This is a genomic window from Alphaproteobacteria bacterium (genome assembly GCA_040216735.1).
Classification (GTDB): domain Bacteria; phylum Pseudomonadota; class Alphaproteobacteria; order SHVP01; family SHVP01; genus CALJDF01.
In genome coordinates, this window is sequence record JAVJOO010000002.1 from 1028672 (window position 1) to 1256582 (window position 227911).

General features: G+C 62.3%; 231 protein-coding genes, 1 tRNA gene, 2 pseudogenes and 2 riboswitches (1 of these 236 only partly in view). Of the genes and pseudogenes, 143 read left to right on the forward strand and 91 right to left on the reverse strand.

Annotated features, from left to right (window positions below):
* The 7 genes from RID42_06240 to arsB all read left to right on the forward strand — a co-directional run.
* Positions 1-331, forward strand: the 3' portion of a protein-coding gene (locus tag RID42_06240; protein ID MEQ8247264.1) for a M67 family metallopeptidase. 98 nt of this gene lie to the left of the window's left edge; the window shows 331 of its 429 coding nt (coding positions 99-429); its start codon lies beyond the left edge, outside the window; its stop codon occupies positions 329-331.
* A complete protein-coding gene (locus RID42_06245; GenBank protein MEQ8247265.1) occupies positions 331-1365 on the forward strand; it encodes a low specificity L-threonine aldolase in 1035 nt (344 codons plus the stop codon). The genes RID42_06240 and RID42_06245 overlap by 1 nt, the downstream gene beginning before the upstream one ends.
* A 56-nt stretch (positions 1366-1421) precedes the next feature.
* Positions 1422-1727: a monooxygenase gene (locus RID42_06250; GenBank protein ID MEQ8247266.1), complete on the forward strand. Its 306-nt coding sequence runs from the start codon at positions 1422-1424 to the stop codon at positions 1725-1727.
* A gap of 36 nt (positions 1728-1763) precedes the next feature.
* Positions 1764-2570, forward strand: coding sequence for an alpha/beta fold hydrolase (locus RID42_06255; GenBank protein MEQ8247267.1), 807 nt, complete (start codon positions 1764-1766; stop codon positions 2568-2570).
* A gap of 66 nt (positions 2571-2636) precedes the next feature.
* A tRNA-Glu gene (locus RID42_06260) sits at positions 2637-2711 on the forward strand.
* 238 nt (positions 2712-2949) lie between these two features.
* The gene (locus tag RID42_06265; protein MEQ8247268.1) at positions 2950-3342 is read left to right on the forward strand and encodes a metalloregulator ArsR/SmtB family transcription factor; all 393 of its coding nucleotides are present in this window, start codon (positions 2950-2952) and stop codon (positions 3340-3342) included.
* A gap of 48 nt (positions 3343-3390) precedes the next feature.
* The gene (gene arsB, locus RID42_06270) at positions 3391-4527 is read left to right on the forward strand and encodes an ACR3 family arsenite efflux transporter (GenBank protein MEQ8247269.1); all 1137 of its coding nucleotides are present in this window, start codon (positions 3391-3393) and stop codon (positions 4525-4527) included.
* On the opposite strand, the gene RID42_06275 is transcribed toward arsB, so the two are convergent.
* From RID42_06275 to RID42_06290, 4 genes are all read right to left on the reverse strand, one after another.
* Complete coding sequence (locus tag RID42_06275; protein MEQ8247270.1) at positions 4524-5186, reverse strand: ChrR family anti-sigma-E factor; 663 nt, start codon at positions 5184-5186, stop codon at positions 4524-4526. The two genes, arsB and RID42_06275, sit on opposite strands and share 4 nt — an antisense overlap.
* 3 nt (positions 5187-5189) lie before the next feature.
* On the reverse strand, positions 5190-5735 hold the full coding sequence (locus RID42_06280; protein MEQ8247271.1) for a sigma-70 family RNA polymerase sigma factor: 546 nt from the start codon (positions 5733-5735) through the stop codon (positions 5190-5192).
* 81 nt (positions 5736-5816) lie between these two features.
* Positions 5817-6293 carry a DUF3833 family protein gene (locus RID42_06285; protein ID MEQ8247272.1) on the reverse strand — a complete coding sequence of 159 codons (477 nt, stop codon included), beginning with the start codon at positions 6291-6293 and terminating at the stop codon, positions 5817-5819.
* A gap of 123 nt (positions 6294-6416) precedes the next feature.
* Entirely contained in the window at positions 6417-6875 is a 459-nt protein-coding gene (locus tag RID42_06290; GenBank protein ID MEQ8247273.1) for a fasciclin domain-containing protein, read from the reverse strand.
* Positions 6876-7067: 192 nt separating this feature from the next.
* On the opposite strand from RID42_06290, the gene folE reads away from it, so the two are divergent.
* Complete coding sequence (gene folE, locus RID42_06295; protein ID MEQ8247274.1) at positions 7068-7697, forward strand: GTP cyclohydrolase I FolE; 630 nt, start codon at positions 7068-7070, stop codon at positions 7695-7697.
* A gap of 238 nt (positions 7698-7935) precedes the next feature.
* On the opposite strand, the gene RID42_06300 is transcribed toward folE, so the two are convergent.
* The gene (locus RID42_06300; protein ID MEQ8247275.1) at positions 7936-8688 is read right to left on the reverse strand and encodes a DUF2161 family putative PD-(D/E)XK-type phosphodiesterase; all 753 of its coding nucleotides are present in this window, start codon (positions 8686-8688) and stop codon (positions 7936-7938) included.
* 109 nt (positions 8689-8797) lie between these two features.
* Between RID42_06300 and RID42_06305 the strand changes: the two genes are divergently transcribed.
* Positions 8798-9553, forward strand: coding sequence for an SDR family NAD(P)-dependent oxidoreductase (locus tag RID42_06305; GenBank protein MEQ8247276.1), 756 nt, complete (start codon positions 8798-8800; stop codon positions 9551-9553).
* 33 nt (positions 9554-9586) lie between these two features.
* On the opposite strand, the gene fliG is transcribed toward RID42_06305, so the two are convergent.
* Positions 9587-10576 (reverse strand): flagellar motor switch protein FliG, encoded by a 990-nt coding sequence (gene fliG, locus RID42_06310; protein ID MEQ8247277.1) that lies wholly within the window; start codon positions 10574-10576, stop codon positions 9587-9589.
* 428 nt (positions 10577-11004) lie between these two features.
* Here fliG and RID42_06315 point away from each other — a divergent pair, with 428 nt between their 5' ends.
* From RID42_06315 to RID42_06375, 13 genes are all read left to right on the forward strand, one after another.
* The gene (locus tag RID42_06315; GenBank protein ID MEQ8247278.1) at positions 11005-11565 is read left to right on the forward strand and encodes a response regulator; all 561 of its coding nucleotides are present in this window, start codon (positions 11005-11007) and stop codon (positions 11563-11565) included.
* A 25-nt stretch (positions 11566-11590) separates the two neighbouring features.
* A complete protein-coding gene (locus tag RID42_06320; GenBank protein MEQ8247279.1) occupies positions 11591-12106 on the forward strand; it encodes a hypothetical protein in 516 nt (171 codons plus the stop codon).
* Between the two features lie 156 nt (positions 12107-12262).
* On the forward strand, positions 12263-13819 hold the full coding sequence (locus tag RID42_06325) for a methyl-accepting chemotaxis protein (protein MEQ8247280.1): 1557 nt from the start codon (positions 12263-12265) through the stop codon (positions 13817-13819).
* 11 nt (positions 13820-13830) lie between these two features.
* The gene (locus tag RID42_06330; GenBank protein MEQ8247281.1) at positions 13831-14121 is read left to right on the forward strand and encodes an STAS domain-containing protein; all 291 of its coding nucleotides are present in this window, start codon (positions 13831-13833) and stop codon (positions 14119-14121) included.
* A gap of 2 nt (positions 14122-14123) precedes the next feature.
* Positions 14124-14492, forward strand: coding sequence for a response regulator (locus RID42_06335; GenBank protein MEQ8247282.1), 369 nt, complete (start codon positions 14124-14126; stop codon positions 14490-14492).
* A 23-nt stretch (positions 14493-14515) separates the two neighbouring features.
* Positions 14516-16708: a chemotaxis protein CheA gene (locus tag RID42_06340; GenBank protein ID MEQ8247283.1), complete on the forward strand. Its 2193-nt coding sequence runs from the start codon at positions 14516-14518 to the stop codon at positions 16706-16708.
* Positions 16709-16721: 13 nt separating this feature from the next.
* Positions 16722-17237 carry a chemotaxis protein CheW gene (locus RID42_06345; protein ID MEQ8247284.1) on the forward strand — a complete coding sequence of 172 codons (516 nt, stop codon included), beginning with the start codon at positions 16722-16724 and terminating at the stop codon, positions 17235-17237.
* Between the two features lie 7 nt (positions 17238-17244).
* Positions 17245-18108 carry a protein-glutamate O-methyltransferase gene (locus tag RID42_06350; GenBank protein ID MEQ8247285.1) on the forward strand — a complete coding sequence of 288 codons (864 nt, stop codon included), beginning with the start codon at positions 17245-17247 and terminating at the stop codon, positions 18106-18108.
* A gap of 10 nt (positions 18109-18118) precedes the next feature.
* Entirely contained in the window at positions 18119-19180 is a 1062-nt protein-coding gene (locus RID42_06355; protein ID MEQ8247286.1) for a chemotaxis response regulator protein-glutamate methylesterase, read from the forward strand.
* A gap of 14 nt (positions 19181-19194) precedes the next feature.
* Positions 19195-19584: a response regulator gene (locus RID42_06360; GenBank protein MEQ8247287.1), complete on the forward strand. Its 390-nt coding sequence runs from the start codon at positions 19195-19197 to the stop codon at positions 19582-19584.
* 4 nt (positions 19585-19588) lie between these two features.
* On the forward strand, positions 19589-20785 hold the full coding sequence (locus RID42_06365; GenBank protein ID MEQ8247288.1) for a pentapeptide repeat-containing protein: 1197 nt from the start codon (positions 19589-19591) through the stop codon (positions 20783-20785).
* 187 nt (positions 20786-20972) lie between these two features.
* Positions 20973-21401 (forward strand): chemotaxis protein CheD, encoded by a 429-nt coding sequence (locus RID42_06370; protein ID MEQ8247289.1) that lies wholly within the window; start codon positions 20973-20975, stop codon positions 21399-21401.
* 1 nt (position 21402) lies between these two features.
* Positions 21403-21819: a hypothetical protein gene (locus RID42_06375; GenBank protein MEQ8247290.1), complete on the forward strand. Its 417-nt coding sequence runs from the start codon at positions 21403-21405 to the stop codon at positions 21817-21819.
* A gap of 4 nt (positions 21820-21823) precedes the next feature.
* Here the strand turns inward: RID42_06375 and RID42_06380 are convergent, their stop codons facing one another.
* The gene (locus tag RID42_06380) at positions 21824-22276 is read right to left on the reverse strand and encodes a hypothetical protein (protein MEQ8247291.1); all 453 of its coding nucleotides are present in this window, start codon (positions 22274-22276) and stop codon (positions 21824-21826) included.
* 113 nt (positions 22277-22389) lie between these two features.
* On the opposite strand from RID42_06380, the gene RID42_06385 reads away from it, so the two are divergent.
* Positions 22390-23118, forward strand: a complete 729-nt coding sequence (locus RID42_06385) for a glycerophosphoryl diester phosphodiesterase (protein ID MEQ8247292.1) — start codon at positions 22390-22392, stop codon at positions 23116-23118.
* On the opposite strand, the gene RID42_06390 is transcribed toward RID42_06385, so the two are convergent.
* The 11 genes from RID42_06390 to RID42_06440 form a co-directional block, all read right to left on the reverse strand.
* Positions 23096-24487, reverse strand: coding sequence for an ATP-binding protein (locus RID42_06390; GenBank protein ID MEQ8247293.1), 1392 nt, complete (start codon positions 24485-24487; stop codon positions 23096-23098). The two genes, RID42_06385 and RID42_06390, sit on opposite strands and share 23 nt — an antisense overlap.
* Positions 24480-25151 (reverse strand): response regulator transcription factor, encoded by a 672-nt coding sequence (locus RID42_06395; GenBank protein MEQ8247294.1) that lies wholly within the window; start codon positions 25149-25151, stop codon positions 24480-24482. The genes RID42_06390 and RID42_06395 overlap by 8 nt, the downstream gene beginning before the upstream one ends.
* Before the next feature lie 92 nt (positions 25152-25243).
* Positions 25244-26746: a DegQ family serine endoprotease gene (locus tag RID42_06400; protein ID MEQ8247295.1), complete on the reverse strand. Its 1503-nt coding sequence runs from the start codon at positions 26744-26746 to the stop codon at positions 25244-25246.
* Between the two features lie 122 nt (positions 26747-26868).
* The gene (locus RID42_06405) at positions 26869-27783 is read right to left on the reverse strand and encodes a glutaminase (protein ID MEQ8247296.1); all 915 of its coding nucleotides are present in this window, start codon (positions 27781-27783) and stop codon (positions 26869-26871) included.
* 104 nt (positions 27784-27887) lie between these two features.
* The gene (locus RID42_06410; GenBank protein MEQ8247297.1) at positions 27888-28712 is read right to left on the reverse strand and encodes a flagellin; all 825 of its coding nucleotides are present in this window, start codon (positions 28710-28712) and stop codon (positions 27888-27890) included.
* 147 nt (positions 28713-28859) lie between these two features.
* On the reverse strand, positions 28860-30197 hold the full coding sequence (locus RID42_06415) for an isochorismatase family cysteine hydrolase (protein ID MEQ8247298.1): 1338 nt from the start codon (positions 30195-30197) through the stop codon (positions 28860-28862).
* On the reverse strand, positions 30194-31441 hold the full coding sequence (locus RID42_06420) for a pentapeptide repeat-containing protein (protein MEQ8247299.1): 1248 nt from the start codon (positions 31439-31441) through the stop codon (positions 30194-30196). The genes RID42_06415 and RID42_06420 overlap by 4 nt, the downstream gene beginning before the upstream one ends.
* A 153-nt stretch (positions 31442-31594) precedes the next feature.
* Positions 31595-32389 carry an alpha/beta hydrolase gene (locus RID42_06425; protein MEQ8247300.1) on the reverse strand — a complete coding sequence of 265 codons (795 nt, stop codon included), beginning with the start codon at positions 32387-32389 and terminating at the stop codon, positions 31595-31597.
* Positions 32390-32410: 21 nt separating this feature from the next.
* Positions 32411-33568 (reverse strand): LLM class flavin-dependent oxidoreductase, encoded by a 1158-nt coding sequence (locus tag RID42_06430; protein MEQ8247301.1) that lies wholly within the window; start codon positions 33566-33568, stop codon positions 32411-32413.
* A 31-nt stretch (positions 33569-33599) separates the two neighbouring features.
* Complete coding sequence (locus tag RID42_06435; GenBank protein ID MEQ8247302.1) at positions 33600-34769, reverse strand: LLM class flavin-dependent oxidoreductase; 1170 nt, start codon at positions 34767-34769, stop codon at positions 33600-33602.
* Positions 34770-34871: 102 nt separating this feature from the next.
* Positions 34872-35384: a hypothetical protein gene (locus RID42_06440; protein ID MEQ8247303.1), complete on the reverse strand. Its 513-nt coding sequence runs from the start codon at positions 35382-35384 to the stop codon at positions 34872-34874.
* 228 nt (positions 35385-35612) lie between these two features.
* On the opposite strand from RID42_06440, the gene motA reads away from it, so the two are divergent.
* Positions 35613-36479, forward strand: a complete 867-nt coding sequence (gene motA, locus RID42_06445) for a flagellar motor stator protein MotA (protein MEQ8247304.1) — start codon at positions 35613-35615, stop codon at positions 36477-36479.
* Positions 36480-36501: 22 nt separating this feature from the next.
* Here the strand turns inward: motA and RID42_06450 are convergent, their stop codons facing one another.
* The 6 genes from RID42_06450 to RID42_06475 all read right to left on the reverse strand — a co-directional run bounded on the left by RID42_06450 (position 36502) and on the right by RID42_06475 (position 41323).
* Positions 36502-36834: a cytochrome c gene (locus tag RID42_06450; GenBank protein MEQ8247305.1), complete on the reverse strand. Its 333-nt coding sequence runs from the start codon at positions 36832-36834 to the stop codon at positions 36502-36504.
* 44 nt (positions 36835-36878) lie between these two features.
* A complete protein-coding gene (ftsH, locus tag RID42_06455; protein ID MEQ8247306.1) occupies positions 36879-38729 on the reverse strand; it encodes an ATP-dependent zinc metalloprotease FtsH in 1851 nt (616 codons plus the stop codon).
* A 2-nt stretch (positions 38730-38731) separates the two neighbouring features.
* The gene (locus tag RID42_06460; protein MEQ8247307.1) at positions 38732-39058 is read right to left on the reverse strand and encodes a chaperone modulator CbpM; all 327 of its coding nucleotides are present in this window, start codon (positions 39056-39058) and stop codon (positions 38732-38734) included.
* On the reverse strand, positions 39055-39987 hold the full coding sequence (locus RID42_06465; GenBank protein MEQ8247308.1) for a DnaJ C-terminal domain-containing protein: 933 nt from the start codon (positions 39985-39987) through the stop codon (positions 39055-39057). Before RID42_06465 ends, RID42_06460 begins: the two co-directional genes overlap by 4 nt.
* Positions 39988-40128: 141 nt before the next feature.
* Positions 40129-40977 carry a protein-methionine-sulfoxide reductase heme-binding subunit MsrQ gene (locus RID42_06470; GenBank protein MEQ8247309.1) on the reverse strand — a complete coding sequence of 283 codons (849 nt, stop codon included), beginning with the start codon at positions 40975-40977 and terminating at the stop codon, positions 40129-40131.
* A gap of 121 nt (positions 40978-41098) precedes the next feature.
* Complete coding sequence (locus RID42_06475) at positions 41099-41323, reverse strand: hypothetical protein (GenBank protein ID MEQ8247310.1); 225 nt, start codon at positions 41321-41323, stop codon at positions 41099-41101.
* Between the two features lie 116 nt (positions 41324-41439).
* Between RID42_06475 and RID42_06480 the strand changes: the two genes are divergently transcribed.
* The 4 genes from RID42_06480 (at position 41440) to RID42_06495 (ending at position 45340) form a co-directional block, all read left to right on the forward strand.
* Positions 41440-42819, forward strand: coding sequence for an MmgE/PrpD family protein (locus tag RID42_06480; protein ID MEQ8247311.1), 1380 nt, complete (start codon positions 41440-41442; stop codon positions 42817-42819).
* A complete protein-coding gene (locus RID42_06485) occupies positions 42816-44204 on the forward strand; it encodes an amidase (GenBank protein MEQ8247312.1) in 1389 nt (462 codons plus the stop codon). Before RID42_06480 ends, RID42_06485 begins: the two co-directional genes overlap by 4 nt.
* A 27-nt stretch (positions 44205-44231) precedes the next feature.
* Complete coding sequence (locus RID42_06490; GenBank protein ID MEQ8247313.1) at positions 44232-44546, forward strand: hypothetical protein; 315 nt, start codon at positions 44232-44234, stop codon at positions 44544-44546.
* A 95-nt stretch (positions 44547-44641) separates the two neighbouring features.
* On the forward strand, positions 44642-45340 hold the full coding sequence (locus RID42_06495) for a glutathione S-transferase N-terminal domain-containing protein (protein MEQ8247314.1): 699 nt from the start codon (positions 44642-44644) through the stop codon (positions 45338-45340).
* A gap of 68 nt (positions 45341-45408) precedes the next feature.
* Here RID42_06495 and RID42_06500 read toward each other — a convergent pair whose 3' ends face one another.
* Together RID42_06500 and RID42_06505 are read right to left on the reverse strand one after the other, a co-directional pair.
* A complete protein-coding gene (locus tag RID42_06500; GenBank protein MEQ8247315.1) occupies positions 45409-46179 on the reverse strand; it encodes an ABC transporter permease in 771 nt (256 codons plus the stop codon).
* On the reverse strand, positions 46176-47144 hold the full coding sequence (locus RID42_06505) for an ATP-binding cassette domain-containing protein (protein MEQ8247316.1): 969 nt from the start codon (positions 47142-47144) through the stop codon (positions 46176-46178). Before RID42_06505 ends, RID42_06500 begins: the two co-directional genes overlap by 4 nt.
* Positions 47145-47292: 148 nt before the next feature.
* On the opposite strand from RID42_06505, the gene RID42_06510 reads away from it, so the two are divergent.
* A complete protein-coding gene (locus RID42_06510) occupies positions 47293-47982 on the forward strand; it encodes a hypothetical protein (protein MEQ8247317.1) in 690 nt (229 codons plus the stop codon).
* Here RID42_06510 and RID42_06515 read toward each other — a convergent pair whose 3' ends face one another.
* Positions 47983-48987 (reverse strand): hypothetical protein, encoded by a 1005-nt coding sequence (locus RID42_06515; protein MEQ8247318.1) that lies wholly within the window; start codon positions 48985-48987, stop codon positions 47983-47985. It lies immediately after the preceding gene.
* A gap of 105 nt (positions 48988-49092) precedes the next feature.
* On the opposite strand from RID42_06515, the gene RID42_06520 reads away from it, so the two are divergent.
* Positions 49093-49863 carry a class I SAM-dependent methyltransferase gene (locus RID42_06520; protein ID MEQ8247319.1) on the forward strand — a complete coding sequence of 257 codons (771 nt, stop codon included), beginning with the start codon at positions 49093-49095 and terminating at the stop codon, positions 49861-49863.
* A gap of 16 nt (positions 49864-49879) precedes the next feature.
* On the opposite strand, the gene RID42_06525 is transcribed toward RID42_06520, so the two are convergent.
* Positions 49880-50920: an aspartate-semialdehyde dehydrogenase gene (locus RID42_06525; protein MEQ8247320.1), complete on the reverse strand. Its 1041-nt coding sequence runs from the start codon at positions 50918-50920 to the stop codon at positions 49880-49882.
* A 10-nt stretch (positions 50921-50930) separates the two neighbouring features.
* A complete protein-coding gene (locus RID42_06530; GenBank protein ID MEQ8247321.1) occupies positions 50931-51791 on the reverse strand; it encodes a MaoC family dehydratase N-terminal domain-containing protein in 861 nt (286 codons plus the stop codon).
* Positions 51792-52045: 254 nt separating this feature from the next.
* Here RID42_06530 and RID42_06535 point away from each other — a divergent pair, with 254 nt between their 5' ends.
* The 5 genes from RID42_06535 to RID42_06555 all read left to right on the forward strand — a co-directional run bounded on the left by RID42_06535 (position 52046) and on the right by RID42_06555 (position 56428).
* Complete coding sequence (locus RID42_06535; GenBank protein ID MEQ8247322.1) at positions 52046-52774, forward strand: response regulator transcription factor; 729 nt, start codon at positions 52046-52048, stop codon at positions 52772-52774.
* Between the two features lie 2 nt (positions 52775-52776).
* Entirely contained in the window at positions 52777-54258 is a 1482-nt protein-coding gene (locus tag RID42_06540) for an ATP-binding protein (protein ID MEQ8247323.1), read from the forward strand.
* A 125-nt stretch (positions 54259-54383) separates the two neighbouring features.
* On the forward strand, positions 54384-54665 hold the full coding sequence (locus tag RID42_06545; protein MEQ8247324.1) for a pentapeptide MXKDX repeat protein: 282 nt from the start codon (positions 54384-54386) through the stop codon (positions 54663-54665).
* 123 nt (positions 54666-54788) lie between these two features.
* Positions 54789-55880 carry an NAD(P)-dependent alcohol dehydrogenase gene (locus RID42_06550; GenBank protein MEQ8247325.1) on the forward strand — a complete coding sequence of 364 codons (1092 nt, stop codon included), beginning with the start codon at positions 54789-54791 and terminating at the stop codon, positions 55878-55880.
* A gap of 62 nt (positions 55881-55942) precedes the next feature.
* On the forward strand, positions 55943-56428 hold the full coding sequence (locus tag RID42_06555) for a hypothetical protein (GenBank protein ID MEQ8247326.1): 486 nt from the start codon (positions 55943-55945) through the stop codon (positions 56426-56428).
* Between the two features lie 13 nt (positions 56429-56441).
* On the opposite strand, the gene RID42_06560 is transcribed toward RID42_06555, so the two are convergent.
* Positions 56442-57047 (reverse strand): LysE family translocator, encoded by a 606-nt coding sequence (locus RID42_06560; GenBank protein MEQ8247327.1) that lies wholly within the window; start codon positions 57045-57047, stop codon positions 56442-56444.
* A 9-nt stretch (positions 57048-57056) separates the two neighbouring features.
* Entirely contained in the window at positions 57057-57923 is an 867-nt protein-coding gene (locus RID42_06565) for an MBL fold metallo-hydrolase (protein MEQ8247328.1), read from the reverse strand.
* 184 nt (positions 57924-58107) lie between these two features.
* Here RID42_06565 and RID42_06570 point away from each other — a divergent pair, with 184 nt between their 5' ends.
* Together RID42_06570 and RID42_06575 are read left to right on the forward strand one after the other, a co-directional pair.
* Entirely contained in the window at positions 58108-59676 is a 1569-nt protein-coding gene (locus tag RID42_06570; protein MEQ8247329.1) for an ABC transporter substrate-binding protein, read from the forward strand.
* A gap of 143 nt (positions 59677-59819) precedes the next feature.
* Positions 59820-60602, forward strand: a complete 783-nt coding sequence (locus RID42_06575) for an ankyrin repeat domain-containing protein (GenBank protein MEQ8247330.1) — start codon at positions 59820-59822, stop codon at positions 60600-60602.
* Between the two features lie 15 nt (positions 60603-60617).
* Here the strand turns inward: RID42_06575 and RID42_06580 are convergent, their stop codons facing one another.
* Complete coding sequence (locus RID42_06580; GenBank protein ID MEQ8247331.1) at positions 60618-61295, reverse strand: hypothetical protein; 678 nt, start codon at positions 61293-61295, stop codon at positions 60618-60620.
* A 7-nt stretch (positions 61296-61302) separates the two neighbouring features.
* Complete coding sequence (locus RID42_06585; GenBank protein ID MEQ8247332.1) at positions 61303-62538, reverse strand: Xaa-Pro peptidase family protein; 1236 nt, start codon at positions 62536-62538, stop codon at positions 61303-61305.
* A gap of 222 nt (positions 62539-62760) precedes the next feature.
* Between RID42_06585 and RID42_06590 the strand changes: the two genes are divergently transcribed.
* Together RID42_06590 and RID42_06595 are read left to right on the forward strand one after the other, a co-directional pair.
* Positions 62761-63234: a hypothetical protein gene (locus RID42_06590; GenBank protein ID MEQ8247333.1), complete on the forward strand. Its 474-nt coding sequence runs from the start codon at positions 62761-62763 to the stop codon at positions 63232-63234.
* Between the two features lie 54 nt (positions 63235-63288).
* Positions 63289-64299, forward strand: a complete 1011-nt coding sequence (locus tag RID42_06595) for an aldo/keto reductase (protein MEQ8247334.1) — start codon at positions 63289-63291, stop codon at positions 64297-64299.
* Here RID42_06595 and RID42_06600 read toward each other — a convergent pair.
* Genes RID42_06600 through RID42_06620 form a run of 5 tightly spaced genes read right to left on the reverse strand, consistent with a single transcriptional unit; the run spans position 64296 to position 68222 of the window.
* Positions 64296-65888, reverse strand: coding sequence for an FMN-binding glutamate synthase family protein (locus RID42_06600; GenBank protein ID MEQ8247335.1), 1593 nt, complete (start codon positions 65886-65888; stop codon positions 64296-64298). The two genes, RID42_06595 and RID42_06600, sit on opposite strands and share 4 nt — an antisense overlap.
* A 19-nt stretch (positions 65889-65907) precedes the next feature.
* Positions 65908-66699: a PhzF family phenazine biosynthesis protein gene (locus RID42_06605; protein MEQ8247336.1), complete on the reverse strand. Its 792-nt coding sequence runs from the start codon at positions 66697-66699 to the stop codon at positions 65908-65910.
* Positions 66696-67307, reverse strand: a complete 612-nt coding sequence (locus tag RID42_06610) for a DsbA family protein (protein ID MEQ8247337.1) — start codon at positions 67305-67307, stop codon at positions 66696-66698. Before RID42_06610 ends, RID42_06605 begins: the two co-directional genes overlap by 4 nt.
* Positions 67308-67349: 42 nt before the next feature.
* Positions 67350-67928 (reverse strand): RecX family transcriptional regulator, encoded by a 579-nt coding sequence (locus RID42_06615; GenBank protein ID MEQ8247338.1) that lies wholly within the window; start codon positions 67926-67928, stop codon positions 67350-67352.
* Positions 67929-67985: 57 nt separating this feature from the next.
* Complete coding sequence (locus RID42_06620; protein MEQ8247339.1) at positions 67986-68222, reverse strand: hypothetical protein; 237 nt, start codon at positions 68220-68222, stop codon at positions 67986-67988.
* Between the two features lie 271 nt (positions 68223-68493).
* Here RID42_06620 and RID42_06625 point away from each other — a divergent pair, with 271 nt between their 5' ends.
* Positions 68494-68898 (forward strand): nuclear transport factor 2 family protein, encoded by a 405-nt coding sequence (locus RID42_06625; protein MEQ8247340.1) that lies wholly within the window; start codon positions 68494-68496, stop codon positions 68896-68898.
* 3 nt (positions 68899-68901) lie between these two features.
* On the opposite strand, the gene RID42_06630 is transcribed toward RID42_06625, so the two are convergent.
* Both RID42_06630 and RID42_06635 read right to left on the reverse strand, forming a co-directional pair.
* Positions 68902-69765 (reverse strand): oxaloacetate decarboxylase, encoded by an 864-nt coding sequence (locus tag RID42_06630; GenBank protein MEQ8247341.1) that lies wholly within the window; start codon positions 69763-69765, stop codon positions 68902-68904.
* 17 nt (positions 69766-69782) lie between these two features.
* Positions 69783-70610 carry a DUF427 domain-containing protein gene (locus RID42_06635; GenBank protein MEQ8247342.1) on the reverse strand — a complete coding sequence of 276 codons (828 nt, stop codon included), beginning with the start codon at positions 70608-70610 and terminating at the stop codon, positions 69783-69785.
* 142 nt (positions 70611-70752) lie between these two features.
* Between RID42_06635 and RID42_06640 the strand changes: the two genes are divergently transcribed.
* Positions 70753-71589, forward strand: coding sequence for an SDR family oxidoreductase (locus tag RID42_06640; protein ID MEQ8247343.1), 837 nt, complete (start codon positions 70753-70755; stop codon positions 71587-71589).
* Positions 71590-71598: 9 nt separating this feature from the next.
* Positions 71599-72405, forward strand: coding sequence for a methyltransferase domain-containing protein (locus tag RID42_06645; GenBank protein MEQ8247344.1), 807 nt, complete (start codon positions 71599-71601; stop codon positions 72403-72405).
* On the opposite strand, the gene RID42_06650 is transcribed toward RID42_06645, so the two are convergent.
* Complete coding sequence (locus RID42_06650) at positions 72402-72812, reverse strand: VOC family protein (protein ID MEQ8247345.1); 411 nt, start codon at positions 72810-72812, stop codon at positions 72402-72404. The genes RID42_06645 and RID42_06650 overlap by 4 nt on opposite strands.
* 139 nt (positions 72813-72951) lie before the next feature.
* On the opposite strand from RID42_06650, the pseudogene RID42_06655 reads away from it, so the two are divergent.
* The 11 genes and pseudogenes from RID42_06655 to RID42_06705 all read left to right on the forward strand — a co-directional run bounded on the left by RID42_06655 (position 72952) and on the right by RID42_06705 (position 81519).
* Positions 72952-73538 (forward strand): annotated as a pseudogene (locus tag RID42_06655) (nitrile hydratase subunit beta).
* 6 nt (positions 73539-73544) lie between these two features.
* The gene (locus RID42_06660) at positions 73545-74189 is read left to right on the forward strand and encodes a nitrile hydratase subunit alpha (protein ID MEQ8247346.1); all 645 of its coding nucleotides are present in this window, start codon (positions 73545-73547) and stop codon (positions 74187-74189) included.
* Between the two features lie 9 nt (positions 74190-74198).
* Entirely contained in the window at positions 74199-74909 is a 711-nt protein-coding gene (locus tag RID42_06665; GenBank protein MEQ8247347.1) for a dienelactone hydrolase family protein, read from the forward strand.
* Positions 74906-75691 (forward strand): SDR family oxidoreductase, encoded by a 786-nt coding sequence (locus tag RID42_06670; protein ID MEQ8247348.1) that lies wholly within the window; start codon positions 74906-74908, stop codon positions 75689-75691. Before RID42_06665 ends, RID42_06670 begins: the two co-directional genes overlap by 4 nt.
* A 396-nt stretch (positions 75692-76087) precedes the next feature.
* Complete coding sequence (locus RID42_06675; protein MEQ8247349.1) at positions 76088-76429, forward strand: hypothetical protein; 342 nt, start codon at positions 76088-76090, stop codon at positions 76427-76429.
* 281 nt (positions 76430-76710) lie between these two features.
* Positions 76711-77355, forward strand: a complete 645-nt coding sequence (locus RID42_06680; GenBank protein MEQ8247350.1) for a DsbA family protein — start codon at positions 76711-76713, stop codon at positions 77353-77355.
* 72 nt (positions 77356-77427) lie between these two features.
* Positions 77428-78627, forward strand: coding sequence for an aromatic ring-hydroxylating dioxygenase subunit alpha (locus RID42_06685; GenBank protein ID MEQ8247351.1), 1200 nt, complete (start codon positions 77428-77430; stop codon positions 78625-78627).
* Positions 78628-78668: 41 nt separating this feature from the next.
* Complete coding sequence (locus RID42_06690) at positions 78669-79658, forward strand: SRPBCC family protein (GenBank protein MEQ8247352.1); 990 nt, start codon at positions 78669-78671, stop codon at positions 79656-79658.
* A gap of 8 nt (positions 79659-79666) precedes the next feature.
* Positions 79667-80125 carry a nuclear transport factor 2 family protein gene (locus RID42_06695; protein MEQ8247353.1) on the forward strand — a complete coding sequence of 153 codons (459 nt, stop codon included), beginning with the start codon at positions 79667-79669 and terminating at the stop codon, positions 80123-80125.
* Positions 80126-80137: 12 nt separating this feature from the next.
* Positions 80138-81178, forward strand: a complete 1041-nt coding sequence (locus tag RID42_06700) for a 2Fe-2S iron-sulfur cluster binding domain-containing protein (protein MEQ8247354.1) — start codon at positions 80138-80140, stop codon at positions 81176-81178.
* 14 nt (positions 81179-81192) lie between these two features.
* Complete coding sequence (locus tag RID42_06705; protein ID MEQ8247355.1) at positions 81193-81519, forward strand: Rieske 2Fe-2S domain-containing protein; 327 nt, start codon at positions 81193-81195, stop codon at positions 81517-81519.
* Here the strand turns inward: RID42_06705 and RID42_06710 are convergent.
* Positions 81510-82097: an ureidoglycolate lyase gene (locus RID42_06710; protein ID MEQ8247356.1), complete on the reverse strand. Its 588-nt coding sequence runs from the start codon at positions 82095-82097 to the stop codon at positions 81510-81512. The genes RID42_06705 and RID42_06710 overlap by 10 nt on opposite strands.
* Before the next feature lie 192 nt (positions 82098-82289).
* Between RID42_06710 and RID42_06715 the strand changes: the two genes are divergently transcribed.
* From RID42_06715 to RID42_06765, 11 genes are all read left to right on the forward strand, one after another.
* The gene (locus RID42_06715) at positions 82290-83336 is read left to right on the forward strand and encodes an ABC transporter permease (GenBank protein MEQ8247357.1); all 1047 of its coding nucleotides are present in this window, start codon (positions 82290-82292) and stop codon (positions 83334-83336) included.
* A 10-nt stretch (positions 83337-83346) separates the two neighbouring features.
* Positions 83347-84321 carry an ABC transporter permease gene (locus tag RID42_06720; GenBank protein ID MEQ8247358.1) on the forward strand — a complete coding sequence of 325 codons (975 nt, stop codon included), beginning with the start codon at positions 83347-83349 and terminating at the stop codon, positions 84319-84321.
* Between the two features lie 7 nt (positions 84322-84328).
* On the forward strand, positions 84329-86200 hold the full coding sequence (locus tag RID42_06725; protein MEQ8247359.1) for an ABC transporter ATP-binding protein: 1872 nt from the start codon (positions 84329-84331) through the stop codon (positions 86198-86200).
* Between the two features lie 23 nt (positions 86201-86223).
* Positions 86224-87810 (forward strand): choline dehydrogenase, encoded by a 1587-nt coding sequence (locus tag RID42_06730; protein ID MEQ8247360.1) that lies wholly within the window; start codon positions 86224-86226, stop codon positions 87808-87810.
* Positions 87811-87909: 99 nt separating this feature from the next.
* Positions 87910-88389: a hypothetical protein gene (locus RID42_06735; GenBank protein ID MEQ8247361.1), complete on the forward strand. Its 480-nt coding sequence runs from the start codon at positions 87910-87912 to the stop codon at positions 88387-88389.
* Between the two features lie 6 nt (positions 88390-88395).
* Positions 88396-89172, forward strand: a complete 777-nt coding sequence (locus tag RID42_06740) for a glucose 1-dehydrogenase (GenBank protein MEQ8247362.1) — start codon at positions 88396-88398, stop codon at positions 89170-89172.
* A 20-nt stretch (positions 89173-89192) separates the two neighbouring features.
* Positions 89193-90026 (forward strand): SDR family NAD(P)-dependent oxidoreductase, encoded by an 834-nt coding sequence (locus RID42_06745; protein MEQ8247363.1) that lies wholly within the window; start codon positions 89193-89195, stop codon positions 90024-90026.
* 2 nt (positions 90027-90028) lie between these two features.
* A complete protein-coding gene (locus RID42_06750) occupies positions 90029-90862 on the forward strand; it encodes an SDR family NAD(P)-dependent oxidoreductase (protein MEQ8247364.1) in 834 nt (277 codons plus the stop codon).
* Between the two features lie 8 nt (positions 90863-90870).
* The gene (locus RID42_06755; protein MEQ8247365.1) at positions 90871-91782 is read left to right on the forward strand and encodes an alpha/beta hydrolase; all 912 of its coding nucleotides are present in this window, start codon (positions 90871-90873) and stop codon (positions 91780-91782) included.
* Between the two features lie 27 nt (positions 91783-91809).
* The gene (locus tag RID42_06760; protein MEQ8247366.1) at positions 91810-92661 is read left to right on the forward strand and encodes a polysaccharide deacetylase family protein; all 852 of its coding nucleotides are present in this window, start codon (positions 91810-91812) and stop codon (positions 92659-92661) included.
* Entirely contained in the window at positions 92658-93242 is a 585-nt protein-coding gene (locus RID42_06765; GenBank protein MEQ8247367.1) for a GAF domain-containing protein, read from the forward strand. Before RID42_06760 ends, RID42_06765 begins: the two co-directional genes overlap by 4 nt.
* An 18-nt stretch (positions 93243-93260) precedes the next feature.
* Here the strand turns inward: RID42_06765 and RID42_06770 are convergent, their stop codons facing one another.
* Complete coding sequence (locus tag RID42_06770; protein ID MEQ8247368.1) at positions 93261-94031, reverse strand: GntR family transcriptional regulator; 771 nt, start codon at positions 94029-94031, stop codon at positions 93261-93263.
* A gap of 100 nt (positions 94032-94131) precedes the next feature.
* Here RID42_06770 and RID42_06775 point away from each other — a divergent pair, with 100 nt between their 5' ends.
* From RID42_06775 to RID42_06795, 5 genes are read left to right on the forward strand one after another with little or no spacing between them, the layout of a single operon-like run.
* Positions 94132-94653, forward strand: coding sequence for a MaoC family dehydratase (locus tag RID42_06775; GenBank protein ID MEQ8247369.1), 522 nt, complete (start codon positions 94132-94134; stop codon positions 94651-94653).
* Positions 94654-94708: 55 nt separating this feature from the next.
* Positions 94709-95887 carry an acyl-CoA dehydrogenase family protein gene (locus tag RID42_06780; GenBank protein ID MEQ8247370.1) on the forward strand — a complete coding sequence of 393 codons (1179 nt, stop codon included), beginning with the start codon at positions 94709-94711 and terminating at the stop codon, positions 95885-95887.
* Between the two features lie 59 nt (positions 95888-95946).
* Positions 95947-97137, forward strand: coding sequence for a CoA transferase (locus RID42_06785; GenBank protein MEQ8247371.1), 1191 nt, complete (start codon positions 95947-95949; stop codon positions 97135-97137).
* A 37-nt stretch (positions 97138-97174) separates the two neighbouring features.
* Entirely contained in the window at positions 97175-98350 is a 1176-nt protein-coding gene (locus RID42_06790; protein ID MEQ8247372.1) for a CaiB/BaiF CoA-transferase family protein, read from the forward strand.
* Between the two features lie 22 nt (positions 98351-98372).
* Positions 98373-99554, forward strand: coding sequence for an MFS transporter (locus tag RID42_06795; GenBank protein ID MEQ8247373.1), 1182 nt, complete (start codon positions 98373-98375; stop codon positions 99552-99554).
* Here RID42_06795 and RID42_06800 read toward each other — a convergent pair.
* Together RID42_06800 and RID42_06805 are read right to left on the reverse strand one after the other, a co-directional pair.
* Positions 99551-100057 (reverse strand): VOC family protein, encoded by a 507-nt coding sequence (locus RID42_06800; GenBank protein ID MEQ8247374.1) that lies wholly within the window; start codon positions 100055-100057, stop codon positions 99551-99553. The two genes, RID42_06795 and RID42_06800, sit on opposite strands and share 4 nt — an antisense overlap.
* Positions 100057-101328: an acetyl-CoA hydrolase/transferase C-terminal domain-containing protein gene (locus RID42_06805; protein ID MEQ8247375.1), complete on the reverse strand. Its 1272-nt coding sequence runs from the start codon at positions 101326-101328 to the stop codon at positions 100057-100059. The genes RID42_06800 and RID42_06805 overlap by 1 nt, the downstream gene beginning before the upstream one ends.
* Before the next feature lie 83 nt (positions 101329-101411).
* On the opposite strand from RID42_06805, the gene RID42_06810 reads away from it, so the two are divergent.
* The 4 genes from RID42_06810 to RID42_06825 are packed head-to-tail and all read left to right on the forward strand — an operon-like array spanning position 101412 to position 106985.
* Positions 101412-102752: an MmgE/PrpD family protein gene (locus RID42_06810; protein ID MEQ8247376.1), complete on the forward strand. Its 1341-nt coding sequence runs from the start codon at positions 101412-101414 to the stop codon at positions 102750-102752.
* A 26-nt stretch (positions 102753-102778) separates the two neighbouring features.
* Entirely contained in the window at positions 102779-104176 is a 1398-nt protein-coding gene (locus RID42_06815) for an MmgE/PrpD family protein (protein MEQ8247377.1), read from the forward strand.
* A gap of 2 nt (positions 104177-104178) precedes the next feature.
* Complete coding sequence (locus RID42_06820) at positions 104179-105573, forward strand: AMP-binding protein (protein ID MEQ8247378.1); 1395 nt, start codon at positions 104179-104181, stop codon at positions 105571-105573.
* 14 nt (positions 105574-105587) lie between these two features.
* Positions 105588-106985, forward strand: a complete 1398-nt coding sequence (locus RID42_06825; GenBank protein MEQ8247379.1) for an amidase — start codon at positions 105588-105590, stop codon at positions 106983-106985.
* A gap of 4 nt (positions 106986-106989) precedes the next feature.
* Here RID42_06825 and RID42_06830 read toward each other — a convergent pair whose 3' ends face one another.
* The gene (locus RID42_06830) at positions 106990-107778 is read right to left on the reverse strand and encodes an enoyl-CoA hydratase-related protein (GenBank protein ID MEQ8247380.1); all 789 of its coding nucleotides are present in this window, start codon (positions 107776-107778) and stop codon (positions 106990-106992) included.
* Between the two features lie 98 nt (positions 107779-107876).
* Here RID42_06830 and RID42_06835 point away from each other — a divergent pair, with 98 nt between their 5' ends.
* From RID42_06835 to mutL, 10 genes are all read left to right on the forward strand, one after another.
* Positions 107877-108449 carry a phosphohydrolase gene (locus tag RID42_06835; GenBank protein ID MEQ8247381.1) on the forward strand — a complete coding sequence of 191 codons (573 nt, stop codon included), beginning with the start codon at positions 107877-107879 and terminating at the stop codon, positions 108447-108449.
* Positions 108450-108734: 285 nt separating this feature from the next.
* Positions 108735-109163 carry a MaoC family dehydratase gene (locus RID42_06840; GenBank protein MEQ8247382.1) on the forward strand — a complete coding sequence of 143 codons (429 nt, stop codon included), beginning with the start codon at positions 108735-108737 and terminating at the stop codon, positions 109161-109163.
* A 13-nt stretch (positions 109164-109176) separates the two neighbouring features.
* Positions 109177-110181 carry a bifunctional riboflavin kinase/FAD synthetase gene (locus tag RID42_06845; protein ID MEQ8247383.1) on the forward strand — a complete coding sequence of 335 codons (1005 nt, stop codon included), beginning with the start codon at positions 109177-109179 and terminating at the stop codon, positions 110179-110181.
* 158 nt (positions 110182-110339) lie between these two features.
* A complete protein-coding gene (gene ileS, locus RID42_06850) occupies positions 110340-113189 on the forward strand; it encodes an isoleucine--tRNA ligase (protein MEQ8247384.1) in 2850 nt (949 codons plus the stop codon).
* Positions 113189-113668, forward strand: coding sequence for a signal peptidase II (gene lspA, locus RID42_06855; protein MEQ8247385.1), 480 nt, complete (start codon positions 113189-113191; stop codon positions 113666-113668). The genes ileS and lspA overlap by 1 nt, the downstream gene beginning before the upstream one ends.
* Positions 113661-114224 carry a DUF3035 domain-containing protein gene (locus RID42_06860; GenBank protein MEQ8247386.1) on the forward strand — a complete coding sequence of 188 codons (564 nt, stop codon included), beginning with the start codon at positions 113661-113663 and terminating at the stop codon, positions 114222-114224. Before lspA ends, RID42_06860 begins: the two co-directional genes overlap by 8 nt.
* 80 nt (positions 114225-114304) lie before the next feature.
* On the forward strand, positions 114305-115684 hold the full coding sequence (locus RID42_06865; GenBank protein MEQ8247387.1) for a pitrilysin family protein: 1380 nt from the start codon (positions 114305-114307) through the stop codon (positions 115682-115684).
* Entirely contained in the window at positions 115681-117033 is a 1353-nt protein-coding gene (locus RID42_06870) for a pitrilysin family protein (protein MEQ8247388.1), read from the forward strand. The genes RID42_06865 and RID42_06870 overlap by 4 nt, the downstream gene beginning before the upstream one ends.
* 45 nt (positions 117034-117078) lie before the next feature.
* Complete coding sequence (locus RID42_06875; protein MEQ8247389.1) at positions 117079-118365, forward strand: glucose-6-phosphate isomerase; 1287 nt, start codon at positions 117079-117081, stop codon at positions 118363-118365.
* On the forward strand, positions 118362-120158 hold the full coding sequence (gene mutL, locus RID42_06880) for a DNA mismatch repair endonuclease MutL (GenBank protein MEQ8247390.1): 1797 nt from the start codon (positions 118362-118364) through the stop codon (positions 120156-120158). Before RID42_06875 ends, mutL begins: the two co-directional genes overlap by 4 nt.
* On the opposite strand, the gene rsmD is transcribed toward mutL, so the two are convergent.
* From rsmD to RID42_06895, 3 genes are read right to left on the reverse strand one after another with little or no spacing between them, the layout of a single operon-like run.
* Positions 120141-120743, reverse strand: coding sequence for a 16S rRNA (guanine(966)-N(2))-methyltransferase RsmD (gene rsmD, locus RID42_06885; protein ID MEQ8247391.1), 603 nt, complete (start codon positions 120741-120743; stop codon positions 120141-120143). The genes mutL and rsmD overlap by 18 nt on opposite strands.
* Complete coding sequence (locus RID42_06890) at positions 120743-121483, reverse strand: pseudouridine synthase (GenBank protein MEQ8247392.1); 741 nt, start codon at positions 121481-121483, stop codon at positions 120743-120745. The genes rsmD and RID42_06890 overlap by 1 nt, the downstream gene beginning before the upstream one ends.
* Positions 121480-122199, reverse strand: coding sequence for a gamma-glutamyl-gamma-aminobutyrate hydrolase family protein (locus tag RID42_06895; GenBank protein ID MEQ8247393.1), 720 nt, complete (start codon positions 122197-122199; stop codon positions 121480-121482). The genes RID42_06890 and RID42_06895 overlap by 4 nt, the downstream gene beginning before the upstream one ends.
* An 86-nt stretch (positions 122200-122285) precedes the next feature.
* Here RID42_06895 and RID42_06900 point away from each other — a divergent pair, with 86 nt between their 5' ends.
* Both RID42_06900 and RID42_06905 read left to right on the forward strand, forming a co-directional pair.
* Positions 122286-122741 carry a nucleoside deaminase gene (locus RID42_06900; GenBank protein MEQ8247394.1) on the forward strand — a complete coding sequence of 152 codons (456 nt, stop codon included), beginning with the start codon at positions 122286-122288 and terminating at the stop codon, positions 122739-122741.
* An 84-nt stretch (positions 122742-122825) separates the two neighbouring features.
* Positions 122826-124031 (forward strand): acyl-CoA dehydrogenase family protein, encoded by a 1206-nt coding sequence (locus tag RID42_06905; GenBank protein ID MEQ8247395.1) that lies wholly within the window; start codon positions 122826-122828, stop codon positions 124029-124031.
* On the opposite strand, the gene RID42_06910 is transcribed toward RID42_06905, so the two are convergent.
* Complete coding sequence (locus tag RID42_06910) at positions 124028-125074, reverse strand: phosphotransferase (protein MEQ8247396.1); 1047 nt, start codon at positions 125072-125074, stop codon at positions 124028-124030. The two genes, RID42_06905 and RID42_06910, sit on opposite strands and share 4 nt — an antisense overlap.
* Positions 125075-125519: 445 nt before the next feature.
* Between RID42_06910 and RID42_06915 the strand changes: the two genes are divergently transcribed.
* Complete coding sequence (locus RID42_06915) at positions 125520-126575, forward strand: hypothetical protein (protein MEQ8247397.1); 1056 nt, start codon at positions 125520-125522, stop codon at positions 126573-126575.
* Positions 126576-126582: 7 nt separating this feature from the next.
* Here RID42_06915 and purD read toward each other — a convergent pair whose 3' ends face one another.
* Positions 126583-127857 (reverse strand): phosphoribosylamine--glycine ligase, encoded by a 1275-nt coding sequence (gene purD / locus RID42_06920; protein ID MEQ8247398.1) that lies wholly within the window; start codon positions 127855-127857, stop codon positions 126583-126585.
* A 72-nt stretch (positions 127858-127929) separates the two neighbouring features.
* On the opposite strand from purD, the gene xseA reads away from it, so the two are divergent.
* From xseA to RID42_06940, 4 genes are read left to right on the forward strand one after another with little or no spacing between them, the layout of a single operon-like run.
* Positions 127930-129528 carry an exodeoxyribonuclease VII large subunit gene (gene xseA / locus RID42_06925; GenBank protein ID MEQ8247399.1) on the forward strand — a complete coding sequence of 533 codons (1599 nt, stop codon included), beginning with the start codon at positions 127930-127932 and terminating at the stop codon, positions 129526-129528.
* The gene (locus RID42_06930) at positions 129528-129743 is read left to right on the forward strand and encodes a DUF2093 domain-containing protein (protein ID MEQ8247400.1); all 216 of its coding nucleotides are present in this window, start codon (positions 129528-129530) and stop codon (positions 129741-129743) included. Before xseA ends, RID42_06930 begins: the two co-directional genes overlap by 1 nt.
* Positions 129743-130594, forward strand: coding sequence for a M23 family metallopeptidase (locus RID42_06935; protein ID MEQ8247401.1), 852 nt, complete (start codon positions 129743-129745; stop codon positions 130592-130594). The genes RID42_06930 and RID42_06935 overlap by 1 nt, the downstream gene beginning before the upstream one ends.
* A 26-nt stretch (positions 130595-130620) precedes the next feature.
* The gene (locus RID42_06940; protein MEQ8247402.1) at positions 130621-131343 is read left to right on the forward strand and encodes a hypothetical protein; all 723 of its coding nucleotides are present in this window, start codon (positions 130621-130623) and stop codon (positions 131341-131343) included.
* A gap of 3 nt (positions 131344-131346) precedes the next feature.
* On the opposite strand, the gene RID42_06945 is transcribed toward RID42_06940, so the two are convergent.
* From RID42_06945 to RID42_06960, 4 genes are read right to left on the reverse strand one after another with little or no spacing between them, the layout of a single operon-like run.
* Complete coding sequence (locus RID42_06945; GenBank protein MEQ8247403.1) at positions 131347-132243, reverse strand: lauroyl acyltransferase; 897 nt, start codon at positions 132241-132243, stop codon at positions 131347-131349.
* The gene (gene lpxK, locus RID42_06950) at positions 132236-133216 is read right to left on the reverse strand and encodes a tetraacyldisaccharide 4'-kinase (protein ID MEQ8247404.1); all 981 of its coding nucleotides are present in this window, start codon (positions 133214-133216) and stop codon (positions 132236-132238) included. The genes RID42_06945 and lpxK overlap by 8 nt, the downstream gene beginning before the upstream one ends.
* Positions 133217-133945 carry a lysophospholipid acyltransferase family protein gene (locus tag RID42_06955; protein ID MEQ8247405.1) on the reverse strand — a complete coding sequence of 243 codons (729 nt, stop codon included), beginning with the start codon at positions 133943-133945 and terminating at the stop codon, positions 133217-133219. It lies immediately after the preceding gene.
* Positions 133946-133959: 14 nt separating this feature from the next.
* Entirely contained in the window at positions 133960-135762 is a 1803-nt protein-coding gene (locus RID42_06960) for an ABC transporter ATP-binding protein (GenBank protein ID MEQ8247406.1), read from the reverse strand.
* A gap of 182 nt (positions 135763-135944) precedes the next feature.
* On the opposite strand from RID42_06960, the gene RID42_06965 reads away from it, so the two are divergent.
* Positions 135945-137984 (forward strand): molybdopterin oxidoreductase family protein, encoded by a 2040-nt coding sequence (locus RID42_06965; protein ID MEQ8247407.1) that lies wholly within the window; start codon positions 135945-135947, stop codon positions 137982-137984.
* A 14-nt stretch (positions 137985-137998) separates the two neighbouring features.
* Positions 137999-138901, forward strand: coding sequence for a diacylglycerol kinase family protein (locus RID42_06970; protein ID MEQ8247408.1), 903 nt, complete (start codon positions 137999-138001; stop codon positions 138899-138901).
* Positions 138902-138907: 6 nt separating this feature from the next.
* On the opposite strand, the gene RID42_06975 is transcribed toward RID42_06970, so the two are convergent.
* Positions 138908-139708 (reverse strand): 3'(2'),5'-bisphosphate nucleotidase CysQ, encoded by an 801-nt coding sequence (locus tag RID42_06975; protein MEQ8247409.1) that lies wholly within the window; start codon positions 139706-139708, stop codon positions 138908-138910.
* Positions 139705-141060 (reverse strand): TldD/PmbA family protein, encoded by a 1356-nt coding sequence (locus RID42_06980; protein MEQ8247410.1) that lies wholly within the window; start codon positions 141058-141060, stop codon positions 139705-139707. Before RID42_06980 ends, RID42_06975 begins: the two co-directional genes overlap by 4 nt.
* 84 nt (positions 141061-141144) lie before the next feature.
* Between RID42_06980 and RID42_06985 the strand changes: the two genes are divergently transcribed.
* Both RID42_06985 and RID42_06990 read left to right on the forward strand, forming a co-directional pair.
* Positions 141145-141891, forward strand: coding sequence for a sulfite exporter TauE/SafE family protein (locus tag RID42_06985; GenBank protein ID MEQ8247411.1), 747 nt, complete (start codon positions 141145-141147; stop codon positions 141889-141891).
* A gap of 92 nt (positions 141892-141983) precedes the next feature.
* Positions 141984-142520, forward strand: coding sequence for a polymer-forming cytoskeletal protein (locus tag RID42_06990; GenBank protein MEQ8247412.1), 537 nt, complete (start codon positions 141984-141986; stop codon positions 142518-142520).
* 13 nt (positions 142521-142533) lie between these two features.
* Here RID42_06990 and RID42_06995 read toward each other — a convergent pair whose 3' ends face one another.
* The 4 genes from RID42_06995 to cysG are packed head-to-tail and all read right to left on the reverse strand — an operon-like array spanning position 142534 to position 146330.
* Complete coding sequence (locus RID42_06995) at positions 142534-142980, reverse strand: DUF934 domain-containing protein (protein MEQ8247413.1); 447 nt, start codon at positions 142978-142980, stop codon at positions 142534-142536.
* Positions 142967-144628, reverse strand: coding sequence for a nitrite/sulfite reductase (locus RID42_07000; protein ID MEQ8247414.1), 1662 nt, complete (start codon positions 144626-144628; stop codon positions 142967-142969). The genes RID42_06995 and RID42_07000 overlap by 14 nt, the downstream gene beginning before the upstream one ends.
* Positions 144628-144921: a DUF2849 domain-containing protein gene (locus RID42_07005; GenBank protein MEQ8247415.1), complete on the reverse strand. Its 294-nt coding sequence runs from the start codon at positions 144919-144921 to the stop codon at positions 144628-144630. The genes RID42_07000 and RID42_07005 overlap by 1 nt, the downstream gene beginning before the upstream one ends.
* Before the next feature lie 11 nt (positions 144922-144932).
* Positions 144933-146330 carry a siroheme synthase CysG gene (cysG, locus tag RID42_07010; GenBank protein MEQ8247416.1) on the reverse strand — a complete coding sequence of 466 codons (1398 nt, stop codon included), beginning with the start codon at positions 146328-146330 and terminating at the stop codon, positions 144933-144935.
* Between the two features lie 165 nt (positions 146331-146495).
* Here cysG and RID42_07015 point away from each other — a divergent pair, with 165 nt between their 5' ends.
* Positions 146496-147689 carry a multidrug effflux MFS transporter gene (locus RID42_07015; protein MEQ8247417.1) on the forward strand — a complete coding sequence of 398 codons (1194 nt, stop codon included), beginning with the start codon at positions 146496-146498 and terminating at the stop codon, positions 147687-147689.
* On the opposite strand, the gene RID42_07020 is transcribed toward RID42_07015, so the two are convergent.
* Complete coding sequence (locus RID42_07020; GenBank protein MEQ8247418.1) at positions 147686-149011, reverse strand: adenylate/guanylate cyclase domain-containing protein; 1326 nt, start codon at positions 149009-149011, stop codon at positions 147686-147688. The two genes, RID42_07015 and RID42_07020, sit on opposite strands and share 4 nt — an antisense overlap.
* Before the next feature lie 16 nt (positions 149012-149027).
* Entirely contained in the window at positions 149028-150524 is a 1497-nt protein-coding gene (locus RID42_07025) for a UbiD family decarboxylase (GenBank protein MEQ8247419.1), read from the reverse strand.
* A 75-nt stretch (positions 150525-150599) separates the two neighbouring features.
* Between RID42_07025 and RID42_07030 the strand changes: the two genes are divergently transcribed.
* Entirely contained in the window at positions 150600-151148 is a 549-nt protein-coding gene (locus tag RID42_07030; protein MEQ8247420.1) for a carboxymuconolactone decarboxylase family protein, read from the forward strand.
* Between the two features lie 67 nt (positions 151149-151215).
* Positions 151216-151977, forward strand: coding sequence for a hypothetical protein (locus RID42_07035; protein MEQ8247421.1), 762 nt, complete (start codon positions 151216-151218; stop codon positions 151975-151977).
* 58 nt (positions 151978-152035) lie between these two features.
* Here the strand turns inward: RID42_07035 and ubiA are convergent, their stop codons facing one another.
* Positions 152036-152989, reverse strand: coding sequence for a 4-hydroxybenzoate octaprenyltransferase (ubiA, locus tag RID42_07040; protein ID MEQ8247422.1), 954 nt, complete (start codon positions 152987-152989; stop codon positions 152036-152038).
* A gap of 15 nt (positions 152990-153004) precedes the next feature.
* On the opposite strand from ubiA, the gene RID42_07045 reads away from it, so the two are divergent.
* Together RID42_07045 and RID42_07050 are read left to right on the forward strand one after the other, a co-directional pair.
* The gene (locus tag RID42_07045) at positions 153005-153748 is read left to right on the forward strand and encodes a 16S rRNA (uracil(1498)-N(3))-methyltransferase (protein ID MEQ8247423.1); all 744 of its coding nucleotides are present in this window, start codon (positions 153005-153007) and stop codon (positions 153746-153748) included.
* A gap of 150 nt (positions 153749-153898) precedes the next feature.
* Positions 153899-155266: a glutamate--cysteine ligase gene (locus RID42_07050; GenBank protein ID MEQ8247424.1), complete on the forward strand. Its 1368-nt coding sequence runs from the start codon at positions 153899-153901 to the stop codon at positions 155264-155266.
* Here RID42_07050 and RID42_07055 read toward each other — a convergent pair.
* Positions 155247-156188, reverse strand: coding sequence for a LysR substrate-binding domain-containing protein (locus RID42_07055; GenBank protein MEQ8247425.1), 942 nt, complete (start codon positions 156186-156188; stop codon positions 155247-155249). The genes RID42_07050 and RID42_07055 overlap by 20 nt on opposite strands.
* Positions 156189-156341: 153 nt before the next feature.
* On the opposite strand from RID42_07055, the gene RID42_07060 reads away from it, so the two are divergent.
* The 7 genes from RID42_07060 to RID42_07090 all read left to right on the forward strand — a co-directional run bounded on the left by RID42_07060 (position 156342) and on the right by RID42_07090 (position 160882).
* Complete coding sequence (locus RID42_07060) at positions 156342-156572, forward strand: DUF1127 domain-containing protein (GenBank protein MEQ8247426.1); 231 nt, start codon at positions 156342-156344, stop codon at positions 156570-156572.
* 51 nt (positions 156573-156623) lie between these two features.
* Positions 156624-157310 (forward strand): hypothetical protein, encoded by a 687-nt coding sequence (locus tag RID42_07065; protein ID MEQ8247427.1) that lies wholly within the window; start codon positions 156624-156626, stop codon positions 157308-157310.
* 10 nt (positions 157311-157320) lie between these two features.
* Positions 157321-157935 (forward strand): hypothetical protein, encoded by a 615-nt coding sequence (locus RID42_07070; GenBank protein MEQ8247428.1) that lies wholly within the window; start codon positions 157321-157323, stop codon positions 157933-157935.
* 36 nt (positions 157936-157971) lie between these two features.
* Positions 157972-158784, forward strand: coding sequence for a TylF/MycF/NovP-related O-methyltransferase (locus RID42_07075; protein ID MEQ8247429.1), 813 nt, complete (start codon positions 157972-157974; stop codon positions 158782-158784).
* Between the two features lie 141 nt (positions 158785-158925).
* Positions 158926-159621 carry an SIMPL domain-containing protein gene (locus RID42_07080; GenBank protein MEQ8247430.1) on the forward strand — a complete coding sequence of 232 codons (696 nt, stop codon included), beginning with the start codon at positions 158926-158928 and terminating at the stop codon, positions 159619-159621.
* A gap of 239 nt (positions 159622-159860) precedes the next feature.
* Positions 159861-160076, forward strand: a complete 216-nt coding sequence (locus tag RID42_07085; GenBank protein ID MEQ8247431.1) for a DUF1127 domain-containing protein — start codon at positions 159861-159863, stop codon at positions 160074-160076.
* A gap of 32 nt (positions 160077-160108) precedes the next feature.
* Complete coding sequence (locus RID42_07090) at positions 160109-160882, forward strand: AAC(3) family N-acetyltransferase (protein ID MEQ8247432.1); 774 nt, start codon at positions 160109-160111, stop codon at positions 160880-160882.
* Here the strand turns inward: RID42_07090 and tldD are convergent.
* Complete coding sequence (tldD, locus tag RID42_07095) at positions 160879-162312, reverse strand: metalloprotease TldD (protein ID MEQ8247433.1); 1434 nt, start codon at positions 162310-162312, stop codon at positions 160879-160881. The genes RID42_07090 and tldD overlap by 4 nt on opposite strands.
* A 352-nt stretch (positions 162313-162664) precedes the next feature.
* Between tldD and coxB the strand changes: the two genes are divergently transcribed.
* The 9 genes from coxB to RID42_07140 all read left to right on the forward strand — a co-directional run bounded on the left by coxB (position 162665) and on the right by RID42_07140 (position 172324).
* Positions 162665-163582, forward strand: coding sequence for a cytochrome c oxidase subunit II (coxB, locus tag RID42_07100; GenBank protein MEQ8247434.1), 918 nt, complete (start codon positions 162665-162667; stop codon positions 163580-163582).
* Positions 163583-163627: 45 nt separating this feature from the next.
* Complete coding sequence (ctaD, locus tag RID42_07105; protein MEQ8247435.1) at positions 163628-165214, forward strand: cytochrome c oxidase subunit I; 1587 nt, start codon at positions 163628-163630, stop codon at positions 165212-165214.
* 15 nt (positions 165215-165229) lie between these two features.
* Complete coding sequence (locus tag RID42_07110; protein ID MEQ8247436.1) at positions 165230-166198, forward strand: heme o synthase; 969 nt, start codon at positions 165230-165232, stop codon at positions 166196-166198.
* Between the two features lie 135 nt (positions 166199-166333).
* Positions 166334-166936: a cytochrome c oxidase assembly protein gene (locus RID42_07115; protein ID MEQ8247437.1), complete on the forward strand. Its 603-nt coding sequence runs from the start codon at positions 166334-166336 to the stop codon at positions 166934-166936.
* A gap of 33 nt (positions 166937-166969) precedes the next feature.
* The gene (locus RID42_07120; GenBank protein ID MEQ8247438.1) at positions 166970-167779 is read left to right on the forward strand and encodes a cytochrome c oxidase subunit 3; all 810 of its coding nucleotides are present in this window, start codon (positions 166970-166972) and stop codon (positions 167777-167779) included.
* Positions 167780-167795: 16 nt separating this feature from the next.
* Entirely contained in the window at positions 167796-168164 is a 369-nt protein-coding gene (locus RID42_07125) for a DUF983 domain-containing protein (GenBank protein MEQ8247439.1), read from the forward strand.
* A gap of 96 nt (positions 168165-168260) precedes the next feature.
* Positions 168261-169010 carry an SURF1 family protein gene (locus RID42_07130; GenBank protein MEQ8247440.1) on the forward strand — a complete coding sequence of 250 codons (750 nt, stop codon included), beginning with the start codon at positions 168261-168263 and terminating at the stop codon, positions 169008-169010.
* Positions 169011-169056: 46 nt separating this feature from the next.
* Positions 169057-170547, forward strand: coding sequence for a carboxypeptidase M32 (locus RID42_07135; protein ID MEQ8247441.1), 1491 nt, complete (start codon positions 169057-169059; stop codon positions 170545-170547).
* Between the two features lie 43 nt (positions 170548-170590).
* Positions 170591-172324: a histone deacetylase family protein gene (locus tag RID42_07140; protein MEQ8247442.1), complete on the forward strand. Its 1734-nt coding sequence runs from the start codon at positions 170591-170593 to the stop codon at positions 172322-172324.
* Positions 172325-172334: 10 nt separating this feature from the next.
* Here the strand turns inward: RID42_07140 and RID42_07145 are convergent, their stop codons facing one another.
* A complete protein-coding gene (locus RID42_07145; protein MEQ8247443.1) occupies positions 172335-173501 on the reverse strand; it encodes a 2'-deoxycytidine 5'-triphosphate deaminase in 1167 nt (388 codons plus the stop codon).
* 233 nt (positions 173502-173734) lie between these two features.
* Between RID42_07145 and thrC the strand changes: the two genes are divergently transcribed.
* The 3 genes from thrC to RID42_07160 are packed head-to-tail and all read left to right on the forward strand — an operon-like array spanning position 173735 to position 177038.
* The gene (thrC, locus tag RID42_07150) at positions 173735-175129 is read left to right on the forward strand and encodes a threonine synthase (protein MEQ8247444.1); all 1395 of its coding nucleotides are present in this window, start codon (positions 173735-173737) and stop codon (positions 175127-175129) included.
* Between the two features lie 2 nt (positions 175130-175131).
* The gene (locus tag RID42_07155) at positions 175132-176397 is read left to right on the forward strand and encodes a pitrilysin family protein (protein MEQ8247445.1); all 1266 of its coding nucleotides are present in this window, start codon (positions 175132-175134) and stop codon (positions 176395-176397) included.
* Between the two features lie 14 nt (positions 176398-176411).
* Positions 176412-177038 carry a GNAT family protein gene (locus RID42_07160; GenBank protein ID MEQ8247446.1) on the forward strand — a complete coding sequence of 209 codons (627 nt, stop codon included), beginning with the start codon at positions 176412-176414 and terminating at the stop codon, positions 177036-177038.
* 4 nt (positions 177039-177042) lie between these two features.
* Here RID42_07160 and RID42_07165 read toward each other — a convergent pair whose 3' ends face one another.
* Positions 177043-177612: a YqgE/AlgH family protein gene (locus RID42_07165; GenBank protein MEQ8247447.1), complete on the reverse strand. Its 570-nt coding sequence runs from the start codon at positions 177610-177612 to the stop codon at positions 177043-177045.
* A 182-nt stretch (positions 177613-177794) separates the two neighbouring features.
* Here RID42_07165 and RID42_07170 point away from each other — a divergent pair, with 182 nt between their 5' ends.
* Entirely contained in the window at positions 177795-178613 is an 819-nt protein-coding gene (locus tag RID42_07170; protein MEQ8247448.1) for a protein-disulfide reductase DsbD family protein, read from the forward strand.
* Positions 178614-178760: 147 nt separating this feature from the next.
* Positions 178761-179246, forward strand: coding sequence for a peroxiredoxin (locus tag RID42_07175; protein MEQ8247449.1), 486 nt, complete (start codon positions 178761-178763; stop codon positions 179244-179246).
* A 49-nt stretch (positions 179247-179295) separates the two neighbouring features.
* Here RID42_07175 and rnhA read toward each other — a convergent pair whose 3' ends face one another.
* From rnhA to ispH, 3 genes are read right to left on the reverse strand one after another with little or no spacing between them, the layout of a single operon-like run.
* Entirely contained in the window at positions 179296-179727 is a 432-nt protein-coding gene (gene rnhA / locus RID42_07180; protein ID MEQ8247450.1) for a ribonuclease HI, read from the reverse strand.
* 7 nt (positions 179728-179734) lie between these two features.
* Positions 179735-180697: a homoserine kinase gene (gene thrB / locus RID42_07185; protein ID MEQ8247451.1), complete on the reverse strand. Its 963-nt coding sequence runs from the start codon at positions 180695-180697 to the stop codon at positions 179735-179737.
* Positions 180698-180715: 18 nt separating this feature from the next.
* Complete coding sequence (gene ispH, locus RID42_07190) at positions 180716-181660, reverse strand: 4-hydroxy-3-methylbut-2-enyl diphosphate reductase (GenBank protein ID MEQ8247452.1); 945 nt, start codon at positions 181658-181660, stop codon at positions 180716-180718.
* Between the two features lie 165 nt (positions 181661-181825).
* Here ispH and RID42_07195 point away from each other — a divergent pair, with 165 nt between their 5' ends.
* The 6 genes from RID42_07195 (at position 181826) to gcvPB (ending at position 187423) form a co-directional block, all read left to right on the forward strand.
* Complete coding sequence (locus RID42_07195) at positions 181826-182065, forward strand: CDGSH iron-sulfur domain-containing protein (GenBank protein MEQ8247453.1); 240 nt, start codon at positions 181826-181828, stop codon at positions 182063-182065.
* 7 nt (positions 182066-182072) lie between these two features.
* On the forward strand, positions 182073-182630 hold the full coding sequence (locus RID42_07200; protein MEQ8247454.1) for a hypothetical protein: 558 nt from the start codon (positions 182073-182075) through the stop codon (positions 182628-182630).
* A 139-nt stretch (positions 182631-182769) separates the two neighbouring features.
* A riboswitch (glycine riboswitch) is annotated at positions 182770-182866 on the forward strand.
* A 3-nt stretch (positions 182867-182869) separates the two neighbouring features.
* Positions 182870-182969, forward strand: a riboswitch (glycine riboswitch).
* 50 nt (positions 182970-183019) lie between these two features.
* The gene (gene gcvT / locus RID42_07205) at positions 183020-184132 is read left to right on the forward strand and encodes a glycine cleavage system aminomethyltransferase GcvT (GenBank protein MEQ8247455.1); all 1113 of its coding nucleotides are present in this window, start codon (positions 183020-183022) and stop codon (positions 184130-184132) included.
* The gene (gene gcvH / locus RID42_07210) at positions 184129-184506 is read left to right on the forward strand and encodes a glycine cleavage system protein GcvH (protein MEQ8247456.1); all 378 of its coding nucleotides are present in this window, start codon (positions 184129-184131) and stop codon (positions 184504-184506) included. Before gcvT ends, gcvH begins: the two co-directional genes overlap by 4 nt.
* Entirely contained in the window at positions 184506-185849 is a 1344-nt protein-coding gene (gene gcvPA / locus RID42_07215) for an aminomethyl-transferring glycine dehydrogenase subunit GcvPA (protein MEQ8247457.1), read from the forward strand. The genes gcvH and gcvPA overlap by 1 nt, the downstream gene beginning before the upstream one ends.
* An 89-nt stretch (positions 185850-185938) precedes the next feature.
* Positions 185939-187423, forward strand: coding sequence for an aminomethyl-transferring glycine dehydrogenase subunit GcvPB (gene gcvPB / locus RID42_07220; protein MEQ8247458.1), 1485 nt, complete (start codon positions 185939-185941; stop codon positions 187421-187423).
* A gap of 3 nt (positions 187424-187426) precedes the next feature.
* Here gcvPB and RID42_07225 read toward each other — a convergent pair whose 3' ends face one another.
* The 10 genes from RID42_07225 to RID42_07270 all read right to left on the reverse strand — a co-directional run bounded on the left by RID42_07225 (position 187427) and on the right by RID42_07270 (position 196276).
* Positions 187427-187990 (reverse strand): peroxiredoxin-like family protein, encoded by a 564-nt coding sequence (locus tag RID42_07225; protein ID MEQ8247459.1) that lies wholly within the window; start codon positions 187988-187990, stop codon positions 187427-187429.
* A 41-nt stretch (positions 187991-188031) separates the two neighbouring features.
* Positions 188032-188871, reverse strand: coding sequence for an alpha/beta hydrolase (locus RID42_07230; GenBank protein MEQ8247460.1), 840 nt, complete (start codon positions 188869-188871; stop codon positions 188032-188034).
* 85 nt (positions 188872-188956) lie between these two features.
* Positions 188957-189445, reverse strand: a complete 489-nt coding sequence (gene atpF / locus RID42_07235; GenBank protein ID MEQ8247461.1) for a F0F1 ATP synthase subunit B — start codon at positions 189443-189445, stop codon at positions 188957-188959.
* Positions 189446-189940, reverse strand: coding sequence for a F0F1 ATP synthase subunit B' (locus tag RID42_07240; protein ID MEQ8247462.1), 495 nt, complete (start codon positions 189938-189940; stop codon positions 189446-189448).
* A 21-nt stretch (positions 189941-189961) separates the two neighbouring features.
* Positions 189962-190186, reverse strand: a complete 225-nt coding sequence (locus tag RID42_07245; GenBank protein ID MEQ8247463.1) for a F0F1 ATP synthase subunit C — start codon at positions 190184-190186, stop codon at positions 189962-189964.
* A gap of 50 nt (positions 190187-190236) precedes the next feature.
* Positions 190237-191007 (reverse strand): F0F1 ATP synthase subunit A, encoded by a 771-nt coding sequence (locus RID42_07250; protein ID MEQ8247464.1) that lies wholly within the window; start codon positions 191005-191007, stop codon positions 190237-190239.
* 18 nt (positions 191008-191025) lie between these two features.
* On the reverse strand, positions 191026-191379 hold the full coding sequence (locus RID42_07255; GenBank protein ID MEQ8247465.1) for an AtpZ/AtpI family protein: 354 nt from the start codon (positions 191377-191379) through the stop codon (positions 191026-191028).
* A gap of 167 nt (positions 191380-191546) precedes the next feature.
* Positions 191547-195005 (reverse strand): chromosome segregation protein SMC, encoded by a 3459-nt coding sequence (gene smc / locus RID42_07260; protein MEQ8247466.1) that lies wholly within the window; start codon positions 195003-195005, stop codon positions 191547-191549.
* Positions 195006-195023: 18 nt separating this feature from the next.
* Positions 195024-195641 (reverse strand): DsbA family protein, encoded by a 618-nt coding sequence (locus RID42_07265; protein ID MEQ8247467.1) that lies wholly within the window; start codon positions 195639-195641, stop codon positions 195024-195026.
* Between the two features lie 122 nt (positions 195642-195763).
* Positions 195764-196276: a DciA family protein gene (locus RID42_07270; protein ID MEQ8247468.1), complete on the reverse strand. Its 513-nt coding sequence runs from the start codon at positions 196274-196276 to the stop codon at positions 195764-195766.
* A 64-nt stretch (positions 196277-196340) separates the two neighbouring features.
* Here RID42_07270 and mutY point away from each other — a divergent pair, with 64 nt between their 5' ends.
* Positions 196341-197411 (forward strand): A/G-specific adenine glycosylase, encoded by a 1071-nt coding sequence (gene mutY / locus RID42_07275; protein MEQ8247469.1) that lies wholly within the window; start codon positions 196341-196343, stop codon positions 197409-197411.
* Positions 197412-197448: 37 nt separating this feature from the next.
* Here mutY and RID42_07280 read toward each other — a convergent pair whose 3' ends face one another.
* Positions 197449-198579, reverse strand: coding sequence for a site-specific DNA-methyltransferase (locus RID42_07280; GenBank protein MEQ8247470.1), 1131 nt, complete (start codon positions 198577-198579; stop codon positions 197449-197451).
* A 56-nt stretch (positions 198580-198635) separates the two neighbouring features.
* Positions 198636-199298 (reverse strand): ribonuclease HII, encoded by a 663-nt coding sequence (locus tag RID42_07285; GenBank protein MEQ8247471.1) that lies wholly within the window; start codon positions 199296-199298, stop codon positions 198636-198638.
* 211 nt (positions 199299-199509) lie between these two features.
* On the opposite strand from RID42_07285, the gene RID42_07290 reads away from it, so the two are divergent.
* Entirely contained in the window at positions 199510-200061 is a 552-nt protein-coding gene (locus RID42_07290; protein ID MEQ8247472.1) for a TetR/AcrR family transcriptional regulator, read from the forward strand.
* Here RID42_07290 and RID42_07295 read toward each other — a convergent pair.
* Entirely contained in the window at positions 200058-201191 is a 1134-nt protein-coding gene (locus tag RID42_07295; GenBank protein ID MEQ8247473.1) for a PA0069 family radical SAM protein, read from the reverse strand. The two genes, RID42_07290 and RID42_07295, sit on opposite strands and share 4 nt — an antisense overlap.
* Positions 201192-201381: 190 nt before the next feature.
* On the opposite strand from RID42_07295, the gene RID42_07300 reads away from it, so the two are divergent.
* Positions 201382-202029: a TIGR04283 family arsenosugar biosynthesis glycosyltransferase gene (locus tag RID42_07300; protein MEQ8247474.1), complete on the forward strand. Its 648-nt coding sequence runs from the start codon at positions 201382-201384 to the stop codon at positions 202027-202029.
* A complete protein-coding gene (locus RID42_07305; protein MEQ8247475.1) occupies positions 202026-202634 on the forward strand; it encodes a TIGR04282 family arsenosugar biosynthesis glycosyltransferase in 609 nt (202 codons plus the stop codon). Before RID42_07300 ends, RID42_07305 begins: the two co-directional genes overlap by 4 nt.
* Here RID42_07305 and RID42_07310 read toward each other — a convergent pair.
* The 4 genes from RID42_07310 to RID42_07325 all read right to left on the reverse strand — a co-directional run bounded on the left by RID42_07310 (position 202631) and on the right by RID42_07325 (position 206169).
* Positions 202631-202900 carry a hypothetical protein gene (locus tag RID42_07310; GenBank protein MEQ8247476.1) on the reverse strand — a complete coding sequence of 90 codons (270 nt, stop codon included), beginning with the start codon at positions 202898-202900 and terminating at the stop codon, positions 202631-202633. The two genes, RID42_07305 and RID42_07310, sit on opposite strands and share 4 nt — an antisense overlap.
* 77 nt (positions 202901-202977) lie before the next feature.
* On the reverse strand, positions 202978-203523 hold the full coding sequence (gene moaB, locus RID42_07315; GenBank protein MEQ8247477.1) for a molybdenum cofactor biosynthesis protein B: 546 nt from the start codon (positions 203521-203523) through the stop codon (positions 202978-202980).
* Positions 203513-205390 (reverse strand): lytic transglycosylase domain-containing protein, encoded by a 1878-nt coding sequence (locus RID42_07320; protein MEQ8247478.1) that lies wholly within the window; start codon positions 205388-205390, stop codon positions 203513-203515. Before RID42_07320 ends, moaB begins: the two co-directional genes overlap by 11 nt.
* An 11-nt stretch (positions 205391-205401) precedes the next feature.
* Entirely contained in the window at positions 205402-206169 is a 768-nt protein-coding gene (locus RID42_07325) for a uracil-DNA glycosylase (GenBank protein ID MEQ8247479.1), read from the reverse strand.
* Positions 206170-206295: 126 nt separating this feature from the next.
* Between RID42_07325 and RID42_07330 the strand changes: the two genes are divergently transcribed.
* The 5 genes from RID42_07330 to RID42_07350 all read left to right on the forward strand — a co-directional run bounded on the left by RID42_07330 (position 206296) and on the right by RID42_07350 (position 212290).
* Positions 206296-207960: an electron transfer flavoprotein-ubiquinone oxidoreductase gene (locus tag RID42_07330; protein ID MEQ8247480.1), complete on the forward strand. Its 1665-nt coding sequence runs from the start codon at positions 206296-206298 to the stop codon at positions 207958-207960.
* A 116-nt stretch (positions 207961-208076) separates the two neighbouring features.
* Positions 208077-209795, forward strand: coding sequence for a tetratricopeptide repeat protein (locus RID42_07335; GenBank protein MEQ8247481.1), 1719 nt, complete (start codon positions 208077-208079; stop codon positions 209793-209795).
* A gap of 32 nt (positions 209796-209827) precedes the next feature.
* Positions 209828-210664 carry a 4-(cytidine 5'-diphospho)-2-C-methyl-D-erythritol kinase gene (locus tag RID42_07340; GenBank protein ID MEQ8247482.1) on the forward strand — a complete coding sequence of 279 codons (837 nt, stop codon included), beginning with the start codon at positions 209828-209830 and terminating at the stop codon, positions 210662-210664.
* Complete coding sequence (locus tag RID42_07345; GenBank protein MEQ8247483.1) at positions 210562-211524, forward strand: hypothetical protein; 963 nt, start codon at positions 210562-210564, stop codon at positions 211522-211524. Before RID42_07340 ends, RID42_07345 begins: the two co-directional genes overlap by 103 nt.
* Before the next feature lie 427 nt (positions 211525-211951).
* Complete coding sequence (locus tag RID42_07350) at positions 211952-212290, forward strand: hypothetical protein (protein ID MEQ8247484.1); 339 nt, start codon at positions 211952-211954, stop codon at positions 212288-212290.
* Between the two features lie 49 nt (positions 212291-212339).
* Here RID42_07350 and RID42_07355 read toward each other — a convergent pair whose 3' ends face one another.
* Positions 212340-212915, reverse strand: coding sequence for a YjbF family lipoprotein (locus tag RID42_07355; GenBank protein MEQ8247485.1), 576 nt, complete (start codon positions 212913-212915; stop codon positions 212340-212342).
* 193 nt (positions 212916-213108) lie between these two features.
* Here RID42_07355 and RID42_07360 point away from each other — a divergent pair, with 193 nt between their 5' ends.
* From RID42_07360 to RID42_07375, 4 genes are all read left to right on the forward strand, one after another.
* Positions 213109-215937, forward strand: coding sequence for an SLBB domain-containing protein (locus RID42_07360; GenBank protein MEQ8247486.1), 2829 nt, complete (start codon positions 213109-213111; stop codon positions 215935-215937).
* 103 nt (positions 215938-216040) lie between these two features.
* Positions 216041-218488 (forward strand): YjbH domain-containing protein, encoded by a 2448-nt coding sequence (locus tag RID42_07365; protein ID MEQ8247487.1) that lies wholly within the window; start codon positions 216041-216043, stop codon positions 218486-218488.
* Positions 218481-219677, forward strand: coding sequence for a glycosyltransferase family 4 protein (locus RID42_07370; GenBank protein ID MEQ8247488.1), 1197 nt, complete (start codon positions 218481-218483; stop codon positions 219675-219677). The genes RID42_07365 and RID42_07370 overlap by 8 nt, the downstream gene beginning before the upstream one ends.
* A 28-nt stretch (positions 219678-219705) precedes the next feature.
* Positions 219706-220641 (forward strand): hypothetical protein, encoded by a 936-nt coding sequence (locus RID42_07375; GenBank protein ID MEQ8247489.1) that lies wholly within the window; start codon positions 219706-219708, stop codon positions 220639-220641.
* 4 nt (positions 220642-220645) lie between these two features.
* Here RID42_07375 and RID42_07380 read toward each other — a convergent pair whose 3' ends face one another.
* A complete protein-coding gene (locus tag RID42_07380; protein MEQ8247490.1) occupies positions 220646-221590 on the reverse strand; it encodes an SDR family oxidoreductase in 945 nt (314 codons plus the stop codon).
* A gap of 438 nt (positions 221591-222028) precedes the next feature.
* Here RID42_07380 and RID42_07385 point away from each other — a divergent pair, with 438 nt between their 5' ends.
* The 4 genes and pseudogenes from RID42_07385 (at position 222029) to RID42_07400 (ending at position 226347) form a co-directional block, all read left to right on the forward strand.
* A complete protein-coding gene (locus RID42_07385) occupies positions 222029-222718 on the forward strand; it encodes a hypothetical protein (protein MEQ8247491.1) in 690 nt (229 codons plus the stop codon).
* A 755-nt stretch (positions 222719-223473) separates the two neighbouring features.
* Positions 223474-224589: an MBOAT family O-acyltransferase gene (locus RID42_07390; GenBank protein MEQ8247492.1), complete on the forward strand. Its 1116-nt coding sequence runs from the start codon at positions 223474-223476 to the stop codon at positions 224587-224589.
* 14 nt (positions 224590-224603) lie between these two features.
* A complete protein-coding gene (locus tag RID42_07395) occupies positions 224604-225689 on the forward strand; it encodes a hypothetical protein (protein ID MEQ8247493.1) in 1086 nt (361 codons plus the stop codon).
* Positions 225690-226071: 382 nt separating this feature from the next.
* Positions 226072-226347, forward strand: a pseudogene (locus RID42_07400) (transposase).
* Between the two features lie 241 nt (positions 226348-226588).
* Here the strand turns inward: RID42_07400 and RID42_07405 are convergent.
* Positions 226589-227602 (reverse strand): FkbM family methyltransferase, encoded by a 1014-nt coding sequence (locus RID42_07405; GenBank protein ID MEQ8247494.1) that lies wholly within the window; start codon positions 227600-227602, stop codon positions 226589-226591.
* Positions 227603-227911 lie beyond the last annotated feature (309 nt).

Sequence of the window (227911 nt, forward strand, 5' to 3'; positions counted from 1 at the left end):
CGAGGCCGATCGGACCGTCGTCACGGCGGCGCACGAAAGCGAAAACGTGGCGCCTGACCGGCGTACCGGTTTCGAGGTGGATCCAGGCTTTCGCCTTCGGCTCCAGCGCGACGTACGGGCTGAGGGCGCGGCCATTGTCGGCGTGTTTCACTCCCATCCATCGGGCGACGCGACCCCGTCGGCGACAGACCGCGAGTCGATTTGGGAACCCGATTTGATCTGGATAATAACGGCGGTTGACGGCGGTGCGCTCGGCGAAACCCGCGCGTTCGCGGTGGATGTGAAGGACCGCGGCCACACCTTTCGCGAAATCGCGTTGGCGGGCGTCTAGTGGATTTCCGCAGCGACAACGTCACCGGCGTCTGCCCCGAAGTTCTCGCCGCCATCGTCGCGGCAAACGACGGCTCGGCGGCGGCCTACGGCGAGGATGCATGGACCGAGCGGGCCGAGCGGGCGCTGGCGGACTTGTTCGAAACGCCGGTGGCGGTCTTTCCGGTTGCCACCGGCACCGCGGCCAATGCGCTGTCCCTTGCCGCACTGACACCCGTCTACGGCGCCGTGTACGCCCACGAAGCCGCCCACATTACGGTCGACGAATGCAATGCCCCGGAGTTCTATACTGGTGGGGCGAAAATCGTGCCGTTGCCCGGTGACCACGGCAAGATCGCCGCCGCGCACCTCGCACGGGTTCTCGCCGGCGCCGCGCCCCACGGCCATCACAATGCCCAGCCCGCGGCGGTGTCCCTGAGCCAGGCCAGCGAAGTCGGCACGGTCTATGGCGTGGACGAGGTCGCCGCCATCGCCGGGGTGTGCCGCGACCACGGCGTTGCCTTGCATATGGATGGTGCGCGGATCGCGAATGCTGTCGTCCATCTGGGATGTTCGTTTGCCGACCTGACGTGGCGGGCGGGGGTCGATGTGCTGTCCTTTGGGGCGACCAAGAACGGCGCGATGGCCGCCGAGGCCGTGGTCTTCTTCGACCTTGCGCGCGCCGAGCGGATGCCGTTCCTGCGCAAGCGCGCGGGGCACCTCTTGTCGAAAATGCGCTTTGTTTCGGCCCAACTCGAAGCCTACGCGCGCGACGATGTGTGGCGCCGCAATGCCGTCCATGCCAATGCCGCCGCCGCCCGCTTGGTCGAGGGGGTTAGGTCGCTGCCGGGGGTAGAATTGGTCCACCCGCTGCATGCCAATGAGATCTTTATCCGATTGCCGGCCAAGGCCATCGAGGGACTAGCCGCGGACGGCTTTCGCTTCCACCCGTGGGGCGATCCCGCTACCCATGCCGTGCGTCTCGTGACCGGGTTCTCGACGACGACGGCGGACGTCGACCGGTTCGTCAGGCGCGCACAGGCGTTGTGCGGCTAGACCGAACGCACAGAAGACGCATACTCGGCTGAAGATACCCAGGGGGGCGTAAGCGCATGATCATTACCGTCGTTGCGTTGCCTGCCGCTGCCTACGGCGAGGCTGCGGAGGGCAAGGCGCTGTTCGAACGGGTTGCGCCGCGGTTCCGGGATATCCCTGGACTTCAGCGTAAGTATTTCGTCCGCGGCGACCACAGCGGCGGCGTCTACGTGTGGGATGATCGCGCCTCCGCGGAACGCTACCTCGACGAGGCGTGGTCGGCACGAATGGAAGCGTCCTACGGGGCCCTTCCGCAGGTGACCTATCTTGACGTGCCGTGCGTCGTCGACAACACGGCCGGCGCCATTTCTTTTCCCGACTAAGCACCATTTCAGCCAATTGAACGAGGAGGCACCGCGATGACCGTCAAACGGGGTTTTGTGGATATCGACGAAGGGCAGGTTCACTACCGCTACAAGGGCGCGGCGGAGGACGTGCCGCTCGTCATGCTGCATCCCGGCCCAACATCGGCCCATGCGATCGTTCCCCTGATCGAGCGCGTCGGCGAGAAACGCCAGGTCATCGCGCCCGATCTTCTCGGCATGGGCGATTCGGCCGCGCCGGCGCACGACGAAACCGACATGGCCTATTTCGCCGATGCCGCGCTGCGCACGCTCGATTCGATGGGTGTTCAGTCGTTCGATCTGTGGGGGTCGATGACCGGGGCGCATTGCGCCATCGAGGTCGCGATCATGCAACCGAAGCGGGTCCGGCGCCTCTACGTCGAAATGCTGCTCGACTACGACGAGGCAACCGAAAAGGCGCTGCAACAGGGCCACGCACCGAAAATCGCGGTCGACCAGATCGGTAGCCAACTCAATCTGCTCTGGCACTTGGCCCGCGACCAGCACCTGTTCTTCCCGTGGTTCACGCGCGACGCCGCCCACGCGCGCAACAATGGTCTGCCCACCGCAAAACAGCTCCACGAGAAGACGGTGGAATTGCTCAAGGCGTGCGGCACGTATCATGTCCCGCTGAACGCCGCGCTGCGCCACAAGAGCGGCGAGCGGCTGGCCAAAGTGACGGTCCCGGTCATCGGCCCGGAGTGGTTTCAAAAGTACTTGCCCAGCGCCACCGTGCGCGGCGATTTCTGCGTGGGTCCGTCCACGGCGCCGACCGAACAAGTGGAGAAGTCGGCGGCTGAGATTCTGCGCCAGCTCGGGTAAGGGGCGCGGGGCCGGTCTTGACAGGGCCGGTCGCCCGTCGCAATTTGGCCCCGAACTGCTGGCTTTGTCCCCATCGTCTAGCGGTCAGGACGCTGGCCTCTCACGCCGGAAACAGGGGTTCGATTCCCCTTGGGGACGCCAAGCCGGGTAACGCCTCGGGGTTGTGGCACGAAGCGCAACGAGCGAGGTTGGGCTCGCATCCGAACCCGCTCCGCCACGAACAGTCATGATCTCGCCTCGCCCTTCAAGGTGAACAACGCTGCCTCACCTCTGGACGCCGCCGCCGTTCCCCCGACGATCCGGTTGTATTTCCCCTAAGTGGTGCCTATAAGCCGCCTATATATCGTCCATCGACGATTATCGATATAGGGGCAATATCATGCCAGTGATCGCAAGAACACGCCCTACATCCATCGGCTCGCCCAACGGTGAGCCAACGCCTGGCGACGACATCGCGGCGCTTGCCAAGGCGCTCGGGCATCCGGCGCGGATCCACATCGTGCGCCTCTTACTGGCAAAGCAATCCTGTATCGGATGCGACATCGTAGACGAGGTGGGGCTGGCCCAGTCCACGGTCTCGGAGCATCTGCGTATCCTCAAGGCGGCTAACATCATCACCGGCGAAATCGAACGCCCGCGGGTTTGCTATTCACTCAATCCGGACAGTCTGATTCCGCTGCTCGAGCTTTTGAACGCGGTGTTCGAGGAAAGCGGCCACGCCAAGATTGGCGGTTCCACCGTGTCCAGACGCCCGAAAGCGGCGCTCGCCTGATCGCATCTGTGCCCGGGCCCATGCTCTCAGAAACCAAAGGACGTCAACGTGTCGGTATTTGATCGCTATCTCTCGCTGTGGGTCGCCCTGTGCATCGTTGCCGGGGTGGTCCTCGGCAATCTCCTGCCCGGCTTTTTTGAAACCGTCGCGGGTTGGGAATACGCCTCGGTCAATTTGGTTGTCGCCGTTCTGATTTGGGCAATGGTCTACCCCATGATGGTCGCGGTGGATTTCGCCAGTCTGCGGCACATTCACAAGCGCCCAAAAGGCTTGGTCATCACGGTGGTGGTGAACTGGTTGATCAAGCCCTTCACCATGGCCGCGCTCGGCGTGCTGTTCTTCGAGTTCCTTTTTGCCGATCTGATCGATCCGGCCGATGCGAGTCAGTACATTGCCGGGCTCATCTTGCTTGGCGCCGCACCGTGCACCGCCATGGTGTTTGTATGGTCGCAGCTCACCCGGGGCGACCCGAACTACACCCTTGTCCAGGTTTCCCTCAACGACGTCATCATGATCTTCGCATTTGCGCCGATCGTCGCGCTGCTTCTCGGCGTGACCGACATCGACGTGCCATGGCAAACCTTGCTCCTATCGGTCGCCCTCTATGTGGTCATTCCGCTCGGCGCCGGCGCCGCGACGCGGGCAGCGCTTGTCAGGAGGTCTGGTAACGGCATCCAAAGCAACGCCCACAGCAACGCGTCAAGCAACGGCCAAGTCGAGCGGTTCGTCGCCCGGATCAAACCGTTCTCTATCCTTGGCCTGCTCGCAACCGTGGTGCTGCTGTTCGGTTTCCAGGGACACGTCATCGTCGACGACCCGCTGCTGATCGGCTTGATTGCCGTCCCGCTGCTGATCCAATCCTACGGAATCTTCGTCATCGCCTACGTCGCCGCTTGGGCATGGCGTGTGCCGCACAATGTGGCGGCGCCCTGCGCATTGATCGGCACGTCGAACTTCTTCGAACTCGCCGTCGCCGTCGCGATCGGCCTGTTCGGGCTGAACTCCGGGGCAGCTTTGGTGACCGTTGTAGGCGTTCTAGTCGAAGTACCGGTGATGCTCTCGCTCGTCGCCTTTGCAAACCGAACTAGAAGCTATTTTCCACGCGCGGAGGACAAGACCGTGGATGAGGCGATGACATTTCCGCACCCCTCCCAAGCCGCGGGTGAACCAGATTCCCAGGGTTAAATTCGATCCCGTAACTGCAAAAATGGACCGAGTAGGCGACCGAACGGCGTCAAGAGGCGGAGCGGGGCGTTCGTGACAGCCAAGCAAATACAGGCCTCGCTTGCCGTCGCCACCGGGCTGTGGCGCACACTCGGGTCCGCGGTAGCAAAATCGCCCATGCGGTAGCCTTGATCGCCGTCGTCAAAACCCCCCTTCAGGACGACGGTGAATTCGTCGCCGCGATGGGTGTGACGGGGAACTGCGGCGCCTGGATTTATCTTCAAGAGTTTTGCCGTGTACCCGGCTTCGCTGGTCGTGAGTTGGAATTCCGATACACCGCGCGCAACGCGTTTCCAGGGCAGATCGTCGAGGACGCTCGGTAGGCGTTCGGCCAAGGCGCACGGGACATCGCCTTTCAGGGGGGGCGGCACCTCCGTGTCGCGCTCAAGCTCGTTCTCCACGATCGCCAATACACCGACAAGTGCCGCTTCGGTATCGATTGGCGCTCCGTCGGATTCTGCCAACAGCGCGCCGCCGACATCTTCGTAACGTCTGACCGCGGCGAGACACGATGGGCAATGCGACAGATGCACCGCCAAGGCGAGGGCGACGGGTTCGGCTGCGCTGCCCGACGCATAGGCCGAGAGGGCATCGATATCGGGATGGTGATGAGCTGACATATCCTATTGCTCCATACTCTGTCTTAGCGATGTGAGCGCCAAGCGGATTCGCGACTTGACGGTGCCCAGTGGAAGCCCGGTCTCTGTCGCGATCTCGCCGTGGGACTTCTCTTCAAGAAAGGACATGGCCAGCACCCGCGCCTGTTCCTCCGGAAGTTCCTTAATCAGTCGTCGGGTTCTCCGGAAATCTGCACCTGCCTCGGTGTGCAAATATTGGGTGGGCTCGACAACCCATTCTTCGGGAGGCAAATCCGGTTCCGGTCTGTTTCTGCGGCGAAATAGATCGATGCGTTTGTTTCGACAAATAGTGAAGATCCAGGTTGCTGCGGACGCCCTTGCCGGGTCATACGTTCTTGCGGATCGCCAGACAGCGAGCATGGTTTCTTGAACGAGTTCGTCGGCGAGAGCCGGGTCCCTAGACTGCCTTAGGGCGAACCCTTTGATCCGGGGTGCGAAATGTCGGAAGAGCTCGGCAAAGGCGTTACGGTCGCGCTCTCGGCCAATTCGTAGGATCAGATTGGACCAAGGATCCGTGCTGTCATCCACCATGTTAGGGCCCTTGCCGGGATTATGGAGGGGCGGCGCGATAGGCCCCGCCCGTTCGACCTCGAGTCGTGCAGCGAACATCGTTTATCGGCCTGCAGGGTTTATCGGGTCGTACTGGAACGCTCTCTTTTTCACAAAGAACATCGAGAGTCGACCCAGTTCCACACCGAATTTTGATACACGAGCCCGATAGATCAAGACGCCGCTACCTTGGAGGAGGAGGCGGTCGCTCAAACGAACCCGGACCGATCGACGGGCGAGGGGAAGGTCCATGACGTAGCGCCACACGAACGCGTTCCCATCGGATTCTCCCATCGCCGCTCCGATGACGTCATCCGCCTCGCCTCTGTAGCAACCGCCGCCGAGGCGTCTGATCGTCCAAGTTCGATTGTCGGTCCGACCGGTTGAGTAAACAAAATGCTCTTTCAAGGTGAGCGTCTCGCCATCCCAAACGCCTTCAGTGTCCACTTCGAATTGGGCGCGCGGCGTCCCGAAGCGATCCTCGAACACACCCCAAGCTCTAGTTTCGTCGGCGAAATACTCCTCCAAAATCAACGGCATTGGTTGAAGTCGCGAGGGCTCGACGGGCATGGGTTCAAGTGACATTCACAAAGACCGATTGCTGGCGCGTACCAAAAAAAAGGTAAGGGCCCGGAATATCCCACCGGGCCCCATCGACCGTGCCTATTGCGGTGGGAGAATGACTTTGTCGATCACGTGAATGACGCCGTTTGACGCTTGGATGTCGGCGGCGGTCACCGTTGCGTCGTTGATCATCACGCCACCGGACATCGCATCGACATTGATGTCGCTGCCCTGGAGCGTCGCAACGCTGAGCTTCTTGCCGGCGATGTCGCCCGACATCACCTTGCCCGACAGAACATGATAGGTGAGCACGGCGATGAGTCGATCCCGGTTCTCGGGTTTAAGTAAGGTTTCGACGGTTCCCTCCGGAAGTTTGGCGAAGGCAGCATCGCTCGGCGCGAAGACCGTGAACGGACCGGGGCCCGAAAGCGCGCCACCGAGATCGGCTGCCTGAACCGCGGCAACCAAGGTCTTGAATTGGCCCGCTTCGATGGCGGTTTCCACGATGTTCGCGGCATTTGCAGCGAACGTGGAGGCAAACGTACCGGCTGCAACAATTCCGGCGGCGAGGAATTTAGTGAACTTCACAACGATCTCCCTTGGTTGAAACTCTGCTGCGTTGGCGATTTCGCGCAACGTCGAAAGGGATACAGGTGACCACCGGCATTGGATCATTCCGGGCACAAATTTTTTGACTGATCCAAAGGCGACGGCCGTGCGTATCTCTTCGAAAGCAACACGGAGATACCTATGGCCCCCGCAAATCTGGCTCTACTCGAAACCTTTCAAAGCGAGCGCCGCGCCGCAGAAGCGCGCAGGCCCACGCGGGAAGAAGCGGAAGCCGCGGTTCGCACTCTTATTAGTTACGCAGGAGACGATGCCAGCCGGGAGGGGCTGTTAGGCACCCCGGACAGGGTCGTACGTTCCTATGACGAGTTTTTCGCCGGCTACTTCGACGATCCGGTCCAGATCCTAGAGCGGACATTCGAAGAAACCGACGGGTATGACGAAATGGTCATTCTGCGGGATATCGAACTCGCCAGTCACTGCGAACATCATATGGTCCCGATTCTGGGGCGGGCCCATATTGCCTATCTTCCCAACAAGCGCGTCGTGGGGATCAGCAAGCTCGCGCGAGTCCTGGATGTCTTTGCCCATCGCTTGCAGATCCAAGAAAAGTTGACGAGTCAGGTCGCCAACACGATCAACGAGGTTCTCCAACCCCGTGGCGTCGGCGTCATCATCGAGGCCGCGCACCAATGCATGACGACTCGCGGCGTCAATAAACCCGGAGTCACTATGGTAACCAGTACATTGCTGGGTTGCTTTCGCGACGACCCGACGACGCGCCAAGAGTTCCTGTCGATGGTTCGCGCCTAAACGGGCGCGCCTCAGCGACGCGTCGTCGCAGCCGAAGGGCCCGTCGATCGGCGCACGATCCAGCGTTCGTGGCCAGGAGGGCGCTTCGAAGGGAGCCTGCTTCGCCCCGGTAGGCTCCATTCTCGGCCAATGGTGGGATTGGGTCACGTCCTCCCCCGGTAGACCCGATCCCACCGGCCGAGAAAATTGTCCGATAGAGCCATTAGCAACCGGGCGCTCCTTCCGCCGCTTTCGGAAATCAACCCCGGTGGGCGGCAGGTTCCCGGTACAGTTCGGACACGGTCGCGGCAAATGTCTTCAAGGCACGTTCGCCGAGCGGCGAGAGGCCGTAGATGCCGCGCTCGGTTCGCTCGAACCACCCGTACACGTCGCGCTGGAGTATCCGCGGCGCCGACTCGACGCCCGTCGATTGCCTGAGTGCGCTGGCTTTGATCGGTCCGTATTCTAGGAGGAAGCTCGCGCATCGGAGTGCGTCCTGCCGGTAGGCCGTCATCACGGGCTGTCCACTGGAGCCGCCGCAATTGGGATCGCCGACCCGCCGTTCGAATTCACCGAGGAGTCGCCCGCGCTTTCGCTTGTTCTGGCGCGGCGTGTAGGGGCCGGGGTCGAGAAGGACGTCGACCGCGCCGGTGCGCCCGCCGGTTGGGACGACGATCAACCCAAGCCCGAGCCGGCGGCACAATGCGACAACGTCGCGCCGGTGACGCTTCCACACGGAAGTCTTTTCCCCGCCGTGTCCGAAGGCGATGTACACGCTGTCGGTGAGCGCTTGGCGCCGAACGGCCTGGAAGACGAGATGCACGGTGAAGGTCGCTTTGAGTTCGACCACAACGGGATCTTCATCGCCGCGGACCGCGACGACGTCGCAGTCCACGACTTCGCCCTTCACGCGATACCCTTGGCGCTCAAGGAAAGCCTTGATCGGCGGATAGAGGTCTGTTTCGCGCAGCGCCATCGGTGCCAGAATACCGCGCCAAGACAGACGCCGCATCGTTCAGGTGCGGAACGGCTTGCCGGTTCCGTGCCGCATTTCTTTGGATGGGATTGCGTTCTACGATGCCGTCGAGGCCATAAACGATCGTAGAAAGACGGTGAGCGATATGAAGGTTAGGAATGCAACGGCGTTCGTTACGGGCGCCGCGGGCGGGATCGGGCAGCAAATCTGCCGTGCCCTGGAGGCGCGCGGCGCCAAGAAGATCTATGGCGCGGATATCCCTGGTGCGAACCTTCAAAGCCTCGGCCCCAATGTCGAACATGTCTCGCTGGATGTGACCGATGAAGCGGCCGTCGCGCGTGCCGCGAAGCAGGCTGCGGACGTCGACCTTTTGATCAACTCCGCCGGCGTCTTCGGCCTGTCTGGTCTCATCGCTGCGCCGAATCTAGCGGCGGCGCGCCGTGAGATGGACGTGAACTATTGGGGCGGCCTCATCCTGTGCCGCGCGTTCGCGCCGGTCCTTGGTGCCAACGGCGGCGGCGCGATCGTCAATGTTCTATCGGAGGCGGCGCGGGTTTGCGTACCGTTTGCCGGCTCGTACTGCGCGTCCAAGTCCGCCGCCTGGATCATGACCCAGGGCGTGCGTGCCGAGCTGGCCGCCCAGGGCACGCAAGTAATGGCGGCATTTCCGGCGACCACCGACACCCAGATGGTGGCGACACTCGACATGGACGACAAGCTCGATCCGGCCTTTGTTGCCGGGGCCTTGCTGGATGCGCTGGAGCAGGAGGTCGAGGATATCTCGATCGGCGAGCATGCGCTCTACATGGAGCGCTTGATGTTCAGCGACTACAAAGCGCTCGAAAAGGAGTCGGCGGCGATCATGCCCGGCGCGACGGCGGTTGCCGATATGGCGACCTAGCACGGCCCAAATCGGAGAACCGAGAAGGGCGGCCTAGTAAACGAGCTCGTCGCTGCCGCCCTCGTCGGCGATGATGACTTCGCCCTTGTCGGCAAGCTCCTTGGTCAAGGTCACGATCTTGCCCTGCGATTCGTCGACATCGCGCAGACGGACCGGACCCATCGCTTCCATGTCCTCGCGCAGGATCTTTCCCGCGCGTTCGGACATGTTGCTCAAAAACAGATCCTTGAGCGAATCCGAGGCGCCCTTGAGTGCCGTCGCGAGATCGCCCTTATCGACGGTGCGCAACAGAACCTGCACGCCGTTCGGGTCGAGGCGCACTAGATCCTCGAACGTGAACATCAGCGACTTGATCTTTTCCGCACTGTCCCGGTTACGCTCCTCGAGGGCCGACATGAAGCGTCCTTCGGTCGACCGGTCGAAATTGTTGAAGATCTCCGCCATCATTTCGTGACTGTCGCGCTTGGATGTGCGCGCGAGGTTTGCCATGAACTCCGTCCGGAGTGTGTCTTCGATTTGGGCGAGGACTTCTTTCTTGACCGGCTCGGCGGTGAGGATCCGCATCACTACTTCGGTCGAGAGTTCCTCGGGCAACTCACTCAATACCCGCGCCGCATGGTCCGGTTTGATCTTGCTCATGACCACCGCGATCGTCTGCGGGTACTCGTTCTTCAGGTAGGTCGCCAGGGTTTGTTCGTTGACGTTGGCCAACTTCTCCCACATCGTCCGACCCGCCGGCCCACGGATGTCTTCCATGATGTCGCCCAGGCGGTCGCCATCGAGGAACTTCGACAAAAGCCGTTCGGTACCCTCGAAACTTCCGACCAGCGAGCCGCCGCCAGAAAACGCGTTGACGAAGTCGCGGAACAACTCTTCCACGATGGGCGCGCCGATGCTGCCCAATGTGGCCATCGCCGAGGAAATTTCCTTAATTTCCTCGTCGTCCATTTTCTGAAACATTTTGCCGGCGCGGTCTTCGCCGATCGCCATCAAAATGACGGCGGCCTTCTGCGGTCCCCCCATGCTGCGGAGCGCAAGCCGGGCTTGGGTCCGGTTCTTGGCATCCTTATGGGCACGCGCCTGCTCCTCGGTCGTGCCGTGCGCAACATCCAGGTCGTCGTCCTGCATCGCCATGGGTCAATCCTTGCCCCTCAATTGGGGGCCTTCCGCAATCCTGACCGACACAATGCAATATTTTGTCCAGGTGTGCGCGGGGAAAAACGACCGAAAACAAGGGGTTTGAAGCGGGGACCGCGCGCACCGCCTTGTTTGCGGCGCCGCTACTGCCGAGCATTAGGCAAATCCCGCCTATTTTCGAGGCCCTGCGGTTTTTTCTTGAGGATTAGGATGAAATGCGGCGTATTTGATCTTCGATCCGGCGCATCTGGGCCCGTGACCCGGCGGTGGACCCCAGAATATCCCCAACGGTCGATGGAACGCGCGCGCAGTTCATGTTGAGAAACCTAAATTTTAGCGGCCTGACTTTTCTCATTGCCGACGGTGCGGACAATTTTCGCAAGATCGCGGCGGGAATCCTGCGGGATTTCGGAGCGACAGAAATCCTCGAATCGCGCGATGGAGACGATGTCTTGGCGCGTCTGGGCCGCTCCCAAGTGGACATGCTGATGTGCGATGTCTCCCTGCCGGGGATCAACGGTCTGAAGCTGACTAAGAAGATAAGATCGGATGAGAACCCGCACCGCTATATCCCAATCGTTATCCTTGGCAGCCATACCCAGTTGGGGATGGTCGAAAAGGCCCGTGACAACGGGGCCAACATGGTCGTGGCTAAGCCGATTTCGCCGCGATCTTTGTATTCGCGGCTGCTTTGGGCCGCTGAAAATGAGCGGGCCTTCATCGAAAGCGCCAATTACTGCGGGCCAGACCGGCGCTTCAAGATAGAAGGGTTTCCGACCGGGGTCGGACGCCGGGCCGAAGACAATATCGAAGACGTGGGATCGGGCGATGGGGCCGATCTTTCCCAGGATGAAATCGATGCGCTTTTCAAGTAACGGGCGGATTAGGTAGGTCATTCGTATGGACTCCGGTGAAGCACGGAAAATCAAGAAAGTCAGCCGTTTTGCGGTTATGGCGCGGCGACCGGGTGGGGTTACCCGGGAAAAAGCGGTGGCCCAAGCCGATCGGCGTATTGAGAAGTTGAAGGCTAGGTATCTGGACTGGGTGGCCCGCGATCTCATGGCGCTAGAACGGTGCATCGACGCGGTGCATCAACTTGAAGGTGCGCGGCCCGACGACCTAGACGCTGCCTACGCGAAATCCGCCGAGATCCGCGACCTCGGCGCGACGTTCGACTTTCCGTTGACGACCGAGGTGGCCGACCGTTTGTGCGAGCTAATCCACCGACTGCGCCACGCGGGGGCCTATAGCTACGACGCGCTGCAAACCCATTTGGCGGCACTTCAATTGGTCTGTACCGAGGCTTTTAAGGGGCGTCAGGCGGCGGCGGAAAAGCCGTTGCTGGACGGCTTGAGCCGCGTCATCGCGAAATATCCGGCCGTTCCGGCCGATTCCGGGTCGGATGGGGCTGCGTAAACATCCCCATAGAATGCGCAGCCGTACGCATTGGCCCCTAGCGCCAAAAGACGCATGAATCGGGGGTTGCGGGTTTCCGTTCAGTGGATTTGATGTCCGATGCGCGGAAGGCAATGGGGTGCCTGACCCGACGGACGAACGAAGAGAGAACGCAAGATGGACCTATCTGAACGCCTCCGTTTCTATACCATCGACGAGCGGACGAAAAAGGACCTGGCGGATTTCGCGCCCCGCTTAAGCAAGGCGTTGCCGCCGATTGTCGCGGCGTTCTACGAGCATTTGTCGGCCTACAGCGACCTTATGGCGCTGTTTGACAACGAGGCGGCGATCGAGCGGGCGAAAAGCGCTCAAATCGCGCACTGGACTCGCGTTTTCTCCGGTAATTTCGATCAGACTTATGCCGAATCCGTCCTCCGGATCGGAAAGACTCACGCGCGGATCGGGCTCGAGCCAAGGTGGTATGTCGGTGGTTATGCCGTCTCCCTGGGCCGTTTGGTCGCAGGGGTCGCAAAACAAACCAAGGGCATCTTCTCGGGCGACAAGATCGAACGACTTTCTTCGGCCTTGGTCCGGGCCGCGATGCTCGATCTCGAAGTCGTTATCACGATCTACTCCGAAGAGGCCCAAGCGGCCGCGGAAAAAGCGCAGCAGGCCGCCATCGAACGCGAACAGACCCAAGTCATTGCGGTTTTCGGCGCCGGGCTTGAAGCCCTCTCGCGCGGCGATTTGACCTTCAAGCTAGACGCGAACATCGCGCCGGCCTACGCTGCGCTGCGGTCCAGCTATCTGGAAACGCAAGATCGCTTGGGCGAAATCGTCGGGCAGATCACCTCGTCGTCCAACAACGTCGCCAATGCCGCGGGCGAGATCTCACAAGGCACCGACGACCTGTCGGGACGTACCGAACAGCAGGCCGCAAACCTCGAAGAGACGGCGGCGGCGATGGAAGAAATGACCGCCACCGTCCACAAGAACGCGGAAAACGTGCAAGAGACCAACGCGCTGGTCGATGAAACACGCACCCAGGCCCAGACCGGCGGCTCCGTCGTGAACGATGCGGTGGTGGCGATGGGGCAAATCGAATCGTCGTCCAAGGAGATCGGTGAAATCGTCAACGTCATCGACGACATCGCGTTCCAGACCAACTTACTCGCACTCAATGCCGCGGTTGAAGCGGCACGGGCAGGCGATGCCGGCAAGGGATTTGCCGTCGTTGCGTCGGAGGTGCGCTCGCTGGCACAGCGCTCGAGCGAAGCGGCAAAGGAGATCAAGGATCTCATTTCAAAGAGCAACGAACACGTCGGATCCGGTGTGCGATTGGTTAACGAAACAGGCGAATCGCTCGGTGGGATCATCGAGGGCGTTCAAAAAGTCTCCGAGATCATGGGCAACATTGCCTCGGCGAGTCAGGAGCAAGCCTCCGGTCTGACCGAGGTCAATGCGGCGATTTCCCAGATGGACGAAATGACTCAACAGAACGCGGCAATGGTCGAGCAGAGCACGGCGGCGGCGCGTTCCTTGGCCAGCGAAGCCTCGCAACTCCTGCAACTCGTGTCGTTCTTCAAGACCGCAGGCGGACAGTTGGGCGGTGTTCCGCGGCCGACAACGTCGGTTCCAAGCCTGTCAAAACCGAAGTCGTCGACCGTGTCCGCTTCGCCCAAGGGGCGTCCGTCGTCGCGTAAACCCGACGACGATTCTTGGGCTGAGTTTTAGGCGGGGGCGGTATGGGAGACTTCGTACTGAACGAATCGCCAGAGGGCGTGAACCTGAAGCTTCCCGCGGTTCTAGACTTTGCGGCGGCTGAGGCTTTCTTGCAGGTTGCTCGGGAAATCGGCGATCGTCCGTGCGCAATCGACGCGTCCGAAGTTGCCCGGTTTTCGACGCCTTGCGCCCAAATCTTGGTTGCCCTGCTACGGGCGGGTGCGGGTCGGAAGATCGTGAATGCTTCGAAAGCCATGAGCGATGCTGTCGGAGACCTTGGGTTGACGGATGAACTAGCGTTGGGAGCCAATTAGCGATGGCAAAATGCGTACTCACGGTAGACGACTCGAAGACAATTCGAGATATGCTTAAGTTCACGTTGGCGGGGGCAGGTTTTCAGGTCCACCAGGCCGAAGACGGGGTCGACGGCCTACGAGCCCTTAAGGCGGCCGGAACTGTCGACGTCATCATCACCGATATCAACATGCCGAATATGGACGGGTTCGAGTTCATCGAAAACGTCCGACGCGACGCGGCATACAAATCGACGCCGATCCTCGTTCTCACCACGGAAAGCGGTGCCGACAAAAAGACCCGCGCGCGCGCGGCGGGCGCGACGGGGTGGATTGTCAAGCCGTTCGATCCGCAAAAATTGCTCGACGTTATCCGTAAAGTTTCCCCTTAGTCTGGCGAGCAACGACACAGACCATGGCCGATTTAAGCGAATTCAAAGCGACTTTCTTCCTCGAGTGTAAAGAGCTCTTGGAGGATATGGAGTCGGGCCTCATGGCGATGGACGCCGGCGAGCCCGCGACCGATCATATCGACGCCATTTTTCGCGCGGTCCATTCGGTCAAGGGCGGTGCCGGGGCATTCGGGTTTGAGGAACTCGTTGAGTTCGCCCACATTTTTGAGACTGTCCTCGACAGAATTCGGCAGGGCGTCGTTCCGGCCGACGAACCTGTCGTCGAACTTCTGCTGCGTTCGGGCGACATTCTGGCCGATTTCATGGGAAAGGCCGAAGCGGAGGAACCCGTCCCCGATGGATTTGGGGCCGAAGCGCGGGCCGAACTGCATGCTTTGGAATCCGGTGCCAGTGGGCAGGGCGGCGATGAGGGCGATGCCGCACCCGAGGAATTTGACGATTTGGAATTCACGCCCATCGCAACGTCCGACGAAGACGACGAGGGGATGGAAGATTTCGACGGCATCGCCTTTAACCCGATCACGGCGCAGGAAATGGGGCACGAGATCCCCAACGGGACCGAGTTCAAGATCGAGTTTGCGCCCCGACCGGAGCTATACCGCAGGTCGAACGAACCGCTTCTATTGTTCCGGGATCTGAAGCGGCTCGGCAACCTAACGATTCGAGCCGATTTGTCGAAGATCCCAAACCTTGATCAGATGTTCGCCGATGGCGGATATCTGTCTTGGACGATACGGCTCGAGACCGACGCGCCGATCGATGCGATCCATGAGGTTTTCGAGTTTGTCGAGGACGACTGCGACCTAAAGATCGTCAAGCTTGGCGCGGGTGACGATGCGGTTCCGCCCGAAGCGGCACGAGATTTGGTGCCGCCAACGGGTGCCGCGCCGGCGAAGCCGGAAGTGCAGAAGCCAGCACCCGCTGCGACCGCTGCCAAGACTCCAAAGCCCACGGAGCCGGCCGCCAAGAAAGAAGCGAAAAAAGACGAAGGGCCGGCAGCGCCGACGACCATCCGCGTCGATTTGGATCGTGTCGATCGGGTCGTCGATATGGTTGGCGAACTGGTGATCACGCAGGCGATGCTGCGACAAACCGTCGGAGAACTGCCTCCGGACGGCACCTACACAGAGCTGTGGCGCGGCCTGGAAGAGTTGTTCCATATCAGCCGCGAGTTGCAAGAGAGCGTGATGGCGATCCGTGCGCAACCCGTTGGTTCGGTCTTCCAGCGGATGCCGCGTTTGGTCCGCGAACTATCGGCGCAAACCGGTAAGAAAGTGCGCCTGGTGATGCAGGGCGAAGGCACCGAAGTCGATAAGACCGTGACTGAACGTTTGTCCGACCCTCTAACCCACATGATCCGAAACGCCCTCGACCATGGCATCGAAACGCCCGACGAACGGACTGCGGCGGGCAAACCCGCGGAGGGTGTCGTGCGCCTTTCCGCGGAACACAAAGGCGGTCGAATCGTGATTGAGCTATCCGACGATGGGCGCGGAATAAATCGCGAGCGGGTTAAGGAAAAGGCGTTGGAGAAAGGCTTGATTCAGCCCGATGCAATCCTGAGCGACGAAGAAATTGACACCCTCATTTTTGCGCCAGGGTTTTCCACGGCCTCGACTGTATCGAACCTATCTGGGCGTGGTGTAGGCATGGACGTGGTCAAGCGTAACGTTCAAGACCTAGGTGGCAGAATCGGAATCAAATCCGCCCCCGGAAAAGGGTCCTCGATCACACTGACGCTCCCTCTGACGCTCGCGGTGATGGACGGCATGGTGGTGTCGCTTGGTTCGGAAACCTACATCATGCCGATCGCAAATATCGTCGAGTGTCTTCGACCGCAGAAGGGAGATATTCAGAGGGCCGGCGATGGTGGCGATGTCCTCCTATTGCGTGGCGAAATCGTGCCGGTTCTCCGTTTGGGCACATACTTTAAGGTGTCCGACGCACGTTCCGACCTGCGCGATGGCGTCGTGGTTGTGGTCGAAGTAGAGGGCGGCGCGAAGCTTGGGTTGGCTGTGGACGAACTGCTCGGTCAGCAACAGGTGGTCATCAAAAGCATTGAAGAAAACTACGGACAAATCGATGGCGTCGGCGCTGCGACGATCCTTGGAAACGGACAGGTTGCGCTCATTCTCGATGTTGATGCCTTTGGCCGGCTCGACCGGCCGGGCGGTCAATCGAGCCAGTTGAATTAGGTTGGAAAAGCCAATGGCTGACACTTCGCAGGTTCAAGGAAACGATGCGGCGCAACCCGATGCCGAGGACGCGCCTGGCCATCAATACATCGCGTTCGAGATCGGCGACCGGGAATTCGGCGTCGATATTATGGCCGTTCGAGAGATCAGGGGATGGTCGAGGGCGACAAAAATACCAAACTCACCCAGGGAAATACTCGGGGTCGTCAATCTTCGCGGCGCGATCATCCCGATCCTCGACTTAAGGGCGTGTTTCGGCGAAGAGCTTACCAAAGTGGAAAAGTCGCACGTTGTTATCATCGTGCTAATCGGCAAGCGCGTCGCCGGAATTCTCGTCGATGCGGTTTCCGACATCTTGAGCGTGCGCCACGCAGACGTTCAGCCGATCCCCGAGGTCGACCGGCGCGGGAGTGACGCGATGGTCAGCGAGGTTATCGTGATCGACAAGAGGTTGGTCGGCGTTCTGTCGCTCGAACGACTGATGTCGCAGTCCAAGTTGGCGGCCGCCGGCGCGGCTTTCGGAGGCTAGTAGAGTCATGGCGACGTTGCATTCGTCCGAGGCCAATAACTCTTGGAACCAAGAATTTTCTTTGGGAGACGATGAATTTCGCTTCCTTGCTTCGCTGATCTACGATCGTACCGGTATCGTCGTTGGGGACAATAAGCGAAACCTCGTCTACTCGCGCCTTGCGCGGCGAATCCGACTGCTGAAACTCTCGTCGTTTCGAGATTATTGCGACCTGCTGGAATCGTCAGCAGGCGAGGACGAGCTCCCTGAAACGATCAACGCGGTGACGACGAACCTCACCAAGTTCTTTCGCGAAGATCACCACTTCGACCATCTGCGCAAGGACGTCGTACCGAAGCTGTTCTCGGCTGGCCGGCGGAAGTCGAAGATACGTCTTTGGTCGGCGGGTTGTTCCTCCGGTCAGGAACCGTTTTCGATCGCGATGACCCTGGCCGATTCGGTACCCGATCTGGCGAGCTGGGATGCCAAGATCCTCGCGACGGATCTCGATTCCAACATGATCGCCCGGTCGGCCACAGGCGAATATGCCGCACGGGAGATCGAGACGATTCCGCCGGCGACGCGGAAGAAATACCTGACGGGCAAGAAGGGCGACGCGAGCCAGACATTTAGCAACGAGTTACGGCGACTCATTACCTTCAAGCAACTAAACCTCCTGCATCAATGGCCGATGAAGGGTCCGTTCGACATTATCTTTTTCCGCAACGTCGTGATCTACTTCGACGTAGAAACCCAACGCGACATCCTTGGCCGGATGTGGTCGATGCTCGCGGACGATGGCTACTTGTATGTAGGGCACTCCGAGAACCTAAGTCGGGTCACCGACCGGTTCGCTTTGGTGGGCCGTACCATCTACCGCAAGGTATTGTGAGGCGCATGCCATGGGGTCAGTAACACGTGTCGTTATCGTCGACGACTCATCCTTGTTTCGAAAAGTTCTAGAGCAAATCCTCAGCCGAGATCCAGAAATAGAGGTCGTCGGCACTGCAGAAGACGCGTTCGTCGCGCGCGAGATGATCAAGGATCTCAACCCCGACGTCATCACGCTCGACATCGAAATGCCCAACATGGACGGGCTGTCCTTCCTTGAGAAAATCATGCGGCTGCGCCCGATGCCCGTCGTCATGGTCTCCACGCTGACGCAACACGGCGCGGAGGCGGCCCTAAAGGCGCTCGAAATGGGGGCGGTCGATTACCACCCAAAACCGACCGCGGGGGTCTTGGATCAGTTGGAAGCCGACGCGGAAGCGCTGTGCGCCAAGGTCAAAGGTGCCGCGAAGGCCAAGGCTGGCTACGGTCTAAGATTGGCTTCGGCTGTTGTTAAGAAGCCTGCGAGCAACAAATTGGTGCGGCCTAACTACCGGCCCGGGAGCAAGTTGATCGCGATAGGGTCATCCACGGGTGGCGTCGAGGCGCTGCACCAAGTGATCCCCTATCTGCCTGAAAATTGCCCACCCACAGTGATTACCCAACATATGCCTGCGTCCTTTACGCAGGCCTTCGCCAACCGCCTCAACAACGTTTCCGCGGCGACTGTTTCCGAGGCGCAGGACGGCGACCCCATCGTGCCGGGGCGGGTCTATGTTGCGCCTGGCGGCGATGCCCACCTTGAAGTTCGACGCGACGGGGCGCGGCTGGTTTGCAAGCTTGTCGAAGGCCCGCTGACCTCCGGCCATCGGCCATCGGTCGACGTCCTGTTTACCTCGGTGGCGAAGGTCGCGAGCGCGAGCGCAATCGGCGTAATTTTGACGGGAATGGGCCGAGACGGCGCCTCCGGGCTCAAGCTCATCCGCGATGGCGGCGGTCATACGATCGGCCAAAATGAGGAATCGTGCGTCGTTTATGGGATGCCGCGGGTAGCCCATGAAATCGGTGGCGTCGAAGTACAAGTCTCGCTCGACAAAGTGGCTGAAAAAATTCTCGAGTTCTGTAACGCAGCGTAATCAGGAATATAGGAATGCCAAATCCAAAGAATATCCGTGTCTTGGTCGTTGACGATCAGATGAGTATGCGTGGCCTGACGCGATACAGTCTTGAGCAACTTGGCTTCAAGACGATCTCCGAAGCTCCGGACGGTAAGGCCGGTTTTGAGTCGGCGACCAAAAACCCTGTCGACCTCATCATTTCGGACTACAACATGCCCGAAATGGACGGCCTTCAGTTCTTGCGGGCGGTTCGCGCAGATCCAAATATGCGCAAAACGCCTTTCATCATGGTCACTGGGCGTGGAGATAAGGAGTTGGTGACGAAAGCCGCACAGGCAGGGGTCAACAACTACGTCATCAAACCCTTTACGGTCGAGATTCTGAAAAAGAAGATCGAAGCCGTCGTCGGTCGTCTCGAATAGTCGTTTGGACGACGCGGTTAAAAATAGCCTACGGCTCCATGCCCTATGGCGTCAGGGCCGCGAAGGCGGCGTTCGCGCCGACTTCAGCGGCGCCGACCTATCCGGCGTCCAGTTTGGGGCTGCCGACCTCCATGGGGCAAAGTTCCGTGGAGCGACGTTGGTCGGTTGTTCGTTTGTCGGTGCGTCGCTCCGAAATGCCGACCTATTCAAAGCGGACTTAAGAGACGCAGACCTCAGTTATGTCGATCTCGAGGGCGCGGACGTACGTGCGGCGAGCTTTGCCAACGCCAAGCTGAAGGGTGCCCGCTTGCTGGGGGTGAGCTTTCGTCGGGGCCTCCGGATGAAAGCCGACGGTAGCGGCGAGCCCGAGGTCATTCGACAAGACCTGTCTGGTGCGGACCTCGACAATGCGGACCTACGCGGGGTTGACGCGAGTGCCGCCAACCTCACGGCCGCGTCGCTCAAAGGCGCTATCCTTACCGAAACAGAGTTCGCCGACGCGGATCTAACCAACGCGGATCTATCGGGCGCAGATTTGCGGGATTCGAACCTGACCGGCGTGAGCCTCAGCGGTGCCAATCTGGCCCAGGCGATGTTGAGCGACGCACGTTTGGACAAGGCGAAACTTGACGGCGCCAATTTGTCCGGGGCCGATCTCAAAGGGGCCCGGGTCGAACGGGATCAGGTCGCTGGTGCCATTCGCGACGAGAGTATCGCGACCCCGGCCCAGGCGCGCGAACTGGCAATGGCCGAGCTCAGCCGCCACCAGGTGTGGTTGCGCACCGGCGAGGGCGAGCGGGCATCTCTTCAGGGCGCCAACCTCGATGGCGTCGATTTGCGTAAACGCGACCTTAGTGGCGTCGTGTTCATCGGGGCGCACCTGCGGTCGGCCAAGCTTACAGGCGCTTTGCTGCGTCTCGCCGATCTTTCCGAGGCCGATCTCTCCCACGCCGATCTTTCGGGATGCGATCTTCGCGGCGCCAATCTGCGCAGCGCGAACCTAAGTGGCGCGAACCTCGACGGGGCGAACCTGGGCGTGGCGCGGATCAGAGCCGAGGACGGCGCCACCGTTCAGGACGAGACGCCGACCGATCTCACCGACGCGATTCTACACCGGGTGCACCTCGCCGGTGCGAAACTCAAAGGCGCGGTGTCCAACTGGCCGGGCGGGCTCGATGCTCTCTCCGCGCCTACCGGTTGACACCATGAATGCGGGTACCGACAGCGACAGCCGTAGGCGCTTCTTCGATGCGAACAAGCAGCAATGGTTTGTGCGCGTTTCGCAGGGAGACTATTACATCACCTCGGACGCAGACGTTGTCCTGCATACGGTGCTCGGTTCTTGCATATCGGCATGTATCCGAGATCCGGTCCTAGGTGTGGGCGGGATGAACCATTTCCTACTCCCCAATGCAGAGAACATCGACCTAAAAGCGGGTGGCGCCGAGGCGCTTGCCTTGCGGTACGGAAACTATGCGATGGAGTTGCTGATCAACGGCTTGTTGAAGCGTGGTGCGGTGCGGAATCGGCTTGAAATAAAATTGTTCGGCGGGGGCAATGTCGTGAAGGGTATTACCGGCATCGGCCACAAGAACGCGGACTTCATCGAAGCCTATCTTGCGGCCGAAAGCTTGGCGGTTTCATCCCATCACCTGCGCGGGTTCGCCGCACGCAAGGTTCACTATTCGCCCAATAGCGGACGCGCCCGAATGCTGTTGATCGCCGACGACACTCAGAGGGATATTTTCAAGAAAGAGATGGCGCGTTCCGTTCGTGTCGAGCCGACACCCAGCGGCGACGTCGAGCTGTTCGACTGATATGTCTGACGAGGAAACACACGAGACGATCGACGGGCACGAGAAAGACCGGTGGGTTAGGCTCGACCGGCTTCTACGGGCGCTCGCGGAAGAGATCTCGATCGTCCGCCAACGGAAGATCAGGATTGCCGACAGTATCAGTGAAAAGATTGCCGAGTCGGGTTCGGAGTGGCTCCGCGACAGCGCTTTCGTCGCCGCGCTTCAAGATTTCGACCTGATGAGTCAGGAACTCGACCACGTCTCGTCGCTGCTCGCCGCCATCGGTGAATCGTTGAAGCACCGCGATGCCGTCGAAGTCGCTGTCGACCATGGGATCGAAGCGGTGAAACTTTCGTCGATGCGGACGCGCTTAAAGGCAGCCGTCTATGACGAAGTGCCGAGCGCTGCGGCGCTCGATGACCAGGACGAAATTTGGTAGGTCGCTAGTTCTGCATTTGATAGCGCCGCGCGAGCCAGAGGATGTAGTACTCCTCCTTGCTCTTGGGCTGTATCGATTCGATCCGGTCGAGGGTCGAACGTTCCCAGTTGTTGAGCGGGGCCGAAGAGAGCAAGCGCTGGCGTAACCCTTCCGAATTGCCGGTTCCGCTCCGCGTCGACGAGTTGGTTTGCCGCCGCAACTCGGCGATTTCATTCTGTAGCTTGCGGATCAACGCCCGGGCGAGCCAACTCTGCTTGTGGTCCTCGACCCAGGCGGTATTGGCAACGCCCTCATAATGCTTGGGCAGATGTTCGGTGAATAAGGTGTCGTAGGTCAGGCCGGCCCCGGTGACGATCGCCGCGGCTTTTCTCGCCGCCGAAAGGGCCTCTCCGTCGGAGTCCGACGTGGTCATCGCCAACACCTTGGAAAGCTTCCTGACATCGACATGTTGACCCATCAAGCCGCCCCACTCTGTGCCGGTTTCGTGTTAATGTTGAGCAACGCCACCCAACACCTTGTTCTACATATACTAAAAGTTACCCACAGGTCACGCAATATGTTGTGCTTTCGGTGATCGACGGCATCCTTCCTTTTGTGATCGGCCACCGGGGGGCGAGCGGGTCGGCGCCTGAAAACACCCTCGCTGCGGCCTGCCGTGCCCATGACCTCGGCGCCCGGTGGATCGAGATCGACGTTCAACTGGCAAAGGACGGTGTTCCGGTCGTTTTCCACGACCACACGCTCGAGCGCACGACGAATGGCGAGGGCGCCGTTGCTGCCCAAACCGCGGACCAACTCGCGAGGCTGGATGCAGGGGCGTGGTTCTCCCCGGACTTCGCCGGTGAGCGTGTCCCAACGCTAGAAGAAATGCTCTCGGTCTGCCGTGAGATCGGTCTCGGGCTCAATGTCGAACTCAAGCCTGCCGTAGGTACCGATTTGGCGACGGCGCGCGCCGTCGCCGATGTCCTGCGCGGTGCCGACCAACCGCTTCTGATCAGCAGTTTCTCAATCCTGGCGCTCGCGGCGTTTCACGATGCCGCGCCGCATCTGTCGCTCGGCGCGCTCTTCAAGAGACCGCCGCAAACCCGGGCGCCCTTGTCGGGCCTGCCGTTCTATTCGGTCCATGTGGCGGCAAACGCTACCGAAAAGGCCGATGTCACCCGCTTAACTCTCGGCGGATACCGCGTCCTGGTTTACACCGTGAACGATGTCGCGCTCGGGTCGCGGCTACGCGATTGGGGGGTGACGGCGATCTTCACCGACCACCCAAATCGATTCACGGCGCAGAATTCGGCTTAGCCTCGCCCCGACTCAGCGCAAATATCAGCGTCGCGATGACGCCGGGGCGATTGTCGTCGATCGTCAACTGGGCGTCGTGTAGGCGCGCGACGGCGCGCACAAGGCTGAGGCCCAGGCCGCTCCCGGGGTTCGACCGGCTGGTATCCGCGCGGTAGAAGCGTTCCAGCACTTTCTCGCGGTCCGCCGCGGGAATACCTGGGCCGGCATCGGCCACGCTGAGTACAGCGGTTCCGTCGCGGGCGACGACCCGCACGGAGATACGCTGGCGTCCATATTTGATCGCATTGTCGAGCAGGTTTGAGATCGCCTGGGACAGGAGCGCTCGGTGCGCGCGAATACGCAAGCCAGGCTCTAGCTCGCCTGAAAGATCGATACCGGAATCCTCCGCCGCCGGCGCAAAGAGTTCGATAACCTCACCCACCAATTCGGCCGGGTCGAGATACTCCATCTCCTGGTGGAGCGCCCCTGACTCCGCGCGCGCAATGGCCAAGAGGGCATTGAACGTCGCGATTAACGAATCGATCTCCTCGACCGTTTGCGCAAGGAGGTCGCGGTAGTCCGGTTCGGTTCTGCGTGCCATCAACGCGACGTCGATCCGCGTGCGCATTCTGTTGAGGGGCGTCCGAAGGTCGTGGGCAATGTTGTCCGATACGTTGCGCATTCCCAACATCAAACGCTCGATGCGGTCGAGCATCGAATTGAGGTTGAGCGCAAGTTGCGCGAGTTCGTCGTTGCCGCCCGCAACGGGAACGCGTTGGGTAAGATCGCCGGCCATGATTTCCCGGCTGGTCCGGTTGATCGCTTCGACGCGCCGCAAGGTCCCGCGGCTAACCGCGAGCGCGCCGCCCAGGCCGAGGATCAAAATCGCCGCGAAAGCCCATACCAACGAGCGGCGGATGCGCGTCGTGACTTGGTTGCGTTCTTCGACGTCGCGCCCAACGAGCATCTGAAACCCGCCGACGAGGCGCAGATGTCGCGCGCGCGCTGCGCGTTCTTGCAGCGTGCCGGCGATCGGGCGTTCGAAGCGGAAGTTTAACCATCCCTGGGCATCGGCGTCGCCCGGCGGCCACCCGTCCAGGTTTCCCGCCAAAAGGCGGCCCGCCGGATCGATCAGGAGGTAGAGGCTCTGCCGTTGGTTGCGGCTGCGTTCTTCGACAATGGCGCTCAACCCCCGCAGCCCACGACTCCGGTAGGTCTCTGACAGTCCAGTAATTTCGGCGTTGATCGTGGCGTCCGTCTGCCGTTCGATGAACGCTGCGGTCGACCAGAAAACGAACAGGATTAGGGCGGCGCCGGACAGTCCGAAGAGCCCCAGGTATCCCAGTGCGATTCGAAAGGTATAGGTACGGAAAAGCGTGAACTTAGGCACGCAGCACGTATCCGGATCCCCGCACGGTGTGGAGCAGGGGGACTTCGAAGCCTTTGTCGATCTTAGCGCGCAAACGGCTGATATGGACGTCGATCACGTTGGTCTGCGGATCGAAATGATAGCCCCATACCTGTTCCAAGAGCATCGTGCGGGTGACCACGCGCCCGGCATTTCGCATGAGGTGCTCCAGGAGCGCGAACTCCCGCGGTTGGAGGGCGATCTGCTGCCCGTGGCGGGTCACCTGTCGCGAAAGCAGATCCATTTCAAGATCGGCGACTTTGAGCGCTGTTTCCTGGCCGCTTCCGGTCCCGCGCCGGGCCAGTCCCTCGATCCGAGCCAGCAGTTCGGCGAACGCGTAGGGTTTGGCGAGGTAGTCGTCTCCACCCGCACGCAGGCCTTTCACGCGATCGTCGACCTCCCCAAGCGCGCTTAGGAACAACACCGGCGTGGTATTGCCGTCGCGGCGCAATTGTTGGACCAAGGCGATGCCGTCCATACCCGGAAGCATCCGGTCGACGACCATCACGTCGTAGGTGCCAGAGTTGGCCTGCGCATAACCGGTGAGACCATCGGCCGCGTGGTCCGCTACATGCCCGCTCTCACGCAGGCCCTTGACCACATAGCCCGCGGTCTCGCGGTCGTCCTCAACAATCAATATGTGCATGTCGCCGGTTCCACGACGCGAAGACTACTCAATTCGCGCAAGGCATGCAGTAGGACGATGCCGGACCGGTAGGCCGACATCGTCCTGTCCTGTCACGCGACGCCGAGCGGTAGCGCGATAAACTGTTCGTGACCGGCGCGGCTTATGAGAACGAGCACCGCTTTGCGCTTTTGTTCCTTGGCCACTGCGATGCCCTTCACCACATCGGCTGGCCTTGTCACGTTGTCGTCACCGACGGCGACAATGACGTCGCCGGGCCGGACCCCTTTTTCGAAGGCAGGCCCATCGGGGTCGATGTCGGTAACGATCACGCCGGAAACCGAGTCGTCGATATCGAACGCCCGGCGTTTGGCCGGATCCAAGCTGGCAAGAGCCATCCCCAATTGTCCCGCGTTCTCTTCGGGGTGCGCGACTTGGGCTAACCCAAGTGTATCGGGCGACGCACCGACGGTGACGTTCATTCCAAGCTCACGGCCGCCGCGGATGATTTTCAGTTTGGCAACGGTGTCAGGTGCCATGGTTCCGATCGCTTTCGGCAGGTCGCGCACCGATTCGATGACGGATCGATCCACCCCGACGATAAGGTCGCCGACCTTTAGACCGGCCTGCGCGGCGGGGCTATCGGATACCACGTTCGAGACCAACGCCCCCCTGGGCGTCTCCAATCCGAGGCTCTCGGCAATGTCCGGCGATACCGCTTGGATGCTGACCCCCAACCAGCCCCGCTCAACAACCCCGGATTTCTGAAGTTGGGCGATCACCGCCTTTGCGGTCTCGGCCGGTACGGCGAAACCAATGCCGACATTGCCCCCGGTCGGCGAGAAGATCGCGGTGTTGACGCCGACAACCTCTCCCTTGAGGTTGAACGCGGGGCCACCGGAGTTCCCCCGGTTGATCGCCGCGTCGATTTGCATGAACCCGTCGTAGGGGCCGTTAGGGCCGAGGCTACGACCATGCGCCGAGACGATCCCAGCCGTGACGGTGTTGCCCAATCCGAAGGGGCTGCCGACGGCAATCACCCACTCGCCGACGCGCGGCGTCGCGTCCGCGAACGTCACGAACGGTAAGTCTCGACCGTCGATCTTCAGCAGGGCAAGGTCGGTCTTCGGATCGCGCCCGAGCCGGGTGGCGGTGAACTCCCGGCCGTCCTGGAGCGTCACGACGATCTTATCGGCCTCGCCGGCAACGTGGTCGTTGGTGACGATGTAGCCGTCTGGCGAAATAATGAACCCCGATCCCAGCCCTTGGGTCTGTTGCGGGCCACGCGACTCCGGCGCGCGCTGGCCAAACCGTTCGCTGAATTCTTCACCGAAGAACCGTTTGAGACCGTCCGGCAGTTCGGGCGGCGCGCCCGCCGACTGGGCCGCCTGTGGAGACATCTTTTGGGTGACCTGGATATTGACGACCGCCGGGGCCACGGCCTCGGTCACGTCGGCGAAGTTGGGCATCGCCTGGACGGCCACCTCGGCGGGTGGGCTGAGGGGGGACGCGGCGCGCAACGACTCAGGGGCGCCGAAGACGAGGAGGGCGCCGGTCGCGAGCGCTGCCGCGGTCAAGGCGCTGGTACGCAGAAGACGGTTCTTTCGGGTGATCATAACTTCCTCTCAACATGCTGTTCGGGCGGTAGCAGGGAGCAGGGCCCGGTGACATCCATGTAGAGATCGAACATGAAGCCGATCTATCGCGTGGATTAAGCTTTGTTCATGTTGAAGCGTCGCTAGAATACCGAGCGCCCCAGGATGGAAGTCAACGCCTCAAGGGCGGCAACACCGGCGCTTGAGTTGCCCGATTCCTCGAGTGCGGGGCTCCACACACACACAGCGAATTCCCGTGGCAGGACGGCCGCGATTCCGCCGCCGACGCCGCTCTTGGCGGGCAGTCCGACGCGGTAGGCAAAATCGCCGGCGGCGTCGTATAGGCCGCACGTCATCATGAGGGCGTTAATGCGTTTGGCCTGCTGCTTAGTGAGGACGGCTTCCCCTAACAATGGCGAAAAGCCGCCATTGGCAAGCGGTAGGAAGGCGCGCGCAAGGTCGGTGCACCGCAACGATAGCGCGCATTGATGAAAGTAAAGATCCAGAACGTCGTCGACGGGGTGGACCAAATTGCCTTGGGACTTAAGAAAATTCGCTAAAGCCGCGTTGCGATAACCGGTCTCTCGCTCCGATGCCGCAACCTCGGAATCGTAGCGGGCTTCGGGGTTGCCGCTGAGCGCGCGGACGAAGTCGAGCAGCATCTTTTTAGCGTCGCGGGTATGACTGAGGAGGATATCGGCGATAACAATGGCGCCCGCGTTGATCAGAGGGTTTCGCGGGATCCCGTGTTCGGTCTCCAATTGGACGAGCGAATTGAATGCCGAGCCAGACGGTTCACGCCCGACTCGCGCCCATAGATCGTCGCCCACATGCCGAATTGCCAGCATCAGGGTGAAGACCTTTGAAATACTCTGAACGGAGAACGCGACGTTGGCGTCGCCCCGGGTCGCGGAGTCGCCGTCTACCGCCGCAAGGGCAATGCCGAATTGTTCGGGCCTGACCTCAGCGAGCGCTGGGATATAGGACGCGACTTTGCCCCGCGCCAATGCCGGTGCGGCCTTTGTCGCCACCCGTTCAAGGAGTTCTTGGAAGTCCATGCGGCGGAGTGTGCATCACGGCGTGACGGTGCGATAGCGGGGCCAAAAAAATAGGTCCGATGCCGCTGGCGTATCGGCTGGAGGGCGCGGTAGCGTCTGGCGTGCTAACCCTGGAAGAGCGATAGGATGGTGCTTGGCGCGGCGTTTGCGATCGACAGGGACTGAACGCCCAACTGCTGCTGGACCTGCAGAGCGGTCAAGCTCGCCGCCTCTTCGGCTAAGTCGGCATCGACTAGGTTGCCAAGCCCTGCCGTAAGAATGTCGATGAGCGAGGTGGTGAACTCGGTCTGGACCTCGATTCGGTTGGCTGCCGAGCCCAACGAGGCGAGTTTATCGGCAACCGTCGTGATGGCGGAATCGATCGCCGTCAAAGCCGTTGACGCGCCGGCGCTCGTCGTCAAATCGATGCTGGCGATACCTAGCGTCGAGGTGTCCATGCTCTGGGCGCTGACGGCAATGACGCTGCCCTCCGCCGTGCTGAGAACGCTTGTCGTCGTGGCGCCGGACGAAATGAGGTTGAGGTTGTTGAATTCCGCCGTTGCGACGATGGTCGAGATTTGCTCCCGCAGGGCGGTGAAATCGCTGTTTAGAGCCGTGCGTGACGCGGAGTCGAGGCCCGCCTGATTCGCCTGTACGATCTTGGCCTTCATCTCGATCAACAGGTCGGCGATCGCCTTGCCTGCTGAGATCGCGACATTGGTCGTGGCCTCGCCATTGGCGAGCGCCGTTTTTACAGCCTTGGTGCCGGCAATGTCGCCGCGCAGGCGCAGCGCAATCTGGAAGGTTGCCGCGTCGTCCTTGGGGCCGTTGACCTTCAGGCCCGTCGTGATGCGGAGTTGGGTATTCTGCAGTTTCTTGTTGGTGGCATTGAGTTGCTGTAGCGCCGTCATCGCGCCGACGTTCGTCAGTATCGATAGCCCTTGAACCATGGCGCGCGCCCAATCCTTGCTGCACTACGATGGCGAGCCGCGCGGCGTTCTGCTCAGATCGCGACTCAACCAGCGTCAGTTTGGGCGTGCGAAGGTTAATTATCGGTAAAGGCGAAGGGCGCCGAGAGTTCGAGAGAGTGGGGGAGGCTAGCGATTAATTCGTCGTGCCGACCAGGCGGCGGAAATCTCGCCGGCCGCGACGACATCGGCAAAGTAAAGCCCCATGGTCTCGAGCGACGCTTCTTTGAGATGGGCATGTCGTCCGCGAGACGCCACGCCGTCGCGCGGCAGGACAATCCGGTAGTCGCGCATTTGACCGTCGCGGACCGTTGACTCGACGCAGGTTTGCGTCGCGGTGCCGGTGACGACGAGGGTGCGAATACCGTTCGTTCGCAAAAGCGTCTCCATCCGGGTGTCGGTAAATCCGCTATAGCGATGTTTAGGAACGATTTCTTCGCCGTCGATGGGGGCCAACGCATCGACCTGCGCCGCGCCCCAGGTTTCGGGCAGGGTCAACTGCATGACCTTCTCGTCTTCGCTCACGAGGCCCCGGTGGCCGCCGGCACGGGCGCTGGCCATGTTCAACCCCTGGACATGAATCACCAGGGCGCCGCATGCGCGGGCGGAATCGAGCAGTCCTTTGATGGCATCGATCGTGTCCGGAAAGTCGGAGAGGTCTTCGCCGTGCCGTCCCATCACGCCGTCGGCATGGCAGAAATCGTTCTGCATATCGACGATGACCAGGGCGGTGTGCCTTGGATCGACCACCGATTCGAAGCCATCCGGCGCGCGCGCCTTTTTGGCCTCGGGCGTCCACGAGCGCCGGCCCTTGGGGTCCGATTCGGTCCATACCGCGAGGACATCGTCCGATGTCGGGGTCTCGCCGAACAGCCGGGCGATATTGCCGAGCGCCTCCGCATGCCGGTCGGGTGAGGAGTAGGTCGCGTCGCTGGGCACGACAATGAAATAGTTTCGAAAGAACGCGTCACGGACCGTCGATTCGACGCAAACGTCGGTGCTTGTCCCGGTGACGACGAGATTCTCGATCGCGTTGCTGCGCAGGTATAGGTCGATCGGGGAATCCCAAAAGGCGCTATAGCGATGCTTAGTCACAACGATTTCGTTCTCGGCATCGTTGGGGCGCAGAGTCCCGTACCAGTCGGCGCCGAACGTCCCGGCAATACAGCTACCCGACGTTCGTCCCGGGCGATTGAGAACCTCGCCCATCGGATTGCCCATGACGATATCGTCGTAATGCGCACGGACCCACAGGATCAACATGCGCTGCCGCCGCGCCTCGGCAACGAGATCGTCGATGCGGGCGGCCACAACCGGCATTCGCGACAAATCGGCCCCGCGCTGCCCGAAAAACCCGTCCTTGGCGCAAAAGTCGTTTTGCATATCGATCACGACAAGCGCGGTATTGCGAGGGTCGACTTTTTCGGCCAAACGTCGTTGGCGCGCCTTGGGCGACGGTGCGGTCACTCGTCTGCCTCGTCCGTAGCGGCCTCTTCTCCGGTCCCAAACGCTTTGTCGTATTCGGTGATTTCGTCCTTCTTTTTCGGCTCCAAGATTGTACCGACCAGATTGGCCCCTTTGAGGTCGGCGTCCTGCAACAAGGTCCGAAACAGGTCGGCGCTTTGCAGGTCTGCACCGCTCAGGTCGGTCTTGCGAATCTGCCCCGTCCGTTTGCCTTCCGGCCCGGTTAGTTCGATCGGGCTCAAGTCAGCGTAGGTCAAGATGCATTCTTTCATCTTCGCGCCCTTCAAGCTGGCGCCGCGCAGGACCGACCGGCGCAAACTCGTTCCCTCCAAATTGGCGTTAGCGAAATCGACGAGTTCCAGCGTGCTATCGGAAAGGTCGGAGCCTGCCAGGTTGCATTCGCGCATGTTGGCGCCGCTCAAATAGACGTTGCGCAGGTCTTCGTGGCTCAGGTCTTGACCTGCTAAATCGGCCCGCGCACCTTCGCCGCCGTTCGAATCGATCCACAGGGCGTGGTCGCGCAGCATCCGTTGAATGTCGACCGCGAGCCGCGCGGTGCCGAGCGAAACCTTGGCATCGGTCAAGTTTGCGAGGGTTAGATCGACGCCGGCGAGCAAGGCCCCTTGCATATTCGCGCCCTGAACCCGCGCTTGATCGAGGTTGGCGTTCGTCAGGTTGGCACCCGTCATGTTTGCGTTCTTCAACTGAGCCGCCGACAGGTTGGCGCCGGTCAGATCCGCGCCGGTCAAATCGACCTCGTCCATCCCGACCCGGGTGAGGTTGGCGTTCTTAATACTGCTCCGCGTCATCCGGGCTTTTTTCAACTTAGTGTCTTCGAGGTTGGCGTCGTCCAAGTTCGCGTCGGTGAGGTCGACGACATCGCCGCGCGTTTCGTTGGCATCGATCATCGTCCCGGCGCGGAGGTCGGCTTCCGATAAATTGGCGCCCTGGAGCTTCACGCCGTGCAGGACCGCGCCGCGCAGGTCGGCTCTAGTCAGGTTCGCACCCCGCAGATCGGCGAACGAAAGATCGGCGCAAAACAGATCGGCAAAGCTCAGGTCGGCCTGGGTGAGCACGCAGTGACTTAAGTCGGCACCCGCCAAAATTGCCCCTTGGAGCACGATTTTTGGCAATTTCAGCCCGCGGAGTCGGGCGTTCTTGAGGGTTGCGCGTTGGCCGAGGTTGAAGCGGCCCGCCACGAAGTGGTGGTGCTTCTTGAGAATGTCGACCAATTCTTCAGGGGTCATCGGCTCTCCGCGTACGCGCGCCGCGGCCTGGCCCCGATCCCCAATCGGTGTGACGCCAGACGCAATTGCATCGTTCGGCGCAAGCCTAAGGGGCGAACGGCCCGTCGGTCAATCGGCGTCGCCGTAAAGCGACGGCGTGCGCGGCGTCTGCAGCTAGAGAACCTGCTGCGGCCTGCCGTCCGGGGTACCTTGATTAACCAAGAACGCTTCGGCCCGTTCCATGAAGTCGGCGAGGAGGTGGGCAAAGCGGGCGGGCTGGTCTGTCTCGATGCTGTGGGCTGCATCGTACACGTAAATGAGGTGCGAACGTGGAATGTCGCGCTTTAGCAACTGAACCGCTTCTTCGGGTACACGCCCATCCCGTGTCCCATGCATGATCATCGTCAGGCATTCGATCTTGCCGAGTTGGCCCGCAAGCTTTTCATCGAAGCTGGTTGCGCCGTGATAATGGCTCAACATCGACCTGTTCTTCGCGAGAACCGCGTCGGATTTCGTTTCCGGCGGCAGCCGGTCTGGATAGGCATACATTTGATGTTTGCGGATCTCGGGATCGTCGCTGGGCTTCGGTGCGGATTTCGGCCGGAAGCCTGCAGGATTTTCGAGGCAAAGCTGGCCGACCTTGGTCGGGTGGCGCACGGCCAACCATGCCGCGAGCCATCCGCCGAACGAGACCCCGACAACGTCGGCGGCCTCGCCGATTTCTTGGTCGATGAAATCGGCGACGAGATCGGCGAGCGACTCCATCGAATCGATGCCCGGTAGTTCCGAGGATCCGTCGAATCCCGGCAGAACGGGCATATAGACGGTCAGGTTCTTCGCCAGCGCTTCCAGGCCGGCGTTGGGTCGTACCCCGCCGGCGCCGTGGAGGTGGACCAATGGCCGCCCAGAACCGCCCGTGTGATATTTGATACTGCCTTTGGCAAGCTTGCTGGTTTTCTCTTTAAACAAAGCCGTTCTCCCGGTTGATTCTTATTCGGCTGCCTGCGCCGGATCGCGGTCTTCGCCCAGGCCGCGGACGGCTGGGAAGACGATATCGCGCAGGTAGTCCAAGGTTCGCGTGACGTGATGGTCGGCAATGTTGCCGATCTTCACGCTGAGATTCATGCGACCGTTGCCAAGCTCGCTGTGGATGCGCTTGATCTGTGCAATGGCCATTTCGGGCGTGCCGCAAACGATCAAGCCCTGCTCGACCCGCTCGTCGAATGATACTTCCTTCTGAACCGCCGCTTTCTTGATGAACTTTTCGGCAGCGTTCTCGTCCTTGAAATATCGCGTCTTCTGAATGACGAGCTGCTGTGCGGTGCGAATACCGCCGCCGAGGACGCCGAAGAAGTATTTCTGTCCGGCCTGAAGGATTTCCTTCGCCTCTTCATAGGTGGGTGCGATGCAGCAGTTCATCCCGATCATGATGTCGTCCGGTGCGGGGACCCAGCCGCAGAGACGGGCGTGATCCTTATAAACCTGGATCTGACGACGGGTTGTTTCAAAGTCGACGATCCGCAAGAAGCCCGCTGACGATCCTGCCTCCGCGGCAAGTTTGGCCGAAGCGTCGCTTGAGGCAGACATCATCATGCGCGGATACGGCTGTTGAACCGGCCGCGGCCAAATCGATACCGCGCGGAACTGGTAGAATTCGCCCTCCCAGCCGAAGGGTTCGGGCGACGACCAGGCCTTCTTGATGAGTGCAATGGCTTCGGCCATTCGGCCGTAACTCTCGTCGGGTGAAACGTTATACGCGACGTATTCGTGTGGAATGCCGCGCATGAATCCGGCGATCAAACGGCCCCCGCTCATCACGTCGAGCATGGCATATTCTTCGGCCACGCGGATCGGGTTGGTGATGGGGACGATGTTTCCCGACTGCAGGATGCCCGCCCGCGTCGTGCGATTTGCCAACACCGCGCCCACGAGATTGGGGTTGGGCATCATGCCGTAGGGGCTGAAGTGGTGTTCGTTCGAGCCAATCCAATCGAAACCTGCCTGTTCGGCATAGATCTTGTCGTCGATATAGCGGCGGAACATTTCGACCCCGAGCTTCGGGTCGAACTGCTTGTTGGCAACGGGCCAATCCTGTCCGGATTCGTCCACCCCGGTGTAGGGCATGTGATGGGTATAGGAGAACCGCATGGTCCCTCGCTTCGACGGGAAGGGTGCTGGCCTACTCGGCCGCTTGGGCCGGGTCCACCGACTCGCCGAGGTGGCGGGTCGCCGGGAAAACGATGTCACGCAAGTAGTCTTGGGTCCGCGTGACGTGATCGTCGTCGATATTGCCGACCTTGATGGTGAGGCCAAGTCGACCCATCCCCAACTCGCTGTGCAGGCGTGTGATCTGTTCCACTGCCATCTCGGGCGTGCCGCAGATCATCAGGCCCATTTCGACGCGTTCGTCGAAGGTGCGGGTCTTCATGCCGGAGCGCATATTGACGAACTTGCCGCGCAGCTTGGCGCTTTCTTCGGCAGACCCATAGTAGCGGGTTTTCTGCACGACCAACTGTTGGGCGGTACGAATGCCGCCGCCCAGCACGCCGAAGAAATATTCTTGACCAGTCTCCAGAATCTTTTTCGCTTCCTCGTAGGTCGGGGCGATGCAACATGTGACGCCCACCATGATGTGGTCGTTGGTCGGTTCCCAACCTTCTTCGCGCGAGAACTGTTTGAATCGGTTGATGTTGGCGCGCCCGTCGTCCATGTCGGTGAGCGCCAAGATGCCGGCGATAGCGCGGTGTTTTGCCGCGAGTCGGGTCGAGCGTTCGCTTGTCGCCGACATTACCATCGTCGGGAAGGGTTGCTGCACCGGCTTGGGCCAGATCGACACGGCGCGGTATTGGTAGAACTCGCCCTCCCATCCGAAGGGTTCGGGCTCGGACCAAGCCTTCTTGATCAACGCAACGGCTTCTTCCATGCGGGCATAGGATTCATCGGGCGAAACGTTGTAGGCGACGTATTCGTGCGGGATACCCCGCATGAAGCCAGCGACCAGTCGCCCGCCGCTCATGACGTCGAGCATCGCGTATTCCTCGGCGACACGGATCGGGTTGACGATCGGAATGATATTGCCCGACTGCAGAATGCCGGCTTTCTTGGTGCGATTGGCGATCACCGCGCCGACCAAATTAGGGTTGGGCATCAGGCCGTACGGGCTCATGTGATGCTCGTTGCAGCCGATCCAGTCGAAACCGGTCTGTTCGGCGTAGATCTTGTCCTCGACGTATCGGTTGAACATCCCGACCCCGTCTTTGGCGTTGAATTGCTTGTTGGGGACCGGCCAGTCCTGCCCGGAGCGGTCAATACCGGTGTAGGGCATATGGTGGGTATAGGAATATTTCACGTCGATCTCCTCCGAGCCGGTCGCGGCGCTCAATTTCCGCGGATGCTAGCACTTGCCCGCGACCCGGCCACAATGGCCTCGGGTGTGTTCGCCCAGTGGTCGCTAAAGGGTGCCGAGTCGCTGGATCGCGAGGTGGAGGACCTCCGGGTAATAGGATTTCGCCGGCTGTAGGCGCACGAGTGCCTCGTCGGTCGCCGGTCCATGTTCGGTCAGATATCGATCGATCGCGTCGATTAAGGTTGCAGCGGCCTCGTCGGCGGCGGCCGCGCGGGTATTGCAATCCTCGCTCACGGCAACCGTTAGGGGAAAGGCAGTGACGGGCCGCACGTCCGGGCGCACCTCTAGGGTCACTGCGGACCCGTTGTCGCCGAGGCTCACTTCGTAAGCTTGATCGCTCGCGCTGACGGCGGTTTCTCGGGCAAGGAGGAGAAAAAAAGACGCAATAACTCGTGCCGCCGCCCGCGCTTGGGCGAGCTGCTGGACAGCAAATCCGATATGGACAGGGGCGCTTTGCGCTACCCCGCCGAACTCGATCTCGATCGTCGCCGAGCCTTTGGTCTGTTCCGCCAGCCACGTAACGTCGACCGTCGAACTCACCGTGATGTCTGTCGTCATGATTTCCCCTTCGGCCAACCTTAGTGCGATCACCGCCGCTGCCGCCATAGGTAAGGACAAACGGGGAGCAGGTTGTCTTGGCGTCGCGCGACGTTAACCATAAAACGCGACGATTTTCCGTTCATGGGCGTCAACTCGGCGGTCACGCTTTAGCGATTCGGTTTGTTGCGGGTTGCGCGGGTTCCTATGCTGGCGAATAATAACCGTGCAGTTGTACGGGATTCCCGCATGCTTACCCTCGTCGGACTCATAGTCGTTTTTGTCGGTGTTTTTGGTGGCTATGTCCTGTCAGGCGGCAAGATGGGCATCATTCTCCATGCGCTGCCCTTCGAAGGGATGATGATCGGGGGCGCCGCGGTTGGATCGTTCCTTGCGTCGAATGGCGGCACCGTAGCCGGGAAAGGCCTCAAGGGCATCGGACGCACAATCAAAGGGTCCAAGTGGAAGAAGCAGGACTACCAGGACAGCCTTAGCCTGCTCTTCGCGATCTCGAAAATGGTGCGGACAAAAGGCCCCATCGCGCTCGAAGCCCACATCGAAAATCCTGAAGAAAGCGCGATCTTCACCGAATATCCGAGGATCCTCGGCGATCATTTCGCGATCGAGTTGATCACCGATTATCTGCGCATGACGACCATGAATTTCGACGATGTCCACCAGATCGAAGAGATCATGGATAAGGAAATCGAAAAACACCACCACGAGGAGATCAAGGCATCGGATGCGTTGCAGGGCATGGCCGACGCGCTCCCCGCGCTTGGCATCGTGGCGGCGGTGCTCGGCGTGATCAAAACGATGGCGAGCATTTCGGAGCCGCCCGAGATTCTGGGATTTCTGATTGGTGGCGCGCTGGTCGGCACGTTTCTAGGTGTGCTGCTGGCTTACGGCGTGGTTGGCCCGCTTGCGTCGCGGTTGAAGGGCGTGATCGACGAGGACGGGATGCTCTACAACGTTATTAAGGACGTCATGGTCGCTCACTTACACGGCAACTCGCCGCAAATCTCGGTTGAGATCGGGCGCCAGGCGGTCCCGTCTAAACTCAAGCCAAGCTTCTACGAACTCGAAGAGGCGTTGGCCGAAATACCGGTCGCCTGACCGCTGCGGTCCGTCGAAACGCTCACGACTGGCGTAAGCTGAGGATGTAGGCGATCAGGTCGTCCACTTCTTTGTCCGTGAAGATGTAGTTAGGCATGACCGGATGCGGCGTATCGTGCAAGAACACCCGCAACCGAAACGCCGTTGTGTCGGGATCGTTGGCAATCGTCGCGAAAGCGGGGACGACATCGATTGCCGGGCGCTGTTGGTCCAGTGCGACGACATGGCATCCCGAGCACAACTCCAGTGCCAAACGTTTGCCCGAATCTGAGTTGCCCTGCTGAACGTCCTGTGCGTGCGCCGCCGATGCCAGCGCAGTCGCAACGACGCCAACCGCTATGAACCTGCCGATCATTCTTTCATGCTCCATCAACGGGGGATCGTTTGCGTTGATCCGGGTCAACCGTTGGCAAGGCGCCGCTCGGTTTCCCGGGCCACGAGCCCTTGCGTCAACGCTGCAAGGTCGGTTTCGCTCAAGGTTTCTTTCTCCATTAGGCGGGCAGCACAGGATTCCAGTAATGCTCGGTTGCGCTCCAAGATGTCGCGTGCGCCAGCATAAGCGCCGTCGAGAATGGCCTTTACCGCCTCGTCGATTTCGCGCGCCGTTTCCTCGCTGAATTGGCGTTCAAAATAAGTCTGCCGTTCGCTCGTCCCAAGAAAAGTTGTTCGATCGGTTTCGTACGCTACGTTCCCCAACGTTTCGTCCATGCCGTATCGGGTCGCCATGCTCCGCGCGATATCGGTGGCCTTCGCCAGGTCGTCGGAGGCGCCCGTGGACAGCTTGCCGAAAACGATCTGCTCAGCGGCGCGCCCGCCGAGCAGAACGGAAACCTTGTCGGCGAGCTCATCGCGAGTCATCAAATATCGGTCTTCGGTGGGCCTTTGGATGGTGTAGCCCAGCGCGCCGATGCCGCGCGGAATGATTGAAACCTTGTGGATCTTGTCGGTTGTCGGGAGGGATAGCGCCACGAGGGCGTGTCCCATTTCGTGGTGGGCCACGATCTCCTTTTCCTTTGGGTTGAGCAGGCGGTTCTTTTTCTCCAAGCCGGCGACGATGCGCTCGATGGCTGCTGTGAAATCTTCAAGAGACACAACCTCAGCGCGCCGCCGCGTCGCTAATAGCGCAGCCTCATTGACGAGGTTTGCCAGGTCGGCGCCGGTAAACCCGGTCGTCAGTTCGGCTACCTCTTCGAGCGCGATATCGGCGTCGAGGCGGATCTTCTTGATGTGGACGCGCAAGATTTGCTCGCGCCCGATCTTATCCGGTCGGTCGACCAAGATTTGGCGGTCAAAACGGCCCGCTCGTAGGAGCGCGGGGTCGAGAATTTCCGGGCGATTGGTGGCGGCAAGTAAGACGACGCCCTGGCTTGGGTCGAACCCGTCGAGTTCGGACAGGAGTTGGTTCAGCGTCTGTTCGCGCTCGTCGTGTCCGCCGCCGATATTGACGGCGCCGCGGGCGCGGCCCAGGGCGTCGAGCTCGTCGATGAAGATGATCGCCGGCGCCGATTGGCGGGCTTGCTCGAATAGGTCGCGGACGCGCGCGGCCCCGACGCCGACGAACATCTCGATGAACTCCGACCCACTGATCGAAAAGAACGGTACCCCGGCCTCGCCTGCCACGGCACGGGCGAGCAATGTTTTGCCGGTACCGGGCGGGCCGACCAAGAGGATGCCTTTTGGAATGCGTGCACCCAATCGGCCGTAGTCGTCCGGGGTGCGCAGGAACGACACGATTTCTTCAAGCTCGCCCTTCGCTTCGTCGACACCGGCGACGTCTTTGAAGCTAACGCTGGTTTCCTTCTCGACGTAGACCTTCGCTTTGCTTTTGCCGATCGTGGTCAAACCGCCAAGGCCCTGGCGGTCGGCGATCCGCCGGAACATGAACATCCAGATTCCGAAGAAGACGGCGATCGGCAATATCCACGACAGAATGTCGCGCACGAGGTTGCTGTCGCTGGTGCCGGTAAAGACCACGCCGCTGTCGCGCAACGTCGCCAAAAGATTGGGGTCCGGCTCGACCCGGGTCGTGACGAACCGGGTCTTGCCGTCTTCGGGGCTGCTGAAGGTGCCGGTGATCCGCGAGGGGCTGACCTTGACCTCGCCCACGTTGCCACCGCTGACCAACACTTGGAATTGGCTGTAGGGGATCGTTTCGACGGTCTGGCTCTGTTGCCACCAAGCCTGAAACAAGAGTATCGCCGCGAACGCAACGACGAAGTACCAGAGGTGAAACTCTGTCTTCTTTTCCACGGCTATCCCCCCAAGGTTTTTCGCACCGACGCTTCGATTTGAGTTCGCACGTCGTCGGGCTGGCGCATAACAGCCTCGCCCAACGCATGAAGGCGGGCACGCGCCTCATAGAGCTGGTCCATGAGGCCGAGCGCGACGGCAATGCCATCGTCATTGACGGCCAAGTCGCGGCGCATTTCACAAATCAACTGAACGCGCGCAACATCGACGGCTCGATACTCCGTTGCTCCACCGCTTGCCGCCGGTTTAACCCAGCCACGCGCGCACCACACCTCAAGGTCGTGCCGCCGCAAGTCAAAAATCGCGGCCAGAAGGTCATTCTCGTTCATCGCGCCCGCTCCATCGATTGCCGGACTTCGTAGGGATGTTCGCGCGTCCACGTCTCTATGAATGCCTTCAGGTCCGGGTCTGCCTTTTCGGGCAGGATGACCCGTAGCGCGACGTAAAGGTCGCCATGCCCGTCGCCGCGGCGGTTGGGCACGCCCTTGCCGCGAAGCCGTAGAACCTTGCCCGTATTGCTGTTGGCTGGGATTGTCAGAACGACCGAACCGGTAGGTGTCGGAACGTCGACCTTCGCGCCCAGCACGGCCTCTCCGAGGGTAATCGGAAGATCGACGTGGATGTCGTTGCCGTCGCGTCGAAACAACCGGTGGGGTGCGACTCGCAACGCCACCAATGCATCGCCGGGATGCCCGCCGCCAATGCCGGGGAGGCCTTTGCCGCGTAATCGCAGAACCTGCCCGTCGGTCGCACCTAGCGGAATCGAGATATCGAGGGCCTTGCCGTCGGGCATGGTTACACGTTTTTTCGTGCCGTTGATCGCGTCGAGGAAATCGACGGTCAGTTCATAGCGAACGTCACGTCCGGGTGTGGCACCGCCGCGTGAGGCGCGATCGCCGAAGGCATGGGCGAAGAAATCGTTCAGATCCTCGAAGTCCTCCGGGTTTTGTCCGTCGCGGAACGTGTAGTGGCGAGCGCCCGGACCGCCACCATCGGCAAAGTCGCGGTAGTACTGCCGCTGCGGGCGTTCCTGCCCGCTGGCGTCGATTTCGCCTTTGTCGAACTTGGCGCGGGTTTTCGGGTCGCCCACAATGTCGTAGGCCCCTTGCACGTCCTTGAATCGGCTCTCCGCACCGGCATCCCCCGGATTGAGGTCGGGGTGATAGCTTTTCGCAAGGGCGCGATAGGCATTGCGAATGTCCTCTTCGCTCGCGTCCTTCTTTACGCCCAATACTTCATAGGGGTCCCGGATTGCCATCGTCTTCCCTTGCAGCACGGTGGCCGCAGGTGCGGCCTTCCCGGCACAGAATGTCAGGCAATAGGTGGCGTCACGCTGATCGGAATCAAGTTCCTGCTACGGTCGCTAGGTCGCACGTCATGGTTGGACGGCGTGACCCACTCAACGCGCAGCCTCTGTCGAAGTCCGGCGCAATCGCGGCCATTCGATACCGGTGCTGAGCGACGCCAGCACAAAGATTAGGCCGACCGCCAACACCCACCAAGTCGGGCGGATCATAAAGGAGAAGTCGAGGTTGGCTTGCAGGATTCGGATGGGATCGACGCCGGTCGCGGCGGCATACCAGGCGACCTCGAGGCCGGCTGTCAGGCAAGCGACGCTAACAGCGATGAGCGACAGCGACAGCGGCGTGAGCTTTATCCCGAGGCGTTTTGCCAACCGATAGACCATCAGAAGGCCGAAGATACCAGCCATCACCGTGGCTTCGCTCACGTCGATCTTCGACTGGATGAAAAAATGGGCCAGTCCGATCGCCGCGATGACGTAGACGGCGCGATGAAGGTGGGTCCATTTTTTGCCGAGCGCGCGAATGGCGCCATCCGTCGAGGTCGCAGCAAGAACGGCTAGCCCCGAGACGCCGACAAATCCGATCGTCAGGTAAAAACGGGCGGCGATTTCGCTGGCGACGCGGCCAAGATTGAACTTTTGGTCGGCGACATACAGCAGGAGATGGGCGAACGCGTAGCAGAATGTCGCGACACCCAGCATGCGGCGGACATGAATCAGGCGCCGCCACTCGGCTACGCGGCGAAGTGGCGTGATCGCCAGCGTGATCGCCAAGAACCGGATGGTCCAAAGGCCGGTCTCATGGGTCGCCGCTTCGATCGGTTTTGCCCCCAGCATTCCGGTTGCAAGAGCGCCGCCGACATAGAGGCCCGGTGCAACGGCGGCAACCAGCACCGCCAGTTTGAAGGCCGAAAACTGTCCGCTTCTGTCGTTCCAAGGAATCATGGATGCGTCCTGACTGAGTTCCCCTGCAACTTAGAAGAGGACGCGGTCCAACCGGAATCAAAGTGTGAGGATTGCAGGGGAGACTTACGTGAGAACTCAGAGGCAGGGTATCTCCCGGTGTCTAGAAGCCGCCGCCGCTAAAGCGGCCGATTAGGGGTGTGCCGGACCATAGCGAAAGCAAATGCGCCACCATCAAAACGGCGACGACGAGAGCGGCGAACTGGATGCCGCCGTAGGGCAGCATTGTAACCTCGCCGAGCTCGCGGGGGCGCCGATGCTGAAACAGCGCAATCGCAAAGGCGGCGGCCGAAGCCGCAAGGACGATCAAGGTGGTGGTCAGGCCCATGGTGCCATTCTAAATGGGATGCGCCGGGGCTTCGTCCAAGGATTCGTTTTCTTGCCAGGCCGCGTTGCCCGCTCCCGACCTTCGCCCTAGCATACCCGCCAAGGGAGGACGCCTAAATGGACGCAGCCAACGTCGAGGATCGGACCCGTGCGCTTGCGGACTGGGTCGCCGGGCTGACCATGGCCGACCTGAGTGACGCGGACCGCGCGCAGCTCAACAAACTCATTCTCGACCACCTCGGGGTGTGTTACCGCGGGGCGTTCCTGCCCTGGGGCGCGGCCTTGCAGCGCTATGCCCAGACCTACAGTGGGACCGGGCGTGCCGTCGTTTTCGCCAGCGACCTCACCGTGACGCCCTCGGTCGCGGCGATGGTCAACGCGACCTGCGCGCACGGGCTGGAGCACGACGACACCCATGACGAAGGGATGAGCCATCCGGGCGCCATCGTCATCGCCGTTGCGCTGGCCATCGCCAGCGAAAAGGGGCTGCCCGGCAATGCCGTCCTGCCCGCGATCGTTGCCGGGTACGAGGTAATGGCGCGGGTCGGCATGGCGTGCGGTCCCGATATCATGCACCACGGCTTTCACCCGACCGCGCTGTTCGGCGGCTTCGGTGCCGCGACCGCCGCAGCCAAGCTGCTCGGCCTGTCGCCGCAAGGCATCGTCGAAACCTGGGGTCTGATGCTGTCGATGGCAGGCGGCTCCATGCAGTTCTCGCAAGACCCCCACGGCACCGTCGTCAAGCGGTTGCACGGTGGTTACGGTGCACACAACGGCACCATGGCGGCCCAGTTGGCGGCGCTCGGGATCGCTGGGCCGTCCCAGGCGTTCGACGGTCTGTATGGCCTGTGCAAGCTGTTTTCGGGGTCGCCCGACCTTGACCGATTGCTCCGCCCCGCCGCGGCGCCTTACGAAATCCACCGAATCAGCTTCAAGCCCTATCCCTCGTGCCGTCTGTTCCATTCGACCATCGATGCGTTGCGCGAGGTGACCGACGGGTTCGCCGCCGCCAACGACGACATCGAGAAGATCGTTGTCGGCGGGCCCGCCGTCTTCGAAACCCAACACATGATGTATCGACCGACGTCGATGATGGCGGCGCAGTACAGTCTTCCGTTCGTGCTAGGCGCGGCGTTGGTCGCGGGACCTTATTCGGAACAGGTCTTTGCCGACGACAACCTCGGCGACGACCGCGTGCTGGCAATGGGCGACCGAGTCAGCGCGGTGATCGACGACAAGCTCGAAAAGGCGTTCCCGGCGCATTTCGGCAGTTGGGTAGAGGTCACGTTCAAGGGCGGCAAGAGCCGGCACAAGGAGGTCATGGATTCCTACGGGACGCCGGCCAATCCGATGGACGAAGCGGCGCTGCTAGAGAAATTCACCGGTCTAGTGACCGGGGCGACCCCGGACTTCCCCGTAGCCCGGGTCGGTTCGTTGATCCGCGGTCTTGCCGAGGACACCGATGTTTCACAGCTAACGAGTCTATTTGCCAAATGACCCCGCTCCACTACCTCACCATCACCGAACTCCAAGAAGCCTATCGCAAGGGTACGTACTCACCGGTAGAGGTCACCCAAGCGGCTTTGGATCGGATCAAGGCGCTCGACCCCAAGCTGAACGCCTACATCACGGTCACCGAGGATCTGGCACTGCGCCAGGCGCGGCGCGCCGAAGCCGAAATCGAAAGCGGCAAACCGCGCGGACCGCTTCACGGTGTGCCGATCGCGCTTAAGGACCTGTGCGATACCAAGGGCATTGCCACGACCGGCGGGTCGATGGCGTTGCGCGACCGCATTCCCAAGCAGGACGCCACCGTTGTGACGCGTCTCGCCGAGGCCGGCGCGATATTGCTCGGCAAGCTGGCCATGACCGAGGGGGCCTTCATCGAACATGCGCCGGGCATGCCGACGCCCGTCAATCCTTGGAACCCCGCCTATCTGACCGGTCTGTCGTCGTCCGGCCCCGGGGTCGCGATGGCCGCGGGTCTGGCCTACGGCTCGCTCGGTTCGGACACCGGCGGCTCGATTCGCTTCCCCTCGGCGTGGTGCGGGGTGACCGGCCTCAAACCGACCTGGGGCCGGGTGAGTCGCAACGGTATCGTCGCCCTGGCCGATAGCCTCGATCACGTCGGGCCGATGACCCGCTCGGTTGCCGATGCCGCCGCCATGCTGACCGTCATCGCCGGTCACGATCCGGCGGACCCGACGTCCCTGACCGATCGCGTGCCCGACTACTTCGTGCGGATCGACCGGCACGTCAAAGGCGTGCGCATCGGTATTGATGAAGCCTACTGCGCGGACGGCGTCGATCCGGAATTACGCGATTCCATTATCGCGTCGGTAGCGGTCTTTCAAAAACTTGGGGCGGAAATCAAACGCATTACCGTGCCGCCCATGGACGATTTCATCGGCAACTTTTCGGACATAGTCGCGGTCGAAGCGGCGGTCGCCCATGCCGATGCGCTGTTACCACATAAGGAGAAGCTCGGGCCGGTCTACCGCGACGTGTTGGAACGCGGCAGCACCATCGCCGCGCGGCACTACGTGGCGCTTCGGCTCGGCGGCCTCGCGTTTGGCGGACGCCTGCGTGCCCTGTTCGACGATATCGATTTGCTGCTGTGCCCCTCGTGGCCGTCGCCGGCCCAGGAGATCAGCGTCGATGCGATTGGCGACATCGAAGATCAGGGCGGGTTGTTGCGGTTTACCGGGCCCTTCAACCTGACCGGCAGTCCGACCCTATCGATTCCCTCAGGCTTCAACCAAGCTGGGATGCCGCTCGGGCTCCAACTTGTCGCCCGGCATCTTGACGAAGAGCTGCTGTGCCGGGTCGGACACGCCTATCAACATGAAACCGACTGGCACAAACGTTTTCCGCCGGTCTAGGCCGCGCCCCACAGTCGGTCGTGGCCGGTGAGCATCCTGCACCGCTTGCGCACCCGCGCGGCAATGATCGTCCTGGTCGGTCTGTGGGTTGTGCTTCTGCTGGCGGCGCGGTTCGGTGCCTGGGAGCGGGCCCAGACCGCCGTGACCGTTGCCATCCTGGTGCTGGGCGTCGTGTCGGCGATCGCTTTCCTGCAACGCTGGGGCGATACCCAGGACGCCGTGGTTGAGCGCGACGCCGAACGTGCGCGCATGGCCGCAGCGGTCGAAAAAATTCTCGAAGAGGAGGAGGACGCCGCCAGGGTGGACGACCCACCGCCCGGCGATGGACCGAACCGGCAATAGACCTACGCGCCGGAGGGCCTTAAAGCGCTCCCCCTTACGCCGCCGCGGGAGTAGGGTGGGGCAACCCCGAAAACCAGTGCGAAGGACGCCCGCGCATGATCGACCTCTACTATTGGCCGACGCCCAACGGTCGCAAGATTTCCATCATGATGGAAGAAACCGGCTTGGCGCATAAGGTCATTCCCCTCGACATCACCAAGGGCGAGCAGTTCACGCCCGCGTTTCTCAAGATCAATCCGAACAATAAGATCCCGGCGATCGTCGACGACGAAGGGCCCAACAACCAACCCCTCGCGCTGTTCGAATCCGGCACGATTTTGGAATACCTCGCCGGCAAGTCGGGCAAGCTGATGCCGAAGAGCGCGCGGGAAATGTGGATCACCCGCGAGTGGGTCATGTTTCAAATGGCGAGCTTCGGCCCGATGTGGGGCCAGCACGGCCATTTCACCCACTACGCGCCCGAAAAAGTGCCCTACGCCATCGATCGCTACACCAGGGAAGTTCTTCGCCTGTTGGACGTCATCAACTTCCGTCTCAAGGAGGTCGAATATCTCGCCGGCGACGAATACACGATTGCCGACGTGGCGACCTATCCCTGGGCGATTACCTATTCGCGTCGCGAGATCGACATCGCCGCCTATCCCCATGTCGAACGGTGGCTTGCGGCCGTCGGTGGCCGCGAAGCCGTGCAACGCGGCATGGCGTGGATGTCCGACGCCGACCAGCGCGACAATCCAACCAAAGAACATCTGGAAAACTACTTCGGCAACAAACAGTACGAGCGCCGCAGCTAGGGGTCTAGCTCCCTAGGTCGGATGACCTTGGGGAGCGCCTAAGACGTCTGGGCGCGGCCCCGGCGCGCCTAGGCCGAGCGCCGATAGATTTGGAACGCGCCCGTCGCCAGCACCACCATCACCAGTGTGAAAAGCAGCAACAGGCCGCTGTTCACCCAGACCGCGCCGGGGTCGGTGCCGAGCACCGCGTGGCGAGCGGCGCTGACCGCCCAGTTCACCGGGTTGGCTTTGGACACCGTTTGCATCCAACCTGGCATCAACTGCGCCGACATGAAGGTGGCGGAGAGAAAGGCCAGGGGCAGGCCGAAGAAGTTGATCACCGCGATCATGGTTTCCTCGCGCCGGGCCAGTAGCGCGACGCCGGTCGACATCGCGGTGAAGCCGGCCGTGACCAGCGCCGCCGCGACCAACACGCCGATGGTCCCGCCGACGCTCGGCCAGCCCGCGCCCAACAGAAGGGCGAGGAACAGAATAATCAACGACTGGATCACGACCGTGAACGAGGCGTGCAGGATGCGCGCGGCAATGATGGCGCCGCGATGGAGCGGCGTTGCCAACATCCGGTCGATGACGTTGTGGTGCAGGTCGTCGATCAGCCCCATGCCCGACCAAGCGCCTGAGAACATCGCCGTCATGATGATTACACCGGGCGATAGGAACTCGATATAGCTGCCGGTCTCGAAGCCTGGGAGTTCGACGACGCGGCGGAACAGTTGACCGAAGAGCGTCAACCAGATCACCGGCTGGATCAGCGTCACCGCGATCCAGATCGGCAGGCGGATGGTGGCGCGCATGTAGCGCAGCCACAGGTGCCAGGTATCGGCTACGAAGAGAATCATGGCTTTGCTCCAACGGGCGCCTTCGCGCCCGCGTCGTAATGATGCCCGGTATGTTTGAGATAGACATCGTCCAGCGATGCGCTGCCGAGGCGCAACGTCCGTACCGCGATGTTGGCCCGGTCCAATGCGGCCGCGACGCCGGGTACGGCCGCGGCGCCGTTGCGCACCCGAACGGTGACCAGCGTGCCGTCGGGGATCACTTCGAGGACGCCCTCGACGGTGCCAAGAACCTCCGCCGCCTGCGCCACAGCCTCGCCGACATCCAACGTCACGGTATCGCCTGCGATTTCCGCCTTGAGGGCTTCGGGCGTACCCTCGGCAACGACGCGGCCGTGGTCGACGATCGACAACCGGTCGCACAGCGCGTCGGCTTCTTCGAGATAATGCGTGGTTAGCAGGACCGCGATGTTGCGTTCAGCGCGCAGTCGTTCTAAATCGCGCCACAGTGCCCGTCGCGTCTCGGGGTCGAGGCCGGTGGTCGGCTCGTCCAGAAACAATACCGCCGGCCGGTGCACCAACCCCATCGCGATCTCAAGGCGCCGTTTCATCCCGCCCGAGTAGGTGTTCACCGTCTTGGCGGCGGCGTCGGTCAGGTTGACCCATTCCAGCATTTCGCTGACCCGCGCACGGACTTGGCGCGTCGGCACTCGCAGCATTTGCGCTTGTAGCGTCAGGTTTTCTCGCCCGGTCGCCCAGCGATCGACGCCGGTTGCCTGGGCGACGTAGCCAATCGAACGTCGCACGCCGGCAGCGTCCTTGAAAACATCATGGCCGGCGACGACGGCGCTGCCGCCATCGGGCTGGGTCAAGGTGGCGAGGATGCGCACGGTCGTACTTTTGCCCGCCCCGTTGGGGCCGAGCAGGCCGAAGATCTCGCCGGGCTGCACCGCGAACGAGACGCCCTGGAGGGCCTTAACGCCGCCCTTATAGGTTTTGGTCAGGTTGTCGACGAGGATGGCGTCCATACTAACCTCTTGCGAATGGCCCTCCGGTCTTATCCGGGCGGCGCAAGCTTGTCACGTACCGCCGCCCCTTCTGGGTGCCTTGCCGTTTCCTCGGCTACACCGACCCGCTAGGATTGCCCCGAAACCCCGGATCCATCGGAGAACCCCTATGACGCTCGTCATCCATGCCGGCCTGATGGACATCGTCGAACCCGACGGGACCCGCAGCGACTACGAACGTTTTACCGTCACCCGCAACGTCGACGGCAGCGCCACCATGCGCACGCTGACGCGCGCGCCCAAGGGCGATTTGCTGCGCGACGTGAACCATCTTGACGGGCCCGACTGGCGCCCCATCGAGGCCTTTGGCCGGCTCTTCTTCAAAGAGGAATGCGCTGGCTCCATCATCCGGCGGGTGATCGGCGACAAAATGCATTCCTGGGTGTGGCAGGGCGACAGCGACATGGACTACGCGGTCTTCGACGCGCCGCCCAAGATGACTGTGGGCCTCCACCCGATTCAACACGAAGCCTGGAAGATGAACTTCATCGAGCGCAACGATTCGAAAGAGTTTCAACCGCTCCTGACCCACACCGTGTCCAACACCTGGAACGGCCGCTCGCTCGGCCACGGCATGAAGCTCGAGAGCAAGGTGCGCTACGACGGCATCGAACGCGTCGACGTGCCGGCGGGGACCTTCGAGTGCGAGCGCTTCACCTGGGACACCCCCTTCGGCAAGGAACTCCACATCTGGTGCCACGGCCCCGAACGCTTCCTAGTCCGCGAGATGGTCGCTAAGGGCGACAAGGAGGGGACGGTGTACGAGCTGGTGGAATACGAGAAGAAAGTGGTGGGGTAACTACCACTGCACGCCCGACTGGCCGCCGCTGTCGTCGACCAGGGTGTTGTGCAATACCCATTCGTCGACTTCCATGAACCGCGGGGCGAGGAAGCGGTAGGTCTTGTCGGTCAGTTTGAGGGATTCGGCGGAGCGTTTGATCACCGCGTAGTCCCATTCCCGCAGCAAGTCGTCCCACACCAGCATCCGTTGCCATAGGTCGTCGCGGGTGTCGCGCAGCATGCCGATCTTGGCCTCGACGTCGCGCAGCGCCCCCATCATGTCGGCGTGGTCGGCATCGACGCTTTGGAAGCGGGCGTGCCAGTCCTCGACGCCGGCGTCCAACAGCGCGCGGCAGCGGCCGATACGTTCGGCCTCCATTTGGTCGTTGCGGTATTTACCCTCGAGTTCCGCCAGCTTGGTCTTCAGTTTGACGATCTTGGCGAAGCGTTCGCGCACCGCTTCGACGTAGGCCCATTCGGCCGCGAGCCGTTCGATGTGGCGCACTACCTGCTCACGGCCCTCGGTGCCCATGAGACCCAATTCCTGGGCCGCTTGGTCGAAGGCGTCGGTGACCTCTTCCTTGAAGGCCGGATCGTTCGCCATGTCTTCCAGCATCTTGGCGTCGGTGACGTCGAACCCGGCACCGGAGATCCAGCCCATCAGTTGGCCGGCCAGTTTCGAATAGGCGATCTGTACGTGGCGCGGCTCCACTTGCCACGACGCTTCGCCGGTCCGCAGTTCGGCCGGGATCGCATCGCCCACCATCACCGCTTTGACAAAACGCAGGCTGGCCGCGACCCAATCCAACATGGTCCCGTCGGGGTGGTCGTCCAGCTTGAACTCGCGTTTGATGCCGGGAAGATTCAGCACCACCGCGTTGTCGGCAAGGCGGAAGTACATCCCCGGTTTCCCGGTCTCCGGCGAAATACGAAAATACGGGTTCTCCATCGACGCGAAGAACTTGTGCTGGAACTGAACCTTGGCCGGGGGGTCGCCCGCAGGCCGCCATGCCTGATCGCTCATGTCGTTCGCTCGGCCTCCTCCGCCGGCGCGCATCTAAACACAATCGTCCGGCAGGGGCGATCCGGGCGGAATGGTGCGCCGCAAGCGGTCAGACTACGATGGGCCATGGGGACCATCGATTTCGGCAAGACCGCTTTGGACTACGCGACCCACCGCGCAGGCTTTCCGCCCGCGTTGCTCGACCGGTTGGAGGTTTTCGGAATCGGCGGCGATGGCGCCCGGGTGCTGGATCTGGGCACAGGGACTGGCACGCTGGCGCGCCAGTTCGCCCGGCGCGGCGCGGCTGTCACGGCGATCGACCCCGCGTCCGCAATGTTGGATCAGGCGCGCGCGCTCGACGCCGCGGCCGGCGTTACCGTCGACTACCGCGTGGCCCGCGCCGAGGACACCGGTCTTCCGGGGGCCGCCTTCGATGCTGTCAGCGCCGGTCAGTGCTGGCATTGGTTCGACCGCGCGGCGGCGGCGCGCGAGGTCTACCGCGTGCTGATCCCGGAGGGCGCTATCACAATCGCGCATTTCGATTGGCTGCCCCTGCCGGGCAGCGTGGTGGCCGCGACCGAAGGGCTCATCCTCAAGCACAACCCGGCCTGGGCACTGGCCGGCGGCAAGGGTATCTACCCCGACTGGTTCGCCGATCTTACCGGCGCCGGTTTCGCCGACCTCGAATCGTTTTCGTTCGATGTTGCCGTACCCTACAGCCACGACGCATGGCGCGGGCGTATCCGCGCCAGCGCGGGTATCGCGGCCAGCCTGTCGCCCAACGGCGTCAACGCATTCGATGCCGAACACGGCGACATGCTGAAGGCGTTGTTTCCGGTCGACCCCGTCGAGGTCCCCCACCGGGTCTGGGCGCTGGTCGCGCGCAAACCGGTCTGATGCGTCTGCGGTAGGGTTAGGCGGAGCCGGCCGCCAGGACCTCGGCGATCTGAATCGCGTTCAGCGCCGCGCCTTTGCGGATGTTGTCGCCCGAGACGAACAGCGTCAGGCCGTGCGGCACCGTAGGATCGGCCCGAACCCGGCCGACGAAAACCGGGTCGCGGCCCGTCGCCATCAGGGGATTGGGCACGTCGCTCACCACGACGCCATCGGCAGTTGAGAGCAAGCCGAGGGCGGTCTCGACCGATAGAGGCCGTTCGAACGCCGCATTGATCGCGACCGAATGCCCGGTATAGACGGGCACGCGCACACACGTCGCCGACACCGGCAGACCGGGGATGCCCAGGATCTTCCGGCTTTCGTCGCGAAACTTGATTTCCTCTTCGGTGTAGCCGTCCTCGACGAGGCGGTAATTGAGCGGCACCACGTTGAAGGCAATCGGCGCCGCCCACTTTTGCGGTGCTGGAAACCCGTACTCCCCGCCGCCATGCACGAACACTTCGGGCTCGGTGGCTTGCGCGCCGCGGACCTGGGCGTTCAGTTCGTCGATCCCGGCCAAGCCTGCGCCCGACACCGCCTGATAGGTGCTGGCGATCAACCGGCTGAGCCCCGCTGCCCGGTGCAACGGCTTCAGCACCGGCATCGCGACCATCGTCGTACAGTTGGGGTTGGCAACGATCCCCTTGGGAATGTGTCGCAGCGCCTCCGGGTTGACCTCGGCCACGACCAACGGCACGTCCGGGTCCATCCGCCAGGCCGACGAGTTGTCGATCACGGTTGCGCCCGCCGCGGCGACCACGGGTGCCAGGGCCAACGACGTCGATCCGCCGGCGGAGAAAAAGACGATATCGAGCCCGGCATAGTCGGCGGTGGCCGCGTCTTCAACGACGATGTCGCTGTCGTTCCACCGGATTTTCTTGCCAGCCGAGCGCGCGGACGCAAAGAGCCGAAGCTCGCCTACGGGAAAATCGCGCTCGGCCAAAAGGGTGCGCATGACCTGCCCGACGAGGCCCGTTGCCCCGACGATCCCGACCCGCATTTTTGCTTTTGCCGTCATCGGTCAAACCTCATTCGAAGGTTGCTTCGCCTTGCATGCACAGGTGCCCCTGGTCGTTCGCCGCCCACAACGTCCAAGCGTCGCCGCCGCCGTTCTTCGCCGCGGCATTGACGGTGAACGGGGCCGTATCGAAGATCGGCGCGACCGCGCGAAAGGAAAACGATGCGAGCTTCTCCTTGGGCCGTTCCCGCCGGCACAGGTCCATCAAGAGCGTGCCGATCAACGGTCCATGCACGACCAGGCCCGGATAGCCCTCTTCCGCCATCGCATAGGGCTTGTCGTAGTGGATACGGTGTCCGTTCAACGTCACGGCGGAGTACTTGAACAGCATGACCGGGTCGGGCGTGACCGTCCGGCTCCATTGCGCGGTCGTGGGTGCCATTTTGGGCGGCGGCGGCGTATTCGTCCCGCCCGCGGCCGCCTCGCGGTAGACGATGTCGTTCTTTTGCACCATCTCGACGCCTTTGGGCCCGGCATAGGTTTCCCGCACGCTCACGAACAAAAGGCGTCCGGTCTTGCCGTCCTTTGGCACGACCGAGACGATTTCCTGGGTCCGAGTCACGGTGTCGCCGATTCGAATGGTCCCGACAAAATCCATCTGGGCGCCCGCGAACATTCGCCGGGGCAGGCCCGCGGGGTCGGGCATGAAGCCGCCCCGCTTGGGGTGACCGTCGGTGCCAACCTCGCTCATCGGCACATGGGGGTGGAAATAGCACCAGTGCGCCCCGGGTGGGATTGGCTCGCCGGGCTTGGGCTCATGGGTGTAATCCAACGCATCGTAAAACCCCCAGACCGGCGCGACGGTCATCACGTCCGTCCGTTGGTCGCTGCGACCCACCCAATCATCGAAGTCCGTGTCCGTTTGGCTCATGCTCATTCCCTTCGCATGTCGTGAGGGCGAGCCCCAGGGGCCGCCCGGCCTCGCCGCGCACCTAACGCGCAGCGGTGGTAGAATAGCAAGATCGTCGGGCGGCGAATGCCCGAATAGGTTGCTGCGGTCGATTACGGCGTGTACCGCGATGTGTCGAATGCGGCTTGTACCGCAATGAAATGTACGACCGTGAATCTTTTGTGAAGTCGGTTCGCTATGTGCAAGCTTGGCGTAGTGCCTAGGATATTTGTGAAATGACCCGCCGCGTCCTTGTAATCGAAGACAGTCAGGATATTGCCGACCTGATCGCGCTGCATCTCAAGGACGAGGATTGCGATGTGACCGTCGTCGGCGACGGCGTCGCCGGTCTGCACAAAGCCAGGGCCGGCGGTTACGACTTGATTATCCTCGATCTGATGTTGCCCGGGATGGAAGGCCTTGAATTGTGCCGCCGCTTGCGCGCCGAGGCGAATTTCACCCCGATCCTGATGGTCACCGCGAAGTCAGCGGAGGTCGACCGGGTCTTGGGCCTGGAGACCGGCGCCGACGACTATCTCACCAAGCCGTTTTCGATTCGCGAACTGCTGGCGCGAGTCAAGGCGATCTTTCGCCGCCGCGAATCGTGGTCCAAGACCGACGAGGCCAACGAGACCATCGCCGCCGGCGATATCGTCATCGAACGGGCCACTCGTAAGGTCACCGTCGGCGGGCGCGACATCGACCTCACCGCCCGCGAGTTCGACCTGTTGGTCCAATTCGCCAAGAACCCCGGTCGTGTCTACACGCGCGCGCAGCTTCTGGATCTCGTGTGGGGTTACGGTCACGACGGGTACGAGCACACCGTCAACAGTCACATCAATCGCCTGCGCGGCAAAGTCGAGGCGGACCCGCACAAGCCCGATCACATCCTGACGGTCTGGGGAGTCGGCTATAAATTCAACGACCGCGCCGAACATGTAGCGCAGGCGGCGGCGCGGAGCTAGCCATGTTGCGCACCCTCAACGCGAAACTCATCGCGGCCCTCTTGGTAGTGATTGCGCTGCTGGCGGGGACCTACGTCGTACTCACGATCAGCTTCACCCGCCTGCACTTCGAAGAAGTGAACCAAAAGCTGCACTTCGCCCTCGCCCAAAGTCTGGTCGATCACAACACGCTGCTGCCGGGCGGCGATGTCGATTTGGCCGCCTTCAGGGCGGTGTTCGAGAACCTCATGGTGGTTAATCCGGCGATCGAACTTTATCTCACCGACACCCAGGGCCGGCTCATGGCCTTTTCGGCGCCCGAAGGCGCGGTCAAGCGCGACCGCATCGACATGGCGCCGATTCGCGCTTTCCTCGAGGGCAGCCGAAGCCTGCCGATTCGGGGCACCGATCCGCGCGACCCGACCGGTACCAAGGTCTTCTCGGTGGCGCCGATCAGCGGCGAGGGCAATGCGATGGCGGGCTATCTTTACGTGGTCCTGGGCGGACAACTCTATGATTCGGTTGAAGCCATGTTCGAGGGCAGCCTGATCCTCCGCATTATCACGGGGATCGCCGCAGTGGGGCTGGTGCTGGCGGCAGCGGCGGGGGTCCTCTCGTTTCGCGCGATCACCGCTCGGTTGCGCAGGCTCACGAGTGAGGTCGATCGCTTTCGGCGGACATCGTTTGCCGAACCCCTGCCGGCCCGCGTTTGGCGCCGGGGTGCGGGCGCCGACGAGATCGACCAGCTCGGGCTCACGTTCGAGGAAATGTCCCAGCGTATCACCGATCAAATTCAACAACTCCACGATAGCGACCGAAGCCGCCGCGAGTTGATCGCCAACGTGTCGCACGATTTGCGCACGCCACTCGCGTCGCTGCAGGGCTACTTGGAGACCTTGCTGATGAAGCAAGATGTACTGGGCCGCGACGAAACCGAACGCTACCTGCGGCTGGCCTTGAACCACGGCACCCGCCTCGGGCGGTTGATCAAAGAGCTCTTCGAGCTCGCGACCTTGGACAACACCGACGCGCTACCGGCGTTCGAGCCGTTCTCGATGTCTGAACTTGCCCAGGACGTGACTCAGAAATTCGCCCTCCAGGCCGAACAAAAATCGCTGACGCTGGAGACCGACATTCCGCGCGATGCACCGTTCGTCTCGGGCGATATCGCTTTGATCGAACGCGTCCTCGAAAATCTGATCGAAAACGCGATCAAATATACGCCCTCCGGTGGCACCGTCCGTATCGCCGTAACCCCGCGCGGTCAGGCGCTCAGCGCGGAGGTCGCCGATACCGGCGTCGGCATTCCCGAGGCCGATCTGCCGAAGATCTTCGAACGCTTCTACCGGGTCGAAAGTCACCGGCCCGACGATGTCGAGGGGACCGGTCTCGGTCTCGCCATCACCCGCCGTATTCTGCAGCTCCACGGCGTCGCGATCGACGTCAAGAGCCGCCTCGGCGAGGGCACCCGCTTTACCTTCGACCTGCCCCTCGCCACAGCCTAGACCCTCGCCTAGGCGTCACGCGCCGGGACGCTTTTGTGATAAACGCGTGAGGCTTGCGTGACCCGGTCAGGCCATAGTGGCGACTGAGCAATATCGCTCCTCTATTCAGTTTCCGGGAGACTCCCATGAACAAGATCGTTTCCGCCGCGCTCGCCGCGGCTGTTATAGCGGGTTCGCTGGCAGGCACGGCGTCGATCGCCGTCGCCGACGGCATGAAAAAAGACGGCACCTTCCAGGTCGCGGCCGAGATGAAGAAAGACGACAAAATGGGCAAGGACGCGGCCATGAAGAAGGACGAAATGATGAAAGACGACATGGCCAAGGACGGCATGCACAAGGGCGATAAGATGAAGGACGACGCGATGGCCAAGGGCGACAAGATGAAAAAGGAGATGAAGACCAACTAATCTCCTTCGTCCGTTAGAAATCGAAAGCCCCGCGCAACCCGCGGGGTTTTTGTTTGCCGGAGGCCAGGCTGGATGACGCCGCCCAATACTGCGACAATCCCTGCTTTTCCGAGGAGGCAGGGCGTGGAGGCGACAGCCGCGATACTTCGCACGGCAGCAGGACCGTTCGCGCTTGATTCGATCGAGATCGGCGAACCGCGGTCGGACGAAGTCATCGTGCGCATCGTTGCCAGCGGGATTTGCCACACCGACATCAAGTTCCGCGACACGGTGCCCAAACCGATTGTGCTGGGTCACGAAGGGTCGGGGATCGTCGAGCGGATCGGCGCTGACGTCACGCGCCTTGCGGTCGGCGACGCCGTTGTCTTGACGTTCGGGTTTTGCGGTAAGTGCCTAGCCTGCGAATCGGGCGCGCCGGCCCACTGCGACGACCACCACGCACTGCAGTTCAAAGGCACTCGGCTCGACGGAACGACAGCTTTGAGCCTGAACGGTGCGCCGCTGCACGGCGCGTTCTTCCAACAATCTTCCTTCGCGACCTACGCCGTGGCGACGGAGCGGAACGCAATCCGCGTTACCGGCGATGCTCCGCTCGCGTTGCTCGGCCCCTTGGGGTGCGGTATCCAAACCGGGGCCGGGGCGATCCTCAATTCACTCAAGGTCGAACACGGTGCCAAGGTTGCCGTATTTGGCGCAGGTGCTGTTGGGTTGAGTGCGGTCATGGCCGCCTCGCTAGCCGGCGCGGACCGCATCGTTGCCGTGGATGTTGTGCCGTCGCGCCTCGAACTCGCCCGGGAACTCGGTGCCCACCACACCGTCGACGCGCGCGACGGCGACGTTGCCGAACGGGTCCGCGATCTGATGGGCGGCGGCGCGAACTATGCCTTGGAAACCGCCGCGGTCGAATCGTCGTTTGCCGCGGCGATTGCGAGCCTTGCCTCGCGGGGCGTGTGCGGGTTCGTGGCCTCGCCGGTAGGACGCGGCACCACACCGATCGTCCCCTTCGACATGTTGATCCACGGCAAATCCTTGCGCGGGATCGTCCAGGGCTCGAGCGTCCCGCACGTCTTTATCCCCCGCCTCGCCGATCTGATTGCGTCCGAGCGCTTTCCCCTCGAGCGGCTGGTATCGTGGTACGATTTCGCCGATATCAACCAAGCGGTGGCCGATGCTGAATCGGGTGTCGCAATCAAACCGATCCTGCGGATGAATTGACGGACATGCCTCGCCGAACGGAAAGTCGATCCGGAATCCGGGCCCTGGTTTTCTTAGGGCTGGTGTCGTTGCTTGTTGCGGCCTGTTCAGCCGTTCCGCCGGAACAATCGCGCCACCGCGCGGCGCTGGCGGAGTCGCCAGAACTGACGTTGCGTGTCGTCAATACCTACGACCGCGCGGTGCGTCTGACCGGGCCGGGAGGCAATACCTTCGACGTGCTTTCCGGTGAATCGGTCGACCTGCGTTTTGTCGTTGTCGCGCTCGCCGACTTCGAATCGACCGCTTTTCGGACCTGGTTGGTGCCGGTAGGGCCGGTCGAGCAACGGATCGTCGAGCTCGACGAACCCGGCCTCTTACAGATTGTCGGCCTGGATATAGAACTTCATTATCTCGCGCCCGATGGCACGCGTCGGATCATCCGTGGCACAGCGCGCGGGTGTCAGGGGGCCGGCTGGCGCGCGCCGGGTGTGACGGCAACTGATTTCGTTGTTCGGACGGCGTCGGCATCGGGCGCGCCGATACCCCTTTGCCCCGGAACGGGCGTGTAACCCGACGCCGAGACTACGACGCGAAGAGCAAGCCAACCGCGGCCACGAGCAAGAGAGCCATTGCGCCGTTAAAGACGCGGTGAGCGCGCCCCGATGTCAAGAGGTGCCCAATGCCGACACCGAAGGCGGTCCACAATACAATCCCGGGGATGGCGACGATGGCAAATGTCAGCGCAAGTACGAGCGCGCCTCGGACCGCGCCCCCATCGGGTGGCATGAACGTCGATGCCGCACCGGCTGTGATCGTCCACGCCTTCGGGTTGGCAAACTGGAACCCAAATGCTTCGATGAACTTGAGCGGCTTTCCTTGGCCTCGGTCGTGCACCGCGGGCGTCGCTGTGGCAATCCGCCATGCGAGGTAAAGAAGAAAAACCGCGCCGGCAATCTTGATGGCCAACTGCAACGACGGGACCGCCGCGAACACCGCGCCCATGCCCAAAGCGACGGCAAACAATAGAGACGTCGCGCCAAGGCCAACGCCGATCATGTGCGGCCCGGTTCGCTGAAATCCGAAATTCGCTCCCGACGCGGCCAGCATGATGTTGTTGGGCCCGGGTGTCATCGTTCCGACGAAAGTAAAGACCGCCATGGGGACGACGACGGTCGCATACAGTTCCATCGTGTCGCTCTACTCGGCCAACAAAAACCGAGTACTATCGCCGTCGCCGACAATGTGGCCGCAGGTCGGACCGGGGAAGTGCGCCGGCATGATCAGGACGCCAGACTCCGCGTAGGTGTCGACGAACCGCATTCGCGTCCTGGCCGAGGCGACACGATCCACGCAGAATGCGGCGCTCCAATCGGGCCGAGCGACTTGAATGCCAAAATGCATGAGGTCGCCGGTGAGAATAGCCTCGTGCCCGCGCGAGGCTAAGCGTACGCAATAGTGTCCCGGTGTGTGGCCGGGCGTCGGTAGGATCGTGACCGATTCGTCGATGGCAAAGTCATTGCCGATCAAGACAGCCTGGCCGGACTCGACGATCGGCAGAACCGAATCGCGAAACGCGTTGTGGCTATGATCGTCGGGATCGCTTCCCGCGTAGTGGTCGTAATCCAGCTTGGAAAATATGTATTTGGCGTTGGGAAACGTCGGAACCCATCGGCCGTCCAGCAGGCGTGTATTCCAGCCGACGTGATCGGCGTGCAGATGCGTGCACATCACGTAGTCGACCTCCTCCGGCGCTACCCCCATCGCAATCATTTGGTCGAGGTAAGGCCCGCGCCGATGGTGCCAGATCTCCGACCAAGGCCTCTCTTTGTCGTTCCCCATGCAGGTATCGACAAGAATCGTATGCCTGGGCGTGCGAACGATAAACGTATGAAACGACAAAAGCAGGGTATCGGCAGCGAAGTCGTATAGGTGAGGGGCGAGCCATTCACGGTTGGCGACTAAAACCGCCGCCTCCGCGTCGGGCAAGCCGGTCGCTGTGTCGAAGGGGTGGATGTCTTCGATTAGCTTGGAGACGACAATATCGCCGATGGCTTGGGGTTTCATGGTCGGGCCGTTGTGCAAACGCGGGGTCTGCAACTATAGCCGAATCTGCTTCCTAGGAACCGCGTGCAGAGGCCTCCTTGGCCTGGCCTGTCTTCTCTTTGCGTGATGTCACCCTCAGGCCTAGAATGCGACCATTGGGCCGCCGAACGGGGATGGCCCTTGGGAGGACAAAGGGAGACTTTCTATGCGTTCTAAGCGTCTGCGCGCCTTGCTTGGCGCCGCCGCGATCGCGGCACTGGGTGTTTCGGCCAGCGTGGCCAACGCCCAGATTCAAGATAAGACGATTCGATTTGCCACCCAGACGATTTCACCCGGCCTGGGCCTGCCCGAGTTTGGTGGCGCGAGCCCGGCGGTCTACTCGCTCTATCCGATCTACGATTCGATGACCCAGATCAGCGAGAAGGGTGACATCGTCGGTATGTTGGCCCAGTCGTGGCAGAACCTCGATGAAACGACTTGGCATGTGACGTTGAAAAAGGGAATCAAGTTCCACAACGGCGAAGAAGTCACCGCCGATGCGGTGGTCACTCTCTTCAATTGGATGCTGACTCCGGAAGCTAAGGCTCTGGGACTCGTCGCCGAACGGACCAACACCAACCAGCTCAAGGCGGTTTCCGTCGCCCAAGTCGATCCCTACACCGTCGAGTTCAAGACGGCGACGCCTAACCCTGAGTTTCCGCGTTTTGCCGCGAGTTTTTGGATTCCGGCGCCGAAGGCGTGGCGCGACCAGGGTCGGGAGTCCTTCTCTCGCAACCCGATCGGTACGGGCCCCTACAAGGTCGTTTCTTATGACGGCGGCGTCGACGGGACGATCAAACTCGACGCTTTTGCAGACGCCGGTGTGCGTCCGCCGAAGTATGCGCATCTGACCATTGTTGCGCTGGCCGATGCCGCCGCCCGCGTGTCGGGTATCGAGTCCGACCAGTTGGACATCGCTCAAGGTGTGTCTTTCGACGCCAAGACTCAGCTCGAGGACAGCGGGAACAAGGTAGATATCGCCGAGCGCCCGTCGGCGATGGGTTGGCGTTTCATGTCGGTACGTAAGAACAGCCCCTTCCATGACGTCCGCGTGCGTCAGGCGGCCAATCTAGCGATCGACCGGGCCGCGATGGCGAACGACTTGCTGGGCGGTATCACGGTGCCTGCCGGACAGTGCGCGACGCGAGGCACGTTCGGCTACAACCCCGACGTGAAGGCCTATCCTTACGATCCGGTGAAGGCCAAACAGTTGCTCGCTGACGCGGGCTACCCCAACGGATTCGACACCGAAGCGATGGTCATTCCGGGCGCTTTTCCAGCTGATAGCGAAATCTATCAATTTGCCGCCCAGCAGCTTTCGGCGATCGGCATTCGGACCAAACTGACACCGATTACGTTCCCACAATGGCTCGATAATTGGTTTGGCAAAAAACAGGGTCCCGAAGGCGGGATGGGCTTCTCGGATATTTTCCAGAACTCATGCCATAACGATCCGGCCATTGCGACCTTTGCCTATCCGAACCTAACCTGCCGCAAGGCACCGTTCGCGTCGCATTGCGATGCCGCGGAAGAAGCCAAGCTGACCGAAGCCGAGCAAGAGTTCGACGTCGAGAAACGGCGCAAGTTGATTCAAGAACTGATGGTCTTGAATCACGACAACGCGCCGAACCTGTTCTTCGTAGAACTGGTCGACATGACGGGCCTCAACAAGCGCGTCAGCGGGTTCACCAATGTTCTCCAGCGCTACAACTTTCATAGCCTGACGCTCAACTAACGTCGGGTTCGCCTATCGAAGGGCCGCCGGGGCAACCCTGCGGCCCTTTTTTTTGCGGCCCCTCCCAAACCGCTGTTTTCTGCGCCCGTTGGCTTTGTTTCGGCGCGAACTTGGGAGCAACAGTGAACAAACGGGGAGCCCCGATGAGCAAGCTTCTAACGCGCCGCCCCAACGGTTACCGACGCCTAGGCATCGGAATGGCCGTCGCGTTCCTAATGGTTGTTGCCACCGGGTCAGGGCGGGCAGGCATTCTCGCAGATGGCGCTCTTGGCGATGACCACGGTCTTCTCGGGTTCATCCAGATTGCGCCGAGCGCCGACGAATCTGCCAGTTACGAGGGCCTGCTCGCGGCCTCGGCGCGCGGCGACGTTGCGGCAATCCGGGCACTCGCCGCGGCGGGTGCGGACCTCAACCAACGCGATTCGCACGGGCGAACGCCTCTAATGGTCGCGGCCTATGGCCGGCACTACGATGCGATCGCCGTCTTGATTGCCTTGGGTGCCGACTCGGACGCACTCGACAATCAGCGCTACGATGTCATCACGATTGCGGGCGTCATCGACGATGTCGAGACCGTTCGTCTCATGATTTCCGCCGGCGCGAATCCGGGACTAATCACCAGCCCTTATCAGGGCACTGCGCTCATCGCCTCCGCGCACCTCGGGCGCGTCGCGGTTGTCCGGGAGTTGATCGCCGCAGGCGCGCCCCTGGACCACGTCAACAACCTCGGGTGGACCGCCCTGATCGAAGCGATCGTCCTTGGCGACGGCGGCCCCGCCCATACCGCGATCGTGCGCGACCTCGTTGCGGCGGGGGCCGACGTCAATCTGGCCGACCGCAGCGGCGTCAGCCCATTGGCATTGGCGCTTGGGCGCGGCTACATGGCGATGGTCGAGGCGCTCAGGGCAGCGGGCGCGCAACCCTAGTCGCGCGTGCTGTCGCTACTCCTCGAACCATTCGGCCAGTTCGTAGGTTGAACCATAGATCGGGTAGGCGATCTTGATGGGTAGGATGTCGGGCCCGACGCACCACAGTTCCTCGTTTGCGGGATGCGGAGCGCCCAGAACGAATGCGAAGTGGTCGGCGTCGAACGTGCCGGCGGGTACCGTGACGCTCTCAACGCCGTAGTATTCGATTGTGAGGTCGTGACAGGCCAACATCGGGCCTGAACCGCCGTCGGGCTTTGGCGAGGACAGCATGATGTTCTTCAGCGTCTGGCGTTTGGGGCCCGCGCGGTCGAACTGCGACAAATGCCACATGTCGCAAATGATCGGATGGGCGCCGAAAGACGGCGGTCGGTGACCTACGTCGATACGCTGACGGAACCGTCCTTCATTGACCGTGAAACCTTCGCATTCGCCGCCCCGTTCGTCGAAGCGGAACCAGGACGATCCGACAAAGGAATCGTGTTCCGTTAGGCGCACGAAGCAATCCAACGGTTCCCACGCCGGTCCGACGTTGTAGGTCACATCGCGAAGGAGGTCGTGGTCGTCCATCTCGCACATGGCGCGGAAACCGCGCCGGCCGTCTTGGTGTTTGGTGACCGTAAACCACTCGCGGCCGGTCTCTTCGCCGTCCCGCAAATAGACGATTTTACCGCGCGTCGTTTGGTGCTGCATGGCGTCCTCACAAAATTCGCATGTCGGTTTTCAGGCTGGTCAACGGTTCGAAGCCGTCGTTGGTAACCCGCAAGGTGTCTTCGATGTGCATCGAGCCCCAGCCGTATTCCTGATAGGGCATATCCACATTCAGCACCATGTCTGCTTCGATGGTGAAGTCGGGTGTCGCACCGAGCCCGTCCGGTCCGATCGGGATCGGGTGATCGGTATGCTCCAACCCGACGGTATGCGCAACGCAGTGGTTAAACGATGGGAAACCCTCCTTGCGCATGACGTCCATGACTTTCTTGACGATGTCGGATCCTTTCAAGCCCGGTTTCATCATGTCGCAGGCGGTTTGCCAGCCGATTTGCATGGCGCGATTTCGTTTCTTGGTCTCTGCGTCGGGCTCGCCGACGACGACCGTGCGGCCAAGGTCGCCGTGGTAGTGCCGATAGGTCCCCAGAGCATCGACCAGGAAGGGCTCTCCCTTGACGACCTTGCCATGCCGCATGCCGGGCACCATCCCGAACAAGATGTACAGCCCGACCCCGTCCTGTGCCGCGAGCGCAACCTTGTAAGCACGCTCAAGGTCTTCAGCCGAGGCGCCGTCTTTAATGGCTGCGATAGCGGTCTCCACGGCGTGTTCGTTGCGGTGGGCCGCTTCGCGGAGCAGGGCGATCTCGTCGGCGCTTTTCACCATGCGGATCTCACGGAACACGTTGGTCGCATCGACCCCGGTCAATCCGTCCAATCCCATCGCGTTGACCCAATCGATCAACCGTGGATCGTCCGTCCCGACGTGCGACTTCTCAAGGCCGGCGTCCATCAAGGCCCGCTTTAAACCGAGCGCCGGTGTGCGCTCCAGATGGTCGCTCCGCGAACGGGCCGCGGCAATCCACCCGCGTTCACGGTCGGTCAGGCGGTCTTCCTGGCCGATCAGGTAGACGCTCAACGGGTCGAGCTTCTCGTCGCCGCCGACATTCGCGGCCGTCGGCGACGCCCGCCCGGTAACGCCAACGATGTTGTCGATCCACGTCCCTTCCTCCGCCAGTCGGCCGTTTTCGGTCATCCCCATGACCAGTGCCGCGGGTGCGTCCTCGCGGCGAGGCAAAACGGCAAACGTCGTGAAGGAACGTTCGACCATCAAGGTATGCGACCAGAAGTCCGACAGGTAATAGACATTCTGTCGCGTCGCGGCGATCAGACCGTCCAAACCATGACGGTCCATGACCGCATAGGCCCGTGGTTTGTTCAACAACATGGCATTTCTCCCCTACGCGGGCATGTCGCCCGTCGACCGTCCGCGAGGAAGTGTCCTCCGATGCGGCATGTCGCGCAATCGTCGCTGGTCCCGAAGATAGCGACGTCGTTCACCCCGAAGGTGACGGCGCGCACAGTGAATGCGAGGTATTTAAGATAGAAACAGCGATCTTTGTACCGCCAATGATCTGTTCTTTGGGCCGCCAATGCCTATATTCTCGCTGTGAAATACCTTTTGTTGTGGCTGGCCCTGTCGCTGGTTTTCCTCCATTCCCCCGCGGGCGCGCAGACCGTCGGACCCGCCGTCGTTCAGCCTGACGCCTCGCTGATGATTGACGGGCGCCGTTTCGTCCTTGCGGATATCGAGATCATACCGACCGGGCGGCGCTGCGACGCACGCCGGTCGCAGGGGTGCGACACCTTGGCGGCGGTTGCGCTGCGCGGCAAAATCGAGCATGTCGTTTCTTGCCAACGGCGGATCGACCTGCCGAACCCCGAGGCGGCGACCTGCCTACATATTACTCCTGAACCAGGCATTGCCGAAGACCTCGCGGCTTACCTGATCGAAAACGGATGGGCGACGGCAGTAACGACGGCGCGACCGCTGTATCATACGCTGGAGCTCATCGCCCATTCGCAGGGCCGCGGTGCCTGGGGAACGACGATCGACCAACTGATCAACCCCCAGCCCCGTTAGCCCCGTTCCCGTTCCGGGCGCGCGGCGGGATAACGCGAGAGGAATACCATGGACATGTCTTACAGAAGGCTCGGCGCAAGCGGTCTGAGCGTTTCGCCGTTGTGCCTCGGCACGATGATGTTTGGCGCCCAAACAGACGTGGGCGAGGCGGGCCGGATCATGGCGGCCGCAAAAGATGCCGGCATCAATTTCATCGACACCGCGAACGTCTACAACAAGGGCGAGTCGGAACGTGTCACCGGTCAACTTATTGCCAACGATCGCGACGCCTGGGTCGTTGCCACGAAACTCGCCAATCCATTCGGTCGCGGACCGAATCAGCGTGGATCCGGACGGAAAGCAATCGTGCAATCGGTCGACGATAGCTTGTCGCGCTTGGCGACGCCTTACGTCGACATCATGTACCTACATGTCGACGACTACGATACACCGCTCGATGAAACCGTAGCCGCTCTCGCCCATGTGGTGTCGCAGGGCAAAGTGCATTACCTCGGGGTATCCAACTTCCCATCGTGGCGGATTGCCGAGATCGTGCTTCTGTGCAGCGATGCCGGGCTCCAACCGCCGATCGTGTGCCAGCCCAACTACAACGCGGTCAGCCGGTCGGCGGAGATCGAGGTCATGCCGGCTTGCGCACATTTCGGTCTTGGCGTCGCCAACTATTCGCCGTTGGCGCGGGGCATTTTGACCGGAAAGTACAAAGCGGGCGACGCCCCGGACCCGGCTACCCGGGCCGGGCGAAGCGATCCGCGCATGATGGAATCCGAGTGGCGACCCGAGTCGCTAGAGATCGCCGCCAAGATCGCAGAGCGCGCAAGGAGCCGTGGGATGTCCCCGGTTCAGTTTGCCGTCCTGTGGTGTTTGAACAACGAGCTCGTCACCTCCGTGATTGCCGGGCCGCGGACGCTCGATCAGTGGCAGGACTACCTCGGCATCGCCGCCTTGGAGTGGCACGAAGACGACGAAGCGTTTGTCGATTCGCTGGTGCCACGCGGTGCGATGTCGACGCATGGCTTTGTCGATCCGAAATACCCGGTTTCGGGACGCATCCCGGCGGTCGACTAACGCGCTGGGTCGAAACTCGCCGCGCGCGCCATTGCCCAATACTTGCGAAACGCAGGGTCTTCGCTGCCGGCTAAGAGTTCGCCCAGCGCGAGCACCGGAAACGCTTCGTTCGCCGGGATTACATCGCCGGTCTTCTGGCGTACTTGGAGCATCCCTGGCTGCACATCGGCGGGACTAGATAGCCCTGCCGCGGCAACGACTTCAGCCAAAGCCTTCATGGTATTGCGATGAAATGCCGCGACGCGGCGCGCCTTGTCCTCGACCACCAGCGCTCGCTGGCGAAGAGGGTCTTGAGTTGCAATGCCCACGGGACACCGATTTGTGTGGCACGCCTGGGCCTGGATGCACCCAAGGGCGAACATGAAGCCGCGTGCCGAATTGCACCAGTCCGCCCCAAGACCCATCGCCCACACGATGTCGAAGGCGGTGATGACTTTACCCGCGGCCCCGATGCGAATGCGGTCGCGCAGGCCTGCGCCGATGAGCGCGTTGCGCACAAATGTTAACCCTTCGACCAGGGGAGTACCGACGCGGTTAAGGAATTCCAACGGTGCGGCGCCGGTGCCGCCCTCCTTGCCGTCGACAACGATGTAATCCGGGGTGATACCGGTTTCGACCATCGCCTTGACGATGGCGAGGAACTCCCAAGGGTGCCCGATACACAGTTTAAAGCCGACCGGTTTACCGCCCGACAGGTCGCGCAATGTCTGAATGAACGCGACAAATTCGAGGGGCGTGGAGAAGGCGCTATGCCCGCCGGGCGAAACGCACGTCAAACCTATAGGAATGCCGCGCGCTTCGGCGATTTCGGCGGTGACCTTGGCGCCAGGCAGGACGCCGCCGTGGCCGGGTTTGGCGCCTTGCGACAGCTTTACCTCGATCATTTTCACTTGGTCGCTCGCGGCCTGGTCGGCGAATCGGGCCGGGTCGAACCGACCGTCGCTCGTGCGGCAACCGAAATAACCGGAGGCGATTTGCCAGATCAGATCGCCGCCCCCGGCGCGGTGATAGCGGCTGATCGATCCTTCGCCGGTGTCTTGTGCGAAGTTCCCCATCTTCGCGCCCGTATTGAGGGCCCGAATGGCGTTGGCGCCGAGCGATCCGAAACTCATCGCCGAAATATTGTAGATCGACGCGTTGTAAGGTTTTGCGCATGCGGGGCCGCCGATCCTCAGCCGAAAGTCCGGATTAGGAACCGGCTTTGGGCGGATCGAGTGCGTGACCCATGAGAAACCCGCCTCATAGACATCGAGTTCGGTACCGAACGGGACTGAATCGACCTCGTCCTTTGCGCGCTGGTAGACCAGCGATCGTTTCTCACGACTGAACGGCACGGCATCGAGATCGCTTTCGACCAGGTATTGGCGGATCTCCGGCCGGATGCCTTCGAACAACCAGCGCAGATGACCGAGGATAGGGTAGTTGCGCAAAAGACTGTGGCGCCGCTGGGTTATGTCCCAGACTCCGACCACGAATAGCGTGCCAAACGCGGTCGCCGGAATCCACGTCCAGGGGATAGTGAACACCGCAGCGAGAAGCGAACCAACCGCAAGAAGCGCCGCCAACGCCAATGTCAAATATCGGCTCATGGTTGGTCGTTGCCGGATGTCAGCATGACAGCGTTCCCCTCATGACCGTCACTGCCTTGCCGCCAAGGTCGATGCGGTCGCCCTTTGTTTCGACGCGTAGGACCCCGCCGCGCGCCGATGCCTGGAATGCCAGCATTCGGGTTTTGCCGAGGCGCTTACCCCAGAAGGGCGCCAGAATGCAGTGTGCCGAGCCGGTCACGGGGTCTTCGTCGATCCGGTGCACCGGTGCAAAGAACCGCGAGACGAAATCGTAATCACCGTCGCCGGGGGCAGTGGCAAGCACGCCCCGCTCGGCGAAGGGCCGGAGCGCGGGGAAATCGGGAGCGAGGTCGCAGACATCGCTGGCGGTCGCGAACTCGGCGACAAGGTCCCAGGTGCTGCGCCAAACTGCGATGGGGTGTGCGCCGAGCGCGGCTGCCAAACCGACCGGCTCTACCGCCGTCTCGGTCGGCAACGCCGGGAAGTCCATTACGATCCAGGACTCTGCCTGCACACACGTCAATACGCCGGACCGCGTATGGAACCGCGCCGCCGCGGTGGGATCGAGAAGTCCCATGTCCCAAAGAAAATGGGCGCTCGCGAGGGTCGCGTGACCGCAGAGATCGACTTCCGCGCCGGGTGTGAACCAGCGCAACGACCAATCGCCGTCGTCGCGGCGAAAAACGAATGCCGTTTCCGATAGGTTCATCTCCTGCGCGACCTTCTGCATCCAGTTCTTTTCTGCTTCGACGTCGAGAAGGCATACCGCGGCCGGATTACCGCCGAACGCCGCCTCGGTGAACGCGTCGATTTGATGCAGCACGTGGGTCACGGCGTGGGGTCCAACGCCGCAGCCCGAAGTTGCTCGATCAGTCCGTCGATCGGTACGAGACCGCGCAATAGGCGGTTGCCGATCAAGAACGTTGGTACCGCGGTCACCGGGATTTGCTCGTAGGCCACCCGTAGGAGCATTTGATGCATCTCTGCATAGGTGCCGTCTTCGAGAGCGGTGCGAAACGCCGCGCCGTCCAAGGCGATCTCTTGGGCCAGGGCGGTCAAGATGTCGATATCGCCGATGTCCAGGCTCTCTTGGAAGAACGCCGAAAACATTCGATGCGTGTAGGCCGCGCTCTGTCCGTGCTCTTCCGCGAACAAATGCCCCTCAAAGGCCAAGCGCGAATAGGGTTGCGGCGATACGTCGGGCAAGCGGATTTCGACGCCCATTTCGGCGGCCATCGGATAGACGGAGCGCGCCCAGCCGGTTTGTAGATAGTCGTCCTCGGGCCGAAGAGTCGGTGTCGGTTCGGGGCGCAACTCAAAGGGCATCCAGGACACCGCCGCGTCGACACCGCTCTGGGCGATGGCGTCGGCAAGTGGCTGTTCGGCGAGAAAACAGTAAGGACAAACGTAGTCGGACCAGACGCGGACGGTAACGGTCATGGGGCCTCCTCAGGGGCTGGGACCACAGGGTAGGCACCCGGCTCACGCTTGCAAGGGGTCTTCCTCCAGTCCCTCCGGATCGTCCGCGTCGATCACGTAGCGGGCGGTCTCGTAGTCGAAACCGGCTCGGGCGATCGCAGCGAGGTCGCGCTCTCGGTGTTCCGCCCGATCCGCCGCTCTGAATGGGCCTAGGCGTCGCCGCCGGGCATAGCGGATTGCCGCGACCCGGTCCGGCGCCGGGGTTTCCTGCGACAACGAACCCACCGCTGAGTCGACGACCTCGGCGGCAACGCCTTTCTTTCGCAGATCCAGCATCATGGTGCGGCGTGAACGTCCCTGCCGGAACATCGTTTGAATGCGGGCATCGGCGTAGGTTTTGTCGTCCAGTAATCCGCTGGATTCGAAATCGGCGACGATCTTCTCGATCCACCCCGCCGCGGCATCGTGGTCGATCTCCTGGTCGCGCTCGGCGCGCCGGATCCGCCGGGTCAGTACGGCGCGCAAATTGGCCGACGATGAGGCGTAGCGCTGTAGATAGTACAACGCCGCATTGCGCAGCGACTGCGGCGTTACCTTGCGCGGTCGCCGAGGTTTGGACGATGCCGCTTTGCGATCGTTCATCGGCAAAAAAATGCCCGGCGCGGCACGCCGGGCATCCAGTCCCTGAGAATATCCGCCCTAGGTGCCGCGCTTGGTAAAGAGATAAAGGATAATGGCCAGAGCGATCAGGCCAACCAAACCGTTCGACCCAAGATCGGCGATCAGGCCGGTGAGGTTGGCGACGATGTCACCGGGCAGGAACGGTGCCGGCCTGTCGAAAAGAATCTGGATGACGATGCCGAGCGCGATCAATCCGATCCCGATCTCGGTAAGCCGGTAAATCCAGGTCTTGGTAATTTCTATGATGTTAGACATTGTGCCCCCCTCCGGGCTGTCCTCGGTAAGTAGAAAGGCTTCGCATACTTACCAATTACTAACGCTATGTTTGCCCTGCGAAGAAAAGGGCGCATAGCATCGAGAATGGTAGTCAGCGCTGGCGCACGGAGTCAATCAATGCGGCACCACATATTGTGAGGGGGAGTGGTGTGAGCCGCAAAATGATGTGGATAACTTGCGCGGGTGGCGCCCTTGCGGTGCGCGCCGAAGCGGTCATGATCGGCGACCTGAGTGCAAGGGTTAGGACAAAATGACAACCGACACCGAGGCGGTCTTGGCCGCAAACGACGCATTCTATCAGGCGTTTGGCGCCGGCGACCGTGCCGCGATGGCGGCACTCTGGTCTGAGGCTGCGCCGGTTGCGTGCACCCATCCAGGATGGACGGCGATTGCCGGCCGTGCCCGGGTTCTCGATAGCTGGGTCGGCATTCTTGAGAACGCGCCCGGCAAGGTAGCCTGCCTGGAGCCTGTGCCGCACATCATCGGAGACGTCGCGTTCGTCACCTGCAACGAGGCGGTCGGCAACAACTTGCTTGCCGCGACCAACGTCTTTGTCCGCGAGCCCGCGGGCTGGCGCATGGTTCACCACCATGCGTCGCCGGTTGCCCGCGCCTATATTAAAGAAGGACCGCGCGCCGGCGACGCGGTCCACTAACCCTCAGGCGGCGCGGACCTTAGCGGAGACGTTGTCCAGCTCCGGCAATCCAAGGACGGCGTTGGTTTCGTCGAGGGAAGCCATTTTGTCTAGCCAGGACCGCGAGTCGCCGGTCTCTTTGAGCATTGCCATGAACTGAGAAAGCTGGCGCACCATGACGCGGATCATGCTCGACGGAAAGATCACGATCTTGAAGCCGAGCGCTTCGAGTTCGTTCGCCGACATCAGGGGCGTTTTGCCAGTCTCCGACATGTTTACCATGTGCGGCCCCGGCAGTTCGCTCACTTGGCGCTTCATTTCATCGGGGGATTCGATGGCGTCCATGAACAAGATATCCGCCCCGGCGTCCTTATAGATCTTAAGGCGCCGCATGGCCTCGTCGAGGCCGAGCGGTGCGCGTGCGTCGGTCCGCGCGATGATCTTGAAGTCCGGAGACCGACGTGCCGCGACGGCGGCCCGGATGCGTTCTGCGGCACGCTCGACGGGTTCGATCACCTTGCCTTCCATATGGCCGCATTTCTTGGGCCAGGTTTGATCTTCGAACTGAGCCGCCGCCGCGCCTAGGCCTTCAAGGCCGCGCACCGTGCGCATGACGTTCGCGACATCGCCGTATCCCGTGTCGCAGTCGACAATCAACGGGATCGAGGTCACCGCCCGGATTGCACGCACATTGGCCTCGACCTCATTGAAAGCGATCAGCCCGACGTCGGGGACGCCGTAGACCGCTGCCGCGGTCGCATAACCGGAGACGTATCCCGCCCCAAAACCGGCGATCTCCGCCATCCGGAGTTCAAGGGCGGTGCCGCCCCCCGGAACGACAACGATGCCGTCGCCTGCCAGCAACTGTGAGAGTGTCTTGCCGCTCATAATTCTTGCGCCTTCCTCTAGCCGTCCGACCATGGGGTCGGTTGTTTCGGTATGTCTTGTCCATCGACGGAGATTGCGTCCACCTTCTCGTTATAGAAGCACAGAAGGTCCTTGATCTTGGGGATCTCGGGAATGGGATCGGGGTAATACCACACGATGTCCTCGTAGGTCTTCCCCCCGGCCTTTACGCCATGGTAGCGCGCGGTTCCTTTGTAAGGGCAAGCGGTTTCCGTATCCGAGGGCGTCAGCGTCGCCGCAATATCCTCGCGCGGGATGTAGTAGCGCGTCGGCAGGCCGGTTTCGAACAGGAAAACCGCGCGCGTCGTGTCGGCAACGACGTCGCCGCCCAGGGTAACGACGACCCGCCGCGACGATCGAACTGTATCGATCCGCTTATAGGGATCGCGGGGGTGGACGACGATCTCCTCGTCTTCCTCATACCAATGATCCATCCGTCCCCAATAAAAAGCCACGAGGCCTTTTAGCGCGGGCTGCGCCGGCAAAGGATCCTCGTAACCCCAAACCGCATTTTCCGCCTCGCGCCCGCCGACCCGGACCGTCCAATAGGACGCGTCGCCCTTGTAGGGGCAATGGGTGGTGTGGTCCGTCTTCACCAACAGATCCATCCGCACATCGTCCATCGGAAAGTAGTAGATCGGCAGATGGCCGTCTTCGTGCAGGAGACACATGTTGTGAGAATCGGCGATCGTTTCGCCGTTGAACGCCACGCGGACTCGCCGAGGACTGGGCTCGATAATCACCGCATGGCCGTCCCCCGCGCGCTCGGGATGCGCGACCTTGAGACCTTTGAACCGTTTGTTAGCCGGCGATTCAGCGCGTGCCATTCGGGTCCTCCTGTTGGGGCCACCAAGGTTCGTAGCATAGGGGACGCAGAAGGGGGCCGCCAAATGGTGTGCCGCAACAAGCATTGCCGCGCGGGTTTTGGCTCCATATAAGTCCAAGCGGCGCCAAACACGGGGAAACAAAATGCACGAATCGATCGACGGCAAAGTCGTGGTCATCACCGGCGGCGGACGTGGCCTGGGCCGCGCGATGGCCCTTGGCCTTGCCCAGGCCGGCGCGAAGGTCGCGATTACCGCCGCGCGCGAAGGGGCGGAGTTGAAACAGACCGCCGCCGATTGCGTCGCCGTCGGCGGCGAGGATTGTGTGATGGCGCTGCAAGCCGACGTCACCAGCGTCGAGGACTGCGAACGGGTGATGCGCGAGGCTAGAAACAAATGGGGCCATCTGCACGTCGTCGTGAATAACGCCGGCCGGGGCATGACCTATGTCGATAAGAACTTCGTCAAGGAACGCCCCCCGTTTTGGGCGATCCCGACCGATACCTGGGGGATGATGATCGACACCAACATCAATGGCGTCTTCAACATGGCCAAGGCCGCCGTTCCCCATCTCTTGGAAGAGGGTTGGGGCCGGATTGTCAATGTGTCGACGAGCCTGATCACGATGCAACGGCGCGGCTACGCACCCTACGGCGCCTCCAAATGGGCGGTCGAGGGCCTCACCATGATCATGGCGCAGGATCTCGAAGATACCGATGTAACGGTTAACGCGTTGCTCCCCGGCGGCGCGACCGATACCGCGATGATCCCTGGGAAGGTCGGCGATAAATCCCGTGCCGGCGCGGACGGCAACCTGTTCGAGCCGATCATTATGGTGCCGCCCATTCAATACCTGGCCTCGAACCTCTCGAACGGGAAGCGGGGCGACCGGTATGTCGCCAAACTTTGGGATCAATCGTTACCGCCGGAAGAGGCCGCCTCCAAGGTGCGGTTTCCGATCAAGCGCGACCGGCAATACTAGGCGGCTGTCATGGCGTCCGATCCCTACGCGAAGATCGCCGAAACCGACCCCGAAGTTGTTAAGACGATCGGCGATCGCCTTGAGGTGCGCGCGGCCCACCCGGACCAACGCGCCATGCTCGATAGCTATCTGGCAGATATCGCGTGGCCCAAGGACGCCCGTGTCATCGAAATCGGTTGCGGCACCGGGCCGGTCGCGCGGGTGGTGGCGGCCCGCGCCGAGCCCGGTAGTGTACTGGGCCTCGATCCCTCGCCGATCCTGATCGAAAAAGCGCGCGCGCTCGCGGGCGATCTCAAGAAATTGTCGTTCGAGGTCGGCGATGCCCGCAACATTGCCTATCCCGACGCCGCGTTCGATGTGGCAATCTTCCATACCGCGCTATGTCATATCCCCAACCCCGAGGCGGTATTGCTTGAGGCAATGCGGATTCTGCGACCGGGGGGCTGGCTGGCCGTATTTGACGGAGACTATGCATCGGCGACGGTTGCGTTAGCCGAGCACGACCCGCTGCAGGCCTGCTCGCGCGCGGTTACTGAGCATAACGTCATGGATCGTTGGATCGCGCGCCGTCTCCCGGCGATGGCCAAGGCCGCGGGGTTCTCTGTCGGGCGATTCCGCAGCCACGGGTATGCCGAAGTCGTCGATCCGGTTTACATGTTGGGGCACGCCGAACGGGGCGCCGAAGTACTGGCGGCACAAGGCGTCATCGGCCAAGACCTGGCCGACGCCCTCAAGAGGGAGGCCCGCCGCCGCGCCGCCACGGGCGCGTTCTTCGGCCACATCGCCTATGTCAGTGTGGTTGCCCGCAAACCTTAGAGAACTTTGGATTTGTCCTTATAGGACTTGAACTCCAGGAAGTTGCCCGCGGGATCGGCAACGAACATGTTGCCCACGGTCCCGATGTAGTCGTGATCTTTGATATTTGGGGCGATCCGGAACGCGACGCCCTTGCCGCGCAGATCCTCGACCAGCGTGTTCCAGTCGTCCCAATCCATGATGATGCCGAAATGCTTGTAGGGCTCGACGGTTGGGTCGGCCTTGCTTGGCTCGACTTCGTCAGGCGCGTCGATCAAGACCATCTGCGCGCCAAAAAAATTGATGACCGCGTAGTCTTTGCCACCAGTGTCCGCGCGTTCGCGACACCCCAGCGTGTTGGTGTAGAAATCGCGCGCCTTCGCAAGGTCGTCCACGGCAAAAGCGACATGGAAGATAGGATCGTGCATTTCTATGGTCCTCCCGGTCAGTGCTGAGCCTAATGCCGCTTCAAGCTGGCTTCAACGATTCGCCGCGCGCCGCGCGCCAGCGCAGTAATTCTGCCCAAACAAATTGACGGCTCCCGCGGAAACGCTTGTAATGGCGTCTATGCCGGGACCCCATGATTTAGGCGGCCGAGACTTCGGCCCGATCGATCGTAGCGAACATGTCCGCAGCGCGTGGGACAACCGTGTCGATGGCATCCTGAAGCTGATGCTCGACAGGCGGCGTTTTCGGGTCGACGAATTGCGGCGGGCAATCGAATCTTTGCCCGAGTCGGATTACATGGCGTTTAGTTATTACGAGAAATGGATCGCCGCCATGCGTCTGCTCGTGGTCGAAAAAGGGCTTGTGTCGAATGAGGAGATCGAAACGCGTCTGGCGAAACTGCGCCAAGGACGGGTCGCGTGACATTTGCCTTCGAAGTAGGCCAGCGCGTACGCGTCAAAGAGGGCGACCCGCCGGGCCATATTCGAACGCCCTTCTATTTGCGCGGTAAAGAGGGGTTGATTGAATCCAGGCACGGCGAATTCCGCAATCCGGAAGAACTTGCCTACGGCAAGAAGGGGTTGCCGCTAAAGCCGCTCTACCTTGTGCGGTTTCTGCAGTCCGAGGTATGGCCCGGCTACAACGGCGGTGCCCACGATACGCTCAGCGCAGATATCTACGAACATTGGCTTGACCCGGACGCTTGAGGATCCATGGCAGAACACCATCACGATCATGACCACGATCACGACGACCATGCCGCTATCGAAGAAGGTGGCGCCCCCAGCGAGTTCGACCTGCTCGAACAGGCCGTACGCGAGTTGCTGATCGAAAAGGGAGTGTTCTCCGCCGACGACCTGCGGCGCCAAGTCGACAAGACGGATAGCGTGAGCCCCGCCGACGGCGCCAAGGTCGTCGCCAAGGCGTGGAGCGATCCAGCGTTTAAGACCCAACTCTTGGCCGACCCGAAAACGGCCATCGAAAGCCTGGGCTATGACGTTGGGCCCGCGCCCAATCTCGTTGTCTTGGAGAACACCGACGCCCTACATCACGTCGTGGTCTGCACGTTGTGCTCGTGCTATCCGCGCGTTCTGCTGGGCCCGCCGCCCGATTGGTATAAGAGCAAGCAATACCGTGGGCGCGTGGTGATCGATCCGCGCGGCGTGTTGCAGGAATTCGGTACCGAGCTTGCCGGCGATGTCGAGATCAAGGTTGTCGATTCGACGGCGGACATGCGCTATCTCGTCCTGCCGCCGCGACCGGCGGGAACTGACGGGATGAACGAACGAGAACTCGCCGCTCTGGTGACGCGCGATTGCATGGTTGGGGTCACCTTCCCCGACAAACCTGCCCACTAGGGCCGCGGAATGGTCGGCGATGTCCGCGTCAGGACATCCGACGGCGCCGACATGCCTGCCATGTTTGCGCCCGGATCGGGTGGGCCGGCACCGGGTATCATCGTGCTTCAGGAGATATTCGGCGCGACCGAGTTCCTCCGATCGCGCCTGCCTTTGTTCAATGCGCAAGGTTATGCGGCAATGGCGCCGGACCTCTACCACCGTGTTTGTCCCGGTGCGTCGTTCGACTATGCCGGTGAGGACTGGAAGCGCGCCTTTGCGGCACGAAACGCCCTTGACGACGATCTTGCCGTTGCCGACGTGGGGGCCGCCATTGCAGCTATGCGGGCGCAGCCCGACTGCGATGGTCGCGTCGCCATCGTCGGTTATTGTCTCGGTGGGCTGTTGGCCTTTCTTTCCGCAGCGCGACGCGACGCACCGACCGCCGTCTGCTTTCACGGCGTTCGCATGGAACAACGCCTCGATGTCGCTGCGGCGATCCGGGGGCCCCTTCAGATCCATTTCGCTGGCCGCGACAAATGGGCACCGCCCGAGGTCGTCGGAGAAATCAAAGCGGCGCTTTCGGATGCGCCAGCGGTCGAATTCCTCGACTATCCCGATGCCGATCATGGTTTCTCGCGAGAAGGCCAGCCTGTCTTCGACCCCGAGGCAACCGAGCGCGCCCATGCCGCGATGTTCGAGTTCATCGGACGAACGCTCCAACAGGAGGAAGTGCTTTGAGTTTTGATCCAGCCTCGCTCGATTTCAAACGTTTGGGACCTCCACCGGGAGCCAAGGTCGTCGTCGCGGGCGGTTGCGGCGGAATCGGCAGATCGGTCGTAAAGGCCTGTATCGAAACCGGACTGCGAACGACGGTCCTGGACCTTGCCGAATCCCACCGGCGTCATCCCAGTCCAAACGAAGCCGACTTCGTTGCAATCGACGCACACGAGGAGACATCCATCGTCGCTGCATTTGAAGAGATACGCGTGGACGGAGAGATCGATGCATTGATCAATCTCGTGGGCTACCGCGACGATCTTATCAATGTTGGCGAACGCGACACGGAAAGCTGGGACGACATTATTTCGGGCAACTTGCGTTCGGCCTTCCTTATCTGCCGTCACGGGTTGGCGCACATGGCTGCCAACAGCGCGATCGTAAATGTTTCGTCCGGTCTCGCGGTCCGCGTCCTGCCGGGCTACGCCCCCTATTCGGCGGCGAAAGCCGGTGTCATCGCGCTGACCAAGGGTATTGCGATAGAAAATGCGCCGCGTGTCAGAGCCAACGCTGTTGCGCCAGCGGCGGTCAAGACAGCGTTTCTCGCCGGCGGCACCGGGCGTGTCGATGACGAGGACGGCGACTGGGATGGACAATTCAGCGGCTACATCAAATCCATTCCGATGGATCGATTGGCCGTGGCAGAAGACATCGTCGGTCCAATTCTTTTTCTTGCAGGCCCCGCATCCTGCTTCATGACTGGCCAGGTTCTGTACGTAAACGGCGGCGGCCTCACGCCGTAAATCTGTGTAACGCACTGAAGAGAAACAGAATTTACGGCATCAAGAATTTCAAAGAAGAACCCGCCGCCGCCGGTAAATAGCGCGCTTTGTGTCTTTGCCGATTGGAAGACCAACGCCTTTTCGCGTCGACGATTCGTCGAATGCCGCAGTCGAATCACTTTGTGACGGAACACAGATCGTCGGTGACAAGTCATTCTCATCTTCGTTGGTGACGAGTCGATTGGGCGACGAAGGACTCATGTCGAGTCGTTGCTTGAGGAGTCCTTGCGCCCGATGTTTTTTTGCAGTGACTATTGAAACGAAATTCTGTAGTCTCGCCGGGACTTGCACGTTTTTTTGTTAGTCTCGTGTGAAGAAAACTTGTCTTTGATTCAGGACCATATTGGAGGGTTCTAAATGGCGAAAGTCGCAGCCCTGGCAGCAAAACGGAAAACCGCTAAGCGGAAACCCGCTGCCAAGAAAAAGCCCGCAGCCCGGAAAAAACCGGCGGCTACAAAGCCAGCGGCACGGAGGAAGACTCGGAAAGCGGCAGCCAAAAAGACAGCGAAGAAGAAAGTAGCGAAGAAGAAAGTAGCGAAGAAGAAGGTTGCCAAAAAGAAAGTCGCTAAGAAGAAAGCGGCCAAGAAGTCGGCAGCAAAGAGAAAACCCGCTAAGCGGAAGGCAGCCAAGAAGGCGGCCCCCGCAAAAAAGGCGGCGAAAAAGGCCCCCAAGCGGAAGGCCGCAAAAAGAAAAAAGTAGCGAAATCTACGACGCTGAACGCGTCGCCAACTGGACTGGTCATGTACGACAGGTTCGGCAAGCGGCGCGGCGGTCGTTAGATCACTGCAGCAATGCTGCGGCAAAGGGCGGTCCATTTGGACCGCCCTTTGTTCGTTTTGGGGTGGTGTTCGTGGCACCGAGACACCTGGGTGGCGAAGCGCTTCGCTCCTTTTGGAGCGGCCGCCGCCGCAATTCCGATCGGTGGACGATTCAGGTGCTATGGCCGACAATCGCTCTACACGAATGCACGAGGCCAACCAATGGTTACCGTTGATCTGTTTTGGTCGTTCCGCAGCCCCTATTGCTATCTCGGGTTGCCGCGAATTCAGGACCTCGAACGGCGCTATGCGATTGAGTTGGCGGTACGCGTTGTCATGCCGCTTGCGGTGCGCGATCCGGACTATTTCGAATCGCTGCCCCCAGCCCGCGGTGCCTATAACGCCATGGATGCGCAGCGCACCGCGGCTTATCTCGGTATCCCCTTCGCCCGGCCACAACCGGATCCGGTGGTGTTCGAAACCGAGCGCCGCCGTCCTGCTGCCCATCAGCCCTATATCCACCGGCTCTCGCGCTTGGGGGCGTTGGCCTGTGTCAAAGACAAAGGCATGGCTTTCATCGGTGCGGTCGCGTCGATGATGTGGGGCGGCGCAGTTGTCGGTTGGGACCAAGGCGACCATCTGGCCTCGGCGGTCCGTACCGCCGGGCTGGATCTCGCAGAAATGGATGCCGAGATCGCCGCCTACCCGGAGCGGTACGACGCTCAAATATCAGACAACGAACGCCGCCTTAGTGCAGTGGGCCACTGGGGCGTACCCACGTTGGCGGTCGAGGGTGAAGCGTTCTTCGGTCAGGACCGCTTGGATGTCCTTGCTTGGCGCCTCGACGCGCTTGGCGCGCGCCGCTGAGGCATGTGGACTGGACCGTCCCGCGTAGGATGATCTAGGCTTCGAAGGATCAGGTGGCGAGGGAGTAGGTGTATGGCGCGTAACGCCGACGCATGGCGGGTACAACCCGAGATATCCGACACCCACGTGGTAAGCGGTGCGGTCTACACCGACAAAACAATCTTCGAGGATGAAAAGAGCCGCATCTTCGGTGAGTGCTGGCACCTTGCCTTCCATGAGAGCGAACTTGCCGAGTTGCACGACTACCGCACTTTCGACTACATCGGGACACCGCTGATCTCGATCAGGGGCGGCGACGGTGTCATCCGAACCTTCATGAATGTCTGCTCCCACCGCGGCGCCAAGATCATTCACGAGCCGAGCGGCAACGCCAAACGTCTCACTTGCTTCTACCACCTGTGGAGCTACGACGACCGGGGCAGTTGTGTCGATATTCCGCGGCCCGAGGCCTACGAATCGGCCGGCCTAAAGAAGGAGGATTGCGGCCTCTTCGAGGTACGCACCGAAACTTTCCTGGGGCTCGTCTTTGTGACGCTGGACGAAAGGGCGCCTTCGGTAGCCGACTATATTGGCGGTGCCCTGGAGCCCTTTGCACCGGTCCTAGGTTCGGGCCAGCTAGAGGTCTTTCACTACAATCGCTCGATCCTCCATGCGAACTGGAAGGCATGGCAGGAAACCAATCTCGACCTCTACCACGAATGGATGCACGTGCTACTGCGGCGGACCCAGATCACCGCAGCGAGCATGGATGCGCGGGTCGTCAAAGTTTTCCCGAACGGTCATACGATGGGTGGTGGGCTCAAAGCGAGCTACGACAAATACAAAGGCATGGCGTCGCGCGATACCAGCATGGCGCTCCCGGGATTGACGCCGGACGACTTCTTCTTTGTCGATCTTTGGCCCAATGCCGCGCTGCTGGCGCGTGGCACCGCCATCCGCATCGATGTCGTGACACCGATCGACGAAAAAACCATGCTGGTCGAATGGCGCGGACTTGGGCTGAAGGGCGATTCGCCCGAGATGCGTCGCACCCGCATGCAGCACCACAATCAATACTGGGGCCCGTTCGGTCGCAATGTTCCCGAAGACGCCTATGCCGCTGAGGCATGCGAGGCCGGTTTTCGCCACGGTGCCGCGAGCCACCAGGTCATCGCCCGCGAAGAAGGCGGCAAAGGCCAGGACGACGGCATGCTGAGGGCATGGTACGCCGAATGGGCTCGGCGCATGGATCGCTCGCCAGCCCATCCGATCGGTGTGGCCGCGGCCGAGTAATGCCCTCCCGCCCATTCCGGGACCGTGATCGCCCGCCAAACTTGAGCGCCGAGAATTATGTCAGCGGACAGGTCTACCGCGACGCGGCCGTGTTCCAGGACGAACTCGACCGGGTGCTAGGTAAGGTGTGGCATTTCGCCTGCCACGAGAGCGAAGTTCCCGAACCCGGTGACCGTCGATCGGTGCATCATGCCTTGCGGTCCTTGACGGTGATGCGCGGCGCCGACCGGGGCATCACGTGCATGGCGGATGGGCGGCCGATCCGCACGGCGACCAGGCACGGTCTGGTGTTCGTCACGCTGGATGACCATGCGGTTTCGCTCGATGCATTCCTCGGCGATTCGCTCCAGATTTTCGACCAAGTGTTTGGCGATCCGGCGATCGAGTACGAGGTCTTTCATTTCCATCGCGGCACGGTGAACGCGAACTGGAAGGCCTGGCAGGAAACCATCGTTGACCTCTATCACGAGTTCATGCACGTCGTGCTACGTACCACCCAGATGACCGCGGCGCCGATGGCGGCGCGCGATCTGCGGGTCTATCCCAACGGGCACCTTGCGATCGGCGGGCTCAAGGCCGACTACAATAACTATAAGGCCTATGGCGCGCGGGACGCCTCGGCGGCGTTTCCTGGGCTCACTGTGAACGATGCGCGTTTCACGCCCTTGTTCCCGGACACCACAATCATTACCCGCGGCACGGTGATGCGGATCGATACGGTCACGCCGTTGGATCCCCATCGAACGATTGTCGAGTCGCGAGGCCTTGGTATTCGGGGCGAATCGGCGGCCGATCGACGTATGCGCATCCGCCATCACAACGACTATTGGGGGCCGTTCGGGCGTAATGTGCCGGAAGACGCGTTTGCCGCGGAGGCTTGCGAGAAAGCCTTCGGCAACGGTGCCGCGCGCTACCAGATTATCGCTCGAGACGAAGGCGGTCAGGGCCAGGATGACCTGATGCTCAGAGCTTACTATAAAGCGTGGAGCGATATGACTGGGCGCCCCGCGCATAGCCCCTGTAATAGTTGAGAACGTTCATGCCATCGGATCAAGAAATACGAGAAGTCGTCTATCGTGCCTGCATGGCGCTGGATGCCGAGGAATTTGCAGCCTTCATGGAATTGTGCTCACCGGAACTGGATTACCGAATCACGGTCTACAGTCCTGAAATCCGCAAGGAGATGATTTGGCTCGACCAGGGCTATGAGGGGATGCGCGCGCTCCTTGAGATGGTCCCGCAGCATCTAAAGCGCCTCGGGACGCTCAAGCGGCACGTCTCGGTCTATCTGATCGACCGTGACGAAAACACCGGGGTTGCCGCGGTGACGAGTTCGTTCATTGTCACCAATACCGACCCCGAAGGCCGGTCGAATCTTTTCGTCGCGGGCACTTATTTCGACGAGGTGGACTGCCGTGGCGCGCGTTGCCTGTTGAAGGCGCGACGGGCGCATCTGGAAACGCGCGACCTGGGGATAGGATCCCACATCCCGATTTGAGCGGCTTGTACCATGCGCATTGAAGTTACCGGACGTGACCGTTCGATCGTTTTCGACTGCCCGGGCGACCGGGAAATTCTGTTGGCCGGTTTGGGGGCGGGATTCGGATTGCCCTACGAATGCGGCAACGGTTCCTGCGCCAACTGCAAGGCCACTTTGATCGAGGGCGACGTCGATCCGGGGTGGGTTGACGCGCCAGCCTCGCGCTTACTCAAGACCGACGGCAACGAAATCCTAATGTGCCAAGCTCGGCCGCTCACCGCGTGCAGCCTGAGTGTCCGCGCCAAGCTGCCCGATCTGGATGGATTTCTCCCGACGACGGTCGACGGCGTCGTGGAATCGATTACGCCGCTCAATCACAATGTACGGCGTCTGGAGATCAGGCCGGAGCGGTCGATCCCCTACGACGCTGGCCAGTTCGTGCTGGTGGGCGCCCCGGCGTTCCCTGGGTACCGGGGCTGGTCGATGGCGTCCTACGATCCGACGGGCAAAGTGCTGGTCTTTACCGTGAAATTGATGCCCGGTGGGTCCGCGTCGGCGTGGCTCGCGGGTAGCGCGAAGGCCGGGGATACCGTCACGGTCGTGGGACCGCTCGGTAAGGCGTCGTTCCGTCCCGAGCGTGATACGGCGAACCTCCTTTGCGTCGCCGGCGGTTCCGGGCTCGCGCCGATCCTCTCGATCCTCGAACGGGCGCAGGGCGCCAGTCACTTCGAGTGTCACCGGGCCGACATTTTCTTCGGGGTTCGGTCCTTCGCCGACCTTTATGAGACTGAGCGGTTGCTTGCTGTCGCAGGTCGGTATCCCGAAAAAGTTGCGCTTACGATTGCGTTTTCTGAAACGATGCCGAACCCGGACGAGATGACGCAACTCGGGCATGCGTCCGTTGCTGCCGGTTTTGTCCACGAAGCGATGGACCAAATAATGACTGGACGGTATGCCGACGTGCAGGCCTACCTTGCCGGTCCGCCGCCCATGGTTGAAGCGGCGATGCGGACGCTGATCGTGCAGGGTAAGGTCCCGCCAGCACGTATTCGCTATGACAAGTTCAGTTAGGGAGTTGCCGAACGATGAGTGATTGGAAGCGAGTCTGCGGACTCAGTGATCTAGCCGACAATGAATTGAAGGAATTCGATCTCGAGGGCACGAAGATTGTTGTGACCCGTGCAGGCGACGAGGTCTTCGCCTACCCACTGCGCTGCCCGCACATGGATGAGCCGTTGTCGACCGGAATGTGCGACGGCGCGACTCTCACCTGTTCGTTTCATCTATGGCAATGGGATTTGCGTACTGGAGAATCCACTGGCGAAGCGGAGGTCGACCTCTTGATATATCCGATAAAACAAGAAGGTGGCGCGCTATTCGTCGATGTGTCGACCGAGCTGAACTACGACTGATTGCCCAGCAGAATCTTGATCCTTGTGCCGAGGCGCTTCTCCAGATCGATGAAGTTCAAGTCGTCTTCCGCAACGCTTGCGCGCACCAGTATTATAAAGTCGCTTCGATCGTCGAGGGGGAACGGCGTCCAGTGCCATGTGCCTGGATGGAGGTTAACGCCAGCACTCCCGTCGAGGACAAATGCGCGCACCTCGTCGAGTTTCGGCAGCGCCGCAGGATTGTCGCTTTCATAGGGTGGCGCGACGGCGATGATGCTGCGGGCGCCGTTTAGCGGCACAAATGTCTGGGTACCCTTGAGGTGACGTTCGAACCAGGAAAAGGCGAGATCTCTTTTCTTGGGCCGAAGGTAGCCCAACCGCATCGCTTCGGGGGATATCGTGGCGATCCCACCCCAGTAGTCTAGCACGTCGAAGTCGTCGAGACGCGAGTCGGGCACGCTATCGGACATGCGCGCGTAGCCCATCGAGAGAAGGTCGCGGTTGTCCAGGCGCGCCGCTTGCGGGGCGAGGACATCTCCAAATGGCGCGAATTGCTCCGCGCTCAATGGTTCGCACGTCACCTCTTTGCCTGTAATCATCTAAAACTTCCCTGCTAGTGGTGCTGCCTCGGCAAAATGCCCTCGCGCAATGTACGGTCATTCCTCTTGACTTGACGGGGTGTTGTGGGAGAGTCGGCCCCCCGCTTAGGCAAGAAAGGCGACAGGATAGTCGCGTGAGCTTGTAAGTGGAAAGCCGGACCTTCGGGCCGGATGGGGAAATGGGGAGGCGAGATGGTCTGGCGCTTTATTGCCAAACGAGTGGCGATTGCTCTTTTGCAGTTGATCGGCATTTCACTCGTTGTGTTTTTTCTTATCCGTGGATTAGACGCCGATCCGGTTGCCCGGATTGTCGGCTTGAACGCAACGCCTGAGGCTGTGACGCAAGCGAAAGAGTCGCTCGGTCTCCATGAAAGTCAGATACAGCAACTCGCTAACTATCTCGGCATTTTCTCGACGTCCGATAAGGATGGCATCTTACAGGGGACACTCGGCGATTCGTGGGTGACCGGCTCGCCGATCCTTGAAGAGGTCACGCGGTTCCTGCCGATTACACTCGAACTTATCACCTACAGTCTTATCCTTGCCTTCTTGATGGCGCTGCCGCTCGGAATGTCCAGCGGCACTCGCCCGGGTGGCTTCGCCGACCGGTTTACCTTTGTGTGGGGACTGTTTGCTGGGTCCCAGCCGGAGTTCTGGTGGGGGCTGATGTTCGTTTTTGTCTTCTTCTTCCTGTTCCAGCAAGCGGGTTGGCCTTCAGCACCGGCGCCCCTTGGACGCCTTAATCCGTTCCTGACAGCGCCGGACCCGGTTACCGGGTTTATCTTGATCGATTCCATCCTGCGCGGCCGGTTCGACGTTTTGTACGATGCCGCTAGGCACCTGATGCTGCCGGTATTCACGCTGGTCTTCGTAGTCTCCGGTCCGATCGTGAAGATGGTGCGGCAAAATATGCTGCGCGTGTTGCGTTCGGACTACATTCTCTACGCGCGCAGTGCCGGACTATCGCGCAAGAAAGTGGCGCGGTATGCACTGCGTGCGGCTTTAGCTCCGGCCATGACACTGACGGCGATCATTTACGGCTTTCTCCTCGGAGGCGCCGTACCGGTAGAGCTCATCTACTCGTTGGGCGGGATCGGCGAATACTCGATTCGATCGATCCTCAATCTCGATTTTCCGGCAATTCAGGGGACGGTGCTTATCATCGCGATGGTGTCACTCGTGATCTACCTAGCGATCGATATTCTCCACGCCTTCCTCGATCCGCGCATCGCGTTCTAGGGCATAGCAGATGAACGAACCAACAAACCCGCCGGGGCACACGCCCACGCCGGAAGATATCGACCAGCATGTCGAACCGCACATGGTGACCGAAGGCATCCCCACGAAACGGCGACAGATCGATCTAGTTCGCAAGTTCAAGGAAGAACGACTATTTGCGTTCGGTGTGATCATTGTCGCTCTCGCGATTTTTCTCGCCTTTTTCGGGCCTTTGATTTCGCCCTACGATCCGAATTTCGCGACCGGAAATGTCTCGGTCGGTCCGCCGCCCATCCTCAAGTGGCCGGGTCTCTTCATCGATACCGTGTTCCTCGGCGCCGATCCGCCGCATTGGTTCGGCACCGACAACTCGGGCCTGGATATTTTCTCGCGGACGATTTCTGCCCCGCGAACCGATTTGCAGATCGCCCTGATTGCGGCGCTTCTGTCGATGATCATCGGTACGACGCTCGGTCTTCTAGCCGGCTTTTTCAGGAATTTCTTGACCGAGATATTGATGCGGATCTCGGACCTGCTTCAGGCATTTCCGGTCTTCATCACGGCGATGATCCTGGTTGCCCTTTCGGGCCGCAGCACAGGAAACATCGTCATCGCGCTAACCATCGTTTACATGCCGATCTTCATCCGGCTGACGCGGGCGGAGGTTCTCGGGCAAATGCCACGAGGTTATGTCGAGGCCGCGCGCGCCGTCGGCAATTCCGAGTGGACCGTCGCGTTCCGGCACGTACTACCGAACTCCCTCGTCCCGTCGTTGATCCAATTGTCGACGACGGTTGGGTTCGCGATCCTATTGACCTCTGGGTTGAGCTTTGTCGGTGCCGGCGTTCGGCCGCCCACCGCCGAGTGGGGTCTGATGATCGCGTTGGGTGCGCCGCAAATCATTCTTGGCGAGTGGTGGCAGTCGATTTTCCCCGGCGTCGCCATTTCCTTGACCATTTTCGGGTTTGCCGCGGTTGGGCACGGCCTCGAAGAAGATTACCGGTAGGATAACCATGGTCGCAGAAACCAGAGAATCGACGCAGGTCCGGTCGTCGACCGGAAACATTCTCGAAGTTCGGGATTTGTCCGTTCGATTTCCCATCGTCGAGGGGCCGGACGTTTTCGCTGTCCGTGACTTCAATCTATCGGTCAAACCGGGTGAGTTCGTCGGTCTGATGGGTGAACCGGGGTGCGGCAAATCCACGGCGGCGATGGCCTTTCTGGGCCTGGTCCGGCCGCCCGGTGTGATCGATAGCGGCGTCGTTAACTTCCTCGACGACAACATCCTCACGATGGATGAAGAGACCGTGCGGCAGATGCGCGGCCGCGATATCGGGATGATCGTCCAAAACCCACGCTATTCGTTGCACCCGATGATGCGTGTCGGCGATCAGATCGCAAATGTCTACCGGGCCCACAACGACGTCACCAAGCGTGAAGCCTGGAACCATGCAGTCGACATGCTGCGTATGGTGGGGATCAACGACCCGGAGCGCCGGGTCAAAGCCTATGCGCACGAACTATCGAGCGGTATGGCACAGCGCGTCCTTATCGCTATCGCGCTCAGTTCGCGGCCCAAGTTGCTGATTGCCGATGAGCCCACCTCGGGCCTCGACGTCACCATTCAGGCGCAGTTCCTCGATCAAATGTGGGATAGCTGCCGGCAGACGAACTCTGCTGTCGTGCTGGTTACCCAGGATCTCGGCATCGTCGCCAACTACTGCGACCGTGTCGTGATCATGCACGAAGGGACCATCGTCGAAGACGCCGATGTCTACACCTTCTTTAAGTCGCCGCAGCACGAATACAGCCGCCGCATTCTGGAGTTACAACGCGAGGCGCAAGCGGCGGGCGAATCGGTCCTTGGCAAGATCGATCGTAGTGCTCCACCGATTCTAGAAGTCAAAGACATGAGCAAATTGTTTCCGATCCGCGCATCGGAATCCAAGGTGCATGCGGTCGAGCACGCTGATTTCGAATTGCGACCGGGCGAGTGTCTCGGTCTGGTGGGCGAATCGGGGTCTGGCAAGACAACGATTGGTAGGTGCGTCCTGCGCCTCGTAGAGCCGACCCAAGGCGAGATCATCTTTCAAGACCGCAATATCGCCGAATTGCGTAGCAATGAATTCCGCAAGTTCCGCGGCGATCTTCAAATCGTGTTCCAGGATCCGCTCGATTCGCTCAATCCGCGCTGGACCGTCCACCAAGTCTTGAGCGAGCCGCTCAATCTTCACACCAAGCTTACTGCCCAGGAAAAAGAAGACCGCATCACCGAGCTGTTGGCGTTGGTGGGGCTGGAGCCGTCGATGCGTTTTGCCTTGCCGCGCGAGATGAGCGCGGGCCGGCAACAGCGCGCGTCGATCGCCCGGGCCATCGCGTCGAACCCGGACTTCATCGTCCTTGACGAGCCGACCTCCGCGCTAACGCCGGAGACCACGGCTGAAATCATCCAGCTGTTGATGAATCTATCGGCGAAATTGGGCATCGCCTACCTGTTCATTTCGCACGATCTGACCACGGTTAAGTACATCTGCCACAGGGTGGTCGTGCTCTATCTGGGGCAGATCGTCGAAGTCGGCACCAAGGACCAGGTGTTCAATCGCCCGCGCCACCCGTATTCGCGCGCGCTCTTGGCCTCGCATCTCTTTCCCGATACCGCGAACCGCCGGGTCGACCGTGAGGTTCGCGAAACGCTCGAAGGCGAAATTCCGAGCCCGATCACCGAAAACCTGCCAAAGGGGTGTTATCTCTACGGTCGGTGCCCGGCGCAGGTCGACAAGTGCCGGGATATGCCGCAGGAACTGACCAAACTTGACGACGGGCGCAGCGTTCGGTGCTGGCGCGTCGCTGACGGCGACCTGCCCGAAGAACCGCTCGCGCACTAGCCGGTCGTATAGGCGCGGGGGCTATGACGGTCTACGACTACATCATTGTCGGCGCCGGTTCCGCCGGTTGCGTGCTCGCCAATCGCCTCTCGGAAGATCCGCGCCACCGGGTTCTCCTGCTCGAAGCGGGCGGTCGCGATATCAACCCGATGATCCATATCCCGTTGCTCTGCGGGGTCCTCTACCCGTCAAAAATGAGCAACTGGTTCTACAATTCCGAACCGGATCCCAATCTCAACAACCGCGAAATCTTTATCCCCCGCGGTAAGACGTTGGGTGGATCTTCGTCGATCAACGGCATGGTCTACATCCGCGGGCATGCCCGCGACTACGATATCTGGCGGCAGACCGGTTGCGAGGGCTGGTCGTACGACGACGTGCTGCCCTACTTCCGCCGGTCGGAGCAGCATCTTGATCGTTCCGACAACTTCCACGGTGCGGACGGCGAGGTGAGGGTCGGTCGGGGCACCATGGAGAACCCGCTCTTCGACGCGTTCGTTGCAGCGGGTCAGGCGGCTGGCTACCCCTTTACCGACGACTTCAACGGCGCCCAGCAGGAAGGTTTTGGCCGTTACGACTTCACGATTGCCAAGGGTCGGAGGCAGAGTACCGCCGTGTCCTTTCTGCGCGCGGCCGGCAAGCGACCGAATCTCGACATCCTGACCCATGCGCATACCACGCGGATCCTCTTCGAGGGCACCCGCGCCGTTGGCGTCGAGTACGACCGGGTGGGCGAGCGTCATCAGGCCCGCGCGGGACGCGAGGTCGTCCTCAGTGCCGGTGCGATCAATTCTCCAGCCATCCTACAACTCTCCGGGATCGGTCGGCACGGGGATCTCTCCGCGCTGGGCGTTCCTGTTGTCGCCGAAAGCAAGGGTGTTGGGCAAAACCTGCAAGACCATGTCGCGGTCTACGTCCAGCATCTGTGCACCCAACCGATCACGTTCCTCAGCATGTTCCGTCCCCACGTTGCACCCTTCGCGCTGCTCCAGGCGGCGTTGTTCGGCACCGGTGTTGCGGCAGCCTTCCCTTTGGAAGCGGGTGGCTTCGTCAAGACGCGGCCGGAACTCGAGATGCCGGATGTTCAATTTCATTTCCTGCCGGGCCTCGGGCCCGATATGGGCGGTCTCCACACCCACGGGTTCTTTTCAAACATTTGCTGTCTGCGCCCAGAAAGCCGCGGGTGGGTGCGCGCGACGTCGACCGACCCAAGGGTTGCGCCGGCGATTCACACCAACTTTCTGTCGGCGCCCAACGACATGCGGACGATTCGCGATGGCGTGAAAATACTGCGAAAGGTCTTCGCCCAACCGGCGTTCGACGCGCTACGCGGCGACGAGAAGATGCCGGGGCCGGGGGTGACGACAGACGCAGAAATGGATGCCTGGATACGCGAGACCGCGCAAACGATCTATCACCCCGTCGGAACCTGCAAAATGGGCGTCGACGACCTTGCCGTGGTCGATCCCCAACTTCGCGTACGCGGTGTCGAGGGATTGCGCGTGGCCGATGCTTCGATCATGCCGACCCTGGTGGGGGGCAACACCAACGCGCCGTCGATCATGATCGGCGAAAAGGCAAGCGACCTGATTCTGGGGCGCGCGGCCTAACCGTCCCCACTGGCATCGCCGGCGGGCGCTCCTATAATCGGCGGGTTGCAGGGCGTGATAGCATCATTGCGCGCGTCGCGCGCGGGGGAGGAAATAAGTATGGCTACCAAGAGAAAAAAGACCGCCGCCAAATCCAAGGCCAAGAAAGCTGCCAAGGCGGTGCGTAAGGCATCGCCCAAGAAGAAGGCCGTAGCGAAGAAGAAAGCGGCGCCAAAAAAGAAGGCGTCCATCCAAAGGAGCAAGCGCTCGGTAGCGGGGACCGAACGGACCCTCATCGTTCTGTTTAATTTGCGCCGGGGCGTGAGCGCGGCGGCCTACGAGAAATGGGCGCGCGACACCGACGTTCCGATTGCCGGCGGACTGAAGTCCGTCAAAGAGTTCAAGGTCTACCGCGCCGAGGGGATCCTCGGATCGAAGGCCAAGCCGCCCTATCGCTATTTCGAAATTCTCCATATTTCGGGTCTGGACGCCCTTGTCGGCGATATCGGCAAGGAACCTCGGATGCAGGCGGTCGCCGCGGCATTCCAGAAGTTCGCCGACAATCCAACTTTCGTCGTCACTGAAAACTTCGCCGGCTAACCCAGCATGGCGGATCGCCACGTCGGCAAGACCGCCCTGATCACGGGTGGAGCCAACGGTATCGGCCGCGGTATCGCCGAACGGCTCTACCGCGACGGTGCCAACGTGGTCATCGCGGATATCGCAATGGATGCGGCGCGCGCCCTTGAGAAATCTCTGGGCCCGCGCGCCGCCGCCGTCGAAACCGATGTTCGCGACGAAGCCGCCGTCGATGCGGCCGTCGATGCCGCGGTGTCGCGATTTGGCCAGCTCGACATGATGGTCAACAACGCTGGCTACATCATGTTCTCGTCGGTCGTCGATACCGGCGCCGATGATTGGCGGCGGATGATGGACGTCAATGTCAACGGCGTCTTTCTGGGTATGCGGGCTGGCGCAAGACAGATGATCGCCCAGGGATCCGCCGGATCGATCGTCAATGCATCGTCGGGTGGCGGTCGCAAGGGCGTACCTAATTTCGCCCATTACTGCGCGACCAAGGCGGCGATCATCATGATGAGCCAAGCCGCGGCTGGCGAGCTCGCCACGCACCGTATCCGGGTCAATTGCTACACGCCCGGTCATGTCGAGACGCCGATGATGAACGGTCTCCTCGATAAGATCGCCGGTGCGCAAGGTATCTCCCGCGACCAAGTCTACAAGGCGCTCGAGGACGAAGTACCGTGGGGGCGTTGGGGCAGGGTCGAGGACGTCGCGGCGACGGTCTCTTGGCTGTGCAGCGACGATGCCGAATACATAACGGGTCAATGTATCGCGATGAATGGTGGCCAGCTGCCGTGGTAACGAGGGGGCGAGGAGAAACGATGTACGACTTATCGGGAAAAGTTGCGGTGGTGACCGGCGCAGGCCGGCACCGCGGGCTAGGCGAGGCCATGGCGAAGCGATTGGCCGCCGAGGGCGCGCATGTCGTCATTACCGACATCGGCGCGGCGAAAGGCCCCCAGTTCGCGTCCCAGCACGTTGGATTGACGGCGGAAATGGAAGAGATCGTCGCGGAAATCGTCAAGGCCGGCGGCCGCGCCAGCGCCCACGTCTGCGACGTCTTGGATGAAGCGCAGGTCGCCGGTGCAATAAAGAAGGCAGTCGACACCTACGGTCGCCTCGACATCATGATCAATAACGCCGGGATCGGCTATTTGATGAGCGACATCCTCAACCTGGACCAAAAGGACTGGGATGCCGTCTTGAATGTGAATCTCCGGGGCGTCTTTTTCGGAGTCAAACATGCCGCCCAACAAATGATCGCCCAAGGCGACGGCGGCTCGATCATTAATATCGCTTCACAGGCGGCAAAACGCGGCTTTGCCGGTGCGGCGGCCTATGTGTCGTCGAAGCACGGGGTTGTCGGCCTCACCCGCACCGCTGCACTTGAGTTCGGGCCGCACAACATTCGCGTCAATGCGATTTGCCCGAACCATGTCACCACAGGCCTCGGGGCCTGGCAGAACGAACACTTCAGCGCCGCCGGCGGGCAAGGAGAGGACGACTACATGGCGGCGATGCGCGCGCGTATCCCGTTGGGCCGCGTCGGGTTGACCAGCGATATTGCTGCGATGGCGGCGTTTCTGTGCTCCGACCAGGCACCCTATGTCACCGGCCAGAACCTCGACGTTTCCGGCGGCGAGGAGATGCACTGATCATGTACGACCTGAAGGGCAAAGTTGCCGTCGTTACCGGCGCCGGTCGCCAAGGCGGGATCGGCGAAGCGGTCGCCAAACGGTTGGTCCAAGAGGGTGCCAAAGTTGTTCTCACCGACATCGGCGCCCCAAAGGGCGAGCGTTTCGGTGCTGAACACATCGGCACGGCAGCGGAGCTTCAGTCCATCGTCGACAAAATCGTAGCAGCCGGTGGCGAAGCCGCAGCGGCCGTCTGTGATGTGCGCGACGAAGATCAGGTGCGGGGTGCCATTCAAACCGCGGTCGACCGATTCGGCCGGATCGACGTGATGGTCAACAATGCAGGTGTCGGCTACATCATGAACTCGACCCTCAAGCTGTCCCAGGAAGACTGGGATGCCGTGCTCGAAGTGAACCTGCGCGGTGCGTTCTTCGGCATCAAACACGCCGCAAAGCAAATGATTGCCCAGGGCGGCGGTGGCCGGATTATTTCTATTGCCTCCCAGGCGGCCAAGCGTGGGTTTCCCGATCTCGCCGCCTATGTTTCCTCGAAACACGCGTTGGTTGGGCTGACCCGCACCGCTGCGCTCGAGTTCGCGCCGCAAAACATTACCGTCAATACGGTTTGCCCGAACCACATCACGACAGGTCTCGGGGCGCGCCAGAACGAGTTTCGTGCGAAATCCTTGGGCATCACGGTCGAGGAATTGTTGGCCACCCGCGCGAAACAGATCCCATTGGGCCGGGTCGGGCGCACCAGCGACATTGCCTCGATGTGCGCGTTCTTGTGTTCCAGCGAAGCGGATTACGTGACCGGCCAAAATCTCGACGTGTCGGGCGGCCAGGAAATGCATTAGGGGGAGCGATGAGCGAAATCCTCGAAGTTCGGGAGTACATCAAGCAGACAGCGCCGCCGGCCGATGCGTCGCGCAACGAGATTCGTCGGCTGCGCAATGAAGCGGCGGCGGACCGGCCCATCGCCGAGGGGGTGAATACCGCTCGGATCGACATGGGGGGCATTGCCGCCGAGCTGCTCACGTCGAACGGCGCGGATACCTCTCGTGCGATCATCCATTTGCACGGTGGCGGGTTCGTATTCGGGTCCCCGGCGACCCATCGCACCATCGGTGCCTACCTTGCCAAAGATTCCGGCGTGCCCGTTTACATGGTCGACTATCGCCTGGCGCCCGAGCATCTCTATCCGGCAGCGCTGGAGGATTCGAGTGCGGCCTTTTCTTGGCTTATTGGCGCAGGACTGAAGGCGTCCGACATTGTCGTGTCGGGCGATTCGGCGGGCGGTGGTCTTGCCCTGTCTCTCTGCATGGAGCTAGCCGCGCGCGGGCAACCTCAACCGGCAGCGCTTATCCTGCAATCCCCTTGGACGGATTTGAGTTGCTCCTTCGATACCTACGATATGCTTGAGGGCGTGGATCCCACGGCGACGCGTGAGCGTTTGTTGGCGATGGCAAAGCTTTATGTCGGTGAGGACGACGACCTGCGCGCGCCAAAGGTGTCGCCGTGTTTCGGCGATCTTACCGGCCTTCCGCCGATGCTGATTCAAGTGGGCGGTAGCGAGGCGATGATGGGCGACTCGATTGCCCTTTACGGTCAGGCAACACGGCACGGCGTGAAGGCCGACCTTGAGGTCTGGCCGGAGATGATCCATGTCTGGCATCAATACACCTTCATGCTGGAAGACGCCCGGCGCGCCTTGTCGCGTTCGGTCCAGTATGCCCAACAACATTGGACGCTAGCCGCGCGGGCGGCGGCCGAATAGGAGCGCAGCGTGAGCGACAAAAAAATCATGAAGTGGCCAGGGAATGCGAAGATCGCGCTGTCGATCGTGGTCAACGTCGAAGAGGGCGCGGAAGGTAACATCCTCGATGGCGACAAAGGAATGGAACCCGTCGACGAACTCGGTGTGTTTGTCAAAGGACCGCTGAGGAACTTCGGCAACGAATCGAACTATCAGTTCGGGATCAAGGCGGGTTTTCCGCGGGTCGCTAAGTTGCTCGACAAATACGACATCAAGGCGACTTGGACCGCCTGCGCGCTCGCACTGGAACGCGCCCCCCAGATCGCCAACTATATCCGCGACCGGGGCCACGAGCCGTGTTCTCATGGCTGGCGTTGGCAGGCCCAGCACCGCATGGACGAAGATCAAGAACGTGAGTACATCCGCAAGGCAGTGACGTCGATCGAAAAAACAACCGGCACCCGTCCCTACGGCTGGCTGTCACGCTATCTCCATACCGAGAATACGCGCAGGCTTCTCGCCGAAGAGGGCTTCACCTATCACATGGATGACTTTTCCGATGACGTCCCGTTCTGGGGCGACGCGGGCGGCAAGCCCTTTGTCATCATGCCCTACGCGGTCGATTCCAATGACATGAAGTTCTGGACCGACCCGGCGCTTACCCCGGACCAGTGGCTTAAATACGCCACCGATAGTTTCGATTGGCTCTACAGCGAGGGCGTTGCGGGCGAGCCAAAGATTATGTCGCTGGGCTTGCACCTGCGCATCATCGGCCGGCCGGGTCGGATCGGCGCGTTTGAAGGATTTCTCAAGCACGTGCGCGCCCGCGAAGGCGTGTGGGTCGCCACCCGGTTGGAAATGGCTCAATCGTTTGCTCAGCAATATCCGGCGACGGCATGACCCGCGATACCATCACGTCGGCGCCCCAGGCGTGGGATGAATTTGTCGCTGTAATGGCGAACGGCATGGCAGCACCGGGTCCCGAAGCCGCATTGCGTGTGGTGACCGATTGTGTCGCGGCGCTTCTAGGGGACAAAACGGCGCACCTGAAACCCGGCGGCCTCAAGGGCGACGAAGCTCAGTATACCGTTGCGGCCACGGTGATGATTGCCCCAGGCGGCACCCACAACGTGTTCGTTGCGCAAAGCGGTTTTCCGCCCGAACAGATTCACATGAAAATCGATATCGATCGTGGCCACCCCGGACGCGTGGTCCGCGAACAAAAACCGTTGCTCCTGGCGAACACCGACGACTACGCCGACTTCCAACAAATCCTCAAGACCTCGCGGATGGGATCGTCGATGTATGTCCCGATGTTTTGGCAAGGCAAGATGTTTGGCCAGCTCATCGCTGGATCGCAGGCGCGCTATAGTTATCGCCCCGTGGACCTCGAACTTATGGGCCGGTTGGCGGATCTCGCCAGCCTCCTGTGGCACGCCCACGAGGGCCCGAAAAATCTCGCCCAGATTATTGAATCCTAACGCAGCGCCGATCGCCGTTTAGCGCCCGATACTTCGTGTCAGGACCATCGAGTAGTGAAACCGGTCGGCCGGGTGCAGGTTGATAGCGACGGCCAGAACGGCGCGATCTTCCGCCAAATAGCGGCGGACTACTCTCAACCCGGCTTGGCGTAGCGGCATTTGAAGTTTCGTGGCGATGCGGCTCGGCACCAATGCCGCGGTGATGGTCTGTTCGACCTGATGAACGGTTTCGCCGAACATTTCCTCGATCAGCCGATAGATCGGGACGTTCTTGTTGTCGAGACGTTCGGTCACCGCGCGAAAACGTGGATTGATATAGACATCCGTCCACGCAATGGGATCGGCACTTCCACCCGTGCTATGGCGCAGGCCGCTGACGTGGAGCCAACGTTTATGTGTGGCGCTGCCGATGGTTTGGGCGGTCCGGGCGCCGATCGACTCCAGCCGCACACGCTCGACGGTTAACGCGGTGTCCTTGGCATATTGCAGCAGTTCGTCGAGCGAGCCCATCGACTGTGCGTAGGACACCTGGGGTTCGGTCGCTCTGACGATCGAACCCGACCCCTGGCGGCGTTCAATCAGCCCAAGTTTCGTCAGACGGCCCAGGGCCTGACGGACCGCGTAGCGGCTCGCGTTGTGCGCTGCGCATAGGGCGGCCTCAGTCGGCAAACCGGCCCCTAGGGGATAGACGCCATCTTGGATCGCGACTTGAATGTGCGCGGCGATTCCCTCGGCTCGCAGCGCCTCGTGGGCGTCGGTTACGCCGAAGGATTGGGGTTTTTCACTCATTCGTCCGATTTCTGGATAATTTGTTCGAACAAATTCTTGCATTCCCGCGCCTGATCGGTCAAGAGTCGTTCCTCAACGCGTTTATCAATGGGAGGGGACCATGGTCGTTGTGGCCAAAGAAGTCGGCGAAAAGCGGTACCGCGAGTCTGCCGGGCGTTATCTGGAAGAGTTCGAAGTTGGCGCGGTCTACGAGCACCGTCCTGGTCGCACCATTACCGAATCCGACAACACGTGGTTCACGCTGCTCACCATGAACCAGCACCCCCTTCACTTCGACAAGGAGTTCGCTAAGGACAGCGAGTTCGGTAAGTGCCTTGTCGCCAGCCCGCTCACCGTCGCGATCGCGGTCGGCCAAAGCGTTTCCGACACCTCGTCGAAGGCGATCGCCAATTTGGGGTGGTCCGACATCAAGCTGACAACGCCGCTTTTCGTCGGCGACACGATGTACTCGGAATCCGAGGTTCTCGCAGTTCGCGAGTCGAAGTCGCGGCCTAATCAGGGTATCGTGACAATCAAAACTATCGGCCGAAACCAGGACGGCGCCGTGGTGATCTCCTTCGAGCGGTCGATGTTGATCCCCAAGCGCGGCCACGCGGTGGACGACCGATCAAAGAATTATTGATTCGCCATCAACTTGAACTTGAATGCCGCATTTGCGGACCGACGGAGGAAATAACATGAGCGTCGCCGAGCAACTCGACCAAGACGGCCTGACTAAGGAAGAAGAGAGCCAGATCTTCGACACGATCGACAAATGGCTCGAGCGCGATGTCCGGCCGGTCGTGAAGAAATTCGACCATGCCGACGAGTATCCCTACGAGATCGTCGAGCAGATGAAGGAAATGGGTCTCTTCGGAGCGATTATCGAGCAGAGATACGGCGGCCTCGGCATGTCTGCATCGACCTACGCCAAGGTCGTGATTCGGATTACCGAAGTGTGGATGGCGCTTACCGGCATCTTCAACTCGCATCTCATCATGGCGACACTGGTCCAACGCTTCGGTACCGAAGAGCAAAAGCAAAAGTTCTTACCGCGGTTTGCCACAGGCGAGTTGCGCGGCGGTCTCGGTTTGACCGAGCCCAATGCCGGCACCGACCTGCAAAGCATCCGCACCCGCGCCGACAAGGACGGCGATTGGTACACCATCAATGGGTCCAAAACCTGGATCACCAATGGGATCGAGGGTACGTGCTACGCGTTGCTCACGAAGACCGACACCCAGGCCAAGCCGGCGCACAAGGGCATGAGCTTCTTCATCGTTGAAAAGGGCGATGGGTTTACGGTCTCTAGGCGCTTGGAAAAACTCGGCTACAAGTCGATCGATTCGGCCGAACTCGTATTCGACAACTTCAAGGTGCCTGCAGCGAACCTGGTGGGCGGTGTCGAAGGGCAGGGTTTCTACCAGGCCGCCGGCGGTCTTGAAATCGGTCGCATTAACGTTGCGGCACGCGGCGTCGGACTTGCGAGCGCGGCCCTCAAGGACGCTACCCGCTATTCGCAAGAACGTCAGACCTTCGGCAAGCCGATCTGCCAGCACCAGGCGATCCAGCTCAAACTGGGCGACATGGCGACCAAGGTCGAGGCTGCGCGCTTATTGGTCGAGAACGCCGCGCAGGCCTACGACCGAGGCGAGCGGTGCGACATGGAAGCCGGGATGGCAAAGTACTTTGCTTCGGAAACGGCCGTCGAGGTGTCGCTCGAAGCCATGCGCATTCACGGTGGCTATGGGTATTCCAAGGAGTTCGACATCGAGCGCTACTATCGTGACGCCCCGCTGATGACCATCGGCGAAGGCACCAACGAAATGCAGCGCATCATTATCGCGAAACAACTGATCGCGCGGAACCCGGCCTAGTTCGGGGCGGGCCGCGTCTGTCGGCCCGCCTCTTCTCGTTAGTCACTGCGGAGAAGTTCATGAGTCGTCCTCTTGAAGGGGTGCGGATTGTCACGGTCGAGCACTACGGTGCCGGGCCGTTCGGCACCGGCCATCTTGCCGCGCTCGGCGCCGACATTATTAAGATCGAGAACCCCCACGTTGGCGGCGATTCTTCGCGCTCGGTGACGCCCCACCTCCTAGGAGAACATGACAGCCAGTTTTTCCAAACGCTGAATCAGAGCAAGCGGAGCCTTACGCTCGATCTCAAGCAACCCGAGGGTCAGGAAGTTCTGCGGCGGCTCGCCAAGAAAGCCGACGGCGTTATGAACAACCTGCGCGGCGATCAGCCGGCCAAACTCAAAATCACTCACCAAGACCTGAAAGCGGTGAACCCGGCGATCGTTTGCGCCCATTTGTCGGCCTATGGCCGCGAGGGTTCGCGGGCGACCTGGCCCGGCTACGACTATTTGATGCAGGCAGAGACCGGGTTCATGACGATCACCGGCGAGCCCGATGGACCGCCAACCCGCATGGGGCTCTCGATCGTCGACTGGATGACCGGTACGACCACCGTCCTGGCGTTGATCTCGGCGATTCTCAAGGCGCGCGCGACAGGCGAAGGGTGCGACATCGATTGCACCTTGTTCGACACCGCGCTCTATCAGACCACGTATCCTGCGACCTGGTATCTCAACGAAAAGGAAATCACGCCGCGCTTGCCGCGATCGGCGCATCCCTCCCTGGTCCCAAGCCAACTCTATACGGCGAAGGACGGTTGGATCTTCCTTATGGGCCTGACCCCGAAATTCTGGAAGATCATCTGTGAGAAGACCGGTCGGATGGACCTGTTCGATCACCCCGACTTCATCGATTTTCCGGCTCGCAAGAAGAACGCCACAAAACTCAATCCGATCCTTGATTCGGTTTTTGCGGAAAAGAGTGTCGAAGCATGGGTCGATATCTTTGCCGGATTCGTGCCGATTGGCCCGGTTTACGATTTGGCCGACGCACTTGAGACCGACTTCGTCAAGGAACGCGAGATGATCCACACCTACGATCATCCCCAAAAGGGCAAGTTCCGGGTTGTCGCCAACCCCATCAAGATCGACGGCCAACGACTGCCGACGACCTATGCGCCGGACTTGGGGGAGAACACCGATGAGATCCTGCGCGATATCGGCTATGCCGACGGCGATATTGCCGCACTACGCAACAAAGGCATTGTTTGATCGTCCGTTTCGCGGGCGCAGCTAAAGAGGGCAGACCATGAAACTTGACGGGCTCAAAGTTCTCGACCTTTCGCTCTTTCTGCCGGGGCCGGCGGTGTCGCTGATGATGGCAGATCACGGCGCCGAGGTGATCAAGATCGAGAATCCCAAGGCGCCGGAGCCAACGCGTTTCAAACAGTTCTTCCCGTGGGTGCAGGGCGACTGGACAGTCATGTTTCGCACCACTCAGCGCGGCAAGAAAGCTCTCACACTGAACCTGAAAGACGCCGCTGCCAAAGAGGTTCTGTTCAAACTGGTGAAAGAAGCCGACGTTTTTATCGAGTCTTTCCGCCCCGGAGTCATGAAACGCCTGGGGATCGACTACGACACGCTGCGGGCGATCAATCCAGGCCTCGTCTATTGCTCGATGTCGGCATTCGGCCAAGATGGCCCCTGGCGCGATCGCCCAGCACACGACACCGCTGCGGTAGCCGCGGCAGGTGTGCTTGGTCTTTCGAAATCGCCCGAAGGCGAATCGGGCCCGGCAATCTTGGGCGTTGCTATTTCCGACATGCTCTCATCGCACCTCGCGTTCGGCGGCATCATGATGGCGCTCTATCGCCGCCAACAGACCGGTGACGGCGACTACGTCGACATCAGCATGTTCGAATCCGTACTCAATGCCTCGCCCAATATCGTCGGCCCCGTCTTCGCGGGGAAACAAGCACCCGAACCGCTGCGGGAGCGAACCCACGGCGGTAACGCGATGCTGAACATCTATGCCTTGAAAGACGGCAGCCATATGGCGTTGGGCGGTGGCGAGCACAAGTTCGTCGAGGAATTGTTCAACGGTTTGGGCCGTCCCGAATTCATCGAGCCAGTGACGGGCCCCGCAGGCGAGGGCCATTGGCCGGCGATCGCATTCCTGCGCGAGGAATTTCGCAAGAAAAATCGGGCTGAATGGGAAGCGTGGTTCGAGGGGCGCGATATCTGCTGGATGCCGGTAATGGATCTGGAAGAAGCATGGGATACGCCCCAGGTGTGGGAGCGTGAAATGCGGATCAAAGATCCCGATGGGAACGATCACATGGGCATTCCGATCAAATTCAAGAATGAACCCGGTCGCGTCAATTTTCATTTACCGAAACATGGCGAGAACAATGCCGAAATCCTCAAGGGGTTGGGCTACTCGGCGGACGAGATTGCCGCGTTGAAGGCCGCGGGCGCGATCTGACACAGGGTCCGAGGTTTCCACCGTGACCGGCCAAGCGGTCGTCGGCACCCTCGGCAAGACGACACTTCTCTTTGCGGCAGTGCTGGCACCGTTCCAGGCGGCGTCGATCTCGCCGGCGATTCCGGAACTCCTTGCCCATTTCGCGGACCACCCCAATGCCGCGTATCTCGCGCGGCTGGTGCTGGTGATGCCGTCGATTGGGATTGCCATCTCGGCGCCCCTTGCCGGTGCCGTCATCGACCGATTTGGGCGCCGTAGGTTTCTGATCGTTGCAATCTTCGCCTACGCCCTTCTGGGTGCTTCAGGCGGCCTCGTCGACAACCTCGAAGTCGTGCTGGCGACGCGCCTCTTGCTCGGCTTTGCCGCGGGCGGTGTGATGACCGCGACCGTTACCTTGATGGGCGACTATTTCGACGGGCCGGAGCGCCAGAAGTTCCTCGGGCAACGCACGGCGTTCGTCAACTTCAGCGCCATTGCCATCAACATCAGCGGCGGCGTGTTGGCGGCGATCGACTGGCGCGTGCCGTTCCTAGTTTTTCTGGTCGCGCTGGTGCTGGTCCCACTAGGTCTGCGTTCGCTACCCGAACCGGTCGTCAGTGCTGAGGCCAAGGCAGCCCCACGGATGCGGTTTCGCGAATGGCCGCTGGCGTTCATCGCTCTAGTTTATGTGATGGTTTTTTTCGTCAACGTCGCGTTCTTCTTCGTGCCGACACAAATACCGTTCTTCGTTCGTACCCTTGGCTACGTTGACGCGTCGACAGCCGGCCTGTCGCTTGCGGCTTCTTCGCTGGGGATCGCACTCGGCTCGCTGCTCTATCATCCGATCCGCTCACGGGTGCGCCAGGCGGCAAGTACCTTTGTCCCAGCCGCTGCACTCGTCGTGCTCGGTTTTTCTCTTGTCTCGGTCGCCGATTCGTTGGCAACGGTGATGCCTGGGTTGTTGCTTGCCGGACTTGGCTTCGGCGTGATCAACGTCAACGCGATCGTCTGGTCGATGGAGGGGACACCCGCAGTGCTCCGCGGTCGAATCGTCGGCGGCCTAACCGCAGCGATGATGCTGGGGCACTTCTTCTCGCCGCTTATCAGCCAGCCGCTCGCTCAAGCCTGGGGCCTGCCGGCCGTTTACCTGTTCGGAGTCGGCTTGCTCGGCCTGATCGGTACGATCTTTCTGATCAACGCCCTGCGACCACGTCGCGCGATTTAGCCAGCCAACGCTTTGCGCTTTGCCGCGCTGCGCATTTTTGCGGCGTCGCGCTTGTCTTTGGCGATGGTGATCGGCCCTTTCAATTCCACGATATTGCCGTCGGGGTCCAGGACATCCATTGCTTTGCCGCTGCCATCCGCGCCATAGAGGCGCCGGGTCTCGCCGGCTTTGATCTTGTGTTTGCGCAAGTGCGCCCGAATTCGCTTTTCGTTGAACGTTTCTAGGTTCAAGGCGAAGTGATGCATGTTGCGACCCTTCAAGGCGACTTCGCGAGCCTTCTTCATGGTACTGGCCGTCTTCACGGCGCGCCGTCCTGGGGCAAGCTGGAGGTCAACCATACTGCGCCCGGCGCGCATTTGCAGAAGACTGATGCTCTCGACGAAACGCTCCTCCCACATCCCAAGAACGTCCGTATAGAAGCGTCGTGCGCGCTCAATATCCGAGACGAGCAGGACGACATGGTCGATTCGGTTGGTCGCAATCGGGTGTTTTGATTTGGCCATCAACGCCTCCTTAGGGCAGGGACTTCATCGCGGGCGGCGCGCAATTCGTCACGAAATTGCGGTGCCGCCGCGACCTCGATAAGCAATTCCGCCCGTTCGGGCAGGGTCTTGTTGCGCAGGTCGGCGATTCCGTTTTCGGTGATTACGTATTCGATGTCGGTGCGGGCGACCGAGACCGAGGTTCCCGGTGCCAGTGCTGGGACGATACGCGAGGTTTTTCCGTCCGACGTGGTCGATACCAAGGCGACAATGGCGCGGCCGCCCTTCGAACGCCGAGCGCCGCGCAAGAAGTCGACAAGGCCGCCGGCCGCGCTGATCTGATTGCCTTTGATCATTTCCGCATTGGCCTGCCCCAGGATGTCGAGTTCGATCGACGAGTTGATCGCGACCAGGTTGTCGATGGCACCAAGAACGCCGATGTCGTGGGTGAACGTCGCCGGATGGAACGCGATATCGGGATCGTTGCCGACAAAGTCGTAAAGCGCCCTACTGCCCACCGCGACGCCGGTTTGAACCATGGGCCGCGGCCCGCCGCGTGCCATCGCGCCCGACGCCGCCAGCGCCATGAGCGGATCGCACACCATGCCGCCATGCATTCTCAGGTTCTTGCGGTCGGTGAGCGGTTCCAAGACGGTCGCTTGAATCTTGCCGACCCCGATTTGAATCGTATCGTCGTCGCGGATCAGGCTTGCGACGTTGGCACCTACCGCGCGGAGCGCATCGTTCTCGGCGCCGAGGTCGTATTCCAGAAGGTCGAAGGGCTCCTCAACGACGTAATCCAAGGCGTCGTAGGCGATCTTAGGGGCATGGGGTGGCGCCGGCATGTTCGGATTGACGTGCGCCACCAGGGTCTTTGCGTAGCCAACGATCGAAGGCGGAAAGTCGGCGGCGATTCCGAAACTGCACTGCCCGTTCTTGTCCGGCGGCGATACCTGGATCAGGGCGAGGTCCAGCGGCGTACTCTGCAAATAGGGCGTGATCTCTGAATAGTGCATCGGCAGGAAGTCGACTTTGCCCGCAGCGAACGATTTGCGCAGCGCGGGTGTAACGAAGAAAGATGTCACCCGGCAATCCTCGTGCAGAGCGGCGTAGTCGATCTGGTTAACCCCCGGAATCCAGACACCAACGAAGCGGATACCGGCGCATGCCGCGCTATTCTCCTGCAGGATTTTGGCGAAGAGCAGGGATTCCCCGGCGCAGTCGGGCATATAGACCGATTGACCGGGCTTGAGCAGCGAGGTCAGGTCGTTGGGGGCAAGTGATTTAGGCATACGGTCCTTCGGCCAGATTGTCTTTGCGGACCCCTATGTTACCATTCCCTCGACCCGCGTCGATCCGACATCCCGGCCTTTTCATGACCAATCAAAGCCTGACCGAGCAACTGATCGCGTTGCTTCACCGACCCATCACGCAGGACGACCGCGCCCGCGCGGCGCTGCATGTCCTCGATTGGATCGGCTGCGCGGTGATCGGGGCGACGACCGCGCCGGGCGAGGTTATGAAGGCGTATGGCCGCTACGAACCGGGCGGGTCGTGCAAGGCGATCGGTGTGGGCGACGTGCGTGCCGAGACGGCGGCGTTCGTCAACGGCGCCTTCGGCAACGTCTTGGAGATGGACGATATCCATCGCACCTCGGTCCTCCACCCCGGACCTGTCGTGATCCCCGCAGCGCTCGCCATGGCCCAGGCGCAAGGGACCGAAACCTCGGCCTTCTTGGACGCCTTGATTCGCGGCTACGAAGTCGTCATTCGTATCGGGGCGTCGGTGGGTCTTGGGCACTACAAGTATTTTCACAGCACGGCCACCTGCGGTCCTTTTGGCGCGGCGGCGGCGGCAGGGAGCGTCTTGGGTTTGAGCGACGACCAACTCGCCGATGCCCTGGGTAATGCCGGCACCCTTGCCGGCGGGCTGTGGCAGCTTCGCAACGAAGACGTCATGTCCAAACAACTTCACAACGCTCACGCCGCGCGGTCGGGCGTTGTCGCGGCAACCTTGGCCCAACGCGGATTGACTGGTCCCCGCAACATTCTCGAAGGGCCCCAGGGGTTCTACGCGGCGATGTGCCCTGATGCAGACTCTGCCGTCGTTATGGCGGATCCAACCGCACCGTGGATGGTCTACGATACGAGTTTCAAGCCATGGCCGGCCTGTCGCCACGCGCATCCGACGATCGACGCTATGTTGCTGCTGCGCGATCGCATCGCAGCACCTGAGGATGTCGAACGGATCGTCGTACGGACCTACGCCGATTCGGTCGCGTTTTGCGACCGGCCCGACCCCCAGAACGTAGTCGACGCAAAGTTCAGCCTTCAGCACGTCGTTGCAGTGGTCCTTGGCGAGGGCAAGCCGACCCTCGCTTCGTTCGAACCCACTGTGTTCCGCCGCGCCGACATAGCCGCGGTCCGGAGCAAAGTGACGGTAGAGGCCGCACAGGTCTACAGCGCGGCTTTTCCCCACCACTACGGCGCCGAGGTCGAGATTTGGGGCAAAGGCGGTTTGCACGAGAAAGCAGTTGTGAGGGATGCGCTTGGCGACCCCGGTAACCCGGTAGGCGACGAGACGGTCGTCGCAAAAGCGCGCGAACTGTTGTCGGCGGGCGGATTGCCCACGCCCAAGGTAGAGGCCATAGTGCAAAAAACGCTGGCTTTGGGCCGCGGCGGTACCATCGACGACGTCACCGAACTGCTGCCCTAGCGAAATACGAGAAGGGGAGGACGAACATGTCTGCCGCACAGGACATTGGCGACGAGGTCAATCCAGTCGAGACACTGGCGGCGCATGTCGTCGGTACCCGGTTTGAGGACCTCCCGCCGGCGGCTGTCCAGGCCGCAAAAACTTTTATCCTCGATTCGATTGGAGTCGGCGTGGCCGGCTCCGACGGACCCTGGATCCGCCAACTGATCGATACGGTCAAGGGATGGGGCTCGGGCGATGAGGCGCGCGTCTTAGTGCACGGAACGAGGCTGCCTGCGGCATCTGCCGCGATCGTCAACGCCTACCAGATCCATTGTTTAGAGTACGACTGCGTCAACGAGGACGCCGTAATTCACCCGATGGCGACCATCCTCGGCGCCGTGACTGCCGAGGCCGATCGCGCCGGCGGCTACAGCGGAAAGGATTTGATCCTGGCTGTCGCGCTCGGTGTCGATGCCTCGTGCGTGCTGGGGATTTCGTCCCGTGCACCGATGCGGTTTTTCCGTCCCTCCACCGCTGGCGCCTTCGGCGCGACGGCGGCAATCGCCAAGCTGCGGGGCTTCGACGAAGCCACTTTGATCAACGCCTTTGGCGCCATCTATGGCCAGATCTCGGGCACTCTCGCCCCCCACCGCGAGGGGTCGCCGGTACTCGGGATGCAGATCGGGTTCTGCGCCCGTGGCGCGATCTCGGCCTGCGATTTGGCCCAGGCGGGCTTGGTCGGTCCCCACGAAGTCATCACCGGGATGTACGGGTATTTGCCGATGTACGAGGGCGACTACGACCATATCGCGGCCTTCGCTTCGCTCGGCAAGACGTGGCAAATCACCCGTGTGTCGCACAAACCTTTTCCCTCGGGGCGTCTGACCCACGGGGTTGTCGATGGCATTCAGCAGTTGCTAAAGAACGACGGGCTAAAGCCCGAACAGGTCGAGCGGATGGTCGCTTTGGTTCCGCCGCTCGCGCACCGCTTGACGGGGCGGCCCGACATTCCGAACCCGGAACCAAACTACGCCAAGCTGTGCATTCCATTTGTTGCGGCTACCGCGCTCCTTGAGGGCACGGTCGATGTGCAGCATTTCAAGGGCGACTGGCTCCGCAATCCCAAGGTGCACGAGATTGCCGCCCGGGTGGAGCCGGTCGAGGACTCCAACCCCAACACCAATGCCGTCGCGCCGCAACGCCTCGAGGTGCACCTCAAGGACGGGCGTATGCTGGCGGTCGACATGCCGCAAATCTTCGGTCACCCGGAGAATCCGCTGTCCTACGAGCAGAATGTCGGCAAGTTCAAGGGCGCTTGGGCGTCCGCGGCGCGGCCGCTGAGTGCTGCGAACGCCGATCGCATGATCGAATATGTCGACAACCTTGAGTCGGTTGCCGACGTTCGTTCCCTTATCGATCTAACAATGGCTGAGACCGAGTAACTATGACGAATCCGACATATTTTGAGGCGCTCGATTACGAGCGCATGGTCCGCGAATACCCGATCGGCGACGCGTTCGCCAAGCTCATGAAAACGATGAGCCGCGATGAGTTGACCGCGCTGCAAGAGACGCGGTTGCTCAAGCTGATCGACCGTGGGTGGAAAATTCCCTTCTATCAGCGGCTCTGGTCGGCGGCCGGAATGGCGCCGGGCGACATCAAGCGCCTTGAGGATAGTGCGAAGATTCCGAGCTATTCCAAGGCCGACCTGATGAAGAGCATCGAAGAACATCCGCCCTTTGGTGATTTCCATGGGATGGAGAATTTCGCCAAAGACAAGCGCCCCCCGGTCGTTTTTCACACAACCTCAGGTACGACCGGCACGCCGCAAAATTTGTTCTTTGGGCCGTGGTCGCGCGAATTGCAGAACGTTATGTTGGCGCGCGCTTATCACATCCAGGGGATTGGTCCTGACGACGTCGTGCATTCGGTCTATGGCCACGGGATGATCAACGGCGGTCACTACGTGCGCGAGACCTTCGTGCACTACAGCCCCGCACTTTACCTCTCGGCCGGTACCGGCAACGAGACGCGCTCGGCGCAGCAGGTACAGAATATGGCCCGCTTCGGCGTAACGGTAATCGTCGGTTTCGCCGACTATATCGTCAAACTTGCGCAGGTCGCTCGTGAAGAAGGTCTGGTGCCGGGCAAAGATATCCCGGTCCGGATGATCGTCGGGCATATGGGTCGCGAAAGCCGCGAAGCGATCTCCGAAGCCTGGGGCGGCGCGGAGATCTACGATCTCTACGGTGTCGGCGATACCGGGATCGTCGCTTTTGAGGCGGCCGACCGCGAAGGGATGTACGTCCACGAGGATGCCTATCTGCTCGACCTGACCGATCCGGATACTGGCGCGGTCGTCCCCGATGGGCGCGAGGGCAATATGGTGATTACCGTCCTGTTTAAGGACGATATTTATCCGGTGATTCGTTTCGACACTAAAGATGTCACGGCGTTTGAGACCAAGCCGTCGTCACTTGGCTACAGCTTCCGTCGTATTCGTGGATTTCTAGGCCGCAGCGATAACATGGTGAAGCTTCGCGGGATCAACCTCTACCCCATCGCGATCGGCGCCATCGCGAACGAACATGCCGCGACGACCGGTGAATATATCTGCCGGGCCGATCGCGACGCCGATGGCCGCGACGAAATGACGATCACGGTTGAGGTTAAGGATCCGGGCGATGCCAGTGTGCGAGATGAAATCGCCGCGGAGCTCAAGACCCGGCTCGGGATCGCCATCAATGTCGAGTTAGCGGCAGGTGGCACGACCGCCGAACTGACCCAAGTGGAAAAGCGGCAGAAGGCCGTGCGATTGATCGACAATCGGTTCAAGTAGACGCGGCGCCCGGCGTGGCCGACCTCGACATCTTTGCGCATGACATTGCCGGATGGGCGCAGGCCCTCGCAGCGGAGGAGGTCCGGGCACTGGACCTCACCGAGGCTTGCCTCGCGCGGATCGCCCGTCAGGACTCTGCGCTCAAGGTCTTTACGACACTAACGGCCGGTGCAGCGAGGGCCGCCGCCCGGGACTCCGACGTCCGCCGCACCCAGCGCGCGTCGCTGGGCCCACTGGACGGCATTCCGGTCGCGCTCAAGGACAATATCGATCTCGTCGGCACCCCGGCGACCGCCGGCATGGCGACCAGAGCGCATATCGTGTCGAGCGAGGATGCGGTCGTGACGACGCGGCTTCGTGCCGCCGGCGCAGTCATCCTCGGCAAGGTCAATATGCACGAGGCGGCGCTCGGTGCGACCAACGAAAACCCGCTGTATGGCCGAACCTATAACCCCCATCGGGTTACCCATACGCCGGGCGGATCGAGCGGCGGTTCCGGCGCCGCGGTGGCGGCGGGGTTCTGTCTGGCCGCGCTTGGGACCGATACGTTGGGGTCCATTCGGGTGCCGGCCTCCTATTGCGGTGTCGCCGGAATCAAGGGCACGCGCGGTCTCGTGTCCCCGCGCGGCGTTGTCCCGCTGTCCTGGACCTTCGATCACGTCGGTCCTTTGGCCCAGTCGGTGCGCGACCTCGGGCTCTTGCTCGACGTCCTCGCTGGCTTCGATCCGGCGTGCGCCGAGTCTGTCGCGGCGCCCGCTACGCCGACCTACGACCCCGGGGCACCGGCGAGCCTAGCCGGTGTCCGCCTCGGCCGGTTGGATCTCAGCGACGCCGCGGTCGATCCCGATGTCGCGGCGGGGTTCGGGGCCGCGATCGATGTCCTCGCCGGACTAGGGGCGGAGATCGCCCCGGTCAGCATCAGCGGTTACGATTTCAGCGGGTTGCGTCGCGCCGGTCTCATGATTTCCGAAGCCGAGGGCGCGGTCGTCCATGCGACCGACCTTGCCGAGCATCCTGAGCGATTTTCCGACGAGTTTCGCGCGATGCTCGGTTACGGTGCCGGCTTGAGCGCCGTCCGTTTGGTCCGTGCGCAGCGCGATATCGCCGCCGCGCAACAACAGATCAGGACGGCCTTTTCTGGTTTCGATGCGGTCGTCATGCCGACAACGCCGCAGACAGCGTTCGATTTCTCGGACGGTGTCCCGGTCAATCAAGCGGATCTGACCGCGATCGCCAACCTGACCGATCGTCCGGCGGTGTCGGTGCCGATGGGTTTTTCCGCGAACGGCCTACCGATGGGGCTCCAGGTCGTCGGACCACGGTTTAGCGAAGCCGAAATCCTGCGTTACGCCCGCGCTTACGAATTGGCCGCAGATCACAACATGCGCGTGCGGGACAAGGCCTTCGCCTGAAGACCTAAGAATACTTGAAGACCGGCTTCCGCTTTTCCATGAAGGCCGTACGTCCTTCCACATAGTCCGCGCCGCGAAAAGCGTCGTCGAACAGTCGCAGCGTTTCGTCGGTATCTTCGGCGCCGCCGTCGAGAATCATGCGCACGATTCGCTTGGTGGCACGGACCGAAAACTGGCTCAACCCGGCGATCGTTTCGCAGTAGTGCCGGGTTTCGGATTCGATCGTATCGGGCGACAACAGCCGATCGATCAATCCGATCCGCAACGCTTCGGGAGCGTCGACGAGGCGACCCGTATACAGCATGTCCATGGCGCGTGCCGGTCCGATCTTATCGACGACCAGTTTGGTGTCGTGCAGGCTATAGACCAACCCTAGCTTGGCAGGCGGGATGCCGAAGCGTGAGGTCTCGTCGGCGAAACGCAAATCGCACGCCACCGCAATGCCGCAACCGCCGCCGACGCAGGGGCCCTGGATCATCGCGATCGTGGGTTTGGCGAACCGCGAGAGCTGCCGTTCAGCGGTTTGGACGATGAGGTTGTAGGCTTTCGAGGTCTCCGGCGTGGCGTGAACTTTTTCGAACTCGCTGATGTCCGCGCCGGCGGCAAAGGCCCGGTGATCGACACCGCGAACGACGACGACCTTGATTGTCGGGTCGCGTTCGGCGTCGTCGAGAAGGCCCGGCATGGCCGCCCACATCGCTTCGGACAGCGCGTTGCGCTTGTCGGGCTGGTTCAGGGTCAACCAGCCGATCGGGCCGTCTTTTTCTAAGAAAATAGCCGGTTTGCCGCTCATCGTGTCCTCCACGCTAGGGGCGGGCATCTACCCATAGCCCCACGCGGCTTGTCAACGCGCGCGCCATTCGCTGTACTGATGCGAATAGGGAGGACGCAATGAACGATCAAGTCAGCTTTACCCGTCTCGATCAGGCGACGCCGGACGATTTTGAGATCATGCATCGGCACATGTCGGCGGAGCACGCCGGACTTGCCGATCGCGTGCTGGCGCTGCTGCGCGGCCTAGGCGGGCAGTGTCCGGGGCTCAAAGTCGACCGCCTCGAACACTCACTACAGACCGCGACACGGGCGCATGCGGACGGCGCGGACGAGGAAATGGTCGTTTGCGCTTTGCTGCACGACATCGGTGATGAGCTGGCGCCGGACAATCACGGCGCCTTCGTCAGCGAAATCATGCGCCCCTTCGTGTCTGCCGATAACTACAATATTTTGCGCTACCACCCCGAATTCCAGGGATACTTCTTCTTCGACAAAATCGGTGCCGATCCGAACATGCGCGACCGTCATCGCGGTAAACCTTGGTTCGACAAGGCACATGAATTCTGCGAGCGCTGGGATATGCCAGCCTTCGACCCAGACTACACCAGCAAGCCGGTGGAGTTCTTCGAGCCAATGGTCCGGCGCGTATTCGACCGGGAACCTAGCCACAACGGTGTGGTCATCCCCTAGGGGCATGTCTCAATTTAAGATTCAGTGGAAAATCAATTCCTTAAGTTCTACGCGCGACTGCCTCCATCGGCGCTTGGTGGGGGTAAACAGCTTAAGCGCGTACTTGGACAGGGGAACAGGCCGCTTCTCTCAGACGATAACCACCGGCCTGGCCAGTAATGTGTGCCTAGCCTGTTCCCTCACGCCGCCAGGCCGGCGTTACCGCTCATCTCCTCGACCCCAGTCCGGTTGCATCGTGCGACCGGCGGCGCTATGCCACACGCCTGACCTAACGGTGGGGGCGCGATGAGCGGGCGAGACGGGTATTTCATCGAAGATCTTTCGGTCGGTATGGCCGACGAAATCAGCAATGTCGTGACCGATGCGATGGTCGAGCAATTTGCTTCGGTATCCGGCGACGACAACCCGCTACACCTCGACGACGACTATGCCGCGACCACCGTGTTCAAGGGCCGGATCGCCCATGGGATGCTGGGGGCAAGCTTCATTTCGGCCATCATCGGGACGCGCCTGCCAGGTCCAGGGACCATCTACATGAACCAAAGCCTCAAGTTTCGCGCCCCGGTGCGGCTCAACGACGTCGTCGTGACCCGGGTCGAGGTTGCCGACATCAACACCGAGAAAAAGCGGGTCACGTTGCGCACGACCTGTAAGGTTGCCGATACTGTTGTGATCGATGGGGAGGCACTGGTGATGGTGCCCTCGCGGGGTTGAGTACACGGCTTCCATGAAGGTCGTTCACGGTTTCGATCAACTCCCGCGGGCGCTCCACGGCGCGGCTTACGCCGTCGGCAATTTCGACGGACTCCACCTTGGCCACAGGGCGGTCATCGACCAAGCGAAGGACATCGCCCAGGCGCGTGGGGTTCCCTGCGGCGTTATCACCTTTGAACCCCATCCACGCCATTACTTCAGTCCGAACGACCCGCCGTTCCGCCTGACGCCGCTATCGCGCAAAGTGGCCATCCTCGAAGACTGGGGCGTCGACTGTATGGTCGCGGTACCGTTCGACGCGGCGTTGGCCAACACGTCGGCGGAGTCCTTTGTTGCGGACGGGTTGGTCGGCGGTTTGCGTGTCGGTCACCTGGTTGTCGGTCACGACTTTGCCTTCGGTCACAAACGCGGTGGCAATACCGCCTTCTTGACCGAGCGGGCGACCGCATTCGGGTTTGGAGTCACCATCGTTGAAGCCCACTTGGCGCCATCCGGCGCGCTCTATTCGTCGCGAGCGATTCGCGAGTTGCTGCAAAGCGGACGTCCCGGCGACGCAGCTGAATCCCTGGGCCGTTGGTGGGCGATCGACGGGGTCGTCCAGCACGGCGATGCGCGGGGGCGCGACCTGGGATTCCCGACCGCAAACCTTGCGCTTGGCGCTTACCTGCAACCGTCGTTGGGCATTTATGCCGTTCGTGCCGCGGTCGATCACGGCGGGGAATCGACGTGGTACGACGGCGCGGCGAACCTGGGGCTGCGCCCGACGTTCGACGGTCGAACGATCCTGCTCGAGGTGCATCTCTTGGATTTTTCCGGAGATCTCTACGGTAAGCGCATGGACGTGGCCATGATCGAATACCTGCGGCCCGAAGAGCGGTTTGCGGACCTCGACAGCCTGATCGTCCAAATGCGGACCGATTGTGCCAATGCGCGGCAAATCCTGGCCTTGCCGCGATACGCTGCGGGCCGGTTCCACGGGACGACCCCGCCGCACACCCGTGACGAGCCCCTGCCATAAGCCCGGAATCCTCGACAGCCCGCGGCGCCCCTGCTACATAATCGGCCATGTCCAGGCAAAATCGGCAACGGATTCCGCGAATTATTACCCCGGCTCTCTAACCGAAGCCGGACTCCATTCGCCGTTTTCCTCTCCCGATCTGGATTTGAGTTTCTCCGATGTCCCAAGACTATAAATCGACCGTCTTCTTGCCCCAGACGGATTTTCCCATGCGCGCCGGCTTGCCCCAGCGCGAGCCCGAGTTCCTCGCGCGCTGGGCTAAGATGAAGCTCTACGAGCGCTTGCGCGAACAAAGCCGTGGCCGCGAGAAGTTCGTCCTGCATGACGGCCCGCCTTACGCCAACGGCCATCTCCATATCGGCACGGCGCTCAACAAGATTCTGAAAGATGTCGTCAATCGCTCCCAGCAAATGATGGGCAAGGACGCCAACTATGTACCGGGCTGGGATTGTCACGGCTTGCCCATCGAATGGCAGGTCGAGCAAAACTACCGCAAGGCCGGGAAGAACAAGGACGAGGTGCCGGTCGTCCAGTTTCGCCAGGAATGCCGCGACTTCGCCGACGGATGGATCGGCGTTCAGGGCGACGAGTTCAAACGTCTCGGCGTCCTCGGCGATTGGGACAATTACTACGCGACGATGGCCTTCGCCGCCGAAGCACAGATCGCCCGCGAGATCTGCAAGTTTTTGATGAACGGCGGACTTTACCGGGGGTCGAAGCCGGTGATGTGGTCGGTTGTCGAAAAGACCGCCCTCGCCGAGGCCGAGGTCGAGTACCACGATCATACCTCGACGACCGTCATGGTCCGCTTTCCCGTTGCCGCCGCCCCCGGAAACCCCGATGTGGCGGGCGCGCAGGTGGTCATCTGGACGACAACCCCGTGGACCCTGCCAGGCAACCGGGCGGTGGCATACGGCGCCGAGATCGACTACGTCGTGTGCGAGGTTACGGCGATCGAGGACGGGAGCACCGTCGTACCGGGCGAACGGGTCGTGATCGCGGCCGCGCTTGTCGAGTCGGTCAAAGCCGAGGCCGGGGTCGCAGCCTGGACGGTGTCGGCACCGTTCGCGGGCCAGACCTTGGAAGGCGCCATCGCGCGGCATCCGTTCGCCGGGCACGGGTACGAATTCGATGTGCCGCTACTAGCCGGAGATTTCGTTGTTACCGACCAAGGCACCGGTTTCGTCCATATCGCCCCGGGTCACGGTGCGGACGACTACGACCTTGGCCAAAAGCACGGCATCGCCGTTCCCGAGACCGTCGATGCCGCAGGCGTTTATATCGAGAGCGTGCCGCTGTTTGCGGGTCACAAAGTGCTGCACCCAAGCGGCAAAGAGGGCGACGCGAACGGGGTCGTCATCGCGGCCTTGCTCGCCCACGGCAAGCTCTTCGCCACCGGGAAACTCGTCCACCAGTACCCCCATTCTTGGCGCTCCAAGGCACCTGTTATCTTCCGCAATACGCCGCAATGGTTTATCAGCATGTCGGCGAACGACTTGCGCGCCAAGGCACTCAAGGCGATCGACGAGGTTCGCTGGGTACCTCAGCAGGGCCGCAACCGCATTCGCTCCATGATCGAGCACCGTCCGGAGTGGGTCATCTCACGACAGCGCGCCTGGGGCGTTCCGATCACTGTCTTTGTTAACCGCAAGACCCGCGAACCGCTGCGCGACGATACCGTCAACGAGCGCATTGCCGCCGCGTTCGAAGAGGAGGGCGCGGATGCCTGGTTTGCCGACGAAACCGGCGCCCGTTTCCTTGGCAAGGACTATGACCCATCGGACTACGAAAAAGTTACTGACATCGTCGATGTGTGGTTCGATTCCGGGTCGACTCATAGTTTCGTCTTGGAACAGCGCCCCGATCTCAAATGGCCCGCATCCCTCTACCTCGAGGGGTCGGACCAGCACCGCGGTTGGTTCCATTCGTCGCTCCTCGAGTCCTGCGGCACCCGCGGGCGTGCGCCCTACGAAGCAGTGCTGACCCATGGCTTCGTCATGGACGGCGAGGGACGTAAGATGTCAAAGTCCCTCGGCAATGTCGTGAGCCCGATCGACGTCACGAACCAAAGCGGTGCCGACATCCTGCGTTTGTGGGTCGTCGCATCGGACTACACCGACGATCTACGGGTCAGCAAAGAGATCATCCAGAGTCAGGCCGACGCCTATCGCAAGCTCCGCAATACGCTGCGGTACATGTTGGGCAACCTCAACGGGTTCTCCGACGAGGAAAAGGTGCCGGCGGCGGAGATGCCAGAGCTTGAGCGGTGGGTGTTGCACCGCCTGTGGGTTTTGGACCGGCATGTACGTCAGTGCTGCAACGATTTCGATTTTCACGACATGTACGTGCAGCTTTACAACTTCTGCACCAACGATCTATCCGCGGTCTACTTCGATATCCGCAAAGACGCACTCTATTGCGACAGCGCCCAATCCCCCGTTCGCCGCGCGGTTCGGACCGTTCTCGATCAATTGTTTCGGTGTTTGACCGCATGGCTTGCGCCCTTCATTTGCTTCACGGCAGAGGAGGCGTGGCTTGCCCGCTTCCCGGGTGAGGACGAGAGCGTTCATTTGCAGGTGTTCCCGGATATCCCCGCGGCGTGGCGCAATGACGCGCTGGCCGAAAAGTGGTCTAAGGTCGCGCGCCTTCGCCGTGTCGTTACTGGCGCGCTGGAAATCGAGCGACGCGAGAAGCGGATCGGCTCCTCCCTTCAGGCGGCACCGACGGTCTTTGTGGATCAAGGGACGGCGCAGGCCTGCGCTGGTGTCGATCTTGCCGAGGTTTGCATTACCTCCGCCCTCCAACTCAACGTCGGTGACGGACCCGCAGACGCGTACCGGATCGAGGACGTTCCGGGCATATCGGTGGTCCCGACAACGGCAACCGGGGGTAAATGCCAGCGGTGCTGGAAGGTACTGCCCGAGGTTGCGGCGGCACCCGACGAAGGGGCGGATGTCTGCACACGCTGCGCCGATGCGATTGGGCCACGCGATGGGTCGCCCGACTAATGTTGCGTCTTGGCTTGCTTGTGGCAATCGGGGTCATCGCCGTCGACCAGGTGACGAAGTATTGGGCGCTCGACACGATCCTGCTTGGTCAGCGGATCCCGGTCACCGACTTTTTCAACCTCGTCTTGACCTTCAATCCTGGAATTAGCTTCAGCCTTTTCCAGGAGGCGTGGGGCCGTTGGGTGTTCAGCGCCTTGGCGCTCGCTATTGTCGTCGGTCTTGCGGTCTGGTTGCGACGGCAATCCGCTGTGTGGTTGGGAGTTGCGGGTGGCGCCATCATCGGCGGTGCTTTGGGGAATACGATCGATCGTGTGGTTCACGGTGCAGTGGTCGATTTCTTGGATTTCCATGCGTTCGGGTATCATTGGCCCGCGTTTAACGCTGCCGACTCGGCAATCGTGACGGGTGTGGTTATGATCCTCACGGAGGGCGTTATTGTTGGTCGCCGCAAAACGGTAAACGAAAATGACGATGTCTAGTGGCCGAACCGTGTTTGGCGCGGCGAGCCTGTTGATCGGTGTTCTAGTGCTCGCGGGTTGCTCGAATCCGGCGCGGACTCTCGGTCTCGACCCGCCGCCGCCCGACGAATTTACCGTCGTCAGCAAAGCGCCGTTGACGATCCCCCCCGATTTCAATTTGCGCCCGCCCCAGCCGGGCGCCGTGCGGCCCCAGGAGCAGGGCCCGACAGCGCGGGCGCGATCGGCGCTTGTCGGTGACGCGCAGGGGTCGCCGACCGCCGCGCAAACGCCGGGCGAAACCGCTTTGCTACAGATCGCTCGGGCCACCGATGTCGATCCCGCGATCCGGCAGATTATCAATACGGAGACTACGCAACTGGCCGAACGCGACGATGGGTTTGTCGAGCGGTTGCTGGAGCGTGTGCGCGGCCCGGCGGACAACCCGGACGTGGTTAATCCGACTGCGGAGGAGCGGCGCCTTCGCCAGGAGCAAGCCTCCGCCAACGCCGGTGCGAACGCCCAACAGACGCCGACCATTCGGCGAAAGAGCCGTTCGATCCTGTCGGGGGTCTTCTAACCGTCGCTCTGACTATCATGTGACCGGCGGCTCAGCCTTACCCCCTTGAATCCTGCCCGCCGCCGTGAGTACCTAGGACCATGGCAGTTGCTCTGAAAGAACTTCTTCGTCGCGCCGCGCGTGGCGTTGGCGCGCTCGGTCTCGGCGTTATACTGGCCGCAACGTTGCTTTGGGTCCCCGCCGACGCAGACGGTTTGTTCAACCCGAAGTCCTTCGAGTTGGCGAACGGTCTGCAGGTCGTCTTGATCGAAGACCACCGCGCCCCGGTCGTGACTCAAATGGTCTGGTACAAGGCTGGGTCGGCGGACGAGCCCCGCGGTAAATCGGGCATTGCCCATTTCCTCGAGCATTTGATGTTCAAGGGCACCCGCGATGTCCCCGCAGGCGAGTTCTCCGAAGTGGTCACCAGAAACGGCGGACGCGAGAACGCCTTCACCTCATTCGACTATACCGGATACTTCCAGACCGTCGCCGCCGACCGCCTCGAAACGATGATGCGGCTTGAAGCCGACCGCATGACCAATCTGACGCTCACCGAGGAACAGGTGAATGCGGAACGCTTGGTGATTCTCGAGGAGCGCCGTTCCCGCGTCGACAATACGCCGACGGGTCTGTTTTTCGAACAAATGAATGCCGCCCAGTATCTCGCCTACCCCTACCGGGTGCCGGTGATCGGATGGGAAAGCGAAATCAAAAGCCTTGGCCTGGACGATGCGATTGAGTGGTATCGGACCTACTACGCGCCCAATAACGCGATCCTTATCGTTGCGGGAGACGTTACGGTCGAACAACTTCGCCCGCTCGCCGAGAAATACTATGGCGCGATTCCGCGCCGCGACACGCCGGCCCGGACACGGGCGGAGGAGCCGCCGCAGCTCGCCGCGCGTAGGCTGGAAATGTTCCACCCCCAGGTCACGCAAGATACCTGGCGGCGCTCCTACCTCGCACCCAGCTACAACTGGGGCGAAGAGAAACACGCGTTGCCGTTGCAGATTCTGGCTCAAGTTCTCGGTGGACCCGCCACCAGCCGGCTCTACCGCGGTATGGTTGTCGAGCGGCAAGTAGCGGTACTGGCGAGTGCCTTCTATTCGGCTACCGATGTCGGGCCGAGCCAGTTCTTTCTCTTCGCGGTACCTCGTGGCGATGCGACGCTTGCCGAAATCGAAGCCCAGATGGATGCACTGGTCGCGGATGTCCTCGAAAATGGCATCACGCAAGACGAGCTTGACCGCACCAGGCGGAACCTTCTGGCCCAGGCGGTTTATGCCCGCGATAACGTTCAGGGGGCCGCACGGATTTTCGGAGAAGCGTTGACAAACGGTCGGACGATCGAAGACGTCGAAAGCTGGCCCGACCGGATGGGTCAGGTCACATTAGAGGAGGTGAACGCCGCCGCGCGATACGTCTTCGACAAGCGGCGTTCGGTTACCGGTCTGTTGCGAGCGGGGGAGCCGAGTTGATCGGGTTTCTGAAGGCGCCGTTTGGCGTTTTTCTGGCGCTTTTCGCCGTCGCGGTGGGGCTCCTGCTATGGGCGACACCGCTGCGCGCCGCCAACATCCAAGAGGTGCGCTCTCCGGGCGGCGTGACGGCTTGGCTCGTCGAAGAACCTTCGATCCCCATGCTCGCGGTCGAGATTCATTTCCGCGGCGGCACCTCGCTCGACCCGGCAGGCAAAGAAGGTTTGGCCAACCTTCTTTCCGGTCTTCTCGACGAGGGCGCCGGCGCGCTGGATTCCCAATCCTTTCAAGCCCGTCTCGAAGACCTCGCGATTTCTTTGTCATTCGACGCCGGGCGCGACGGTTTCAGCGGGAGTTTGCGAACCCTGACCGAGAACGCCGAGGCGGCGTTCGACTTGCTGCGTCTAGCCCTTTCCGAACCGCGCTTCGACCCCGAACCGGTCGAACGTATTCGCTCTCAGGTGATCAGCGGTATTCGGGCGCGTGCAGAAAACCCCAACACGATCGCGGGGGAGACACTCTTTCGGACGCTTTACCCCGATCACCCCTATGGCCGGCCCGCTCGCGGTACCCCGAAGTCGGTTGCGGCCATTACCGTCGACGATTTGCGGACCTTCGTTGCCGAGCGGTTCGCGAAGGAAAATCTGATCGTCGGCGTCGTCGGCGATATCTCCCCCGAACGCCTGTCGGTGCTGCTCGATCGAACGTTCGGTGGATTGCCGGCGGGTGGGCAAGATATCGACGTGCCCGAGACGCCGGCAGTGGCCGCAGGCCGGGTCGAGGTGATCCGCCGCCCCATTCCCCAAAGCGTCCTGATGTGGGCGATGCCCGGCATCAAACGCAACGATCCGGACTATTTCGCCGCCGTCCTGATGAATCGCGTCTTGGGCGGCGGCAGCTTTACGTCGCGGTTGTACGCCGAAGTGCGGGAAAAGCGCGGTTTGGCCTATTCGGTCTACAGCGCCGTTGTCCCCTATGAACGCTCCGGCATCATCCTGGGGGGCGTCGGGACACAAAATGGCCAGCTTGGCGAATCTTTGTCCCTGATTCGCACGGAAATCGACAAAGTGGCACGCGACGGTATCACCGCGTCGGAACTGAAGGCGGCCAAAACCTATACGACCGGCGCATTTCCGCTCAGTCTCGATACTAACGCGCGGATCGCCAACGTCCTGGTGACGTTGCAGATTTTGGACCTCGGAATCGATTACCTCGAGCGCCGTGCCGAGCTCGTGAATCGGGTGACGCTCGACGATGTCAAACGGGTGGCACGGCGTCTCTTGGATATCGAAGCCATGACGGTCGTTGTTGTCGGCGACCCCGTCGGCGTGGAGTCGACGCCGTCGCCCTAGGGCGTTTGACGCCCGTTTCGCCTCTGCTAGTTTTGGCGCCCAGCCATGCGCCCGCCCTTCACCCACCACGCCCAACACTGCTATGCCGCCTCGATCGGGGCGGCGGGCCAAGACCCCGCTGCGCTAGCTGCCAAATGGGATGAAGCGAAGGCGGCGCTCGGTGCGATCTGCGGCGTACTCGGGAAGGATGCTCGGTACGATTGCATCGCTGCCGCTAGGTGGCAGGACGATCTGCCCGAACTTGAACGGCTCGCCGCCGATTTCAGGGATCGCTTCGACGATGTGATCTTGATCGGGATTGGCGGCTCGGCCCTAGGGGCGCAAGCCCTTTCGGCGATTGCCGATCCGGCTGGATGCCGTCTGCATGTTCTGGCCAATCTCCAACCCGGCCGACTAGAGACGCTCTTGGGTGCCGTCGATCCGACCCGTACTGGGGTTATTCTGATTTCTAAGTCCGGCTCGACCGCCGAGGTAATGGCCCAGGCCGCCGTGGTCTTGGGCCACTTGGCGGCGACCCTTGGACGCGCCGCCGTGGAGGGGCGTGTCGTCGGGATTGCGGTGCCTGGCGACAACCCGCTGCGCCGTTTGGCCACGGCGTGGGGCTTTACCATGTTGGATCATCCTGTCGATGTCGCGGGGCGCTATTCCGTGCTGACGTTGGTTGGGATGTTGCCCGCGCTTATCTTGGGGTTGGACGTGCGGGCGGTGCGCCGCGGCGCGGCCGCCGTGCTGGACGACCCGACGTCGGCGGTGAGCGAAGGCGCGGCGCTGATGGCAGCCTTTGGCGCCCAGGATCGGTCGATCTCGGTGCTCCTGCCCTATGACGAACGCCTCGGGTGGCTGTCTCGTTGGTTTGCGCAGTTGTGGGCGGAGAGCTTGGGGAAATCCGGGAGGGGCACGACGCCGGTCACGGCGCTCGGGCCGGTCGACCAGCACAGCCAGTTGCAACTCTATTTGGACGGGCCGGTCGACAAGGTCTTCACGGTTCTCGTCACCGACTTTGCGGGCCAAGGGATGCGAGTGGCCGCCGATCAGGTCGCCGACATCGCCGCGCTGTCGTATCTCGCCGATCGGACGATCGGCGATATCGTGACCGCTTCGGCCCGGGCGACAGTGGAAACGTTGGTCGCGCACCAACGACCCGTGCGGGTCATGCTGTTGCCGCAGTTGGATGAGGCTGCCATCGGCGGATTGTTCATGCATTTCATGCTCGAGACGATCCTCACGGCAGGCTTATGGGGGGTCGATGCGTTCGATCAGCCGGCCGTCGACGAGGGTAAAGTACGCGCCCGCGACTACCTTCGAACCGGGCGCGTCGCCTTCGAGCTATGACCATTCGCCGCCTGCCTGAGGGCACGGTCAACCGCATCGCCGCGGGCGAGGTCGTGGAGCGGCCTGCGAGTGTGGTTAAGGAGTTGGTGGAAAACGCTCTCGACGCCGGTGCGGCGCGAGTCGACGTTTCAGTCGTGGGTGCGGGGCGTGACCTGATCGTCGTGGCCGACGACGGCGTCGGCATGGCACCCGACGATCTGATGCTCGCTATCGAACGCCATGCGACGTCAAAGTTACCGGATGACGATCTTGTCCATATCGCGCATCTCGGGTTCCGCGGCGAGGCCCTGCCGTCGATCGGCTCGGTGAGCCGCCTGACCCTGACCAGCCGGGCGCGCGGCGCCGATGCCGCGTGGCACCTGAGTGTCGACGGCGGCCGCGTCGGCGAACTGCAGCCGGCGTCGTTGCCGGCGGGAACCCGGATCGAGGTGCGGGATCTATTCTTTGCGACGCCGGCGCGGCTCAAGTTTCTTAAAACCGATCGCGCCGAGGCATCGTCGGTCGCTGAAACCGTCAAGCGTCTGGCAATGGCCAATCCAACGGTTGCCTTCAGTTTGCGCGAGGGCGAACGATTGCGGTTCGACTATCCCGGGGCTACCGGACCCGATGCATTGCGCCGCCGGCTCGCCGCTGCGATGGGGGAAGACTTCGTCGCCAATAGCGTTGTAGTCGAGGTTGAGCGCGACGGTGTGCGGCTCGCGGGCTTTGCGGGCCTTCCAACGATGAACCGAGGCAATGCCCAGGCCCAGTACCTATTCGTCAACGGCAGACCGGTTCGCGACAGGGTGTTTACCGGTGCGATCCGCGGGGCCTATCAGGATTTGATGTCGCGGCACCGCTATCCCGTCGTCGCGCTGTTTTTGACGTTGCCGCCGGATGCGGTCGACGTGAACGTGCATCCGGCAAAAGCCGAAGTACGCTTTCGCGACGAGCAGCTTGTGCGCAGCTTGATCGTCTCGGCAGTGCGCCGCGCCTTGGGGACAGCCGGGCACCGCGCTTCTTCGACGGTGGCAGCGGCAGCATCTGCAGCATTTCGTCCGGGCGGTCAGGGAGTGTTTTACGGAACGCCGGATGGGTCGTCCCGCAACCCGGGCTTGGCGGAAGCAGCGGCGGCCTTCCAGTACCAGGCACCGGCGGACCGGCCGCGCGGTACTAGTCCCGAGGACTTTGCGCCAGCCGCCCGCGCGACCGAGGCGAGCGTCGAACCGGCTGACGACTATCCGCTTGGGGCGGCGGTCGGCCAGGTGCACGAGACCTACATCGTCGCCCAAACCGCCCACGGCCTGATCGTCGTCGATCAACATGCCGCGCACGAGCGGTTGGTCTACGAGCGGATGAAGAAGGCGCTGCTGAACGGCGTTGCGCGCCAGGGAATGCTGATCCCCGAGGTAGTCGAGATGGAGGATGCGGCGGTAGGTCGCGTGTTGGCTCGGGCGGGCGAGCTTGCCGAACTCGGCCTGACGGTCGAACCGTTCGGGGCGGGCGCGATCGTGGTGCGCGAGCAACCGGCGCTTCTGGGCGAGGTCGACCTCCAGGGCTTGCTACGCGACCTCGCCGACGACCTCGCCGAATTCGACGATGCGACGACACTGACCGAACGGCTCAACGATGTGTGCAGCACCATGGCGTGCCATGGTTCGGTGCGGGCGGGCCGCCGGTTGTCGGTCGCGGAAATGAACGCACTGTTGCGCGAGATGGAAGCCACGCCCAATTCCGGCCAATGCAATCATGGCCGCCCAACCTATATCGAGCTGCAATTGCCCGACATCGAACGGCTATTCGGACGGCGCTGAGAGCGTCTCGGGACCTTCGATCTCTACACAGCTTAGGAAGTACACCCTTGCGGCGCCGTACCGGCGGTCGTCGATCGCTCTGTATCCGGCCGGAATTGCGAGTTCCTCGCCCCGGCCAACCTCGACCGCTGCAATTGCGCCGTCCCGCAACCAACCCTGGGCGCGGAGCGCGTTCAGTGCCGGGACCGACAGGCCCGTGGCGTAGGGTGCATCCATGAACAGCAGGTCCGCGCCGACTCGGGCCGGTCCCGGTTCGGTCGCGTCGCGGCGCAGCACCGTGACGGCGTCGTCCGCACCCAGTCGTTCGGCGTTGCGTTTGATGAGGGCTGCGGCGCTTGCGTCGTTCTCGAAGAAGGTCACGTGGTCTGCGCCGCGCGACCAGGCTTCGAACCCGAGCGCGCCCGACCCAGCAAACACATCCAGTACACGGAGGCCGGTCAGCGTTGCGCCGCCCTCGGTGACGAGGCCGTGGGTCAATCGGTTGAAGATCGCTTCGCGGACCCGGTCGGCGGTTGGCCGCACCGAGTTGTCGGGCGCGGTTTCGAGTTTCCGGCCACGGTGGCGGCCCGCGATGATGCGTAGCACTAGCGCGCTTGGCCCAGCTGTTCGCGCAGCACCTTGTGCGGCACCGGCGAGACTTCGCCGGGCTTGAGATTGCCGAGCTGAAATGGCCCGTAGGCGAGGCGAATCAAGCGCGATACCGGCCACCCGAGGTGTTCCATGACGCGGCGGATTTCGCGGTTCTTGCCTTCGCGCAGCGACACGGTGAGCCAAGCGTTTGCGCCTTGCTGTTTGTCGATGGTGGCGAGGATTGCGTCATATCCCACGCCGTCGATGGTGACGCCGCGTTTGAGCGGATCGAGCATCGCTTGATCGACCCGTCCGTAGACCCGGACACGGTAGCGCCGGGTCCATCCGGTCGACGGCAGTTCTAGCTTGCGCGCGAGGTCGCCGTCGTTGGTGAGCAGCAACAGGCCTTCCGAATTGAGGTCGAGCCGTCCGACGGTGACGACCCGCGGCATGGTCTTGGGCAAATGGTCGAAGATCGTGTCGCGGCCCAACTCGTCGCGGTTGGTGGTCACGAGGCCTGGCGGTTTGTGATAGCGCCACAGGCGATTTTCCTGGGCCGCCGGTAGCGGTTTGCCGTCGACCTCGATCCGACTTGCGGCGGTGACGGTAAAGGCCGGGGTGGTCAATTGCGTGCCGTCGACGCTGACCCGGCCCTGCTCGATCCAACGTTCGGCCTCGCGCCGCGAGCAAAGCCCCGCGCGGGCGATTCGCTTGGCGATCCGCTCGCCGGCCGGGGCCTCTCCGGAGTCGGTCATCGTTGGGCTGCTGCGGCAATAAAGGCGCGAAAGATTTTCGCGTCGCCATCGCTGATGTCGTATTCGGGGTGCCACTGCACACCCAGGCAAAACCGGTAGGCCGGCGATTCGATCCCTTCAACCACGCCGTCGGGCGCGACCGCGTTAATGACGATGCCTTCGCCGTCGTGCGCCGCGGCTTGGTGGTGGGCGCTGTTTACCGGCAGGGCATCGGTGCCGACGATACGGTGAAGCAGGGTGTCCGGGGCGACGGCCACGGTATGGCCCGGTTCGTCGCGCGGGTTCGGCTGCTCGTGCGCCAGCGCATCGGGGACTTCATCGGGGATGTGCTGGACCAAGGTGCCGCCCAGGATGACGTGCAAAAGCTGCTGACCGCCGCAAATACCGAGGACGGCTTTGTCGCGCGCCAACATGCCGCGGGTGACCGCGGCCTCGAACGCGGTGCGCCGGTCCTTGGTCTTGACGGTGGCGTGGCGTTCGCTGGCCCCGAACAGGGCGGGATCGACGTCGAAATTGCCGCCCGACACGACGAGGCCGTCCAGCAGGTCGGCGTAGCGCGCCGCCGCGTCCACGTCGTGGGGCAGCAACAAGACGGTACCGCCGGCCTTGGTCACGGCCTCGCAATAGTTTTGGCGCAGGGCGAACCACGGCTTGTTGGAATAGGCGCCGGGCTCTTCCGAATCGACGGTGATACCGATGAGGGGGGCGGTGGTCATGGCGCGGAGACTAGGGCGCTGGCCGCGCGGGCGCAATTGACGCCGAAGGCTTGACCCTCTCCATCGCCCGGCCCAAGGTCGGCTGTATGGATACCCCCGGCGAAACCCCGATGGCGCAGGCGTTGGCGGAAGCGGAAGCCGCGGCCCGGGCGGGCGAGGTGCCGGTGGGTGCGGTCCTGGTCGACGCGGGCGGCGCGGTGATCGCCGCCGCCGGCAATCGCACCCGGACCGACAACGACCCGACGGCCCACGCTGAAATGGTCGTGATACGCGCCGCCGCCGCGGCGCGCGGCGCCGAACGGCTCAACGACTGCGATCTTTACGTAACGCTGGAGCCCTGCCCGATGTGCGCCCAGGCGATCAGCTTTGCCCGGCTGCGCCGGCTCTACTATGGGGCGGCCGATCCCAAGGGCGGCGGCGTCGAGAACGGGCCCCGCATTTTTGCCCAAAGCACCTGCCACCACGCGCCTGAGATCTATGGCGGGCTGGACGAATCGCGGTCGGCCGCGCTGCTGAAGGCGTTCTTCAAGAGCCGGCGGTGACGCCTCGAAATTGCGGGGCGTCAATGCCTGACGCGCGGCAATTCCTGATACAAACAATAGGTCCGCCCCACAAAGAGAGTGCCCATGGTTGTCGAACATCCGGAAAAAACCAAGAAACTGCTGCCCAAGCTGCATGCCTTTATGGAGGCCCACGTCTATCCGGCCGAAAGCGTCTATGCGGCGCAGCTGGCGGAGGAACGCTGGCGGGTGCCGCCGGTCATGGAGGAACTGAAGGCGAAGGCCAAGGCGGCCGGTCTGTGGAACCTGTTCCTGCCGGACGACACGTTGGCGGCGGGCCTGACCAATCTGGAATACGCGCCGCTGTGCGAGGTGATGGGCCGGGTGCCGTTCGCGCCCGAGGTGTTCAACTGCAACGCGCCCGACACCGGCAATATGGAATTGCTGTGGCACTACGCCAATGAGGCGCAAAAGAAGGAATGGCTGACACCCCTGTTGGAGGGCAAGATTCGCTCGGCCTTTTGCATGACCGAACCCGACGTGGCGTCGTCGGATGCGACCAATGTCGAAACGTCGATCAAGCGCGATGGCAAGGACTACGTGATCAACGGGCGCAAATGGTGGATCACCAACGCGGCCCACCCGGACTGCGCGATCTTCATCGTAATGGGGAAGACCGACCCGACCGCGGCGCGCCACCAACAGCAATCGCAAATCCTGGTGCCGCGCGATACGCCGGGCGTGACCATCGTGCGCAAGCTGTCGCTGTTCGGATTCGACGACGCGCCGCACGGACATTGCGAGGTGACGTTCGAGAACGTGCGGGTGCCCGCGAGCAATTTGATCTTGGGCGAGGGCCGCGGTTTTGAGATCGCGCAAGGCCGCCTTGGGCCCGGGCGCATCCACCATTGCATGCGCCAGATCGGTGTCGCCGAACGGGCGCTGGAAACGATGTGCCGGCGTGTCACCAATCGCGTCGCCTTCGGCAAGCCCCTGGCCGAGCAGGGCGCGATCCGCCAACAAATCGCCCAAAGCCGTATCGAGATCGAACAGGCGCGCCTCCTGGTGCTCAAGACCGCGTGGATGATCGATCAAGTCGGCGCCAAGGAAGCGCGCAGCGAAATCGCGATGATCAAGGTCGCGGTGCCGATGATGACGCAGACCATTTTGGATCGTGCGATGCAGGTGCATGGCGCCGGCGGGTTCTCAGAGGATTACGGCCTGTCCTACGCCTGGGCCTGGGCGCGCGGCCTGCGCATGGCCGACGGCCCCGACGAGGTGCATGCCGAAGGCATCGCCAAGCGCGAGCTGCGGAAGTACAGCAACAGTTAGTCCCCGATCTTCGCGGCCTGGGCCCACGCTAACTCCGCCAGGGGGCGCACCAGGGCGCCCATGCGGGCGGCTTCGGGGTTGGCGGCGGTGCCGTCGCGGACGCGGCCCATGATGCCTTGCAGGATCGCGGCCATGCGAAACAGGTTGTAGGCCATGTAGAACTCCCAGTCCGGGAGCGCGTCGCGGCCGGTGCGCTGCGCATAGGCCGTGGTGTAAGCGGCCTCGTCCGGGATGCCGAGCGCGGCGATGTCGACCTCGCGCAGGCCGCGGAATTCGTCGGGCGATACCCGCCACGCCATGACGTGGTAAGCGAAGTCGGCCAACGGATGGCCCAACGTGGCGATCTCCCAATCGAGGACGCCGATGACGCGCGGTTCGGTGGGATGGAAGATGAGGTTGTCGAGACGGTAGTCGCCGTGCACGAGCGTGGTTTCGTCGTCCTCGGGCAGGTGCGCCGGCAACCACGCCATCAGGCGTTCCATCGCGTCGATGGTTTCGGTTTCGCTCGCCTTGTATTGCTTGGACCAACGCCCGATTTGGCGCGCGACATAGCCGCCCGCGCGGCCGAAGTCGTCCAGACCGGCCGCGTTGTAGTCCACCGTGTGCAGCGCGGCGATTACCTTGTTCATCGCGTCGAACATCGCCGCCCGTTCGGTCGTGCTGCCGATCTCGGGCAGACGCGGATCGAAGAAGATGCGGCCGTCGAGAAAATCCATCACGTAGAACATCGTGCCCACAACGCTTTCGTCGTCGCACAGCAAATAGGTACGCGGCACCGGGACGCCGGTCCCGGCGAGCGCCGTCATGATGCGGTACTCGCGGTCGACCGCATGGGCCGAGGGCAGAAGCGTGCCGGGCGGTTTGCGGCGCAGCACGTAGGACGCCCCCGGCGTGGTCAGCCGGTAGGTCGGGTTGGACTGGCCGCCCTTGAATTCGGCCACCGTCATCGGCCCGGCAAAGCCCGGCAGGTTGGCGGCGAGCCATTCTTCGAGGCGATTTTCGTCGAAGCGGTGGGCGGGCAGGACGTCGGGGTTGGCGCTCATGGTGCCGTACCGGGGCGGCATCCATTTTTTTTGCCAAACGAAGCCAAAAAAACCTTACGAATCAAAGGCCCACTTGGAGGGACGGATACAAAACGAACCCAAATCTTTGCATACCCCTTCATAGTTGCCGGTGACGGCTCCGGGGGATTTGCCGAAACAAAGCCAACGGTCCGGACATTTGGGGGGAGGAAAACGGTGCGGCGGGCATGACGGGGCGTAGTCTAGCGCGATACGCGGGCTACGAGAATTCACGTTCTCTGTCCCCGAATTCGGGATGTGTCGGTGGTGGGTTTCGGGCCGGGCTTGGTGCCGGGTTATTGTTTGCTTGGTGCCGATGTTGGCGCGCGCAGTTGGCGTTGTCGCGGCACGGATCGCCGCGGCGCGGTGGGCTGGAGAAAGACCGCGGGCCACTTGGTGGCGTCGCGGGTTTGGGATGGAGGGGGCGATGACATTCAAGCGAATACGGTACGTGGCGGTGTTTCTCGCGGTGGTGTGGCTGCCCGCGTGCGGCGAGTCGTTCGAGGACGCCATTGCGCGGGCGGAGTCGGGGGCCGTCACGATGGATCGCCGCGAACGGCAAACGGTCATCGATACGTTGCGCAAAGGACTGGAGGAGCAGGAGGAGCTATCGGCGGCTGCCAAGGGCCGGGCGACGGCGTGGCTTGGCCACTTGCTGGTGCGCCACGGCCAATATGAGGCGGCGCAGGCCGTGTTGTCGGATTTTGGCGCGACGGCGGACCAGCTCGTTGCCGCGGGCGATCCGGTGTCGGCGGTACGGGGACTAGGGGCCCTCGGCGCGGCCCTGGTCGGGGTAAGGCGGGACTTTGACGCTGTGGCCCCACTCGATCGCGCCGCGACAGTTGCCGCGGCGCATGATCTAGGGACCCATCCGGTCGTGATCGAGGTGCGAAGCGAAATGGCGTTTCTTACCATCGTTCCAGGGGTGGTCGCCCACGACACGCGCGGCGCTGCGATCGCGGCGGCCGAGGAACTGCTGACGCAGGGCGCGGAGATTGCGCAGGCGGAGGGCGGGGAAGACGATCCAAGGTTGGGGCGGATCGATTTCGTCCGCGCCAACCTCTTGGCCTACGGCACCGAGGCGGATACCGGTCTTGACGACGCGGCCCGCAGGGCCGTCAACGCCGATATCTTGGCTCACCTCGAACGGGCTCGAGCGCGCCTCGGTGACGACCATCCCACGCAAGTCCCCGTGTTGGAATGGCTCGCGCAGGAGGCCGCCGGCAGGTGCGATACGCGATCCGTAAAGCGCCTGTCGCAGGAGGCGATCGCCGTTGCGGAAGAGATCTACGGCGATACGGCGGAGCGGACGTTCCATGCGCGGACTTCCCACGGCGAATTGTTGATGGCGATGGGCGACATGACCCGCGGACGCCAGATCGTCCTCGATGCCCGCGCGGCGCGCTACGGGAAGGCCGCCGGGGAATTGCAGGCGCCGGCGTCACCTTACGATCCCTTGGGCTGTATCGACCCGCCGGGGTGACGGACCGCTAACGCGCGTGCGCGATCGCGCGCCAGCCGATGTCGCGGCGGCAGAAGCCGCCCGGCCAATCGATCACGTCGACAGCGGCGTAGGCTTTCCCCTGTGCGTCCGCGACGTCCTTGCCCAGCGCGGTGACACCCAGCACCCGACCGCCGGTGGCGACGGTCGCGCCGTTCTTGGCGGCGGTCCCGGCGTGGAAAACCGTGACGCCGTCGAGCGCGCCCGCGGCGTCGAGTCCGGCGATGACGCTGCCCTTGTCGTAGGTGCCAGGGTAGCCGTTGGCGGCCATCACGACACACAGCGCGGCCTCGTCCTTCCAGCGCAAATCGATATGGGCGAGTTGGCCGTCGGCACAGGCGAGCAAGGCCGGGACGAGGTCCGATTGCAGCCGCGCCATCAGCACTTGGGTTTCGGGGTCGCCGAAGCGGACGTTGTATTCGATCAGCTTGGGGCCGTCCGAACCGATCATCAGCCCGGCGTAGAACACGCCTTGGTAGGGCCGGCCCTCGGCCTTCATCGCGGCGACGGTGGGACGGACGATTTCGGCCATGACCCGCTCGGCCATCGCCGCGTCGAGGATGGGGGCTGGCGAGTAGGCGCCCATGCCGCCGGTATTGGGGCCGGTGTCGCCGTCGCCGACGCGTTTGTGGTCTTGGGCGCCCGCGAGTGCCAGGACATGGTCGCCGTCGCAGAGCGCAAACAGGCTGGCCTCCTCGCCGTCGAGGAATTCTTCGACGACGATTTCCGCGCCCGCGTCGCCGAAGGCGCCGCCCAGGATGTCCTCGACCGCCGCGTTGGCCGCCGACACGGTTTCGGCAACGATGACGCCCTTACCGGCGGCGAGGCCGTCGGCCTTGATCACGATCGGCGCGCCGGTGCGGGCGATGAACTCCTTGGCCTCGATCGCGTCGGTGAAACGGCCGTAGGCAGCGGTGGGAATGCCATATTTGGCGCACAGGTCCTTCATGAAGCCCTTGGAGCCTTCGAGTGCGGCGGCGGCGCGGGTCGGGCCGAACACCTTGATGCCGACGGCGATCAGCGCATCGGCGAGGCCCGCGACCAACGGTCCCTCCGGGCCGATCACGACGAAGTCGATCTCATGGGTGTTACAGGTATCGACGATGCCTTCGATGTCGCCCGCGGCCACGTCGAGACAGGTCGCCACCTGGGCGATGCCGGCGTTACCGGGGGCGCAGTAGAGCGTATCGGTCAACGGCGAGGCGGCGATGGCCCAGCACAGCGCGTGTTCGCGCCCGCCCGAGCCGACAACGAGGATGTTCATGGCACTAGTCCGTCGATTGTCGCGAGAGTGTTTGGTGGTTCGGCGCGACCTTTGTACCATGCCGGCGGCACCATGACAGACCTCCTCGATAACGCTTCCGAGATTCCCAACGCCGCGAACATTCCCGAATATTCGGTGGGTGAAATCGCCGGCGCCCTCAAGCGCAGCATCGAAGATGCGTTCGGGCGGGTGCGGGTCAAGGGCGAGATTTCGCGCATCTACCGCGCCGCGTCGGGGCACGCTTATTTGACACTGAAGGATTCGGACGCGGTGTTGGAGGGGATTTGTTTCCGCGGCGCGTGGGAGAAATTGCGCTTCCAGCCCAAGGAAGGGCTCGAGGTCGTGGTCACCGGCAAGCTCACGACCTTCGCCAAGAAATCGCAGTACCAAATTATTATCGACAGTGTGGCGCCGGCCGGGGTCGGCGCGCTGATGGCGCTCCTCGAAGAGCGGCGCAAGAAGCTCGCGGCCGAAGGACTGTTCGATGCCGCGCGCAAGAAACCGATCCCGTATTTGCCGCAGGTCGTTGGTGTCGTGACCTCGCCCACCGGCGCGGTGATCCGCGACATCCTCCACCGGTTGCGCGACCGCTTCCCCCGCCACGTGCTGATTTGGCCGGTACTGGTGCAGGGCGACACGGCGGCCGAGAAGATCGCTGCGGCGATTCGCGGCTTCAATGCGCTCGATGGGACCGGCAGCGTGCCGCGGCCCGACGTGTTGATCGTCGCACGCGGCGGCGGCTCGATCGAGGACCTGTGGTGCTTCAACGAGGAAGCTGTGGTGCGGGCGGTGGCCGACAGCGTCATTCCGCTGATCTCGGCGGTGGGCCACGAAACCGATACGACGTTGATCGACTATGCCGCCGACGTGCGCGCGCCGACGCCGACGGCGGCGGCCGAAATGGCGGTGCCGGTCCGCGCCGAACTGATCTACGACGTCACCAATTTGCAGCAGCGCCTGCTGGGCGGATTGAACCGGCGGATGCGCGAGGCGCGGGCCGAACTGCACGCGGCGCGGCGCGGCCTGCGCGATCCGCGCGACACGCTGGGGTTGGCGGTGCAGCGGCTCGACGAGGTGTCTCAGCGACTCGACCGCGCGCTGGGCAGCGGGTTGGAGCGGCGCGAGAGCGCGTTGCGCACCGCACGGCAGGGCCTGCGCGCCGGGGTGTTGCGCGACCGGGTCGCCGCGGCGCAAACCCGGACGGCGGTCGCAGCGCGCGGGTTGGGTCGCGCGCTCGCGGGCGATGTGCGCCATCACCGCACCCGCCTGGGTCATGTCGCGGGACGGTTGCAGGGACGCTTGGTGCGCGACCGGCTGGGCGATGCCGGGGAACGGGTGCGGCGGTCCGTTGCGGCGTTGGCCCGCGAAATGTCCCGGCAAATAGAGACGGCGGGGGAGGCGCTGGACGCGCCCGCGCGGTTGCTCGACAGTCTTTCCTATCAGAACGTTTTGGAGCGCGGCTTTGCGCTGGTGCGCGACCAGGCGGCACGCGGGCCGATCAAGCGCGCGGCGGAGACCCGCGCCGGGGCCGCGGTCGTGATAGAATTCGCCGACGGCGTCGTCGGCGCCACGATCGGCGGCGACGCGCCGGCCAAGAAAGAAACGCCGGCGCCGCGACCCAAGCGGTCGCCGGCCAAGCCGCCCACAGGTGGGCAAGGAGATTTGTTCTGATGCACGGACCCCGGGGCGGCGGCGAGGCCAAACTTCACTACCATTCGGGCAGTTTCGACGTCATCGTCCCCGGCAGCTACGTCGTGTGCGCGGTGAGCGGTGTGCAGATCCCGCTCGACGATTTGCGCTATTGGGACTGGGACGTGCAGGAAGCCTACGCGACCCCCGAAATTTCGTTCAAACGATCCGAAGAACTGCGCCAGCGGCGGAAGTAATGGTGCGGCGAGTCGAGCGATGGATCGTGGTCGCGGCGTCGCGGTGCGCGGTGTTGGCGTTTGCTCTATGGGCCGGCGCTGCTGGGCCGAGCGTCGCCGCCGATCTGATCTTGGACGGCACGATCATCCAGGGCGGCTTGGTGCGCGGGCTTGCCGCCCCGGGGGCCCGGGCGTTCTTGGACGACCAGGCGTTGCGGGTGTCACCCGAGGGCCGCTTCGTTTTTGGTTTCGGCCGCGACGATGCCGGCGCGGTCACCTTGCGGGTGCGCTTTGCCGATGGACACGAGGAGACGCGCCGCCTCGACATCGCCCAGCGGACCTATCAGGAGCAGCGCATCGACGGTCTGCCGCCGCGCCAGGTGACGCCAAATGCCGAGGACCTCGCCCGGATCAAGAAAGACAATGCCGAGATCGGCGCGGCCCGGGCCAACGATTTCCCCGAGACGTGGTTCGCCCAAGGATTCATTTGGCCGGCTAAGGGGCCGATCTCGGGGGTTTACGGCTCGCGCCGGATTCTGAACGGCGAACCGCGGCGGCCGCATTTCGGGGTCGATGTTGCCGGTCCTATCGGGACCCCGGTGGTGGCGCCCGCGGCAGGCCGGGTGACGCTGGCCGCGACCGATCATTACTACACCGGCGGCACGATCATTCTCGACCACGGCCACGGCGTGTCCTCGGCCTTCCTGCACATGGATACCGTGACGGTGCGCGTCGGCGATGTGGTCGCGCAGGGCGCGCCGCTGGGCACGATCGGCGCAACTGGTCGCGTCACCGGCGCGCATCTCGACTGGCGCATCAATTGGTTCGACGTGCGGATCGACCCCCAGACCGTCGTCGGGCCGATGGAGTAGATCATCCCTTGACTGAACGCAGGACGATGTCCGAACGACTTGCCGAAGCGCTCGACGATCATCTTCGCTTGGCAATTGCGTGCCACCAAACCTTCCTAACAAGTGAAACGGAAAAGGTTTTGGGGCTTTTCAACAACACCTACGGTGCACACTGTCTCAACCTTGTGCAGAACCAGCTTGTTTTCGCTGGTCTCCTTGCATTGAACAGACTCTGGGATACCGCGCCCGGCGCTAACTCGCTTCCTATTACATTGCGGGGCCTTGCACCGGACGGGCCACTTCGAGAATCGGCAATTGCGATCCGCAAAGACTTCGAACTTTCCCGTCCTGATAAGGCAAAGATCAGCGGACCGGTAGATGAGGAAATTGTTCGACAGATGTTGCGCGAAGATGCGAAGAAACGGGCCGATTCCGTTGATGCGCAGTTTTCCGAAGAGTTTGATAACTTTCGCAATCTTGTTCAGGCGGTCTTGGGTAGTGATCTCAACAAGAGGTTGCGGCTGCTACGGGACAAGGTGATGGCGCACTCACTTGAAGAAGCTCGACTTGAGGTCAAAGCTCGTCAAGCCGGTGAGGTGATAGGTCCGGTAACGTATTCCGATTTTGATGAAGCGCTGGCGCGGAGCATACCAATTGTAAAGAGCGCGCTTCTGCTCCTCACCTATTCAAACATTGATAGCGATGAGGTTTCCGACATTTGGAAAGAATACGGCACCGATTTCTGGGGGCTTATCGGTGGCCGTACCTAGTCGCTAGTCCTTCCACCTCCGGTGGAGCCACATCCAGTGCGGCGGGTTGGCGCGGATGGCGTCTTCCAGGAATGTATTGATCGTCGTCATGAGGCTGCGCACGTCGGCGTCGCGGTCGCCGCTGTTGGGGAGGGCGAGCGGCGGGTGGATCGTGACGGCAAAGTGCGCGCCGCCGGTGCGCCGCACCGCGCAGGGGACGAGCGGCACATCGTATTTGAGCGCGAGTTGGGCGATGGCGGGGGCGGTCATCGCGGGATGACCGAAGAACGGCAGTTCGATTCCGGCATTGAGTTTTTGATCGACCAGCATGCCGAGGTGGCCGCCAGCCTTGACGATCTTGACCATTTGCCGCGCGCCGGGCGTGCCCTTGGGCACATGGGTGTGGGTGATCGCGCCGCGCGCACGCAGGATCATCGCATCGACGTGCGGGTTGTTCGCGGCGCGGTAGACGAGGGAAATATCGCACCCGCGCTGGGCCACCGCGAGCGGCATGATTTCCCAGTTGGCGATGTGGCCGGAAAAGAAAATCCCGGCGCGGCCGTCGTCGCGTAGCGCGTCGATGTGCTCGGCCCCGGTGACCTGCACACGCGACCCGGTGTAACACGCGATCCGGTTCAGGTTCGGATATTCGAAAACGGTACGTCCGAGATTGTCCCACATCGCGCGCATGGCTTGGGTGACGTCGGCGGGCGTGGCGTCAGGGAACGCGCGGGCGTAATGGCGCGCGGCGCGCTGGGTGATGCCAAGGCGGGGGCCAAACGTACGGGCGAGGGAACCGCCCAAGCCCGATGCGGCACCGAGCGGCAGGGCGCGGCACAGCAGCGTCAGGAGATAGACCCCGGCGGCCTCTAGCGCGTGGCGTAGCCGGTGGGGGTGCGCGGGTGCGGCGGCCTCAGTCATCGAGGATCGGCGACAAGAGCGTGTCGAGCGCGTGGGGATCGTCGAATTGAAGCGCGACGCGCAGGACCTCGACCATGCCGCGTGCCTCGGGTGGCAACCGGACGGCATCTTTTTCGGTGGTCACGACCTTGGCGCCCGCGGCCACGGCATCCTCGATCACCATCATTAATTCCTCGGGGTCGAAAACATGGTGGTCGGGGTAGGCGTAGGTGTCGGTGACGCGCAGGCCCATCGCGCGCAAGGTGTTGAAGAACTTGGCCGGTCGCCCGATGCCGGCGAAGGCGACGACGGGTCCGTCGGACAAGAGCGCTGCCTCGGGGGTCGGTTCGAGGCGTGCCGGGAACACCGGGACGCGTTCGATCCCTGGCGGGGGTGGTCCGGCGGCATCGCCGCCGGGATCGACGATGTAGATCACCGCGGTGGCACGGGCGAGCGCCTGTGCCGGGCTCTCGCGCAAGGGCCCGGCCGGGATCAAGCGCCCGTTGCCGAGCCCGAACCCGCCATCGACGACGAGGAACGAGAGGTCCTGGATCAGGTGCGGGTTCTGGAAGCCGTCGTCCATCACCAGCACGTCGGCCCCGGCGGCGACGGCAAAACGTGCGGTCTCGACCCGGTCGGCGCCGATCCAGGTCGGGGCGACGCGGGCAAGCAAGATCGCCTCGTCGCCGACCTCGCGCGCGGTGTGGTTCGGGTCGACCCGCAGCGGTCCCTTGGCGCTGCCGCCGTAGCCGCGGGTGAGAATATGGGGGGTGCGCCCGCGGGCCCTAAGGTGAGCGGTGACCGCGAGCGTGGCGGGCGTCTTACCGGAGCCGCCCGCGGTGATGTTGCCCAGGCATATGACCGGGACCGGGGCGCGCACCGGATTGGCGGTTGCGCGGCGGGCCTGACCGGCGAGTCCATAGAGCCAACCGAGCGGGCCGAGCAGGGCGGGTAGGACGACATGGCCCGGCGACCAGTGGCGGGGGGTACGCATCTATTGGGCCACGGCGTCGAGCGGCGCTTGTGCCGCTGGGGCTTCGGCGGGTTGGACGGGGTCGCGGCCGCAGGCGCGATCGGCGGCGTCGGTCAGCGCAACGAGGTTGGCTTCGAGGTCGGCGCGCGCGGCCTCGCACACCGCCTCGTCGGCATCGCGGGCTACTTCGAGAGGCGTTCCCCAGCGGATGATTCCCCGGGAGAACGGCAGAGGGACGCAAAACCGGTCCCAGGAATTCAACACACGGTGCCGCCGGGTCGAGAGCGTCACCGGGAGGATCGGCAGGCCCGATAACCGGGCGACGTCGATGATCCCGCTGCTGGCGTGCATGCGTGGGCCGCGCGGTCCGTCGGGGGTGAAGCCGATGCACTCGCCGGCGCGGGCGACCTTGACCATGCTGCGTACCGCGAGCGCGCCGCCGCGTTTGGAGGATCCGCGAATTGCCGAGATGCCGATGCGGCCGATGGTGCGGGCGATCAATTCGCCGTCGGCGCTTTGGGAGATCAGCATGTTCATCGGCACCTTGCGTTGCCAGTAGACCGTCATCAGCAACAACCGGCCGTGCCAGAAGGCGAGGATGAAGGGTTTGCCCGCTGCCCACAGACCGGCGGCGGCGTCATCGCCCTCGACGCGCCACCGGGTGGTGTGGCGCACGGACAGGATGTAAACCGCCCCAAGCCATACGAGGAAGGTTCGGACCGCCGGTTTGCGGGTCAGGCGTTTGAGCACGTCGCGGCGCGGGCCTAGGCCTGCACGCGGGCCGGCGCGGCGCCCGCATCGGGTTGGCCCTGCAGCGTGTAGAGCTTGGCGTAGAGCCCACCGCGGGCGAGCAGTTCGGCATGGGTGCCGGCGTCGACGATTTCGCCGCCGTCGAGGACGACGATGCGGTCGGCGTCGATGACGGTCGAGAGTCGGTGGGCGACCACGAGCGTGGTGCGCCCGGTGCTGAGGCGTTTCAGCGCGTCCTGCACCTGGCGTTCGGAATCGCTGTCGAGCGCCGAGGTGGCCTCGTCGAGGAGTAGGATCGGCGCGTCCTTCAATACCGCGCGGGCGATGGCGATGCGCTGGCGCTGACCGCCCGACAGTTTGAGGCCGGATTCGCCGACGACCGAGTCGTAGCCCTGCGGCAGGTCGGTGACGAACTCGTGTGCGGCGGCAGCCTTGGCGGCCGCGACAATTTCGTCGTCGGCGGCGCCGGGGCGACCGTAGGCGATATTGGCGCGGACGGTGTCGTTGAACAGGGTCGATTCCTGACTGACGAAACCGATGGCCGCGCGCAGCGATTCCTGCGTCACGCCTTTGACGTCCTGGCCGTCGATGGTAACGCTGCCGCCCTCGGCGTCGTAGAAGCGCGGGATCAAATTGAGCGCGGTCGATTTGCCGGCCCCCGACGGCCCGACGATCGCGACGGTTTCGCCCGCGGGCACGGAGAAACTGATTCCGCGCAGGGCGGGCGCGCCGTCGCTATAGGCGTGGCTGACATTCTCGAATTGGATCATGCCGCCGGTGATCTCCAAAGGCTTGGCGTCTGCGGCGTTCTGGATGGCGGGTTCGGTGTCGAGCATCGCGAAGATGCGCTGAGCCGCGGCAAGGCCCTCTTGCAGGGCGGTGTTTAGGTTGGCGATTGAGCGCAGCGGCTGGTAGGCGAGGCCGAGCGCGGTGATGAAGGTGAAGAATTCGCCCGCGGTCATCCGGTTCTGCACCTCGCCGAAGCCCGCGGCGTAGAACACCACGGCGGCGGCGGCGAGGCCGCCCAGGATTTCGATCGCCGGTGTGGCCGCGGCCCGCGCCCGGATCACCTTGAACATGGCGGCTAAGCGATGCTCGTTGGATTGGCGGGCGCGTTCGGTTTCGTGCGCCTCCATGCCATAGGCCTTAATGTGGCGGGCGCCGGCGAAGGTCTCACCCAGCAACGCGCTGAATGCGCCGGTGCGTTCCTGGTTTTGCGTCGATGCCTTGCGCATACGCTTGCCGAGGGTGCGGATCGGCAGGATCGCGAGCGGGAAAATCACCGTGGCGATGAAGGCCAGTTGCCAGTCGGTCCAGAACAGCACGCCCACGAGAAACACCAGCGTGAGGGAATCCTTGGCAATGCCGGCCAGGGCCTTGTTGAGCGCTTCGCGCAGCAGGTTGGCGTCGTTGAGGAAGTTCGAGATCAGCCCGCCGGTCGCAGTCGAGTGGAAGAAGGCAATATCGGCGCGGATGATATGGGCGAACAACGCGTTCTGGACATCGGCGATGATGCGCTGGCCGAACACGCCCAGGAGGTACGTTTGGATATAGGTCGCGACGCCCTTGGTCACCGCGATGGCGAGGAAGGCGAGCGGTACAACGATCATCCCGGTCGCGTCGCGGTTGACGAACACGAGGTCGGTCAGCGGCTGCATGATCCGGGCATAGGCCGCCGTCGTGGCGGCAATGACGGCCATCGCGATCATCGCCACCGTCAGTTTGCGCCAATGTTTGCCGATATAGCCGCGGAAGAGCCGAACCACGAGGGCTTTGGTGGTGCCCTTCACCGCGGGGCCAGGGCTGGTCTTGGTCAATGCATGTCCCGTCGTCGTTGCGCCGGACCTTAGCATGGCCGCGGATTCCGGGCCAAACCCCCTATGGTCCTTGGGCGGTGGGGGTTTGTCGGTGTTGTTTCGTGATGGACGGTATCGGAGGCCGTCTTGCCGCGCCCACCTTGCCGCGTTCGCGGGTGCTGATTAACGTGGCGAGCATGGATATGCCCCAGACGGTTCTCACCACCTGTCCCCACGATTGTCCGAGCCAGTGCGCGCTGGAGGTGGAGCGCCTCGATGCGCGGACCATCGGGCGGGTGCGGGGGGCCAAGACCCAGCGCTATACCGACGGGGTCGTGTGCGCCAAGGTAGCGCGCTATGCCGAGCGGGTGCATCACCCGGACCGTCTGACGACACCTCTCCTCAAACAGCCGGGCGGCGGGTTTGCGCCGATCGATTGGGAGGCGGCGCTGGACCTGGTAGCCGAGAAATTCGTGCAAGCGACCCAGGCGCACGGTGCCGAGGCGGTGTGGCCCTATTACTACGCGGGCACCATGGGCAAGGTGCAGCGCGACGGGATCAACCGGTTGCGCCACGTCATGCGCTATTCGGGCATGAAGAAGACGATCTGCACCGGCACGGTGCACCCGGGCTGGAAGGCCGGGGTCGGCGGCATGGTTGGCGGCAGTCCTTACGAAATGGCCGAGGCCGACATGATTGTGCTGTGGGGCACCAACGCAGTGGCCACCCAGGTCAACGTGATGACCCACGTCGCGCGGGCGCGCAAGGAGCGCGGCGCCAAGCTGGTGGTGATCGATCCCTACCGCAACGGCAGCGTCGAGGTCGCCGATCAGCACATTTGTTTGCGCCCCGGTACCGACGGCGCGCTGGCGGCGGCGATGATGCATGTGCTGTTCGCCGAAGGTTATGCCGACCGCGACTACATGGCGCGCTATACCGACGTGCCGGAAAAGCTGGAAGAACATCTCAAGACGCGCACGCCGGCCTGGGCGGCGGGCATCACCGGGTTGAGCGTCGACGAGATCGTTGCCTTCGCGCGCGAATACGGGGCGACCCAGCGGGCGTTTATTCGCGTGGGCTACGGGTTTTCGCGCTCGCGCAACGGGTCGGCCAACGTCCATGCGGTATCGTGTCTGCCGAGCGTGACCGGCAAGTGGCTGGTCCAGGGCGGCGGCGCGTTTTTCAGCAACTCGGATTGCTTTCATCTGGATCAAACTTTGATCGAGGGGCTGGATGCGGTCGATGCCTCGGTGCGGGTGCTCGACATGTCGCGCATCGGCGCCGTGTTGACCGGCGACAAGCTGGACTTGGGCGAGGGACCGCCGGTGACAGCGATGCTGGTGCAAAACACCAACCCGCTCGTGGTCGCGCCGGACCACAACCGGGTGCGCCAAGGTTTCGCCCGCGAGGATCTCTTTGTGTGCGTGCACGAGCAGTTCATGACCGAAACCGCCGAGGCCGCCGACCTGGTGTTGCCGGCGACCACGTTTCTCGAACACGACGATCTCTATTCCGGCGGCGGTCATTCCTATCTTCAACTCGGCCTGCAAGCGATCGAACCGCTGGCCGAGGCGCGCCCCAACCATGCGGTGATTTGCGGCCTGGCGAAGCGGCTGGGTGCGGTCCATCCGGGGTTTGAGATGAGCGCCCGCGACTTGATCGACGCGACGCTGACGGCCTCGGGCTGGCCCACGATCGACGCGTGGGACGACAACTGGCTCGACTGCGTCCCCGATTTCGACACTGCGCATTTCGTCGGCGGTTTTCCCACGCGCGATGGCAAGTTCCATTTCGCGCCGCGCTGGGACGAACTCGGGCCCGCCGCCGCCGTCATGCCGCCGCTGCCCGACCATCAGGCAGTGATCGAGGAAGTCGACGCGGTGCATCCCTTCCGCCTAGTCACCGCACCGGCGCGCAGCTATCTCAACAGTTCGTTCACCGAGACGCCGACCTCGACCAAACGCGAGGGCCGCCCTCGGGTGCTGATCCACCCTAAGGCGGCGCAGGCCGCGGGCGTGGCCGACGGCGCGCTGGTCACGCTCGGCAATACACGCGGGCAGGTGCGGGTCCACGCCAAGGTGTTCGACGGGCTGCAACCCGACGTCGTGGTCGTGGAAGGCATCTGGCCCAACAAAGCGTTCGTGGACGGGATCGGGATCAACGCGTTGACCGGTGCCGATTCGCCGCCGCCCAATGGCGGCGCGGCGTTCCACGATACCGCGATCTGGATCAAGCCCGACTGAGGCCGGGGCCGCAGATGGCGCGGCGCATTCTCATCATTCACAACCCGGCAGCGGGAAAACGGCGCACCGCGTTGTTGGACGGCGTGGTCGCGGCGCTGCGCGCGCGCGGGATTGTGCCGGCGATCATTGCGACCATAGAACCGGGTCATGCGACCGCCCTCGCCCGCGCCGCCGATGCCGATGTAGTCGTCGCGGCGGGCGGCGATGGGACGATCAACGAGGTGGTGCACGGGTTGATGACCCGCGACGGGGTCCGGCCCGCCTTTGCCACCCTGCCGCTGGGCACGATCAATGTTTTGGCCCTGGAACTTGGGTTGCCGCGCGATGCGGCGGGCCTAGCCGGCGTCCTGGCCGAAGGGCCGCTGATCCCGGTGACGGTGGGCCGGGCCAACGACCGACACTTTTTGTTGACCGCCGGCGCGGGCGTCGATGCGGCGGCGGTGAAGTTTCTTTCGCCCGGCCTGAAAAAATTGTTCGGGCAGACCGCCTATTACATTGCGCTCGTGCGGGCGCTGATTGCCGAGGGCAACACGGTGTTCGATGTCGAGATCGAAGGCGAGACGCACCGGGTTTCCTCGGTGATCGTCACCAACGCATCGCGCTATGCCGGGGACAAGGTTGTGGCCCCGGAGGCACGGCTGACCGGGCGCGATCTTCATGTGCTGATCGGCACGCGGCATGGCCGGTGGAACCTGATGCGCTATGGCGCGGCCTACCTGCGCGGAGTGTTGCCCAGTTTGCCGGATGTGCGGATTTTGCCGGTGCAGCGGCTGCGTATCGCCGGACCGGCGGGCAAACCGGTGCAGCTTGACGGCGACAACCGCCTGACGACCCCGGTCGAGATCGAGGTGGCGGAGGCACCGTTGATGATCGCGACCTTGAGGGCGCCCGGCGGCCCGGACGTCAGGTCAGGATGATCGCACCTAGGTCTTGAGGCCCGTGACGAGGATGTCGTGGAGCGTGCGGCAGGCGGCGATGACGTTGTCGTGGTGGACGTGTTCGCGGTTGTAGGTGATCGGGCTCCCGTCGACGCGGGTAACGCAACCGCCGGCTTCCTCGACGATAAGGTGGGCGGCGGCGATATCCCATTCGCTCTTGTTGGTCATGGTGATCGTGGCGTCGTAGCGACCGTCGGCGACGACGGCCATGCGGTAGGCCATCGAGTTGACGAAATGAAACTCGGCGCCGTCCGCGACAGCGGCCCAATCGTGATTGCGAAAGGTGCGTTTGGACGCGAGCATGCGGGCGCGGACCGGATCGGTGCAGGTCGACACCGCGATCGGGGTGCCGTTGAGCCGCGCGCCGCCGCCCTTGATCGCCTCGAAGAGTTCATCGGTGGCGGGGTTGTAGACCGCACCCAACACGGGGTGGCCGTCGACCACGAGTGCCGCCGACACTGCGAACTGGGCGTCGCCGCGTAAAAAGGCGCGGGTACCGTCGATCGGATCGACGATCCACACGTGGCTCTTGGTGCGCCGCTCGGCGTTATCCTCGGTCTCCTCCGAGAGCCAACCGAAATCCGGGCGGGCGCCGGTGAGTTGCTCGCGGAGCAACCGATCGACCGCGAGGTCGGCCTCGCTGACCGGGTTGTCGGGCGATTTGTCCCAAGCTTCGACATCGGTGCGGAAGTAGCGCAGCGCCAAGGCACCGGCCTCGCGCACCGCTTCGAGAAGCAGCAGGTGGTCGGCGCCGAGATCGTCGTGCCGGTTGCGCGCCGTCGTCACGCGCCGGCCACGGTCAGGCCCTCGATACGGATCGTCGGCGCGTTGGTGCCGTAGCGGAATTCGAGGTCGTTGGCCGGGGTGGCGTTGAGGAACATGGTCTTGAGGTTGCCGGCGATGGTTAGTTCGCTGACCGGGTAGGCGAGGGCGCCGTTTTCGATCCAATAACCGGCGGCACCGCGGCTGTAATCGCCGGTGACGCCGTTGACGCCGTAGCCGATCAATTCGGTGACGTAGAAGCCCGAGGCGATATCGGCCATCAGGGCGTCGGGGGTTAGGGCGCCGGGTTCCATATACAGGTTGGTCGTGCCGGGCGAAGGTGGCGAGGATGCGCCGCGGGTGGCGTGACCTGTCGAGGTCATGCCGAGTTGGTGGCCGGTCGCGGTGTCGAGCAACCACGTCGTCAGCACGCCGTCTTCGACGATGTTCATCCGCCGGTTGGCGACTCCCTCGCCGTCGAACGGCCGCGAGGCCATGCCTGCCTTACGGTGCGGATCGTCGACGATGACGATGCCGTCGGCGAAGATCTTTTGGTTGAGCTTGTCGCGTAAGAAACTGGTTCCGCGCGCCACGGCAGCGCCATTGATGGCCCCGGCGACATGGCGCAGCAGGCCGTTGGAGATGCGCGGATCGAAGATCACGGGGACGGCGGCCGACTTTACCTTGCGCGGGTTGAGCCGTTTGACCGCGCGTTCGCCGGCACGCCGACCGACCGCGGCGGGATCGTCGAGGTCGGCGGCGAAACGCACGGCGGAATAGTCGTAGTCGCGCTCCATGCCGGTGCCGGTACCGGCAATCACCGAGGCCGAGACCGAGTGCGAGGTGCCGCTGTAGGCGGCGGCGAATCCGTTCGAAGTGGCCAGCGCCACGGTGCTGCGGCCCCAGCTTGCGTCGGCGCCTTCGGAATTGGTGACGCCGGGGACCGCGCGGGCCGCATCCTCGGCGGCAGCGGTGCGGGCATAGAGATCCTCGGGCGTGGGCTCGACCGTATCGACGAGGTCGAGGTCGGGCCAGGAAGTGGCGATGAGGCCGGCGTCGGCAAGGCCGATATGCGGGTCTTCGGGCGCGATCTTGGCCATGGAGACTGCGCGGGCGACGAGTTCGTCGACGGCTGCCTCGCTGCGGTCGGTCGAGGACACAATGGCCTGGCGGCGGCCCAACATCACACGCAGGCCGAGGTCGACGGCTTCGGAACGCTCGAGGTCTTCGTGTTTGCCCAGGCGTTGCGACACGGCGAGCGAAACGCTTTCGGCGGCAATGGCGTCGGCGGCATCTGCACCGGCCTTGATGGCCCTGTCCACAAGGCCGCTCAGGAACGCAAGGGTTCGCGCCTCTGCATCGCGTGATTGAGTCATGGGCGCTGATTCTCCTGGGTTCGACCGCCCCGGTTATATAAGTCTGGTGGCGCGCGCGCCAACCCACCGACCTGTGAGCCTGGGATGCCTGAGTTCTTCGCCGAGGCCTATACCGTGTCTTTTGTCTATGCCGCAGTGGTTTTTGCGGTGGCCGGGGTGATGCATGGCTATACCGGTGGGTTCGGTTCGGGGTTGTTCGCGGTACCGTTACTGGCCTTGTTGTTCGGTCCGGTTGGCGGAATCGCGGTCGGCAGCTTAACCTCGCTGTTGGGATCGGCGCAGTTGGTGCCGGCGGCGGCCCGGGTGGTGTCTTGGCGGCAGATGGCACCCCTGATGATTGCGCAAATGGCGATGATTCCCTTGGGGGCGGCCCTGCTGGTGTCGTTGGATGCGACGTTGGTGCGCCGGATCATCGGCGTGTTGGTGCTGCTGTCGGGGGTGCTCCTGGCAACCGGCTGGACCTATCACGGTCGGCGCGGACCGGCGATACAGGCGGCGGCCGGCGGCGTCGCCGGATTCATGGGCGGGATCGCCGGGATCACGGGGCCGGTGCTCGTGGCCTATTTTCTGTCGGCGCCGGAACCGCCAGCCCTGCAGCGGGCGCGCATCGTGCTCGCGGTCTTTGCCGGTTTGATCGTGGTGCAAGCCTCGCTCTTGGTCGCGGGCGGCGCGGGCGCCGTGAGCATCGCCCGGGCGCTGGCACTCGCGCCACTGTTCATGGCGGCGACCTGGTTCGGCGCGCGGCTGTTTGCGCGCGCGCCGATTGCTTGGTTCCGCTGGGTGTCGCTGGTGATGTTGTTTGGTTCGGGCGCGGCAGCACTGTTGTTATAGGGCGGCACGCTTTTGCCACATTGGCATCCTATCCACGCCCCATTCCGCAGGCACGCTGTCTCCGACAACCAAGCAACAATGGAGACAGCGTCGTGGACAAATCGCCCCTCGGATTCAAATCCCTGCGCAACCGCACTGCCGCCGAGGCGCCGCCAGCAGAGCCTGTCGCGAGCCGGCAAAGCACCGGCTTGCCCGATAAACCCAAACCCGGCTGGTGGCCGGACGCGCCACCGGCGGCGAGCGCTCCGGGCGAGGACGCCAACCTGCATGTCGGGCGGGGGCTGAGGCTTAAGGGCGAGGTCAGTTCATGCGACCGGTTGACGGTCGAGGGCGATGTCGAAGCGACGATCGCCGCGCGGATTCTTGCAATCTCGGCAAGCGGTCAGGTCAAGGGAAGTGCCGAAGTCGAGAGCGCCGAAATCGACGGGCGCTTCGACGGTCAATTGACCGTGCGGGGATGCTTGAGCGTGCGGCGCTCGGGGCAGGTCACCGGGACGGTCGTCTATGACGCGCTGGAGGTCGAGAAGGGCGGGTGTGTGACGGGCGACTTAAGCCGCACGCCGGGCGAAGGCGCAGGATCGCCGGTTGTCGAACTCGCGGCGCCGGCGCCAGCAACGAAGAACGAATGACCGTGGGGCGGCTTTAGCCGCGGTCGTGGGCGCCTGAGGAGACCGGTTGATAGACGACGCTGATCTCCGCCACGGCAGCGGCAAAATCTTGCACCGCGCCATCGTGGCTTACCTCGAAAGCATCGAAGCCGCAGCGTTTGAGAAACGATAACTGGTCGCGCTGGACATCGCCGGTGGCACGCAGTTCTCCGACGTAGCCGTAGCGCTCGCGCAACAGGCGCGCCACGGAATACGGTCGACCGTCGGTGAACGTGGGAAAATCAAGGGTGATCAATGCAAAGCGGTGGATGTCGCCGCCGAGCGTTTCCACGGCGTCGCCCGGCTTGAGGGCAAGCCCAAGGGGAGCGTTGTGTGCAAGGAAGGCGTCTCGACCGGCGTGCCAGGCTTCGAGGTCGACCAGCGTGCCGATCCCGTGCTGCCAGGGATCGTCGGCGAGAGCGCCGTCCTTAAGCAGCGGCATAGAGGGTCTCCTTGAACGGGGCGGGACCGACGCGGCGGTAGGTCGCGATGAAGTTCTCGCCGGGCGTGCGAATGCGGCGATAGGCCTCGGTGATCTTCTCCACGGCATCGACGATTCCATCAGCCGAAAAGGACTTGCCGACAACCACGCCGAGCGACGCGTCGTGCCCCGGATCGCCGCCGAGGGTGAGCTGGTAATACTCCTGCCCGTTTTTTTCGAGGCCGAGAATGCCGATATTGCCGACATGGTGATGACCGCAGGCGTTGATGCAACCGGAGATCTTGATCCCTAAGGTGCCGAGGTCTTCTTGGACATCGGAGTCGGCGAGACGATGGCTGATCGCCTGCGCGATGGGTATCGATCGCGCCGTGGCCAACGTGCAGTAGTCCATGCCAGGGCACGAGATGATGTCGCCGGCGAGTCCGACGTTGGGTGTCGCGAGGTCGAGGTCGTCGAGTGCGCGCCACACATCGTAGAGAGCGCTTTCTTCGACATGCGGCAGGACCAAGTTTTGGGTATGGGTGACACGGATTTCGTCGAAACTGTAGCGTGCGGCGAGATCGGCCACGGCGTCCATCTGTTCGGCCGTGGCGTCACCGGGGATGCCGCCAGTCGGCTTCAGCGAAATGTCGACAATCGCGTAGCCGGGCTGTTTGTGGGGTTTCGTGTTGACCCTGAGCCAGCGGTCGAAGGCGGGATCGCGCCGCGCCTTGGCTAGCCGCAGGGCGTTCGGTGCATCCAAGTCCAAAAACGGCGGCGGATGAAAGTGGCGGCGGATGCGCGCAACCTTTTCCTCGGGCAACGCCAGCGGTCCGTCCTTGATGGCCTGCCATTCCTTTTCCACCGCGGCGGCAAAGACGTCGGCGCCGAGGTCGTGGACCAAGATCTTGATGCGCGCCTTGTATTTGTTGTCCCGGCGACCGTGCAGGTTGTAGACCCGCAAGATCGCCTCGAGATAACTGAGCAAATCGCGTTCGGGCAGGAACTCGCGCACGGTTTTGGCGATCATCGGGGTGCGCCCTTGGCCGCCCCCCACCATCACTTCGAAGCCACGTTCGTCGCCCTGCTTGAACAGACGGACCCCGATGTCGTGGACTTTGAGAGCCGCTCGATCGGTGGCGCTGGCGGTAACCGCGATCTTGAACTTGCGCGGGAGAAAGGAGAATTCAGGATGCAGCGTCGACCACTGACGGATGATTTCCGCATAGATCCGCGAATCGTCAATCTCGTCGGCGGTGGCGCCGGCATAGTGATCCGCCGTGACGTTGCGGATCACATTGCCGCTGGTCTGGATCGCGTGCATATCGGCGTCGGCGAGGTCTGCCAGCAAGTCTGGTGCCTCTGCGAGCTCGATCCAGTTGAACTGGATGTTTTGTCGCGTGGTGAAGTGGCCGAAACCACGATCGTACCGCCGTGCGATGTCGGCCAGCGCATGCATTTGGTCCGCGGACAGCGTGCCGTAGGGGATGGCGACGCGCAGCATGTAAGCGTGGAGCTGTAAATATAATCCGTTCATCAGGCGTAACGGTCGAAAGGCGTCCTCGCTCAGTTGGCCGGCAAGGCGGCGCCCGACCTGATCGCGAAACTGGGCGACTCGCTCGCGGACCAGGGTGCGATCCGCTTCGTTGTAGCGATAGGTGGCGGCCATTAGAGGGCTAGGGTTGGGGTTGCGGGGCCGATCGTTGGACCGGTGGCGCGGATGCGCTCACGCAGGCGTTGCGGCTGGGGGGCCGCGCTGGCGGCGGTTACGTCGATCAAATAGGGGGCGACGATGCGCCGGTCGATCACCGCGCCTTCGGCGCGCCGCAGAAGCCGTTCGGCGGTCGCACGGTCGCGCGCGACTTCTGCTTCGCTGAGGGCGCCGATCCATTGCCCATCTGGGGCGAGATAGACCACCCGCCCTGTATCGAGGCGATTGGCGGAAACGACTTGGGCGCTCATGACGTTCTCCTTTATACGGCGGCGTGCAGGGCCTCGACCGAGCGGTCGGCCTCTGCGGCGGCCAGGGTGACGGCCCCGACGATGAGAAGCGCGGGGCTGGCGATGGCGTTGCCAGACACGAGCCGGCCAAGCCCGCGCAAGGTGCCGGACACGACGCGTTGTTTGTCGGTCGTGCCGTTTTCAACAATGGACACCGGCGTTGCCGGGTCGCGCCCGGCACCGATTAGGCGCTCGGCGATTACGTCGGCCTGGGCTATGCCCATGTAGACCGCGAGCGTCTGACCGAAGGAAGCCAGCGCGCGCCAGTCGAGATCGGGTTCGCCGTCTTGGGCGTGTCCGGTGACGAAGGTGACGGCGGTGGCATGGTCGCGGTGCGTGAGCGGAATTTGTGCCGCCGCCGCGCAACCGGCTGCCGCGGTGATGCCAGGAACAACCACGACCTCGACCCCGCGGGAGCGCAAATGCGCGACCTCCTCGCCGCCCCGCCCGAAAATGAACGGATCGCCTCCTTTGAGGCGGACCACGCGCTGGCCCGCTTGGGCGCGGCGCGCCAACAGCGCGTTGATCTCGTCCTGGAGCATCGTCGGGTTGCCGGGACGCTTTCCCACAAAAATGCGCTCGGCGTCGCGCCGGGCGAAATCCAGCACCTCGGGGCTGACGAGTCGGTCGTACAGCACCACGTCGGCGCGTTGCATCGCCTGCAGCGCTTTGAGGGTCAGGAGGTCAGGGTCTCCCGGACCCGCGCCGACAATGTGGACGATCCCGCGATGCGGCGCGGCGGGCCGATTGATCCGCGAAATCATGCGCTCGCGGGCGCCGACTTCGTCGCCGCGCAGGACGGCGTCGCCGATCGGGCCGCCGAAGACGTCGTCCCACAGCGCGCGCCGCGCGCTAAAGTCGCCGATGGTCGATTTGACGGCGGCCCGGAAGCTGTCCGCGAACGCCGCGAGCCGGCCGATGCGCCGGGGCAACTCGCGTTCGAGTTTTTGGCGCAGCCCACGTACCAGGACCGGCGCCCCGCCGCCGCTTGAAATGGCGATGGTGATCGGGTCGCGGTCGACGATCGCCGGGGTGATGAACGTCGACAGGGCGGGCCGGTCGACGGCGTTGACCGGGATGTTGGCCGCACGGGCGGCGGCGGCCACGCGGGCATCCTCCAGCGCATCGCCGGTGGCGCTGTAGACGAGCGCGAAACGACTTACATCGGCGATCTGGAAGGGCCGTTCCAACACGTGGGATTCGTCCTCCGGCTGCGGGGCCGGTGTGGGTTCGATCCGGTTGGTGATGCGGGTCACCCGCGCACCGGCGGCGTGCAGCAAGCGCGCCTTGGCGGCGGCCATCGGACCGTCGCCGACGACCAGCGCCGGACGGCCCTGCAACGACAGGAAGATCGGAAAGGATTTCATCATCTCACCGGCGCCTCGGTCCAACGTGCTCCAGGCGCTCAAAACAACAGTTGAAACACAAAGTATGATTTAAATAACAAGAGTCAATGTATTTTATTTTGTATCACACTATTAATAATGTTGTTTAATCCCCTCGCTCCAGACCCGCGAAGCCCCTAGGGTCGCGGCGTGCAGCGTCCCAATTCGTTCGTTTTCATCCTTTTCATCGGCGGGCTGTTGGCCTTTGGGCCGTTGACCCTGGAGATGTATGTCCCGGCCCTGCCGTTGGTGGCCGAGGCGTTCGGTGCCGGGCCCGGCGCAACGCAGTTGACGGTTAGCGTCTATCTCGCGGGCTTTGCCATCGGGCAGTTGGTGTCGGGGCCGCTCGTGGACGTGTTCGGCCGGCGGCCCGCGCTTTTGGCCGGGATGGTGCTGGTCGCGGCGGCCAGTGCCGTGTGTATCGTCGCGCCGTCGATCGAAACTCTCACCGGCGCGCGGTTCGTCCAGGCGCTCGCCGTCTCGGTTGGTCAGGTCGCGGGCCGGGCGGTGATCCGCGATACCCACGATCCGGCGGGCACAGCGCGAATGCTGGCCTTCACGATGGTGGTGATCGGGCTCACCTCGGCGATCACGCCGGTCGCAGGCGGTTTCCTCGCGGTATCGCTGGGCTGGGAGATCATCTTCGCCCTCCATGTCGTTCTGGCGGCGATCTTCTTCGTTTTGATCTGGAGCCGCTTCGCGGAAACGATCCCTGTGCGCGAAACGTTGGTGCGTCAAGTCGCGATCACCCGGACAGGGATCGTGCGCCTCGTCGCCGACCGCGCCTTTCTCTCTTACACGGCCAGCATCTGTTTCATGTTCGGCAGCATGTTCACGTTCATCTCGGCGGGTGCGTTCATGTTCGTCGATGTGCTCGGCATGGCGCCATCCCATTTCGGTTTCGTCTTCACCGCGATTTCCGGCAGCCTCGCGCTGGGATCATTCCTTGCTGGAACCTTGGCGCGTCGGGTCGACCGGCGGCGCATGTTTGTCACGGCGGCGGTGGCCGTTGCCGTGTTCAGCGCCGCGATGGCCGGGATCGGTTTGGCCGGGGCGGCATCGATCGCGGTTTTGATCGTCCTGCTGGGCGCGATCGGCTTCGCGATGGGGTTTGTCGTCGCGCTCGGTATGGCCGGGGCGCTGGCGCCTCACCCGGAAGTGGCGGGGACCGCCTCGGCGTTGATCGGGTTTTCGCAAGGCACCTTTGCGGCGGGGATGAGCGCGGTCGCAGGTTTGTTGTTCGACGGCACGGTGATGTCGGTCCTGTGGCCGATGGCGGTGCTCGCCTTAGGCGTACCGTTGTCGTTTTGGATATTGGAGCGCCGCGGGGCGGGGAACGCCTAGGGCGAGAGATACCAAAAGGCCACCGGCTCCTCGCGGCCGCGCAACTGGCGCGGTTCGCCCTTGGCGAGGCCCTCCGCCAGGGCCGGGTTGCGCAGGCGCCGGTAGAGGGCGTCGCTGATGACGAGGTCTTGGCCGATCTGTCGGGTCAGGCGTTCGAGCCGACTGGCGACGTTCACGGTGTCGCCGATCACGGTGTATTCGAGGCGCTGTTCGCTGCCGATGTCGCCCAGCACGACATCGCCGTAGTGCAACCCGATCCCGAGGCGGACCGGCGGCCCGCTGCGGTGGGCGTTGTAGACTTTGAGGTCGGTCAGGATGGCGCGGGCGCAGGCCAAGGCACGGTCGGCGTCGTCCTCGGCAGTAGTCGGCGTACCGAAGGTCGCCATGACGCCGTCGCCTAAATATTTGTCGAGCGTACCGTGATGGGCGAAGACCTGCCGCGCGGCGATGCCGTGTACCTCACGCAGCAGCGCCAGGACGTCGTCAGGCGAACGGTCTTCGGCGAGGTCGGTAAAGCCAACGATATCGGCGAACATGATTGCGATGTCTTGGCGGCGACCGGTGCGCAACGGTTCATCGTGGCTGGAAAGTTCGGCAACGATGTTGGGCGAAAAGAAACGCGCGAGGTTGCCGCGGGCCCGTTCGGCGGCCGCGCTGGCATAGACCAGCTTGCGCACGCGCCAAACGAAGGCCGCAAGGGCGCCTGCGACGATGACGAACATGAACGCAGCCTGGGACTGGATACCGATATCGACGCGGTGGTAGTTCGCAAGAACCGTGTTGCGTTCCTCGATGCTCATCGCCAAGAGCGCCTGGAAGTCTTCGAAGATGTAGGTCTGGGGGTCCTGCAGGATCCACACGACGCCGACCCACCAGGCCGCCGCCGCGACCAAGCCACTCCAGGCGACGACGGCCGGCGAATAGCTGAACGCCGAGACGGCGATGAAGATGTAGAGATAGACTTGGTTGCCGAACCACAGCTGGGCGCCCTGGGGTACGAAGGGCTCGATGTAGGGGACGGGCACGATGACGATCCACGTCATCAGCAGCACGTCGAAGGCGGCGAAGACATAGGACCATGCCGCGCTGCGATCGCCGGATTTGGCGATGCGGTAATGGAGCCAGCTCGACACCACGAAAAGTAGGCTGATGCCGTAGAAATACGGCAACGTGACGGGCAGGGTGATGAAGGGCAGGAACGCAAACACCGCCAGCACCAAGACGATCCGTACCCGCAGCGACAGCAGCCGCGCGTAAAGTTCTTCGCGGCCATAAGCGGCATCGACGGGGTCGCGCTTGGCCGGCGCAGGCGGGAGGGTCATCGCCACCTAAGGCTCCCTACCAGATCGGTTTGCCGGAACCGGGCAGGCCGAGGCGGGGCCATTTCTCGGTGACAGTTTCGATGACGTCGTCGCGCATCCGAATCTTGGTGCCCCACTCGCGTTTGGTTTCGGGCGGCAGCTTGTTGGTGGCGTCGAGACCGATCTTGGAGCCCAAGCCGGACTCGGGCGAGGCGAAGTCGAGATAGTCGATCGGCGTGTTCTCGATCAGTGTGATATCGCGTGCCGGGTCCATCCGGGTGGAGACCGCCCACATCACGTCTTTCCAATCGCGTGCGTTAATGTCGTCGTCCACCACGATCACCCATTTAGTGTACATGAACTGGCGCAGGTACGACCACACCGCCAACATCACGCGCTTGGCGTGGCCCGGATAGGCTTTCTTCATCGAGACCACGGCGATGCGGTAGCTGCACCCCTCGGGCGGCAGCCAGAAGTCGACGATCTCGGGGAACTGTTGTTGCAACAGCGGCACGAAGACTTCGTTGAGCGCTTCGCCAAGCACACTAGGTTCGTCGGGCGGCCGCCCGGTGAAGGTCGACAGGTAGATCGGATCGCGCCGCATGGTGATCGCGCTGATCTTGAAAACCGGGAAGCGTTCGACCGCGTTGTAGTACCCGGTGTGATCGCCGTAGGGGCCTTCGGGGCCGTCGTCCTCGGGCAAGACATGGCCTTCGATGACGATCTCGGCCTCGGCTGGCACTTTGAGCGGGACCGAAACACAGTCGACCAGCCCGAGTTTCTTGCCGCGCAGGAGTCCCGCGAATTGGTACTCGGAGAGGGTTTCCGGCACCGGGGTCACTGCAGCGATAACGGTGCCGGGGTCGGCGCCGATCACGGCAGCGACCGGCATCGGTTCGCCCGGCCGGTCTTTTTTCCAGCGGTGGAAATGCTGCGCGCCGCCGCGGTGGGCGAGCCAGCGCATCAACGTTGTGTCGCGCCCGGTGACCTGCATCCGGTAGATGCCGAGGTTGAAGCGGTCGTCGGTCCCCTGGGTGACCACCAAGGGCCAGGTGATGAGCGGCGCGGGTTCGCCCGGCCAGCAGGTTTGGATCGGCAGTTTGGCGAGGTCGATATCGGCGCCGGTCCACACGACGTCCTGGCAGGGCGCGTGGGTGACGCTGCCGGGCTTCATCGCCATCACGGTCTTAAGGAGCGGCAGCATCGCCATGGCTTCGCGCCAGCCGCCGGGCGGTTCGGGCTGGCGCAGGAAGGCGAGGGTTTCGCCGACGGCGCGAAGCTGATCGGGGGTGCGGCCGATCCCGGCGGCAACGCGGGCCACGGTACCGAACAGATTGACCAGAACCGGCATCGCGCCGGGTTTACCCGCCGCATCGACTGGGTTTTCGAACAGGACGGCAGGGCCACCCTCGGCCAGCAGGCGGGTTTGGATTTCGGTCATCTCAAGTTCGGTCGAGACCGGTTCGTGTACGCGCACCAAGTTGCCCTCGGCTTCGAGGCGCTGGATGAAATCGCGGAGGGAGGCGAAGGACATGGTCGGGTCGATTCAGCGGTCAACGACGGATGTGCATGGTATATCACCGAAATCGATCAACCCGGAGCGTTGCCCATGACCCGTTTTGCCGAAGTGACTCCCGAAACCCTCAGCGATGCGCAGCGCGCGGTTTACGACGCGATGATCGCGGGTCCGCGCGGGGCGGTGCAGGGGCCCTTTCACATCCTGTTGCGCAGTCCCGAACTGTGCGCCCGGGCGCAGGCGTTGGGGGCGTTTTTGCGCTTCGGTTCCAGTTTGCCGCCGCGTCTGTCGGAACTGGCGATCCTGGTCACGGCGCGGTTCTGGGGGGCGCAGTTCGAGTGGTACATGCATGCCCCGTTCGCTGCGCAAGGCGGACTACACGACGACATCATCGAGACCATTCGTACCGGCGGCGACCCGCGCGCGTTGATGCAGGCAGACGAGAAGGCGGTCTACGACTTCGCCGTCGCGACGCACGAGCGCCACGGGGTCGATGATGCGCTCCACGCCGAGGCCACGGCGCAATTGGGCGAGGCCGGCGTCGTCGATCTGATCGGGTTGCTGGGCTACTACACGATGATCAGCATGGTGTTGAACTGCTACGAGGTGCCGGTGCCGGACGGAGCCACGCCGCTGGACTAGGGAGCGGCGCGCATGGGCGGCGCAAATCCTGTACAACACCGGCGCATGACACGACAGGAGGCACACAATGGCTGAACCGACCGACGCCGAACGGCTGGTCCGCGCGAAGAGTTATCCCTACGACGTGCCGACCACGAGCTACATCTTGCACCAGGGCAAGCCGGTCCCGCTCAAGCGGATGAACCCGCCGGACGATACGGCCGAGCGAATCCCGGTTCTGGCCTACGGCTCGAATGCATCGCCGCAGCAGTTGTTGCACAAATTTCCCGACCTGACCGAGGACGAAGGGATTCCGGTTCTCAAGACCGCGCTGACCGGATTCGATGTCGTTTACTCGGCGCGCTTTTCAAGTTACGGTGCGATCCCGGCGATGCTGGCACCATCGCCCGGCACCCGGCTGACGACCTATGTGACCTGGCTGACCGAGGCGCAACTGGAAGTGATGCACGACACCGAGTTGGGGCCGGCGCGCGACGGATCGGCCTACACCTTCGGTAAGCTGACAGGCATCCTGGCGATGATCGATGCCATCGGCATGCGCGACGAGGTGTATATGTATCAAAGCGCCGCGCCGGCGATGGGCCACGACGGCGCGCTGTGTGCCTATGCCGAGGTTGTGGCGCGCGAGCGCACGCTCAACGCCTATACCCACGACACCGTGCTGAACGCGGCGCACCAGGGCATCGCGCCGGAAATGTCGCTCGACGACTTCGTTTTGAAGACCGCGACCGACGCGCAGGCGCGCGCGGGTTATACCGCGCGGCTCCACAAGAACGGTGTCAAGGTCAAGCTGAAGGGCTACAAGCAGTTGCTGCCGACGTTGCAGTAGGGCCTCTCGAAGTCGCTGACGCGCGACAGCGGTGGGCGGAGGTGCCTTCGGGAGCGGCCTAGGCCCACACACTCCCGACGACGATTGCCAGGAATACCAGCGCGCCGGTGCGGTGGTTGGCGCGGAACTTGGCGAGGCAGTCGTCGGGCGCGTCGATCTTGAGGGTGCGGGCCTGCCAGCCGAGATGGGCAGCGGCAGTGGCCAAAAGAATATAGAAGGCGATGTGGAGACCGGCTGTAGCGCCGGCGGCGGCGATCAGCGCCACGGCGATAGCGTAGGTCGCATAGAGGAAAGGTCTCGTGCGCGCGCCGAGCCAACGGGCGCTGGACTTGACGCCGACCAAAGCGTCGTCCTCGGTGTCTTGGTGGGCGTAGATCGTGTCGTAGCCGAGCGTCCAGAAAATGCCGCCGAGATACAGCAGGACCGGCGTCGCCGACAGGCCCCCGGTGACGGCGGCCCAACCGAGCAGCGCGCCGTAGTTGAAGGTGAGGCCGAGCCAAAGCTGGGGCCACCAAGTGATCCGTTTCATGAACGGATAGGCGGCGACGAGCGCGAGCGAAGCGACGCCGAGCCATACCGCAAAGGTATTGAACGTCAGCAGGACGGCAAGGCCGATCAGGCTTTGGATCGCCAACCAAACGGTCGCGGCACCGACGCTTGCCGCGCCCGACGGGATGGGCCGGCTGCGGGTGCGTTCGACCTGGGCGTCGATCTTGCGGTCGACAATGTCGTTATAGGTGCACCCCGCGCCGCGCATCGCCAGCGCCCCGATACCGAACAGGGCCAGCAAAAAGAGATCGGGCAGACCGAGCCAGGGGCGGGTGTCGGGGGCGTTGGCGGTCAGCGCGGCCGCCAGTGCTATCGACCACCACCCGGGCCATAGCAGGAGCCACGTCCCGATGGGGCGGTCGAGCCGCGAGAGGCGCAGGAAGGGGCGAAGCGCGCCCGGGCTGCGGTCCACCCAATGCCCGCGCACCGAATCCGGAAGAGCCGTGTCGTTGCGTGCCGTCATTGCTATGGTTCTAGCATGACCGCTCCAGCCGATGCGCCTTCGATCCGTCTCTACGTCACCCATGACCTGACCGAGGGGGCCGGTGTGCCGCTCGACGCAAAGCAGGTTCATTACCTGAAGAACGTCATGCGCCTGGGGGTTGGCGACGTCCTGTCCGTCTTTAATGGGCGCGACGGCGAATGGCGCGCTGCGGTCGCGGCCCTCGGGCGCAGCGACGGGGTACTCGAGACCGTGGCCCGCGCCAAGCAGCAGGCGGTGGAGCCCGATCTGTGGTTGGTCTTTGCACCGATCAAGAAGACCCGCTTGGACGTTCTGATCGAGAAGGCGGGCGAGCTGGGGGCGGCGCGCTTGGTCCCGGTATTGACCGACCGGAGCAGTGTGCGCGACCTCAACGCCGCGCGCGCGGCGTCGCTGACGATCGAGGCGGCCGAGCAATGTGGGCGGATGACGGTTCCGGTCGTCTCCCCGATCGTCCCGTTGACCCAGTTATTGGCGGCGTGGCCAGCGGCGCGCCGGCTTCTGTTTTGCGACGAATCGGGGCGCGCACCGCCGATTGCCGAGGCCCTGGCGGGCCAACCGAACGGGCCATGGGCTGCGTTGATTGGCCCCGAGGGTGGGTTCTCGCCCGCCGAGCGCGATGCCGTGGCGGCCCTCCCCCAAGCTGTGCCGGTGGCGTTGGGTCCGCGCATCCTGCGTGCCGACACCGCCGCGATCGCGGCGCTGTCGCTCCTCCAGGCCCACCTTGGCGACTGGCGTTAGGCGCATGGCGGGGTTGCGCAGGAAGCATGGCGGCACTCGGCGCTTTGCATTCCCATTCCATACGGCAATACTGCGGCCCAACAACCGATAACCACTTTGGATTTCATTGATGAACGTGTGTAGCACGCCCTGCCGGGTGGGCGGGTAGCCGTGTCGGCACCGCCGGCCGACGAACCGGGCACCCCGGTCGAGAACAAGCAGCAGCTCGTCGACTTCATTGCGTCGGGCTGCAAGCCGCCCGAAGCGTGGAGGATCGGCACCGAACACGAGAAATTCGCCTTCGACCTCAAGACGCTCCGCCCACTGCCCTATGAGGGCGCCACCGGGATCCGCGCCCTGTTGGACGGTTTGACCAGGTTTGGCTGGAAGCAACACTTGGAGAACGGCAAACCCATCGCCCTGACGATGGACGGCCAGAGCGTCACGCTCGAGCCCGGCGGGCAGTTCGAGTTGTCGGGCGCGCCGCTGGAGACGATTCACGAAACCTGTGTCGAGGTGAATACCCACCTGAAGCAGGTCGAGGAAGTCGGGGCGGAGATCGGTTCGGGAATGCTCGGTTTGGGTTTCAACCCGAAATGGGCGCGCGCCGACGTGCCGGTGATGCCCAAGGGCCGGTACGGGATCATGAAGGCCTATATGCCGCTCAAGGGATCGCTAGGCCTGGACATGATGCTGCGCACCTGCACGGTGCAGGTGAACCTGGATTTCGCTTCCGAAGCCGACATGGTGAAAAAGTTCCGGGTCAGTCTGGCGTTACAGCCGGTGGCGACGGCGCTGTTCGCCAACTCGCCGTTCACCGAAGGCAAGCCGAACGGGTTTATGTCCTTCCGCAGTCACGTATGGACCGATACCGATCCCGATCGCTGCGGCATTCTGCCGTTCGTGTTTGAGGACGGTATGTCGTTCGAACGCTATGCCGACCATGTGCTCGATGTGCCGATGTATTTTGTTTACCGCAACGGCACCTACCTCGACGTGTCGGGCCATAGCTTTCGCGATTTTCTCGACGGCAAGCTACCGGCTCTGCCAGGAGAAAAACCGACATTGCGCGACTGGGAAGATCACATGACGACGCTGTTCCCCGAAGTGCGGATGAAGCGGTTCCTGGAAATGCGCGGCGCGGACGGCGGTCCGTGGGGACGGCTATGCGCGCTGCCGGCGCTCTGGGTCGGCTTGCTCTATTCGCAAAACGCGCTCGATGCGGCGTGGGATCTGGTCAAGGACTTCACGCTCGAAGAGCACAACCAGCTCCGCGCGGATGTTCCGAAGCGGGCTCTCAAGACGCCGTTCCGCGGCGGAACGGTGGGCGACCTCGCCGGGCGGGTTCTTGAAATTGCCCAGGCCGGTTTGCGCGATCGCGCGAGGCTCGACGGCGGCGGCAGCGACGAGAGCGGATTTCTCGATCCGCTGGTGGAGATCCAACAATCCGGACGGGCTCCGGCCGAGGATCTTTTGCAACGCTACGCCGAGGTGTGGGGCGGCAGCGTCGATCCGGTGTTCAGCGAACAGGCGTACTGACGCCGTACTCGCCGGCGCGGCGCGAACGATCCGGGTAATCCAGCGGCGTAAGGCGAGGCTCGTGCCCCTCGTCGCGAAAGGACTCGACGATGTGGTCGGCAAGCGCCTCGACCGCCGCCGAGCGTTCGCGCGGGGTGCGCTCCAGCGTCAGCACAATGTCGGGTAGGGAAGGGAAGCCGTCCTCGACGCCCAACATGCGCATCCCCGGGGTCAGTGCACTGCGCCCAATCGTGGTGATCGCGAGGCCGGCGTTGACCGCTGCGAAGAGTCCCATCAAGGAGGGCGAGACGTAGGCGATCCGGTGCAACCGGTCCATCCGGTCCAGCGCGGTCACGGTCGCCTCGCGGACCTGACACGGTGCGGCGAACAGCGCGAGCGGTAGGACAGGTTCGTCCTCGACCCGGTGGTCGCGGGGCGCCGCCCACACCACGGCTTCCTTTTTCAAGGGCTGGCTCTCGCCGGTGAGGGCACCGCAGGTTACGACCGCGAGGTCGATTTCGCCGGCCATCAAGGTGTCGCGCAGACGATCGGAAGTGTCGCAGCGTAGATCGACCTGGACGCGTGGATGAGAGCGGGCGAAGCGCGCGAGGATCGGCGGCATGAACACGCCGACGTAGTCGTCGGGAATGCCGACCCGGGCCACGCCCTCCATTTCGGGCTGGAGCAACGACGAAAGAGCGGCGTCCTGTAGTCGCAAAATGCGGCGGGCATAGACCAGCAGATCTTGGCCGGCCGGGGTCAAGGCGCTGACCCGCCCGTCGCGCTCGAACAGGGGGCGACCGATCTGCTCTTCGAGGCGTTTCATTTGCATCGAGACTGCCGATTGGGTGCGACCGACATGATCGGCGGCGGCGGTGAACGACCCGGTCTCGGCAATGGCGACCAGGGTCCGCAGGAGGTCGATATCGAGGTTGCGTTGCATCTTCGATACATAAGCGAACCTGATCGGTTCGAACAAATCAATTCGTTTGATTGATGTCTGCGCGGCTTCTACCTATGGCGCAAGAAACGGGTGGGTTTGCGCCCGGTTTTCCTAAGGATAGGAGCCCTGACAGGCGCATTGAGGAGCATAACGATGGCCGAAATCACACTGAGCGAGAGGGGCGAATGCAGGGTTCGCGACGGTACCGGGCTGCCCGACGTCGTTGGACGCTTGATGCTCCTGGGTCGGCGCTGGCGCAAGGCCCGGCGCGACCGGCGCGTCCTTGTGGGTATGGACGGGCGGACCCGGCGCGATATCGGCGTTAGCGCGGGCGATATCCAGTCGGCCGCCCAACTGCCGTGGTGGCGTTGGCCGCTCAACTAGCGCACTCCCCTAGTGGCCGCCCGTCGCGCTATCATGCGCTATGGGACGGTCATGAACGAGACGCCGAACGACGCCGATCCAACGATCTACCAGCGCGCACGGTCGGTACTGCAGCGCGTCAAGCGCCGGTACATCGTCGCCTTCATCGTCGCCTTCATCGTTGCAGGTCTCCTGGCGGACGTGGCGATTGTCGGGGGTGGTTTGTGGTGGATCGGCGTGTTCGATCCCACCGACGCAGCCGCCGCGGCCCGTAGCGCCCTGGTCGCATGCGAAGCCGGGTCAGTATCGACAGATGACAACGTCCTCGATTCCTGCTTCGAGAGCATTCGCCTTGCGACCGAAGACCCTGCGGCGCGGCGCATTGCAGCGCACGGCGAGATTGCCCAGCGTGCCGTCACCCAGGTTCACGCCGTCTGCCGATCGGTGGCGAGCCTAGACCTGCTGCAACGCTGTGCCGATGCGCCGATCGTCGAGGGGGCGTTACCGGCGATAGCCGTCCGAACCCGGGTCGATGCGTTGATGCGGCTGGAAGACTATCCGCGCTTGCGCGACGAAGGCACCCGGTTGATCCGCTACGGCGACGGCTTCGGTTATGTCGCGCGCGGTCTCGCACATCATGCCGCCAAATCCTTCGAACTCGCCGCACGCGACTACCGCGAAGCGGCGAAACATTTTCCGGACGACCCGGTCCTGCTCGACAATTTGGCTCGCGCCGAAGTATCGGCGCCGCCGCAATAGACGAGGACTCGTGCGCCCGCCAACCGATCCGGATCATCGCCACCCCCACCATCATGCCCACCCGCACGGCGCCCACGGACATGGCGTCAAGCCGGCGCGCTCGCGCCGCCTATGGGTCGCCGGCATTGCCGCGGCTGTAGCTGTCGTGGCGTTGGCCGCCGCGGTGTGGATCTGGCTGCCGCCACGGTTCGTCATCGATCCGGGCGAGGCGGCGAGCGACTACCTGCTGCGGTGCAACCGGAGTTTCGAGCGCGGCCGGTACGCCGAAGCCTACGAGTTGTGTGCCATCGCGCTCGCTAAACCCGCGCGGCCGCGGATCCATGTCGATGCAGCCAGGCGCATGGCGCTGTCAAAGCTGGCGGCAGGCGACACCGGCGGCGCAAGCGATCTCGTCAGCGTGCTGGAAGTACGGCTAGGCGATACCTCCGGCGGGGCGATTCGGGGCGCGGCCCTGCATGTGGCGGGCCGCTTTGCCGAAGCGACGGCCGCGTACCGCGCCTGCCGGTCCGCCAATCCGCTGCTACCCGAACTGACGGATCTCGCCGCCGCCTCGCGCGGGCTAGAACCGAGCAACGACGCCATACAAGGCCTCTCAAAGATCCGCTGCGCACCGGGTGGGCGTTAAGACCTTGTTAGCCAAACCGCCGTTAGGGTGGCGGCCATGAATCAGACCTCCGTGCCCAGCTACGAAGCCATGAGCATCTATGCGATCGGGATTCCGATCGCGACGCGCAGTCAGTTGCGCAAGAATGCCTATGAAATGCAGCAGCTCTGCCGCACCAGCGGTGTGCGCACCTACATGGCCGACAATTTGATCGCGGTTGGCCGCAATCTTGGGTTTACCCGCGACCGTCGGTTCATCGACGCCGCGGGCGATGCCTGTCAGCAACCCGAAGATTTGCACAAGCTGTGGCGGCTCCACACCTATTGCTGGGCGATTTCAACTGCGCTTGGCGTTGCGGGCGATCTGGTGGAGTGCGGTGTGTTCGAAGGGCTCTACGCGGCGACTGCAATGGGGACCTTAGGCGATGCGATCGGGGCCGACCGACAGTATTATTTGTACGACACCTTCCAGGGCCTCGACGGCCGCTACGCCACCGAGCAAGAAATCCAGCTTTCAGGGACGGGCTTCGGTGCGGCGGGCATCGAAGAGTCAGTGCGCGCGCGCTTTGCGCCGTGGCCCAACGTTCGCGTTATCGCCGGAACGGTGCCCGACACGCTGCACCAAGAGGCGCCCGCCGAGGTGGCGTTCCTGCATCTCGACATGAACTGCGTGGGCGCGGAAATCGCGGCCCTAGAATTCTTCTACGACCGGATTCCCGAAGGCGGCGTGATCCTGTTGGACGACTTCGGCCGCGCCGAATACGAATCGATGTTCCAGGCCTATGACGAATGGTTCGGCGACCGCCACCTGCGGATTCTTGAGCTGCCGACCGGGCAGGGCATGGTCGTCAAGCGGACGGTCCGCGCCTAAGCAACGCGGCATGCGTCGACGCTCGCTACCAGACATTCTATTTTGAGGATGTGACACAGTTGGATGGTCGCGGCTTTCCTTGTTGGACCGCCGCGGCGCATGCCGTGGGCGATTCAAACACGTACTTGGGAGCGACACTCGATGCGCCACACCCTGCCGATCCTTGCCTTGATTGTGTTTGCGGCCACGGCTGCGCCCGCGCGGTCTGCCGACACCGTTCGGCAGGTGACCGTTACCGGCCAGGCGCAACTTAGCGTGACACCGGACCGCGCGCAGGTCAGCGCGGGCGTGGTAACCCAAGCGCCAACGGCGGCGGCGGCGGTTTCCGAAAATTCCACGGCGATGCAAGGCGTCTTTGCGGCCCTGAAGCGGGTGGGTATCGCCGAGGCCGATGTTCGGACGGCAGGGTTCAACGTCTCGCCGGTTTTCGATGACGTGCGCGCGCCGCGGCAAGCACCGCGGATCGTTGCCTACCAGGTCGCCAACACTGTCACGGCTTTGGTCCGCGATCCCGATAGGTTGGGCGACACACTGGATGCCCTGATCGCTGGCGGGGCCAACAACCTGCACGGAGTGTCTTTCTTTGTGGCCCGCGACGAGGAATTGCAGGACACGCTTCGGGTCGAGGCGGTGAAGGACGCGAGACGCAAGGCCGCGATGATGGCCGAGGCCGCGGGCGCAACGCTCGGGCCTGTTCTGACCATCGTGGAGAACGGGCGCGGCGGCGGCCCTGTGCCGCTTGCCCGCATGCAGGCCGAATCGGTGCGCAGCGTGCCTGTCGCGGCCGGTACCGAGACCTTGACGATGGCCGTCACAGTGACGTTCGAGTTGCACTGACGCCGGCGCGAATCACATTGACCGCGCCCAGGCGCAACCGTATGGTCCGCGCCATGTTTGCCCAGATGCACGCCCGTAAAAACGCTGCCATGACCCGCTCCGGCGGGCCGTGTGGGGAGTTCGTGCGCTAAGCGTCAGCAAACAGCAAACCAACCACAGGCTCCGCCGGACATCCGGACGGGGCTTTTTTTATGCCTGCTTCCGTCCGCTGCCCGGCGCCAACGATGGAGAGCAGGATCATGGACGACTTCTACGACGACCCCCAACTCTGGCCCCGGGCAGCGCCATCCTGGTGGCTGCGACCGGCCTTGCTGTGGCGGCGCTGGTGCAAGGCGGGTGAAGACCGTGCTGCGCTGGCGGTCTTGGATGCGCGCACGCGCCGGGACATCGGGGTGAGTGCCGCGGAAATCGCGGCGGCCTGCGAGGTTCCATGGTGGCGCTGGCCGACACGATGAACCCAGCCGGCGAGATGCCGTAAGCTGCGCCGATGTTGCCGACTGAAATCGCCGCTCACCTCCACACGTTGGGAGTCGCGCCGGGCGGCGTGCTGCAACTACATACGTCCTATCGCGCGGTGGGCGCCGTCACGGGCGGTCCCGACGGTTTGATCGACGCGGTGATGGCGGTCTTGGGTCCGACGGGGACATTGGTCATGCCGTCATGGACTGGCGACGACGATTCGCCGTTCGATCCCGCGGCAACGCCGGCGGCGCGCGATCTCGGCGTGGTGGCCGAGACGTTCCGCCACCGCCATGGCGTCGTACGTAGTGGCCACCCCCTGGCGTGGGCGGCACTGGGGCCCCGCGCGACCGAAGTGGTGGCGGTGCCGTTGCAGCTGCCGCCGCATGGTCCGAAGAGCCCGGTTGGCCGGATTCACGACCTCGACGGTCAGGTGCTCCTGCTCGGGGTTGGGCACGATGCGAACACGAGCCTTCATCTCGCCGAGCTGATCGCAGGCGTTCCTTACCGTGTGCCTCACCATGTGACGGTGGCGGAAAACGGGTTGGCCAAACGCATCGACTACGGCGAGAACGATCACTGCTGCGCGCGGTTTGCGCTCGCCGACGATTGGCTACGGGCCGAGGGTGGGCAGCGCGAAGGGCCGGTCGGCAAGGCACACGCGCGGCTGTTTCGCGCCCGCGACGTCGTTGCACTTGCGGCGGCCCGCCTCGCGCGGGACCCGCTTTTGTTTCTACATCCGCCTGGCGGCGGCTGCGCGGCCTGCGATTTGGCGCGGGCGTCCCTAACGCGCGACGCCTAGCCCGCCGCCGTACCGCCGACGGTGAGGCCGTCGACGCGGATGGTGGGCAGACCGACGCCGACGGGGACGCCTTGGCCGTTCTTGCCGCAGGTGCCGACGCCGGGGTCGAGCGCCATGTCCGTGCCGATGCCGCTGATCTTGGTGAGCACGTCGGGGCCGTTGCCGATCAAGGTGGCGCCCTTGACCGGTGCGCCGACCTTGCCGTCCTGGACCATATAGGCCTCGGTGCACGAGAAGACGAACTTGCCCGAGGTGATATCGACCTGGCCGCCGCCGAAGTTCACGGCGTAGAGACCGTTCTTGACGCCCTGGAGGATCTCGCCGGGGTCGCGGTCGCCCGACAGCATCAGGGTGTTGGTCATGCGCGGCATCGGCATGTGAGCGTAGGACTGGCGCCGGCCGTTGCCGGTAGGTGCCATGTTCATCAGGCGCGCGTTGAGCCGGTCGTGCAAATAGCCCTTAAGGATGCCGTCCTCGATCAAGACGGTGCGGCCGGTGGGCGTGCCTTCGTCGTCGACGGTGAGCGAGCCGCGCCGATCGGGGATCGTGCCGTCATCGACCACGGTGACCCCGGGGGCAGCGACGCGCTGACCCATCAAGCCGGCGAAGGCCGAGGTCTTCTTGCGGTTGAAGTCGCCTTCGAGGCCGTGGCCGATTGCTTCGTGGAGCAGGATGCCGGGCCAGCCGGGGCCAAGCACGACGGTCATTTCGCCCGCCGGGGCGTCGATCGACTCGAGGTTGACCAGGGCTTGGCGCAGGGCTTCGTCGACCTGCCCCTGCCAGGCTTGCGGGTCGATATAGCCAAGGTAGCCGGTGCGCCCGCCGGTGCCGTGCGAGCCGGTTTCCTGGCGGTCGCCGTCGCCGACCACGACCGAGACGTTGAGCCGAACCATCGGGCGGATGTCGCCGACCGCATGGCCGTCGGCGCGGATCAAATGGACGACCTGCCACGAGCCGGCGAGCGACGCCGACACCTGCCGCACGCGCGGATCCTTGGCGCGGGCGTAGGCGTCGATCTCCTGCATCAGTTTGACCTTGTCCTCGAACGGCACCTCGTTGAGCGGGTTGTCGTCGACGTAGAGGGTGTTGTTGGTCCGCGCCGGACCCGCGGCCTGGGTGCCACCTTTGCCGGTGCGCACGGCTTGGACGGTAGCGACGGCGCGTTTGATGGCGTCTTCGGAAAGTTCGGCGGCATGGGCGTAGCCAGTCGATTCCTCGCTGACCGCGCGCAGGCCGAAGCCCTGGTCGGTGTCGTAGCTGGCGGCCTTGAGGCGTCCATCGTCGAACGAAAAACTTTCCGACTGGCGGTATTCGAGGAAGATCTCGCCATCGTCCATCCCATGCAGGGCATCGCCGACGAGCCGCTCGACCCTTTTTTCGTCAAGGCCGGTACGGGTAAAGAAGAGTTCCTGTGGCGATGGCTGGCTCATGCAAGCTCCCGGTTTTGGGTGTGGCCCGGAATATAGGGATTCCCGAGGCCGGGTGCGAACCGCCGGGGCCAATCCCCGCGACATAATGACGCGGAAGCAGCACCGGGGGGGGCTGCACCGCCGGATTGCCCCGGCGTTTTTAGACAAAATCCATATATTTCAATGCAATAGGCAGTGCCGCGCCGGACGGGGCGGTGAAGCGCGGTGCCCACGCCAAGGCTGCGGCGATTGGTCCCTCCCGGCGGTGCTGGCGCCGGGACCGTGGGATTAGTAATACTTTCGCGTGCGAGTCGGCGCCGCAGGGCGTGCGGGCGCGCCTTTTTGGGAACGACCAGGAAACGGGTCTATCGGCATGTGGAATTCACGCATCTTTTTGATGGCGATCGCAGTGTTCGCCTCGGTCACGGCGCTGGCGGGATATGCCGACGCGCAAGGTTTTGTCGGTTCTTCTCATCCATGGGAAATGGGTCTGCGCGAAGCGGCCTCGCCGACGATGGACCGGATCAACAGCTTCCACAATTTCCTGCTGGTGATCATTACGGCCATCACGATCATCGTGATGGCGTTGATGGCCTACATCATGATCCGGTTCCGGGCGTCGCGAAACCCGAACCCCAGCCAGAATACGCACAACACGGTGCTTGAGGTGCTGTGGACGGTCGTCCCGATCGTCATTCTGGTGGTCGTCGCGGTGCCGTCGTTCCGGCTGCTCTATTTCGTCGACCGCACGGCCGAGGCCGAACTGACGGTCAAGGCGATCGGCAATCAATGGTTCTGGAGTTACGAATATCCCGATCACGACAACCTGACCTTCGATGCAGTCATGGTTCCCGATGAGGACATTCAAGAAGGACAAGTTCGTCTGTTGTCCACCGACAACGACGTGGTCCTGCCGGTCGATACCAACATCCGGATACTGACGACGGCGACCGACGTGATTCACGCCTTCGCGATGCCCAACCTCGGGCTTAAGCTCGATGCCGTTCCCGGCCGCATCAACGAAACCTGGGTGCGGATCGAACAAGAAGGCGTTTATTACGGCCAGTGTTCGGAGCTCTGCGGGAGCGGCCACGGCTTCATGCCGATCACGGTCCGGGTAGTTAGCAAAGAGGATTATGCCCGCTGGGTCGAGGACGCCAAGGAGAAGTTCGCCTACGACGGCAAGCCCGGCGCGCCGACCGATGCGGTCGCGGCCCGGGCGGAGAAAGCCCGCCAGATCGCGACGTACTACGAAGAAATCGCCGCGAGCGGCAAAGCAAACACCAACTAACATCGTCCGCGCACCCCGCGACAACACGCACGAAGAGGTCGAGTTATGAGTTACGGATCCGCCGCTGCCCACGATGACCACACGCCGCGAGGCTGGCGCCGTTGGGCCTATTCGACCAACCATAAAGACATCGGCACGATGTACTTGATCTACGCCATTTTCTTTGGCGTCGTCGGGGGCATCCTGTCGCTGCTGATGCGGATGGAACTGGCCGCGCCGGGGATGCAAATTTTTGGCACCGACTATCAGTTCTTCAACGCGGTGGTTTCGGCGCATGGGTTGATCATGGTGTTCTTCATGATCATGCCTGCCTTTATCGGCGGGTTCGGCAACTGGTTCGTGCCGTTGATGATCGGCGCGCCGGACATGGCATTCCCACGGCTCAACAACATTTCGTTCTGGCTGTTGATCCCGGCCGGTATCTTGATCGTCGCGTCGCTGTTCGTGGGCGAGGGGCCAGGCACCGGGTGGACGGTTTATGCGCCGTTGTCGACCACGGGCCATCCCAGTGCATCGGTCGATTTGGTGATCTTCGCGCTCCATCTCGCCGGCGCCTCGTCGATCTTGGGTGCCGTCAACTTCATTACCACCATTTTCAACATGCGGGCACCGGGCATGACCCTGCACAAGATGCCGCTGTTCGTGTGGTCGGTGCTGGTCACCGCGTTCCTGTTGCTGTTGTCGCTGCCGGTCTTGGCGGGCGCGATCACGATGCTGCTGACCGATCGCAACTTCGGCACGGCGTTCTTCGATGCCTCGCAGGGCGGCGATCCGATTCTGTACCAGCACCTTTTCTGGTTCTTCGGGCACCCCGAAGTTTACATCCTGATCTTGCCGGCCTTTGGCGTGATCAGTCACATCGTCTCGACGTTTTCCCGCAAGCCGATCTTCGGCTATCTCGGCATGGCCTATGCCATGGTCGCGATCGGTGCGGTCGGCTTTATCGTGTGGGCGCACCACATGTACACGGTAGGTCTGGATGTCGACACGCGGGCCTATTTCGTCGCCGCGACGATGGTGATCGCGGTGCCGACAGGCATCAAAATTTTCTCGTGGCTCGCGACCATGTGGGGTGGGTCGATCAAGTACACCGTGCCGATGCTGTTCGCGTTGGCGTTCATCTTCCTGTTCACGCTGGGCGGCGTCACCGGCGTTGTGCTGGCCAATGCCGGGATGGATGTGGCGTTGCACGACACCTACTACGTCGTCGCGCACTTCCACTATGTGATGTCCTTGGGCGCGCTGTTCGGCATTTTTGCCGCCTTCTATTACTGGGCGCCGAAGATGTGGGGGCACATCTACAGCGACACGTTGGCCAAGCTGCACTTCTGGCTGACCTTCATTGGCGTCAACCTGACGTTCTTCCCGATGCATTTCTCGGGTTTGGCGGGGATGCCGCGGCGTATTCCGGACTATCCGGACGCGTTCGCCGGTTGGAACATGGTGTCGTCGATCGGCTCCTACATTTCGGGCGTCGCGACGCTGGTGTTCCTGTGGCTCATCGTCGACATGTTGGTGCGCGGCAAAAAGGCCGAGGGCAACTACTGGGGTGAAGGCGCGACCACGCTCGAATGGACGCATACCTCGCCGCCGCCGTTCCACACCTACGAAGAGCTGCCGCGCTTTAAGTAGGATAGAGCCAGTCCGTTGACCGACCTCAGCATCACCTCATCGCCGCGCGCGGCGTCCGCCTCATCGGCGCAAGCCGCGTCCGTCTCATCGACGGCGGGCGTCCGCGACTATATTGCGCTGCTCAAGCCGCGGGTGATGTCGTTGGTCGTGTTTACCGGCCTGGTTGGTCTGGTCGTGGCGCCCGGGGCGATCCATCCGGTGACGGCGGTGATCGCGTTGATCGCCATTGCGCTGGGTGCGGGGGCGTCGGGTGCCATCAACATGTGGTACGACGCCGACATCGATGCGGTGATGAAGCGGACAGCCAATCGCCCGATCCCGTCGGGCAAAGTCCAACCCGCCGAGGCACTGGCCTTCGGCGTCGTGATCTCGGCGCTGTCGGTGCTGATGATGGGGTCGCTGGTCAACTGGACGGCGGGCGCGTTGCTGGCGGTAACGATCGGGTTCTACGTGTTCGTCTACACGATGTGGTTGAAGCGGCGGACGCCGCAGAACATCGTTATCGGCGGGGCCGCGGGCGCGTTGCCGCCGGTGATCGGCTGGGCCGCCGTAACCGGCGATGTGTCGTTGTTGCCGTTCATCATGTTCGCGATCATCTTTTTCTGGACGCCGCCGCACTTTTGGGCGCTGGCGCTTTACCGTAGCGGCGATTACGCCAAGGCCGGAGTCCCGATGCTGCCCGTGGTCCGCGGCGACAGGGAAACCCGCCGCCAGATCCTGCTCTATAGCCTGTTCCTGGCACCGCTGGCGGTGACGCCGTGGATCCTGGGCGGTGCCAGCTTGTTCTACGGCGCAAGCGTTGGCGCGCTCGGCGTCGCCTTTGTCGCGCTGGCTTTCGGCATTTGGCGCCGGACCGCCGAACAGGCCGAGGCCGACGGACATCGCGCGGCGAAACGCCTGTTCGGTTTCTCGATCCTTTATTTATTCTTGGTCTTTTCGTTGCTGTTGGTCGATCACCTGCTCGGCTTAGCGCCGGGCGCGTAGCGGGGTGGCGATGCCGATCAGCGAAGAACATCGAAAACGGCGGGGCAAGAACTACGCCCTCGCCGCGGCCTTGGTCGCCTTCGTAATTATTGTGTTCCTGGGCGCCATCGTGCAGATGCAAGGAGGCTGACCGTGATCGATCGCCGCCGTCATCGCGTTACCGCCATCATGCTGGTGGGTGTCGTCGTCACAATGGGCGCCGCCGCCTATGCCGCGGTGCCGTTGTACCAGTTGTTTTGTCAGGTGACGGGGTTCGGCGGAACGACTCAGCGGGCCGAGACCTTGCCGGTTGCGACGGGCGAGCGGATCGTCAAGGTGCGCTTCGATGCCAACACCGATCCAGGCTTGCCGTGGCGATTCCGCCCCAAGCAGCTAGAGATCGCGGTGCGGGTCGGGCAAGAAGGGCTGGCGATCTACGAGGCCGTCAATCTTAGCGACCAAGCAATCATGGGACAGGCGTCGTTCAATGTGTCGCCGGCGAAGGCGGGCCAATACTTCAGCAAGATTCAGTGCTTTTGCTTCAACGAGCAGGTTCTGCTGCCGGGCGAAACGGCGAATATGCCGGTGACATTCTTTATCGACCCAGCGGTCGTTGACGATCCGAACATGAACGACGTGAGCACGATTACGCTGTCCTATACGTTTTTTCGCCAAGACATGACCGAGGATGAGGTGCGCCAGTACCGGCTATCGCAGACCGGTGGCGCATCCGATGCCAAATCGAACGAGATCAACTAAACCCGAACGCGGTTTGAGACAGGAGTAAGGCGAATGGCCGACGCACACGCAAGAGGACACAGCTACCACATGGTCGATCCGAGCCCATGGCCGATCGTCGGTGCGATCAGCGCTCTGGCCTTGACGGTCGGGTTAGTGCTGTTCATGCGCGAAGTCACGGTATGGCTCTTGGTTATCGGCGGCGCGATGACGGCGTACACCATGCTGATGTGGTGGCGCGACGTGACGCGCGAGGCCGAGCACCAGGGGCACCATACGCCGATCGTGCAGCTTGGCCTGCGCTACGGCATGTTGCTGTTCATCGCCTCCGAAGTGATGTTCTTCGTGGCGTGGTTCTGGGCCTACTACAACGCGGCACTCTATCCCACCGGGGCTATGGGCAGCATGTGGCCGCCCGAAGGGATCGTCACGTTCAACCCGTGGAGCCTGCCGTTCCTCAACACGATCATCCTGCTGACATCGTCGACGACGGTGACCTGGGCGCACCATGCGTTGCGTCACGGCGACTACCGCGGTCTCAAGATGGGACTGTGGTTGACGGTCCTGTTAGGGCTGACGTTCTCGGGCATCCAGGCCTACGAATATAGCCTCGCCGAGTTCTCTTTCAGCGGCGGCATCTACGGCTCGACATTCTTCATGGCAACCGGGTTCCACGGCTTCCATGTCATCGTCGGTACGATCTTCCTGATCGTGTGCCTGATCCGTACCTATAAGGGGCATTTCAAGCCTGATCAGCACTTCGGCCTTGAGGCGGCGGCGTGGTACTGGCATTTCGTCGACGTCGTCTGGATCTTCCTGTTCATCTCCATCTACTGGTGGGGTGCAGGCGCGGTCGTTCACTGATCCTCGGCGCGAGGGGATGACGGCGCCCGACCACCAAAGCACCGCCGTTTCCCCGCTTCGGGCCGGATTAGCGGGCCGCTGTCCGCGTTGCGGCAAGGGCAAGCTGTTCGATGGCTTGCTCCAGGTCGCCGAACGATGCGACAGTTGCGGCCTGGAACTGAAGGCGCGCGATACCGGCGACGGTCCCGCGGTCTTCGTTGTTCTCTTGGTGGGCGCGCTGGTCGTGGCCGCGGCGTTGATCGTCGAAGTGTCCTATCAGCCGCCGTTCTGGCTTCACGCCGTATTGTGGATCCCATTGATCCTTGCGCTGTCGCTCGGACTGTTGCGGCCCTTGAAGGCGTTGTTCTATGCCATCAACTACAGCCGACGACCGGATGGGCAGTAAGCGCGAGCGATCGCATTCGGAGCGGAGCGGCGACGGTGTGTGCGGTGCGGTGCTTGCCCCAAGTTTTGGAGCGGAGCGCCAGCGAAGGATTTGACGATGAGTGATCGTGACGGCGGCGGACGGGCAGTTCCCTGGTTCGAATTCCGACCTACCGTGGGCTCGACCGTTGCGGCGGTCGTCGGCGTGGCGCTACTGGTCGCGCTGGGAAGCTGGCAGGTCTACCGGCTGGGCTGGAAGACCGAGTTGATTGCCGAACGAACCGCGCACTTGAATGCTGCCCCCGTGGCGCTCCCCACCGACGATGCCGCTCTACCGGACGCTCTGTGGAAGCCAGTCACCCTGACCGGGCGTTTTCTCCACGATCAGGAACTCCACCTTGCCGCCCGCTCCATGCGGGGCAACGTCGGGGTGCATGTTCTGACACCGTTCGTGCGCGAAGAGGGGCCCACGGTCCTGGTCAATCGCGGCTGGGCACCGGACGACCGGAAAGACCCGGCAACCCGTGCGGCGGCACAGGTTGAAGGCGTCGTCACCGTGCAAGGGCTCGTGACCCCGGGCGCCGGTCGAAACATGTTCACCCCCGACAACGACGCCGAAAACAACTTTTGGCTGTCGGTCGACTTCGCCCAGATGAGCGCCGCGGTGGGCCGCCCGTTACAGCCGGTGGTCGTCGACGCCGATGCCACGCCCAATCCGGGCGGGTTCCCGATCGGCGGTCAGACCCGTCTGAATATCCCAAACGATCACCTGCAATACGCCCTGACCTGGTATTTGCTCGCACTGACCCTGATCGTGGTCTACGTCGCCTGGAACCGGAAGCGGATGCGCGAGACCACGACGCCGTAAGTTCGCGCTGGCGCACGAGGTATTCCGAGGCATACAGTCCGCGCCCATGAACGACTATCAACAGCTTGAAACGCGGTTTCGCCGACTCGGAGTTCTGGGCGGGGTTGGGCAGGTTCTGCATTGGGACCGGGCGGTGATGATGCCGCCGGGCGGGGCCACGTCCCGGGCCGACCAATTGGCCGAGCTTAGCCTCCTCGAACACGACTTGATTACCGCGCCTGATATGGCCGATTTGCTTGCTGCGGCCGACCAACACCGGGCCGCGTTGAACCCGTGGCAGGCCGCCAATTTGCGCGAGATGCGGCGATTGTGGCGCCATGCGACCGCGGTACCGGGCGACCTGGTCGCCGCAACCTCGCACGCGAACTCTGCCTGCGAGATGATTTGGCGCGACGCACGCGCACGCAACGATTTTGCCGCCGTCACCCCAGCGTTGGAAGCGGTCGTCGTGCTGGTGCGCGAAAAGGCGCAGGCCAAGGCGGCCGCGCTCGATCTGTCGCCCTACGATGCGTTGCTCGATGCCTACGACCCCGGCATGCGGCGGGCCGAGATCGATGGCATCTTCGACGAACTGCGCGCGTTCCTGCCCGAATTGATTGGGCGGGTCGTCGAGCGCCAAGCCGCCGGACCGGCGCTCCTGCCGGTCGCGGGCGAAACCTCGGTCGCCGCGCAGCAGGTGCTGGGCGAGCGGATCATGGCGGCGATCGGCTTCGATACCGATTTCGGGCGCCTCGATGTCAGCCACCACCCCTTTAGTGCCGGTGTGCCCGACGACGTTCGGATCACGACGCGCTACAGCGCCGACGCCTTTACCGAATCCCTCATGGGCGTCATCCACGAAACCGGCCATGCGCTGTACGAGCGCGGCCTACCCAAAGATTGGCGCTGGCAGCCGGTGGGCATGGCGCGGGGGATGACGATCCACGAATCCCAGTCGTTGCTGATGGAAATGCAAGCGTGCCGGAGCCCGGCGTTTATTCGCTTTGCCGCACCGATCATGCGCGAAACCTTCGGCGGACGCGGGGCAACGTGGGACACCGACAATTTGATGCGCCTGTACCATCAGGTCGAGCGCTCGCTGATCCGGGTCGAGGCCGACGAAGTGACCTACCCGGCACACATTCTGCTGCGCTACGACCTTGAAAGTGCACTGGTGGCGGGCGATCTCGTGGTGGCGGATCTACCTGGCGCGTGGTGCGAGGGGATGCGCGCGTTGCTGGACATCGCGGTGCCCGACGACAAAGACGGTTGTATGCAGGACGTTCACTGGTTTGGCGGCGACTTCGGTTATTTCCCGACCTATACGCTGGGGGCATTGGCCGCCGCTCAACTGTTTCGCGTGGCTTGCAATGGGGACCCCGCGGTCATGGCGGGGATCGGCGTTGGCAATTTTGTGCCGCTCCTGTCGTGGCTGCGCGCGCATGTCCATAGCAAGGGCTCGCTCCTGGGGACCAACGATCTCTTGATCGAAGCGACCGGGTCGCCGCTTGGCGCGGCGGCGTTCAAAGCCCATGTCGAACAGCGCTACTTGAGCTGACGATGACCCGCCGCGCCTGCCGTCCTCTTGTTCGGTGCGCCCGATGATCCGCTTTCACCGCTTGTTCGATCCGCACACCGGGGCCGATCTGCGTCGCTACGGCAAGATTCGCGAGATGTTCGATCGCGCGTTTCCGGCCGAACGCGAGGCCGTCGACCGGATCGAAGCCCACTTGCCTAAACCGCCGGGCGGCACCGCGGAGCTGATCGTGCTGGTTGCCGAGGACGAGAACGCGAACGTCTTGGGTTTTTCGGCGACCTACTATTTCCCGACGCTTCGCCTCGGGTATCTGTACTACATCGCCAGCGATCCAAGCCGGCCGGCGCGCGGCATCGGCGGCGCGGTGTACGAAGCGACCCGCGAGTTGCTGATCGCCCGCGACGGCCGCGGGCTATTCCTCGACGCGGGTCCCGACGACATCGACAAACTGAAAGACCGCTCGGGAATCGCGCAGAACCGCAGCCGTCTCAAATTTTACGAACGCTACGGGGCGTTCCCGGTCGTCGGTACGCTCTACGACGTCGAGGGCAATCCGGCCAACGAGGGGTACCGCGTGTTTCTGCTTTACGACGGCCTTGGCCGTCGTCGGCCGCCGCGCCGCGCCGATGCGCGCAAGTTCGTCCAGCTCATGTTCAAGGTTCAGTACGGTCAGGATGCGAGCGACCCTTACGTGCGCCGGATCGTGGCGTCGTTCCGGGACGACCCGATCAAGGTGCGCCCGCCGCGTTACATCAAAGCCGATGCCCCGGCGCCGCTGCGGCCCAAGGGCGCGCGGTTGCGCCCGTTGGCGCTGGTGGTTTCCGAGCGGCACCGAATTCATCACCTGCGCGAAAAGGGCTATGTCGAACGCCCGGTGCGGATCGACGCCGTGCTACGTGGCCTCGAGAACGTGCCGCACACGCGTTACCCGCTGCGCCGGTTCGGCGAGGAACCGATCCGCCAGGTACACGATCCGCGTTTCGTCGCCTATATCGCCGCGATGTCCGAAAAACTCGGGCCCAAGGAAGTGCTCTATCCAGAGGTTTTTCCGGTGCGCCGACCGGACCGGCGGCCCAAGGAGCTGAAAAGCCGGGCCGGATATTACTGCATGGACACGTTTACCCCGCTGACCCGCAACGTCTACCGCGCGGCGAAGGCAGCGGTAGATTGCGCACTGACCGCGGCGGACCTGGTGTTGGAGGGCGAGCGGATGGCCTATGCGTTGTGCCGCCCGCCCGGGCACCACGCCGAACCCGCGCTCTATGGTGGGTTTTGCTATTTCAACAGTGCCGCCATCGCCGCCCATTGGCTGTCCTACAACGGCAAGGTCGCGGTGTTGGATATCGACTATCACCACGGCAACGGCACGCAAGAAATCTTCTATCGGCGCAAGGACGTTCTGACGGTGTCGATCCACGGCACGCCGCACAACTCCTATCCGCACTTCGCCGGGTTCGACGACGAACGGGGTGAGGGCGACGGCAAAGGGTTCAACCGCAACTTCCCGCTGCCGCGCGGGGTGACGTCGGACCGCTACGCCGAGGTCCTCGCCGATGCGCTGCGGGTCGTTAAGCGATTCGGTCCGACATGGTTCGTCGTGTCCCTGGGGTACGACATCATGCGCGGCGACCCGACGGGGTCGTTCCTCTTGAATGCCCAAGCGATGCGCCGGCTCGGCGAAATGATCGGTGCGATGGGCTACCCGACCCTGGTGGTGCAGGAAGGCGGCTATTCGGTATGGAACCTTCGCCAGGGTGCCCATGGCTTTTTCACTGGGCTGACGCGCACGTACTATTGAAGCGGCGCGCCTAGCCGACCTTGAAGTGCTTGGACAGCTTGAGGCCCTGGCGTTGGTAATTCGAGCCGATGCCCTGCCCATAGACACGGTCGGGGACGCGGGTGAGGGGCTCGTAGACGAGCTGGCCGACGGTTTGGCCGTGTTCAAGCAGGAACGGCACTTCGAAGGACCGGACCTCCAGTACCGCCCGGGAGCCGGCGCTGTCGTCTTCGGAATACCCGAAGCCCGGATCGAAGAAACCGGCGTAGTGAACCCGGAATTCTCCCTTGAGCGGATTAAAGGGCAGCATCTCCGCGGCATGGTCGGGCGGGACGCGGACCTCCTCACGGCTGACTAGGATGTAGAACGCGTTGGGGTCGAGGATCAGCGATTCGTTGGGGGCGTAGACCGGTTCCCAAAAGTCGGCGACGGGGTAGGCACCGACGCGGTCGACATCGACCAAGTCGGTATAGGCGCGGGCCTTGTAGCCGACCAGACCGTCGCCGCCCCGCCCGCGCAGGTCGACCGAGACCGGGACATCGCGGTGAATCGTGCCGGCGGCGATTTCCTCGCCCTCGGGCGCCGTCAGGAGACCGACTTTGTCGTGTAGGCGTTGGGTTGCGGCGGCGCTCGGCATCGGGGCACCGCGCCGCAACCGCGCTTGCAACAACCGCGAGCCCTGCCGGACTTTGACGCTGAAAGTGCGCGGCGAAACCTCGACGTAGAGCGGCCCGGCGTAGCCTTCGGGAATCCGATCGAACTCGGTTGCGTAGTCGGCGATTAGGCGAGTGAAGATGTCGAGGCGGCCGGTAGAACTTTTCGGGTTGGCAACGCCCGCGAGGCCGCGCCGCAGTTTGACCGATTCGAGGAGTGGGACGATGTAGACGCCGCCTCGCTCCAGTACGGCTTCTTTGGTGAGGTCGATTTGATGGGTGCCGAGCGCCTCGATCTTATTCAGTACGGTGCGGGTCTTGCCGGGGAGGAAACTCGCGCGGACCCGGTAGGCGACGGCGCCGAGGCGGAGGTCGAGGCTGGCAGGTTGGACCTGTTCGGGCAGGATCGGCGGATCGGCGCGCAGCGCGCCCGATTCGATCAACGCATGGATTTCCTGCGACGGCAGAATCCCGGTGTTGTAGCGCCGCCCCGGGGCCGCGGCGTCGTGATCGTCGGGGAAAAGCTCGTCGGTTTGCGGTTGCATGTCGCCTGCCTTTGGAGACTTGGTAACAGACCGCTCGGGGGGCGACAACGCTCGAGATTTATCCCCATGGCGGGCCCCAATGCCGCCAAGATATCCACAGGCCGAGGGCTGGGTTTTTGGGGTTTTGCGCTTTTGCGCACAATTTCATCAACAGGCCCGCGCGGTTGCCTGGGCGGGGGGTGCTGTTTAGTCTGTGCGGCCCGAAGGACCGGGTTTGGTGGGGAGTTACGACTCTGAAGTTTGTTAGTACACGCGGGGTCGCGCCGGCCCTCGATTTCGCCGAGGTGACCCTTACCGGCCTTGCCCGTGACGGCGGTTTGTATGTGCCGACGGCCTGGCCCGCCTTCTCATCCCAACAGATTGCCGACTTGGCCGGGTTGTCCTACGCGGATCTCGCGGTTGCGGTGATGATGCCGTTTGTCGGCGACGCCCTGGCGCGGGCCGACTTCGCGCGGTTGGTGCAGGGGGCCTACGCGAATTTCGATCACCGGGCGGTGACGCCGCTGCGGCAGAACGGCCCGGACGAATGGGTGCTGGAACTGTTTCACGGCCCAACTCTGGCCTTCAAGGATTGCGCCTTGCAACTGCTGGGTCCGTTATTCGATCACTTGCTGCAACGCGACGGGTCGCGGGTGACGATCGTCGGGGCGACCTCCGGCGATACCGGGTCTGCCGCGATCGAGGCCTGCCGAGACCGCGATGCGGTGGACATCTTCATTCTCTACCCGCACGGACGGGTTTCCGAGATTCAGCGACGGCAGATGACGACGGTGGATTCGTCCAACGTCCATTGCATCGCCATCGAGGGCACGTTCGACGACTGTCAGGCATTAGTGAAGGGGATGTTCGACGATGCAGCGTTTCGCGACGCCCATCGTTTGTCGGCGGTCAATTCGATCAATTGGACCCGCATCATGGCGCAGGTCGTCTACTATTTTCATGCCGCCCTCGCGTTGGGCGCTCCGGCGCGGTCCGTCGCCTTTTCGGTCCCGACTGGGAACTTCGGCGACATTTTTGCGGGCTACGTCGCGGCCAAGATGGGATTGCCGATTGCGTCGTTGTGCATTGCCACCAATCGCAACGATATTCTGGCCCGGTTCATGGCAGACGGCGTGTACGCGGTCCAAGGTGTCGTGCCGACGGTGAGCCCAAGCATGGATATTCAAGTGTCGAGCAATTTCGAGCGCTTGCTGTTCGACCTCATGGGGCGCGACGGCGCGGCGGTGTCGGGACTCATGAGCGACCTGAAGACCACTGGGCGGTTCTCGGTCAGCGAGAACGTGTTGAATCAGGCGCGGCGCCTGTTCACGACCGGCACCGTGGACGAGGACGCGACACTGGATGTGATTGCCGAGGAGTGGCGCGCGACGGGCGTGTTGATCGATCCACATACCGCGGTGGGGATCGGTGCCGGCCGAGCCAACCGGCGGGACGGCGTGCCTTTGGTGCACCTCGCGACGGCCCATCCGGCAAAGTTTCCCGACGCGGTGGCCCAGGCAACCGGCGTGCGGCCGGCGTTGCCGGCGCGATTGGCCGATTTGACTACGCGCGCGGAGCGGTTCGATGTCTTGGCGAACGATCTCGCCGCGGTCGAGCGCTACGTTGCCGACCGGGCCCGGGCGGCCTGAGCATGGCCGATCCTCGGGTAACCCGGCTCGACAACGGTCTGCGGATCGTGAGCGAAGATTCCCCCCATCTCGCAACTTCGGCGGTGGGCGTATGGGTGGATACCGGCGCGCGCAACGAACGCGCAGCGCTGAACGGCATCTCCCATCTAATCGAGCATATGGTCTTCAAGGGAACCGAGCGGCGTAGCGCCCGCGACATTGCCGAGGAGATCGAGGCGGTGGGAGGGCACCTCAACGCCTATACCTCGCGCGAGCAAACCGCTTTTTTCGCCCGGGTCCTGCAAGACGACGTCCCGTTGGCGGTCGATATCATCGGCGACATTTTGCAGCATTCGACCTTCGATCCGGCAGAACTCGAACGCGAGAAATCCGTCGTCATTCAGGAGATCGGGCAGGCGAACGACACACCTGACGACATCGTTTTCGACCATTTCCAGGAAGCGGCCTATCCGGACCAAGCGATTGGGCGCTCGATTCTGGGGACGCCCGAAGGGGTGTCGGGCTTCCACCGCGACGACCTGACGGCCTATTTGAGCGAACAATATTATGCCGGTCGTATGGTGTTGGCGGCTGCAGGGCGGGTCGATCACGACGCCCTCGTTGCCATGGCGCAGGAGAAGTTCGGCGCGATCCGCGCGAGCGGTCCGCAGCTTGAGGAAAGCGCCTGCTACCGGGGTGGGAATTTCCGAGAGATTCGGGATTTGGAACAGGTCCATTTCGTCGCCGGGTTCGATAGCGTTCCCTACGACGATCCGGATTATTACACCGCACAGGTCTATTCGACGCTGCTGGGCGGGGGGATGTCGTCGCGCCTGTTCCAGGAGGTTCGCGAGAATCGCGGACTGTGCTACTCGATCTATTCGTTCACGTCGTCCTACACCGACGGCGGGATGTTCGGGATCTATGCCGGGACCGGCGAGACGGAGGTCGACGAACTCATCCCCGCGATGGTCGAAGAGATTCACAAGTCGATGACCCGTCCGCCTGACGAGGAAGTGGCGCGCGCGAAGACCCAGTTGAAGGCCGGCCTGATGATGTCGCTCGAAAGCTCCTCGGCCCGTTGCGAACAGTTCGCACGTCAAACGCTGCTGTTCGGGCATCCGTTGTCGACCGAAGACATCTTGGGGCGGATCGACCAAGTCGACGGCGGGCAGCTCCAGCGCTTTGCGGAGCGTACGTTTTCGGGTGCGACGCCGACCGTGGCTGCCATGGGCCCGGCCGGGCGACTTGAAGACTACGACGCCTTTGCGGCAAGATTCGCCGTCTGACAGTAGGGCGACCGATGAGCGCACTCCTGAGAAGTTTTTCCGCAGGCACCGCTCCGACCGAACTGGTCGGGGAGCGGGTTCGGTTGCGCGTGCCGCAGCTTGCGGATTACGTCGACTGGGCGACCATCCGTCAGGAATCGCGAGCCTTTCTCGAACCTTGGGAACCGACCTGGACGGCCGATGCGCTGACCCGTACCGCGTTCCGGCGGCGGCTTAGGCGCTATGCGCGCGAGGTGCGCGAGGATCAGGGCATTGCCTTCTTTATTTTCGGCAAGGAGGACGACCGTTTAGTCGGCGGCATCACCCTCAGCCAAATACGACGCGGCGTGACCCAATCCACATCGGTCGGCTATTGGGTCGGTCGGCCCTATGCACGCCAGGGGTACATGTCCGATGCCCTCAAAGTAACCGTACGGTTTGTGTTCGAGGGATTGCGTCTCCACCGTCTCGAAGCGGCCTGTATCCCGACCAATAAGCCGAGCCAAGGCGTGCTGAAAAAGTGCGGCTTCCGCGAAGAGGGGCTCGCGCGCGAATATTTATGTATTAACGGCGTATGGCAGGATCACAAGCTGTTTGCCTTGGTGTCGACCGATCCGTGGCGCCACTACATTGCACCGGGGAAAAGCGGGCGTTCCGTCTAACGGCCTAGGCGTGGCCGGCCTCTCCCGAGAGGAACGAGATGTCGATCCCGAGCGACGCCACGGCGCGGTCCCATTTCGATTCGATGTCGCCGTCGAACACGAGCGCATCGTTCGCGGGGGCCTGGAGCCAGACGTTTTCGTGAATTTCCTGGTCGAGTTGGCCGGGGCCCCACCCGGCATAACCGAGCGCGAGCAAACTGTGGCGCGGCGCCCCGTTGCCCCCGGCAATCGCTTCAAGGATACCGACCGATGCGGTCAGGCCGATGTCTTCGTTGACCTGGAGCGTGGAGTCTTGGGTGTAATCGGACGAGTGCAACACGAACCCCCGGCCGGTTTCTACCGGACCGCCGAAATGAACTCGAATCTGCCGGGAGGGCGAGACCGTTTTGATGTTCAACTGGTCGAGCAAATCGGGGAAATCGATGTGATCGACCAAGCGGTTCACAACCAAGCCGAGCGCGCCTTCGGGCGAATGGGCGCACAAATAGATCACGCTACGATCGAAACGCGGATCGCTCATCGCAGGCATCGCCAGAAGCAGTTGGCCGGTGAGATAGGTTGCGTCGGTCTTCACGTCGTTGCGTATCCTTGCGCCCGCCGGATCGCGCGTGGGGTCACAAGGTTATGACCCCCGGCGCGGCGAGGCGGTCCCTATACTGTAGGGATGCGGCGCCGCAAAACAATGGCGGCCCGTTCACACTTTGCAGGACGGCCTTGGTCAAATATTTGAGAATACGCCCATATGGTTGGGCGACTGTGCTGTGCGCATCGGTCGCATTCCACACGGCAAGTGCGCGCGCAGCGGATACCCAAACGTCTTCGGGTTGGGCGCTGACGTCGTTCAGTCAGGTACGTCTGATCGCCGCCGCGACCGGCGCCGGCGCGGACGGAACCCTTCGGATCGGTTTCCATGCCCGCCTCGATCCGGGTTGGCACCTCTACTGGCGAAGCCCGGGCGATACCGGTGCGCCGACCCAGTTCGACTTTTCCGCTTCGCAAAACGTGTCCGCCGTGACGATCGATTGGCCGGCACCGCACCGGGCGTCGCTGTTGGGGTTCAATGCCTGGGTGTACGACGACGAGGTTGTGTTGCCGATGACTGTCCACGCCGAGGATGCGGGCGCGCCGATCCGCATCGAGGCGGCGGCGGTCTATGCGATTTGCAAGGATATCTGCACCTATCATAACGAGACCTTCGTCTTGACCTTGCCGTCGGGAAGCCACGAAACGACACCCTATGGCGCGCTGATCGACGCATTCAGCGAGCGGGTGCCAAAGAAATCCGCAGGCGGGAGCTTGGACGTAACCCGGATTGCGACGGCGCCCGATCGGGTCGTGCTCGAGGTCTCGTCGACAACGACGCTTGGATCCGTCGACGCCGCGATCGAAGGGCCGCCAGGCTTTGTGTTCGGGCTCCCTACGGTGACGTACGGCCACGACCGCCGCACCGCCTTTTTGGGAATACCCATTGATTTTGTAGGGTCGGAGCGCCCGCCGCAGGCCGATTTTGTCTTTACCGTTATGGATGGGGCGCGGGCAATCGAACGCCGCCGCGTGGTGTCGACCGGGCCCTGAGGGTATTCCAGGCGCGGCTTGAATGGCCGTCACCGCGCCCCTAGATTAGGCCATGCCCGCCGGTTCCGCCGGTGAGGGCTTATCACACGACTGGAAATAATTCCGAGGGCTCGCGGCGTGCGGCCCCCTTATTTTTCGGAGGACGCAATGACGATTAAAGAAGGCGACAAGATTCCCGAAGCCACTCTGATGACCATGACCGAGACCGGCCCCAAGCCGATGACGACGAAGGAATTGTTCGACGGCAAGAAGGTCGCGCTGTTTTCGGTGCCGGGTGCTTTCACCCCGACCTGTTCGGCCAAGCATCTGCCGGGCTTTGTCGACAATGCCGACAAGATCAAAGCCAAGGGCGTCGATACCATCGCCTGCATCGCGGTCAACGACGCCTTCGTCATGGACGCATGGGGTAAGGACCGCAAGGTCGGCAACAAGGTACTGATGTTGGGCGACGGCAACGCGGACTTCACCAAGAAACTCGGCCTCGAGCTCGATGCCAGCGGTTTCGGTTTGGGAACACGCGGTCAGCGTTTCTCGATGTTGGTTGACAACGGCGTCGTCAAGAACCTCAACATTGAGGAAGGCGGCGCGTTCGAGAAGAGCAAGGCTGAGGTTATTCTCCAGCAGCTCGGCTAAACGATTCGCGTTTGAGACGGCAAAAGGCGGGGCTTCGGCCCCGCCTTTTCTATTTGTAGGCCGCCATACCCTGGCGGGCCAGCGCGTCGGCCCGCTCGTTCTCGGGGTGACCGTCGTGGCCGCGGACCCAATACCATTCGACCGTGTGAAGGGTGCGGGCCTCGTCGAGCGCGCGCCATAGGTCTTCGTTCTTGACCGGTTTGCGGGCAGCGGTGCGCCATCCGTTGCGCTTCCACCGGTCGATCCATTGGGTAATGCCGTCGCGGACATAGGTACTGTCGGTATGGAGGCGGACGGTGTCGGCGCTCTTGACCGCTTTGAGCGCTTCGATCGCGGCGGTGAGTTCCATCCGGTTGTTGGTGGTGGCGGTCTCTCCGCCGCACAATTCCTTCTCCTTGCTCGGCGCGACAAGAAGCACGCCCCACCCGCCGGGCCCCGGGTTGCCGGAACACGCTCCATCGGTATAGGCGTCGACGATCATCGGTATTTCATTCCAATCCGTACGCGCCGGGGTCGGTGACGCCGCGGTGGAACATGAGCTTGCGCCAGTATTCGAGTGGGTCCTTCGGGCGCACCAACGCGCCGGGCACCTGGTTTAACCAGTCGTGGAGGCGGGTGAGCAGAAAGCGAAGCGCCGCACCGCGTGCCAGCAGCGGCAAGGCGGCGATTTCGTCCGGCGCGGTTGGCCGTTGCCGCCGATAGGCGGTCAGCAGGGCGCGCGCCTTGGTGATGTTGAACCCACCGTCGGTTTCGAAACACCACGCGTTCAGACACACCGCAAGATCGTAGGCGTAAAAGTCGTTACAGGCGAAATAGAAGTCGATAAAGCCGGAAAGCCGATTGTCCAAAAAGAAGACATTGTCCGGGAACAAGTCTGCATGGATCACCCCGTTCGGAAGATCGCGCGGCCAATCCCGTTCGATCGCCGTCAGTTCGTGCGCGATCATGTCGGCGAGGCCGGGTTCCAGCGTGTCGGCGCGGCTGCGCGACCCGTCGAACAGTGGGCGCCAACCGGCTACCGAAAGAGCGTTGTCGCGGCGAACCGGAAAGCCGGTGCCGGCGAGGTGCATCTGGGCCAACGCCGTACCGAGTTGGGCACAGTGGTCGGCGGTGGGCCGCCGTACCGAAAGACCGGTAAGGAAGCTCACGATGGCGGCCGGTTTGCCGGCCAACCGCCGGAGCGCCGCGCCGTCGCGGCCATGGATGGGCGTCGGGCAGGGAAAGTTGCGCGCCGCAAGGTGGTCCATCAGACCGAGAAAGAACGGGAGATCCGCCTCGGCGACGCGTTTCTCGTAGATCGTCAGGATGTAGTTGGCGCGATCGGTTTGCAGCAAATAGTTGGAATTCTCGACGCCCTCGGCGATGCCCTTGAGCGAGACGACACGGCCGATGTCGTAGTCGGCCACGAATGCCGTGAGGTCGTCGTCGGTGATCTCTGTATAGACAGCCATGCCGGAGGTCTCGCCGTGCTATGCGTCAAGCATGCGGGGTAGTTTGAAGGTCACGTCCTCCGACACCCCGGCCACGTTGCGAACCGTGACGGCGAAGCGTTGCTCCAGCGCGTGGAGGACTTCGGTCACGAGGATCTCGGGCGCGGATGCGCCGGCGCTGATCCCTAGGCGCTCGACGCCGTTGAGGGCGGTCCAGTCGATTTCGCTGGCATCTTGGATCAAGCGGGCGTTCGCGCACCCGGCGCGCTCCGCCGTTTCCACGAGGCGCCGCGAGTTCGACGAGGAAGGGGCGCCAAGGACGACGAAATAGTCGCATTCCGCGGCGATAGTGCGCACGGCCTGTTGCCGGTTGGTCGTCGCGTAACAGATATCCTCGCGCGGTGGTCCCGCGATATCCGGGAAACGGGTGCGCAGGGCAGCGATGATTTCGGCAGTTTCATCCACGGAAAGCGTGGTCTGCGTAGCGTAGGCGAGGGGGAGGTCTTCCGGCACCGCAACGGTCTGGGCCTGGGCTACCGACTCGACGAGGGTCATCGAGCCGCTTGGAAGTTGGCCCATGGTTCCGATCACCTCGGGGTGCCCGGCGTGGCCGATGAGGACGACGTGCCGCCCGTTTTCGTGCTGTCGCTTGGCTTCGTTGTGCACTTTGAGGACCAACGGGCAAGTCGCATCGATGAACAGCATCTCGCGATCCTGTGCGGCGTTCACGACCGCACGGGCGACGCCGTGGGCCGACAGGATAACGGGCCGGTCCTTGGGAACGTCGTCGAGTTCGGCGACGAAGACCGCCCCGGCGCGCTCCAGATCTGCCACGACGCGGGCGTTGTGCACGATTTGGTGACGAACGTAGACCGGCGGTCCGAAGCGCTCGAGGGCGCGCTCGACGATCAGAATCGCGCGGTCGACGCCGGCACAAAAGCCGCGTGGACTGGCCAGGAGGACGGTGAGGGGCGGAAGTGGCATAGCGATCTAGGTATAGCCGACTCGTGCGCGCGCCGCGACAGGGTGCGGTCGGTTTATCGCCGTCGCCGGGGGTCTGTGCGCAGTGGGGCGGCGGGCGTTCGGCTTGTCTCCCCCAGGGGCGTTCGATAGAGTGCGACCAAGATACCCAATCCGTCAGGAGGCCCGATGTCTGAGGTTGTCGTCGCCCAAAAGGGGCCCTATGCCACCGATGTCGAGGCCGGGAAAGACTACTATTGGTGCCGCTGCGGGCGCAGCCAAAGCCAGCCGTTTTGCGACGGCAGCCACCGCGACACAGGATTTGCGCCCCAGAAATATACGGCTACGGCGACGACCAAAGTCTATTTCTGCGGGTGCAAGCACACAGGCAGCGTGCCGATGTGCGACGGTTCCCACAAGAAAGTCTAGCGCATCAATGTCGATTGGGCGCGGCCTGCAAATCATTGGAGCGTTGGCGGTTGTCGGCCTAGCCGCGGCCTGCACGCGCGGGCCACAGCTCCCGTGTCCGACTGCGTCGATCCTCGCCGATGCGTCGGCAATTACCCTGTTCGCAGGCACGGGGCAAGACCTCACCGATGTCGCTTACCGCGCCAGCATCGATCAGGTCGGACGCGCGTGCGTCTATGATAGGGGCGGCGAGTCGGTGACCAGTACGACCTCGGTACGTCTGGTCGCGACCCGGGGACCTGCGGCGCAGGTGAGCGAGGCAAGCTTCGTGTTCTTTGTTGCCGTCGTCGATGGCGAGCAAACCATTCTCGCGCGGGAACGGTTCGAATCGACGTTTACCTTCCAGGCCAATCAGCGCCAGGCGGCGGCGATCGAAGAGATCGAGCAACTCATTCCGATCCGTTCGGGCCTGCGGGGGATCGACTACGAGATCCTGGTCGGGTTCGAATTGACGCCGGAACAGCTCGAGTTCAACCGCGAAGAACGCCAGCGGAGCACCGGTTTGCCGAGGATACCGGGCCGCTAAACCGTCTTCGTCGGGACCGCCCAGGGCGGCACCAAACAGCAGCTTTTTATCCACAGACGAATGCGCGGCCCTTTGTTGACTCGCGCCCCGCCCCCCCTATCATGCCCGGACTACGCTGTTTCGGCGGCGTGGGAATCAAGTGATCGCTGCGGAAGAGATCGGGTGTCGGGAGGACACACGGCGCCGAAGGAGCAACCGCCTCGGAAACTCTCAGGCAAAAGGACCGCAGCGTGATGAAACTCTGGAAAGCGGACCCGCGGCAGCACTAGCCGCTGGTTCCACCGAAGGGGCAAGCCGGTTCCGCGAATCGGTCAAATCTCTTCAGGTACCGAGACAGAGGGGGCAGCAGGCCGGCATCGGTCTTGCGTCCCTATGCGTCTGGAGTACCTGTGAGCCAAGAGTTAAAGCAAACCCCGCTACATGCGCTCCATGCCGAGCTCGGCGCCAAGTTCGTGCCGTTTGCCGGTTACGACATGCCGGTGCAATACCCTGCAGGCATCCTCAAGGAGCATCTCGCGACCCGCGCCAGCGCCGGGCTATTCGACGTGTCGCACATGGGGCAGGTGCGTCTGACCGGGCCCGATGCGGACGTGCAACTCGAACGCTTGGTGCCCGGGGACATCGTCGCGTTGCAACCCGGCGAGATGCGCTACACGATGTTTACCAACGAGCGCGGCGGCGTACTCGACGACTTGATGGTAACCCGACGCGCCGACGATGTGTTTCTCGTCGTCAACGCCGGCTGTAAGGATGCCGACATCGCGCTGCTGCGCACGGCGCTGGGCGAAGGCGCGGTCGACTATCAGCCCGACCGGGCGCTTCTTGCCCTGCAAGGGCCGGGCGCCGTCGCGGCACTGGCGCGGCTGGCACCGGAAAGCGCGGCCCTGGGCTTCATGAAAGCCGCCTCGGTGTCGATCGCAGGGACCGCTGCCTGGATTAGCCGGTCGGGCTATACCGGCGAGGACGGGTTTGAAATATCGCTGCCCGGCGCCGCCGCCGACGCTGTCGCGCGGTTGTTGCTGGCCCAACCCGAAGTCGCACCGGTGGGACTTGGCGCGCGCGATTCGCTTCGCCTGGAGGCAGGGTTGTGTCTCTACGGCAATGACCTGACGCCCGATATCACACCGATCGAGGCTGGGCTGACTTGGACTATTTCAAAACGGCGGCGCGAGGGCGGCGGGTTTCCCGGCGACGCGGTGATTCAGGCCCAAATCGCGAATGGCCCTGCTCGGCGCCGGGTCGGTATTCAGCCCGAAGGCCGGGCACCGGCACGCGCGCATACCGCGGTATTGGGCGGCGGCGAGGTTATCGGCGAGGTCACCAGCGGCGGTTTCGGGCCGAGCGCGGGCGGCCCTGTCGCGATGGGTTACGTGGCGCGCGGTTTCGCCAAGGCCGGGACGGCGATCGAGCTCGATATCCGGGGGAAACGGCATGCGGCCGCCGTCGTCAAACTCCCCTTCACGCCGCATCGTTACGCGAAACAAGACCTGAGGAGCACATGAGCGATATTCGTTTTACCAAGGATCATGAGTGGGTGCGGGTCGAAGGCGACACGGCAACCGTCGGCATTTCCGAATATGCCCAAGAACAGTTGGGCGACGTCGTCTTTGTCGAACTCCCGACCGTCGGCGCCGATGTCGAGGCGGGCGGCGACGCCGCCGTCGTCGAATCGGTGAAGGCGGCGAGCGAGGTCTATTCGCCTGTTTCGGGCCGGATCGTCGAGATCAACGAGGACCTCGAGGCCAGCCCGTCGTTGGTCAACGAGAGTGCAGAAGACGAAGGGTGGTTTTGGCGTATCGAATTGTCCGACCCCGACGAACTCGACGAGTTGATGACGGCCAAGGACTACAAAGCGTTCCTGGAGGGGCTCGACTGATGCGTTACTTGCCGCATACCGCGCAGGATCGCCGCGCGATGTTGCAGACGATCGGCGTCGGATCGGTCGACGACCTGTTTGTCGATGTGCCGCGGTCGGCCGTGCTCGACAAGCCGCTTGATCTTCCCAATCACGCCGGCGAACTGGCAGTCGAACGGGCGTTGGGCAAAATGGCGGCGCGCAACGTTGCGGCTGGGAGCGTTCCGTTCTTTGTCGGAGGCGGCGCTTACCGTCACCATGTGCCGGCTGCGGTGGATCATTTGATCCAGCGCAGCGAATTCTTGACTGCCTATACGCCCTATCAACCCGAGGTGAGCCAGGGCACATTACAGGTTCTGTTCGAGTTCCAGACCCAGGTTGCGTTGTTGACGGGGATGGAAGTCGCCAATGCCTCGATGTACGACGGAGCGACGGCCTGCGCTGAAGCGGTGTTGATGGCCAACCGGGTGACCCGGCGGCGGCGGACGGTTCTCTCCGGAGGGCTGCACCCGCAATACCGCGCGGTGGTGGAAACCCAGTCGCGATTCCTCGATGGCAGTATCGTCGCAGCCGCACCCGACGCTGGCGGTCGGGAAGACCTGATCGGGATGATCGATGCCGACACGGCGTGTGTCGTTGTCCAGAACCCCACGTTTTTCGGCCACCTGCACGACCTGAGGAAACTGGCCGAGGCCTGCCATGCCCAGGGCGCCCTTTTGGTGGTGGCGGTGGCCGAGACCGTGTCGCTGGGGGCGGTGACCCCGCCCGGTGCGATGGGGGCCGATATCGTCGTCGCCGAGGGGCAGTCGCTCGGCAATGCGCTGAATTTCGGCGGGCCCTATTTGGGGCTCTTTGCGGCACGGGAGAAATTCGTCCGGCAAATGCCGGGGCGTCTGTGCGGCGAAACCGTTGATGCGGACGGGCGGCGCGGCTTCGTGCTGACGTTGTCGACGCGCGAGCAGCATATCCGCCGCGAAAAGGCGACGAGCAACATCTGCACGAATTCCGGGCTGTGCTCGTTGGCCTTCACGATACACCTGTCGTTGCTGGGCGAAGACGGGTTCAAACAGTTGGCAATGTTGAATCACGCCCGCGCGTGCGCAGCGGCAGCGCGGTTGTCCGGGATCCCGGGTGTCGATGTATTGAACGAAAGCTTCTTCAACGAATTCACCGTGCGCCTGCCCAAGCCTGCGGCCGCCGTCGTGGAGGCTATGGCCGGGCGCAACGTTCTTGCCGGGATTCCGGTATCGCGTCTGTTGCCCGGTGCCGGTCTGGACGATCTGTTGCTGGTTGCAGCCACGGAGACGACGACGGAGGAAGACATTGCCACCCTGGGCGATGCGCTTGGGGAGGTATTGCGATGAGTGCCCGGTCCCAGGCCCACTCGGCCGGCCGCGGTGCTGCCGGCGGCGACGAACCGATCCAAACCCATTCGGGCCACCGCGGCCTGCAGATGGAAGAGCCGCTCCTGTTCGAGATGGGCTCGGCCGGGCGCACCGGGGTTGATTTGCCCGATGTGCCGGCCTTTGCCGACAAGTTGGGCGGCCTTGGGCGTCAAGGCGCGATCGGCTTGCCAGCGCTATCCGAACCGCAGGTGGTGCGGCATTACGTGCGGCTGTCGCAAAAGAACTATGCGATCGACTCGGGGCTGTATCCGCTCGGGTCCTGCACGATGAAGCACAACCCGCGCCTCAACGAGAAGATGGCGCGGCTGCCCGGGTTTAGCGACGTCCATCCGCTGCAACCGCAATCGACGGTGCAGGGCGCGCTGGAGTTGATCGATACCGTCGCGCATTGGCTCAAGACGCTGACCGGTTTGCCGGCGGTGGCGATGTCGCCGGCGGCCGGCGCCCACGGCGAGCTGTGCGGGATGATGACGATCCGGGCCGCCCACGAGGCAAAGGGCAACCCGCGCAAACGCATCCTGGTGCCGGACTCTGCGCACGGGACCAATCCAGCCACCGCCGTGCTGTGCGGCTATGCCGTCGATCCGGTACCCAGCCTGCCCAACGGGCGGATAGATCTCGCGGCGCTGAAGGCCAAGCTCGACAACGATGTGGCCGGGATCATGTTGACCAACCCCAATACGTGCGGGCTATTCGAGAACGAGATCATCGAGGTCGCCGAGGCGGTTCACGCGGTGGGGGCCTATTTCTATTGCGACGGGGCAAACTTCAACGCCATTGTCGGCAAGGTGCGCCCGGGGGACCTAGGCATCGATGTGATGCACCTGAACCTGCACAAGACTTTCTCCACGCCGCACGGCGGCGGGGGGCCGGGGTCGGGGCCGGTCGTGATGTCGGCGGAACTGGCGCCCTTCGCACCGCTGCCCTACGTCGTGTCCGGAGCGGATGGATTTCGCCTGATCGAGACTCGGGCGGACCAGACCGCTGCCTGCGACGGCGGTCATGCTTACGGGCGGATGCGGTCGTTCCACGGCCAGATGGGGATGTTTGTGCGGGCGATGGCCTACATGATGAGCCACGGGGCCGACGGGTTGCGCCAGGTCGCCGAGGACGCCGTCCTCAATGCCAACTATGTCCTGGCGCGCCTCAAGGACGTGATGACCCCGGCCTATCCGGGGCCGTGCATGCACGAGGTCTTGTTCGACGACACCTTCCTCAAGGATACCGGGATCACGACGCTCGACTTCGCCAAGGCGATGATCGACGAGGGCTTTCACCCGATGACGGTGTATTTCCCGTTGATCGTCCACGGCGCGATGTTGACCGAACCGACCGAGTCCGAATCCAAAGAGTCGATCGACGTGTTCATCGATACGCTGCGCGGTCTGACGGCCGATGCCAAAACGGGTAACGCCGCGAAGTTTGCCGGTGCGCCCTACCTCGCGCCGCGCCGGCGCCTGGACGAGACCAGGGCGGCGCGCAGTCCAAGATTGCGGTGGACGCCCGACGCGCCGGCGGAGGCCGCCGAGTAGACGCTACGCCGCTTTGGTGTGATCGACGACCGTACCGCGGGGCGGGTAGTCGTTGGCCAACACGTGGTCGATGCCCTTGAGGAGTTCCGCCACCGGCGGGCGGGTGAAGGGCATGGTTTGCACCGAGCCGAAGAACAAGGTGCCGTCGGGCCGGACCAGGAAGAGTCCGGGCTCGGCGAATATCGCGGGCTCGGCGATTTTGGCCGGATCGGGCTGCGGGCGCCCCTTGGAGAGATAGAGACCCCAGCGGCGCGCGTCGTCGTGGCTCAGACCGTACCCCACGGTAAGGGCGCCAAGGCCCCAGTCGGCAACCGACTTTTTCGCCCGGGCCTCATCGTCGCTGGAGAGCACCAAGAGGTCGACGCCGCGGTCGGCGAAATCGCCGAGGCTGTCCTGGAACTGCAGAAGATATTTCTTGCAGATCGGGCAATGCAGGCCGCGGTAGACCACGATCAGGGAGAAGTTCTTGGGCGTGCGCTCAGACAGCCGCCAAGTACCGCCGTCAGTCGTCGCGACAGCGAGATCGGGCACGGGCTGGGCGGGCATCAGGGGCGTCAGGGCGGGCATCATTTGGACCTTTCTGCACGGGGCGCCGACGGCGCGAGGTGTTAGGTATCGAGCCAGTCCGAGATCAGCTTGGCTTTGTCGCCAACGGTCGATCCATCGGGCAGCGCGCCGTCGGTGCAATTCTTGACCGCCGCGAGGGCCTCGTCCTTGTATTTGTAGAGCGGATCCGACGTCTCGTAGATCATCAGCGTTGGCTGGGTGATGAGGGCGAGGCGTTCCTTTTTGGGGTAGCGAAAGGCCGCGCGGTAGGCGTGGTGGTAGGTGGTAATCGACTTTAATACCTCGACCACGACGTCGTTGAGGGCATCGGGGTTGGTGACGCCCGCTTTGCGTTGATGGGCGACGTCGCGCTTGTACCAGGGGAAAAAGAAATTCTGGTCGCGGACGAAGTGCCAGGCCCAATTGAATTGGCTGCCCTCGTAATCGGGAACGATCTCGGGCGTGTAGTTGGCCAACATGTCGGCCTTTTCCTCTTCGGAGTAGAGACCCACGCCGTCGATCACGACTCGCCGTATGCGCTTGGGCTGCTGGATGGCCAGTTCCATGCCGATGGAACCGCCGGTATGGGTGCCGTACACGTCGATTTCGCCGATGCCGAGCGCGTCGAGTTGCCGCCCCACGGCATTGGCGTAGTAGGCGATGTCGGGAACGTCCATTTGCGCTTTGCACGAATCACCGTTGCCCAAGGTGTCGGGGGCATACATCGGTTGGGGCCGCAGTTGTCCCAGCTTGCCCATCAAGGGCTGGAGGTTATAGGACGACGCCGGTGAGGCATGGATCATGACCAAGGGACGTTCGCCGGACATGACGTTACCGACCGCGCGGTAGTGAACCTGGCCCTCGTCGATCCGCACGAAGTCGCGGTCAATCTGTGTCGTCATGGCACCCTCCCCTGAGATGGACCCAGCATAGCAAAAGGGCCGGGGATGAGCCCGGCCCTTTTGCAATCACGTTGGCGATATGCCGCTAGTGAATCTTTTTCTCGACCTGTCCGATTGCGTCGTCGACCAGAGTTCTTGCGCGCGCGTCGTCGAGATTATCGGCGATCAATTTTTGCGCGGCGGCGACAGCGACGTCGATCGCGGTATGGCGTACTTCCTGGATCGCCTGCTGTTCGGCCCGGCCGATCTTTTCCTCGGCAAGGCGGGTGCGCCGGGCGAGGCTTTCTTCGAGCTTGCGTTCGGCCTCGGCCCGCAGGGCAACGGCCTCTTGCTTTGCATGCTCGACGATCTGATCGGCTTCCTTTTCGGCATCACGCCGCTTGCGCTGGTATTCCGCCAGCAAGCTCTGCGCTTCTTCACGAAGGCGCCGGGCCTGATCGAGTTCTTCGCGAATCGCATCCGAACGAGCGTCCAAGGCAGCGACAATCTTCTTCCAACCCATCTTGAGGGCAACGGCGATGAAGATGAAGAATGCCGCGTATTCCCAGAAGTAGATCGATTCGAAGATAGCCATCTAGCGATCCTTCCCGTAGGCGCCGTTGACGGCCTTTTCGGCAGCGTCTGCATCGACGTCGACCCCAATCAACTTATTGGTGATCGCTTGGGCGGTCTCCTGGGCGACCGTTCGAATGCTCGCGACGGCTTCGGTACGGACGGCCTGGATGCGTGCATCGGCAGCCTTGAGGTCTTCAGCTAGTTTGCCTTCGAGTTCGGCGCTTCGCCGGTCGGCCTCCTTGCTCGCCTCCGCCTTGGCGGCGGCGGCAGTCGCCTGTGCGTTGGCACGGGCGGCGGCCAGCGCAGCCTCGTAAGCCGCGTGGGCTTCTTCGGACTCGCGCTTTAGCTTCTCGGCTTCTTCGAGATCGTTGGCGATGCGATCTTGGCGGGATTCCAAGACATCGGCAATCCGCGGCAAAAGCGCATAACGCAGCACGAGGTAGAGCACCCCGAAGGTGATAACCAGCCAAAAAAGCTGGGATACGAATGTATCGGTTTGCTCAAACTGCGGCATGGGAGGCGCCTCCGCTTTGGCTTAGCCGAAGAGGATGATCAACGCGATGAGCAGCGAGAAAAGGCCCGTTGCTTCTGTCAGGGCGAAGCCGAGCAGGGCGTTACCGAACATCTTCGGTGCGGCCGACGGGTTCCGAATACCGGCAGAGACGTAGTTGCCAAAGATGATGCCGATACCGACACCGGCGCCAGCGAGACCAATGGCCGCAAGGCCCGCACCGATCATTTTTGCTGCTTCGACTTCCATTTTATTCTTCCTTTGCTTGGACTGTGGCCCTGGGGCCTAAGAAAAAACGTTTAGTGATCGTGTAGGTGTAGTGCGTCGTGAAGGTAGAGACAGGTCAGAACGGCAAACACATAGGCCTGCAAGAACGAAACGATCGTCTCAAGGCCATACATCGCCGCCGTCACGGCGAGAGGCGCGAGCGCCGGCAGAATGAAGAAACCGCTGAGGCTCACCGCAAAGCCACTGAGCACGACGAGCAGCGTATGACCGGCCATCATGTTGGCGAAGAGTCGGACAGAAAGCGTGATCGGGCGAATGAGGTAGGAAATCAGTTCGATCGGTACCAGAAGCGGGACCAAGAAAATAGGCAGGCCTGACGGGACAAAAAGCGTCAGGAAGCGCATCCGGTGTTTCACGATGCCAATGATCGTAACGCCGACAAAGACGACCGCAGCCAGGGCAAAGGTGACGATGACGTGGCTGGTTACCGTGAATGTCTTGGGGATCAACCCCTGCATGTTCGCGAACAGGATGAAAATGAATAGCGTGAAGATGAACGGGAAGTAAGGCTTCCCGCCATCGCCAGCGTTATCACGCACCATGTTGGCGACAAATTCGTAGGACAGTTCGGACAGCAACTGCATCCGACCCGGCACCATGCTGCCGCGGCGCATGCTGATCGTGAACAGGAGAATGATCGCCGTCGTAACGACCACCATCCACAGCGATGAATTGGTGAAAGATAGGTTGGTACTTCCCGCAGAGATATCGATCAGCGAGTGAATCTCGAACTGATGAAGCGGGCTTCCCCCTTCTGCGGCGTGTGCCGACGAGATGAACAGTCCCACGTATCGGCCTTCCTATTCCTTCGATCCAGAGGACGGCGTGCCGCCCGTGGTGTCTTCGGTCGTCCGCTCGGCCATCCGCGAAACACGGTAGGCGGAGCGGATCCCCGCCGCAAACCCTAGAGCCACCCACAGAATGAGCATCCATGGACTTGTCCCCAGCCATTCATCGAGAAACCACCCGATGACGCCCCCCGCCAGGAATGCCGCGATCATTTCGAGCGCGACACGCATGCCGAGGGCGAACGCTTTCGGATTGGCGTCCCCTGACCGGGCACCGTCTGGACGCCCATGACGGGCGGACTCGCGGGCCTTCTTGAGCTTGGCTCCCAGGTCTTTTAGCGGTTCAGGCCCGTCGTGGTCGCTCATCGAGCTCCTCTCGCGGTGCCAAAAACCCCAAAAAACCCCGGAATTCTGCCCAAGATCGCGCGCACCCTAATCATTGGGTATGACCAAGTCAACCCTCGTTGGAGGGTGCCTAAGCCTCTGATCTAGAACAAAAAAATAGTGTTCGCGGCGGCCCGTCCGGCGCGATCTTAACTTGCCTCGCGCAAGCCCTCCGCGCGGGTCAAATCGACCGAGACCAGCTGGGAGACGCCGCGCTCCTCCATGGTCACGCCATAGAGCCGATCCATGCGCGCCATGGTCAGGCTGTTGTGGGTGATGACCAGGAAACGGGTGTCGAGACTGTGGGCGATATCGTCGACCAAGTCGCAGAAACGCCCGACATTGCTCTCGTCCAGCGGGGCGTCCACTTCGTCCAGCACGCACACGGGCGCGGGGTTGGTGCGGAACACTGCAAACAGCAAGCTGAGAGCGGTCAGCGCCTGCTCCCCGCCCGAGAGCAGCGACATTTTCTGGAGGCGCTTGCCCGGTGGGCTGGCGAAGATCTCTAGCCCGGCCTCGAGCGGATCATCGGATTCGGTCAATTCGAGATGGGCCCGTCCTCCGCCGAACATTTTGACGAAGAGCTCCTTGAAGTGGGTATTGACCTGCTCGAAGGAGGACAGGAGCCGTTCGCGGCCCTCGCGGTTCAGGCTTGAAATACCCTGGCGCAGTCGGGCGATCGCCTGGACGAGGTCTTCGCGTTCGTTCTGCAAGGTCGTGATCTGCTCGCCGATTTCCTCGGATTCGAGCTCGGCCCGCAGGTTGACCGGGCCCATTCCGTCGCGTTCGCGTTTGATGCGGTCGATGCGGGCTTCGATGCTGGCGGTGTCGGGAAGCGGTTGATCGTCCTTGTGTTCGGCCTTGGACAGAGCTTCCTGCGGTTCGCATTCCAGGCGTTCCTGGATGATCGCTGCGATATCTTTCAGGTGTTGGGTGTTTTGCTCGACGGCGGATTCGACCCGGACCCGCTTCTCGCGGCCTTCGGACAGAGCATCGCGTGCCGCTTTGGCCTCGGCGTCGCACACGCTCAGGGCTTTTTCGGCAAGGGCGAGGGCGTCCGCGGCTTCGCGCCGTTCGACCTCGGCGTGATCGATGCGGCTGATGATGTCGCGGCGTTTCTGTTCGAGTTGCGCCGGAACGTCCGCGAGGCGGGTGAGTTCTTCGTTGACCGCGTAGCGGCGTTCCTTGAGGGCGGCCATTTGCTCGGTCGCGCCGCCCGCCCGCGCTTCGGCGGTGGCGGTTTCCTCGCCGATCGCAACTAAGCGATCGCGGCGGCTGCTCGCAACATGGTTTAGGCGGGAAACTTCGGACTCCGCTTCGCCCAGGCGTTGGCGCGTTTCGGCCACGCCGGTGCGTGCACCGGCCAAGCGCTGTTGATTGGTTTCGGCCGGCGGCAGACGGTCGCGGTCGGCTTGCGCTTGGGTGAGCCGCGCCGATTGTTCCTCGATGTCGGTGCGCAGTTGATCGGCGCCCTGACGTAGCGACACCATGCGCGAGATGATCTCGGCGGTCTGGCGGGCGCGTTCGGCCTCGGCTTCGAGGGCTTGGTTGAGGGTCGTTTCGGCCCCGGTGGATTCCTCGCGGCAATGAGCTTCTCGCGCAGCGGCATCCAGTGCAATGCGCTTGAGATCGTTATGGCGCATGCGGTTGGCGTCGTTGGTCCGGGCTGCATCTTTCAGCTTGTCGCGCAGCGCGGCGAGGCGGGTGCGTTGACTGAGGCGCGTGGTGGCGGGCGTGGTGGCATCGGCGGCGGCGGTAAAGCCGTCCCAGCGCCACAGCGCGCCGTCGCGGGTGACAAGTCGTTGCCCGGGCGCGAGTTGGCCCGCGAGTTGGGCGCCGCGTTCGGGCGACACGATGCCGATTTGCGACAGCCGGCGCGCCAGCACGGATGGCGCTTTGACAAAGGTGCTGAGCGGTTCGGCGCCGAAGGGGAGTGCCGGTGCGTTGATCATCGGCGCGAGTTCGCGCCAATGGACCGGGGCGCCGGTGTCGTTGGCGACGTTCAGATCGTCGCCCAGTGCCGCGCCGAGGGCGGGTTCGTAACCCGGTTCGACGCTGACGGCGTCGATCAGCGGCGGCCAGAGATCGTCTTCGCTGATTTTGAGGAGGTCAGCGAGGGCGCCGGACTCCGCGCGCAAACGAGCGACTTCGCCTTCGGTGGTGCGCAGTTCCTCGCGGGCGTGCTGTTCGGTTTCGTCGGCGGCCTTGCGCGCATTTTCCGCGGCATGGAGGTCGCGGCGCGCGCGCATCGCGGTGTCGCGCAATTCGGCGACGAGCGCCTCGGCTTCGCTCGAGGTTTCGACGTCGGGGTTCTCGGCCGTAAGTTGGGCGAGTTCGGCGTCCATTTCGGTCAGGCGCTGGTTGAGGCGCGCGAGCCGGCCCTCGCTGTCGCCGATCAGTTGCCCCAAATGGGTACGGCTGGATTCGATCGCCACGGTCTCTTCGGTGAGCGATTGCAAGGCGCTTTCTGCGGTTGCGAGCTGTCCGGCGATGGCGGCGCGGGCGGACGTTGCCTCTTCCAACGCCGCGGGCTCGGTCGTTTGCGCTTGTTCGATGTGGGCCCGTTCTTCGGCGAGGCGGCCAACCCGTGCGGCGGCTTCGTCGAGGAGTTCTTGCTCGCGGGCACTGTCGTTCTCGATTTGGCGCAGCCGGGCCCCGAGGCCTTCCTGCTGGGCGAGGGTCCGTTGTTCTTCTTCGGCGATACGATCGCGTTCGACGGCAAGCCGGTGCAGGGATGCCGAAGCAGCGGCTTCGGCTTGGCGTAGGGGCGGGATTTTTTCCGCGGCGGCGCTTTGGGCCGTCGAGGTGTGCGCGGCCCGGGCGGTCAACTCGGTGACCATGCGTTCGGCTTCGGTCAGTTGGGTTTGCGCGGTTTCCAAATTGGCCGCCGCTTCGACCCAACGCAGGTGGAACAACATCGCTTCGGCCCGGCGCAAATGGCCGGAAATGTTGCGGTACCTAGTCGCCTGACGCGCCTGGCGCTTGAGCGCCCGCAACTGGGTGTCGAGAGTCTGGATGACGTCGTCGACGCGGCCAAGGTTGGTTTCCGCCGCGCGTAACCGAAGCTCAGCCTCGTGGCGGCGCGAATGCAGCCCGCGGATCCCCGCCGCTTCCTCCAAAATGCCCCGCCGTTCCTGCGGCTTGGCATTGATGATCGCGCCCACTTTTCCTTGACTGACCAGGGCGGTCGATTGCGCCCCCGCGTTGGCGTCGGCAAAGAGAAGCTGGACGTCGCGGGCCCGTACGTCGTGGCCGTTGACGACGTAGCGCGAGCCCTGTTCGCGCTCGATCCGCCGGGTGACTTCGAGTTTGTCGCCGTCGTTGAACTGCGCTGGTGCGCCGCGGTCGGCGTTGTCTAGGTCGAGCTGGACCTCGGCAAGGTTGCGTGCCGGTCGGTTGCTGGTGCCGGCGAAGATCACGTCGTCCATTTCGCCGCCGCGCATCTTTTTGGCCGACGTTTCGCCCATGACCCAGCGTATTGCTTCGACCAAGTTGGACTTGCCGCAACCGTTGGGGCCGACCACGCCGGTCGTGCCCGGCTCGATCACAAGCTCGGTCGGGTCGACAAAAGACTTAAAGCCGGTAAGGCGAAGACGGGTAAAATGCATGCGCGGAGGGACCGGATACTAGTTGATAAGGGGGTCGACGACCTTCTCGAATTCGCTGAACGACATGCCGCCGGCGACGACCCGTCCGTTCACGACGAACGAGGGCGTCGAGCGAATGCCGAATTCGTTTTCGCCTTGTTGGCGGCTGAGCAGGACGCCTGCGGCATATTCTTCGTTTTCGATACAGGCATCGAAACGTTCCTGGCTCATGCCGCCCAGGCGCGCAAGCTTGGCTAATTCGCCCATCGGATCGGCCACCGTGGTCCAGCGCCGCTGCTGTTGAAAGAGGACCTGGACGAAGCCGTAGTAGCGCTTTGGGCCGTCCTCGGCCATGCAGTGGGTCAGGATCGCCGCGCGGTAGGCCGCGCCATCAAGCGGGTAGTCGCGGAAGATCATGCGGACCTTACCGGTGTCGACGTAGGCCTTCATCACATCGGGGAGCACGGTGTTATGGAATTCAGCGCAGTGCGGGCAGGTGAGGGACATGTACTCGATAACCGTCACAGGCGCCGCGGGGTCGCCCACGACGACCTCAAGCGGCTTGGCGTCCTGGGCGGACGCCCCGGAAACAAACGGCGCGGCGAGCGCCAGCATCAGCACAACAAAGGCCCGCAGGCCAACCGTAATTTGGGTCACAAACCCCTCCAACCACTAGATGTTGAGTATATGGAGCGGTCCAAGACCGCTCAAGCCGACTCCATCCTGCCACTGTGGCAAAACTGTGGATAACACAATGCCGTCATGGCGGGCGGGCGGGTTTAGCGGAAGACGGTCACGGTGCGGCCCAGGTTCCGCAGCGCATCGGCGAGATCCCCGTTGCGGGTGCCGCCGACCTGTTCAGCGATCCGGTCCTCTTCTTCCGCGGTGAGGGCGCGCAATTGCCGGCGCTCGCTGAGCGTCGGCGTCGGTAAAGGTCCTTGGACGATGGAAAGGCGGGCGACCGCCTGATAACCGAAGAACGTGTTGATGCGATCGAGCACGACCGGGTGGAGGTGCTGGAGTTCTGTCGCGAAACCCGACGATGCACGCACAACCAAAGTGGCACCTTCGCTGCGGTCGCGCCCGAACTGAAGCCGTTCGGGGCAACTGTAGCGGGCCATCAGATCGCCGACGATCGAGGGCCATTGGGTGAGGATCTCGCGCCGGGCAAATCCGCGTTTGCGAAACGTCGATTTGGTGACGTCGGCCAGAGCCGCGCCGGCCGGGCGCGGTCGCCAACTGCGGCGTTCCTTCGGTGCGTTGGTTTTGGGCGGGGTTGGGGGGCTGGCCATCGCCGTATCATGATCGAGTGAGCCGGGGACGTCACGCGCCGCGGTGGGCGTGCTAGCGTCGGGGATGGCCTTCCCTCCGGCAATCTCTATTTCGCCCGATCATCTGCTGACGCGTTTGCTGGCGTGGTATGACCGAAACCGCCGTGTCCTGCCGTGGCGGGCGTTGCCGGGGACGGCGGCCGATCCGTACCGGGTATGGCTTAGCGAGATCATGTTGCAGCAAACCACTGTGGCCACGGTGACGCCGCGCTTTGTCCGGTTTGTCGCGCGCTGGCCCGATATTGGCGCGCTGGCGGCGGCACCGCTCGATGATGTGCTGCACGAATGGCAGGGGCTGGGCTATTACGCGCGGGCGCGGAACCTGCACCGCTGTGCGCAGGCCGTCGTCGCGAATTACGGCGGCTTTTTTCCAGCCGATGCCGTGGCCTTGGGCGCGCTGCCGGGGATCGGGCCCTACACCGCGGCGGCGATTGCCGCGATTGCGTTCGATCGACCGGGCATTGCGGTGGATGGCAATGTCGAGCGGGTGATGGCGCGGTTCCATTGCATCGAAACGCCGCTGCCGGCGGCCAAAAAGGCGTTGGCCGAGGCTGCCCGCGCCCTGACGCCGGCGACCCGCGCGGGCGATGTGGTGCAGGCGTTGATGGAGTTGGGGGCCACCGTATGCACACCGCGGCAACCGCAATGCGCGCAGTGTCCTTGGCAGGCGGACTGCGCGGGGATGGCGGCCGGGATCGCAGAGAGTTTACCGCGCCGTGCGCCGCGCTCGGCACGCCCGGAACGCCACGGCCTGGTTTTCTGGCTTGAAGATCCCGCCGGACGGGTCCTGTTGCGGCGCCGGCCCGAGACCGGCTTGTTGGGCGGGTTACACGAGATACCGTCGACCCCGTGGCGCCCCGCGCCGTGGGATCTGGAAGAGAGCCTTGCTGAAGCACCGGCGCCGGCAGATTGGCGTTTGCTTGACGGCACGGTCGTGCACGTGTTCACGCACTTTCGCCTCACTCTCCAGGTAGCGGTGGGGCGGACCGACGGTGAGGTGCTGCCCGGCGATTGGGCGGCGCCCAAGCAGTTTGGCGATTACGCGTTGCCGACGGTGATGAAGAAGGTCGCCCGGCTGGTGCACGACCAGCCCTGAGGGCTAATGCCGGCTCGGCGCGAGTGTTGGCCTGGAGCTAATGAAGTTCGGCGCGCAGTTGCTGGCGGAGGATATCGATCGAGACCGCTTTGCCTTCGGCGTCGAAGTGCCAGAACGTCCAGCCGTTGCAGGCCGGGGCGCCCTGCACAGCGGCGCCGACTTGGTGGATCGATCCTTCGACCGCGCCCCTGCCGCCGTCGGTGACAAGGCTGCCGTCGGCCCGGACGCGGGCATGAAAACGGCGCCGGGCGTCGAACAGGAGTTGTCCCGGATCGAGCAGGCCGCGTTCGATCACACGACCAAACGGGATACGCGGTAGGGAACGCTTTGACTGCGTGATTTCCAGGTCGCGAGGGCTCATCGGGGCGACCGATTTCAGGCGATCGTTGGCGACGGCTATGTAGCGGGGTTCGCGTTCGATCCCGATGAAACGCCGTCCCAGTTTCTTGGCGACCGCGGCGGTGGTGCCTGAGCCCGAGAACGGGTCGAGGACGATGTCGCCGACATGGGTGCTGGCGAGCAACACACGGTAGAGCAGCGATTCCGGCTTTTGCGTTGCGTGGGCCTTTTCGCCGTCGATCTTGAGCCGCTCGCGTCCGGTGCAGATCGGCAACGACCAATCCGAGCGCATTTGTAGATCGTCGTTGAGCGCCTTCATCGCGCGGTAATTGAAGGTGTAGGTCTTTTGATCCCGGCTCTTGGCGCACCACAACAGGGTTTCATGGGCGTTGGTGAAGCGGGTGCCCTTGAAGTTCGGCATTGGGTTGGTCTTGCGCCACACGATGTCGTTGAGAAACCAAAAGCCGAGGTCCTGCATCGTGGCGCCGAGCCGATAGATGTTGTGGTAGCTCCCGATCACCCAAATCGCGCCGTCGTCTTTTAGGACGCGGCGCGCCGCGGCGAGCCACGCGCGCGAGAATTCGTCATAGGCCTCGAACGAGTCGAACCGGTCCCACGCATCGTCGACACCGTCGACCAGACTGTTGTTGGGTCGGCGCAACGCGCCGTCGAGCTGCAGATTGTAGGGCGGATCGGCGAAGACGAGGTCAACGGAGCGCTCGGGCAGCGCGTTCATCACCGAAATCGAATCGCCTTGGACGATTTGATCGATCGGCAGTTCGGACTCCGACTCGGGCGCGGTCCCGCGCGATTTTTTGGTACTGGCCATGACGGCGCATCCTGATTGACGCGAGTCAGGCGGTCAAGCCACAAGATATAGATGATTCAGTGGCTTAGGAGGGGTTGTTCATGTGCTGTTGGACGTAGCGGGGCGAAGCTGCGGCGGTGGTGTGGGGTCGGACCGAGCAGGGTTAGGGCGAGGCGGTGGTGGGCCGTGCCGTAGCCGCGGTTGCGTTCCCAGCCGTACCCTGCATGGTCTTGGGCGAGGCGGGCCATCAATCGATCGCGGGTGACTTTGGCGATGATCGAGGCGGCGGCGATCGATACCGAGGCCGCGTCGCCGCCGACGATCAGGCGCTCGGCGCAGGTCAGCCGTGGCGAGCGGTTGCCGTCGATCAGCGCGAGGTCGGGCATCCGTCCGATCCGCCATGCTAGATCGCGGACCGCGCGTCGCATCGCGAGGAGCGATGCTTGGAGGATATTGAGGCGGTCGATTTCAGCGACCGAGGCAATACCGACGCCGACGGCGGCGGTATCGCAAATTTGCCGGTAGAGAGCCTCCCGTTGGGGTTCCTTGACGGTTTTCGAATCGTCGATCCCGTCCGGTAGGCGGCTAACGTCGAGGATCACCGCCGCCGCGACGACCGGACCTGCCAGCGGGCCGCGGCCAGCTTCGTCGACCCCGGCGATACGACCGCCGCCGGCTTCCCGTTCGAACCGCAGCGTCGGGCCGGGGCGGCGTTTCCTGGTTTCGGCGGCGATATTCATGGTGTTGGAATCTATCACGAAGGTGCCGGTCGGAAGGACGACTGCGGTTCGAGGGGGGAATACTGTGGAAAACTCAGGTGTTATAAAATGATAACTATAATATAATTTTAGGTTAGCGACAGTACTCCAGCGGTGGGCACGGCCCGTAATCATCTGTCGGGGGGCGAATGCCCGATAGGAAATGCGAGCATAGAATGATATTTATCATTTCATGCGCTATCGAACGGACCATAAAGCAGCGACACGCGACCGCATCTTGGCAGCGGCAATGGCGCTTCTGACGCAGCAGGGGCCCCATGCCGTCACTGTGCACGGCGTAATGCGGGCGGCACGCCTCAGCCATGGCGGGTTCTATGCCCACTTTGACTCGCGCGACGCGCTGTTGGACGCGGCGCTCGAGGCGGCCGCGGAACGGACGCTGGATGGATTGTTCGCAGGACAGGACGCGGGTGCGCCGTCGCGCCGCGACCAGATCGGCCGCTATCTCGGGCGTGCCCACCTAGAGGCGACGGTGGGCTGTCCGCTGCCTGCGACCTGCGGCGGCGCGTTGGAGGGACCGTCCGGCGTGGCGCGGCGGCGCACCGTGCAGCGCTACCGCGACGCAATGACCAAGGTCGCCGACGATGCCGGGCACGCGGATGCGCTGCTGGCTTTGATGGTCGGGGGCATGGCCCTCGCCCGTGCGCTCGGCGGCGAAGAGGGCGAGGCCATGTTGCGCGCGTGTCGTCGAGCCGCCCACGCTCTCGAGCGGCCGATCCCCTAAATCAGCGAGAGTTGAGGGTTCGGCGCTTCCGGGCGATGGAAGAGGTCGGTTCGTAACGGTGGGAGCTTGCGGTCGACGCCAAAGCGCCGAGCGGCTTTCTTGAAGCGTTGCGCGATCAGGTCGGCATAGGGGCCGCTTCCGCGCATCCGTGTGCCGAACGTCGCGTTGTAGTCTTTGCCGCCCCGCGTCCCCTGGACGAGGCCGATTACCTTCGCGGCACGGTCTGGCACGTTTTCGTGCAGCCAGTCGCGGGCAAGGTCCTTGATCTCGTAGGGCAGGCGCAGCAGGACGAAACCGGCGGTACGGGCGCCCGCGTTCGCCGCCGCTTGGAGGATCGGTTCGATCTCGTGGTCGGTCAGCCCGGGAATGATTGGGGCGACCATGACTCCGGTGGGAATGCCGGCGTCGCTGAGCAAACGGACCGCCTCGAGACGGCGCTGCGGCGTCGACGCCCGCGGTTCCATCTTGCGCGCAAGACGATGGTCGAGCGTGGTGACCGATACCATGACATGGGCAAGCCCGCGCGCCGCCATATCAGCCAAGATGTCGATGTCGCGGGTGACGCGCGCGGCCTTGGTCACGATGCCGACCGGATGGCTAAATGCGGACAGGACCTTCAGCACGTCGCGAGTAACCCCGTACCGCTCTTCGATCGGCTGGTAGGGATCGGTATTGGTCCCCATCGCGATCATCTGGCAGGTGTAGCTCGGTTTGCGCAGCGCGCTCGCGAGCAACGTTGGGGCTTCGGGTTTGGCAAACAGCCGGGTCTCGAAATCGAGCCCAGGCGAGAGGCCGAGATAGGCGTGGGTCGGCCTTGCAAAGCAGTAGAAGCAGCCGTGTTCGCAGCCCCGGTAGGGGTTGATCGAGCGATCGAACCCGATGTCCGGCGATTGATTGCGGGCGATGATTGTGCGGCTGGTGTCGATCTCGACGGTCGTCCGGGTCGGTTCCGCGTTCTCGGCGCCGCCCCAACCGTCGTCGAACTCGAAGTCGGCGTCCCGCGTCACCCGAACCTCAGGTTCGAAGCGGCCGGAGACGTTGGTGATGGCACCGCGCCCGCGCCGCGCGTCGGGGTGGACGGCGGGACTGCTCGTTGGGGGGTGGGAGAGATCGAGGGGGCGCGGCGCCATGGCCGGACTCTATGGCGATTTCGGAACAAATCAAGAACATTGGTGCCCGCATTTTGCCTGCCCCGCAGCGGTGTCTTGTTTGGGGAACGGCCCGGCACCATAGTCCGGCGCGATGGAATCCCCCGTGCGGTTTTCGGTGCCTGCGCCCCCGCCCATTGGCCCGGCCGACCTCGGGTCTTTGACGGTGGTCATGCCTGTTCTGGATGCCGCACAAGCTCTGCCGAGGGCGTTGGCGCCGCTGGCGGGGGTTCGCGTGATTGCAGTTGATGGCGGTTCTCGCGACGCGACAATCGAGGTCGCCAGAGCGGCGGGTGCCGTCGTCGTGCCGAGCAGGTCTGGGCGCGGAACCCAACTCATCGCCGGCGCGACCGCGGCCACGACCGAGTGGCTCTTGTTCTTACACGGCGACACCTGCCTTGGGCCCGGATGGCGCGATGAGGTGGCGCGGTTCATGGCCGGTCCGCGGTCCAAGTCCGCCGCAGCAGTGTTCCATTTTCGATTAGATGCGACGGGGTTTTGGCCGGCGCTGTTGGCCGTCGGCGTCTTTGTGCGGGGGCGGGTTTTTGGTCTTCCCTACGGGGATCAAGGTTTGCTAATTCACCGGGCGCTGTACGACGCGCTGGGCGGCTACCGGCCGATGTCGTTGATGGAGGATGTCGAGTTCGTCCGGCGTGTCGGTCGCCGCCGACTGGTCTTTCTGAAGACACTGGCCGTGACATCGGCGGTACGCTATCGGCGCGACGGGTATGTGCGCCGTGCGCTGCGCAACATGAGGTGTCTTGCGCTCTACCTGATGGGCGCCGACCTTGCGCGCATTCGCCGGATCTACGACGCGTGAGACGTCAACTCATCGTGTTCGCGCGGGCGCCGCAATACGGCGCGGTTAAGACGCGGCTCGCGGCAGAAATCGGGACGGGTGCCGCATGGCGGGCCTACCGGGAAATGAGCGCGGCGATCCTGCGCGAGGTTGTGGGATCGCCGACGTGGGAGACGCGTCTCGCGATTACACCGGCAACCTTTGCGCGGCGTGCTCGTTTCTGGCCGCCCAGCGACGTGGAACGTGTCGCGCAATCGTCCGGCGATTTGGGGCGGCGAATGGCGGCCATGTTAGCCGCGGGGGTCGGGCGCGGGCCGGTCGCGATCGTTGGTTCCGATATCCCGGCGATGTCGCGGGCTCACATCGTTGAGGCATTCGAGGCGCTCGCGCAGCACGACCTCGTCTTTGGTCCCGCCGTCGACGGCGGTTACTGGCTTGTCGGCGCGCGCCAGGGGCTGCCGGTGATGGTCCTCACCCATCTCTTCGATGACGTTCGCTGGTCGAGCGGCGACGCACTCGCCGATACGCTACGTAACGTGCGCGGCGGTCTCAGAGTTGCCTTCGCCGCAATGTTGCGCGACGTGGATTCGACGATCGATCTCGCGGCTTGGCGCGCGGGCGTTTAAGGAACGCTGGGTCGGTAGACCGAGTCGCGGGCACGCTGGTCGAGGATTTCGTTGGCTTTGTTTTCAAAGCACTCATGGTACTGCGGCGACCCTTCCGCAAATCCCTTTTTTTCGCAATGTCGCTTCAGCCAAGCACGGTCACGTTCGGTGAGGCGAAAGGTCCGGCCACGCACGGTAACTTCCTGGGCGATCGCGGATGCGGGGAGTGCGGCGACGATGGGTATTGCAACGAGCGCGGCGAGTACGCCGCGGCGATGAACGATCATGGTGTGCTCCTGTAGGGTATCGAGCTGTACCCTCCAGATGGGGAGGCGCCGCGCCCGCGACAACTGCCTGGGACAGATCACGCTTTGGTGCGGCGTTCCGTCTCGGTTAGGCGGTCGAATAGTTCGACGAAATTGCACGGCATGAACCGGTAGTCGAGCTGGAATCGAAGGATTTCGTCCCAGCCGTCCTTGCAGGCGCCTGGCGACCCGGGGAGGGCGAAGAGGTAGGTGCCGCCGGCAACGCCCGCTGTGGCGCGCGACTGGATGGTCGAAGTGCCGATTTTTTGGAAGCTGATCCAGCGGAAGAGCTCGCCGAAACCTTCGATCGGTTTTTCGTAGACCGCGGCGAAGGCCTCGGGCGTGACGTCGCGTCCGGTTACGCCGGTGCCGCCGGTCGAAATCACAACATCCACCTCTGGGTTGGCGATCCAGGCGCGTAGTTGCGCTTCGATCTCGCTCCGGTCGTCGATCACGATCGCGCGGTCGGCCAGGATGTGTCCGGCGCCGGTCAAGCGGTCGACGAGGGTTTGGCCGCTGCGATCGTCTTCGAGGGTGCGGGTGTCCGAGACGGTCATGACCGCGATTCGGACCGGTACGAAAGGGCGTTTTTCGTCAATCGGCAAGGTAGTTGACCTCCGACACGGCTGAATCCGATTTACCCGATAGCCCTTTGAGCGGGTTCGCACCATCCAGGGCAAAATAGTAGGGCCAGTGGCCCGCCGCGACGGCATCCAGGGACGGCACCTCTTGCCCGAGCCGCAGGCGGTAGAGCCAGAAATTGCTCAGGACGCGTTCGATAAAGAGACGGGTCTCACGCGAGGGAATGCTCTCAATGAACAACAACGGGTCTTCGGGGTAGTTCATTCGGCGCAGCCACTTGTTCAGGTTTCCGGGCCCGCCGTTATAGGCCGCCGCCAACATGAAGAGATTGCCGCGGACCAAGTCGTCGCCCATCAACAATTCCAAGTAGCGTTGCCCAAGGTCGAGGTTGAGCTGCGGATTGTAGAGTTCGTTCAGCCGGCCGCCACGCAAACTGTTGTCTTTCGCGACGAAGCTTGCGGTCCGTGGCATGAGTTGCATCAGCCCGCGTGCCCCCGCCGGGCTCTTGGCGTTGGTGTTGAAGCGCGATTCTTGGCGAATGAAAGCGAACACTAGGGCGCGGTCGACTGAATAGCCGTTTTCAAGCTCCCATGCCGGCAGCGGGTAGAGCGCTGCGTCGTAGTAGCGGCTCGCCGGATCCAGGGTCTTGATGCCCAATTGGATTGCCGCGCCGGGTAAGCCGAGGTGCCCCGCAACGGCGAGCAGAACTTCGGCGTTCTGCGCCGAGGCGCCAGCGATCAATTGGCGGATTTCCCGTTCCGCGAGATGCTGTTGACCGACCTGCGCCAACGCGATCGCGCGCCGGACGCCGTCGTTTTCGCGGACGGCGGAGAACCGTTCCTCATTCAGCGGCGGCAAGTCCCAGGCGATGTCGATGTCTTCACCCAAAAGACGCATCGACAGAATGCCGTAAAACGTGCGCGGATGACGAACGCCGATGCGCAGCCATCGGGTCACGTCTTCGGGGTGGCCGTTGATGAGGTTGGCGCGCGCCGCCCAATAGGCGCCGGCGGCGATGTTCCAGTCCGAAGACGAGGTGGAAAGCGCGAGCGCCTCGAAATGTTTTTCGGCAACCGGGTAGCGCCCCAACCGCCACGCCGCGAGGCCCGCAGTCCAATCGGCGATCGCGACGTGTTCGCGCGACCGTTCGGCGGCGGCGGCGGCGATGCGGTAGGCCTTTTCATTTTCGCCGCGGAAGTACCACCGGACGGCGATTTCCCACATCAACGTGTCGATTTCGACATCGTCGAGGATGGCGCGGGTCTTTTTGCTGCGGAGCTGTTGCTCGGTATTTGTCAGCACCGTGCGTTGAATCTGCCGCAGGATCGCGCGTTGCAGGTTGCGCGCTTCCTGCCGCTGGGCGCTCGACCGCGTGCGCGGCGATACGTATCTGCTCTGCGGAGGTGGGGCAACGTCGACGGCCTCGCCGTCGTCATCGTCGGTTTCGAGGCGTGCGACTTGGGGCGCGAGCGGGTTGCGGGTACCTTGCGGTTTCCGGTTCAACGCGAGTTTGTAGACGCGGTTGGCGCCGGGATGGTCGCGGTAGTTGGCCATCCAGCTCGAAAGCTCGGGAAAGCTCGAGCGATATGCCGTCGGATGCATGTAGCGCTGGAACAGGACATGGCCCATCAGCACCCTGTCGTTGATGCGACCAATGACCCGATCTGCGGCGCCCCATTCACCGGTTTGCTGGAGGTCGAACGCGGTACGATAGAGAACAACGTCGTCGGGCGAGAGGATATCGAACGGCGTTTCAGGTTCGTGCACGACGATAGCCGGCGTCGGCGGCTTCTCCCGCGGCAACGGAAATTCGGCGGCCCGGACGGGCGCGGCGACGGTTACCGCAGCCACAACGATTGCCGCCAAGGTAGGCAACGTTCTTCGCGCCATCCGATTCGCCATCAAAGGTCTTCCAACCGCTGCCGAATGGCGAGCATGTCTTTCCAAGCCTGTTTCTTAAGAGCGGGCTGCCGCAGCAGGTAGGCGGGATGATAGATCGCCATTACCGGCACGTCGCGCCAAGAAAGCCAGCGACCGCGCAATCTTGTGATCCCCTCGGTTCGATCCAAAAGCGCGCCGGCGGCGGTGCCGCCGACGAAGACCAACAATCGGGGGGCGACCAATTCGATGTGACGCTCGACAAAGGGCAGGCACATCAAGATTTCCGCCGGCGTCGGTTTGCGGTTTCCGGGTGGCCGCCACGGCAGGATATTGGTGATGTAGGTGCCACTGCGGTCTTGGCCGATGGCGGCCAGCATGCGGTCGAGCAATTGGCCGCTGACCCCGACGAACGGTCTCCCTTCCCGGTCCTCGTCGGCGCCGGGTGCCTCGCCGATCAGCATCAGAGGGGCGTCGGGGTTGCCGTCGCCGAACACGAGATTCTTGGCGGTTGCCTTGAGCGAGCACCCCTCGAAGGCCGCGAGGGCGGCCCGGAGCGAATCGATGTCCTGGCAGGCCGTGGCGGCGGTCCGGGCCGATTGCAGCACCGCATCGGCGCTCTCGGGCGAGGTGGCGGTGCTCGACCGGGCGACGATCCGCTGAGCGCCGGATTTCGGTGTATCGGCGGGCGGTGGCGCAGCGGCGAATCGATCGCGCGGCATCTCGTCGACCGCTTCGTCCGCGCCGGCATCGACGAGCCAGCGCAGGGATGGGAGGGCATCTTGTTGCATGGCGCCGTTTTACCACGGTTGCGCCACGGGCGCGCGGCTATCGGGGGCGGCGCAATACGGTGCCGCCGATTTGACCGCCCCAGGGCAAAAAAGGGATAACGGCGGTGCGCTAACAATGAGGCCAGCATGTCGGACCAAGCTGTCGAACGCGAGTTCATGGAATACGACGTCGTTATCGTTGGGGCCGGCCCGGCCGGCCTGTCGGCGGCGATCAAGCTCAAGCAACTCGCTGCTGCCGAGGAGAAAGAAATCTCGGTCTGCGTCCTGGAAAAGGGGTCGGAGGTTGGTGCCCATATTCTGTCCGGGGCGGTTCTGGACCCGATCGCACTGAACGAACTGCTGCCCGATTGGCAAGAACGTGGCGCCCCGTTGAAGATGCCGGTGAAGAAGGATCGCTTTATCTACTTGAGTGCGGGGGGCGGTAGCTTCGCAATCCCACAGTTCCTATTTCCGCCCCTGATGCACAATCATGGCAATTACGCGATCAGCCTGGGCAATCTGTGCCGTTGGCTGGCCGAACAGGCGGAAGGGCTCGGCGTCGACATTTTTCCAGGATTCGCCGCCGTCGATCTGCTGCGCGACGGGCAAGGCCGCGTCGTCGGCGTGATCACCGGCGATCTGGGGATCGCGCGCGACGGTAGCCACAAAGGCGGCTATACGCCGGGCATCGAGTTGCGCGGCAAATACACGTTGATCGGCGAGGGCGCGCGGGGCTCGCTAGCGAAGAGATTGATCGCCGAGTTTGGGCTTGCGGCGGACACAGAGCCGCCGAAGTTCGGCATCGGGATCAAGGAGCTGTGGGAGGTTCCGACCGAAAACCACCGGCCCGGCCTAGTCGAGCATACGGTCGGCTGGCCGTTATCGAACGATACCGGGGGCGGCGGTTTTATTTATCATCTTGAAGATAATCAGATCGCGATCGGGTTTGTGGTTCATTTGAACTACAGCAATCCGCACCTGTCGCCGTTCGATGAGTTCCAGCGCTATAAAACGCACCCACGCGTCCGCCCCTATCTTGAGGGCGGCAAGCGGATTTCCTACGGGGCCCGGGTGATTACGGAAGGCGGGCTCCAGTCGGTGCCGAAGCTTGTGTTTCCGGGCGGGGTCCTGCTCGGTTGTGCGGCCGGGATGGTCAACGTGCCGCGTATCAAGGGAACGCACAACGCGATGAAGTCCGGGATGCTTGCGGCGGAAACGGTCTTCGCAGCGCACCAGGCCGATAGTGCCGACCTCGACGCCTACCAGGGCGCGTGGGAGCAATCGTGGATCTACCGCGACCTGAAGCGTGTGCGTAACGCCAAGCCGCTGTTGAGCCGGTTCGGAACGTTGTTCGGTGCGGCGCTCGGTGTCGTCGATATGTGGATGAACACGTTCGGGATCGGTTTGCCGATCACCTTGCGGCACGGCAAGGCGGATCATGAGACGCTGAAACAGGCCGATCAGTGCGCCAAGATCGACTACCCGAAACCCGACGGTGTCGTCAGCTTCGACAAGCTTTCGTCGGTCTTCATTTCCAACACCAATCATGAGGAGGATCAGCCGGTCCACCTTGTGCTGGCGGATCCCTCGATCCCGATCGCCCGAAATCTGCCGGCGTTCGACGAGCCGGCGCAGCGCTATTGCCCTGCCGGGGTCTATGAGGTCGTTAAGGATGAGGGCGGCGCGCCCCGGTTCCAGATCAACGCGCAGAACTGCGTGCATTGCAAAACTTGCGACATCAAGGATCCGGCGCAGAACATCAATTGGACCGTTCCCGAGGGGGGCGGCGGACCGAACTACCCGAACATGTGACGCAGCGACCGGTAGCGCAAAAATGATCCACCCTTCCAGCCGGTTGCTGGCAAACGTGGGCGGTGCTGCCTAATGTGACTCCCTCGAAACGGCCTATGACGCTGTGGAAGGTTAGGATGAGCCCACGACATATCGGATCGCGCCTGTTGGTCGCGGGCCTCGTCGCAATCGCGACGGTCGCCGTGCCGGCGTCGTCGGTGTCCGCCGCAAACGATTTGGAAGACACGCGGATCGGCCCTGAAGCAAAAGCCGATTCCCCGTTCGGCGGTTATCTCGCCGGGCACTATGCGCGCGCAGTCGGTGACAACCGGGCTGCGGCCGAATATCTGGCCCGGGCGATCGACGACGATCCCGACAACGCGGATCTTGCGCGCAGTGCCTATCGCTTGAAACTGGCGGCCGGCCGGGTTGACGAAGCGGTGGCGCTAGCCCGCAAGCTCGGCGGCGAAGAGCCGAACGACGGCTTGGCGCCCCTGGTCTTGGCAATTGCCGCGATTCGCGCGGGAGCATTCCAGGAGGCCGACCAGTGGTTGGACCGGGTTCCGGTGAGCGGCATGAACATCCTGCTTCGGCCCGTGGCCAAGGCATGGGTTCGAGTCGGGCAAGGCCAAGGCGATCAGGCGCTGGCTGAACTGGAGACGCTGCGCCAGAGCGAGCAATCCAAAACCTTTAGGCTCTTCCATCAGGCTCTGATCCAAGGGTTGATCGAACAGCCGGCCGAAGCCGAGGCCGCCTTTCGCGAGCTGATCGACGACCGGGCCACCCGCTCGCTGAGCGCGGTTCAGGCCTTCGCCAATTTCTTGGTGCGCGCCGGTCGCCGCGACGAAGCGGTGGCATTGATCGAAGAATATTTGCCGCGGGAGTCGAACAGTGCGCTGGTCGAAGACGCGCGCAGCGTCTTGGATCAAGATCCGCCCGTGCCCATGGTGTCGAGCGCGGCGCAAGGGATCGGCGAAGCGTTGAATGGCGCGGCCCGGTTCATGGCGCAAAACGGGGACCGCGAAACCGCGACGATCTATGCCCAACTCGCGCTGTATTTGAGCCCCGGCTTGGACGCGGTGCACGTGCTTCTCGGCAATCTCGAAGAGAGCGCGCAGCAATGGGAAGCGGCGATCGCGGCTTACCGCGCGGTGCCGCCCGATACGCCGTTCGGCTGGAGCGCTCGGCTGCGTATTGCGGCGACGCTGCACCGTTTGGATCGTACCAACGAAGCCATGACCCTACTACGGGGAATGGCCGATGAGAGGCCCGCGCGCAACGACGCGCTGATCCAGTTGGCAGACATCCTGCGTAGTGAAAAGCGTTGGCGCGAGGCTGCCGATGCCTACGGGCGGGCTATCGATCGTGCCGGCTCCCCCGTGGCCGACAACTGGGGCCTTTACTATTCGCGCGGCATTGCGTTCGAGCGGGCCAAGCGGTGGCCCGAGGCCGAGCGCGATTTTCTGCAAGCGCTTGAGCTGCAACCCGAACAGCCGGATGTCCTGAACTACCTGGGTTATTCGTGGGTTGAGCAGGGGCTCAATCTCGACCGGGCCAGGGCGATGCTCGAGCGGGCCGTCGAATTGCGTCCGCGCGACGGCTGGATCATCGACAGCTTGGGGTGGGTGCTTTTTCAACTGGGTGACTTCGAGGGGGCCGTGCTAAACCTCGAGCGTGCGATTGCGCTGCAGCCTGCTGATCCGGTGGTCAACGAACACCTCGGCGACGCGTATTGGCGGGTCGGGCGCAAGCGAGAAGCACGGTTTCAATGGGATCGGGCGCTGACCTTCAAGCCCGAAGCGGATTTGGTGCCGGTGATTCAGCGCAAACTCCGCGAGGGTCTGGGCGAGATCTAACCGGAGAGCCGTCAGGCGATCGACACATAATCATGACGGTGCACGAGTTCGCGGCGGCCAAGGTCAATCTGTTCCTGCACGTTCTGGGTCGCCGTGCGGACGGGTACCACGATCTCGATTCGCTGGTTGTTTTTGCCGAAGTCGGCGACGCGGTCGAACTGAGCCAGAACGACACGCACCGGCTCACGGTGGACGGGCCGTTCGCTCAGGACGTTCCGATCGATTCGTCGAACCTCGCGTCCCGCGCGGTCGCCGCGCTGGGTGACGCACTTGGCCGCGGCGACGGCGTCCACGTTCATCTCACCAAGAATCTACCGGTGGCGGCCGGACTGGGCGGCGGGTCCGCCGACGCGGCGGCCGTCCTGCGCGGACTGGCCCGTCTGTGGGAGACCGGTCCGTCGATGGCGTTTCCCGCCGTTGCCCAGGCGCTGGGTGCCGACGTGCCGGTCTGTCTGCGTAGTCGTGCCGCGCAGATGTCGGGCATTGGGGACGTCGTCATGCCGGTCGATTTCGACGCGCCGTTGGCGTTGGTTTTGGTCAATTGCGGTGCGGCGGTCGCAACGGGACGAGTGTTCGCGCAGACTCACCGATACGGCGCAGCGGCAGCACCCCTTGGCGAGCGGACCATCCAATCGTGGGTCCAGGGCCAGCGCAACGACTTGGAGGCGGCTGCGATCGCGCTCGTACCGGAGATCGCGCAGAGCATCGAGTTCCTGGAGCAGCAACCTGGGTGCACTGTAGGGCGCATGAGCGGGAGCGGCGCGACATGCTTTGGATTGTTCGAGTCTATGCCGACGGCCGAGTCCGCCGCGGCCGCGATTCGCGCGGTGCGGCCAACCTGGTGGGTGGTCGCCGCGTCGGCATCATGAGGCAGGTCGCGCGAAGCCCGACGACGGTCGGATGGGGAGGCTCCGGTTTGCGGTTTTGTCTCGCGCTGGGTTTGCTGGTTTTGGCCAGCTGTGCATCGGGGTTGCCGGCAGGCGGGGCCGATATCGAGCGAACTTGGAATCAGGCCCTAGTCGTCTTGCCCGCAACGGCGTCGGACGATGGCCCGCTGGTGGCGCGGCGCTCAAGTCGGGCGCTGGAGCGCACGGTGCGACGGTTACCGTCGGGGGCCCGTTTCCCGACGGTTGTCTTTCTGCATGGTTGTACCGGGATCGGCAATCTGCCGTTCCTCGAGGATCTCGGGCGACAGGGCTTTGCCGTGGTCGCGCCTGATAGCTTTGCCCGGACCTTTCGCCCTCTGCAATGCGAGCCCGGCACGCAGCGCGGCGGGCGCAACCTATTTGTTTATGACTTCCGCTCGGCCGAACTGACCTATGCGCTGGAGCGGCTCCACGAACTGCCTTGGGTCGATCTCGACAATCTGTTTTTGATGGGCGCGAGCGAAGGCGGCGTAACGGCAGCCTTGTTCCGCGCCGACGTCTTCAATGCCCGGGTGATCGTGCAATGGACCTGCACCGGCGCCCCGCTAGTCGCCGGCATCGATGCACCGCTGCGCACGCCGATATTGGCCATCGTGCGCGCGGACGACCCGTTCTACGCGCCGGCCAATACGCCGGGCCAGCAGGGGCACTGCGGGTTATATATGGAGGGCAGGCCGGGATCGCAGTCGCTGGTGGTGGGGGCTGGGCGCGACGATGCAGCACATGACGTTTTGGGCGATGCGGGTGCGGCAGCGGCGATTTTTTCGTTCCTTAAGCAAGCGACGGCACAACGGGTACAATAATAGCGTCGCGAACTCAAGTAACGAGTATTGGGTTTTTATTTAGTGTGCGCTCGAGAGCTTGCCGTTCGATCATGCGATACCCTCGCGACTTACCGAATTATTTTGCTGCGCGGCTCCACATGGCGCGCGGCCCGCTTTGTCGTCCGACGCTGACAGATCGATTCATCTCGCTGCGTTAAGCTACTGACGGACAAAGCGTTTGATTTTTGTGCGCGGGGCCTGTTGCATGATTGCAACAGCCCGCTTGTTCGCGCGTCAAAACCACAAATCCGGCTTGAACCGCCGGTTTGGCCCCACTAATCTCTCGCTTGAAATTGCGGACGGCCTCCAAGAAGCGGGTATTCGGTCGTCGGCGTGGTCGATGGCTATTGTACGTAACGCGCAAAACGAATAGTTTGCACAAAGTTTCTTAGGAGGTTCGCCGAACATGTTTGTAAAGAAAACTCTCACGGCCTTGAGCGTGGTTGCCCTTATGGCGGGCGCGCCGAGCATGGTCTTTGCGGCCGATGCGGCCTCCGTGAATAAGCAATCCCAGGTCTTCAAGACCGGCCAGGGCGCGGCAGCCGGTCAGCAGCAGGGTGGTGGTGCCGGTGGTGGTGCTGGTGCAGCTGGTGCAGCCGGTGGTATCGGCGCGGGTGCGATCGCAGCGGCGGTAGCCGTGGCGGCAGCGATCGCTGTGGCTGTTGCGGCAGCGACCGACGACAACACCACGACGACCTCCACAACGACGACCGCGACGAACACCGCAGCGACCACGTCGAACTAGTTTGAGCCTAATTCTAGAAAAAGGGCGCCTTCGGGTGCCCTTTTTTTTGCTAAATTATTGCTGGTTTCAATACGTCTATTTCGATCGGCGGGAATGTTCTCGCAATTGTTTGCCGCGATCGCCACACGAATCCGTCAACCGGATCCACCCAGAATAGGTTCTGAATATTCCAATTCGTACCAAGCACCTTGACGTGCTCGCGGACCAGGATTGTTTCGAAATCGATATCGGCGATTGCGATCTTTTTAGGACCAACCAAACGAAAATTGGATGTCCAGGTCGTAACCCCATCCGGCGCCAGATCAACTTCTCGAGAGGCTGAAACTCGGTTCGACTCTAGGTGAAGGCCAGTTGAAACAGGGTCCGGCTCTTGAAAAATCGTTGAGCGGATGGATTCTGGGAGACCAGCGGTCCGAACGACGCGACCGCCGCTTGTCACAATGGCAACCCCATCGGCGGACAGCCAATGCAGTTCAGTTCTTTCGGTGCGCCAAAGGACCAAGAGGGAGCGTGGACCTCGGCCGATCTTGGCGGCGATCGAAGCATAAGGAACCTGGTTGACGAGGTCGCGTGAAATTGGAACATCTGGTTGGCCGAAAGCGGTGAGTTTGATCGCGCCAACCACGTCAACACCTAAGCCACCTCCGCAACTTGCCAATCCAAAGCCGAGAGCGCCAGTAAGAAAAGCCCGACGGGTCCCGAGGTGTCTCACGAAACGATCTGGAGCATTCAAGGTTTGGCGGCTTTGCGGTTAGGGGTGCTATATAACAATACTTAGATTACCTTCTCTGTGAAACCCGATGCTTGGTGCTAATTGCATGACGTTTTGCCTAAAACACCTCCTTATCATCTCAGTCCTTGCAGCAATTGTTTTCACTCACGGAGTTGCTTCGGGGCAAGGGATTGGTGACCGCTCTCCTGTTGGTGCCTTGCTGGAGTCACTGAGAGTCTTAGAGGAGGGAGGAGGGTTTGGGGGACCATCCGCAAGCGATCTGCTCGACGACGCACGCGAAAACGCTTCGAAGCTTGCTTCTGATCGGCGAGAGACCCGGGTAGGTCAAGAAGTTAGCCGGTCCTTTTCCTCGGACGAGTTGCTTTTGATTGGAGCATTTTGCAGATCAGAGCTGACGGAAGAGCAAGATCACTTCGTCAGGACGATATCGAATTTTTCGCCACTTGAGCGAGACTACTGCCGCCGCATCGAATCTCCCTCGTTTCTTGCTGGGTATGGCGCGTTCGGGTCTATCCCGCAGGAGCCGACTTTGAGGGTGGGCGCTGCGCGGGAGGACTACACGTTAGGCGTCGGCGACGAACTCATTGTTACGGTTGTTGGGAATTCGGGATTTTCACGGACCGTGACTGTAGACTCCGAAGGTCGGGTGATCCTTCCCGAACTTAATCCAATCGGTGCAGTTGGTCTCACGCTTGATCAGTTTCGAAGAGAATTGACGGCGAGGGTCGAAACTGCGTTCGTTGGTTCCGAGGCGCTCGTCTCTCTCGGTGCGGTCCGATCGATTTCGGTGTTCGTCGTCGGAGAAGTGAACTCGCCGGGGGCCAAGCAACTTAGCGCGCTATCAACGGCGTTGGACGCTATTAACCTTTCCGGTGGTATCAAGAAAACCGGTAGCTTGCGACAGGTGACCATTCAGCGCGGGTCGGAAGTACGTTGGCTGGACTTATACGACCTCCTGTTCGGTCTCAGCGATATCCCGGTTGTCATGTTGAACCACGGGGATGTTATTCGCGTTCCCGGGATTAAAGAAACCGTTGCCGTCGTTGGAGACGTCAAGCGACCTGGGATTTTCGAGATGCCTGAGGGCGCGGCTGCGATTGACGCGCGTACGGCCGTTCGCCTTGCTGGAGGAACAATACGGGCTCGCGGTAATATCTTCTCGGTACGCAGTACTCAGGGCTCAGGGCGCGACCTGATCACCGACTACGATCGCGACGAGTTCGAGGTAGGTGCGGGGGATATCATAAGTGTGCGCCGCGCCGAGGGGAGGGACCTTGGAACAGTCGAACTACTCGGCGCGGTAACCGTGCCTGGGGCGCGCTCGCTTTCTTCGACTGCGACGGTGGGCCAGTTGCTTGGTAGCGGCGGTGCGCTGAGAGAGGACTCCTACCAGGCACTCGCTATCTTGCAAACCGTTGACTTGAGCACCGGCGCGCGACGCTACTTTCCAATCGATTTGCAGCGAGTCGGTGCAGGGTTGGAAGACTATTCCCTGCGTGATCAGGACCGGCTCATTGTGCTCGGTGTCGATGATGTCCGCTATTTGATGACACCTGAAGTCCACGCAGCTCTTTCGGATGTCGATCTGGAACAGAGGGAGGACTTTTCGCCACCGCAAGCGGACACCGTAGGTGCTTCGGTCGGAGCCTCGCCGACTCTCGGTTCGTTGCAGGGATTGGTCTCCCAGATTCAACCTTCGCCAAGAATGGCGCAGCAGGTTAGTGATGCATCTGCGACGACGCGCCAACCTGCTAAGTCCTGCGAGAGCCTCGTTGAGCTGGAGCGTATCGTCAGAGAATCTGGGGGCACACGCTTTTCCAATGCGACGCAATTTGGCGTCTTGCCAACGAGAGGCGGCCAACAAGACACCTGCCGCTCTGTGTACGAGCAGAACCCAAATCTTTTGCCTTTCGTTCTGGAGCATGGGGTCGTCGTTCACGGGGAGGTTCGTCGACCTGGCCTATATCCAGTTTCCAATGAAGTTAGCCTTGGGGGCATGGTGTCGCTGGCGGGGGGAGCGACTAATCGTGCCTACTTAGAAGGTGTCGAACTCATGCAATTCGGTGAGCCCGGTGGAGACGTAACCCGTCAAGTTGTGGATCTAACTTCAACCGAAGATGCGGCACGCGCCGTGGCTAACGGAGATGTTATCCGCGTTAGTCGTGCTTTCAGCGATCTTGATGGAGGTTCCGTCAAATTGAGGGGCGAGTTTGTTCGACCGGGTGTTTACGATATTCGACGCGGCGAGCGTCTGTTGTCGGTCGTGGCGAGAGCGGGGGGGCTCACCGCTCAGGCGTATTCTTTTGGCGCAGTTTTTACTCGCGAGAGCGTCAAACGGGCGGAGCGCGTAGCACTCCAACGCCTGGCGCGCGAACTGAATGCCGCGGTGGGCGTCGCCGCCGCCAATAGCGGGATTCCTGCGTCGGCGATTCAATCATTCGCGGAGTTGACGCGCGCTGTTGCTGCGTCTCCAGCAACCGGTCGGGTCGTGATAGAGGCCGACCCAACCGTACTTCAAGTGCGACCGGAACTTGACATTGTCTTAGAGTCCGGGGATCAGATTGTCATCCCACGTCGACCGGCGTCGGTGCTCGTGACCGGAGATGTATTGAATCCAGGCGCATTGCAGTTCGTCGCCGGCGCAACTCCGGACCGGTACATCCGTCAGGCTGGCGGATTTCAACAATCTGCAGACAGACAACGCCTTTTCGTTGTTTTCCCCAACGGTGTTGCCACCCCGGTGTCGGTGAATGCGTTTAACTTCACGCCTGTCAAAGTACCGCCCGGCAGTACCATCGTTGTGCCGAAAGACGCAACGCCGTTCAGCCTGCTCACTGTGTCTAAAGAACTTGCATCCGTTCTTAGCCAACTTGCCATCACAGCCGCGTCTCTCGCAGTAATCAGCAACCAATAGACTTGATCTGCTTCGGAACGATTGCGGTTGAACGGGGGCGGCGGGAGGTGTGAACGCTTTATTCCGCCTTTCGACTATCATAACAGCCGTCTTGTTGTGCTACGTGCCACCCGTTTTGGGCCAAAGCCCTGAGTGGGAACCCTCTGCCAGCGATTTTGGTGGAGTGGGTCTATTCCAGACTCGGACGGCAAGGTTTTGGCGCGATGGTCAGGCGGACGTCGCCTTCTCCCGAGTGTTTCCTTACGATCGCTATAATCTGAGCCTCCAGGCGCTTCCCTGGTTGGAAGCCACGTTTCGATATACATCGATTCTCAATCGAAGTTTTGACGGTGGATCTAGCGTATTCAGCGGTTCGTCATTTAAGGACCGTGCGTTTGATGCGAAGGCACTGTTGCTGCGCGAAACGCGTTTTCGCCCGCAAATAGCGGTGGGGTTTCAGGACGTATTGGGAACAGGCTTGTTTGCCGGCGAGTACATAGTCGCGAGCAAGCGATGGTTTGACTTCGATGTCTCGGCGGGCCTTGGCTGGGGTTACCTGGCTGGCACAAGCGAAATCCGAAATCCCCTAATCTCTTTGTCTGACGGGTTCAAATCTCGAGTCAATACCGCATCTCAGGGCGGTCAGCCGACGGTAGGTGCGTGGTTTTCAGGCGCTAACATCGGCATTTTTGGAGGCGTCGAATACCAAACGCCGATCAAGGGATTGGCTTTGAAGGTTGAGTACGATCCCAACAATTACAGCCGCGAGCCGATCAACAATAACCTGCCCTCGACTTCGCAGTTCAATTTTGGCTTCAACTATCGCCCGTTCCCTTGGATCGAAATTTCGACATCGCGCGAACGTGGTGAACTCTGGATGGTGCGCGTATCCCTTAGGGCGAATTTTAACGATAAAGGGATCCCGAAGATTGATCCAGCGCCGCCCGAACTAAAGCCACGGAAAGCGATCCTCGCGGGGCTAGCCTCCACCGGTGGTGGGCCAGTTGTGCTGCCGAGAAAGAGCCAACATAACGACGCAAACTCGGACTTGAACGCGGTCTTCGCTGACTTTACGAGACAAGGCTTGGTTTTAGATAGTGTCTCATTTGAGGGTGGCTTCCTCGATATAAATTTTCAGTCTAACAACGACATCTCGGGTTTGAGTGCTGACGATATGGGTAGTTTGCTCGCGAGATTCGTTGAGCATTCGTTTCCTGACGCGCAACACATCGCTGTGAGTTTTACCGGGGGCCCGGGTGCGCAAACGTCGCGACCGTTGGACCAGGGGGTCGGCGTTGTGCGATCTGTCGCACCAGTCTCGGCGCCCGTTTCTCAGCCAAGAAGCCGACCGTTGCCTACCCATGAGATTGCTACGCGGATATTTGAGGAACTCGACGAAGAAGGCCTAGCGGCTGAAGGCTTTGAGCTTCGCGAAGGTGAGGCAATTCTCCATTTTTCACCGACGAAGTACCGCCAGACTGCGCGAAGTGTCGGGCGCGCCGCCCGGGTCGTGGCAAACAATGTGCCTCCCGATATTGAGTTGATCACCCTTGTGTTGAGTGCCGCAGGGATGGAGCTATCTAGAATAACAATTCTGCGGCACGATCTCGAAATGGCTGTCTCACAAAGCGGCAGCCCTGAAGAGGTTTGGGTACGGGCACAGGTCCTTCCGCCTGCCATTGACGAAGAGTCGTCGAACATCATCCATAACGGTACAAGATTTCCAGCGTTTGACTACTCAGTCGGCCCGAGATTGCGGCAGCATATTGGGTCAAGAGATGGTTTCATGCTCTATCAGTTGTTCCTTGCATTCTCTGGGCGTGTGGAGCTAGCTCCAGGTCTCTCGATCAGCGGTTCTGTCGGCGCGGACGTCACCAATAACTTTAATCGGTTGACGGTAGATCCGCCGGCAAGTCAGGTACCTCGAGTTCGATCGTTCATCAGGGAGTACCTTCAGCAGGGCCAGAATAATCTGATACGTTTGCAGACCGATTACATGTTTTCGCCAGCACCCGATCTGTATGCTCGCCTCTCGGCAGGATACTTCGAAGATATGTTTGGGGGCTTCGGTGGAGAGGTCCTTTTCAGGCCATTTGGATCGAGGTTCGCGGGTGGCATCGACTTGAACTACGTGCGGCAGCGCGACTTCGATCAACGGTTTACATTTCGAGATTATTCGGTCGCCACCGGACATGTGAATCTCTACTACGACCTTCCATTCAAGGATATCCTAGCCCAGGCCAATATCGGTCGCTTTCTAGCGGGCGACATCGGTGCGAAATTCCAGTTTTCTCGGGTCTTCGCTGGCGGAGTTCGGGTGGGAGCCTGGGCGACCCTCACTGACATGCCATTTGCCGTATTTGGAGAGGGTAGCTTCGACAAAGGATTTTTCGTGGTCATACCGTTTGATCTGCTTTCAGTTCGCTCCACGACGCGTTCTGGGACATTTGCCTTTCGCCCGCTAACCAAAGACGGCGGTCAGCTCTTGGGGATTGTTCCGCGTTTGTATGACGTGACGGCAGGCGGAAATCTGGACAATGTCTCTAAGGACTGGGATCGACTGCTTGACTGACAGACAGCCCGACAATGAATCGTTGAGTAACCAAAAGAAGCGAATCCTGTTCGTCGTCAATGAGGCGTTCTTTTTTCTCTCGCATCGGCGCGCACTTGGGGAGGCTCTTCTTGAGGGCGGGTATGAGGTCCATATCGCAGCGCCAGCCGATCACGCCTGGGCGCCCCAGGAATTCGACTCCGCCGAATTAGCCAAGATCGGCTTCACGATGCACACAATATCGCTGAGCCGCCGAGGGCAAAATCCGTTGGCGGAATTAGCAACAATCGTGGGAATCTTCCGCTTGGTGCAACGTTTGCGGCCGGACATCCTCCATTTGCTTACCATCAAACCGGTTCTCTATGGTGGGTTGATTGGGCGCATATTGGGGATCCCGCTGGTTGTGAGTGGCTTTACCGGGTTGGGTCAAGTCTTCTCGGATGAAGTCGGCCCCTGGGTACGTCTTCGCCGCTGGATAGTTTGCCTTGTTCTTCGTCTATCGCTCTCCGGTCGGCGGTCCCTAGCACTTGTCCAAAACTCTGATGATCAGAAGACGGTAGCGGACGTCGTACGGAACGCTCGGATCGTAGTAATTCAGGGATCGGGCGTAGCTGTCTCCGAGTATCCCCTTACGCCGATTCCCAACGAACAACCGATTGTAATGCTTGCAGCGCGTCTTCTGTGGGAAAAGGGCGTAGGTGTCTTCGTCGAGGCTGCGAGATTAGTCAAGGCGGACGGGGTCAGCGCCCGCTTTGTCCTTGTTGGAAAAACGGTAGAGGCAAACCCGCGCTCGGTGCCTCGTCAGCAATTGGAGGCTTGGGTAACAGAGGGAGTCGTTGAGTGGTGGGGGTACAGAGACGACATGGCGGCTACTCTTTCACAATGCAGTGTCTTTTGTTTGCCGACGATTTATCGCGAGGGCGTTCCCAAGGTATTGATGGAGGCGGCATCATTGGGCCGTCCGGTTGTCACTAGTAATCTGGGCGGATGCGGCGAAATTGTAGACCACGGTATAAACGGCTTCACCTGTCTGCCGTCAGATCCGCAAGCGGTGGCCCAACACGTGAAGCGCCTTTTACTTGACCGTGATCTTTGCCGGCGCCTCGGCATGGCCAACCGACAAGTCGCTGAGCAGAGGTTTGACGTCAAGAAAATCGTTAAGCAAACAATTGACGCCTATTCAGGTCACTTTCAATTAGTTAGTGACTAGGCAATAGTTGAGACATGGAGCGAGCTAAGTGAACAATGGGCCAGGGCAGGCATTGCCGCCAGCATCTCTCTCGAGTGATTTTATTGACTTACGATGGTTGGCCAAGATTTGGCTGCGATGGTCGTGGTTGGCGGTTCTGGCAGGTTTGGTAGGCGCATATTTTGGGCTAGAAACCGTCAAGAATACGACGCCGGTCTATAAAGCTTCGATGATCGTTCAACCTGATGCTGGGAGCAGCTCCGGGGGTAGTGCCGCGAGTCTTGCGATTGGAGAAGCTTTGGGGCTTGGCGGCGATATAGGAGGCGGAAACGCGACAGCGTTCGGGAGGCTGCAAGTTGTAATTGGTTCATTGAGTCTCGCCAGAGAGCTTCAACGAGAACACCATTTAATGCAGGTCGTTTTTGGTGGTTGGGATGAGGAAAGCAAGCAATGGTTGCGCCCGGAGGGCAAGAAGTTCGAAAGGCAGCAACGTTTCAGGAGATGGATTGGGTTGTCGCTTTGGTCAGCTCCCGACGAAGAGGACCTCGCGAGCTATCTCGCCGGGAGTATCAAATTCGAGGCCTCGGAAACGCCAGGATTCCATGAAGTTAGTTATCGACACCCGGACCCTGAAATCGCTCTGAGGGTATTGTCCATTGCCTACCGCGCAGCCGACAGTAGGACGCGAGCACAAGACCTTGTCGAGTCGGTTCAGCGGCGCAATTACATTTCTAGACAGCTTTCGGAGGTGCGTCTCGTCGATAGCCGTCAGGCGCTCATCAACCTTCTGACATCCGCGGAGCGCGAAGCAATGATGCTGGAATCAGATTTGCCCTATGCGGCGCGAATCATCGAACCAGAGTTTGTGTCGTCAAATTTCGAAGAGCCCAACGTGGTGGTCATGGTTGGACTGAGGGCTGCGATAGGGGCGGGCGTAATGTTACTTCTAGTCACAATGGTTGCCCTATTTCGTTCTCCGTCGTAGTCGCCTACGCGAGAAGCTGCCTGAAATAGGCGATAGTCTCGGTTAGGCCGTCTTCCAGTGAAATAGTCGGTTCCCAGTTCAAGCATTTCTTAGCCAGCGAAATGTCCGGTTGTCTCTGCGGGGGATCGTCCGGTGGGAGCGGGAGATAGGTGATATTTTCCTTTGTCCCAGTAAGGCGAAATACGGTTTCAGCCAGCTCCAACATGGTGATCTCGTGCGGATTTCCGAGATTAATAGGACCCGTAACGGGGTCCGCGAGATTCATGATCGCCTCCAATCCAGCGACCATGTCATCGACGTAGCAGAACGAGCGCGTCTGCATGCCTTTGCCATAGATGGTAATTGGAGCGCCCTGGAGCGCTTGCATCACGAAGTTCGAGACAACCCTACCGTCGTTTGGTTGCATTCTCGGGCCGTAGGTATTGAAGATCCGAGCAACACGAACGCTAAGTTCAAATTGTCTCGCGTAATCGAAGAAGAGGGTTTCAGCACATCGTTTACCTTCGTCGTAGCAAGCGCGCGGCCCGATCGGGTTCACATTCCCGTTGTAGCTTTCAGTTTGGGGGTGCACTTCGGGTGAGCCGTAGACTTCGCTTGTGGATGCCTGGAAGATTCGACATCCCATTTGCAATGCGAGGTCCAACATATTGATGGCACCCAGAACGCTCGTCCTCACCGTCTGTACGGGGTCTCGCTGGTAGTGTATAGGCGATGCGGGGCATGCCAGATTGTAAATTGCACCGACGGATGTTTCGAATGTTTTGGTCACGTCGTGCTCAACCAGGCGAAAATTGTCGTGGCCTTGCAACTCGGCGACGTTTTCAACCGACCCGGTATAGAAATTATCAAGGCAAAGAACATCCTGCCCTTTTGTAACTAGAGATTTGCATAGATGACTCCCAATGAAGCCGGCACCGCCAGTCACCAATATTGGTTTTGTTGTGTTCATTGATCGGACGGTCCTTTTTTCCGCTCAGGAGCGGATAAGGTGAAATACTCTTGGGGCGTCATATACGCAGTCCTGTGGTTCTATCGCAGTTTCGTGTCGTTCTTCGCGCAAAATGTTGTATCTGCGCTGACCTCTCTTGGCGACTCATCAAGATACCAAACCGTCGATTTCTCTCTCTTTTCCACCAGGTACCCTAGCGATTTCACGGGGTTTGTACGTGTGTTGTCGACATCCCTCACGGATTCTATGGGGGCGATATTTCGGTTCGCGTCTGGGGGGTCGCCATTCCTGATCAATCTTGGATTCCAGACTATCGCGTTCGTCGGCCTAGTTGCCTTACTCAGGTCTCTCCCGCCACGGCCACGTATATTTCTGTTGTTCGTGCTCGTACTTCCATCATTCACAATATGGTCGTCCGTTGCGAGTAAGGAAGCCATTGTGGTTTTCGCAATGGGGATATTTCTTTCGACGGTTGTTCGGCAGTCGCTGGAGGGCAGTTACAGCATAGTGCTGCGGGCAATGTCTCTGGCCTTGGTAGTTGCTTACAAGCCGCACTATGCACCGGCGCTTATCATTCTTCTCTTCGCACCGACAATTATTCGGAACGTTCGTCAAGCCGGTTTTGTGCTCCTTGTGTTGAGCCTTTTCTCTATCGCCATACTCCTTAGCTATCAAGAAGTCCTTGGCGATCTTGCGCTCTCAGTCGTGCCACATTTCCGAGGTATGGGGAACTCAACCCGCGCGGCATTCTTCCTCGAGCAAGCGGATTTTCTGTCGAAGGCCCCGGAAGGAATGTTTCTCTCCGTCTTCGGGCCAACAATGCAGGAAGCCAGAGGCGGAATCCTCCACTTCGCGGCTTTCGTTGAAAGTTCGATCCTGGTCTTGGTTATTCTAATCTTCTTGGGCGCAAGGATGTGGTCAACGCCGATTGCGAGTCTGATGGTGGTATTGTTGGCCTTATTTTGGTTGCTTATTGGCACCTACCCGCTAGGCGTAATGAATCCTGGAACGGCGATTCGATACCGAACAGGCTATGAATTGTTGATTTTCGTTCTGTTGGTCGTTTTGACGTCGAGGTTGGCCTACGTTCGGCTGCGGAGTCCAACTGAGAGAGTCCGGCTAACTTGACCCTTCGGAGGGTGAGTTGAGCCGGAGACTACGCGCCACAAGAGATCATCTGGAAGTTGGGTGAGGCCGAGGTTTGGCGGCGACGTGAGGGGCTGAAGGTAACGACGAAATAGCCAAAACGCGGGCGGCTAAGGCTCGACGACGTGAATCCGTTTACAACCTGGCAAGCACCGGCCTGGAGCTGGTCTTGCGCGCTAGGCGCACGCGCCGCTTTAGGCTTCAGAGGGTCGCCTTTTTCTCTACGGCTTGGACGCCCCCGGTTTATTCGCGTGGCTTCAACCCTCGCGCGAACGCGGGTAGATTTTCACAAGAATGACTATTGTCCCCGTGTTACAAACTGCGGGGCGAATGACCGCTCCGCGTGCCCAAAGCCGCAGAATTGGTTCGATGTCAAAGAGTACAGACCTTGCTTTTTAGTTCTCCGGAGTTCGTCCTTCTATTCTTGCCAGCAAGCGGGGCAACTTTTTTTGGTCTCCGGAGCCTCGGATATCCGCGACTCGCCAAGCTGTCTATCTATGGGTTCAGTTTGGTGTTCTACGCATATTGGGACGTTCGGTTCCTGCCGTTGCTGGTCGGCTCAACGTTGTTCAACTACGCCGTCGGGAATCTGCTATCCGCGTCACATTCCAGAGACGCCCCGGCCCGATCCCTCTTGGTCGTAGGGATCCTCGTCAACCTCGGTTTGCTCGGTTTCTTCAAGTACACAAACTTCCTGATCGACAATCTGAACGATTTGGGGGGGGTCGGTCGGTTTCGTGTCCGTCGTCCTTCCCTTGGGAATTAGCTTCTTCACTTTCCAGCAAATTGCTTTCCTCGTGGATGCCTACCGGGGGCGCGCCTCGGAGAACAGCCTCTTGGACTACAGCATTTTTGTCGCGTTTTTCCCCCAACTGATTGCCGGACCAATTGTGCATCACAAGGAGATGATGCCGCAGTTCGCGCAAAGTGCCTTACAGGGCCCGAATCTCGACAACATCGCCAAGGGCGCGTTCATCTTCGCAATCGGATTTTGGAAAAAGGTGGCGGTCGCGGATACGCTTTCCCTTTGGGTCGTGCAAGGCTTCGGCAATGCGCAATCGCTGAATTTTATCGAAGCATGGACAACAGCGCTCGCCTACACGTTCCAAATTTATTTTGACTTTTCAGGCTATGCAGACATGGCGATCGGCGCGGCCCTCATGTTCAACATTGCGTTGCCGATTAATTTCTTCTCGCCCTACAAAGCACAAAGTATTCGCGATTTTTGGCAGCGCTGGCATATCTCGCTATCGAATTTTTTGCGCGACTACGTGTACATCCCACTTGGCGGCAATGCGAACGGGCCGCCTCGGGTATACCTAAATCTAGCAGCGACCTTTCTAATCGGTGGCCTCTGGCATGGCGCCGGGTGGACGTTCATTATTTGGGGCGCGCTTCACGGTGCCGCCATGGTTTTCCATCGAATTTGGTCGCTGCACGGACTTCGTTTGCCATCGACACTCGCCTGGGCAACAACCTTTCTTTTTGTGGTGGTAACTTGGGTCTTCTTTCGCGCGGACACGCTTGCTGATGCGCTCGCCATTCTGCGCGCCATGATTGGCCTCAACGGCATCGTTTTACCGCCACAACTGGCGCCTCTACTTGGAAATTTGAGCGTATTCGACGTACGGTTCAGCACCTACTGGTTCACCAAGATAGACTGGGAGTCGGTGAAGTACGCCTTTGCTCTGATTCCGTGCCTCCTTATTTTTGTCACGGTGTTCCGAAACTCGGTAGAGCTTGCCGAGAGATTTGCTTTCTCGTGGCGTACCGGTCTCCTTACGGCGGCGGGGTATTCACTAGGGTTCGCCTTGGTCTACCGCGGCGGTGAGTTCATCTACTACCAATTCTGATTTTATCGAGACCGATGAAAAAGCCCGCCAGAGAAACACCAAGAATCACGGTCCATCGGGGTGCCACTGAGTCTGTCGACTTAACAAGGAAGAAATGGCGCTACATACTCATTTACCTCGTCGCAATTCCAGCGGTTGCCGCGCCCATAATGCTCGTGTTCTTCCTTCTCCTCTTTGGCGGGAGCCAGATCGTGAGGGATACGCTTGTCAAAATTGGCCGCGAACCAGTCGGGATTGCCTATTTTGGCGATTCAGTGTTGCGCGCCTATTCGTCTTGCGAAGCGAATACGGACAGTATCGACACCCTCCTTCGCGAGAGGACCAGTCAATCTGTCGTGACTATCGCGAGTGCCGGTTACACCGTCCGACAATTCTCGGCCCTAGCTCGGTTGTTCGATAAGGAGGGAAGCGCGCCGAGATTGGCGATTGTTCCGTTGAACCTAAGAAGTTTTTCAGTGATATGGTTTGCGAATCCAGGGTGGCAATTCGAAACGGAAATGCAGTACGCGCGGCTGGTCGCAGGCGACTGGAGCGGGTTGCCGTCGTTCGTGTTTTCAAGCATCGCCGGGGAACAGTTGGAATCCGGGAGTTTTCTCGACTCGCCAATCGAGGCCGGCGGTACACGGTACGGAACGATTGCTGAGCTTTCCTCGAGAACGAGCAATGTTCCCCTCAGCCTCGAATGCACAAATGAGACGAAACAGCATGATGACGCTCTGCATGCAAAGTTCACAATGAACTATCTCTTTGACGTGAAGCGCGATCATCCCCTTCTCGAGTCTCTTTCCAGTTTCCTCCTAGAATTGCGTTCTAACGGCGTCCTCCCCTTAGTCTACATAACGCCGGTAAATATAGTGGAGGCCGAGCGGGTTCGGGGGCCGACGCTCGCTGAGGCCATGAGGAGGAACGTGGCGGCGATCGATACGTGGCTCTCCAAGACCGGTGCGCCTTATCTTAATCTTGCCTTTGACCTTGAGCCGGAAATGTTTGCCGATACAGGGTGCGCATGCGAACACCTAAAATACGCGGGACGGAGATACGTCAGTGAACGACTAGCAGAAGCGATAAATGAGCATTTTGTTCCAGCGTCTCACGAATGAGCGGCTACACCTGCCCGGGCAGGCGGTTTCGCCTGGTTCAGTTACATGGGAGAGTCCGGACAGTCTCGGGACAAAGCTATTTGGCTATAGGCGCTAGCATCGCAGCCGAGTGATAAGTGATATCTAACGGTGTTTGCAGGTTCGGCGCCAAACCGGGGGCAAGGGGTTCTACGCCCGTTCAGCGCAACCGAGCGGTTCAAGAAACCACCACCCGAGGAAAGCGAAATCGGTCCCACAGTTCTTGTGCCTGCATCTGTCATGCCCGTTACAATGCCGTCTCGTGTGGACGCCGGGGCGCTTGCGTTCTGGGGCAACTACGCGACTCTGCATAAACCGATCGGCGACAACCACCGATCGCGGTGCGGGAATGGCGACCGCGGTTGTGAAGACACTGTTCATCGAATTGGGCGGTCCATGGGAGAACGGTTACAACGAGAGCTGCAATGGCGAGCTCAGGAACGAGAGGCTGAGCGGCGAGTTCTTCTACACCCTGGTCGAGGTCCCGACCGATCGGTGGCGGCGTCACTACAACACTGTCTGGCCAGGCTCGGCGCTCGGATGCCGGCCGCCGGCACCACAGGCGATCTTGCCGTCTATGGCCAAATCGCCTTTCCCTGAAACTGTTCGGACTCTCTCAGTCCAGATGGATCAGTCATGAGGGCCGGTCAAAGCCAATCTAAAGGATTCGTTTGCTGAAGTTCCGTAAGGCCGTCACCTTGCACGAGAGTATTAGAACGACTCTCGCGGAAGATCCGTTAGTGGTTTTGGACGCAGGGTGTGTAGGCGGTATAGATCAAGCTTGGGTAGGGGCCGACAGTGACGATCTATTCCGCTTCATTGGGTTCGAAGCTAAAGCCGAAGAGTACTCCAAGCTTCCCCAGGCTTCCCGCACCTCCTAACTACCTGGGCGTGTCATCGCGCGAAGCACTCGCGTACTTGATGCGATGGACATCGAGAACGCGCGCCGCTTTCAGTCGTTGTTTTGCCCGAAAGAACCGGTTGATCGGTATGAAAAGCCGTTTGCTTGGCACAAGACGGTTAGACTTCGGCGTCGACTTTGCCCGAGCATACCGACCGGCCAGCAACTGACTAAGCAACCCCGCAAAGGCCGCAGCGCGACCGAATGAAAACGGAAAAATATCGGTAAGTGCCACGAGCCGATCTGATTGCCTTCGCAACACGCGGGCCTCGGATTCCTCAATAATGCCGTTCTCAGTCGCCCGAGTAACGAGGATCCGGGCGTAATCAAACTGTCGTATGCAGATCGCATTCGCGAACGCTTTGATGACTCGTTGCCTCGGCCTGGGTCCTTCCAGAATGTTCTCAATAGACATTAGGTAAATTCCGTCGCCGCCTTCTATCGCGCCAACTAAATCTTGGCCATAAGACAGCCCAAAAAGCCGAAACCCAGCATGACCCAAAAGCGAATGCAAATCGACGAAACTACCTTTCTTAGATGTGTCGAACGGGAACTCGAGCTTCACAGCCACTGTCTCATTCTTCAATAAATCCTTAGCGCCTTCCAGAACCTCAAGCTCATGCCCTTCGACATCGATCTTCAAGACGTCAAGTGATGGGACGACACCCTCAGCGCGCAAGGAGATCAGTGTTCGGCATTGAACTGTGACCTTTGTAAACGACTCTCCAAATAATTGCTCTCGATCCGGTCGCTCGCTTACTGATCCAACGGTCCCGGAAGCGTGAAACTCGAGTTCGCCATCCCTATTCGAAACCGCTATTTGGTGAAATGAAGCGCTGTTGTCAGCGAGCTTTGCGAACTGCTCGGGGCTGGCTTCAAAACCGAAAAAAAACATCGCCCCGCCACACTCGGCATGTCGCCATGTCGGGTCGATTCCGCCGGCACAACCCACGTCAACTACACAGAGGGGGGCCTGATCGAGGAGGTTGTTCATGTGCTGGCTGATTTATCTATTGTCCGTGGCTACGAATGTTCTGCCGAACTCGGTCTAAGATGAACGGACGCATCACGGGAGATGAGCGAAAATATGATCAAGAGAACAAGCAACTCATAGCCGGTCCTGCAGCGTATGGCTGAACCCAGTTTCAATACAACAGGTGAATACGTTGCCACAAGCATCCAACTGACAGCAAACACGCTGACTAGCAACATTGAAACAGGCATCCGCCAAGAACGGTAAACAGGAGCTATGGAGAGCGCCGTCAAAACGAGGTCGCTCTCCACAAACGCAGCGGTCTGAAGA

Excerpts from the sequence above, each read along its gene's own strand:
- RID42_06250 (MEQ8247266.1), top strand. The coding sequence starts at position 1,422 with ATGATCATTACCGTCGTTGCGTTGCCTGCCGCTGCCTACGGCGAGGCT.
- RID42_06255 (MEQ8247267.1), top strand. The coding sequence starts at position 1,764 with ATGACCGTCAAACGGGGTTTTGTGGATATCGACGAAGGGCAGGTTCAC.
- RID42_06265 (MEQ8247268.1), top strand. The coding sequence starts at position 2,950 with ATGCCAGTGATCGCAAGAACACGCCCTACATCCATCGGCTCGCCCAAC.
- RID42_06275 (MEQ8247270.1), bottom strand. The coding sequence starts at position 5,186 with ATGTCAGCTCATCACCATCCCGATATCGATGCCCTCTCGGCCTATGCG.
- RID42_06280 (MEQ8247271.1), bottom strand. The coding sequence starts at position 5,735 with ATGGTGGATGACAGCACGGATCCTTGGTCCAATCTGATCCTACGAATT.
- RID42_06285 (MEQ8247272.1), bottom strand. The coding sequence starts at position 6,293 with ATGCCGTTGATTTTGGAGGAGTATTTCGCCGACGAAACTAGAGCTTGG.
- folE (MEQ8247274.1), top strand. The coding sequence starts at position 7,068 with ATGGCCCCCGCAAATCTGGCTCTACTCGAAACCTTTCAAAGCGAGCGC.
- RID42_06300 (MEQ8247275.1), bottom strand. The coding sequence starts at position 8,688 with ATGCGGCGTCTGTCTTGGCGCGGTATTCTGGCACCGATGGCGCTGCGC.
- RID42_06305 (MEQ8247276.1), top strand. The coding sequence starts at position 8,798 with ATGAAGGTTAGGAATGCAACGGCGTTCGTTACGGGCGCCGCGGGCGGG.
- fliG (MEQ8247277.1), bottom strand. The coding sequence starts at position 10,576 with ATGGGGGGACCGCAGAAGGCCGCCGTCATTTTGATGGCGATCGGCGAA.
- RID42_06315 (MEQ8247278.1), top strand. The coding sequence starts at position 11,005 with ATGTTGAGAAACCTAAATTTTAGCGGCCTGACTTTTCTCATTGCCGAC.
- RID42_06320 (MEQ8247279.1), top strand. The coding sequence starts at position 11,591 with ATGGACTCCGGTGAAGCACGGAAAATCAAGAAAGTCAGCCGTTTTGCG.
- RID42_06325 (MEQ8247280.1), top strand. The coding sequence starts at position 12,263 with ATGGACCTATCTGAACGCCTCCGTTTCTATACCATCGACGAGCGGACG.
- RID42_06330 (MEQ8247281.1), top strand. The coding sequence starts at position 13,831 with ATGGGAGACTTCGTACTGAACGAATCGCCAGAGGGCGTGAACCTGAAG.
- RID42_06335 (MEQ8247282.1), top strand. The coding sequence starts at position 14,124 with ATGGCAAAATGCGTACTCACGGTAGACGACTCGAAGACAATTCGAGAT.
- RID42_06340 (MEQ8247283.1), top strand. The coding sequence starts at position 14,516 with ATGGCCGATTTAAGCGAATTCAAAGCGACTTTCTTCCTCGAGTGTAAA.
- RID42_06345 (MEQ8247284.1), top strand. The coding sequence starts at position 16,722 with ATGGCTGACACTTCGCAGGTTCAAGGAAACGATGCGGCGCAACCCGAT.
- RID42_06350 (MEQ8247285.1), top strand. The coding sequence starts at position 17,245 with ATGGCGACGTTGCATTCGTCCGAGGCCAATAACTCTTGGAACCAAGAA.
- RID42_06355 (MEQ8247286.1), top strand. The coding sequence starts at position 18,119 with ATGGGGTCAGTAACACGTGTCGTTATCGTCGACGACTCATCCTTGTTT.
- RID42_06360 (MEQ8247287.1), top strand. The coding sequence starts at position 19,195 with ATGCCAAATCCAAAGAATATCCGTGTCTTGGTCGTTGACGATCAGATG.
- RID42_06370 (MEQ8247289.1), top strand. The coding sequence starts at position 20,973 with ATGAACCATTTCCTACTCCCCAATGCAGAGAACATCGACCTAAAAGCG.
- RID42_06375 (MEQ8247290.1), top strand. The coding sequence starts at position 21,403 with ATGTCTGACGAGGAAACACACGAGACGATCGACGGGCACGAGAAAGAC.
- RID42_06380 (MEQ8247291.1), bottom strand. The coding sequence starts at position 22,276 with ATGGGTCAACATGTCGATGTCAGGAAGCTTTCCAAGGTGTTGGCGATG.
- RID42_06395 (MEQ8247294.1), bottom strand. The coding sequence starts at position 25,151 with ATGCACATATTGATTGTTGAGGACGACCGCGAGACCGCGGGCTATGTG.
- RID42_06400 (MEQ8247295.1), bottom strand. The coding sequence starts at position 26,746 with ATGATCACCCGAAAGAACCGTCTTCTGCGTACCAGCGCCTTGACCGCG.
- RID42_06405 (MEQ8247296.1), bottom strand. The coding sequence starts at position 27,783 with ATGGACTTCCAAGAACTCCTTGAACGGGTGGCGACAAAGGCCGCACCG.
- RID42_06410 (MEQ8247297.1), bottom strand. The coding sequence starts at position 28,712 with ATGGTTCAAGGGCTATCGATACTGACGAACGTCGGCGCGATGACGGCG.
- RID42_06420 (MEQ8247299.1), bottom strand. The coding sequence starts at position 31,441 with ATGACCCCTGAAGAATTGGTCGACATTCTCAAGAAGCACCACCACTTC.
- RID42_06430 (MEQ8247301.1), bottom strand. The coding sequence starts at position 33,568 with ATGCGGTTCTCCTATACCCATCACATGCCCTACACCGGGGTGGACGAA.
- RID42_06440 (MEQ8247303.1), bottom strand. The coding sequence starts at position 35,384 with ATGACGACAGACATCACGGTGAGTTCGACGGTCGACGTTACGTGGCTG.
- motA (MEQ8247304.1), top strand. The coding sequence starts at position 35,613 with ATGCTTACCCTCGTCGGACTCATAGTCGTTTTTGTCGGTGTTTTTGGT.
- RID42_06450 (MEQ8247305.1), bottom strand. The coding sequence starts at position 36,834 with ATGATCGGCAGGTTCATAGCGGTTGGCGTCGTTGCGACTGCGCTGGCA.
- RID42_06460 (MEQ8247307.1), bottom strand. The coding sequence starts at position 39,058 with ATGAACGAGAATGACCTTCTGGCCGCGATTTTTGACTTGCGGCGGCAC.
- RID42_06465 (MEQ8247308.1), bottom strand. The coding sequence starts at position 39,987 with ATGGCAATCCGGGACCCCTATGAAGTATTGGGCGTAAAGAAGGACGCG.
- RID42_06470 (MEQ8247309.1), bottom strand. The coding sequence starts at position 40,977 with ATGATTCCTTGGAACGACAGAAGCGGACAGTTTTCGGCCTTCAAACTG.
- RID42_06475 (MEQ8247310.1), bottom strand. The coding sequence starts at position 41,323 with ATGGGCCTGACCACCACCTTGATCGTCCTTGCGGCTTCGGCCGCCGCC.
- RID42_06480 (MEQ8247311.1), top strand. The coding sequence starts at position 41,440 with ATGGACGCAGCCAACGTCGAGGATCGGACCCGTGCGCTTGCGGACTGG.
- RID42_06485 (MEQ8247312.1), top strand. The coding sequence starts at position 42,816 with ATGACCCCGCTCCACTACCTCACCATCACCGAACTCCAAGAAGCCTAT.
- RID42_06495 (MEQ8247314.1), top strand. The coding sequence starts at position 44,642 with ATGATCGACCTCTACTATTGGCCGACGCCCAACGGTCGCAAGATTTCC.
- RID42_06500 (MEQ8247315.1), bottom strand. The coding sequence starts at position 46,179 with ATGATTCTCTTCGTAGCCGATACCTGGCACCTGTGGCTGCGCTACATG.
- RID42_06505 (MEQ8247316.1), bottom strand. The coding sequence starts at position 47,144 with ATGGACGCCATCCTCGTCGACAACCTGACCAAAACCTATAAGGGCGGC.
- RID42_06510 (MEQ8247317.1), top strand. The coding sequence starts at position 47,293 with ATGACGCTCGTCATCCATGCCGGCCTGATGGACATCGTCGAACCCGAC.
- RID42_06515 (MEQ8247318.1), bottom strand. The coding sequence starts at position 48,987 with ATGAGCGATCAGGCATGGCGGCCTGCGGGCGACCCCCCGGCCAAGGTT.
- RID42_06520 (MEQ8247319.1), top strand. The coding sequence starts at position 49,093 with ATGGGGACCATCGATTTCGGCAAGACCGCTTTGGACTACGCGACCCAC.
- RID42_06525 (MEQ8247320.1), bottom strand. The coding sequence starts at position 50,920 with ATGACGGCAAAAGCAAAAATGCGGGTCGGGATCGTCGGGGCAACGGGC.
- RID42_06530 (MEQ8247321.1), bottom strand. The coding sequence starts at position 51,791 with ATGAGCCAAACGGACACGGACTTCGATGATTGGGTGGGTCGCAGCGAC.
- RID42_06535 (MEQ8247322.1), top strand. The coding sequence starts at position 52,046 with ATGACCCGCCGCGTCCTTGTAATCGAAGACAGTCAGGATATTGCCGAC.
- RID42_06540 (MEQ8247323.1), top strand. The coding sequence starts at position 52,777 with ATGTTGCGCACCCTCAACGCGAAACTCATCGCGGCCCTCTTGGTAGTG.
- RID42_06545 (MEQ8247324.1), top strand. The coding sequence starts at position 54,384 with ATGAACAAGATCGTTTCCGCCGCGCTCGCCGCGGCTGTTATAGCGGGT.
- RID42_06560 (MEQ8247327.1), bottom strand. The coding sequence starts at position 57,047 with ATGGAACTGTATGCGACCGTCGTCGTCCCCATGGCGGTCTTTACTTTC.
- RID42_06565 (MEQ8247328.1), bottom strand. The coding sequence starts at position 57,923 with ATGAAACCCCAAGCCATCGGCGATATTGTCGTCTCCAAGCTAATCGAA.
- RID42_06570 (MEQ8247329.1), top strand. The coding sequence starts at position 58,108 with ATGCGTTCTAAGCGTCTGCGCGCCTTGCTTGGCGCCGCCGCGATCGCG.
- RID42_06575 (MEQ8247330.1), top strand. The coding sequence starts at position 59,820 with ATGAGCAAGCTTCTAACGCGCCGCCCCAACGGTTACCGACGCCTAGGC.
- RID42_06580 (MEQ8247331.1), bottom strand. The coding sequence starts at position 61,295 with ATGCAGCACCAAACGACGCGCGGTAAAATCGTCTATTTGCGGGACGGC.
- RID42_06585 (MEQ8247332.1), bottom strand. The coding sequence starts at position 62,538 with ATGTTGTTGAACAAACCACGGGCCTATGCGGTCATGGACCGTCATGGT.
- RID42_06595 (MEQ8247334.1), top strand. The coding sequence starts at position 63,289 with ATGTCTTACAGAAGGCTCGGCGCAAGCGGTCTGAGCGTTTCGCCGTTG.
- RID42_06600 (MEQ8247335.1), bottom strand. The coding sequence starts at position 65,888 with ATGAGCCGATATTTGACATTGGCGTTGGCGGCGCTTCTTGCGGTTGGT.
- RID42_06610 (MEQ8247337.1), bottom strand. The coding sequence starts at position 67,307 with ATGACCGTTACCGTCCGCGTCTGGTCCGACTACGTTTGTCCTTACTGT.
- RID42_06615 (MEQ8247338.1), bottom strand. The coding sequence starts at position 67,928 with ATGAACGATCGCAAAGCGGCATCGTCCAAACCTCGGCGACCGCGCAAG.
- RID42_06620 (MEQ8247339.1), bottom strand. The coding sequence starts at position 68,222 with ATGTCTAACATCATAGAAATTACCAAGACCTGGATTTACCGGCTTACC.
- RID42_06625 (MEQ8247340.1), top strand. The coding sequence starts at position 68,494 with ATGACAACCGACACCGAGGCGGTCTTGGCCGCAAACGACGCATTCTAT.
- RID42_06630 (MEQ8247341.1), bottom strand. The coding sequence starts at position 69,765 with ATGAGCGGCAAGACACTCTCACAGTTGCTGGCAGGCGACGGCATCGTT.
- RID42_06635 (MEQ8247342.1), bottom strand. The coding sequence starts at position 70,610 with ATGGCACGCGCTGAATCGCCGGCTAACAAACGGTTCAAAGGTCTCAAG.
- RID42_06640 (MEQ8247343.1), top strand. The coding sequence starts at position 70,753 with ATGCACGAATCGATCGACGGCAAAGTCGTGGTCATCACCGGCGGCGGA.
- RID42_06645 (MEQ8247344.1), top strand. The coding sequence starts at position 71,599 with ATGGCGTCCGATCCCTACGCGAAGATCGCCGAAACCGACCCCGAAGTT.
- RID42_06650 (MEQ8247345.1), bottom strand. The coding sequence starts at position 72,812 with ATGCACGATCCTATCTTCCATGTCGCTTTTGCCGTGGACGACCTTGCG.
- RID42_06660 (MEQ8247346.1), top strand. The coding sequence starts at position 73,545 with ATGGCAGAACACCATCACGATCATGACCACGATCACGACGACCATGCC.
- RID42_06665 (MEQ8247347.1), top strand. The coding sequence starts at position 74,199 with ATGGTCGGCGATGTCCGCGTCAGGACATCCGACGGCGCCGACATGCCT.
- RID42_06675 (MEQ8247349.1), top strand. The coding sequence starts at position 76,088 with ATGGCGAAAGTCGCAGCCCTGGCAGCAAAACGGAAAACCGCTAAGCGG.
- RID42_06680 (MEQ8247350.1), top strand. The coding sequence starts at position 76,711 with ATGGTTACCGTTGATCTGTTTTGGTCGTTCCGCAGCCCCTATTGCTAT.
- RID42_06685 (MEQ8247351.1), top strand. The coding sequence starts at position 77,428 with ATGGCGCGTAACGCCGACGCATGGCGGGTACAACCCGAGATATCCGAC.
- RID42_06695 (MEQ8247353.1), top strand. The coding sequence starts at position 79,667 with ATGCCATCGGATCAAGAAATACGAGAAGTCGTCTATCGTGCCTGCATG.
- RID42_06700 (MEQ8247354.1), top strand. The coding sequence starts at position 80,138 with ATGCGCATTGAAGTTACCGGACGTGACCGTTCGATCGTTTTCGACTGC.
- RID42_06705 (MEQ8247355.1), top strand. The coding sequence starts at position 81,193 with ATGAGTGATTGGAAGCGAGTCTGCGGACTCAGTGATCTAGCCGACAAT.
- RID42_06710 (MEQ8247356.1), bottom strand. The coding sequence starts at position 82,097 with ATGATTACAGGCAAAGAGGTGACGTGCGAACCATTGAGCGCGGAGCAA.
- RID42_06715 (MEQ8247357.1), top strand. The coding sequence starts at position 82,290 with ATGGTCTGGCGCTTTATTGCCAAACGAGTGGCGATTGCTCTTTTGCAG.
- RID42_06720 (MEQ8247358.1), top strand. The coding sequence starts at position 83,347 with ATGAACGAACCAACAAACCCGCCGGGGCACACGCCCACGCCGGAAGAT.
- RID42_06725 (MEQ8247359.1), top strand. The coding sequence starts at position 84,329 with ATGGTCGCAGAAACCAGAGAATCGACGCAGGTCCGGTCGTCGACCGGA.
- RID42_06730 (MEQ8247360.1), top strand. The coding sequence starts at position 86,224 with ATGACGGTCTACGACTACATCATTGTCGGCGCCGGTTCCGCCGGTTGC.
- RID42_06735 (MEQ8247361.1), top strand. The coding sequence starts at position 87,910 with ATGGCTACCAAGAGAAAAAAGACCGCCGCCAAATCCAAGGCCAAGAAA.
- RID42_06740 (MEQ8247362.1), top strand. The coding sequence starts at position 88,396 with ATGGCGGATCGCCACGTCGGCAAGACCGCCCTGATCACGGGTGGAGCC.
- RID42_06745 (MEQ8247363.1), top strand. The coding sequence starts at position 89,193 with ATGTACGACTTATCGGGAAAAGTTGCGGTGGTGACCGGCGCAGGCCGG.
- RID42_06750 (MEQ8247364.1), top strand. The coding sequence starts at position 90,029 with ATGTACGACCTGAAGGGCAAAGTTGCCGTCGTTACCGGCGCCGGTCGC.
- RID42_06755 (MEQ8247365.1), top strand. The coding sequence starts at position 90,871 with ATGAGCGAAATCCTCGAAGTTCGGGAGTACATCAAGCAGACAGCGCCG.
- RID42_06760 (MEQ8247366.1), top strand. The coding sequence starts at position 91,810 with ATGAAGTGGCCAGGGAATGCGAAGATCGCGCTGTCGATCGTGGTCAAC.
- RID42_06765 (MEQ8247367.1), top strand. The coding sequence starts at position 92,658 with ATGACCCGCGATACCATCACGTCGGCGCCCCAGGCGTGGGATGAATTT.
- RID42_06770 (MEQ8247368.1), bottom strand. The coding sequence starts at position 94,031 with ATGAGTGAAAAACCCCAATCCTTCGGCGTAACCGACGCCCACGAGGCG.
- RID42_06775 (MEQ8247369.1), top strand. The coding sequence starts at position 94,132 with ATGGTCGTTGTGGCCAAAGAAGTCGGCGAAAAGCGGTACCGCGAGTCT.
- RID42_06780 (MEQ8247370.1), top strand. The coding sequence starts at position 94,709 with ATGAGCGTCGCCGAGCAACTCGACCAAGACGGCCTGACTAAGGAAGAA.
- RID42_06785 (MEQ8247371.1), top strand. The coding sequence starts at position 95,947 with ATGAGTCGTCCTCTTGAAGGGGTGCGGATTGTCACGGTCGAGCACTAC.
- RID42_06790 (MEQ8247372.1), top strand. The coding sequence starts at position 97,175 with ATGAAACTTGACGGGCTCAAAGTTCTCGACCTTTCGCTCTTTCTGCCG.
- RID42_06800 (MEQ8247374.1), bottom strand. The coding sequence starts at position 100,057 with ATGGCCAAATCAAAACACCCGATTGCGACCAACCGAATCGACCATGTC.
- RID42_06805 (MEQ8247375.1), bottom strand. The coding sequence starts at position 101,328 with ATGCCTAAATCACTTGCCCCCAACGACCTGACCTCGCTGCTCAAGCCC.
- RID42_06810 (MEQ8247376.1), top strand. The coding sequence starts at position 101,412 with ATGACCAATCAAAGCCTGACCGAGCAACTGATCGCGTTGCTTCACCGA.
- RID42_06815 (MEQ8247377.1), top strand. The coding sequence starts at position 102,779 with ATGTCTGCCGCACAGGACATTGGCGACGAGGTCAATCCAGTCGAGACA.
- RID42_06820 (MEQ8247378.1), top strand. The coding sequence starts at position 104,179 with ATGACGAATCCGACATATTTTGAGGCGCTCGATTACGAGCGCATGGTC.
- RID42_06830 (MEQ8247380.1), bottom strand. The coding sequence starts at position 107,778 with ATGAGCGGCAAACCGGCTATTTTCTTAGAAAAAGACGGCCCGATCGGC.
- RID42_06835 (MEQ8247381.1), top strand. The coding sequence starts at position 107,877 with ATGAACGATCAAGTCAGCTTTACCCGTCTCGATCAGGCGACGCCGGAC.
- RID42_06840 (MEQ8247382.1), top strand. The coding sequence starts at position 108,735 with ATGAGCGGGCGAGACGGGTATTTCATCGAAGATCTTTCGGTCGGTATG.
- RID42_06845 (MEQ8247383.1), top strand. The coding sequence starts at position 109,177 with ATGAAGGTCGTTCACGGTTTCGATCAACTCCCGCGGGCGCTCCACGGC.
- ileS (MEQ8247384.1), top strand. The coding sequence starts at position 110,340 with ATGTCCCAAGACTATAAATCGACCGTCTTCTTGCCCCAGACGGATTTT.
- lspA (MEQ8247385.1), top strand. The coding sequence starts at position 113,189 with ATGTTGCGTCTTGGCTTGCTTGTGGCAATCGGGGTCATCGCCGTCGAC.
- RID42_06860 (MEQ8247386.1), top strand. The coding sequence starts at position 113,661 with ATGTCTAGTGGCCGAACCGTGTTTGGCGCGGCGAGCCTGTTGATCGGT.
- RID42_06865 (MEQ8247387.1), top strand. The coding sequence starts at position 114,305 with ATGGCAGTTGCTCTGAAAGAACTTCTTCGTCGCGCCGCGCGTGGCGTT.
- RID42_06875 (MEQ8247389.1), top strand. The coding sequence starts at position 117,079 with ATGCGCCCGCCCTTCACCCACCACGCCCAACACTGCTATGCCGCCTCG.
- mutL (MEQ8247390.1), top strand. The coding sequence starts at position 118,362 with ATGACCATTCGCCGCCTGCCTGAGGGCACGGTCAACCGCATCGCCGCG.
- RID42_06890 (MEQ8247392.1), bottom strand. The coding sequence starts at position 121,483 with ATGACCGACTCCGGAGAGGCCCCGGCCGGCGAGCGGATCGCCAAGCGA.
- RID42_06895 (MEQ8247393.1), bottom strand. The coding sequence starts at position 122,199 with ATGACCACCGCCCCCCTCATCGGTATCACCGTCGATTCGGAAGAGCCC.
- RID42_06900 (MEQ8247394.1), top strand. The coding sequence starts at position 122,286 with ATGGATACCCCCGGCGAAACCCCGATGGCGCAGGCGTTGGCGGAAGCG.
- RID42_06905 (MEQ8247395.1), top strand. The coding sequence starts at position 122,826 with ATGGTTGTCGAACATCCGGAAAAAACCAAGAAACTGCTGCCCAAGCTG.
- RID42_06910 (MEQ8247396.1), bottom strand. The coding sequence starts at position 125,074 with ATGAGCGCCAACCCCGACGTCCTGCCCGCCCACCGCTTCGACGAAAAT.
- RID42_06915 (MEQ8247397.1), top strand. The coding sequence starts at position 125,520 with ATGACATTCAAGCGAATACGGTACGTGGCGGTGTTTCTCGCGGTGGTG.
- purD (MEQ8247398.1), bottom strand. The coding sequence starts at position 127,857 with ATGAACATCCTCGTTGTCGGCTCGGGCGGGCGCGAACACGCGCTGTGC.
- xseA (MEQ8247399.1), top strand. The coding sequence starts at position 127,930 with ATGACAGACCTCCTCGATAACGCTTCCGAGATTCCCAACGCCGCGAAC.
- RID42_06930 (MEQ8247400.1), top strand. The coding sequence starts at position 129,528 with ATGCACGGACCCCGGGGCGGCGGCGAGGCCAAACTTCACTACCATTCG.
- RID42_06935 (MEQ8247401.1), top strand. The coding sequence starts at position 129,743 with ATGGTGCGGCGAGTCGAGCGATGGATCGTGGTCGCGGCGTCGCGGTGC.
- RID42_06940 (MEQ8247402.1), top strand. The coding sequence starts at position 130,621 with ATGTCCGAACGACTTGCCGAAGCGCTCGACGATCATCTTCGCTTGGCA.
- RID42_06945 (MEQ8247403.1), bottom strand. The coding sequence starts at position 132,243 with ATGACTGAGGCCGCCGCACCCGCGCACCCCCACCGGCTACGCCACGCG.
- lpxK (MEQ8247404.1), bottom strand. The coding sequence starts at position 133,216 with ATGCGTACCCCCCGCCACTGGTCGCCGGGCCATGTCGTCCTACCCGCC.
- RID42_06965 (MEQ8247407.1), top strand. The coding sequence starts at position 135,945 with ATGCCCCAGACGGTTCTCACCACCTGTCCCCACGATTGTCCGAGCCAG.
- RID42_06970 (MEQ8247408.1), top strand. The coding sequence starts at position 137,999 with ATGGCGCGGCGCATTCTCATCATTCACAACCCGGCAGCGGGAAAACGG.
- RID42_06980 (MEQ8247410.1), bottom strand. The coding sequence starts at position 141,060 with ATGACTCAATCACGCGATGCAGAGGCGCGAACCCTTGCGTTCCTGAGC.
- RID42_06985 (MEQ8247411.1), top strand. The coding sequence starts at position 141,145 with ATGCCTGAGTTCTTCGCCGAGGCCTATACCGTGTCTTTTGTCTATGCC.
- RID42_06995 (MEQ8247413.1), bottom strand. The coding sequence starts at position 142,980 with ATGCCGCTGCTTAAGGACGGCGCTCTCGCCGACGATCCCTGGCAGCAC.
- RID42_07000 (MEQ8247414.1), bottom strand. The coding sequence starts at position 144,628 with ATGGCCGCCACCTATCGCTACAACGAAGCGGATCGCACCCTGGTCCGC.
- RID42_07005 (MEQ8247415.1), bottom strand. The coding sequence starts at position 144,921 with ATGAGCGCCCAAGTCGTTTCCGCCAATCGCCTCGATACAGGGCGGGTG.
- cysG (MEQ8247416.1), bottom strand. The coding sequence starts at position 146,330 with ATGATGAAATCCTTTCCGATCTTCCTGTCGTTGCAGGGCCGTCCGGCG.
- RID42_07020 (MEQ8247418.1), bottom strand. The coding sequence starts at position 149,011 with ATGACCCTCCCGCCTGCGCCGGCCAAGCGCGACCCCGTCGATGCCGCT.
- RID42_07025 (MEQ8247419.1), bottom strand. The coding sequence starts at position 150,524 with ATGTCCTTCGCCTCCCTCCGCGATTTCATCCAGCGCCTCGAAGCCGAG.
- RID42_07030 (MEQ8247420.1), top strand. The coding sequence starts at position 150,600 with ATGACCCGTTTTGCCGAAGTGACTCCCGAAACCCTCAGCGATGCGCAG.
- RID42_07035 (MEQ8247421.1), top strand. The coding sequence starts at position 151,216 with ATGGCTGAACCGACCGACGCCGAACGGCTGGTCCGCGCGAAGAGTTAT.
- ubiA (MEQ8247422.1), bottom strand. The coding sequence starts at position 152,989 with ATGACGGCACGCAACGACACGGCTCTTCCGGATTCGGTGCGCGGGCAT.
- RID42_07045 (MEQ8247423.1), top strand. The coding sequence starts at position 153,005 with ATGACCGCTCCAGCCGATGCGCCTTCGATCCGTCTCTACGTCACCCAT.
- RID42_07055 (MEQ8247425.1), bottom strand. The coding sequence starts at position 156,188 with ATGCAACGCAACCTCGATATCGACCTCCTGCGGACCCTGGTCGCCATT.
- RID42_07060 (MEQ8247426.1), top strand. The coding sequence starts at position 156,342 with ATGGCCGAAATCACACTGAGCGAGAGGGGCGAATGCAGGGTTCGCGAC.
- RID42_07065 (MEQ8247427.1), top strand. The coding sequence starts at position 156,624 with ATGAACGAGACGCCGAACGACGCCGATCCAACGATCTACCAGCGCGCA.
- RID42_07075 (MEQ8247429.1), top strand. The coding sequence starts at position 157,972 with ATGAATCAGACCTCCGTGCCCAGCTACGAAGCCATGAGCATCTATGCG.
- RID42_07080 (MEQ8247430.1), top strand. The coding sequence starts at position 158,926 with ATGCGCCACACCCTGCCGATCCTTGCCTTGATTGTGTTTGCGGCCACG.
- RID42_07085 (MEQ8247431.1), top strand. The coding sequence starts at position 159,861 with ATGGACGACTTCTACGACGACCCCCAACTCTGGCCCCGGGCAGCGCCA.
- RID42_07090 (MEQ8247432.1), top strand. The coding sequence starts at position 160,109 with ATGTTGCCGACTGAAATCGCCGCTCACCTCCACACGTTGGGAGTCGCG.
- tldD (MEQ8247433.1), bottom strand. The coding sequence starts at position 162,312 with ATGAGCCAGCCATCGCCACAGGAACTCTTCTTTACCCGTACCGGCCTT.
- coxB (MEQ8247434.1), top strand. The coding sequence starts at position 162,665 with ATGTGGAATTCACGCATCTTTTTGATGGCGATCGCAGTGTTCGCCTCG.
- ctaD (MEQ8247435.1), top strand. The coding sequence starts at position 163,628 with ATGAGTTACGGATCCGCCGCTGCCCACGATGACCACACGCCGCGAGGC.
- RID42_07120 (MEQ8247438.1), top strand. The coding sequence starts at position 166,970 with ATGGCCGACGCACACGCAAGAGGACACAGCTACCACATGGTCGATCCG.
- RID42_07125 (MEQ8247439.1), top strand. The coding sequence starts at position 167,796 with ATGACGGCGCCCGACCACCAAAGCACCGCCGTTTCCCCGCTTCGGGCC.
- RID42_07130 (MEQ8247440.1), top strand. The coding sequence starts at position 168,261 with ATGAGTGATCGTGACGGCGGCGGACGGGCAGTTCCCTGGTTCGAATTC.
- RID42_07135 (MEQ8247441.1), top strand. The coding sequence starts at position 169,057 with ATGAACGACTATCAACAGCTTGAAACGCGGTTTCGCCGACTCGGAGTT.
- RID42_07140 (MEQ8247442.1), top strand. The coding sequence starts at position 170,591 with ATGATCCGCTTTCACCGCTTGTTCGATCCGCACACCGGGGCCGATCTG.
- RID42_07145 (MEQ8247443.1), bottom strand. The coding sequence starts at position 173,501 with ATGCAACCGCAAACCGACGAGCTTTTCCCCGACGATCACGACGCCGCG.
- RID42_07155 (MEQ8247445.1), top strand. The coding sequence starts at position 175,132 with ATGGCCGATCCTCGGGTAACCCGGCTCGACAACGGTCTGCGGATCGTG.
- RID42_07160 (MEQ8247446.1), top strand. The coding sequence starts at position 176,412 with ATGAGCGCACTCCTGAGAAGTTTTTCCGCAGGCACCGCTCCGACCGAA.
- RID42_07175 (MEQ8247449.1), top strand. The coding sequence starts at position 178,761 with ATGACGATTAAAGAAGGCGACAAGATTCCCGAAGCCACTCTGATGACC.
- rnhA (MEQ8247450.1), bottom strand. The coding sequence starts at position 179,727 with ATGATCGTCGACGCCTATACCGATGGAGCGTGTTCCGGCAACCCGGGG.
- thrB (MEQ8247451.1), bottom strand. The coding sequence starts at position 180,697 with ATGGCTGTCTATACAGAGATCACCGACGACGACCTCACGGCATTCGTG.
- ispH (MEQ8247452.1), bottom strand. The coding sequence starts at position 181,660 with ATGCCACTTCCGCCCCTCACCGTCCTCCTGGCCAGTCCACGCGGCTTT.
- RID42_07195 (MEQ8247453.1), top strand. The coding sequence starts at position 181,826 with ATGTCTGAGGTTGTCGTCGCCCAAAAGGGGCCCTATGCCACCGATGTC.
- RID42_07200 (MEQ8247454.1), top strand. The coding sequence starts at position 182,073 with ATGTCGATTGGGCGCGGCCTGCAAATCATTGGAGCGTTGGCGGTTGTC.
- gcvH (MEQ8247456.1), top strand. The coding sequence starts at position 184,129 with ATGAGCGATATTCGTTTTACCAAGGATCATGAGTGGGTGCGGGTCGAA.
- gcvPA (MEQ8247457.1), top strand. The coding sequence starts at position 184,506 with ATGCGTTACTTGCCGCATACCGCGCAGGATCGCCGCGCGATGTTGCAG.
- gcvPB (MEQ8247458.1), top strand. The coding sequence starts at position 185,939 with ATGGAAGAGCCGCTCCTGTTCGAGATGGGCTCGGCCGGGCGCACCGGG.
- RID42_07225 (MEQ8247459.1), bottom strand. The coding sequence starts at position 187,990 with ATGCCCGCCCTGACGCCCCTGATGCCCGCCCAGCCCGTGCCCGATCTC.
- RID42_07230 (MEQ8247460.1), bottom strand. The coding sequence starts at position 188,871 with ATGACGACACAGATTGACCGCGACTTCGTGCGGATCGACGAGGGCCAG.
- atpF (MEQ8247461.1), bottom strand. The coding sequence starts at position 189,445 with ATGGCTATCTTCGAATCGATCTACTTCTGGGAATACGCGGCATTCTTC.
- RID42_07240 (MEQ8247462.1), bottom strand. The coding sequence starts at position 189,940 with ATGCCGCAGTTTGAGCAAACCGATACATTCGTATCCCAGCTTTTTTGG.
- RID42_07245 (MEQ8247463.1), bottom strand. The coding sequence starts at position 190,186 with ATGGAAGTCGAAGCAGCAAAAATGATCGGTGCGGGCCTTGCGGCCATT.
- RID42_07255 (MEQ8247465.1), bottom strand. The coding sequence starts at position 191,379 with ATGAGCGACCACGACGGGCCTGAACCGCTAAAAGACCTGGGAGCCAAG.
- smc (MEQ8247466.1), bottom strand. The coding sequence starts at position 195,005 with ATGCATTTTACCCGTCTTCGCCTTACCGGCTTTAAGTCTTTTGTCGAC.
- RID42_07270 (MEQ8247468.1), bottom strand. The coding sequence starts at position 196,276 with ATGGCCAGCCCCCCAACCCCGCCCAAAACCAACGCACCGAAGGAACGC.
- mutY (MEQ8247469.1), top strand. The coding sequence starts at position 196,341 with ATGGCCTTCCCTCCGGCAATCTCTATTTCGCCCGATCATCTGCTGACG.
- RID42_07280 (MEQ8247470.1), bottom strand. The coding sequence starts at position 198,579 with ATGGCCAGTACCAAAAAATCGCGCGGGACCGCGCCCGAGTCGGAGTCC.
- RID42_07285 (MEQ8247471.1), bottom strand. The coding sequence starts at position 199,298 with ATGAATATCGCCGCCGAAACCAGGAAACGCCGCCCCGGCCCGACGCTG.
- RID42_07290 (MEQ8247472.1), top strand. The coding sequence starts at position 199,510 with ATGCGCTATCGAACGGACCATAAAGCAGCGACACGCGACCGCATCTTG.
- RID42_07295 (MEQ8247473.1), bottom strand. The coding sequence starts at position 201,191 with ATGGCGCCGCGCCCCCTCGATCTCTCCCACCCCCCAACGAGCAGTCCC.
- RID42_07300 (MEQ8247474.1), top strand. The coding sequence starts at position 201,382 with ATGCCTGTTCTGGATGCCGCACAAGCTCTGCCGAGGGCGTTGGCGCCG.
- RID42_07310 (MEQ8247476.1), bottom strand. The coding sequence starts at position 202,900 with ATGATCGTTCATCGCCGCGGCGTACTCGCCGCGCTCGTTGCAATACCC.
- RID42_07320 (MEQ8247478.1), bottom strand. The coding sequence starts at position 205,390 with ATGGCGCGAAGAACGTTGCCTACCTTGGCGGCAATCGTTGTGGCTGCG.
- RID42_07325 (MEQ8247479.1), bottom strand. The coding sequence starts at position 206,169 with ATGCAACAAGATGCCCTCCCATCCCTGCGCTGGCTCGTCGATGCCGGC.
- RID42_07330 (MEQ8247480.1), top strand. The coding sequence starts at position 206,296 with ATGTCGGACCAAGCTGTCGAACGCGAGTTCATGGAATACGACGTCGTT.
- RID42_07335 (MEQ8247481.1), top strand. The coding sequence starts at position 208,077 with ATGAGCCCACGACATATCGGATCGCGCCTGTTGGTCGCGGGCCTCGTC.
- RID42_07340 (MEQ8247482.1), top strand. The coding sequence starts at position 209,828 with ATGACGGTGCACGAGTTCGCGGCGGCCAAGGTCAATCTGTTCCTGCAC.
- RID42_07345 (MEQ8247483.1), top strand. The coding sequence starts at position 210,562 with ATGCTTTGGATTGTTCGAGTCTATGCCGACGGCCGAGTCCGCCGCGGC.
- RID42_07350 (MEQ8247484.1), top strand. The coding sequence starts at position 211,952 with ATGTTTGTAAAGAAAACTCTCACGGCCTTGAGCGTGGTTGCCCTTATG.
- RID42_07360 (MEQ8247486.1), top strand. The coding sequence starts at position 213,109 with ATGACGTTTTGCCTAAAACACCTCCTTATCATCTCAGTCCTTGCAGCA.
- RID42_07380 (MEQ8247490.1), bottom strand. The coding sequence starts at position 221,590 with ATGAACACAACAAAACCAATATTGGTGACTGGCGGTGCCGGCTTCATT.
- RID42_07395 (MEQ8247493.1), top strand. The coding sequence starts at position 224,604 with ATGAAAAAGCCCGCCAGAGAAACACCAAGAATCACGGTCCATCGGGGT.
- RID42_07405 (MEQ8247494.1), bottom strand. The coding sequence starts at position 227,602 with ATGAACAACCTCCTCGATCAGGCCCCCCTCTGTGTAGTTGACGTGGGT.